This is a genomic window from Rhodopseudomonas palustris (assembly GCF_003226555.1).
GTDB lineage: Bacteria > Pseudomonadota > Alphaproteobacteria > Rhizobiales > Xanthobacteraceae > Rhodopseudomonas > Rhodopseudomonas palustris_I.
Genome location: NZ_QKQS01000026.1, coordinates 210812 through 385407, shown reverse-complemented (window position 1 = coordinate 385407; position 174596 = coordinate 210812). Strand labels below are relative to the sequence as shown.

The 174596-nt window shown below is 65.8% G+C and carries 165 protein-coding genes (1 of these 165 cut by a window edge); 63 read left to right on the top strand and 102 right to left on the bottom strand.

Annotated elements, in window-relative coordinates:
* Nucleotides 1-85: 85 nt before the first annotated feature.
* The 4 genes from urtD to urtA form a co-directional block, all read right to left on the bottom strand.
* Nucleotides 86-841, bottom strand: coding sequence for an urea ABC transporter ATP-binding protein UrtD (gene urtD / locus DNX69_RS22200; RefSeq protein WP_110788153.1), 756 nt, complete (start codon nucleotides 839-841; stop codon nucleotides 86-88).
* A 10-nt stretch (nucleotides 842-851) separates the two neighbouring features.
* Nucleotides 852-2003: an urea ABC transporter permease subunit UrtC gene (gene urtC, locus DNX69_RS22195; protein WP_110788152.1), complete on the bottom strand. Its 1152-nt coding sequence runs from the start codon at nucleotides 2001-2003 to the stop codon at nucleotides 852-854.
* Between the two features lie 14 nt (nucleotides 2004-2017).
* Nucleotides 2018-2944 carry an urea ABC transporter permease subunit UrtB gene (gene urtB, locus DNX69_RS22190; RefSeq protein ID WP_110788151.1) on the bottom strand — a complete coding sequence of 309 codons (927 nt, stop codon included), beginning with the start codon at nucleotides 2942-2944 and terminating at the stop codon, nucleotides 2018-2020.
* Between the two features lie 171 nt (nucleotides 2945-3115).
* Nucleotides 3116-4378, bottom strand: coding sequence for an urea ABC transporter substrate-binding protein (urtA, locus tag DNX69_RS22185; protein ID WP_110788150.1), 1263 nt, complete (start codon nucleotides 4376-4378; stop codon nucleotides 3116-3118).
* A 255-nt stretch (nucleotides 4379-4633) separates the two neighbouring features.
* On the opposite strand from urtA, the gene DNX69_RS22180 reads away from it, so the two are divergent.
* Together DNX69_RS22180 and DNX69_RS22175 are read left to right on the top strand one after the other, a co-directional pair.
* Nucleotides 4634-8002 (top strand): hybrid sensor histidine kinase/response regulator, encoded by a 3369-nt coding sequence (locus tag DNX69_RS22180; RefSeq protein ID WP_110788149.1) that lies wholly within the window; start codon nucleotides 4634-4636, stop codon nucleotides 8000-8002.
* On the top strand, nucleotides 7992-8918 hold the full coding sequence (locus tag DNX69_RS22175) for a response regulator transcription factor (protein WP_110788148.1): 927 nt from the start codon (nucleotides 7992-7994) through the stop codon (nucleotides 8916-8918). Before DNX69_RS22180 ends, DNX69_RS22175 begins: the two co-directional genes overlap by 11 nt.
* 47 nt (nucleotides 8919-8965) lie before the next feature.
* Here the strand turns inward: DNX69_RS22175 and DNX69_RS22170 are convergent, their stop codons facing one another.
* The 6 genes from DNX69_RS22170 to DNX69_RS22150 are packed head-to-tail and all read right to left on the bottom strand — an operon-like array spanning nucleotide 8966 to nucleotide 13021.
* Nucleotides 8966-9922 carry a YihY/virulence factor BrkB family protein gene (locus tag DNX69_RS22170; protein WP_110788147.1) on the bottom strand — a complete coding sequence of 319 codons (957 nt, stop codon included), beginning with the start codon at nucleotides 9920-9922 and terminating at the stop codon, nucleotides 8966-8968.
* 31 nt (nucleotides 9923-9953) lie between these two features.
* Nucleotides 9954-10112: a hypothetical protein gene (locus DNX69_RS26385; RefSeq protein ID WP_165825309.1), complete on the bottom strand. Its 159-nt coding sequence runs from the start codon at nucleotides 10110-10112 to the stop codon at nucleotides 9954-9956.
* Nucleotides 10113-10117: 5 nt separating this feature from the next.
* On the bottom strand, nucleotides 10118-10831 hold the full coding sequence (locus tag DNX69_RS22165) for a hypothetical protein (RefSeq protein ID WP_110788146.1): 714 nt from the start codon (nucleotides 10829-10831) through the stop codon (nucleotides 10118-10120).
* A complete protein-coding gene (locus tag DNX69_RS22160; RefSeq protein WP_110788145.1) occupies nucleotides 10828-11223 on the bottom strand; it encodes a phage holin family protein in 396 nt (131 codons plus the stop codon). Before DNX69_RS22160 ends, DNX69_RS22165 begins: the two co-directional genes overlap by 4 nt.
* Nucleotides 11204-11818, bottom strand: coding sequence for a hypothetical protein (locus tag DNX69_RS22155; RefSeq protein WP_110788144.1), 615 nt, complete (start codon nucleotides 11816-11818; stop codon nucleotides 11204-11206). The genes DNX69_RS22160 and DNX69_RS22155 overlap by 20 nt, the downstream gene beginning before the upstream one ends.
* A 15-nt stretch (nucleotides 11819-11833) precedes the next feature.
* On the bottom strand, nucleotides 11834-13021 hold the full coding sequence (locus DNX69_RS22150) for a hypothetical protein (RefSeq protein WP_110788143.1): 1188 nt from the start codon (nucleotides 13019-13021) through the stop codon (nucleotides 11834-11836).
* 327 nt (nucleotides 13022-13348) lie between these two features.
* On the opposite strand from DNX69_RS22150, the gene DNX69_RS22145 reads away from it, so the two are divergent.
* Entirely contained in the window at nucleotides 13349-14857 is a 1509-nt protein-coding gene (locus tag DNX69_RS22145; protein WP_110788142.1) for an AMP-binding protein, read from the top strand.
* 248 nt (nucleotides 14858-15105) lie between these two features.
* Here DNX69_RS22145 and DNX69_RS22140 read toward each other — a convergent pair whose 3' ends face one another.
* From DNX69_RS22140 to DNX69_RS22115, 6 genes are all read right to left on the bottom strand, one after another.
* Entirely contained in the window at nucleotides 15106-16371 is a 1266-nt protein-coding gene (locus DNX69_RS22140) for a type II toxin-antitoxin system HipA family toxin (protein WP_110788141.1), read from the bottom strand.
* A complete protein-coding gene (locus DNX69_RS22135) occupies nucleotides 16368-16595 on the bottom strand; it encodes a helix-turn-helix domain-containing protein (RefSeq protein ID WP_110788140.1) in 228 nt (75 codons plus the stop codon). Before DNX69_RS22135 ends, DNX69_RS22140 begins: the two co-directional genes overlap by 4 nt.
* 134 nt (nucleotides 16596-16729) lie before the next feature.
* Nucleotides 16730-17587, bottom strand: a complete 858-nt coding sequence (locus DNX69_RS22130; RefSeq protein WP_110788139.1) for an energy transducer TonB family protein — start codon at nucleotides 17585-17587, stop codon at nucleotides 16730-16732.
* Nucleotides 17584-18018: a TonB system transport protein ExbD gene (exbD, locus tag DNX69_RS22125; RefSeq protein WP_110788138.1), complete on the bottom strand. Its 435-nt coding sequence runs from the start codon at nucleotides 18016-18018 to the stop codon at nucleotides 17584-17586. Before exbD ends, DNX69_RS22130 begins: the two co-directional genes overlap by 4 nt.
* A 4-nt stretch (nucleotides 18019-18022) precedes the next feature.
* Nucleotides 18023-18823, bottom strand: a complete 801-nt coding sequence (gene exbB, locus DNX69_RS22120; RefSeq protein ID WP_234827047.1) for a tonB-system energizer ExbB — start codon at nucleotides 18821-18823, stop codon at nucleotides 18023-18025.
* A gap of 41 nt (nucleotides 18824-18864) precedes the next feature.
* Nucleotides 18865-19104 carry a hypothetical protein gene (locus tag DNX69_RS22115; RefSeq protein WP_133256037.1) on the bottom strand — a complete coding sequence of 80 codons (240 nt, stop codon included), beginning with the start codon at nucleotides 19102-19104 and terminating at the stop codon, nucleotides 18865-18867.
* 42 nt (nucleotides 19105-19146) lie between these two features.
* On the opposite strand from DNX69_RS22115, the gene DNX69_RS22110 reads away from it, so the two are divergent.
* From DNX69_RS22110 to DNX69_RS22100, 3 genes are read left to right on the top strand one after another with little or no spacing between them, the layout of a single operon-like run.
* The gene (locus DNX69_RS22110; protein WP_110788136.1) at nucleotides 19147-19995 is read left to right on the top strand and encodes an enoyl-CoA hydratase; all 849 of its coding nucleotides are present in this window, start codon (nucleotides 19147-19149) and stop codon (nucleotides 19993-19995) included.
* A gap of 3 nt (nucleotides 19996-19998) precedes the next feature.
* A complete protein-coding gene (locus tag DNX69_RS22105; protein WP_110788135.1) occupies nucleotides 19999-21135 on the top strand; it encodes an acyl-CoA dehydrogenase family protein in 1137 nt (378 codons plus the stop codon).
* A gap of 18 nt (nucleotides 21136-21153) precedes the next feature.
* A complete protein-coding gene (locus DNX69_RS22100; RefSeq protein WP_110788134.1) occupies nucleotides 21154-22350 on the top strand; it encodes an acyl-CoA dehydrogenase family protein in 1197 nt (398 codons plus the stop codon).
* Nucleotides 22351-22467: 117 nt separating this feature from the next.
* Here the strand turns inward: DNX69_RS22100 and DNX69_RS22095 are convergent, their stop codons facing one another.
* From DNX69_RS22095 to iorA, 6 genes are all read right to left on the bottom strand, one after another.
* Entirely contained in the window at nucleotides 22468-23802 is a 1335-nt protein-coding gene (locus tag DNX69_RS22095) for a phenylacetate--CoA ligase family protein (RefSeq protein ID WP_110788133.1), read from the bottom strand.
* Between the two features lie 275 nt (nucleotides 23803-24077).
* Nucleotides 24078-24641, bottom strand: coding sequence for a 2-oxoacid:acceptor oxidoreductase family protein (locus DNX69_RS22090; protein WP_110788132.1), 564 nt, complete (start codon nucleotides 24639-24641; stop codon nucleotides 24078-24080).
* Between the two features lie 14 nt (nucleotides 24642-24655).
* Complete coding sequence (locus DNX69_RS22085; protein ID WP_110788131.1) at nucleotides 24656-25486, bottom strand: thiamine pyrophosphate-dependent enzyme; 831 nt, start codon at nucleotides 25484-25486, stop codon at nucleotides 24656-24658.
* A gap of 1 nt (nucleotide 25487) precedes the next feature.
* Nucleotides 25488-26648, bottom strand: coding sequence for a 2-oxoacid:acceptor oxidoreductase subunit alpha (locus tag DNX69_RS22080; RefSeq protein WP_110788130.1), 1161 nt, complete (start codon nucleotides 26646-26648; stop codon nucleotides 25488-25490).
* Nucleotides 26645-27592 carry a 2-oxoacid:acceptor oxidoreductase family protein gene (locus DNX69_RS22075; protein WP_110788129.1) on the bottom strand — a complete coding sequence of 316 codons (948 nt, stop codon included), beginning with the start codon at nucleotides 27590-27592 and terminating at the stop codon, nucleotides 26645-26647. The genes DNX69_RS22080 and DNX69_RS22075 overlap by 4 nt, the downstream gene beginning before the upstream one ends.
* Complete coding sequence (gene iorA, locus DNX69_RS22070) at nucleotides 27589-29412, bottom strand: indolepyruvate ferredoxin oxidoreductase subunit alpha (protein ID WP_110788128.1); 1824 nt, start codon at nucleotides 29410-29412, stop codon at nucleotides 27589-27591. The genes DNX69_RS22075 and iorA overlap by 4 nt, the downstream gene beginning before the upstream one ends.
* Nucleotides 29413-29681: 269 nt before the next feature.
* Here iorA and DNX69_RS22065 point away from each other — a divergent pair, with 269 nt between their 5' ends.
* From DNX69_RS22065 to DNX69_RS22050, 4 genes are all read left to right on the top strand, one after another.
* The gene (locus DNX69_RS22065; protein ID WP_110788127.1) at nucleotides 29682-30005 is read left to right on the top strand and encodes a hypothetical protein; all 324 of its coding nucleotides are present in this window, start codon (nucleotides 29682-29684) and stop codon (nucleotides 30003-30005) included.
* Between the two features lie 119 nt (nucleotides 30006-30124).
* Nucleotides 30125-31057 carry a CHAD domain-containing protein gene (locus tag DNX69_RS22060; protein WP_110788126.1) on the top strand — a complete coding sequence of 311 codons (933 nt, stop codon included), beginning with the start codon at nucleotides 30125-30127 and terminating at the stop codon, nucleotides 31055-31057.
* A gap of 28 nt (nucleotides 31058-31085) precedes the next feature.
* Nucleotides 31086-31877, top strand: a complete 792-nt coding sequence (locus tag DNX69_RS22055; protein ID WP_110788125.1) for a hypothetical protein — start codon at nucleotides 31086-31088, stop codon at nucleotides 31875-31877.
* A 316-nt stretch (nucleotides 31878-32193) separates the two neighbouring features.
* A complete protein-coding gene (locus DNX69_RS22050; protein ID WP_110788124.1) occupies nucleotides 32194-32619 on the top strand; it encodes a type II toxin-antitoxin system PemK/MazF family toxin in 426 nt (141 codons plus the stop codon).
* 289 nt (nucleotides 32620-32908) lie between these two features.
* On the opposite strand, the gene DNX69_RS22045 is transcribed toward DNX69_RS22050, so the two are convergent.
* A complete protein-coding gene (locus DNX69_RS22045; protein ID WP_110788123.1) occupies nucleotides 32909-33925 on the bottom strand; it encodes a CBS domain-containing protein in 1017 nt (338 codons plus the stop codon).
* A 479-nt stretch (nucleotides 33926-34404) separates the two neighbouring features.
* Between DNX69_RS22045 and DNX69_RS22040 the strand changes: the two genes are divergently transcribed.
* The gene (locus tag DNX69_RS22040) at nucleotides 34405-35070 is read left to right on the top strand and encodes a hypothetical protein (protein WP_110788122.1); all 666 of its coding nucleotides are present in this window, start codon (nucleotides 34405-34407) and stop codon (nucleotides 35068-35070) included.
* A gap of 213 nt (nucleotides 35071-35283) precedes the next feature.
* Here DNX69_RS22040 and DNX69_RS22035 read toward each other — a convergent pair whose 3' ends face one another.
* Nucleotides 35284-36897 carry an ABC transporter substrate-binding protein gene (locus tag DNX69_RS22035; RefSeq protein ID WP_110788121.1) on the bottom strand — a complete coding sequence of 538 codons (1614 nt, stop codon included), beginning with the start codon at nucleotides 36895-36897 and terminating at the stop codon, nucleotides 35284-35286.
* Nucleotides 36898-37150: 253 nt separating this feature from the next.
* Here DNX69_RS22035 and DNX69_RS22030 point away from each other — a divergent pair, with 253 nt between their 5' ends.
* The 10 genes from DNX69_RS22030 to DNX69_RS21985 all read left to right on the top strand — a co-directional run bounded on the left by DNX69_RS22030 (nucleotide 37151) and on the right by DNX69_RS21985 (nucleotide 50171).
* Nucleotides 37151-38281 (top strand): M20/M25/M40 family metallo-hydrolase, encoded by a 1131-nt coding sequence (locus tag DNX69_RS22030; protein ID WP_110788120.1) that lies wholly within the window; start codon nucleotides 37151-37153, stop codon nucleotides 38279-38281.
* A 169-nt stretch (nucleotides 38282-38450) separates the two neighbouring features.
* Nucleotides 38451-39392 (top strand): ABC transporter permease, encoded by a 942-nt coding sequence (locus tag DNX69_RS22025; protein WP_110788119.1) that lies wholly within the window; start codon nucleotides 38451-38453, stop codon nucleotides 39390-39392.
* Between the two features lie 13 nt (nucleotides 39393-39405).
* Nucleotides 39406-40296, top strand: coding sequence for an ABC transporter permease (locus DNX69_RS22020; protein WP_110788118.1), 891 nt, complete (start codon nucleotides 39406-39408; stop codon nucleotides 40294-40296).
* Between the two features lie 223 nt (nucleotides 40297-40519).
* Nucleotides 40520-42172, top strand: a complete 1653-nt coding sequence (locus DNX69_RS22015) for an ABC transporter ATP-binding protein (protein WP_110788117.1) — start codon at nucleotides 40520-40522, stop codon at nucleotides 42170-42172.
* A gap of 131 nt (nucleotides 42173-42303) precedes the next feature.
* The gene (locus DNX69_RS22010; RefSeq protein WP_110788116.1) at nucleotides 42304-43806 is read left to right on the top strand and encodes a M81 family metallopeptidase; all 1503 of its coding nucleotides are present in this window, start codon (nucleotides 42304-42306) and stop codon (nucleotides 43804-43806) included.
* A 225-nt stretch (nucleotides 43807-44031) separates the two neighbouring features.
* On the top strand, nucleotides 44032-45027 hold the full coding sequence (locus DNX69_RS22005; protein WP_110788115.1) for an alpha/beta fold hydrolase: 996 nt from the start codon (nucleotides 44032-44034) through the stop codon (nucleotides 45025-45027).
* A gap of 173 nt (nucleotides 45028-45200) precedes the next feature.
* A complete protein-coding gene (locus tag DNX69_RS22000) occupies nucleotides 45201-46244 on the top strand; it encodes a hypothetical protein (RefSeq protein WP_110788114.1) in 1044 nt (347 codons plus the stop codon).
* An 18-nt stretch (nucleotides 46245-46262) separates the two neighbouring features.
* Nucleotides 46263-47372, top strand: a complete 1110-nt coding sequence (locus DNX69_RS21995) for an AAA family ATPase (protein ID WP_110788113.1) — start codon at nucleotides 46263-46265, stop codon at nucleotides 47370-47372.
* Entirely contained in the window at nucleotides 47365-48741 is a 1377-nt protein-coding gene (locus DNX69_RS21990; protein WP_110788112.1) for a vWA domain-containing protein, read from the top strand. The genes DNX69_RS21995 and DNX69_RS21990 overlap by 8 nt, the downstream gene beginning before the upstream one ends.
* A 32-nt stretch (nucleotides 48742-48773) precedes the next feature.
* On the top strand, nucleotides 48774-50171 hold the full coding sequence (locus DNX69_RS21985; RefSeq protein ID WP_110788111.1) for a carotenoid oxygenase family protein: 1398 nt from the start codon (nucleotides 48774-48776) through the stop codon (nucleotides 50169-50171).
* A 23-nt stretch (nucleotides 50172-50194) separates the two neighbouring features.
* On the opposite strand, the gene DNX69_RS21980 is transcribed toward DNX69_RS21985, so the two are convergent.
* The gene (locus DNX69_RS21980; protein WP_110788110.1) at nucleotides 50195-52081 is read right to left on the bottom strand and encodes a sigma-54-dependent Fis family transcriptional regulator; all 1887 of its coding nucleotides are present in this window, start codon (nucleotides 52079-52081) and stop codon (nucleotides 50195-50197) included.
* Nucleotides 52082-52338: 257 nt separating this feature from the next.
* Between DNX69_RS21980 and adh the strand changes: the two genes are divergently transcribed.
* Both adh and yiaY read left to right on the top strand, forming a co-directional pair.
* A complete protein-coding gene (adh, locus tag DNX69_RS21975) occupies nucleotides 52339-53841 on the top strand; it encodes an aldehyde dehydrogenase (RefSeq protein ID WP_207803180.1) in 1503 nt (500 codons plus the stop codon).
* A gap of 184 nt (nucleotides 53842-54025) precedes the next feature.
* Nucleotides 54026-55177, top strand: coding sequence for an L-threonine dehydrogenase (gene yiaY, locus DNX69_RS21970; RefSeq protein WP_110788108.1), 1152 nt, complete (start codon nucleotides 54026-54028; stop codon nucleotides 55175-55177).
* Between the two features lie 126 nt (nucleotides 55178-55303).
* On the opposite strand, the gene DNX69_RS21965 is transcribed toward yiaY, so the two are convergent.
* Complete coding sequence (locus DNX69_RS21965; protein ID WP_110788107.1) at nucleotides 55304-56143, bottom strand: DUF1194 domain-containing protein; 840 nt, start codon at nucleotides 56141-56143, stop codon at nucleotides 55304-55306.
* Between the two features lie 203 nt (nucleotides 56144-56346).
* Between DNX69_RS21965 and clpS the strand changes: the two genes are divergently transcribed.
* Nucleotides 56347-56652 carry an ATP-dependent Clp protease adapter ClpS gene (gene clpS / locus DNX69_RS21960; RefSeq protein WP_110788106.1) on the top strand — a complete coding sequence of 102 codons (306 nt, stop codon included), beginning with the start codon at nucleotides 56347-56349 and terminating at the stop codon, nucleotides 56650-56652.
* A 258-nt stretch (nucleotides 56653-56910) separates the two neighbouring features.
* Here clpS and DNX69_RS21955 read toward each other — a convergent pair whose 3' ends face one another.
* From DNX69_RS21955 to DNX69_RS21930, 6 genes are all read right to left on the bottom strand, one after another.
* Nucleotides 56911-58107: an adenylate/guanylate cyclase domain-containing protein gene (locus DNX69_RS21955; RefSeq protein WP_110788105.1), complete on the bottom strand. Its 1197-nt coding sequence runs from the start codon at nucleotides 58105-58107 to the stop codon at nucleotides 56911-56913.
* 110 nt (nucleotides 58108-58217) lie between these two features.
* A complete protein-coding gene (gene aroC, locus DNX69_RS21950; RefSeq protein ID WP_110788104.1) occupies nucleotides 58218-59306 on the bottom strand; it encodes a chorismate synthase in 1089 nt (362 codons plus the stop codon).
* Between the two features lie 114 nt (nucleotides 59307-59420).
* Nucleotides 59421-60014, bottom strand: a complete 594-nt coding sequence (locus tag DNX69_RS21945) for a histidine phosphatase family protein (RefSeq protein ID WP_110788103.1) — start codon at nucleotides 60012-60014, stop codon at nucleotides 59421-59423.
* 153 nt (nucleotides 60015-60167) lie between these two features.
* On the bottom strand, nucleotides 60168-60989 hold the full coding sequence (gene fabI / locus DNX69_RS21940; RefSeq protein WP_110788102.1) for an enoyl-ACP reductase FabI: 822 nt from the start codon (nucleotides 60987-60989) through the stop codon (nucleotides 60168-60170).
* Between the two features lie 200 nt (nucleotides 60990-61189).
* Nucleotides 61190-62161, bottom strand: a complete 972-nt coding sequence (locus DNX69_RS21935; protein WP_110788101.1) for a DnaJ C-terminal domain-containing protein — start codon at nucleotides 62159-62161, stop codon at nucleotides 61190-61192.
* A 117-nt stretch (nucleotides 62162-62278) separates the two neighbouring features.
* The gene (locus DNX69_RS21930; protein ID WP_425327318.1) at nucleotides 62279-62647 is read right to left on the bottom strand and encodes an RT0821/Lpp0805 family surface protein; all 369 of its coding nucleotides are present in this window, start codon (nucleotides 62645-62647) and stop codon (nucleotides 62279-62281) included.
* Between the two features lie 165 nt (nucleotides 62648-62812).
* Here DNX69_RS21930 and pdxH point away from each other — a divergent pair, with 165 nt between their 5' ends.
* Together pdxH and DNX69_RS21920 are read left to right on the top strand one after the other, a co-directional pair.
* Complete coding sequence (pdxH, locus tag DNX69_RS21925; RefSeq protein ID WP_110788099.1) at nucleotides 62813-63451, top strand: pyridoxamine 5'-phosphate oxidase; 639 nt, start codon at nucleotides 62813-62815, stop codon at nucleotides 63449-63451.
* Nucleotides 63448-64224 carry an SDR family NAD(P)-dependent oxidoreductase gene (locus DNX69_RS21920; protein WP_110788098.1) on the top strand — a complete coding sequence of 259 codons (777 nt, stop codon included), beginning with the start codon at nucleotides 63448-63450 and terminating at the stop codon, nucleotides 64222-64224. Before pdxH ends, DNX69_RS21920 begins: the two co-directional genes overlap by 4 nt.
* A gap of 453 nt (nucleotides 64225-64677) precedes the next feature.
* On the opposite strand, the gene DNX69_RS21910 is transcribed toward DNX69_RS21920, so the two are convergent.
* The 3 genes from DNX69_RS21910 to petA form a co-directional block, all read right to left on the bottom strand.
* Nucleotides 64678-65352, bottom strand: a complete 675-nt coding sequence (locus tag DNX69_RS21910) for a dienelactone hydrolase family protein (RefSeq protein ID WP_110788096.1) — start codon at nucleotides 65350-65352, stop codon at nucleotides 64678-64680.
* A 154-nt stretch (nucleotides 65353-65506) separates the two neighbouring features.
* Nucleotides 65507-67573: a cytochrome c1 gene (locus DNX69_RS21905; protein WP_110788095.1), complete on the bottom strand. Its 2067-nt coding sequence runs from the start codon at nucleotides 67571-67573 to the stop codon at nucleotides 65507-65509.
* Between the two features lie 40 nt (nucleotides 67574-67613).
* On the bottom strand, nucleotides 67614-68141 hold the full coding sequence (petA, locus tag DNX69_RS21900) for a ubiquinol-cytochrome c reductase iron-sulfur subunit (protein WP_110788225.1): 528 nt from the start codon (nucleotides 68139-68141) through the stop codon (nucleotides 67614-67616).
* A 276-nt stretch (nucleotides 68142-68417) separates the two neighbouring features.
* Between petA and DNX69_RS21895 the strand changes: the two genes are divergently transcribed.
* The 3 genes from DNX69_RS21895 to DNX69_RS21885 all read left to right on the top strand — a co-directional run bounded on the left by DNX69_RS21895 (nucleotide 68418) and on the right by DNX69_RS21885 (nucleotide 69820).
* On the top strand, nucleotides 68418-68873 hold the full coding sequence (locus tag DNX69_RS21895; protein WP_110788094.1) for a tRNA (cytidine(34)-2'-O)-methyltransferase: 456 nt from the start codon (nucleotides 68418-68420) through the stop codon (nucleotides 68871-68873).
* Nucleotides 68874-68885: 12 nt separating this feature from the next.
* Nucleotides 68886-69518, top strand: coding sequence for a 7-carboxy-7-deazaguanine synthase (gene queE / locus DNX69_RS21890; protein ID WP_110788093.1), 633 nt, complete (start codon nucleotides 68886-68888; stop codon nucleotides 69516-69518).
* 77 nt (nucleotides 69519-69595) lie between these two features.
* Nucleotides 69596-69820: a YodC family protein gene (locus DNX69_RS21885; RefSeq protein ID WP_110788092.1), complete on the top strand. Its 225-nt coding sequence runs from the start codon at nucleotides 69596-69598 to the stop codon at nucleotides 69818-69820.
* A gap of 122 nt (nucleotides 69821-69942) precedes the next feature.
* Here the strand turns inward: DNX69_RS21885 and DNX69_RS21880 are convergent, their stop codons facing one another.
* From DNX69_RS21880 to DNX69_RS21865, 4 genes are read right to left on the bottom strand one after another with little or no spacing between them, the layout of a single operon-like run.
* Complete coding sequence (locus DNX69_RS21880) at nucleotides 69943-71199, bottom strand: CCA tRNA nucleotidyltransferase (RefSeq protein WP_110788091.1); 1257 nt, start codon at nucleotides 71197-71199, stop codon at nucleotides 69943-69945.
* Complete coding sequence (locus DNX69_RS21875; protein WP_110788090.1) at nucleotides 71196-71459, bottom strand: DUF6111 family protein; 264 nt, start codon at nucleotides 71457-71459, stop codon at nucleotides 71196-71198. The genes DNX69_RS21880 and DNX69_RS21875 overlap by 4 nt, the downstream gene beginning before the upstream one ends.
* Complete coding sequence (locus DNX69_RS21870; RefSeq protein ID WP_207803175.1) at nucleotides 71456-72121, bottom strand: CoA pyrophosphatase; 666 nt, start codon at nucleotides 72119-72121, stop codon at nucleotides 71456-71458. Before DNX69_RS21870 ends, DNX69_RS21875 begins: the two co-directional genes overlap by 4 nt.
* An 8-nt stretch (nucleotides 72122-72129) precedes the next feature.
* Nucleotides 72130-72741 carry a DUF1285 domain-containing protein gene (locus DNX69_RS21865; RefSeq protein WP_110788088.1) on the bottom strand — a complete coding sequence of 204 codons (612 nt, stop codon included), beginning with the start codon at nucleotides 72739-72741 and terminating at the stop codon, nucleotides 72130-72132.
* A 231-nt stretch (nucleotides 72742-72972) separates the two neighbouring features.
* Between DNX69_RS21865 and DNX69_RS21860 the strand changes: the two genes are divergently transcribed.
* The 4 genes from DNX69_RS21860 (at nucleotide 72973) to DNX69_RS21845 (ending at nucleotide 79937) form a co-directional block, all read left to right on the top strand.
* Nucleotides 72973-73977, top strand: coding sequence for an AAA family ATPase (locus tag DNX69_RS21860; RefSeq protein ID WP_110788087.1), 1005 nt, complete (start codon nucleotides 72973-72975; stop codon nucleotides 73975-73977).
* A complete protein-coding gene (locus DNX69_RS21855; RefSeq protein WP_110788086.1) occupies nucleotides 73977-74912 on the top strand; it encodes a DUF58 domain-containing protein in 936 nt (311 codons plus the stop codon). Before DNX69_RS21860 ends, DNX69_RS21855 begins: the two co-directional genes overlap by 1 nt.
* Entirely contained in the window at nucleotides 74909-77731 is a 2823-nt protein-coding gene (locus tag DNX69_RS21850) for a DUF4159 domain-containing protein (RefSeq protein ID WP_110788085.1), read from the top strand. Before DNX69_RS21855 ends, DNX69_RS21850 begins: the two co-directional genes overlap by 4 nt.
* A gap of 142 nt (nucleotides 77732-77873) precedes the next feature.
* The gene (locus DNX69_RS21845) at nucleotides 77874-79937 is read left to right on the top strand and encodes a hypothetical protein (protein WP_110788084.1); all 2064 of its coding nucleotides are present in this window, start codon (nucleotides 77874-77876) and stop codon (nucleotides 79935-79937) included.
* 30 nt (nucleotides 79938-79967) lie between these two features.
* Here the strand turns inward: DNX69_RS21845 and DNX69_RS21840 are convergent, their stop codons facing one another.
* The 3 genes from DNX69_RS21840 to DNX69_RS21830 form a co-directional block, all read right to left on the bottom strand.
* A complete protein-coding gene (locus DNX69_RS21840; RefSeq protein ID WP_110788083.1) occupies nucleotides 79968-80822 on the bottom strand; it encodes a TIGR01459 family HAD-type hydrolase in 855 nt (284 codons plus the stop codon).
* 12 nt (nucleotides 80823-80834) lie between these two features.
* Entirely contained in the window at nucleotides 80835-82394 is a 1560-nt protein-coding gene (locus DNX69_RS21835) for an EAL domain-containing protein (RefSeq protein WP_110788082.1), read from the bottom strand.
* Between the two features lie 97 nt (nucleotides 82395-82491).
* Nucleotides 82492-83838, bottom strand: a complete 1347-nt coding sequence (locus tag DNX69_RS21830) for an aspartate aminotransferase family protein (RefSeq protein WP_110788081.1) — start codon at nucleotides 83836-83838, stop codon at nucleotides 82492-82494.
* Between the two features lie 214 nt (nucleotides 83839-84052).
* Here DNX69_RS21830 and hisS point away from each other — a divergent pair, with 214 nt between their 5' ends.
* The 3 genes from hisS (at nucleotide 84053) to DNX69_RS21815 (ending at nucleotide 86485) form a co-directional block, all read left to right on the top strand.
* On the top strand, nucleotides 84053-85582 hold the full coding sequence (gene hisS / locus DNX69_RS21825; protein WP_110788224.1) for a histidine--tRNA ligase: 1530 nt from the start codon (nucleotides 84053-84055) through the stop codon (nucleotides 85580-85582).
* Between the two features lie 135 nt (nucleotides 85583-85717).
* Nucleotides 85718-85921 (top strand): tautomerase family protein, encoded by a 204-nt coding sequence (locus tag DNX69_RS21820; RefSeq protein ID WP_110788080.1) that lies wholly within the window; start codon nucleotides 85718-85720, stop codon nucleotides 85919-85921.
* 168 nt (nucleotides 85922-86089) lie between these two features.
* Entirely contained in the window at nucleotides 86090-86485 is a 396-nt protein-coding gene (locus tag DNX69_RS21815; protein WP_110788079.1) for a thioesterase family protein, read from the top strand.
* 86 nt (nucleotides 86486-86571) lie between these two features.
* On the opposite strand, the gene DNX69_RS21810 is transcribed toward DNX69_RS21815, so the two are convergent.
* A complete protein-coding gene (locus DNX69_RS21810) occupies nucleotides 86572-86967 on the bottom strand; it encodes a chemotaxis response regulator CheY (RefSeq protein WP_110788223.1) in 396 nt (131 codons plus the stop codon).
* A 329-nt stretch (nucleotides 86968-87296) separates the two neighbouring features.
* Here DNX69_RS21810 and DNX69_RS21805 point away from each other — a divergent pair, with 329 nt between their 5' ends.
* Both DNX69_RS21805 and DNX69_RS21800 read left to right on the top strand, forming a co-directional pair.
* On the top strand, nucleotides 87297-88154 hold the full coding sequence (locus DNX69_RS21805; protein WP_110788078.1) for a 23S rRNA (adenine(2030)-N(6))-methyltransferase RlmJ: 858 nt from the start codon (nucleotides 87297-87299) through the stop codon (nucleotides 88152-88154).
* Between the two features lie 271 nt (nucleotides 88155-88425).
* Nucleotides 88426-88638 (top strand): cold-shock protein, encoded by a 213-nt coding sequence (locus DNX69_RS21800; RefSeq protein ID WP_110788077.1) that lies wholly within the window; start codon nucleotides 88426-88428, stop codon nucleotides 88636-88638.
* 350 nt (nucleotides 88639-88988) lie between these two features.
* On the opposite strand, the gene DNX69_RS21795 is transcribed toward DNX69_RS21800, so the two are convergent.
* The gene (locus DNX69_RS21795) at nucleotides 88989-89612 is read right to left on the bottom strand and encodes an outer membrane protein (RefSeq protein ID WP_110788222.1); all 624 of its coding nucleotides are present in this window, start codon (nucleotides 89610-89612) and stop codon (nucleotides 88989-88991) included.
* 310 nt (nucleotides 89613-89922) lie between these two features.
* Between DNX69_RS21795 and uvrC the strand changes: the two genes are divergently transcribed.
* The 5 genes from uvrC (at nucleotide 89923) to prmB (ending at nucleotide 94575) form a co-directional block, all read left to right on the top strand.
* Nucleotides 89923-92028, top strand: coding sequence for an excinuclease ABC subunit UvrC (gene uvrC / locus DNX69_RS21790; protein ID WP_110788076.1), 2106 nt, complete (start codon nucleotides 89923-89925; stop codon nucleotides 92026-92028).
* A 139-nt stretch (nucleotides 92029-92167) separates the two neighbouring features.
* On the top strand, nucleotides 92168-92794 hold the full coding sequence (gene pgsA, locus DNX69_RS21785) for a CDP-diacylglycerol--glycerol-3-phosphate 3-phosphatidyltransferase (RefSeq protein WP_110788075.1): 627 nt from the start codon (nucleotides 92168-92170) through the stop codon (nucleotides 92792-92794).
* Nucleotides 92791-93042, top strand: coding sequence for a molybdopterin converting factor subunit 1 (gene moaD / locus DNX69_RS21780; protein WP_110788074.1), 252 nt, complete (start codon nucleotides 92791-92793; stop codon nucleotides 93040-93042). Before pgsA ends, moaD begins: the two co-directional genes overlap by 4 nt.
* Nucleotides 93043-93067: 25 nt before the next feature.
* A complete protein-coding gene (locus DNX69_RS21775; protein WP_110788073.1) occupies nucleotides 93068-93538 on the top strand; it encodes a molybdenum cofactor biosynthesis protein MoaE in 471 nt (156 codons plus the stop codon).
* Nucleotides 93538-94575 (top strand): 50S ribosomal protein L3 N(5)-glutamine methyltransferase, encoded by a 1038-nt coding sequence (gene prmB / locus DNX69_RS21770; RefSeq protein WP_165825308.1) that lies wholly within the window; start codon nucleotides 93538-93540, stop codon nucleotides 94573-94575. The genes DNX69_RS21775 and prmB overlap by 1 nt, the downstream gene beginning before the upstream one ends.
* A 133-nt stretch (nucleotides 94576-94708) precedes the next feature.
* On the opposite strand, the gene rsmD is transcribed toward prmB, so the two are convergent.
* Together rsmD and DNX69_RS21760 are read right to left on the bottom strand one after the other, a co-directional pair.
* On the bottom strand, nucleotides 94709-95272 hold the full coding sequence (gene rsmD, locus DNX69_RS21765; protein WP_110788220.1) for a 16S rRNA (guanine(966)-N(2))-methyltransferase RsmD: 564 nt from the start codon (nucleotides 95270-95272) through the stop codon (nucleotides 94709-94711).
* A gap of 238 nt (nucleotides 95273-95510) precedes the next feature.
* On the bottom strand, nucleotides 95511-97703 hold the full coding sequence (locus tag DNX69_RS21760; protein ID WP_110788072.1) for a pseudouridine synthase: 2193 nt from the start codon (nucleotides 97701-97703) through the stop codon (nucleotides 95511-95513).
* A gap of 166 nt (nucleotides 97704-97869) precedes the next feature.
* Between DNX69_RS21760 and DNX69_RS21755 the strand changes: the two genes are divergently transcribed.
* Complete coding sequence (locus tag DNX69_RS21755) at nucleotides 97870-98316, top strand: nucleoside deaminase (protein ID WP_013501110.1); 447 nt, start codon at nucleotides 97870-97872, stop codon at nucleotides 98314-98316.
* Here DNX69_RS21755 and DNX69_RS21750 read toward each other — a convergent pair.
* Nucleotides 98300-99208 (bottom strand): alpha/beta fold hydrolase, encoded by a 909-nt coding sequence (locus DNX69_RS21750; RefSeq protein ID WP_110788071.1) that lies wholly within the window; start codon nucleotides 99206-99208, stop codon nucleotides 98300-98302. The genes DNX69_RS21755 and DNX69_RS21750 overlap by 17 nt on opposite strands.
* A gap of 223 nt (nucleotides 99209-99431) precedes the next feature.
* Nucleotides 99432-100715: a phosphoribosylamine--glycine ligase gene (gene purD, locus DNX69_RS21745; RefSeq protein ID WP_110788070.1), complete on the bottom strand. Its 1284-nt coding sequence runs from the start codon at nucleotides 100713-100715 to the stop codon at nucleotides 99432-99434.
* Between the two features lie 181 nt (nucleotides 100716-100896).
* Between purD and xseA the strand changes: the two genes are divergently transcribed.
* Complete coding sequence (xseA, locus tag DNX69_RS21740; protein WP_110788069.1) at nucleotides 100897-102510, top strand: exodeoxyribonuclease VII large subunit; 1614 nt, start codon at nucleotides 100897-100899, stop codon at nucleotides 102508-102510.
* Nucleotides 102511-102677: 167 nt separating this feature from the next.
* On the top strand, nucleotides 102678-102905 hold the full coding sequence (locus DNX69_RS21735; protein WP_110788068.1) for a DUF2093 domain-containing protein: 228 nt from the start codon (nucleotides 102678-102680) through the stop codon (nucleotides 102903-102905).
* 10 nt (nucleotides 102906-102915) lie between these two features.
* Here the strand turns inward: DNX69_RS21735 and lpxK are convergent, their stop codons facing one another.
* From lpxK to DNX69_RS21710, 5 genes are all read right to left on the bottom strand, one after another.
* Nucleotides 102916-103938 carry a tetraacyldisaccharide 4'-kinase gene (gene lpxK, locus DNX69_RS21730; RefSeq protein ID WP_110788067.1) on the bottom strand — a complete coding sequence of 341 codons (1023 nt, stop codon included), beginning with the start codon at nucleotides 103936-103938 and terminating at the stop codon, nucleotides 102916-102918.
* The gene (locus tag DNX69_RS21725) at nucleotides 103931-105235 is read right to left on the bottom strand and encodes a 3-deoxy-D-manno-octulosonic acid transferase (RefSeq protein WP_110788066.1); all 1305 of its coding nucleotides are present in this window, start codon (nucleotides 105233-105235) and stop codon (nucleotides 103931-103933) included. The genes lpxK and DNX69_RS21725 overlap by 8 nt, the downstream gene beginning before the upstream one ends.
* 69 nt (nucleotides 105236-105304) lie before the next feature.
* Entirely contained in the window at nucleotides 105305-105553 is a 249-nt protein-coding gene (locus DNX69_RS21720; RefSeq protein ID WP_110788065.1) for a DUF4170 domain-containing protein, read from the bottom strand.
* A 37-nt stretch (nucleotides 105554-105590) separates the two neighbouring features.
* A complete protein-coding gene (locus DNX69_RS21715; RefSeq protein WP_110788064.1) occupies nucleotides 105591-106406 on the bottom strand; it encodes a 3'(2'),5'-bisphosphate nucleotidase CysQ in 816 nt (271 codons plus the stop codon).
* Nucleotides 106393-107790: a TldD/PmbA family protein gene (locus tag DNX69_RS21710; protein ID WP_110788063.1), complete on the bottom strand. Its 1398-nt coding sequence runs from the start codon at nucleotides 107788-107790 to the stop codon at nucleotides 106393-106395. The genes DNX69_RS21715 and DNX69_RS21710 overlap by 14 nt, the downstream gene beginning before the upstream one ends.
* A 299-nt stretch (nucleotides 107791-108089) precedes the next feature.
* On the opposite strand from DNX69_RS21710, the gene DNX69_RS21705 reads away from it, so the two are divergent.
* Complete coding sequence (locus DNX69_RS21705; protein ID WP_110788062.1) at nucleotides 108090-108614, top strand: DUF6101 family protein; 525 nt, start codon at nucleotides 108090-108092, stop codon at nucleotides 108612-108614.
* Between the two features lie 36 nt (nucleotides 108615-108650).
* Here DNX69_RS21705 and ubiA read toward each other — a convergent pair whose 3' ends face one another.
* On the bottom strand, nucleotides 108651-109601 hold the full coding sequence (gene ubiA, locus DNX69_RS21700; protein WP_110788061.1) for a 4-hydroxybenzoate octaprenyltransferase: 951 nt from the start codon (nucleotides 109599-109601) through the stop codon (nucleotides 108651-108653).
* Nucleotides 109598-110302: a hypothetical protein gene (locus DNX69_RS21695; RefSeq protein WP_110788060.1), complete on the bottom strand. Its 705-nt coding sequence runs from the start codon at nucleotides 110300-110302 to the stop codon at nucleotides 109598-109600. The genes ubiA and DNX69_RS21695 overlap by 4 nt, the downstream gene beginning before the upstream one ends.
* Nucleotides 110303-110495: 193 nt before the next feature.
* On the opposite strand from DNX69_RS21695, the gene DNX69_RS21690 reads away from it, so the two are divergent.
* Nucleotides 110496-111245: a 16S rRNA (uracil(1498)-N(3))-methyltransferase gene (locus DNX69_RS21690; RefSeq protein WP_110788059.1), complete on the top strand. Its 750-nt coding sequence runs from the start codon at nucleotides 110496-110498 to the stop codon at nucleotides 111243-111245.
* 16 nt (nucleotides 111246-111261) lie between these two features.
* Here DNX69_RS21690 and DNX69_RS21685 read toward each other — a convergent pair whose 3' ends face one another.
* Nucleotides 111262-111708, bottom strand: a complete 447-nt coding sequence (locus DNX69_RS21685; protein ID WP_133256036.1) for a helix-turn-helix domain-containing protein — start codon at nucleotides 111706-111708, stop codon at nucleotides 111262-111264.
* Between the two features lie 99 nt (nucleotides 111709-111807).
* Between DNX69_RS21685 and DNX69_RS21680 the strand changes: the two genes are divergently transcribed.
* From DNX69_RS21680 to DNX69_RS21660, 5 genes are all read left to right on the top strand, one after another.
* Nucleotides 111808-112956, top strand: coding sequence for an ATP phosphoribosyltransferase regulatory subunit (locus tag DNX69_RS21680; protein ID WP_110788057.1), 1149 nt, complete (start codon nucleotides 111808-111810; stop codon nucleotides 112954-112956).
* Entirely contained in the window at nucleotides 112953-113930 is a 978-nt protein-coding gene (gene hisG / locus DNX69_RS21675; RefSeq protein ID WP_110788056.1) for an ATP phosphoribosyltransferase, read from the top strand. The genes DNX69_RS21680 and hisG overlap by 4 nt, the downstream gene beginning before the upstream one ends.
* A 92-nt stretch (nucleotides 113931-114022) precedes the next feature.
* A complete protein-coding gene (locus DNX69_RS21670; protein ID WP_110788055.1) occupies nucleotides 114023-115069 on the top strand; it encodes a glycosyltransferase family 2 protein in 1047 nt (348 codons plus the stop codon).
* Nucleotides 115066-115959: a ChbG/HpnK family deacetylase gene (locus DNX69_RS21665; protein ID WP_110788054.1), complete on the top strand. Its 894-nt coding sequence runs from the start codon at nucleotides 115066-115068 to the stop codon at nucleotides 115957-115959. Before DNX69_RS21670 ends, DNX69_RS21665 begins: the two co-directional genes overlap by 4 nt.
* Before the next feature lie 116 nt (nucleotides 115960-116075).
* Nucleotides 116076-116903 carry a DUF2076 domain-containing protein gene (locus tag DNX69_RS21660; protein ID WP_110788219.1) on the top strand — a complete coding sequence of 276 codons (828 nt, stop codon included), beginning with the start codon at nucleotides 116076-116078 and terminating at the stop codon, nucleotides 116901-116903.
* Nucleotides 116904-116989: 86 nt separating this feature from the next.
* Here DNX69_RS21660 and DNX69_RS21655 read toward each other — a convergent pair whose 3' ends face one another.
* The gene (locus DNX69_RS21655) at nucleotides 116990-117766 is read right to left on the bottom strand and encodes a L,D-transpeptidase (protein WP_110788218.1); all 777 of its coding nucleotides are present in this window, start codon (nucleotides 117764-117766) and stop codon (nucleotides 116990-116992) included.
* A gap of 295 nt (nucleotides 117767-118061) precedes the next feature.
* On the opposite strand from DNX69_RS21655, the gene DNX69_RS21650 reads away from it, so the two are divergent.
* Nucleotides 118062-118850 carry a protein phosphatase CheZ gene (locus DNX69_RS21650; RefSeq protein ID WP_110788053.1) on the top strand — a complete coding sequence of 263 codons (789 nt, stop codon included), beginning with the start codon at nucleotides 118062-118064 and terminating at the stop codon, nucleotides 118848-118850.
* A gap of 15 nt (nucleotides 118851-118865) precedes the next feature.
* On the opposite strand, the gene DNX69_RS21645 is transcribed toward DNX69_RS21650, so the two are convergent.
* Together DNX69_RS21645 and DNX69_RS21640 are read right to left on the bottom strand one after the other, a co-directional pair.
* Nucleotides 118866-120074 (bottom strand): MFS transporter, encoded by a 1209-nt coding sequence (locus tag DNX69_RS21645; RefSeq protein ID WP_110788052.1) that lies wholly within the window; start codon nucleotides 120072-120074, stop codon nucleotides 118866-118868.
* A 47-nt stretch (nucleotides 120075-120121) separates the two neighbouring features.
* Nucleotides 120122-120640 carry a hypothetical protein gene (locus tag DNX69_RS21640; protein ID WP_110788051.1) on the bottom strand — a complete coding sequence of 173 codons (519 nt, stop codon included), beginning with the start codon at nucleotides 120638-120640 and terminating at the stop codon, nucleotides 120122-120124.
* 300 nt (nucleotides 120641-120940) lie between these two features.
* Between DNX69_RS21640 and groES the strand changes: the two genes are divergently transcribed.
* From groES to DNX69_RS21620, 4 genes are all read left to right on the top strand, one after another.
* Nucleotides 120941-121237 (top strand): co-chaperone GroES, encoded by a 297-nt coding sequence (gene groES / locus DNX69_RS21635; RefSeq protein WP_110788050.1) that lies wholly within the window; start codon nucleotides 120941-120943, stop codon nucleotides 121235-121237.
* A 40-nt stretch (nucleotides 121238-121277) separates the two neighbouring features.
* Nucleotides 121278-122924: a chaperonin GroEL gene (gene groL, locus DNX69_RS21630; protein WP_110788049.1), complete on the top strand. Its 1647-nt coding sequence runs from the start codon at nucleotides 121278-121280 to the stop codon at nucleotides 122922-122924.
* 148 nt (nucleotides 122925-123072) lie between these two features.
* Entirely contained in the window at nucleotides 123073-124263 is a 1191-nt protein-coding gene (locus DNX69_RS21625) for a hypothetical protein (RefSeq protein ID WP_110788048.1), read from the top strand.
* 107 nt (nucleotides 124264-124370) lie between these two features.
* Nucleotides 124371-125876 (top strand): phytoene desaturase family protein, encoded by a 1506-nt coding sequence (locus DNX69_RS21620; RefSeq protein ID WP_110788047.1) that lies wholly within the window; start codon nucleotides 124371-124373, stop codon nucleotides 125874-125876.
* Nucleotides 125877-125878: 2 nt separating this feature from the next.
* Here DNX69_RS21620 and DNX69_RS21615 read toward each other — a convergent pair whose 3' ends face one another.
* The gene (locus tag DNX69_RS21615; RefSeq protein WP_425327319.1) at nucleotides 125879-126277 is read right to left on the bottom strand and encodes an META domain-containing protein; all 399 of its coding nucleotides are present in this window, start codon (nucleotides 126275-126277) and stop codon (nucleotides 125879-125881) included.
* 345 nt (nucleotides 126278-126622) lie between these two features.
* On the opposite strand from DNX69_RS21615, the gene DNX69_RS21610 reads away from it, so the two are divergent.
* The gene (locus DNX69_RS21610) at nucleotides 126623-128383 is read left to right on the top strand and encodes an ABC transporter ATP-binding protein/permease (protein WP_110788045.1); all 1761 of its coding nucleotides are present in this window, start codon (nucleotides 126623-126625) and stop codon (nucleotides 128381-128383) included.
* A gap of 239 nt (nucleotides 128384-128622) precedes the next feature.
* Here the strand turns inward: DNX69_RS21610 and DNX69_RS21605 are convergent, their stop codons facing one another.
* The 23 genes from DNX69_RS21605 to DNX69_RS21495 form a co-directional block, all read right to left on the bottom strand.
* Nucleotides 128623-129552 (bottom strand): TorF family putative porin, encoded by a 930-nt coding sequence (locus tag DNX69_RS21605; protein ID WP_110788044.1) that lies wholly within the window; start codon nucleotides 129550-129552, stop codon nucleotides 128623-128625.
* Nucleotides 129553-130008: 456 nt separating this feature from the next.
* The gene (locus DNX69_RS26010) at nucleotides 130009-130941 is read right to left on the bottom strand and encodes a hypothetical protein (RefSeq protein WP_115746885.1); all 933 of its coding nucleotides are present in this window, start codon (nucleotides 130939-130941) and stop codon (nucleotides 130009-130011) included.
* A 74-nt stretch (nucleotides 130942-131015) separates the two neighbouring features.
* The gene (gene glcF / locus DNX69_RS21595) at nucleotides 131016-132329 is read right to left on the bottom strand and encodes a glycolate oxidase subunit GlcF (RefSeq protein ID WP_110788042.1); all 1314 of its coding nucleotides are present in this window, start codon (nucleotides 132327-132329) and stop codon (nucleotides 131016-131018) included.
* On the bottom strand, nucleotides 132326-133567 hold the full coding sequence (locus DNX69_RS21590) for an FAD-binding protein (RefSeq protein WP_110788041.1): 1242 nt from the start codon (nucleotides 133565-133567) through the stop codon (nucleotides 132326-132328). The genes glcF and DNX69_RS21590 overlap by 4 nt, the downstream gene beginning before the upstream one ends.
* 174 nt (nucleotides 133568-133741) lie before the next feature.
* Nucleotides 133742-135235, bottom strand: a complete 1494-nt coding sequence (locus DNX69_RS21585; protein WP_110788040.1) for an FAD-linked oxidase C-terminal domain-containing protein — start codon at nucleotides 135233-135235, stop codon at nucleotides 133742-133744.
* Nucleotides 135236-135360: 125 nt separating this feature from the next.
* Nucleotides 135361-136035 carry a TetR/AcrR family transcriptional regulator gene (locus DNX69_RS21580; RefSeq protein ID WP_110788039.1) on the bottom strand — a complete coding sequence of 225 codons (675 nt, stop codon included), beginning with the start codon at nucleotides 136033-136035 and terminating at the stop codon, nucleotides 135361-135363.
* A gap of 186 nt (nucleotides 136036-136221) precedes the next feature.
* Nucleotides 136222-136539: an AzlD family protein gene (locus DNX69_RS21575; RefSeq protein ID WP_110788038.1), complete on the bottom strand. Its 318-nt coding sequence runs from the start codon at nucleotides 136537-136539 to the stop codon at nucleotides 136222-136224.
* The gene (locus DNX69_RS21570; protein ID WP_110788217.1) at nucleotides 136532-137281 is read right to left on the bottom strand and encodes an AzlC family ABC transporter permease; all 750 of its coding nucleotides are present in this window, start codon (nucleotides 137279-137281) and stop codon (nucleotides 136532-136534) included. Before DNX69_RS21570 ends, DNX69_RS21575 begins: the two co-directional genes overlap by 8 nt.
* Before the next feature lie 100 nt (nucleotides 137282-137381).
* Nucleotides 137382-139061 carry a glycosyltransferase family 39 protein gene (locus tag DNX69_RS21565; RefSeq protein WP_165825307.1) on the bottom strand — a complete coding sequence of 560 codons (1680 nt, stop codon included), beginning with the start codon at nucleotides 139059-139061 and terminating at the stop codon, nucleotides 137382-137384.
* A gap of 162 nt (nucleotides 139062-139223) precedes the next feature.
* Complete coding sequence (gene ftsH, locus DNX69_RS21560; protein ID WP_110788036.1) at nucleotides 139224-141140, bottom strand: ATP-dependent zinc metalloprotease FtsH; 1917 nt, start codon at nucleotides 141138-141140, stop codon at nucleotides 139224-139226.
* A gap of 228 nt (nucleotides 141141-141368) precedes the next feature.
* Nucleotides 141369-142406, bottom strand: coding sequence for a tRNA lysidine(34) synthetase TilS (gene tilS, locus DNX69_RS21555; RefSeq protein ID WP_110788035.1), 1038 nt, complete (start codon nucleotides 142404-142406; stop codon nucleotides 141369-141371).
* Between the two features lie 53 nt (nucleotides 142407-142459).
* On the bottom strand, nucleotides 142460-143497 hold the full coding sequence (ybgF, locus tag DNX69_RS21550) for a tol-pal system protein YbgF (RefSeq protein WP_110788034.1): 1038 nt from the start codon (nucleotides 143495-143497) through the stop codon (nucleotides 142460-142462).
* 156 nt (nucleotides 143498-143653) lie between these two features.
* Nucleotides 143654-144151, bottom strand: a complete 498-nt coding sequence (pal, locus tag DNX69_RS21545) for a peptidoglycan-associated lipoprotein Pal (RefSeq protein ID WP_110788033.1) — start codon at nucleotides 144149-144151, stop codon at nucleotides 143654-143656.
* A 322-nt stretch (nucleotides 144152-144473) separates the two neighbouring features.
* On the bottom strand, nucleotides 144474-145220 hold the full coding sequence (locus DNX69_RS21540; RefSeq protein WP_110788216.1) for an N-acyl amino acid synthase FeeM domain-containing protein: 747 nt from the start codon (nucleotides 145218-145220) through the stop codon (nucleotides 144474-144476).
* Nucleotides 145221-145405: 185 nt separating this feature from the next.
* Nucleotides 145406-147736, bottom strand: a complete 2331-nt coding sequence (locus DNX69_RS21535) for a putative bifunctional diguanylate cyclase/phosphodiesterase (protein WP_110788032.1) — start codon at nucleotides 147734-147736, stop codon at nucleotides 145406-145408.
* A 169-nt stretch (nucleotides 147737-147905) separates the two neighbouring features.
* A complete protein-coding gene (gene tolB / locus DNX69_RS21530) occupies nucleotides 147906-149240 on the bottom strand; it encodes a Tol-Pal system beta propeller repeat protein TolB (protein WP_110788031.1) in 1335 nt (444 codons plus the stop codon).
* 72 nt (nucleotides 149241-149312) lie between these two features.
* The gene (locus DNX69_RS21525; RefSeq protein WP_110788030.1) at nucleotides 149313-150296 is read right to left on the bottom strand and encodes a protein TolA; all 984 of its coding nucleotides are present in this window, start codon (nucleotides 150294-150296) and stop codon (nucleotides 149313-149315) included.
* 48 nt (nucleotides 150297-150344) lie between these two features.
* Nucleotides 150345-150818, bottom strand: coding sequence for a biopolymer transporter ExbD (locus tag DNX69_RS21520; protein WP_110788029.1), 474 nt, complete (start codon nucleotides 150816-150818; stop codon nucleotides 150345-150347).
* A 34-nt stretch (nucleotides 150819-150852) separates the two neighbouring features.
* A complete protein-coding gene (gene tolQ / locus DNX69_RS21515; protein ID WP_110788028.1) occupies nucleotides 150853-151563 on the bottom strand; it encodes a protein TolQ in 711 nt (236 codons plus the stop codon).
* A 306-nt stretch (nucleotides 151564-151869) separates the two neighbouring features.
* Nucleotides 151870-152775 (bottom strand): sigma-70 family RNA polymerase sigma factor, encoded by a 906-nt coding sequence (locus DNX69_RS21510; RefSeq protein WP_110788027.1) that lies wholly within the window; start codon nucleotides 152773-152775, stop codon nucleotides 151870-151872.
* The gene (locus DNX69_RS21505) at nucleotides 152759-153223 is read right to left on the bottom strand and encodes a carboxymuconolactone decarboxylase family protein (RefSeq protein WP_110788026.1); all 465 of its coding nucleotides are present in this window, start codon (nucleotides 153221-153223) and stop codon (nucleotides 152759-152761) included. Before DNX69_RS21505 ends, DNX69_RS21510 begins: the two co-directional genes overlap by 17 nt.
* Nucleotides 153224-153371: 148 nt before the next feature.
* Nucleotides 153372-153839: a DUF2852 domain-containing protein gene (locus DNX69_RS21500; protein WP_110788215.1), complete on the bottom strand. Its 468-nt coding sequence runs from the start codon at nucleotides 153837-153839 to the stop codon at nucleotides 153372-153374.
* A gap of 141 nt (nucleotides 153840-153980) precedes the next feature.
* Nucleotides 153981-154685: a TetR/AcrR family transcriptional regulator gene (locus DNX69_RS21495; protein WP_110788025.1), complete on the bottom strand. Its 705-nt coding sequence runs from the start codon at nucleotides 154683-154685 to the stop codon at nucleotides 153981-153983.
* A gap of 426 nt (nucleotides 154686-155111) precedes the next feature.
* Here DNX69_RS21495 and DNX69_RS21490 point away from each other — a divergent pair, with 426 nt between their 5' ends.
* The gene (locus DNX69_RS21490; RefSeq protein WP_234827045.1) at nucleotides 155112-156911 is read left to right on the top strand and encodes a di-heme-cytochrome C peroxidase; all 1800 of its coding nucleotides are present in this window, start codon (nucleotides 155112-155114) and stop codon (nucleotides 156909-156911) included.
* Between the two features lie 593 nt (nucleotides 156912-157504).
* Here DNX69_RS21490 and DNX69_RS21480 read toward each other — a convergent pair.
* A complete protein-coding gene (locus DNX69_RS21480; protein WP_110788022.1) occupies nucleotides 157505-157681 on the bottom strand; it encodes a DUF2934 domain-containing protein in 177 nt (58 codons plus the stop codon).
* 206 nt (nucleotides 157682-157887) lie between these two features.
* On the opposite strand from DNX69_RS21480, the gene DNX69_RS21475 reads away from it, so the two are divergent.
* Nucleotides 157888-158676 (top strand): SDR family NAD(P)-dependent oxidoreductase, encoded by a 789-nt coding sequence (locus DNX69_RS21475; RefSeq protein WP_110788021.1) that lies wholly within the window; start codon nucleotides 157888-157890, stop codon nucleotides 158674-158676.
* Between the two features lie 16 nt (nucleotides 158677-158692).
* Here DNX69_RS21475 and DNX69_RS21470 read toward each other — a convergent pair whose 3' ends face one another.
* From DNX69_RS21470 to ruvC, 11 genes are all read right to left on the bottom strand, one after another.
* Nucleotides 158693-159274, bottom strand: coding sequence for a TetR/AcrR family transcriptional regulator (locus DNX69_RS21470; protein WP_425327317.1), 582 nt, complete (start codon nucleotides 159272-159274; stop codon nucleotides 158693-158695).
* A 110-nt stretch (nucleotides 159275-159384) separates the two neighbouring features.
* Nucleotides 159385-159852, bottom strand: a complete 468-nt coding sequence (locus DNX69_RS21465) for a DUF1348 family protein (protein ID WP_110788020.1) — start codon at nucleotides 159850-159852, stop codon at nucleotides 159385-159387.
* A 57-nt stretch (nucleotides 159853-159909) separates the two neighbouring features.
* Nucleotides 159910-161124: an OpgC domain-containing protein gene (locus DNX69_RS21460; RefSeq protein ID WP_110788019.1), complete on the bottom strand. Its 1215-nt coding sequence runs from the start codon at nucleotides 161122-161124 to the stop codon at nucleotides 159910-159912.
* 143 nt (nucleotides 161125-161267) lie between these two features.
* Nucleotides 161268-162578, bottom strand: a complete 1311-nt coding sequence (locus DNX69_RS21455) for an NAD(P)/FAD-dependent oxidoreductase (RefSeq protein ID WP_110788018.1) — start codon at nucleotides 162576-162578, stop codon at nucleotides 161268-161270.
* 99 nt (nucleotides 162579-162677) lie between these two features.
* Nucleotides 162678-163079 (bottom strand): tol-pal system-associated acyl-CoA thioesterase, encoded by a 402-nt coding sequence (gene ybgC, locus DNX69_RS21450; RefSeq protein ID WP_110788213.1) that lies wholly within the window; start codon nucleotides 163077-163079, stop codon nucleotides 162678-162680.
* 49 nt (nucleotides 163080-163128) lie between these two features.
* Nucleotides 163129-163497, bottom strand: coding sequence for a type II toxin-antitoxin system VapC family toxin (locus DNX69_RS21445; RefSeq protein WP_110788017.1), 369 nt, complete (start codon nucleotides 163495-163497; stop codon nucleotides 163129-163131).
* Nucleotides 163497-163703, bottom strand: coding sequence for a type II toxin-antitoxin system VapB family antitoxin (locus DNX69_RS21440; protein WP_110788016.1), 207 nt, complete (start codon nucleotides 163701-163703; stop codon nucleotides 163497-163499). Before DNX69_RS21440 ends, DNX69_RS21445 begins: the two co-directional genes overlap by 1 nt.
* A gap of 58 nt (nucleotides 163704-163761) precedes the next feature.
* Nucleotides 163762-164802, bottom strand: a complete 1041-nt coding sequence (ruvB, locus tag DNX69_RS21435) for a Holliday junction branch migration DNA helicase RuvB (protein ID WP_110788015.1) — start codon at nucleotides 164800-164802, stop codon at nucleotides 163762-163764.
* Nucleotides 164803-164985: 183 nt separating this feature from the next.
* The gene (locus DNX69_RS21425) at nucleotides 164986-165411 is read right to left on the bottom strand and encodes a cytidine deaminase (RefSeq protein WP_110788014.1); all 426 of its coding nucleotides are present in this window, start codon (nucleotides 165409-165411) and stop codon (nucleotides 164986-164988) included.
* Entirely contained in the window at nucleotides 165408-166025 is a 618-nt protein-coding gene (gene ruvA / locus DNX69_RS21420) for a Holliday junction branch migration protein RuvA (RefSeq protein WP_110788013.1), read from the bottom strand. The genes DNX69_RS21425 and ruvA overlap by 4 nt, the downstream gene beginning before the upstream one ends.
* Before the next feature lie 172 nt (nucleotides 166026-166197).
* Nucleotides 166198-166719, bottom strand: a complete 522-nt coding sequence (gene ruvC / locus DNX69_RS21415; RefSeq protein ID WP_110788012.1) for a crossover junction endodeoxyribonuclease RuvC — start codon at nucleotides 166717-166719, stop codon at nucleotides 166198-166200.
* A 199-nt stretch (nucleotides 166720-166918) separates the two neighbouring features.
* Between ruvC and DNX69_RS21410 the strand changes: the two genes are divergently transcribed.
* Complete coding sequence (locus tag DNX69_RS21410) at nucleotides 166919-167224, top strand: hypothetical protein (protein ID WP_110788011.1); 306 nt, start codon at nucleotides 166919-166921, stop codon at nucleotides 167222-167224.
* A gap of 45 nt (nucleotides 167225-167269) precedes the next feature.
* Here the strand turns inward: DNX69_RS21410 and DNX69_RS21405 are convergent, their stop codons facing one another.
* The gene (locus tag DNX69_RS21405; RefSeq protein ID WP_110788010.1) at nucleotides 167270-168016 is read right to left on the bottom strand and encodes a YebC/PmpR family DNA-binding transcriptional regulator; all 747 of its coding nucleotides are present in this window, start codon (nucleotides 168014-168016) and stop codon (nucleotides 167270-167272) included.
* A 197-nt stretch (nucleotides 168017-168213) separates the two neighbouring features.
* On the opposite strand from DNX69_RS21405, the gene DNX69_RS21400 reads away from it, so the two are divergent.
* Entirely contained in the window at nucleotides 168214-169965 is a 1752-nt protein-coding gene (locus DNX69_RS21400; protein WP_110788009.1) for a methyl-accepting chemotaxis protein, read from the top strand.
* A 13-nt stretch (nucleotides 169966-169978) separates the two neighbouring features.
* Here DNX69_RS21400 and DNX69_RS21395 read toward each other — a convergent pair whose 3' ends face one another.
* The 6 genes from DNX69_RS21395 to DNX69_RS21370 all read right to left on the bottom strand — a co-directional run.
* Nucleotides 169979-170911 carry an MBL fold metallo-hydrolase gene (locus DNX69_RS21395; protein WP_110788008.1) on the bottom strand — a complete coding sequence of 311 codons (933 nt, stop codon included), beginning with the start codon at nucleotides 170909-170911 and terminating at the stop codon, nucleotides 169979-169981.
* Between the two features lie 189 nt (nucleotides 170912-171100).
* Nucleotides 171101-172315: an acyl-CoA dehydrogenase gene (locus DNX69_RS21390; protein WP_110788212.1), complete on the bottom strand. Its 1215-nt coding sequence runs from the start codon at nucleotides 172313-172315 to the stop codon at nucleotides 171101-171103.
* A gap of 59 nt (nucleotides 172316-172374) precedes the next feature.
* Nucleotides 172375-173454, bottom strand: a complete 1080-nt coding sequence (gene ribB / locus DNX69_RS21385) for a 3,4-dihydroxy-2-butanone-4-phosphate synthase (protein ID WP_110788007.1) — start codon at nucleotides 173452-173454, stop codon at nucleotides 172375-172377.
* A gap of 139 nt (nucleotides 173455-173593) precedes the next feature.
* Nucleotides 173594-173965 carry a carboxymuconolactone decarboxylase family protein gene (locus tag DNX69_RS21380; RefSeq protein ID WP_110788006.1) on the bottom strand — a complete coding sequence of 124 codons (372 nt, stop codon included), beginning with the start codon at nucleotides 173963-173965 and terminating at the stop codon, nucleotides 173594-173596.
* A gap of 77 nt (nucleotides 173966-174042) precedes the next feature.
* Nucleotides 174043-174231: a YgaP family membrane protein gene (locus DNX69_RS21375; RefSeq protein ID WP_110788005.1), complete on the bottom strand. Its 189-nt coding sequence runs from the start codon at nucleotides 174229-174231 to the stop codon at nucleotides 174043-174045.
* A gap of 114 nt (nucleotides 174232-174345) precedes the next feature.
* Nucleotides 174346-174596, bottom strand: the end of a protein-coding gene (locus tag DNX69_RS21370; RefSeq protein WP_110788004.1) for a Crp/Fnr family transcriptional regulator. Its footprint extends 424 nt past the window's final position; only the last 251 of its 675 coding nucleotides appear in the window; its start codon lies beyond the right edge, outside the window; it ends in the stop codon at nucleotides 174346-174348.

Below are 174596 nucleotides of genomic sequence, written 5' to 3'. Positions count from 1 at the left end.
CCCTCACCCGCCGCGCAAGAGCGCGTCGACCTCTCCCCGCGCGCGGGGAGAGGTGAGGCTGCTATCGAGGCGAAGGTCATCATCCTCAATGCCCCAGATAGACTTCGACGACCTTGGGGTCGTTCTTGACGACGTCCATCGTGCCCTCGGACAGGATCTGGCCCTGGTGCAGCACGGTTACTTTGTGGGCGATGTCCTCGACGAACTTCATGTCGTGCTCGATCACCAGCACCGAGCGGTCTTTGATGATGGTGTGGAGCAGTTCGGCGGTCTTGACGCGCTCGGACACGCTCATGCCGGCGACCGGCTCGTCGAGCATCAAGAGATCGGGGTCCTGGATCAGCAGCATGCCGATCTCGAGCCACTGCTTCTGGCCGTGGCTGAGCAGATCGGCGCTCATGCCGAGCTTGTCCTTCAGGAAGATCGCCTCGGCGACTTGTTCGACACGTTCGCGCACCGCGGCGGTGCGCTTGAACGTCAGGGCGCCGAACACCGAACGGCCCTGCGGATAGGAGATCTCCAGATTCTCGAACACCGTGAGGTCTTCGTAGATCGACGGCGTCTGGAACTTGCGCCCCACCCCGGCCTGGACGATCTGGTTCTCCTTCATCTTGGTGAGATCCTTGCCGCGGAAATGGATCGCACCGGAGGTCGCTTTGGTCTTGCCGCAGATCAGATCCAGCACCGTGGTCTTGCCGGCGCCGTTGGGGCCGATGATGACGCGGATCTCGTTCTCCTCGACATAGAAGGACAGATCGTTGACCGCCTTGAAGCCGTCGAACGAGACCGTGAGACCTTCCACGGCGAGCAGGAAGTCGGGTTGTTGATGACCGATCAGCATGACTGCCTCCTCATTCCGCCGGGGCGCCGTCGGCCACCGGGCCGAACGACTTGCCGCTGGTCGGATCCGAACCGGACTTGCGCTTCACGATCAGCTTGCCGAACAGCGGCTGGACGTAATCGCGCCAGATGCCGGCGAGACCATTCGGGAAGATCAGCACCACCGCGATGAACAGCGCGCCGAGGCCGAACAGCCAGAGCTGCGGGAAGGATTCCGACAGGCTCGTCTTGGCGAAGTTGACGAGCAACGCGCCGTAGACGGCACCGAAGATCGACAGCCGGCCGCCGACCGCCGTGTAGATCACCATCTCGATCGACGGCACGATGCCGACGAAGGACGGCGACATGAAGCCGACGTTGAGGGTGAACATCGCGCCCCCGATGGCGGCGAAGACCGCCGCGAGGCAGAACGCGAAGATCTTGAAATTGGCGACGCTGTAACCGGAGAACCGCACCCGGTCCTCCTTCTCGCGCATCGCCACCAGGATGCGGCCGAGCTTGGCGTGGCGCACGAACAGCGCCAGCAGGATGCAGCCGAACAGGAACGCGACTTCGACGAAATACAGCACCACCTTGGCGTGGTCGGGGCGGATGTCCCAGCCCTTCAGCGTGCGCAGATCGGTGATGCCGTTGATGCCACCGGTGTAGCCCTGCTGGCCGATGATCAGGATGGTCATGATCGCGGCGATCGCCTGGGTGATGATGGCGAAGTAGACGCCGCCGACCCGCCGCTTGAACATCGCCGCGCCGACCAGGAAGGCGAACACCGCCGGTACCACCAGAATGGCGATCACCGTCAGGGTGAGGCTGTGGAACGGCTGCCAGAACCACGGGATGTGGGTGATCTGGTTCCAGTCCATGAAGTCCGGGATGCCGGGGGTGGACTGGATCTTGGTGTTCTCGACGCTGGAGGCCTCCAGCTTGAGATACATCGCCATGCAGTAGCCGCCGAGGCCGAAGAACACGCCCTGCCCCAGGCTGAGGATGCCGCCGAAGCCCCAGCACAGCACCAGCCCGAGCGCGACGAAAGCGTAAGTCAGATACTTCGCGACCAGGTTGAGACGGAACACGTCCAAGGACAGCGGCAGGATCACCACCAGGAGCAGAGCGAGGACGGCGAGACCGAGCAGATCGGTACGACTGAGAAAGCGCGGGCTTTCCATGACGAAGGCTCCTGTTACTTGCGGACCTTGAGGGCGAACAGACCTTGCGGACGCACCATCAGGATCGCCACGATGGCGAGCAGCGTCAGCACCTTGGCCATCGAGCCGGACATGAAGAACTCCATGGTCGACTGCGCCTGCGAGATGCTGAAGGCGGATGCGATGGTGCCGAACAGGCTGGCGGCGCCGCCGAACACTACGACCAGGAAGGTGTCGACGATGTAGAGCTGGCCGGAGGTCGGCCCGGTGGAGCCGATCATGGTGAAGGCGCTTCCGGCGATGCCGGCGATGCCGCAGCCGAGGCCGAAGGTGTAGCGGTCGACCTTCTCGGTGTTGATGCCGACGGCGCCGGCCATCACCCGGTTCTGCACCACGGCGCGCACCTGGCGGCCCCAGCGCGACCAGAACAGGACGTAGGACACCGCCAGCGTGATCAGCACGGTGAGCGCCATCACGAACATGCCGTTGATCGGAATTTCGATGGTGTCGGTGACCTGCTTGGAGCCGAGCATCCATTGCGGCAGCTCGACGCCGACCTCGCGGGCGCCGAAGATCGACCGGTAGGCCTGCTGCAGGATCAGCGACAGGCCCCAGGTCGCCAGCAGCGTGTCGAGCGGGCGCTTGTAGAGGTGGCGTATCAGCGCCCACTCCACCAGCATGCCGAGCGCCCCGGAGGCGATGAACGCCAGGATCATCGCCAGGAAGAAGTAACCGGCGAACAGCGACGGCAGATAGGATTGGAAGAAGTTCGACGTCATCCAGGTGACGTAGGCGCCCAGAATCATGAACTCGCCGTGCGCCATGTTGATGACGCCCATCTGGCCGAAGATGATCGCCAGCCCGAGCGCCATCAGCACATAGACGGAAAACAGAATGAGTCCCGCGAAGCCCTGCATCGCGAAGATCGCGCCAAGATCGCCTAACGAGTAGTCGCCGAACATGATTCGCTTCCCTGAGATTGAATTGATCCGGACGCGGCGGAGTCGCCGGCGCCGCCGCTCAACCAGCCGTCATGCGCGGGCTTGACCCGCGCATCCATCGTCCGAAGAGGATGGATCGCCGGGTCGAGCCCGGCGATGACGATCGAGTGCGTGGTCGGCGCCTGACGCCGCTTACTGGTAGCCCTTCGGGAACGGATCGGGCTCGACCAGGTCGGCGGTCTCGTAGATCAGTTCGTACTGACCGTCCGCCTTGGCGCGGCCGACGCGGGTCTTGGACCAGAGATGATGGTTCTCGTGGATCCGGACGTAGCCTTCCGGCGCGCCCTTGAACTCGACGCCCGGGGACGCCGCCGCGACCTTGTCGATGTCGAACGAGCCGGCCTTCTCCACCGTCAATTTCCACAGCCACGGGCCGAGATAGGCAGCCTGGGTGACGTCTCCGATCACCGTCTTCGGCCCCCACATCTTGTGGAACGCCTCGACGAACGCCTTGTTGTTCGGGTTGTCGAGCGACTGGAAATACTTCATGCAGGCGTATGCGCCCGCGATGTTCTCGCCGCCGATGCCGTCGATTTCGTCCTCGGTCACCGAGATCGTCAGCAGCGTCTGCTTCGACAGGTCGATGCCGGCGGCCTTGAGCTGCTTGTAGAACGCCACGTTGGAGCCGCCGACGATGATCGCGTAGATCACGTCCGGCTTGGTCAGCTTGATCTTGTTGATCACCGAGTTGAACTGAGTGTGGCCGAGCGGGAAGTATTCTTCGCCGACGACCTTGCAGCCCGTCAGGTGGTTCTCGATGTGCTTACGGGCGATCTTGTTCGAGGTGCGCGGCCAGATATAGTCGGAGCCGAGCAGATAGAAGCTCTTGGCGTTCTTGGTCTTGTTGACCCAATCGAGGCCGGCGATGATCTGCTGGGTGGCTTCCTGGCCGGTGTAGATGACGTTCTTGGACTGTTCGAGGCCTTCGTAGAAGGTCGGGTAGTACAGCATGCCGTTGTATTGTTCGAACACCGGCAGCACCGCCTTGCGCGAGGCCGACGTCCAGCAGCCCATCACGGCGGCGCATTTGTCGTTGACCAAGAGCTTCTTGGCCTTCTCGGCGAAGGTCGGCCAGTCGGAGGCGCCGTCTTCCTGCACGAACTTGATCTTGCGGCCGAGCACGCCGCCGGCGGCGTTGATCTGCTCGATCGCCAGCTTCTCGGCCTGCACCGAGCCGGTCTCGGAGATCGCCATGGTGCCGGTGACCGAGTGCAGGATGCCGACCGTGACCTCAGTATCCGTCACCGCGAGTCCGGTCGTATTGACCGCAGAAGTTGCAGGCACATCGGCGAACGAGGTGCGCGGCAGCATCGTGAGGGCGGGGATCGCCGCCATCCCCATCAGCAGTTTACGCCGGAGCGGCGAGTTCAGGCCCGTCTTGGTTTCGTCTGACATTAACTACCCCTTCGTGGTTCGTGGACGCGAGTGCAGTCGGGGTAAACGATCGACGAATTCGGCGGCTGGACCGATACGCAAGATCACGTATGTTGCATCGCAAGATCGCGACGTAGGTTTTTTCAAGGCGCCGGGACTTAGTCCGGTGCCGCAACAACGAGCTCGAGGCCGGCAAATTACGCGCGCCGTGACGGCAAATCCGGCAACATCGCCGGCGGATCGGCGCTAGGATCGAGCAGAAACGAGGAGAAGCGCGTGGCGGGGCGGCAGCGTATCGATCGCGTCCGGCGCCAGTACAATCAGTGGGTCGCCAACCAGACCCTCGAAGACTACGCGCTTCGCTTCACCGCCAAGAGCTCGCGCCGCTGGTCGGCAGCGCGCGTCGCCAACACCGCGCTCGGCGCGATCTCGTTCCTGGCACTGGAAGCGATCGGCGGCACCATCACGCTAAACTACGGCGTCACCAACGCCACCGCGGCGATCCTGGTGTGCAGCGTGGTCATCTTCTGCTGCGGCCTGCCGATCGCCTATCACGCGGCCAAATGCGGCGTCGACATCGATCTGCTGACCCGCGGCGCCGGCTTCGGCTACATCGGCTCGACCATCACGTCGCTGATCTACGCCTCGTTCACCTTCATCTTCTTCGCGATCGAAGCGGTGATCCTCGCCAATGCGCTGGAATTGTGCTTCGGCCTGCCGTTGCCGATCGGCTATTTCTTCAGCGCGGTGATCATCATCCCGGTGGTGACCTACGGCATCACGCTGATCAGCCGGTTCCAACTTTGGACCCAGCCGTTCTGGGTGCTGCTGCACATCCTCCCGTTCGCGGCGATCGCGATCAAGAGCCCGGAATCCTTCGTCGGCTGGACGCAGTTCGCCGGCGAGCACGGCAGCCCGGACGGCAAGCTGGATTTGCTGCTGTTCGGCACCGCCGCCTCGGTGGTGTTCGCGCTGGTGGCGCAGATCGGCGAACAGGTCGACTTCCTGCGCTTCCTGCCGCGTGATCGCCGCGCCTCGCACGGTGCCTGGTGGATCGCGATGATCAGCGCCGGCCCGGGCTGGATCGTGCCCGGCGCGCTCAAGCTGCTGGCCGGATCGTTCCTGGCCTATTTCGCGCTGAGCCACGGTACTCCGCCGGACCAGGCGGCGGAGCCGGCGCACATGTATCTCGAAGCGTTCCGCACCGTCCTGGAACAGCCCGGCTTGGTGCTGGCGCTGACCGGCGCGTTCGTGATCCTGTCGCAGATCAAGATCAACGTCACCAATGCCTATGCGGGCTCGATCGCCTGGTCGAACTTCTTCTCCCGGCTGACCCACAGCCATCCCGGCCGCGTCGTCTGGCTGGTGTTCAACGTGTTGGTGGCGCTGCTCTTGATGGAGATCGGCGTCTACAAGGCGCTGGAACACACGCTGGCGCTGTACTCCAACATCGCGATCGCCTGGGTCGGCGCGCTGGTGTCCGATCTCGTCGTCAACCGGCCGCTCGGACTGCGGCCGCGCCATATGGAGTTCAAGCGCGCGCATCTGTACGACATCAATCCGGTCGGCGTCGGCTCGATGACGATCGCCACCGTGGTGTCGATCAGCGCGTTCTACGGCGTGTTCGGACCGACCGCGAACGCGCTGGCGCCGTTCGTGGCGCTCGTCGTCGCTTTCGTCACCGCCCCGGTGATCGCCTTCGCCACCGGCGGCCGGTTCTATCTGGCACGCAAGCCGAAGCGGGCGTGGCAGGGCGTGGAGTCGATCAAGTGCTGCATCTGCGAGCACTCGTTCGAGCCTGAGGACATGGCCTATTGCCCGGCCTATGCAGGACCGATCTGCTCGCTGTGCTGCTCGCTCGATGCGCGCTGCCACGATCTGTGCAAGCCGCATGCGCGGATCGACGCGCAGTTCACCAGCGCACTCGGCAAGATGCTGCCGCAGCGCGCCTACGAGCTGCTGAACTCGCAGCTCGGGCACTATCTCAGCGTATTCGCGGTGTCGACCGGACTGATCGGGCTGTCGCTGTTCCTGATCTATCTGCAGGTTGGAATAGCCAGCGAGGCACAGCGGATCGAGCTCGCCGAGGTTCTGTGGAAGCTGTTCTTCGCACTCACCATCATCGTCGGCGTCGTGAGCTGGCTATTCGTGCTGGCGCGGCTCAGCCGGCAGGCGGCGGAGGCCGAGACGCGGCGGCAGACCACGCTGCTGATGCAGGAAATCGACGCCCACCGCCAGACCGACGCCGAGCTGCAGCGCGCCAAGGAAGCGGCCGAATCCGCCAACCTCGCCAAGAGCCGCTACGTCGTCGGCCTCAGTCATGAGCTGCGCTCGCCGCTCAACGCGATCAGCGGCTACGCGCAGCTGTTGGAGCAGGACTCCACGCTGCCGCCGCGCCCACACGATCAGATCCGGCTGATGCGGCGCAGCGCCGATCATCTGTCGGGACTGATCGACGGCCTGCTCGATATTTCGAAGATCGAAGCCGGCCGGCTGTATCTGTCGCGCGACGAGGTGCGGTTCGGCGAATTCCTCGATCAGCTCGTCGGCATGTTCCGGCTGCAGGCCGCCGCCAAGGACGTCGAGTTCGTGTTCAAGCGGCCGCAATATCTGCCGCCGATGGTCTATGCCGACGAGAAGCGGCTGCGCCAGGTGCTGATCAACCTGTTGTCGAACGCCATCAAGTTTACCCAGCAAGGCAGCGTCCACTTCATCGTGCACTACCGCAATCCGGTGGCCGAACTCGAAGTCCGCGACACCGGTCCCGGCATTCATGCCGACGACCTCGAACGCATCTTCGCGCCGTTCGAGCGCGGCGCCCTCGGCGCCGCACAGCCGCACAGCGGCACCGGACTCGGCCTCACCATCAGCAAACTGCTCGCCGGCGTGATGGGCGGCGACCTCACCGTCACCTCGACGCCGGGCAAGGGCTCGGTGTTTCGGGTCAAGCTGCTGCTGTCCGAGGTCACCAACCCGACCCGCACCCGCTCGATCCGCGCGCCGGTGCTCGGCTATCACGGCCCGCGCAAGACCATCCTGGTCACCGACGACGATCCGGCGCAGCGCGGCCTGCTGCAGGACGCGCTGGCGCCGCTCGGCTTCATCGTGCTGGTCGCGACCGACGGCTATTCCTGCATCGATCTCGCCGAACATTGCCAGCCCGATCTATTCCTGCTCGACATCTCGATGCCCGGCATGGACGGCTGGACGGTGGCCGAGACGCTGCGCTCTCAGGGCCATCATCACGCCCGGATCCTGATGCTCTCGGCGAGCGCGCTGGAGGCGCACGGCACGCTGCTGTCGCAGCCGTTCCACGACGCCTATCTGATGAAGCCCGTCGATATTCCGCGGCTGCTCGAACTGATCGGCCAGCTCCTCAAGATCGACTGGATCTACAAGGGCGAAGCCACCGCGACGTCGGACAACGCTACCGAGATTCAGCACCCGCCGATGCAGCACGTCGAGGAATTGATCGAGCTCGGCAAGATCGGCTACATCCGCGGCATCGAGTCGAAGCTCGATCAGATCCACACCGATTATCCGGAAACCTGGGCGTTCGTGTCGCGGATCCGAACGATGGTGGAGCAATTCGACCTCGATTCCTACATGAAAACGCTGAACACGCTGTATCGCCATGACCAATGATATGAAGAAGCGCGATATCGCCCTGGTCGTCGACGACTCTCCGGAGACGCTCCGGATGCTGACCGACGCGCTCGACGGCGCGGGCATGACGGTGATGGTCGCGCTCGACGGCGCCGCGGCGATGCGGATCGTCGAACAGATCACGCCGGACATCATTCTGCTCGACGCGGTGATGCCCGGCATGGACGGCTTCGAAACCTGCCGGCGGCTGAAGCGCAGCGCCGGCCTGTCCGACGTGCCGGTGATCTTCATGACAGGGCTGTCGGAGTCCGAGCACATCGTCCGCGGCCTCGAAGCCGGCGGCGTCGACTACGTCACCAAGCCGATCGCGATCGTCGAAATGCTGGCGCGGATCCGCGTCCATCTGAACAACGCGCGCGTCAGCCAGAGTGCGCGCGCCGCGCTGGACGTCTCCGGCCGCTTCCTGCTCGCGGTTGATCGGCTCGGCAGGGTGCTGTGGGCGACACCGCAGGCACAGAAGCTGCTCGCCGCCGACGACGCAGCCGAGGACGGCCTGCGACTCGATCTGCCGAAGCCGTGGCTGGAATGGTTGGAGCAGATCCATACCGGGCTCGCCCAGCCGAAGATGCCGATGAAGTCTTCGATGCTGCGCAACGACGAACTGCGACTGCAATACATGGGCAAGCTCGGCCCCAACGAATTCCTGCTGCGGCTGGCGCGCGACACCGCCACCGACGCGCCGGCGCAATTCTCCGCCGAATTCGGCCTTACCAGCCGGGAGAGCGAAGTGCTGGCCTGGCTCTCCAAAGGCAAGACCAATCGCGACATCGCGCAGATCCTGGGTCTCAGCCCGCGTACCGTCGACAAGCACCTCGAGCAGATCTACGCCAAGCTCGGCGTCGAGAACCGCACCGCCGCAGCCGCGATTGCGACCAACGCGAGCCGGCGAGATTGATACGCGTATCAAGCAATCGAATGACTATCACCGCACACGGCGCCGCCTTAAGAGCTGGCCGGCGTGTTGTGGGCGCGGCCGGCGCGGGCTTCGATCTCGGCGTTGAGTTCGCCGCCGACCAGCACCACGATCGCGGTCATCCACATCCAGATCATCAGGCCGATTGCCGCGCCTAGCGAGCCGTAGGTCGCGTTGTAGTCCGCGAAATTCGCGAGATAGTAAGACAGCGCCGCCGAGCCGGCGAGCCAGCTTAACGCCGCCAAGACACTTCCCGGTACTACCCAGCGCCACGGAGGCGCCGGCCGGTTGGCCGCAGTGCGATAGAGAATCGCGAGCCCGCCGAGCGTCATCAGCGCCAGCGCCGGCCAGCGGCCATAGTCTATCGCCACCGCCACCAGGCTGCCGAGCCCAACGCGCGCCAGCACGATCGGTGCCGCGATCACCAAGCCGATCGCCGCCAGCACAGCGCACAAGGCGCCGAGCGTGAACAACAGCGAGAACGCGTTGAGCTTGAAGAAACCGCGCTCTTCCTCGACGTCGTACACGACGTTGAGAGCGTCGATCACCGCCTTAACGCCACCATTGGCGCTCCACAATGCCAATGACAGGCTGATGAGGAATGCAAGACCGAGCTTGGCTTGACCGTTCGCGAGCACGCGGCCGACCTGATCCTGGATCACCGAATAAGTTCCGGCCGGCAGCACCGCCGACAATTCTGCGAGGTGTCCACGGATCGTCGCCCCATCGGTGAAAAGTGCGTAGGACGACACCAGCGCGGTGATAGCGGGAAACAGCGCGAGCAGCCAATAGAACACGACGCCGGCCGCGACCAGCAGCAGCCGGTCGTCACCGATGCGAGTGTAAGTGCCGAGCGCAATTCTCTTCCACTGATCGCTCAGAACCTGCCAGGGCGAGTCGAATCGCCTCCGCGTCTCGTTCGGGCGGCGACGTTCAGATGCGCGCCATCCTCGGCGCGCGGCAATGCTCGGCTCCGCGGCGGTCATCTGATCCCGACTGTTGGATGTATGTGGACTTCTAGTGCGTCTCGGAGTTTTGCCAGCGTTCCAGATCCGGCCTGTCGGGCGGATTCTGGTCGTCGACTTGCGAGCTTTGTCCCGGCTTCTTCCAGGGCTCGCGCGTTCCGCTCTTCATCGCATCGTCCGGGCGATCATCGGGTGCCTTGTCGTCCGCCATCGCGATCACTCCAACCGCACGTTGTCTTCGGCCGCCTCGGCGACCCGCTTGGCCTTTTCGCCGACCTCGCGCGCCGCCGCTACCGCGGCCTCCGGCGTCAGTCCCTGACGGCGAGCCTCTTCGGCCGCGGCGCCGGCGACGTCTCGTGCCATCTCGCCGGCACGCGCCGCCTGCTGTCGCGCGTAGTCGCGCGCCTGCGCCATCATCTCGTCACTGGTGTCGCCGAACAATTCGCGCTCGGTGTCGGTCGCCGGCAGCGACGCCGCAATCCCTGCGCCGATCGCCACGCCAATCGCGCCGAGCAGCAGTGGCTGCTCCTCGAACAGATCACCAAGCTTCAACTTAGCGCTGTCGAATAGATCGGCCCCGGTCTCAGGTATCGCACGGCCGAACTCGGTCGCCCGATCGATTACGTCGGCGCTGCGGTCGCGGGCCGCACGCACGGTCTCTGCTGCGGCGCTTGCGGCACTGTCGCGAACCTCCGATAGTCGGTCGCCGACATCGGCAAAGCGTTCGCCGACCCGGTCGAGCGCGTCAGAGGCGACATCCGGCACGTGGTCGAGCCCGGCACTCCGCACGATTCGCCCCGCGCCGGCCTTGGCACGGTCGCCGGTGAACAGCCACAACAGACCCATGCCGATCAACGCAGTCGACACAGGATTGCGCCGCATCGCGCCGCCGAGATCGCCGATCAAAGGCAAGCCATCCCTCTTGGTCATCGCATCAACTCCCCGGCTGCTTTCTTGTCGCGCTGTAATTGTTCGATCGTCATCTCCGGCTTCAGCGCCTCCGGCGACATCCGGTTGGCTCCGAAGCCGATCAGCACCGCCGCAATGCCGGTGGTGCAACCGCCGACGATCAGATACGCGACCGAGCTCGCAAAACCGTGCTCGACCAGCGCCGCGGCGGCAGCCATCAGCAGGACCACCAGCCCTGGGATCAGGATCACAGCGCCGGCGCCGATCATCATCGCCGCCCGGCCCACCTGCCCGATCTTGTCGGACATCTCGGCACGCGCCAGCTCGAATTCGTTGCTGACCAGCTTGGCGAACTGCGTAAACGCGTCGCCGACCAGATCCGGAATCGAGCGATTAGGATTCGGTTCGGTCATCATCGAAACTCCGGTTAGGTTCAGCGTCGACGACGCGGCTGCCGCGCGTACCTGCCGAGCTCTTCAGGAAACGCACGGCGCCGAAGCCGGCGAGCACAGCCAAGCCGAGAAACACGGTCGGCTGCCGCCGCGCGAAGTCCTGTACGCCGTGCACGAGATCGGACAGGTCGCCGCGCTGCACAGTGTCTGAAATATCCTCGACCTTGTTGGCCGCCTTGCGCATGTAGACCCCCGCGATCGGCAGATCATCGTCGAACTCGCGAGAGGCGCGCCGGATCGCATCGGCAATATGGGCGACGTAGTCGGCACCGGCCTGCTTTTCTTCATAGGCGCGGCGCTTCAACGACTCGCCGGCCTCGGCCGCGAAATCCTTCGCGGTTTCGGCGAACTCCTCGGCCTTGGCGCGGGCGGCCTCGGCCGACTCGCTTGCGACGCCAACGATCCGTTCGCGCAGATCGCGTTCGGGTTCGGCTTCCGCGCCGCCGGTTTCCATGGTGCGCTCCTGCGGGTCCTTTTTGGCCGATTTCGGCGGCTGTTGACGACCGCCATTGTTTCCGCCCGTGGCGCCAGGTGTCTTTACGATCTGCTCAGCCATATGCCCTGTCTCCGATCAATGCTTGTTCTGCGAGGGCGGCGACGCCTCGAACGACGCCGCGGCGGCCTCGGCTACCTTGCGGACGCGCTGGCCGAGATCGCGGACGTTTTCGGAAATGTCTTCGCCGGTAAGTCCCTGCTGCTCGGCCTCCCGCACCGCTCCCTGATAGGCGGCCCGGCCCTTTTCGGCACCGCGAGCGGCGGCCTCACGGGCGCGTTCGCCGACCTGCCGGCCGACTCGCTTGCCGCCGGCGCGGACGCGCGGAAAGGCACTGGCTATCAGTCCGCCGATCAACAGCCCGGCTCCCGCGACCAGCAAGGGATGGTCGGTCACGGTGCGCTTGGCGGTGGTGGTGGCGCGTTGGCCGAAATCGGTGGCCTGATCGCGCAGGCGCTCGGCCGCATGCATGCCGGCGTCGCGGGTGTCGTGGATCGTTTCCCGCACTCTGGTCGCCGCATCGGCGGCGCGGTCGCGGACCTGCCCGGCAGCGTCGCGCACGGTGTCGGCCACCGCACTGGCGATGCCGGTGCCGCGCGCTGCGAGCTGGTCGGCTTCACCGGCGAACGCCTCGCCGGTCGCCGTGGCACGGCGGCGCAGATCCTCACCGCTGTGCGCGACGCTGCGGCTAAGGTCGTCCCCCCTATGCTTGAGATCGGCCGCGGTGGCAACGGCGGCCTGGCGAAACTCTTCTGCGCGGCTGTTCACGGCTTCACTGGCGGCACCGATCGCACCGGCGGCGTATTCGCGCGCCGCGATGGCTGTGTCGGCGGCATCGGCCGAGAATTCGCGCGCGCGGCGGTCTAGGTCACCGGCCAGATCGCGCGCCTTGTCAGATGCACGCTGCGTGAGTTCGGTGCCCGAGCGGGTGCCGGCGAGATACAGCCCGGCACCGATCATCAGCACTGGTGTCGGGATAGCGCGAATGATCCTCCACAGCGGATAGGCCAGCGTCCCGCCGACCGCAACTGCCTGCACCGGATTGTTGCGGATCGAATGGCGGACGCCGTCCGCCAGCTCCTCGCCACGCGACTTGATATAGCTGTTGACCTCGGCCTTGATGGCGGTCGGAGAGTATTTCTCGCGCACTTCGTGGGCGGTATCGGTCACCGTGGCACGCAACTGCCCCACGGTCTCGGTCAGGCCGGCCCGGGCGCGCTCGGTGTCGCGGCGAATTTCTTCCAGGCTTCGGTTGTCGTTGGCCATGAGGTGCCTCCAATCCCTAGTGTTGCGTCCCCAACTCGGCCGGGTCGGCTATGTTCCTTGCCACAATCCATTCACAGAGATGGGGATTCGGGAACAGCGGGGGAAGCCGGCGGCCCTTCAGAAGACGAAATTGGTTGGCTCGACGCGAGCCCGACGAGCCATTTTGGCGGTAGCGAGATCCAGGCTTGAGCTCGTTCCGGGATCATGCTTTCCGCAATTCGAAGATGTTCGCTACAAAGCAGATGCGCACGGCGGCACACCGGCCGGCGCGACAATCCGGGCGAGCCGCCAGCGAGCGAACACAGCCCGACCGAGGGGGACGAAACGATGGCGCTTCACGATTTCACGCTGGCCGACGTCTACCGCCGCAACGCGGCGTTGTTTCCGGAGCGCACCGCCTTCGTGGTCGACGGCGTTCGCCTGACCCACCGCGACTATCTGGCGCAGGCTGAGCGGCTGGCGAGCGGCCTGCTGCGCGACGGCGTACAGCCCGGCGACCGGGTGGCGATCCTGTCGCAGAACTGCATCGAGATGGTCGAGCTGATCGGCGCGGTGGCGCTGATCGGCGCGATCCTGCTGCCGGTGAATTACCGGCTCAACGCCGACGAGATCGCCTTCGTGCTCGGCGACGGCGCGCCCAGTGTGGTGATCGCCGGCACCGATTATCGCGACATCGTCGCCGGCATGCTGCCCGCGCTCGGCAGCGTGAAGAAAGCCTATGCGATCGGCGGCGGCAGCGGACCGTTCGCGCCGTTTTCCGACCTCGCCTCCGACGCCCCGCTCAACCCGCCAGAGTTCGGCGCCGCCGACGGCTTCGTCATCATTCACACCGCCGCGGTCGGCGGCCGGCCGCGCGGCGCGCTGATCTCACAGGGCAATCTCCTGATCGCGCAGAGCTCGCTGGTCGAGGCTTGGCGGCTGACAGAGGCTGACGTCAATCTCGGCATGCTGCCGCTGTTTCACGTCACCGGCCTCGGCCTGATGCTGACGCTGCAGCAGGCCGGCGGGATGAGCGTGATCGCCGCGAAGTTCGATCCGGCGCAGGCGACGCGCGACATCGAAGCCCACAAGGTGACGGTGATGGCCGAATTCGCCCCGATGCTGGGCAACATTCTCGATCAGGCCCAGCCGGCGCAGCTCACAAGCCTGCGCGCCGTGACCGGACTCGACACGCCGGAGACGATCGAGCGGTTCGAAGCCACCTGCCCGGACGCAACGTTCTGGGCCACCTTCGGCCAGTCCGAGACCTCGGGCCTGTCGACGTTCGCGCCGTATCGCGACCGGCCGAATTCCGCGGGCCGGCCGCTGTTCTGGCGCACCGTCGCGGTGGTCGACGCCGAGGACCGGCCGCTACCGGCCGGCGAAGTCGGCGAGATCGTGCTGCGCGGCCCGACGGTGTTCAAAGGCTATTGGAACAATGTCGCCGCCACCCAGCACGCGTTCCGCAACGGCTGGCATCACACCGGCGATATGGGCCGGTTCGACGCCGACGGTTACCTGTTCTACGCCGGCCGCGCGCCCGAGAAGGAGCTGATCAAGACCGGCGGCGAGAACGTCTATCCGGCCGAGGTCGAAGGCGCATTGAAGCAGCATCCAGCGATCGCCGAAGCTGTCGTGATCGGCGTCCCCGATCCGCAATGGAGCGAAGCCATCAAGGCGGTGTGCGTGTGCAAGCCCGGCCAGAGCATCGCCGCCGACACCCTCGCCGAATTCGTGGCCTCGCTGATCGCGCGCTACAAGAAGCCAAAGCACGTCGTGTTCGTCGAGGCGCTGCCGAAAGACGCAAAGGGCGCGATCGACCGGGCTGCGGTGAAGGCGTCGCACGGGCAGGGATAGAGCGTTTCATCGATTGATTGAAGCGGACTTGAGCCTTGCCAAGTGGGCTAAAAGTCCTCATCCGGAGGAGCCCGGCGTAGCCGGGCGTCTCGAAGGATGAGGAGCCGCAGGGCCTGCAGCGCATGGTTCGAGACGGCGCTGCGCGCCTCCTCACCATGACGTTGAGCCTGTTGTGAGCAGTCCGAAGCACAGTCCCGATTCTATCAAATACAGAACTGCTATAGATCCTTGCGCCGCGCTCGCACGGATTAGTCCGCAGCCTTCTCCGCGATCCGCAGCAGATGTGTTGCACGCGTATCGATCACCGAGCGAACCGTCTCGAGAATCGGATGATCGATTCCGGCGTCGCGTAGCTCTGCGAGCAGTTCGTCGGCAGCGGCGCCGATCCGGCCGGCCAACTCGCTCAGGTTCTTGACGAGCAAGCGCTGCGCGCTGCGCGTTCCGGGCATGAACGCCTGCCACTGCTCGAGCAGGATCGTATCCGGAACATTGCGGCCGCCGATCTTCATCGCGAGCTTTTTGGCGAGCCGCGGATAGGCGGCCGTACAGACGACGTCGTAGAGGGGCGCGAGGTCGGGGCGCGCGCTCTGATACAGCAGGGCGTAGTTCTTTCCGTGCGCATCGGCATTGCCGACCAGATAGTGGAAGATCAGCATCCTGATGAAGCTGAGCCGGCCGGCGGCCGGACGCGCCGTGGCACGGTCGATCAGATCAAGACAACGCTGCACGCCCGGCCCGCCCTCGTCTTCGTATTTGAGCTCGGGTGGCACGCTCAACGTCTGACAAAAATCTTCCTGATGCAGACGGATGATCCGGCCACCTGGCTGTTTCATGCGGTCGTATCGCTCGATGAGCAGGAACGTGGTCTGCTCGCTGCGACGTAACGCGACGTCCGGTGCCGGCAGTTTCAGACGTGCGGCAAGACGCATGCAGAACAGCTCGTTCTCGACGCTGCCGTCGAGCGCCTGAATGAAGGGCTTGAGGATATGCGTCGTCGGCCGGCCGCCTCGCGCCAGGCCGATCGCATCGCCCTCCACGCAGACGGCGAGCTTGTCTTGCGCTCCAGCGAGCGAAAGCCGAACGCCCTCCTCGCCTCCGAGCAGCGGACGGTCGCGCAGCTTGCTGATGATATCCTGGAGGCGCGCAGGCGTGAGCAACTCGATGCCATCGTCGTCGGCTGGCGGAGGAACATGTCCGACTGCGCACAAGGACAGCGCGCCGGCGCATTCACCGCCAATGACTTCGAGTAGTCCGAAAGCGTTGCCGGCCGAGAGGCCGAGCACACCTGCCAGACGCTGTCGTGCGCCTCCGTCGGGCAACAGGCCGGAGAAAAACGGCCGCGCGATGCGATCGCCATAGGGCTCTTCCCGCAACGGCATGGAAAACGAGACGGCGGATGAACCCGGCGCTGACAAATAATCGGAATCGTAGACGTAACTCAGGGCCCCAGCCTCGTCCTGGCTGAGAGCGCCCGCCTTGGCGTCTCGAAAGAACACGTCCAGTCGGCGGCTCAAGGCGCGCGCTCCCGTCCGCTGCCGACCGACACCGTCAAGCCCAGAGCGGCGGCGACCTGAAGCGCACGTCCGATTTGGCAACTCGGTTTGCCGGCCTCCAGCTCGCGCACAAAACGCACGCCAACACCGGTTAGGCCGGCGAGCTCCTCCTGGGTGAGCCGCTGCGCCTTCCTTTCCGCGCGGATCAGCGAGCCAAACCGCTCGGCGTCGATCACTGACTGCATAATCACCCCTTTCGGGATGATTATAGCATCAGATCAGAGCTTTTCCAGATAAACGAACCGATCGGGATTATTGTGAGCCGCACCGTCGTTTCACAACAAAATAATCCCGATCGGGATGATTCACTTCGACCGATTTACTGCAGCGAGAACCGCACCGGGACGGTGAAGCTGAGCGACGATTGGGTGATCTCGCTCGGGATCGGCGGCAGCGGCTGGGCGCGGCGGATCATCGCCATGGTCTCGGCATCGAGCGCAGCATGGCCGGAGCTGCGCGCCAGCCGGCTGCTGAGCAGCTGGCCGCCGCGGCCGACCGTGAACGACAACATCGCGGTGCCCTGCTCGCGGGTCGCCCGAGACGCAGCCGGATATTGCTTGTAGCGGGCAAGATGCGCGGCCAGCCGGTCGCGATACGACGGCAGTGCCGCAGCGGCGGCGGCGCGCCCGGCGTTCGGCGCCGCGGCAAGCGCCGCCCGACGCTCGGCCTTCGGCGCAGCGGTGGTGCGCGGCGCAGGCGGATGCCGATGCGGCTTCGACGGCGCCGCAGCGCGCTTGGTCCGATCAGGTCGAACCTCCTCGCGCTTCGGCTTGGGCTCTTCGCGCTTGGCCGGCTCGGCCACGGCGGGCGGCGACGGCAACACCGCTTCCGGCGCCGGCAACGACGGCGCCGGCGGCTCGGGCTGCTGCGCCGCGAGCTGCTGCGGAGGTTCAGGAGCCGGCGACGGTAGCGGCGGTTTCGCCTCCTCCTGCGGGGCCGGCGCTTCCTGCATCTGCGGCCCCGGCGCGAGATCCTGCGGCTGCAGCGCGGGCGCGGCGGAGGACGGCGCCATGTCGACCAGGATTGCCGGCATCTCCACGCCGGGCGACGGCGCCTGCTGATACCAGGCGACCGCCGCGGCGATCAGTGCGAAATGCGCCACCACGATCGCCGCCGCCGACAGCAGCCATTGGCTGCGGCCGCGGCGGGGCGTCTCGTGCAGCACGTAGTCGTTCATGGCTCGTCCCGGCCGTCGAGCCCGACCAGCGCGACCTTCAGATAGCCGGCGTCGCGCAGCAGGTTCATCACCGCCATCAGCTCGCCATAAGCCACCGCCTTGTCGGCCCGCAGGAAGATGCGTTCGTCCTTGTTGCCGCCCGTCGCGCTCTGCAGCGCAGACGCCAGTGCGTCGCGCGCCACGATGGTCTCGCCGACCGCCAGCGTCAGATCCGGCTGAACCGACAGATAGACCGGCTTGTCCGGGCGCGGCTGCGGCGCCGCGGTCGAGGCCGGCAGATCGACGCCGATGTCGACGGTGGCGAGCGGCGCCGCGACCATGAAGATGATCAGCAGCACCAGCATCACGTCGATGAACGGCGTGACGTTGATCTCGTGTGCGATCTCGAGATCGTCCTCCGCCAGCCGCCGCCCGCCGAGCCGCACGCCCATCGCGTCACCCCGCCCGCATCTGCCGCGCCGAACGGCCGCGATCGCGGCTGACCAGCAGCAGCACCTGGGCTGAGGCATCGCCGAGCAGCGCACGATAATTGGCGATGGCGCGGACCAGATAGTTGTAGATCACCACCGCCGGCACTGCGGCGACGAGGCCGAGCGCAGTAGCGAGCAGCGCCTCGGCGATGCCGGGCGCGACCACCGCGAGATTGGTCGTGTGCGCTTCGGAGATGCCGATGAAGGCATTCATGATGCCCCACACCGTGCCGAACAGGCCGACGAACGGCGCCACCGCGCCGATGGTGGCGAGGATGCCGGTGCCGCTGGCGATCTTGCGCGCCATCGCCGCCTCGGCCCGCTCCAGCCGCAGCGCGACGCGCTCCTTGAAATCGGCGTCGAAATTCCAGCCCGACAGGCTGCCTTCGCGCGCCGCGGTCTGGATCAGTTGCGACACCGCGTCATGCGCGCCTTCGCTGCCGCGGCCGAGTTCAGCCAGCGTGGTATCGGCTTCGAGCTTGGCGAGGCCGGCGCGAGCGCCGGCGGTTTCGCGCCGCAGCTCGATGGTCTTCGACAGCCACACCGTCCAGGTCGCGAGCGACGCCAGCGCGAGGCCGGCCATCACCACCTTCACGACGATGTCGGCGTTCTTGAACATGCCCCACGGCGACAGATCGCGCGGCAGACTGGCGAGGTCAGCGGCTGCAAAAGCGGCGCTGCCGAGCAGCAGCGCGACCGCGGCGCCGAGCGCGCCGGCACGAACGAGATGGCGGATCATCGGCGTGACGCGGAACGGCGGCATCATCCACTTTCGACAGGCAAGGAGGTTCGGCGCGGGGCCGCAAGCTATCGCACGGATCGCCGGCTGCCCGAAATCAATTCTGGCACCGCCGAACCGATACTGAACGGCCATCGCATAATCACGCCGGACGCGGATTGTTCTGGCTCAATGCGGGTGGTTTCCGGAACCAGTGCGATCGCCAGCGGCTCTTTGCCGCCGCGCTCCACCGCGCGGAATTCCGCGGCAGGTGCGGCAGACAAGCTGTTTGCAGTCGCGCCCGCGACCTGCCACACTCTGCGGAACACAACCGGCGCCATAAGCCGAGACAACAAGAAACGGGAGGATGGATGAGCTCCTACGAAACGATCCTGGTCGAGCGACCGGATCCAGCGGTCGCACGTATCGTGATGAACCGCCCCGACGCGCGCAACGCGCAAAATCTGCAGATGACCTACGACCTCAACGCCGCGTTCGACGACGCGGTGCAGGACGACAGCGTCAAGGTCATCATCCTTGCCGGCAACGGCCCGCACTTCTCGGCCGGCCACGATCTGCGTGCCACCACCAAGAACGAAGCCGGAGTCGACTTTCCACCGGTCGGCGCCTGGGGCGGCTTTCGCGAGCCCGGCGCGCACGGCCGGATGGCGCGCGAGCAGGAGATCTATCTGCAGATCACAAGGCGCTGGCGCAATCTGGCCAAGCCGACCATCGCCGAAGTACACGGCAAGTGCATCGCCGGCGGGCTGATGCTGGCCTGGGCCTGCGACCTGATCGTCGCATCGGACACTGCCGAGTTCTGCGATCCCGTCGTGACGATGGGCGTGTGCGGCGTCGAATGGTTCGTGCATCCGTGGGAGCTCGGCCCGCGCAAGGCCAAGGAGCTGTTGTTCACCGCCGATAGCTGGAGCGCGCAAGAAGCCCATCAGCTCGGCATGGTCAATCACGTCGTGCCCGCCGCCGAACTCAGCGACTTCACGTTGCAGCTCGCGCTACGCATCGCCGCCAAACCCGCTTTCGCGCTGAAGATGACCAAGGAAGCGGTAAATCGCTCGGTGGATATTCAGGGGCAGCCGGCCGCGATCGATCAGGCGTTCGCGCTGCATCAGCTTTGTCACGCTCACAATCTGCAGGAGTTTGGAATGATCGTCGATCCCTCGGGACTGCATCCGTCGGTACGCAAGCAAGTGAAGGTGTAAGCGATGGATCTGACGCCGAGTGACGAGCAGCGGCTGCTGCGCGAAAGCGCCGACCGCTTCATCGCCGAGACCTATACGGCCAAGCTGCGCGAGCACAACGCCAAGGAGCCCCACGGCTTCAGCGAAACGATCTGGAAGCAGTTCGCCGGGCTCGGCTGGCTGGCGCTGCCGCTGCCCGAGGCCCATGGCGGCATCGGCGGCGGTGCGATCGAAGTCGGCATCCTGATGGAAGCGTTTGGACGCGGCCTCGTCAGCGAGCCGTATCTGTCGACCGTAGTGCTCGGCGCCGGCCTCGTCGCCGAACACGGCCGCGACGAGCAGAAGGCGGCGCTGCTGCCGAAGGTCGCGGACGGCACGCTGCGGCTCGCTTTCGCGCATGCCGAACGCGCGGCGCGTGCGGATCTGTCGCGTGTCGACACCACCGCGCGCAAAGACGGCGACGGCTACGTGCTCGATGGTGCCAAGGTCGCGGTGCTGGACGGCGCGTCGGCCGATCAGTTGATCGTGTCAGCGCGGCTGGCGAACAATGGCAGCGGCTCGCTGCGGCTGTTTCTGGTTCCGCGCAACGCGGCGGGCCTGACGCTTGCCGACTATCCGCGGCTTGGCGGCGGCCGGGCCTGCAATCTCACGCTGCAAGGCGTGCGGGCGCCGGCCGAGGCGATGCTCGGCGGCGATGTCGATGCCTATCCAGCGGTCGAGGCGGTGGTCGATCGCGCGCTGGCCGCGATGTCGGCCGAAGCGGTCGGCATGATGCAGACGCTGACCGACAAGACGCTCGACTACACCAAGGTGCGCAAACAATTCGGTCGGCCGCTCGCCGCCAACCAGGTGATGCGGCATCGTCTCACCGACATGTCGGTGCAGGTCGATGAAGCCCGTTCGATGGCGCTGCGTGCCGCGCTGAAGGCCGAAGCCGATGCCGCCGAACGCGGACGCGCCGCCTCCGGCGCCAAGGCCAAGATCGGCAGGGGCGCGCGCTTCGTCGCCGAGCAGTCGGTGCAGCTGCACGGCGGCATGGGCGTCACCGAGGAGCTCGATGTCGGCGCGTATTTCAAGCGCCTGCTGGCGTTCGAGACGCTGTTCGGGGGCAGCACCCATCATTATCGCCGCCACGCCGCGCTCAGCGGCCGGCCTGTTTAAGCACAGCGAGGCATCGACATGGACATGACCTTCGGCGAAGCCGAGCTCGCCTTTCAGCAAGAGGTCCGCGACTTCATCGCGGCCAATCTCACGCCCGACATGAAGCGGGCGGAGTCGCTCAACGCCTCGGTGTTCTCTGAACCCGAGACCGGCGTGCCGTGGCAGCGCGCCCTGAACGCCAAGGGCTGGGGCGCACCCGGCTGGCCGGTCGAATATGGCGGCACCGGCTGGACGCCGGCGCAGCGCTGGATTTTCGAGACCGAATGCGCCCACGCGGGCGTGCCCTCCCCGACGCCGATGGGCGTCAAGATGGTCGGGCCTGTGATCATCGGCTTCGGCTCGCCGGAGCAGAAGAACTACTTCCTGCCCCGGATTCTGTCCTGCGAGGATTATTGGTGCCAGGGTTATTCGGAGCCGGGCTCGGGTTCGGACCTGTCGTCGCTGAAGACCCGTGCGGTCCGCGACGGCGACGACTACGTCATCAACGGCACCAAGATCTGGACCACCCACGCGCACAACGCCAACATGATGTTCGCGCTGGTGCGCACCAGCGACGAGCCGCGGCAGCAGGACGGCATCAGCTTCGTGCTGATCGACATGAAGAGCCCCGGCATCACCATCCGCCCGATCCTGACCATCGGCGGCGACCACGAGGTCAATCAGGTGTTCTTCGACGACGTCCGGATTCCGGCGTCGAACCTGGTCGGCGAGGAAGGCAAGGGCTGGACCTACGGCAAGTACTTGCTGGAATTCGAGCGTGGCTCGGGCATCGCCTCGGCCAAGCTCCGCAAGGCGCTGCACCGGGCGGCGGCGTTCGCCGAGTCGGACGCGACCGGCCGAGCGATCGAGGATCCGGACATCGCGATCCGGATGTCGGAGGTCGAGGTCGACATCGACGCGCTGGAAATGACCGAACTGCGGGTGCTGTCGGCGCTGCAGAACGGCCAGAACCCCGGCGCGGTGTCGTCGATCCTGAAGCTGCGCACCAGCGAGATCTACCAGGCGGTGAGCCGGCTCGCCGTCGACGTGATCGGCACCGACGGCCTCTACGTCGAACCGACCCGCCCGCTGCACCGCCTCAACGCCCCGCCGGCGATCCCGGAGGACGAACTCGCCGTGATGCCGACGCATCTCAACGGCCGCGCCTACACCATCTTCGGCGGCACCTCGGAAATCCAGCGCGACATCATCAGCAAGCTGGTGCTGGGGCTGTAACAACTAGGACCAACCCTACCCCGTCATTGCGAGCGGAGCGAAGCAATCCAGGAGCCACACGTGCGGCCTCTGGATTGCTTCGTCGCTGCGCTCCTCGCAATGACGGGGAAAGGCTGATCACATATTCCGCTGGTCCTTCACCCGCACAGCCTTGCCCTGCGAGCGCGGGACTTCGCCCGGCGATTTCACCGCGACCTTGCAGGTGACGCCGATCAGCGACTTGACGTGATGGGTCACCTCGGCCGCCTTCTTGGCGAGCGCGGCTTCGTCGCGCGGGGCGTCGGGGGCGATCTCGACTTCGACCGTCATGGCGTCGAGCGCCTTCTCGCGGGTCAGCACGATCTGATAGTGCGGCGCGATTCCGGGGAAGCCGATCAGCACCGACTCCACCTGCGACGGATAGACGTTGACGCCGCGGATGATCAGCATGTCGTCGTCGCGGCCGGTGACGCGCATGATGCGCAGATGGGTGCGGCCACAGGCGCAGGGCTCGGTGTTCAGGCTGGTGATGTCGCGGGTGCGATACCGGATCATCGGCAGCGCTTCCTTGGTCAGCGTGGTGATCACCAGTTCGCCGACGGAGCCCATCGGCAGCACCTCGAGCGTCTCCGGATCGATGGTCTCGAACAGGAAGTGATCTTCCCAGCCGTGCAGACCGTTCTGCGCGACCGCGCATTCGCAGGCGACACCCGGCCCCATGATCTCCGACAGGCCATAAACGTCGACCGCCTTGATGCCGAGGCGCGCTTCGAGATCGCGGCGCATCGCATCGCTCCACGGCTCGGCGCCGAACAGGCCGACCCGCAGCGGCGCATCGCGCAAATTCACGCCCATCTGCTCGGCGACTTCGGCGATGTTCAGCGCGTAGGACGGCGTGCAGCACAGCACATTGGCGCCGAAATCGACGATGAGCTGCACCTGTCGCTCGGTGCCGCCGCCGGAGGCCGGCACCACGGTGCAGCCGAGCCGCTCGGCACCGTAGTGGGCGCCGAGGCCGCCGGTGAACAGGCCGTAGCCATAGGCGTTGTGGACGATGTCCTCCGGCGATGCGCCGGCGCCGACCATCGAGCGTGCCATCAGGTTCGCCCAATTGTCCAGGTCGGTCCGGGTGTAGCCGACCACGGTCGGCTTGCCGGTGGTGCCGGACGAGGCGTGGATGCGCGGCATCTGATTGCGCGGCACCGCGAACATCCCGAACGGATAGTTGTCGCGCAGATCGGTCTTCTTGGTGAAGGGAAACTTCGCGATGTCGGCGAGCGAGGCCAGGTCGGCCGGCTTGACGCCGGCTTGGTCGAAGCTGTTGCGATAGTGCGGAACGTCACGATACGCCCGCTCGACGATTTTGCGCAGCCGCTCAAACTGCAATGCCGCGAGCTGCGGCCGCGGCATGGTTTCGATTGCGCGGTCGTGCATATAGACGGTCTGTTCGCGCAATGCGGGCTGGGCGCTCATCGAAGCAATCCTTTGTCAGTATCGGACTCTCGCTCTCTCCGCGTGCCGGGAGAACGAGAGACACGTTTCATGTCTGAGTTCGGAACAAGACCTTCGTCCCGCGCAAGGCGAGCTCCCTCGCCCCGCTCTTTGCGGGGAGAGGGTTGGGGTGAGGGGCGACGCGGGCACCGAGGCTCGGCCGCGTGGAGACGCCCCCTCACCCGCCGCGCAAGAGCGCGTCGACCTCTCCCCGCGCGCGGGGAGAGGTTCGCGCAGTGCCTGGTGACAGCTTGCGATCACGATGCCGCCGCCGCGACGGCAGGCGCCTTGGCCAGCGCGGTGCCGGCGGCCAGCGCGTCCATGTTGAGATCGAGGAAGCCACGCGGCGAGGATGCGCGCACCACCTGCTCGACCGATTTGTGCTTGCAAATGCCCGACAGCTCGACCAGCACGCCGAGCGCCACGATGTTGGTGACACGCTCGCTGCCGAGCTCGATCGCGGTGCGGCTGAGCGGCAACGGGTAGCGCTTGAAGCGACCGGCTTCCGGCAGCTCCGGGCACAGCCGGACATCGGAGATCACCAGCGCGCCGGCCTTCAGCTTCGGCCACGACGGTTTGATGGCGATCTTGTCGAGCAGCACCAGATGGTCGAATTCGATCGGCAACGGATAGTCGACCTCGCCATGGGCAACGACGAGGTCGGCGTTGCAGAAGCCGCCGCGCGAGGTCGGCTCGTAGGTCTGCGACTGCGCGACGTGGCGGCCTTCCAGCGACAGAGCGTCGGCGAGCAGCTTGGCGCTGAGCAACAGCCCCTGGCCGCCGGTGCCGCCGAAGCGAAGTTCGATGCGGGATGTCGACATGGCTGCTCTCCCCGTCACTTGCCGGCACGCGCGGCGGCCGCGGCGCGTAACGCCGCGCCGTATTCCGGCCGGTTGTTCTGGGCCAGAATGCCGGTCGGCAGATCGGTCGAACGGAACGGCTCGTCGACGCTGTCGCGATACGCCGAGGGGCGCATCTCGCTCTTCTGCCGCATCACCATCTCGGCCGACGAGCCCATGTCGTTCTTGCGGCCGTAGACTTCGGTGCAGTCCGACACCACTTCGACGAAAGCAAAGCCCGGATGCTGCAGCCCGGCCTTGATCAGCTCTTTCAACTTCGGAACATGCCGCGTCACTTCGCGGCCGACGAAGCCGGCGCCGGCGGCGGTCGCCAGCGCGCAGGCGTCGAAGTTCGGCTCGGTGTTGCCGTGGGGCGTCGTCGTCGTGAGCCGCGTCTCTGATGTGGTCGGCGACACCTGGCCGCCGGTCATGCCGTAGATCTCGTTGTTGAGCATCAGGCAGGTGAGCTTGAGATTGCGCCGGCAGGCATGGATCAGATGGTTGCCGCCGATGGCCAGGCAATCGCCGTCGCCGGTGATCACCACGACGTGCAGATCCGGCCGCGCCAGCGCCAACCCGGTCGCATACGCCAGCGGCCGGCCGTGCGTGGTGTGGAAGGTGTTGGCGTCGATATAGGCCGACAGCCGCCCGGCGCAGCCGATGCCCGACACCACCGCGAGCTTGTCGCGGTCGATGTGGAGTTCATGGATCGCCCACAGTAGCGCGCGCAGCGCCATGCCGTGGCCGCAGCCTGGGCAGAGAAAGTGCGGCATCATCTCCTTGCGGAGATAATCGCGGACGTCGAAATGCGGCGCGTCGCGGAACATCTCAGACCTCCGAAGCAAGCTTGCTGGCAGCGGCTGCAATCTGCGCCGGCGTGATCGGTTCACCGCTGATCAGATGCAGACCTTCGACACGGCGATCGCGAAGCTGACGCTCGATCTCCAGCCGCAGCTGGCCGATATTGAGCTCGGGCACCAGGATCGCCTTGGCGTTTCGCGTCGCCTCGCGCAGCGCGATCTCCGGGAACGGCCACAGCGTGACCGGGCGGAACAGCCCGACCTTCTTGCCTTCGGCGCGGCAGGCATCGACCGCGCGGCGCGCGGCGCGTGCGCTGATGCCGATCGCGACGATCACCACCTCGGCGTCCTCGCAGCGCACCGCCTCATAGCTGTCGATCAGATCGCGATGACGATCGAGCTTGGCATAAAGCCGGCCGAGATTGCGCGTCACGATCTCCGGGTCCTGGCTCGGAAAGCCGGTCTCGCTGTGCGTCAGGCCGGTGGTGTGGGTGCGATAGCCGTCGCCGGGACGCGGCATCGGCGGAATCAGGTCGGCATCGGCCGCATACGGCTTGTAAGCCTCGCGCGGGCCGCTCGCCCATTTTCGCGTGGCATGCACCGAGGTGCGGCCGCCGAGCGCCACGGTCTCCGACGACTGCGCGATCACCTGGTCGTACAGCAGGATCACCGGCGTGCGGCACAACTCGGCGAGGTCGAAAGCGCGGATGGTCTCGTTGTAGATCTCGCGCGCCGAGGCCGGCGCCAGCACGATCATCGGATAGTCGCCGTGGCTGCCGTAGCGGGTCTGGAAGATGTCAGCCTGCGACGGCCGGGTCGGCATGCCGGTCGACGGACCGCCGCGCATCACGTTGACGATCACGCACGGAATTTCCGCCCCGGCCGCGTAGCCGATGTTCTCCTGCTTCAGCGAGAAGCCGGGACCGGAGGTCGCAGTCAACGATTTGACACCGCCCATCGAGGCGCCGACCACCGCCGCCATCGCGGCGATCTCGTCTTCCATCTGGATGAACACGCCGCCGGCCGCCGGCAGCATGGTCGACAGACGCTCGGCGATTTCGGACGACGGCGTGATCGGATAGCCGGCGAAGAATTTGCAGCCGGCGTCGATCGCGCCCTGGGCACAGGCGGCGTTGCCGGACAGCAACTTGGCGGCGGCCTTTGGGATGTGGCGATCCGGCGCGTTCATTGCGCGGCCTCCATCGCGGGCGCTTCGGGGTCGAGATGGACGCGGATCGCAAAGTCCGGGCACAGCCATTCGCATAGCCGGCAGCCGGTGCATTTCTCAGGCGCGACCAGGGTGGCGATGCGATCGGCGTTCAGGGTCAGGCAGCGCTCCGGACACAGCTTGACGCAGATTTCGCAGCTCTTGCACCAGGCCTCGGTAATCTCGAGGCGCGGCTGATACAGCGTATGCGCCGGCACCGCAGCGGGCGCGGCATCCACGGTCGGCGGCTCGCTCTTGGCCTCAGCGATCCAATTACGGCCGAGCTCGAACGCTGCCGAGTTCACCGCGATGGTCTTCTTCGGGACGAACGCGGTGACCGTCTTCTCCCACTCCGGCAGCGCGAATTCGAGCACGGTCGACAGCGCGCCGAGCAGCACGACGTTAGCAGCGCGCTCGTTGCCGAGCTCTTCGGCCATCTTGGTGGCGTCGATCGCGTAGGCTTCGGACACGTAGGCGGCGACCTGCTCCGCAGTTTCGGTGGAGTAGCGCATCGGCGCGCCGGGACGGCGACTGCGGCAGGCGAACGGCGGCACGATCCGTTTGGTGTCGCAGATGAACACGCCGGTTTCGCGCTTCAGATGCGGCAGCCAGCGCAGGCCCTCGGCCCATTCCAGCGCGATCAGCACGTCGGCCTCGCCCTTGGCGATGGTGGGCGACCACACCCGCGGCCCGAACCGGACATGGCTAAACACGGTGCCGCCGCGCTTGGCCATGCCGTGGACTTCGCTCTGCTTGACCTCGTAGCCGTGCGCCTGGGCCAGCGACGCCAGCACCTTGGACACCAGGATCACGCCCTGGCCGCCGACGCCGACGATCAGCACGTTGGTGGGCTCCGCCAGCGCGGCGTTGAACGCCGTCGGCTCGCTGGCCGCATTCAATGCGACCACATTGCTCTGCTCGTTCATTGCGTCACCGCCGGGCTCGCGATCTTGATGCAGTCGATGGTGCAGACCTGGGCGCACAGCGTGCAGCCGATGCACAGCGCCGGATCGATCTTGACGCGGTGCCGGCCCTCGAACCATTCGTCGCTCCAGGTCAGCGCCGGGCAGCCGAGATTCATGCAGGACTGACAGGCGGTGCACTGGCTGGTGATGACTTCCAGCGGCGGTCCCTTGATCTTGATCGGATCGAGCACGCACGGCCGGTTCGAGATCAGAACCGCAACGCCACGATAGTTGATCGCCTCGCGCAGCGCCTGATGGGTGGCAGCGAGATCGTACGAGTCGACCTTCTTCACCCATTTGACGCCGCAGGCTTTGATCAGCGCCTCGTAGTCGACCTGCGGCGCAGGATCGCCGCGCAGCGTCTTGCCCGTGCCGGGGTGCTCCTGACCGCCGGTCATTGCGGTGATGTGGTTGTCGAGCAGCATCACGGCGATGTTGGCCTGATTGTAGACCGCGTCGATCAACGCCGGGATGCCGGCGTGCAGGAAGGTGGAGTCGCCGATGGTGGCGACGATCGGCTTGGTCTCGCCGGCCTTGGCCATACCGACGGCGTTGCCGATCGACGAGCCCATCGCCACGCAGGTATCGATACCGCGCAAGGGATCAAGCACCGCCAGCGTGTAGCAGCCGATGTCGCCGGCGACGCGGGCGCCGGAGGCGCGCACCGCCATGAAGCTCGAGGTGTGCGGACAGCCGGCGCACAGCACCGGCGGACGCACCACCGGCTCCGGCACCCAGGCATTATGGGACGGCGGTGCCGGCAACAGGCCGGCTTGCACCAGACCGGCACGCACCACTTCGGGCGAGAATTCGCCGGCGCGCGGAAACAGCCGCTTGCCCTCGACCTTGATGCCGAGCGCGGCGACTTCCTTCTCGATGATCGGCTCCAGCTCCTCGACGACGAATACTCGCTCGAACGCCCCGCAGAATTCGCGCAGCACCTCTTCAGACAGCGGCCAGGATGCGGCCAGCTTCAGCACGGGAGCGTGCGGCAGCACTTCGCGGACATAGGGATAGCAAGTACCGGCCGTGATGATGCCGAATGAGCCCTCACCATGCTCCATCCGGGTGATCGCCGACACCGCCAAGAACTCTTTCAGCTTCGCCTCGCGCTCCAGTACGAACAGATGCCGGCCGCGGGCATGCGCCGGAATCATCACGTTCTTCGACGGCTGCTCGAGGAAGACGCGCGGCGGCACCTCGACGCGCTCGCCGACCGACACCGTGCTGCGGGTGTGTGACAGCCGGGTGGTGCTGCGCACGATCACCGGGGTGTCGAACTGCTCGGAGATATCGAACGCGAGCTTGGTGAAGTCGTAGGCTTCCTGGGCATCGCTCGGCTCCAGCACCGGGATGCTGGCGAGCTGGCCGTAAATCCGACTGTCTTGCTCGTTCTGCGAGGAGTGAATGCCGGGATCGTCACAGACCACCAGCACCAGTCCGCCGTTCACGCCGATATAGGTCGCGGTCATGAACGCGTCGGCGGCGACGTTGAGGCCGACATGCTTCATCGCGCACAGCGCGCGTGAGCCGGCGAACGACGCGCCCATCGCGACGTCGAGCGCGACCTTTTCGTTGGTCGACCACTGCGCGTGCAGATCCTCGGCCGGATAGGTCGCCAGCGTTTCCAGAACTTCGGTGCTGGGCGTACCAGGATAAGCAGCCGCGACACGGACGCCGGCTTCCCAAGCGGCACGCGCAATCGCCTCGTTGCCGGTGAGCGGGCGAAGCTCCCTGGCTTCGCTCTTCAGAGCAGTGGCGGCTTGCCAAGGTGTATGCATCACGAGCTCCCCCCAAGCGCACGCCACTGCGGCGATTAGAACTGCTGTAAAGAGGCTCTCTTTCCCAAATTTACCTTCGGTCGTATTTGCGCTAAGTCAACGGCGCGCACAGTTATCGATCAGCATGATCACTAAGCGCGCATCGTTTGCGGCAGCGGTTTTGTGCTGAGTCAATTCTGTGCAATGCAGCGACGATTACTGCTACGCGAGAGCGGATCGCAGCTGCGATCGCGCGGGTAGTTGGACTTTAGACGAACAGCGAGGACGGCATGACGACGACGGCTCCGGACAACGTCCAGACCACCCCGGCTCCGAGCAAACCGGCGCCGGAACGCGGACCGGACAAACATGTCGAAGCACGGATGGCCCGGATCGAGGCCGCAGTGCAGCGCATTCAGCTCGTCATCGTCATGGGCGTCGGCGTCGGCGCAATTCTGTGGTGCCTCGACTTCGCCAATCAACTGATGCCGTTCCCACCGTCGGCAGCGTGGTACTATGGCGGCCAAGCGGCTGCGATCCTGATCGGCATGGGCATCGCCTATGCGGTGGCCAAGCTGATCGGCTACCCGCTGGAAGTGCTAAGGCGGGCGTGACCGGCCGGCGCGCCGGTGAGCTGTTTTGGACGTCGCCCGATCGGGCACAACGCTACGTCATCGGCCCGTAAATCTGCTAGGGTACCGCGGGTGGTCAAGTTCTTCGCCCGTGGGACAAAATGCGTCGAGTTCTCAAGAAATCTGCGGCCAGGCCGGCTACCGGCCCGGCGCATGACATCGTTCTGTCGCAAGACATCGGCAGCGGCGAGGCATTTCGAGCGATCGCGACCGAAATGCTGCGCCAGATCACCGTGCAGCAGCCCAAAGTGCGGCGCCGCGACCCGACCGGCGTGCACCAGATGCGAATCGCGCTGCGGCGGATGCGCGCCGCGATCTCGGTATTCGGCGATCTGATCGACGGCCGCGATACCCAGCGGATGAAGCGCGAATTGAAGTGGCTGGCCGGACGGCTGGCGCCGGCGCGCGATCTGCACCTGCTGGAAGTGAAAATCAAAAGCGCGCAGCTCGGCGCCGGCTCCCCGGCATTCCTGAAGCGGCTCGGCTCCGACCGCGGTGCGGCATTCGACAGCGCCAGTGCGACCGTGGAGCTGCAACGGTTTCGTAAACTGCTGGTCGATCTGCAGCGCTGGATTGATGCGGGCGAATGGACCAAGGCGGCGGACGGTGCGGATCGCCCCTCGGCCGCAGCCTTCGCCGAACAGGTGCTGGCGCGGCGCGCCCGCAAGCTGAACAAGCGGCTGGCGACGCTCGCACAGCTCGATGACGAGGAGAGGCACCAAGTCCGCATCGCCGCCAAGAAGCTGAACTACGCGATCGGCTTCTTCGCGAGCTTGTTCGGCGGCAAGACCGGCAAGCGGCTAGAGCGGTTCAGGAAGCACCTGAAGAAGCTGCTCGACGCGCTGGGCCAGCTCAACGACGTCGTCGTCCACCGCAGGCTGGCCGGCAAATTCAACCGCGGAACCAAGGCGAAGCTCGATCCCGATGCCGCCCGGCAGCTCGCCGACCTTGATGCTGCCGAGATCCGACAGCAGATGAAGGCGGCCGCCAAGGCCGCCGCCAAGCTTGCAGAGGACCCGCTTTTCGGCGATTGACGGCGATCGGCCCGCGCTGAAGGACACGATGCAACCAGATCCCCACCCTCTCGTCGAGGCGGCGACCAGCACCTCGCGCTTCGCGGTGACGCGGCGCTGGCTCACGCGAGTCTCGGAATGGTCGGCCAAGGCGACGTTCCGGATCAAGCGCGGTACGCCGGTGGTGACGATCGACGAACTCGGCAAGAGCTGGGACCTGACGGAGGCGCAGCGCGCGGCGCTGCTGCAGCTCGGCGAGACCAAGCCTGGCGCGGCGTTCATCGACGAGAAGGTCGCCAACATCAACCGCGCCGCATTCCATCGCTCGGCCTTCGTGCTGAACGCGGCGACGCATCTGATCTTCGTCGACCTCGCCGCACAACTTTTGCTGTCGCTGTGGGAAGTGAAAGCGGTGCTGGTCGCACTCAACCTGCTGCTGGCGCTGATCGCCCATTTCCAGATGCGCGAGAATTATCGCGCACTGCTCGCCGGCCCACGAGAGCTGCCAAAGAAGCGCCGGCTCTGGGGCCTACTTCGCAACCCGCGCTACAACAAGGCGGTGAAGAAGAGTTCGCGCCCCTACGCGCGCAGCGCCTGGAAGGAACAGACGCTGTACCGCACTGCGTATTTCGCCAACGCGGCGATCATCTTCCTCGGCTCGCAGTTCATCCTGCCGGCGGAGCGGCTGATCTTCCCGTTCGGATTCCTGATCGGCAAGATCACCGGGCTGATTACAACCATCGTGGTGTTTTTTGATGGTTGGCGCGGCATCCGCGCCGGCGACGACGCCCGCCTCGCGCGCGAGCGCGAGGTCTCGGTATATCGCAATCTCAAGATCTGAGACAGGAGAGCATCGTCTTCTCGCGACGAGGAGCCCCTGGATTGACGGCATCCGGCCATCCGGGCCGATGCTACGAGAATCGCTGCGTGCTCAGTCACTCTCAATCAACTGGATGAGCGAAGCATAAAACGAAGTCCGAGCGGGAGCGTCGCTTCTGCTCGGCCACGCGCGCATCTGAGTATCTGTCGACCGACTATCGCACACCCGGTGTCGTCCCAGCGGGAGCGCGAGAAACGACAGCACTTATCCCCTGAAACTAAACGTGCGCGTGCTCAACTGATATCGTCTCCGTCTTTCGATTCGGCCGGATTGCGACATGCCCATTAACGAACATCCTCTTCCTGGGACGATTCTGATTTGCGACTTCGACGGCACCTTCAAGCAGCCTGAGATGGTGAAGCCTCGCTGCGTAGTTGTCCTAAGCCCCAAAATCGCAGCCAGAGCAGGATTATGCACCGTCGTCTGTTTAAGTACGACGCCACCGGACCCGATCATGTCTTATCACTGCCAAATCGATATCCGACCACCACTTCCCGCGGGCTGGGAAAGCGATGGAGTATGGGTGAAGGGCGACATGATCTATGCGGTTGGGTTTCATCGCCTCAACTTGATTCGGACTGGGAAAACACGCGAGGGAAAAAGAACTTACCGATATGAGGTGCTCTCGACCGACCAGATGAAACTGATAAAATCCTGTGTACTCAAAGGCTTGGGCATGTCTCTCTTGACAAAACACTTGTAGTATGTACATTGACGCATGTGTGAGGCTCTGGCTTGCCATCCTCGTCTAAGACCCCACCAGGGGCCGTCATATGGCCGGGCAATAACAAGCCTTCATATGACGCAGAAGTCAGGCCCCGCCTTTTCTCAGGTGGGGCCTTTTTCGTTTCAGCAAGGTCATTAGAGGACGACGTCTTTTCCGTTGCCGTGCGTTGGCGTGCTGTTTGTCAAGCCAAGGAATTCTCTGGGACCTTCGTATCCGAACTCCCTCGAAGCAATACGATCAGTAGCAGTTGAGCCAATCGCTCGCATCAATGATGCGCCGCTTCGCTCTTGCCCCAGCTCAGGAACAGGCCGATGTCACCCGGGATACCGTCCGGGAAATCCACGACGCGGGCCTGCAGCACGAAGCCGTGCGGGCGCAGCTCCGCCTTCCAGCGCAAGTAAATGTCGGCGGCCATGCCGCGCAACGTCGACGGCCATTCCGGATCGGGCGCATTCACGGCACGGCCGTGGTCGGTGCACAGCTCGGCTGGAAACCGCAGCAGTAGACTCTCCTGCTCGCCTTTCTTGGCAGCCGACCGGGCGTTGCGCAGCAGCTTCTGCCAAGTCTCGTCCGACAGATGCGACGCCAGCATGTCGCTGGCGAGGCGATGGTGCTTCTCGTCGGCCAGCTCCTTGGCGTGTTTGCGCTTCTCGTCCTCCTCGTGCTCATGCTCGATCCCGAGTTCGCGAAAGGCCGCGGCCGACAAATCGTCGGCCGCCGCACCTTGCGGTGGCGCGGCCGGCCGCGCAGCTGGCCTCGTTAGTGCCGCCAGCTTGTCGGACGGCGTCGGCCAGGCATTGGGATCGTCGTGCACCGGGTCGCCCCCGCTATGGTTGAGTCCAGTCATGGTCTTGAGCAGGTCGGCGCGGCTGACGATGCCGACGATGCGTCCGCTACGCACCACCGGGACCCGCTTGATCCGCTTTTCGACCAACAGGTCGGCGATGTCGGCCAGCGCCGTGGTTTCTTCGACTGTCACCACCGGGCCGACCATCACGTCCTTGGCGGTGCGGGTATCGGACTTCAGGAAGCGAACATAGTCGGGATGCACCGCCTCGCCTTCCGACAGGATCTGCAGCCACCAATCGTGACGCGCCTCGCGGTCGCTATCGGCGCGCGGCATCAGATCGCCCTCGCTGACGATACCGATCGGTGCCCCACCACCGTCGATCACCGGCACGGCGCTGATGCCGTGCTTCAGCAAGGTCTCGGCGATGGCGTGGACGGGCGTGTCGGGCTGCACCGTCACGATGGCGGTGGTCATCACGTCTACTGCTTTCATGGGGGACTCGTCGGTGGTTTCGGCCTCGGCATGATACGCGGTCTGTATGGCGGCCCGATGCGCGCGGGGCGCGGGACGGCATTGCTGCAGTGCAACGACTCATTCGACCGCCGTCAAGCAACCGCCGCAATTCGCAACTGCGGTGCAACCGACTAGCGGCCGATGCTGCACCGGATGCGGTCGATCGACCCACACCCATGTCTACGCCGGCCTTGATCGTTCGACTACCACACGGGCGCGCGACTGCTACCCGGGAGTCCCCCGGCGTCATTCATCAACCCTAACGAATTACAGCGCTTTCGGCCGCAATGACGACGAGGCTGCGGTCGTGCTACATGTCGACCGCCAGCGCTAAACGGTTTTGACATACCTCAAAGCGCTGGTGCAGATGCGTGTTCATTTGATTTTCGACAATGCAGCTCGCGGCGGGCGAAACCTATACACCTCGCGCCGGCCTGCCCTGAATGGAAAGACGTGACATGGAGTATTTCTCCGCGCTCGGTCCACTGCTGATACTCATGTTGTTCGGTGGTGGCTTCGTCATCGCTGCGTATCTGACGTTCGACGACATGCGCACCCGCGGCAGCTCGTTCGACGCTGCTGCCATCTCCGCCTCAATCCGCAACGCGATCGAACGGATCAGGGCGCTGCCCACCACGACGCTGATCATGATCGGGGCGGTCGTGGCTGCGGCGCTGTTCCTCTATCTGGTGTCCGCGAGCGGCTACTATGCGCGGCCGGCCGCACCGGTTCCCGCCGCCAGCGAGCCCGCGACCGAAACGGCTGCACCGGCAGCAACACCCGCTGCGGCCGCTCCCGCGGCTGCCGCCAAGGCAACCCCGGCTCCGGCCCCTGCTGCCACCCCTGCTCCCGCGCCCGCAGCCAAGACGCCGGCCGCCGCCGACAAGCAGACCTCGGTCCCAGCGCCGACCACGGTCGCTGTGGTCCGCAACGTCACCTCGACGAGCTGCGCCTCCGACGGCTGCCCGGTGACCTGCGCCGCCAACGAGACGCTGACCTCGGCCTATTGCGTCAACGGCGGCGCCGCCAAGCTCGCCGATCAGCTCACGGTCAAGGATGGCTCGGTGACGGCGAAGTGCAGCCCGAGCGCCAGCGCCATCAAGGTCGCCTGCGCCCGCAAGTGATCGGCCGCTGACGGCGCCCGATCGGTCTCGGGACAACATCCAGCCAATCGAGCCCGGCCTCTCCCCGCCGGGCTTTTTTTGTGCGTCGCGGAATGCTTCGGCGCCGTCACCACGAAGCTGTCGGATCTCTTTAGCCCTTCACAGCAAAGCGCCGCCCTGCTTTCGCAGGACGGCGCGCTGATTTAGCAGGTCTGATCGAACCGTGACGGACGATCAATCGTCCTTCTTGTCCATGTTCCAGAACACCGGCGTGGCGGGGCCGTCGAGCACGCCAGTTAGCTCGGTGCGCCACACCGTCGGCGTCTTATACTGGCCGACATGAAGATAGGTCACCTGATCGTACACCCGCTTCTGGAGGTCGGTGGCGATCTTCTTCTGGTCATCGGCGGAGGTGGCGCGGACGAACTTGTCGAGCAACGCCTCCATCTCGTCGTCCTTCGGCCAGCCGAACCAGCCGCCCGACTTGCCCTTACCGTTGAGCATGACGTTGGCGACCGGGTTCATCACATCCGGCACCACCCAGTTGGTGAAGAACAGATTCCAGCCGCCTTCGGCCGGCGGCTTCTGGCTGGCACGCCGCGACACCACGGTCTGCCAGTCGGTCGCCTGCAGATCGACCTTGAAGCCGGCCTCGCGCAGCAGCTGGGCAGCGACGATCGGCTGCGCCTTCAGCGTCACGACGTCGCCCGGCGCCATCAGCACCACCGGCGTGCCGTCGTAGCCGGATTCGGCAAGCGCCTTCTTGGCTTCCGCCATGTCGTCGCCCGAGGTCACTGGCGCCGAGCCGACGTCGGTGGCGAGCGGCGTGCCGCAGCCGAAGATCGCACCGCAGATCTGATAGTAATCAGGATTCCCGACCAGCGCGTCGAGAATCGGCTTCTGGCTCATCGCCAACAGCGCGGCGCGCCGCACCTTCGGATTGTCGAACGGCGGATACAGGAAATTCATCCGGCCGATGGTGACGTAGCCGAGCTTGTTGAGGACGTCGACCTTGAGCTCTTTGTCCTGCAGCAACACCGGCAGGATGTCGAAAGACGGGTTCTCGACGAAATCGATGTCGCCCGACTGCAGCGCGTTCACCGCGGTCTGCGCGTCCGGCATGGTGATCCATTCGACGCGATCGACCTTCACCACTTTGCCGCCCGAGGTCCAGCTCGGCGGCTCCTTGCGCGGCACATAGTCGGTGTTCTTGACGTACACCGCCTTGACGCCCGGCTGGAATTCAGACGCGACGAATTTGAACGGACCTGAGCCGATCTGCTCGGGGATCGCCTTGTCCGGCGGCGTCTCGGCGATCCGCTTCGGCATCATGAACGGCACGATCGACGACGGCTTGGCGATCGATTCCAGCACCAGCGCGTAGGGTTCTTTCAGCTTCAGAACGATGGTTTTGGCATCGGGCGCCTCGAGGCTGGCAGTGAACTGCATAAGCTTCTGACCCATGCCGTCCTTCTTGCCCCAGCGCTGCAGCGAGGCGATGCAGTCCTCCGCCGTCACCGGCTTGCCGTCGTGCCACTTCAGTCCGTCACGCAGCGTGAAGGTGTAGGTCAGCTTGTCGTCGGAGACCTTGTATTCGGCCATCTGCGGCTGGACCTTGAAGTTGGAGTCCATCGCCAGCAGCGTGTCGTACACCATATAGCCGTGGTCGCGTGTAATATACGCGGTGGTCAGGCCGGGGTCGATGATACGCAGATCGGAATGCATGACGGCCCGAATCGTCTTGGCATCGACGGTCGCGGGCAGCGCGAGCGACGCTGCGAGCGCGAGCGCCGGCACGACGAATTTCGACGCGGCGACCGAGCGCATCCAACGCGGTGGATGGAACATTCGTGTTCTCCTGACTTGAAACTGATCAATCACAGATGATTGCTTGTGCAGGGCGATGTGAATCCGGGCGCAGCACCACGCGATCAGCGCGTTACTGCATCCTGATAGTCGAAGACTTGCACCAAGCATGCCAAGCGTCAATCATCAGCCGACGATACCGCATGCGTGCAGCCGCGTAGTCGGCGTCGAATCTTTCGCTTTACAAATGCGCCGCCAATCAGTCTCGTAAGCCATCTTCAACCGAGAGCGCGCAATGAATCCAGCAAATCTTCCTTTCGATTCCGACACGATGCTTCAAGGTCTGCGCGCATGGGTTGAATGCGAGAGTCCGACCTGGGACACTTCCGCAGTCGACCGTATGCTCGATCTCGCAGCGCGGGAGATGGCGATCATGGGCGCGACGATCGAGCGCATCGCCGGTCGCCAAGGTTTTGCCGGCTGCGTCCGCGCGCGGTTTCCGCATCCCAAGCAGGGCGAACCGGGCATCCTGATCGCGGGCCATCTCGACACCGTGCACCCTGTCGGCACCATCGAGAAGCTGTCGTTCCGCCGCGAAGGCAACAAGGCATTCGGCCCGGGCATCTTCGACATGAAAGGCGGCAACTACCTGACGCTCGAAGCGATCCGTCAGCTCGCGCGCGCCTCGTTCACGACGCCGCTGCCGATCACCGTGCTGTTTACGCCGGACGAGGAAGTCGGTACGCCATCGACCCGAGACATCATCGAGGCCGAGGCGGCGCGCAACAAATACGTGCTGGTGCCGGAGCCCGGCCGCCCCGACAATGGCGTCGTCACCGGCCGCTACGCGATCGCGCGGTTCAACCTGGAAGCGATCGGCAAGCCGAGCCATGCCGGCGCGACGCTGTCGTCGGGTCGTTCCGCAATACGGGAAATGGCCAAGCAGATCCTCGCGATCGACGCGATGACCGGCGAGGATTGCACTTTCAGCGTCGGCATCGTGCACGGCGGCCAATGGGTCAATTGCGTCGCCACCACCTGCACCGGCGAAGCGCTCAGCATGGCCAAGCGTCAGGCGGATCTCGACCGCGGCGTCGAGCGGATGCTGGCGCTGAGCGGCAGCAGCAACGACGTCACCTTCAAGGTGACGCGCGGCGTGACCCGCCCGGTGTGGGAGCCTGATGCCGGCACCATGGCGCTTTACGAAAAAGCGCGCGCAGTCGCCTCCGAGCTCGGCTTCAGCCTGCCACACTGCAGCGCAGGTGGTGGCTCCGACGGCAACTTTACCGGTGCAATGGGGATTCCGACGCTCGACGGCCTCGGGGTGCGCGGCGCCGACGCACACACGCTGAACGAGCATATCGAAATCGACAGCCTCGCCGAGCGCGGCCGGTTGATGGCCGGGCTGCTCGCGACACTGGACTGAGTGCGGATCCTGCCAGCGCTGTATAATATCGAGCAGCGCTGGCACGGGACTTGCTCACCAGCTCACTGAAGTTCGAACGGTTTTCGACGACCGCAGCGCAGGTGATCATGACGAACCACATCTTCGGGATAAGTTTCACTAATCGTCGAATCCAATCCGTGGAGCGCCGATGCTCGGCTATCTGATCCGCCGCCTGCTGGCGGCCATCCCGGTGATGGGCGTGGTCGCGTTGTTCGTTTTCCTGCTGCTGCGGCTGACGCCGGGCGATCCGGCGGCGATCATTGCCGGAGACAGCGCCACCCCTGAACAATTGATGCGCATCCGCGCCACGCTCGGCCTCAACGAGCCGCTCTACGTGCAGTTCTTCACCTGGGTCGGACGATTGCTGCACGGCGATCTTGGCGTCTCGCTGATCTCGCAGGTTCCGGTGCTGAAGATGATCGGACAGCGCATCGAACCGACCATCACGGTGGCGCTGGCGACCATCGTGCTGTCGGTGATCGTCGCGGTGCCGCTCGGCGTCGTCGCTGCGTGGAAGCACGGCACCTGGATCGACCGCTTCGTGATGGGGCTGTCGGTGATCGGCTTCTCGGTGCCGGTGTTCGTCATCGGCTACGTACTGATCCAGGTGTTCGCGATCGAGCTGCGCTGGTTTCCGGTGCAGGGCTTCCGTTCGCTGTCGCGCGGCTTGGGTCCTTTCGTGGAGCGGCTGGTGCTGCCGACATTGACGCTGTCGTTCATCTACGTCGCGCTGATCGCGCGAATGACGCGCGCCGCGATGCTCGACGTGCTCGGCGAGGACTATGTCCGCACCGCGCGCGCCAAGGGTATCACCGAAAGCCGGGTGCTGCTGCGCCACGCGCTACGCAATGCGGCGGTGCCGGTGATCACCGTGATCGGCACCGGCTTCGCACTGTTGATCTCCGGCGTCGTCGTCACCGAGAGCGTATTCAACCTGCCGGGAATCGGCCGTCTCACCGTCGATGCAGTGCTGGCGCGCGACTACCCGGTGATCCAGGGCATGATCCTGCTGACCTCGGGCATTTATGTCGGCGTCAATCTCCTGATCGATCTGGCCTACACGCTGCTCGATCCCCGTATCCGGTACTGAGGGCGCGCGCACAATGGCGATCGATACCATGTCCGAACCGACCCTTCCGGTGCCGCGGCCGATGCGCCCGCGCCTCGGCTTTCTGCTCTCGACCCCGATTATCGCTGCGGCGACGATCTGCCTGACGCTTGTCGTGCTGATGGCGATCTTCGCGCCGTGGCTGGCGCCGCACGATCCGGTGAAGCTGGCGCCGGCGCTCCGGCTGAAGCCGCCGAGTGCCGAGTTCCTGCTCGGCACCGACGCCTATGGCCGCGATCTGCTGTCGCGCATCATTTATGGCGGGCGGGTGTCGCTGTTGATCGGCATTGGCTCGGCGATCTTTGCGATCGCGATCGGCCTGGTCGTCGGCCTGGTCGCCGGCTTCTTCCGCTGGGTCGACGCGGTGATGATGCGGATCATGGACGGCCTGATGGCGATCCCCAGCATCCTGCTGGCGATCGCCGTGGTGTCGCTGTCCGGCGCGAGCCTGACCACGGTGCTGATCGCGATCACCATTCCGGAGATTCCGCGGGTGGCGCGACTGGTGCGCTCGGTGGTGTTGACCGCACGCGAGGAACCATATGTCGAGGCGGCGATCTCGCTCGGCTCCAGCCTGCCGAAGATCATGTGGCGGCACCTGATGCCCAATACCGTGGCGCCGCTGATCGTTCAGGGCACCTATATCGCGGCGTCCGCAATCCTCACCGAAGCGATCCTGTCGTTCCTCGGTGCCGGCATCAGCCCGGAGACGCCGACCTGGGGCAACATCATGGCCGAGGGCCGCGCGGTGTTTCAGATCAAGCCGATGCTGATCTTCTGGCCGGGCCTTTTGCTGTCGATCGCGATCCTCTCGGTCAACCTGATCGGCGACGCCGCCCGCGATGCGCTCGACCCACGGATGAAACAGCGCGAGGGCTCGCGATGAAGAGGCAGCTCATCATGTCTGCTCTCCCAGCCCCGCAACGCGCACCGACCTCACCTCTCCCCGCGCGCGGGGAGAGGTCGGATCGCATCGCCAGATGCGATCCGGGTGAGGGGGCTCATCCACGCGGCCGAGCCGCTCTGACTCGCGGACACGCCCCCTCACCCCAACCCTCTCCCCGCTTGCGGGGAGAGGGAGCGCGCCGTGCCCGACTGCGGAGCCCGACATGACCGATAACGTTCTCGAAATCGACAACCTGGTCGTGCGGCTCGGCAAGAGCGGCAACGGCGACAAGGTGATCGACGGCATTTCGCTCACCGTCGGCGCCGGCGAAACGATGTGCCTGGTCGGCGAAAGCGGATCGGGCAAATCGGTGACGTCGCTCGCCACCATGGGACTGCTGCCGAAAGGCGTACTGCAAGCATCCGGCGGCGAGATCCGGCTCGCCGGAGAGAACGTGCTTGCCGCCAGCGAGCGCCGGCTGCGCCAGCTCCGCGCCTCGCGGATGGCGATGATCTTCCAGGAGCCGATGACCGCGCTCAACCCGGTGGTGCCGGTCGGCAAACAGATCGACGAAGTGCTGCGCTTCCACACCGATATGCCTGCGCGCGAACGTCGCCGCCGCATCCTCGACATGATGGAGCAGGTGCGGTTGCCCGAGGTCGAACGGATCTTCGCCTCGTATCCGCATCGACTCTCGGGCGGCCAGCGCCAACGCATCATGATCGCGATGGCGCTGGTGCTCGAGCCGAAGCTGCTGATCGCCGACGAGCCGACCACCGCGCTCGACGTCACCACCCAAAAGCAGATCCTGACCCTGATCCGCGAATTGCAGCAGGCGCACGGCACTGCCGTGCTGTTCATCACCCACGACATGGGCGTGGTGGCCGAGATCGCCGACCGGGTCGCAGTGATGCGTCACGGCCGGCTGGTCGAGACCGGCCAGCTCGACGACGTGCTGCGCCGGCCGCAGATGGAGTACACCCGCAACCTGCTGTCGGCGGTGCCGAGCCTGGTGCCGCGCGCGCCGCGCACGCCGCAGGCGCTGTCGGTGGTGCTCGAAGCGAACGAACTCGGCAAGGTGTATCGCGAGCGCTCGTTGTTCGGCCATCAGCGAGAAGTGGTCGCGGCGAAAGACGTGACGCTGACGCTGCACAAGGGCCGGACTCTCGGCATTGTCGGCGAAAGCGGCTCGGGAAAATCGACGGTGGCACGTTGCATCGTCCGGCTGATCGACCCGACCTCGGGCGGCATCCGGCTCGCCGGACGCGAGATCTCCGAGCTGTCGCGGCGTCTCCTACGGCCGCATCGCAAGAAGATTCAGATCGTATTCCAGGACCCGTATCGCTCGCTCAATCCGCGCGTCAACGTCGGCGAGAGCATCGCCGAGGGACCGATCAATTACGGCATGCCGCGGGCGGAGGCCCTGGCGAAGGCGCGCGATCTGCTCGAACTGGTGCATCTGCCGCCGGACGCGATCAACCGCTTCCCGCATCAGTTCTCCGGCGGCCAGCGCCAGCGCATCGCGATCGCCCGCGCACTGGCGCTCGAGCCCGACGTGCTGGTGGCGGACGAGGCGGTGTCGGCGCTCGACGTCTCGGTGCAGGCGCAGGTACTCAAGCTGCTCGACGAGATCCAGACCCGGCTCGGGATCGCACTCTTGTTCATCACCCACGATCTCCGCGTCGCCGCTCAGATCTGCGACGATGTCGCGGTGATGCAGAAAGGCCGCGTCGTCGAACAGGGCCCGGCCGCCGAGGTGCTGACCAATCCGAAGCAGGTCTATACCCGCCAACTGCTCGAAGCCGCCCCTGGCCGCGATTGGGACTTCGCCAATTTTCGGCCGGTCCACGAAGCGCCGCAAGCGGCGGCGAGTTGATCATCCCCTCCCCACTGTCATTCCGGGGCGCTCACGCAGTGAGCGAACCCGGAATCCCGAGATGACCTGAACCTCTGGATTCCGGGCTCGCGCTGCGCGCGCCCCGGAATGACGAAGCAAGAGAAACAACCATGACCCGCATCGCCGTCGGCGGCTTCCTGCACGAAACAAACACCTTTGCGCCCACCAAGGCGACCTGGGAGGCGTTCGTGCACGGCGGCGGGTGGCCGGCGATGACGATCGGCGCCGATGTGCTCAAGGTGATGCGCGGCATCAATGTCGGGCTCGCCGGCTTCGTCGACGAAGCCGATGCCAAAGGCTGGGAGCTGATCCCGACCATCGCCTGCGGCGCCAGCCCGTCGGCGCACGTCACCGAGGATGCTTTCGAGCGTGTCGTCAAAATCATGATCGACGGCATCAAAGCAGCCGGCAATCTCGATGCTGTGTATCTCGACCTGCACGGCGCGATGGTGACCGAACATCTCGACGACGGCGAAGGCGAGATCCTGGCGCGGGTACGCGACGTGATCGGCCCCGGTCTGCCGCTGGTGGTCAGCATCGATCTGCATGCCAACGTCACGCCGCGGATGGTCGAGCATGCCGACGCGCTGATCGCCTATCGCACCTATCCGCATGTCGACATGGCCGACACCGGCCGCGCTTCGGCCAAACACTTGGAGCTGCTGCTGAGCAGCGGCCAGAAGCTCGCCAAGGCGTTCCGGCAACTGCCGTTCCTGATTCCGATCTCGTGGCAGTGCACGTTCGATCAACCGACCAAGGGCATCTACGACAAGCTCGCAGCGCTGGAGAGTGATGTCGTGCCGACGCTGTCGTTCGCCCCCGGCTTCCCCGCCGCCGACTTTCCGGATTGCGGCCCATCGGTGTTTGCCTATGGTCTCACCCAGGCCGATGCCGACGCTGCTGCGGATGCGGTTGCGGCGCTGGTGATTGGCCACGAGGATGATTTCGACGGCAAGATCTTTTCGCCCGACGAGGGCGTGAAGCATGCGATCGAACTGGCGCGGACCGCGGCGAAACCGATCATCATTGCCGACACCCAGGACAATCCCGGCGCCGGCGGCGATTCCGACACCACCGGGATGCTGCGCGCGTTGGTACGCAACAATGCGAAAGGCGCCGCGATCGGCGTGATCTACGATCCGGACGCCGCCAAGGCCGCGCATGCGGCAGGCGTCGGCGCGATGATCTCGCTGGGGCTCGGCGGCAAGTCCGGCATTCCCGGCGACGCGCCGTTCGAAGAGATCTTCGTTGTCGAGCAGCTTTCCGATGGCCGCTTCGTCGCACCCGGCCCATATTTCGGCGGACGCGAGATGGAAATGGGCCCGTCGGCCTGCCTGCGGATTGGCGGGGTGCGCGTGGTGGTGGCGTCGCACAAAGCACAGCTCGCCGATCAGGCGATGTACCGCTATGTCGGGATCGAGCCGACCGCGCAGGCGATCCTGGTGGTAAAAAGCTCGGTGCATTTCCGCGCCGACTTCCAGCCGATCGCCGAGCGGCTGCTGATCTGCGCCGCACCCGGCGCCATGCCCGCCGACACCGCGGCACTGCCGTGGACGCGGCTCCGGCAGGGCGTTCGTGTCAAGCCGAATGGACAACCATTCGCAGCGAACTAACAACTTCCATGATCGACTGACGTCAACTCGCGCTGACGCTACTGCCCTCGTCATCGCACCAGCCCGCGGTTCGACTATCATGCATGGATGAGTCGATCCAGGCGCGCCGCATTGTATGTGAGTACCACTTTTGTATTTGGCGCGCCGAAGCCGCACGCAACGTGGAACCTTCGCGGCTTCACGCGATTGGCTCGACGGTTCGCTCCAATTCAAGAGAGGTCGCAGATGCCGTTGGTCAGTGGACAAACAATCGATGCAGGGCGCATCAAGCAGAATCATGCGCGAGCAAGTCTCGCCAATCCGGTGGCCGGCGCGCGAACCGACATTACCAGCGTGGTTGGACGGCTCGCCGTCTATGCCGCGGGCGACACGAAACCGGACGGCAGCGGCACGCCCCTGCTGCTGATCCACAGCATCAACGCCGCGGGCTCGGCCTACGAGGTCAAGCCCCTGTATGATTACTACGCGCAGCATCGCCCGGTGTATGCGATTGACCTGCCGGGCTTCGGTCAGTCTGATCGCGACGACCGCGAATACACCGCGCGGATGATGACCGACGCGGTGCATGCAGCGGTCGAGCAGATCCGCCGCATCCATGGGGAGCAGCCGATCGACGCGCTGGCGCTGTCGCTGGCCAGTGAATTCCTCGCCCGCGCAGCCACCGAAACGCCGCAGGCGTTTCGCTCGCTCGGCTTGATCAGCCCGACCGGCTTCGAAGGCAAGGCGCGCGACGCACGCACCCCCGGCACCCGCGGTCGCTCGTGGATCATCGACGTATTGCGCGTCAAGCTGTGGGACCGGGGCTTCTTCAAGATGCTCACCGCCCGGCCGGTGATCCGCAAATTCCTGGAGAAGGCGTGGGGCTCGAAGAACATCGACGAGCCGATGGTCGACTACGACTACGCCACCACGCATCAGCCCGGCGCCCGCCATGCGCCGTATTACTTCGTGGCCGGCTTCATGTTCAGCACCGACATCCTCAACGTCTACGAACAGCTCCGGCTGCCGGTGTGGATGGCGCACGGCGTGCGCGGCGACTTCGTCGATTATCGGCACAAAAGCCGCGTCGCCGGCCGTTCAAACTGGACCATCGTGCAGTTCGATACTGGCGCGTTCCCGCACTTCGAAGTGCTGGATCAGGTGGTATCTTCGTATGAGAAGTTCCTGACCGAACTGCAGCCGAGCGATGCCAATAAGCCAACCTTGGTTCATTCAGCGTGAGGCTGGCGCATGCGCAACGCAACTCCGCAGATCATGATCAACAACAGCGTGAGTTGCGTTCGCCTCGCAGTTGAAGAAACTATAGCCTACGCGATCCATGGAACGCGATTCCCGGCGCAGCTTCCGCATCGGACAGCGCCAGGAGGGCTTCAATTGCGGAGGTTGCTGACGGAATGAACTACGCACAGCTTCTCACCGGACCTGCCGACACTGACGCGACGCCGATTCATCCGCTTACCCACCACGAGATCCTCTCTCTGGTGCAGCCGTTTACGCGGCGCGGCTATCAGGTCGACCTCGCCGCCACCGACCGGATTGCCCGGCGGCTGATGTTCAAGCCGGTGATGCACGATGAAGCAGGTCAGGGCGGCATCGATGCCACCGAGCTGCTGCAGCTCGACAGCTCGCGCCCCGGCCAGCATGTTCTGATTCGAAACCTGACATTGGCGAACGGCCTGGCGGCAACGCTCGAGACCCAAGGCGACGATATCGATCGCCTGCTGCAGCGAATCCAGACGGTGCTGCCGCAACAGCAATTTCGGACGGTCGAAGGCACGGTGATCGCGCTGAGCTATCGCCTCACCGCAAGCAAGACGCCACAGGTGGGTGACGCCACGGTGCAGCGCGTGTTGCTGCGCGGCGAAGCCGAGGTCGCTGGCTTCCGCGTAGTGTTGCGCGGCGCGCAGGTGCGCGGCTATCCGGCCGAGATCGACATCACCCCGCGCACGCAAGGCGTACCTCTTCCGGAGGATCTGCTCGCGGTGATCGGCTGGGCATGGTCGCCGCTGCGCAAGAGCAAGGCCGGCTTCACCGGCAAGGTCCAGGTGCGCGGCCAGGAGCCGGAGCGGAGCCCGCGAGTGGAGGCTGCGCTCGAGCGCACCGTCGCGCATCTCGCCCGCACCCTGACGCGACCGCCGGCCGCCTACTACGAGACGCTGCGCGGCGCGCGTTGGAAGGTGACCTTCCGCCGCGCGATCCCGGCGCTGTTTTTCGGCGGCCTGATCGCCGGTGCGGCCAGCCTGACGCTGATCGACGTGCCCCAGGATTCGATCTTCAACCTACTCCTGATGGGCGCACCGCCGCTGCTGATGTTCGGCGCGTTCGGGATGCGCGAGACGCCGTCGCTGGAAATTCCGCCACTGCCGCGGCGCTGGAAGGCGACGTGGCTGCCGGAGCCTGAGGCCGCTCCATCACAGATGGAAGCGCAGACGACCTGACGAGCGAGGACACGATCGATGCACGGCAACCCGATGAACATCCCCCCGGTCTCGATCGCTGCCGCCAAGGCCGCTCTGATCGAGCAATACGCCGACCCGACACTGCGGCGGCGGGCGTCGATGCTGTGGGGCACGCGCGGTGTCGGCAAATCGTCGATCGTGCGCCAGATCGCGGCGCATTATCAGGTGCCGCTGATCGATCTGCGGCTGACCACGATCGAGCCGGTCGACATCCGCGGTGCGATCTATGCGGACGAGAACCTGGCCAAGACGGTGTGGTTTCCGCCGGAGTTCCTGCCGTCGCGCGACCAGCCCGAGGGCGTGTTGTTTCTCGACGAACTCACGGCCGCCGATCAGCGGCTGCAGATTTCGGCCTATTCGCTGATCCTCGATCGCCGCGTCGGCAATTATCATTTGCCCGACGGGTGGCAGGTGGTGGCCGCGGGCAACGCCAGCTTCCACGGCGCGATCAGCCACGACATGGGCACTGCGCTCGCCGACCGCATGTTCCACTTCAACGTCCAGACGGCGATCGACGCCTTCCTCGGCCACGCCATGGCCCACGACTTCGCGCCCGAAGTGATGGCATATCTGAAGATCCGCCCCGACAAGCTCGACGACACCCAGGCGCAGCTCGCCGGTGATCATCTGATCGGCGCCAGCCCGCGTGGCTGGGAGGACATCAGCAACGTGCTGAAATCCGCCTTGTCGGATCACGCCAAGCGGCTGTTCGTACAGGGACGGATCGGCGCCGCCAATGCCGCGGAGTTCTTCGGCGTGCTGCGCGAGATCCAGGCCGGCACCGACGTGCTCAAGCTGCTCGCGGCGCGTCCGGGCCCGGAGACCGCGGCGCTGCTGCCGAAGTCGCTCGATGCGCTGTACGGCATGCTGTACGGGCTGCTCGCCGCCTGCACCGACAAGGACACGCTCGCGCGGGCGCTGGAGATCATCGAGCAATTACCTGACATCCGCAGCGCCGTGCCGCTGCCGGTCCGCGAAGCGCAGACGCTGGCAATGGAGCTATTGATGCAGCGCGGCCTGGAGAACGGCCTCGAAGCCGCGATCCTCGACAGTCCGGCCTACGCCAGCTACGCCGGCCGCCGACAATTGGAAGCCGCAGATGCCTGAGCCCGGCGGGCCGTATAGCCATCGCGGCACGCGCGCGATCCAGCGCATGGTGGAGTTCGCGCCCTCGACCGGCGGGCTAGCGCTGTGGGTGCAGCATCGCGACTTGCCGGACGACACACCTGCGGAAGCTCCTGCGGCGGTGACCGACGGCACGACGGTGTACTACAGCGCCGCGTTCGAACGACTGCCGCTGCCCGACCAGGTGGGCGTCGTGGCGCACGAGGTGCTGCATATCGCGCTCCGCCACTCGCAGCGCTTCGTCGAGCTTCAGCGCACCCAGGGCGACGTCGACCTCGAACTCTTCAACGTCTGTGCCGACGCCATCGTCAACACCACGCTGGCGCATCTGAGCTGGCTGCACTTGCCGGACAATGCGGTGATGCTCGAACAGATCGTGTTCAAGGCGCTCGGCCGCGAGCAGCAGCCGGAATCGGCGCTGCTCGAATGGGACGTCGAGAAGCTGTACCGCGCGATCGACGACCGCGACGACGGCAGCAGCGGCAAGCAGCAGTCCGGCCAGCAATCGCAGCAGGGATCAAAGCCAGATTCGTCCGGCTCCGGCGGCAAGGACCAAGCGCAATCGCAATCCGGCGCCTCGCAGAGCGAGAACGCCCAGCGCGGCGACGGTGCCCGCTCCGCCAAGGTGCGAGCGCTCGGCGCCGGCGGCGCTCGCGACCTGGTGCCGAACCCCGAGGCTCAGTCAGCCCCCGAACACGAGGCAGAGCTGGCGCGCGAATGGAGCGAGCGCATCCTGCGCGGCCATGCCGGGGACGGCGCATTCTCGATGCTGCGCGCGCTGATCGCTGATCTGCCGCACAGTCGGACGCCGTGGACGCAGGTGCTGCGGGTGCAGCTCGCGCGCGGCCTCGCCCGCAAGCCGGCGCTCACTTGGTCGCGCCCGACCCGTTCCTACATCGCCAATCAGGGCCGCGCCGGCAATCATCGGATGCCGTTCGAGCCGGGCTTCTCGCCGACCAAGAACGAGCCGCGGCTGGCGCTGATCATCGACGTTTCCGGCTCGATCGACGATCAGCTGATGCAGCGCTTCGCGACCGAGATCGAAACCATCATCCGGCGCCAGGAAGCCGGTTTGGTGCTGATCATCGGCGACGAGCGGGTGCGGCAGGTCGAGTTCTTCGAGCCGGGCCGACGCTTCGTGCTCAGTGAGATCGAATTTGCCGGCGGCGGCGGCACCAATTTCACGCCGTTGCTGACCGAGGCCGACCGCCACAAGCCCGACATCACCGTGGTGCTGACCGACCTCGAAGGCCCGGCGGAGTTCAAGCCGCGCTGGCCGGTGATCTGGGCGGTGCCCCAGGAACATGCCCACGCGGTGCAGCCGTTCGGACGGCTGCTCGCACTCGACTGACGACTTGCGGCGATGACGAGGAGGCCGACGATATGCTGCAGGTGAGAGGCGTCCCGACGACCTGGGACAACATCGCGCCGATCCCGATGGAATGCGACGCGCCGTTTCTCGCGATCAAGGGCGAGCTGCCGCGCGAGCTGAATGGCACGCTGTACCGTAACGGCGCCAACCCGCAATTCGTCTCGCCGAATGCGCATTGGTTCTTTGGCGACGGCATGCTGCACGCATTCCATCTGGAGGATGGCCGCGCGTCGTATCGTAACCGCTGGGTGCGGACGCCGAAATGGCTAGCCGAGCACGCAGCCGGCCGGCCGCTCTACGGCGAATTCAATATGCGGCTGAAGGATGCTCCGGCCTCGACGCCACGCGACGGCAACGTCGCCAACACCAACATAGTGTATCACGCCGGCCGGCTGCTGGCGCTGGAGGAAGCGCATCTGCCGATGCAGATCGAGCCGGACACGCTGGAGACGCGCGGCTATTGCGACTATGGCGGCGCGCTGCAGGGGCCATTCACGGCGCATCCGAAGATCGATCCGGTGACCGGAGAAATGCTGTTCTTCGGTTACAATGTCGGCCGGCCGCTCGGCCGCGGCATGATGCACGGCGCGATCGATGCCTCGGGACGGCTGACGCGGCTGGAGCGCTTCAAGGCGCCGTACTCGGCGATGGTGCACGATTTCATCGTCACCGAAAAGCATGTGCTGTTTCCGATTTTGCCGCTCACCGGCAGCATCTGGCGCGCAGTGCGCGGCAAGCCGCCTTACGCCTGGGAGCCACGCAAGGGATCCTATGTCGGCGTGATGCCGCGCAGCGGCGGCGTCCGCGACATCCGTTGGTTTCGCAGCGAGCCGTGCTTCGTGTTCCACGTCATGAACGCCTGGGACGAGGGCAACACGATCATCGCCGACGTGATGCAGTCGGAAGCGCCGCCGTTCTTCACCGATACGAACGGCCGTCCGACCGATCCGGACAAAGCGCGCGCCCGGCTGTGCCGTTGGACGTTCGACCTCGCCGGCCGCAGCGACAGCTTCCAGCGCACCTACCTCGACGACATCAATGGTGAATTTCCGCGGATCGATGAACGCCACGCCGGCTTGCGCAGCGGCCACGGCTGGTACGCCTGCATGAATCCGGAAGCGCCCGATGTGCTGTCCGGCCTCGTGCACGTCGGCAGCAACGGCGAACGCCGCGCACGCTACTTCTTGCCGATCGGTGACACCATCGGCGAGCCGGTGTTCGTGCCGCGGAGCAAAGACTCAGGCGAGGCCGACGGCTGGCTGCTCGCAGTGGTGTGGCGCGGCTGCGAGAACCGCAGCGATCTCGCCGTTTTCAACGCGACCGATATTGCGGCCGGCCCGATCGCCCTGGTGCAACTCGGCCATCGTATTCCCGACGGCTTCCACGGCAACTGGGTGGCGGCGGGTTGACGATCCGTCGCCCGCGCAGCGCCTCATCGAATCCGATCCTTGTCCTTGAGTAGGCGGCGATAGTAGGTACTCCGATCGATCCCAAGCCGGCGCGCGGCGCGCGAGACGTTGCCGCCACTGGCGTCCAGGGCGGCCTGCAGGGCGGACCTTGTATGCTCCGCGAGCGAAGTCACCGGCGGCACTAAGCCCTGACTGTCGCATGCACTCACCGCGCGGATTTCGGCTGGAAGTGCCGAAACCTCGACCGGATGTCCCGGCTCGCCGAGCACCAATAGGGCGCGCAGCGTGCCGACCAGCTGCCGGTAGTTGCCCGGCCAGTTGTAGGCGGCGAGCACGCGCTCGACCTCGACCGAGAGCTGGACGCCCGCTTCCTCTCCGCCGAGCTGGCGCCATAGTTTCCGCACCAGCGCGAGCCGGTCCGGGTGATGGCGCACCGGCGGCCGCTCGACGACATATTGGGCGATGCGGAAGTACAGATCCTGGCGGAACGCGCCGGCGGCCAGCAACGAGCCGAGCGGCTGATGCGTGGCGCAGATCAGCGCGAAGTCGACCGGCACTGGACGGCCGCCGCCGAGCGGCGAGATCTGCTTGTCCTGCAGCACGCGCAGCAACCGGCTCTGCAGCGACAGCGGCATGTCGCCGATCTCGTCGAGAAACAGCACGCCGCCGTCGGCCTGTCGCAGCAACCCCGGCGCGCCCTGCCGCCGCGCGCCGGTGAAGGCGCCGGCCTCGTAGCCGAACAGCTCGGACTCGATCAGCCCCTCCGGCAGCGCCGCGCAGTTCACCGGCACGAACGGCTTGTTGCGCCGCGCGCTCTCGGCGTGAACGCGGCGGGCGAACACGTCCTTACCCGATCCGGTCTCGCCGAGCAGCAGCACCGGAATCCCCGCCTCGACCAGCCGGACGGTGCGCGACAGCTGCGCCAACATCTCCGTATCGAGGATCGGCTCGACCTCCCCCACCGGCGACGCCGGCGACGGGGCGGCTACCACCGCAGCGGAAGCCGCTCGGGAGCGGCATTGCGGTGGCTCGACCAGCCGGCCCCATAGCCGCGTGCCACGAGGGCCTCGAAGCATCTGGATCTGATCGGACGGGCGGACACTAGGCAGCAGCGTCTCGAGTCTGGCCAGATCGAGCGCCGGCCAATCGAGATTCATCAGATCGAGGCCGTGGCGGTTGGCGCCGACCAGCACACCGTCGGCAAACGCCAGCACGCCTTCGCGCGGCGTGCCGAGCAGCGCGCGGTCGGTGTGCAACCGCAACACGGTGCAGCGCTCGAATCCTTCCGAGAAGAACCGGTGCTCGATCTGCTCCGCGGCGAGCCGCATCAGGCCGAGCGCATGGACATGGCGAATTGCCGCCGGTCCGGTCATGTCGAGCGCACCCGCGACCCTGCCGCGCGGATCGATCAGCGGTGCAGCGGCGCACGCCAGAATCCGGTGACGCTCGAAGAAGTGCTCGGCACCGTGCACCGCAATCGGCTGGCGCTCGACCAGCGCGGTGCCGATCGCATTGGTGCCAGTGTCGGCCTCGCTCCACGACACGCCGGGCCGCAGCGCCACTTGTGCCGCACGGCCGGCAAATTCGCCGGAGCCGATCATGTCGAGCACCACGCCGGCCGCGTCGGTGAGAATGACGACGCTGCCGGTCAGGCACGCGTCACCTTGCAGTGCATTCAGCTCCGGCCGCGCGAGGCGGCCGAGACGATCATGGCGCTCCTGGAGTTCGCGCAATTCATGGGCGGTGGGCGGCTCGACCAGCGGCGAGCGGCTGGCGTCCAGTCCCTGACCGGCGCAGCGCTGCCACGACCGCAGGATCGGCGCGGCGAGCATTCCATCGACGGGGCGCCCCTCTCCGAAGAAACGGCGGCGCGCAGTGACGACGGCATCACGGCTTGATGCGATTGACATGGGCGGATCCTCGGAGTGTTGGATTCTGCAACAGGTGTTGCGTCCAACTGCTGCAATTATCACACGCAGCCGGAGGTGCTGTCTAGAGATCACCACCAGGCGCTGCCCTCGCCGGATCTAGAATCCTCCCAGCCTTTTCAACGAACTGATCAGTTCGCAAGCGCGATCGCCGCTGGCTGTGCGATCCTTGGCACAGGTTGTGCGTAGTTCCATCCGCTTCAAACAAACGGGAGGAAGCCATGAACCTCATCACAACGATGCATCCGGACGCCAGCACGGTGTTCAAAACTCGCTATGGCAATTTTATCGGCGGTCGCTGGGTGGAACCGATCGACGGACGCTACTTTGACAACACCACGCCGATCACCGGCGCCAAACTGACTGAAATCCCGCGTTCACAGAAGGAGGACGTCGAACTCGCGCTCGATGCGGCGCACACAGCGAGCTCCGGCTGGGCGAAAACCACAACAACAGAACGGTCACTCATTCTCAATCGCATCGCTGATCGGATGGAAGCCAATCTCGATCTGCTAGCGATCGCCGAGACGCTCGACAATGGTAAGCCGATCCGCGAGACGCGCGCCGCCGACCTACCGCTCGCGATCGATCACTTCCGTTACTTCGCAGGTGCGTTGCGCGCGCAGGAAGGTTCGATCTCGGAGATCGACCACGACACCATTGCGTATCACTTCCACGAGCCGCTCGGCGTCGTCGGTCAGATCATTCCGTGGAACTTCCCGCTGCTGATGGCGGCGTGGAAGCTGGCGCCGGCACTCGCCGCCGGCAACTGCGTGGTCCTCAAGCCGGCCGAACAGACTCCCGCCTCGATCTTGGTATGGGCCGAACTGGTCGGCGATCTTTTGCCGCCCGGCGTCGTCAACATCGTCAACGGCTTCGGCGTCGAAGCCGGCAAGCCGTTGGCCTCCAGCCCGCGCATCGCCAAGATCGCCTTCACCGGCGAGACCTCGACCGGCCGGCTGATCATGCAATACGCCAGCGAGAATCTGGTGCCGGTGTCGCTCGAACTTGGCGGCAAATCGCCGAACATCTTTTTTGGCGACGTCGCCGCCGAGGACGATCCGTTCTTCGACAAGGCGATCGAAGGCTTCGTGATGTTCGCGCTCAACCAGGGCGAAGTGTGCACCTGCCCGAGCCGCGCGCTGGTGCAGGAGTCGATCTATGAGCGGTTCATGGAGCGAGCACTCGCCCGCGTCGCCGCGATCCGGCAGGGCGACCCGCGCGACCCGGCCACGATGATCGGCGCCCAGGCCTCGCAGGAACAGCTCGAGAAGATCCTGTCTTACATCGACATCGGCCGGCACGAAGGCGCCGAGCTGCTGGCCGGCGGCGGACGTGCGGAGCTGCCCGGCGATCTCGCCGGCGGCTATTACGTGCATCCGACCGTGTTTCGCGGCCACAACCAGATGCGGATCTTCCAAGAGGAGATCTTCGGCCCGGTGGTGTCGGTCACCACCTTCAAGGACGAAGCCGAAGCGGTCGCGATCGCCAACGACACCCAATACGGTCTCGGTGCCGGTGTCTGGACGCGCGACGGCACTCGCGCCTATCGATTCGGACGCGCGATCGCCGCCGGCCGGGTATGGACCAACTGCTACCATGCCTATCCGGCGCATGCCGCGTTCGGCGGCTACAAGCAGTCGGGCATCGGGCGCGAGACCCACAAGATGATGCTCGATCATTATCAGCACACCAAGAACCTGCTGGTGAGCTACGGCACCGGCCCACTCGGCTTCTTCTAACACGCGACTGATTTCATCGGCGGGTGCACAGCCCTCGGCCGCAGCAACCCCGGACGGCGTCTCCCGCGCCGTTCGGACGGCGGGGCATTGCCCTGCAAAACGGAGCGCATCTGGACCGGCGCACTCGCCGGCCGGACAGCTCATCGACCATCGACCAACAACAAACGCATGGAAGGAAGCACCAATGACCGCAACGACCTTTTTCATTCCCTCTCTCAACCTGTTCGGCGCCGGCTGCGTGTCGAGCGCCGCGGACCACGCCCAGGCCCGCGGCTTCAAGCGCGCACTGATCGTCACCGACAGCGGGCTGCACAAGCTCGGCGTCGCCGATCAGATCGCCTCGATGCTGATCGAGCGCAACGTGACCAGCGTGGTCTTCCCCGGCGCCAAGCCGAACCCGACCATCAAGAACGTCGAGGACGGACTCGCACTGCTGAAGCAGGAAAACTGCGATTGCGTGATCTCGCTCGGCGGTGGCTCGGCGCACGACTGCGCCAAGGGAATCGCGCTCACCGCCACCAACGGCGGCAGCATCAAGGACTACGAAGGCGTCGACAAATCGGCGCACGCCCAGCTCCCGCTGATCGCCGTCAACACCACCGCCGGCACGGCGAGCGAAATGACCCGGTTCTGCATCATCACCGACGAGGAGCGCCAGGTGAAGATGGCCATCGTCGATCGCCACACCACACCGCTATTGTCGGTCAACGATCCGGTGCTGATGCTTGGCAAGCCGCCGGCGCTGACCGCCGCCACCGGCATGGACGCGCTGACCCACGCCATCGAGGCCTATGTGTCGATCGCCGCGACGCCGATCACCGACGCCTGCGCGCTGAAGGCGATGTCGATCATCGCCAACAGTCTGCGCACCGTGGTGGCCGAGGGCCAGAACCTCGCCGCCCGCGAGGCGATGTCGTATGCCGGCTTCCTCGCCGGCATGGCGTTCAACAATGCCTCGCTCGGCTATGTGCACGCGATGGCGCATCAGCTCGGCGGCTTCTACGACCTGCCGCACGGCGTCTGCAACGCGGTGCTGCTGCCGCATGTACAGGCCTACAATGCGCAGGTCGCGGCGGGACGGCTGAAGGACGTCGCCCATGCGCTCGGTGTCGACACCACTGGCCTGACCGACGCGCAGGGCGCCGACGCCGCCATCCATGCGATCCGGCGGCTATCTGCCGATGTCGGCATTCCGTCGGGACTCGGCGGCCTCGGCATGAAGGAGACCGATGTGCCGATCCTTGCCGCCAACGCGCTGAAAGACGCCTGTGGCTTCACCAATCCGAAGCAGGCGACCCAGACCGAAATCGAAACCATCTTCCGCGCCGCGGCCTGACGGCGTCTTCCGAACCTGCGGACGCGCGTCGCGCGTCCGCGCCTTGCCCAGCGCGACTTCGCCGATCCGCAGACGACATCGATTCTGAAGCATTCTTCACCGGCCCGGGAACGACAGGGGGATGCCTCACCGCCCCCAGCGGTCCTGCCAGACCTTCTCGCCGATCAGGCACGACACCCGTGCCGGGCGCTGCTCGTCGGCGATCGGGACGATGCGAGCCGGCGGGACGCGGCCGGCGACTTCCATCACCAGCTTGGTGTGGATCGCTTCCTTGAATTTGGCGCGGTCCTTGATCGTCACCACGAAGGCGCCGGGACCGCCGATCACGCAGTCCTCGTAGTAATAGTCCAGATTCTCGATATCCATCATCGAGTAGGACGGCTCCTTGACCATGATCGGCAGACCGTTGATGACGACGCCCTTGGCGACCGCGGCATCGCGCGCGATCGTCACCGGCTCGCCGTTGTTGTTGGGGCCGTCGCCGGAAATGTCGATCACCCGGCGCAGCCCGTGATACGGGTTCTGCTCGAACAGCGGCAACGCGAAGTTGATCGCGCCGGAGATCGAGGTACGCGAGGCGCGGCGCAGCGGCGCCTTCATGATCTCGGCCGCGACCGCATCGGCCGATTCCGGCCCGTCGATGATCTGCCAGGGCAGAATGATCTTCTGATCGCTGGAAGCGGCCCATTCGAAATAGGTCACCGCGATCCTGCCGTTCGGGCCGGTCTTCAGGGTCTTAAGGAACTCGTTGGACATCAACGCCTGAGCGTAGCCTTCACGCTGTACGGCGAGTTCGTCGACATCCATCGAGTAGGAGACGTCGACCGCCAGCACCAGTTCGACGTCGACCTGCTTGGCGTCGTCGCGCCCCGCTGCGAATTGCGGCGCTTGTTTCGGCGCGGCGACAGCGGCCACGCCGGCCGCCGCGGCCGCGAGCAGGATTCCGATCGAGACCCACCAGCGCATCACCAGCCCTCCGGTCGACCAATCGCGATGGTGACATGCAACTGACGTGACGGAAAGCAGGGCGACCGGTTCCATTCCGATCACTTTCCGGTCACTGGCGATCATGGTTCGTGATCAGGCGGCAGCCGGTTTCGCCGCGGGCACCGACGCTGTAGGATAGCGCCTGCAGTTACTTCAGCAGCGAGCCAACCGGTCGGCACCGAATGAGCAACATCGACCTGAAGCCGAAGACCAAGGCCAAAATCAAGATCGAGCGGCCGAAGCTGCACAAGGTGATCCTGGTCAACGACGACTACACGCCGCGCGAGTTCGTGGTGTCGGTGCTGAAGGCCGAGTTCCGGATGACCGAGGATCAGGCCTACAAAGTCATGCTCACCGCACATCAGCGCGGCGTCTGCGTCGTCGGGGTGTTCACCAAAGACGTCGCCGAAACCAAGGCCACCCGCGCCACCGACGCCGGCCGCGCCAAGGGCTACCCGCTGCTGTTTACGACCGAGCCGGAGGAGTAGTGACCTCCGCGGGATTCCACCTCTCCCCGCGTGCGGGGAGAGGTCGACCCGACGGAGCGAAGCGACGACGGGTCGGGTGAGGGGGCGTCTCAACACGGCCGAGCTTCTCGGCCTTGCAGAAACGCCCCCTCACCCCAGCCCTCTCCCCGCAAGCGGGGCGAGGGAGCCTCATCACTCGTGCGGCAGCAATGTGCTCAACTACCAGTTATCGATTAGTTGCCCGTAGCGCGGCTCAGCATCGTCAGCGACTCTCCGGCCTCACAACCCTTCGGCTGCCAGCGGCGTCTCGTCGGTGAGGCCATGGACACGTTCGGCATGGGAGAAGCCAGCCATCGGGAATTCGCCGAGGTCGCTCCAGCCTTCCGCGCACAGGCCGACAAAGTCACTGGAAGCGACCACGGTGCGGCCGAGGCGGGCGGCGAGCCGCTCGAGCCGCGCGGCGAGATTCACCGCCGGGCCGATGCAGGTGAAGTCGAGCCGGTTGCCGCCGCCGATATTGCCGTACAGCACCTGCCCGACATGCAGGGCGACGCCGAAGCGGAAGCTCTCGATGATGTGGCTGCCATCGACGAAATTCAGCGCCGCGATGCTGGCGCGGCATTCGTTGGCGGCGGCCAGCATCCGGCCGCAGACTTCGGCGGCGTCGGCACCGTCGTCGATCGGAAACACCGCGAGCAGGCCGTCGCCCATGAACTTCAGCACCTCGCCGCCATGGCGCGCGATCGCGGCGACTTGGCAGTCGAAATAAGCATTCAGGACCTTGACCATGATCTCCGGCGGCAGGCCGTCGGACAGCGCCGAGAAGCCGCGCAGATCGGACAACCAGATCGCGGCGCGCAGATGCTCGGCGTGGCCGCGGCGAATCTGGCCGGCGAGAATCCGGGCGCCGGCGCGGTTGCCCACATAGGTGTCGAGCAAATTGGTGGCGATGTCGCGCAGGCTAATCACCTCGACCAGCCGCGACAGCGGCGGCATCATCGCCCGCAGCGCGCCGAGCTGGGAATCGGTGAAGCCGCCGGGCTGCTTGGTGGCGAAGCTGGCGGCGTGATAGGTGCCGTCGAGAAACCGCAGCGGCAGCGCGGTGTAGTCGGTCACGGCTTCGGCACGCAGATCGTCGAGGAACGGAAACCGGGCGCTCTCCGGATCGTCGAGCCGGAAGCGGACCTCGACGCCGTAGTCGTACAGGATCTTCAGCGGACTGCGCTGATACTCCTCGGACATCTCGACGTCCTGGGTGGTCGAGCCGACCTCGACTTCGCCGTCGGCGCGCCAGATGAAACGATGGCCGTAGATGTCGGGGTGCAGGGTCTCGACGAACACGCCGACCCGGTGCAGCGGCAGGCCGGCGGCGACGAGCTGCTCGCAGGTCAGCTTCATCTTCATCGCCGGGTCCGGCTCGGAGCGGGCACCGTCGCTCAGCCAGTCGAGAATGCCGCGGATCTGTTCGGAATGCATGGCAGCACTTTAGACGTCCGCCGTGTCGATTTGTAGCAGGGACGGACTCATGGCAGTCATCCGCCCGACTCCCGAGGCGGAAGTGAGGCCGTGAGCGTCCCGATCTGCAATCAGCCGCCGATTTGGCCGCGGTGGCGCAGCAGATGATCGGCCAGCACGCAGGCGACCATCGCCTCACCGACCGGCACGGCGCGAATACCGACGCAGGGGTCGTGGCGGCCCTTGGTCAGGATTTCAGTGTCGTGGCCAGCGCGGTCGACGGTCTTGCGCGGTGTCAGAATCGACGAGGTCGGCTTGACGGCGAACCGCGCCACCACCGGCTGACCGGTGGAAATGCCGCCCAGGATTCCGCCGGCGTGGTTGGACAGAAAGGCCGGACCATGATTGCCGGTCCGCATCTCGTCGGCGTTCTGCTCGCCGGTCAATTCAGCGCTGGCGAAGCCGTCGCCGATCTCGACGCCCTTGACGGCGTTGATGCTCATCAGCGCCGCGGCGAGGTCGCCGTCGAGCTTGCCGTAGATCGGCGCACCAAGCCCGGCCGGAACGCCCTCGGCGACGATCTCGATCACCGCGCCGATCGACGAGCCGGATTTGCGGATGCCGTCGAGATAATCGGCGAACAGCGCGGCGGCGTCCTTGTCCGGGCAGAAGAACGGGTTGTTGCCGATCTCGTCCCAGTCCCATTTGTCGCGATCGATCTTGTGCGGGCCGATCTGCACCAGCGCGCCGCGCACCGTCATGCCGGCGATCACCTTGCGGGCGACGGCGCCCGCCGCCACCCGGCTCGCGGTCTCGCGCGCCGACGAGCGGCCACCGCCGCGATAATCGCGGATGCCGTACTTCGCCTCGTAGGTGAAATCGGCGTGGCCGGGGCGATACTTGTTCTGGATGTCAGAATAGTCCTTGGAGCGCTGGTCAGTGTTCTCGATCTGCAGCGCGATCGGGGTGCCGGTCGTCACCTGCACGCCGGTCTCGGGGTGCACCATCACGCCGGACAGGATCTTCACCTGATCGGCTTCCTGGCGCTGGGTGGTGAAGCGCGACTGGCCGGGCCGGCGGCGGTCGAGATCGCCCTGGATGTCGGCCTCGGTCAGCGGGATCAGCGGCGGGCAGCCGTCGACCACACAGCCAATCGCCACCCCATGGCTCTCGCCGTAAGTGGTGACGCGAAACAGGTGACCGAAAGTATTGAACGACATGGCGCGGGCCGCCCCTCTTGAACTGTGCCGGTGTGGTAACGCGCCGGCCGGACAGGGTCAAACCGGCCTCTTCCCCCACTCCCACGAGGGGGAAGAGAAGGACGCCGCGGAAGCTCAGCTCACGATCTCGAAGCCGCCGTTACGGAAGACGTAGACGGCGCCCTGCTGGATCGGGCCTTCCAGCGCCTCGCGCGGGGTCTTCAGGCCGAGCGCGACGAACAGGGTGCGGCCGGTGCCGACATGCCCGACCGCGACGGTGTCCCGCGTCAGCGAGGCGACCCAGTCGGCGACGAAGGGCAACCGTTGGGCGTAGCTCTCGCCGCGCAGCGGGGCGACCGACCAGCGGTCGGCGTTGCGCGCGGCGTAGACCGCGGCGTCCGAGCGCTCCATCTCGGCCAGCGTGTAGCCTTCCCAAGCGCCGTAGGTGATCTCCCGCAGCCGGTCGTCGATCGCGTAGCCCTGCGCCGGCAGACCGAGCGCGCCCCGCACCAGCTCCATGGTGACGCGGGCGCGGCCGAGCGGGCTTGCGTGATAGACCAGCTCCACCGGCTGCCGGCCGTCGCGCGCGAGCAGCCCGCCGAGCACGCCGCCGGCCGAAGCCGCCTGCCCCCGCCCCTTGTCGTTGAGAGGAATGTCCTGCGTGCCCTGATAGCGCCCGGTCGCGTTCCAATCGGTCTCGCCGTGGCGGATGAAGTAGATGGTGGGCATGAATGCCGATCAGCCTCAGCGTCATTGCGAGGAGCGAAGCGACGAAGCAATCCAGCAGTCACATGATCTGGGCCCTGGATTGCTTCGCTTCGCTCGCAATGACGGGACAAATGCAATGCGCGAAAGCCCGCGCATGACGATTCTGGTTGTGTCTCAGTCCTTCCCGCCCAGCGAGATGTCCGGCGCGTCGGGGCGTTTCATGCCGACGACGTGGTAGCCGGAATCGACGTGATGGGTTTCGCCGGTGACACCACGCGACAGGTCGGACAGGAAATACAGCGCGCTGTCGCCGACCTCGTCGATCGTCACGGTGCGGCGCAGCGGCGCGTTGTATTCGTTCCACTTGAGAATGTAGCGGAAGTCGCCGATGCCGGACGCCGCCAGCGTCTTGATCGGGCCGGCGGAGATCGCGTTGACGCGGATGTTCTTTTCGCCGAGGTCGGCGGCGAGATAGCGCACGCTGGCCTCCAGCGCCGCCTTGGCGACGCCCATCACGTTGTAATGCGGCATCCACTTCTCGGCACCGTAGTACGTCAGGGTGATGATCGAGCCGCCATCGGTCATCAGTTTCTCGGCGCGCTGCGCGATCGCAGTCAGCGAGTAGCACGAGATCAGCATCGACTTGGAGAAGTTCTCCGGCGTGGTGTCGACATAGCGGCCGTCGAGCTCGTCCTTGTCGGCGAACGCGATGGCGTGGACCACGAAGTCGATCTTGCCCCACTTCTCCTTCACCGCGTCGAACACCGCGTCGATGGTGGCGCCGTCGGTGACGTCGCAGTGCCCGAGCACGAGGCCGCCGAGTTCGGCGGCGAGCGGCTCCACCCGCTTCTTCAGCGCGTCGCCCTGATAGGTCAGCGCGATTTCGGCGCCCTGCGCGCGGCAGGCTTTCGCGATGCCGTAAGCGATCGAACGGTTGTTAGCGACGCCGAGAATCACGCCGCGTTTGCCCTGCATCAGGCCGGAAGCTGTCGACATGGAGGATCCTATCGTCTTGCAATCGGCCTTCGACCTACACCACCGGCCGGGCCGGGTACAGCCCAATGTCCGCGTGCAAATTCAACCATTTGGGCAAGGCGACGGGCGGCGCGAAGAGGCGCGGAATCGAGCTGGCCGACGATGAGTTGCGGCTGCCGCGCGCTGTTGCAGCGCGCGGCCTGTCCATCAAGCGATCCGGCTCAGCCGAGATCGCCGCGCGGATTGTAGGGGTGGCTGTCGCGCCACTTCTGCATCAGCTTCTCCAGTTCGGCGTCGTGGCCGTCGGGGAGGATGATGCGGGTGGTGACGAAAAGATCGCCGGTCGCGCCGCCTTTCGACAGCCCCTTGCCCTTGAGCCGGAAGATGCGCCCGCTCGAGGTATTCTTCGGGATCGACAGTTCGATCGCGCCGGTGAGCGTCGGCACCCGAACCTTGGCGCCGAGCACCGCCTCGTACAGCGTCAGCGGCAGCTCGAGCTTCAGATCGTTGCCGTCGATCTTGAAGTAAGCATGCGGGGCGATGTTGACGGTGATCAGCAGGTCGCCGGCGCGGTGACCGGGTGCGCTCTCGCCCTGCCCCTTCAGCCGGATCTGCTGGCCGGCATTGACCCCGGCCGGAATCTTGACGTTGAGCTCCTTGCCGCTCGGCAGCCGCACCCTCTTTTCGGTGCCACGAACGGCTTCCTCGAGCGTCACCGTCATCGACACCGACTGATCGAGGTCGGGCGCAAAACCGGTGTCGAAGTCGAAGCCCTGGGTCCGGCCACGTGCACCGGCGCCGCGCGCGCCGGCCGCACCGCCGAACATCGAATTCAGGATGTCCTCGAACCCGGCCGCGCCGCCGAACCCGGCACCGGGCCCGCCGCCGCCGGAGCGGAAGGAATATTGCTCGAACCCGCCGGCGCCGCCCGCACGACCGCCGCCACCGCCAGGGAACCCCTGGAAGCGCGGCTTGCCTTCGGCATCGATCTCGCCGCGATCGAATTGCTTGCGCTTAGTTTCGTCGCCGAGAATTTCGTTGGCGGAATTGATTTCAGCGAAACGCGCGGCGGCTTTGGGATCGTTCTTGTTGCTGTCTGGGTGATGCTTTTTCGCCAGCTTGCGATAGGCGCTTTTGATCGCCGCAGCGCTGGCGTCCCGCTGCACCCCCAGGACCTCATAGGGGTCGCGCATCCGTCTCGTCTCCTTCAGGAATTCGAACTGTGGGCGAACGCCCGTCGGCAGTCATCTGGGGCGTTCATGTCGGTTTTGCAACCGGAATCGGTCCGATTGGCGGCGCAATCGACCGGTTCAGCTGCGCCGCCACGGTTTGAGCGCGCGAACTTCCCAATGGCCACGCGCGGTGCGACAGGCCGCGCCCTGCATCCAGCTCTCAGTCTTGTCCCTGACGTAGGAGGCGAGAAAACCCCGGCAGGTGCGGCCGTCATTGCTGTAAGCGGCGGCCAGCGGCGTCACCGAGCCGCGCGCTCCGGTCGCCGGATTCTCCCACGGCTGGCTGGAATCCTTGTCGCCTTTGGTCAGGACATCGGAAGCAGCCATCCGCGCCAGCGCTAGATCGGCCTCGGTCGGTCCATCGTCTTTGGCCGGCAGGATCGCGCCGATCGATCCGGTGAAGTCGCTCGAGTCCATCTGCGCGAACGGCCCGTCGCGCCCGGTCATGCCGCAGCCGCCGAGCGAGGCACCGATTAGAATCGCTATCATTGCCGAAGAAGGCGGCAGGATCGCCGATAGGCCAATGCGTTGCCGTGCCCTATATAGGTCGAACCTATACAGGACCCGCAGCGCGTCCCAGACCGCGGTGAAGCACAATTCGGATTCCCTCGCATGAGCGACCCTACGATCAGACCACAGAGTGAGTTAACGTCCGGTGATTTCACTGCGGCGGAGAATCCGTTTGCGCTGTTCGCTGAATGGCTTGCGGAAGCCACCAGGTCCGAACCCAACGATCCCAACGCGATGGCGCTGGCCACCGTCGATGCCGACGGCCTGCCCGACGTGCGCATGGTTCTAATGAAGGGCTATGACGACCACGGCTTCGTGTTCTACAGCCACATCGCCAGTCAGAAGGGCCGCGAACTCGCCGGCAATCCGAAGGCCGCACTGCTGTTTCACTGGAAATCGCTGCGCCGGCAGATTCGGATTCGCGGCACCGTGGCGCCGGTGACCGACGCTGAGGCCGACGCCTATTTCGCCACCCGGCCGAAGCAGGCGCAAATCGGCGCCTGGGCGAGCAAGCAGTCGCAGCCGCTGGAAAGCCGGTTCGCGTTCGAGCAGGCGATCGCCAAAGTCGCCGCGCGCCATCTGGTCGGTGAGGTTCCGCGGCCGCCAGGCTGGAGCGGCTGGCGGATCACGCCGAGCCGGATCGAATTCTGGCACGACCGTCCGTTCCGACTGCACGACCGTATCGAATTCTGCCGGGACACCCCGGATCACCCCTGGATCAAGACAAGGCTGTATCCATGAGCCCCGACTCCCTGAAGCCGCGCCAGCCCGAGAGCAACGCGCCGCGCCGGACCATGATTCTGACCGGCGCCAGTCGCGGCATCGGTCATGCCACGGTGATCCGCTTCTCCAGCGCCGGCTGGCGGGTGATCACCTGCTCGCGCCATCCGTTTCCCGAACAATGCCCGTGGGGTGCGGGGCCCGAGGATCACATCCAGATCGACCTCGGCGACCGCGCCGACACGCTGCGCGGCATCGACGAAATCCGCGAACGGCTCGACGGCGGCGTGCTGCACGCGCTGGTCAACAACGCCGCGATCTCGCCGAAGGCGGCCGGCGGCGGACGGCTCGGCACCATCGACACCGACCTCGACACCTGGGAGCACGTGTTCCGGGTGAACTTCTTCGCGCCGATCATGATGGCGCGGGGACTGATCGAGGAATTGAAGGCGGCCAAGGGCTCGGTGGTGAACGTCACCTCGATCGCCGGCTCGCGGGTCCACCCGTTCGCGGGCGCGGCCTACGGCACCTCGAAAGCGGCGCTCGCCGGGCTGACGCGGGAGATGGCGGCCGACTTCGGCCATGTCGGCGTCCGGGTGAATTCGATCGCGCCGGGCGAGATCGACACCTCGATCCTGTCGCCGGGCACCGAGAAGATCGTCGAGGAGCAGATCCCGATGCGCCGGCTCGGCACGCCGGACGAAGTCGCGAAGATCATCTACGTGCTGTGCACCGAGACGTCGTCCTATGTGAACGGCGCCGAGATCCACATCAACGGCGGTCAGCACGTCTGATCCTGCGGCGGGTCTTCGGCCAGCCCTCGCCAAAGACCAACGCCCCGCTTCCGAAAGCATCGGAAACGGGGCGCTGAGACGATCGCATCGATTTTGCTGGATGCGGCGCGGCGGCTTGCGGCCGCTACGCCGGTCGTCATCAAATCAGTCTGCGCGGAACACACGTGTCGGCCGCCGGCGGGCCGGCGACTGGAGGGCAACCCCAGCACTCGAGCAATCGTCCTCCGACTCGTCATCGAGCAGCGCCGCTCCGCAGTGTCTGCACCGGCGTCCCGCGTCTCCCCGAATGCCGAGCGGCTTGGCTCGGTAGCTGGCGAGATCGACGACGTTTCGGAGATCCGGAGTTAAGACTTTTTCAAGCATGCTGTCCTCGTGGCGTAGGCCGACGTTATCGCAGCAAACCGATCTGCCAAATCTTCAGCCGAATACTCAAATTTTACCGGCTGACCGGTGTCACGTGAGATGCTTTCCAAAGAACTGCGTCGCACGAGTCCACGCCAGTTCCGCCGCCGCACGATCATGCACCGCCGCGCGCTGCTCATTGACGAAGGCGTGGTCGGCCTCGTAGCGGAAGAACTCGGCCGACTTGCCGGCGTCCTTCAGGCCCTTCTCGAATGCGTCGACCACCTGCGGGGTGCACCAATCGTCGCGATTGGCAAAGTGACCCTGCATCGGCACTCGCACTTCCGACGGCTTGGCGGCCTGCTCCGGCGGAATGCCGTAGAACACCACCGCAGCGCTCAGCTCGGGGATCTTGCAAGCGCCGATCACCGTCACCGCGCCGCCGAGGCAGAAGCCGGTGAGGCCGACCTTGGCGCCGTTGCGTGACAGATAGTTCACCGCGCCGCGCACCGTCTGGGTGGTGGCATCCATGAAGTCCAGCGAACTCATCTCTTTGTTGGCGGCGTCCGTGTCGTGATACGGCACCACCGTGCCGTTATAGAGGTCGGGTGCCAGAGCATCGAAGCCGGCATGCGCGAAGCGATCGGTCAGTCCCTTGATCTGCTCGGACAGCCCCCACCATTCCTGAATCACCACCACGCCCGGTGCATTGCCGCTGGCGGAGTTGGCGAGATAGCCGCTGGCTTCCTTGCCGTCCGGACGTTTGAAAGTGATCAGCGTGCCCATGGTGCCTCCTCGCGGGTTACATGCAAATGCTTTTGATTATTTTGTCCGGAGCAGACGCCGGATGCAATCGCTGCGACGCATCACGCTGTGAGATGCGGACAACAAAAAAGCCCCCGAAGGGGCTTTCCTGTCTCGATAGCGACGACCAGTCCGATTAGTGGACGTTCGACCACACCTTGCGCTTGGTGAAGTACAGCAGGCCGGAGAGGATGATCAGGAAGATCATCACCTGCAGACCGAGGCGCTTGCGGGCCTCCATGTGCGGCTCGGCGGCCCACATCAAGAACGAGGTCACGTCCTTGGCATACTGCTCGAGCGTTTCCGGCGTACCGTCGTCGTAGGTCACCATGCCGGCCTGGATCGGCGGCGGCATCTTGATCGAATGGCCCGGATACCACTTGTTGTAGAACGAGCCGTCCGGGAGATTGAAGCCTTCCGGCGGGGTGTCTTCGTAGCCCTGCAGCAGCGCGGCGATGTAGTTCGGGCCCTGCTCCTGGAACTGAGTGAAGAAGTCGAAGACGAACTGCGGGAAGCCGCGCGGATAAGTGCGTGCCTTGGCCAGCAGCGACATGTCCGGCGGAACCGCACCACCGTTGGCCGCACGGGCCGCCTGCTCGTTCGGGAACGGCGAGTGGAAGGTGTCGGCGAGCCGGCCGGGACGTTCGAACATCTCACCCTGATCGTTCGGACCGTCCTTGATCTGAGCTTCGGCCGCGATCGCCTTGGCCTGCTCGACGGTGAAGCTCGGGCCACCCGGCTCGGCGAGGTTGCGGTACTGCAACAGCTTCAGCGAGTGGCAGTTGGAGCAGACTTCCTTGTAGATCTTGAAGCCACGCTGCAGCTGGGCGCGATCGTAGGTGCCGAACGGACCTGCAAAGCTCCATTCCAGCGACGGCGGATTCTCGCCGCCTTCCGACGCCTTGGCCGGCTGCACGCCGCCGACCATTAGGCCGCCCGCGAACAGCACCGCCACGAGGCCGGCCACCGCCTTGGTCACCTTGCCCTTGTTGAGCACGTCTTCGGCGATCGAGTTCGGCAGCGGCAAGGTCTTTTCCATCCGACCCAGCACCGGGAGCACGATCAGGAAGTAGGCGAAGTAGCAGAAGGTGAAGACCTGCGCGAGCGTGGTGTAGATGCCTTCCGCCGGCTTCGATCCGAGCCAGCCGAGCATCAGGCAGGTCACCACGAAGCCCCAGAAGAAGCGCTTGGCAATCGGCCGATAGCGCGACGAGCGCACCTTGCAGCTGTCCAGCCAGGGCAGGAACAACAGCACGATGATCGCGCCGAACATCGCGATGACGCCCAGCAGCTTGTTCGGGATCGAACGCAGGATCGCGTAGAACGGCAGGTAGTACCATTCGGGCACGATGTGCGCCGGCGTCACGCCCGGGTTGGCCGGAACGTAGTTCTCGGCGTCGCCGAGGTAGTTCGGCATGTAGAAGATGAACCAGGAGTAGAACACCAGGAAGCACGACATGCCGAACACGTCCTTGAGGGTCGCGTAAGGCGTGAATGCAACGGTGTCCTTCTCGGTCTTCGGCTCGACGCCGGCCGGGTTGTTCTGGCCGGTGACGTGCAGTGCCCAGACGTGAAGCACGACCACGCCGGCGATCACGAAGGGCAGCAGGTAGTGCAGCGAGAAGAACCGGTTCAGGGTCGGGTTGCCGACCGAGTAACCGCCCCAGAGCAGCGTCACGATGCTGTCGCCGACCACCGGGAACGCCGAGAACAGGTTGGTGATCACGGTGGCGCCCCAGAAGCTCATCTGGCCCCACGGCAGCACGTAACCCATGAAGCCGGTCGCCATCATCAGCAGGTAGATGATGACGCCGAGGATCCACAACACTTCGCGCGGCGCCTTGTAGGAGCCGTAGTACAGACCGCGGAGCATGTGGACGTAGACGGCGATGAAGAACATCGACGCGCCCGCCGCATGCATGTTGCGCAGCAGCCAGCCGTAGTTGACGTCACGCACGATCCGCTCGACCGAGTCGAAGGCGAGGTCGACGTGCGGGGTGTAGTGCATGGCCAGCACGATGCCGGTGACGATCTGCACCGCCAACATCATCGACAGGATGGCGCCGAACGTCCACCAGTAGTTCAGGTTACGCGGCGTCGGGTAGGCGATGAAGGAGGAATGAACGAGGCCGGCGATCGGCAGTCGCTGCTCCAGCCACTTCATCAAGGGGCTTTGTGGCTGATAGGTCGAGGGTCCGCTCATGATGCGATCCTAGTAAGCAATGGTACGGCGCACGGGAACGTCAGCCGATCTGGACTTTGCTGTCGGAGACGAATTGATAGGGGGGAATCGGCAGGTTGAGCGGCGCCGGCCCCTGGCGAATGCGCCCGGAGCTGTCGTACTGCGAGCCGTGGCAAGGGCAGAAGAAGCCGTCGTACTTGCCTTCGTGCGCGATCGGGATGCAGCCCAGATGGGTGCAGATGCCGACCACCACCAGCCAGTTCTCGTGGCCTTCCTTGGTCCGCGCCTGATCGGTCTGCGGATCCTTGAGGTCGGACAGCGGCGTGTTGCGCGCTTCCTCGACCTGCTTCTTGGTGCGGTTCATGATGTAGATCGGCTGACCGCGCCAGAACACCTTGATGTCCTGACCTTCAGCGATCGGGGTCAGATCGACTTCGATCGGCGCGCCGGCGGCGATGGTCGACGCGTCCGGGTTCATCTGCGAGATGAACGGCCACACCGCGGCCGCCGCACCGACGGCGGCAACCGCGCCGGTTGCGATGTAGAGAAAATCACGGCGTGTCGGTTCCGCCGAAGCCTCTGTCGTCACGATCCAAAGCCCTTTCATCTCTGCGACCGGCACAGCGCTCTCGGCAAAGCTTGCGAGACGATCGCCCGGGGAGGTCGCGAGATCGGCGGCCTTCAACATGCCCCGGGCCGCTTGTCATGGCCGGTCGGGTAGAACAGACAGTCCAGAATCGTTCTATTGGCACCCTTGCCGGTAGAGCGCAAGCCCGCGAAGGGCTAATTGGCGCGCCTCGATCGATTCGAAGACGTGCTGTGACACACCGCGCGTTATCGTTCAGTTGATAGGGAGCATTACGGGATGCGGATCGCCTTGTTTCAACCCGATATCCCTCAGAACACCGGCACTATTCTTCGGTTTTGCGCGTGTTTGAACGTCGAAGCGCACATCATCGAGCCGGCCGGCTTCCCGATTTCGGATCGGCATTTCCGCCGTGCCGGGATGGACTACCTGGATCAGGTCAGCATCGTTCGGCACGATTCCTGGTCAAAATTCGAGCAATGGCGGGAAAACACGGGTTGCCGGCTGATTTTACTTACGACCAAAGGAGAAAGGCCTTATTTCGAACAGCGTTACCAGCCGACTGACGTGCTGATGCTCGGCCGGGAAAGCGCCGGAGTGCCGGACGACGTCGCCGCGGCCGCCGACGCCAAGGTAGTAATTCCCATGAAGCCCGGCCTGCGCTCGCTCAACGTCGCAATGGCCGCCGCGATGGTGACCGGCGAGGCGCTGCGGCAAATCCAGTTCGAGCAGTGAGGACAAACGCGGGTGAGCTACGCGGTTAAGGAGATCTTTCTGACGCTGCAGGGCGAAGGCGCCCATGCGGGCCGCGCAGCCGTGTTCTGCCGGTTTGCGGGCTGCAATCTGTGGACCGGACGCGAGCAGGACCGCGACCAGGCGATCTGCAAATTCTGCGATACGGACTTCATCGGCACCGACGGCACGCTCGGCGGCCGCTATGCCGGCGCCGACGCCCTCGCCGAGACCATCTCCGATCAATGGATCGGCGAGCCGCGCGACCGCTACGTGGTGATCACCGGCGGCGAACCGCTGCTGCAGCTCGACGCCGAACTGATCGCTGCACTGCACGCGCGCGGTTTCGAAATCGGCGTCGAGACCAACGGCACCATCGAGCCGCCGAACGGGATCGACTGGCTGTGCGTCAGCCCGAAGGCGGGCGCCGAACTGCGGATCCGCCGCGGCGATGAGTTGAAGCTGGTGTACCCGCAGCAAGGCGCTCTGCCGGAGGCATTCGCCGCGCTCGACTTCGCGCGGTTCTCACTGCAGCCGATGGACGGTCCCGAGCGCGACGACAATACCACGCGGGCGATCGCTTACTGCCTGAAACATCCGCAATGGCGACTCAGCCTGCAGACCCACAAGATCACCGGCATCAGATAGCTCGCGCCGGCGTGATCGGGCTGTCATGACGAATCGCTAGGCTCGCCGCAGGGTCAACAACCGAGCAGGAGCCGACCATGGACTTGAAACCGGGCGATATCGTCATGCTGAAATCCGGCGGCCAGGCGATGACGGTGGCGGAAGCCAGCAACGACAGCGCGACCTGTGTGTGGATGGGCGAGGACGGCGATCTGTTCCGCGAAACCCTGCCGCTCGCCGTGCTCGACTCGATCACCGTCGAAGTCGACGACGATGATGAAGACGAAGACGATCTCGACGACGAACAGACCAAGGTCGCCTGAACGAGCAGGCTCTCTTCGCCATGACTGGCGCGGCCGCGGATCAGCACGCGGTCGCGTAGTTTCCAGACGAGCATGGCGTTGTTCGGCTCCGGCGCTTTCTTCCTTGCTAATCGTCGCTGCGACTACAGCAGATGATCGCGCGCGAACCGTGCGGCGGTCTGGTCTGCGATGGTGCGGAGCGCGGCCGGATCGAGTGGGAAATCGGCCGCCAGCCAGGCATCTTCGGCAAGAGTCAGGACATGCCCCAGCGCCGGCCCGGCGGCAAAGCCGCGGGCGAGGAAGTCTGCAGCCTTGAGCGGAAAGGTCGGCGGCTGCCAGCGCTGCGGCAGCGCGATCGACTGGCGCCACGGCGCCGGATCGGCGGCGCGGCCGGCGCGCGCCCAGGCCAGCATCATGCGGTCGTGGAACCGCGCTTCGCCGAGCCGATACAGCCGCCGCCGCGCAGTCGCCTCGTCCATGCCGGCGAGCCGCCACCAGCGGTGGCCCATCGAGTCGAGGCGCTTGGCCTCTGCATTCGACAGCCGCAGCCGCTGCGCTATTCGCTTCGCATCTTCGGTCACCGCCACGGCCAGCGCGCCGAGCCGCCGCACCGGATCGGGCTCGAGTCCGAGCGCGCGTTCGGCGCCGATCATCGCCGCGAAGACACCGAGGTAGGTGACGCCGCCGAGCACGGCGAGCAGCAGCCCGCCATCGGCCATCGCCACCACCGAGGCCTCGGCGCCGTCGGCAACCATCAGCTTCAGCATTTCCATCCGCAGCCGTTCGGCCGACAGCGTCGAAACACCGCAGCGGCCGCGGATGCAGGCCAAATACGCGTCGCGGTCCGGCGCGCCGACGCCGTAGGCGGCGTGGATGCGGAAGAAGCGCAGAATACGCAAGTAGTCCTCGGCGATACGCTGATCCGGATCGCCGATGAAGCGCACCCGCCGCGTGGCGATGTCGGCGAGACCGCCGACATAATCGTGCACGGTGCCGTCGGCCGACATCGACAAGGCATTAACGGTGAAATCACGGCGCTGCGCATCGCGCTCCCAGTCGCGCCCGAACGCCACCTTGGCCTTGCGGCCGAAGGTCTCGACGTCTTCGCGCAGCGTGGTGATTTCGAATCCGCGACCTTCGAGCACCAGCGTCACGGTGCCGTGCTCAATCCCCGTGGGCACCGCCTTGATGCCACCGGCCTTGGCGCGGCGGATCACCTCTTCCGGAAGTGCGGTCGTGGCGATGTCGATGTCGCCGATCGGCTGACCGAGCAGCGCGTTGCGCACGGCGCCGCCGACCACCCGCGCCTCTTCGCCGTCGCCGTTCAGCAGCCCGAGCACCCGCGCCGCTGGTCCCGTATGCAACCACGGTGCATCGCTACGCACCGGCACGTCGGTCATTTCTCTACCCCAGGCACCAGCCTGCCGTCCTCCAGATGTGCCGGCACATAGGTCGCTCCCGGCGGTGCACCCGAATATTGCACCAACAGCAACAAGCTCAGGATCACCAGCACCAGAGCCGCCGCCGTCAGCCACCCGACCACGCGCAGCGGCCAGGACGCAGGATGCAGCATTGCGGCTCGCGTGGCGATCAGGAAGATCGCGTAGAGCACGAAAGGTATGAGGAAAATTCCAAGCTCGGTGAGCACCGTCCGAATCATGGCAGGCAGACCCGCTCGTACAGCGCGCGCAGGATGCCGGCGGTCGCTCCCCAGATGTAACGCTCGGCGAACGGCATCGCGTAGTAGGAACGTAGCGCGCCGCGGAACTCCTTGCTGTGCAACTGATGATTGCCGGGATCCATCAGGAACGCGAGTGGTACTTCGAAGGCGTCGTCGACTTCCGATTTGTTGATGGTCAGCTCGAATCCCGGACGCACGCGCGCGACGGTCGGCAAAATCCGGAAACCGAAGCTGGTGCCGTAGACATCGAGATAACCGATCGGCTCCACATACGAACGATCGAGCCCGATCTCTTCTTCGGCCTCGCGCAGCGCCGCGTCGAGCGGCGAATGGTCGGTGGGGTCGATCTTGCCGCCGGGAAACGAGATCTGGCCGGCATGGTCGTTGAGATGCGCCGCCCGCATCGTCAGCAGCACGGTCGGTTCGGCGTGCTCGACCACCGGAATCAGCACCGCGGCGGGGCGGATCGGCCGCTCCTGCGCGATCGTGCGCAGCATCTGGTCGTTGCCAGCATCGCCGGTGGCCGGAATCACGGCGGCGTCGGTGAGCGCCGCCGGCACCTCGAATCGCAGCCGCCGCAGGGCACGATCGAAGAAGTCCGCCGAACTGATGCTGCTGCTGGCAGACTGCGTTCCCGTCATCGGTCCGGTCAATGCGCTTCCCTCATCAGCTCGGCATCGGCCATGGCGAAGAATGCGCCGCCGGAGGCAATGCCGAACATCGAGCGACCATCGACCACTCGCTCCTCGCCGATGTCAACCAGATCGTAATACACCGCGCGTGTCACCTTGGCCCATAGGTCTGCGCGTACGTGAAGGTACGGAGTCACTCCGCCATCGGCGGCGACCTCGAACCGCAGCCGATGATCGCCGTCGCACCTCACCCAGTCGTCGACATTGGTGCGAAAGCGCAGCAGCGGGCCACTTTCGTCCTGATCCTTCACCATTTCGACCGCGAGAAACGGCGCATCATCGACGGTGATTCCGACCTTCTCGACCGGCGTTACCAGAAAGTGCTTGTCGCCTTCGCGCTTCAGAACCGTCGAGAACAGCCGCACCAAAGCCGGACGCCCGATCGGCGTGCCGAGATAGAACCAGGTTCCGTCGGACGCGATGCGCATGTCGAGATCGCCGCAGAACGGCGGGTTCCAGAGATGCACGGGCGGCAAGCCCTTGCCTTTGGCGGCGCTCTCCGCGGCCTCCCGCGCGGCCGCGGTGAGGCCATCGAGATTGTGCGATGAACTCTGCCCTTGCTTCGCCATTGTTTACCCTGACCCTCGATTTACGTCCTGGCACGATAGCTGCACCATTTCGCCATGCGCAGCATGATTTAACTCTCCACATCGTGATCCGCGCCAACCCGCGATGTTCATAATGTGGGGAAAGATTTGGCGAATGAAACCAGGGCCTTCGCTGTCTTCCGGCGAACAGCCTAACATGCTCCGGTGAAAACGACCGGCCCGGCGGCGACCGGTGTGGACAGGAGAGACGATATGGCCGGCGCAGACAGTGTCGAGAAACTGGAAGACGTCATCGTCCGCTCGGCCGAACAGGTCGCCAGCGAAGTGCGCGCCGCCAAGGAGGCGATCTCGACCGTGATCTTCGGTCAGGACCGCGTCGTCGAAAACACGCTGGTGACGATTCTGTCCGGCGGTCATGCGCTGCTGATCGGCGTGCCCGGCCTCGCCAAGACCAAACTGGTGGAAACCCTGGGCGTTACGCTCGGACTCGATGCCAAACGTGTGCAGTTCACGCCCGACCTGATGCCGTCCGATATTCTCGGCGCCGAGGTGCTCGACGAAACCGCGGCGGGCAAGCGTTCGTTCCGCTTCATCGCCGGCCCGGTGTTCGCGCAGCTGTTGATGGCCGACGAAATCAACCGCGCCAGCCCGCGCACCCAATCGGCGCTGCTGCAGGCGATGCAGGAGCAGCACATCACCGTCGCCGGCGCCCGCCACGATCTGCCGAAGCCGTTCCATGTGCTGGCGACGCAGAACCCGCTGGAGCAGGAAGGCACCTACCCGCTGCCCGAAGCGCAGCTCGACCGTTTTCTGATGGAAATCGACGTCGACTATCCGGACCGCGACGCCGAGCGCCGCATCCTGTTCGACACCACCGGCGCCGAGCAGAGCGCGCCGAAGGCGGCGATGAGCGGCGAGACGCTGCTGTCGGCGCAGCGGCTGGTGCGCCGGCTGCCGGTCGGCGATTCGGTGATGGAAGCGATCCTGTCGCTGGTGCGTTCGGCCCGCCCGGGCCCCGAGGCCGGCGAACTCGGCAAGCTGATCGCCTGGGGCCCCGGCCCGCGCGCCAGCCAGTCGTTGATGATGGCGGTGCGCGCCCGCGCGCTGCTCGACGGCCGGCTCGCGCCCTCGATCGACGACGTGCTCGACCTCGCCGAGCCGATCTTGAAACATCGCATGGCGCTGACCTTCTCGGCGCGCGCCGAAGGCCGCACGATTGCGGACGTGATCCAGAAGCTGAAGAGCCGGATCGGCTGATGGCGCAGCCGGCCGAGCATCGCACCCAGGAGACGCTGGCGGTCCGCCGCGCGGACGGCGAGAGCCGCACGCTGGCGGCGTCGTTGCCGCGGCTGATGCTCGAGGCCCGCCGGATCGCCAACAACGTCACCCACGGCCTGCATGGCCGCCGCCGCGCCGGCGCCGGCGAGAATTTCTGGCAGTATCGCCGCTTCGTCTCCGGCGAGCCGGCCACGAGCGTCGACTGGCGTCGATCGGCGCGTGACGATCATCTCTACGTCCGCGAACTGGAATGGGAAGCCGCGCATACGGTGTGGCTGTGGCCGGACCGGTCGCTGTCGATGGCGTTCGCCTCCAAGGGCGCACGCGACAGCAAGCTGGAGCGCGGCCTGATCGTGACCTTCGCGCTGGCCGAATTGCTGGTCGCGGGCGGCGAGCGCGTCGGCATTCCCGGGCTGATGAACCCGACCTCGAGCAACAACGTCGTCGACAAGATGGCGCAGGCGATCCTGCACGACACCCGCACCCGCGACAGCCTGCCGCCGTCCTTCGTGCCGTCGTCGCTGGCCGAGATCGTGGTGCTGTCCGACTTCTGGTCGCCGGTCGGCGATATTCAGAAGATGCTGGCCGGCCTGTCAGCCTCCGGCGCGCACGGCACGCTGGTGCAGATTGTCGATCCTGCGGAAGAGAACTTCCCGTTTGCCGGCCGGGTCGAATTCGTCGAGCCGGAAGGCGGCAGCGCGATCACCGCCGGCCGCGCTGAGAAATGGGCTAGCGACTATGTCGCGCTGGTGGCGGCACATCGCGACGCGATCCGGGCCGAGACCGCCAAGCTGGACTGGCTGTTCTCGACCCACACCACCTCGCGCTCGGCCGCCGAGCTGCTGCTGTTCCTGCACGCCGGCATGAGCACCGCCAAAGGCGCCGAGCGCGGCAAAGCCGGACGCGGCGCATGATCGGCGCCCTGCCCCTTTCGTTCGCCCAACCGCTGCTGCTGATCGGCCTGCTGGCGCTGCCGGCGCTGTGGTGGCTGCTGCGGGTGATGCCGCCGCGGCCACGGCGGGTGGATTTTCCGCCGACCCGGCTGCTGTTCGAGATCGCCCCCAAGGAAGAAACTCCGTCGCGCACGCCGTGGTGGCTGACCGCGCTGCGGATGCTGGCTGCGGCGCTGGTGATCATCGCGCTTGCCGGCCCGATCTGGAATCCGCAGACCGCCGCCGGCGGCAGTCAGGCGCCGCTGCTGATCCTGCTCGACGATGGTTGGAGCGCGGCGTCGAGCTGGGAGGCGCGGATCAAGGCCGCCGACGAACTGATCGCCGAGGCCGACAGCGCCCGCCGCCCGGTGGCACTGGCGCCGCTGTCGGAGACGGCGCGCGATCCGGCGCTGATGCCGGCCGGCACCGCGCGAGTGTCGCTGCGCCAGCTTGCGCCCAAGCCTTACGCGGTCGACCGGGTCGAGGCGCTGCCAGGGATCGAGCGGTTCCTGAAGGCGACCGGGGATGCCGAACTGGTGTGGTTGACCGACGGCATCGACACCGGCCGCGGCAGTGATTTCGTCGCCGGGCTGAACAAGCTGGTGCAGAACCGCAGCGCCACCATCGTCGAGGGCGGCGCCCCGCCCGCCCATGCGCTCGCCGCCGCCGAGAACGCCGCGGCGAAAATGACCGTCAAGGTGTTGCGCGCTCAGAGCGGCGGCGTCGATGCCGGCGTCGTCCGCGCGCTCGACGCCAAGAGCGCGCCAATCGGTGAAGCCCGCTTCAGCCTCGCGCCCGGCGCCACCGAAACCGAGGCGTCGTTCGAACTGCCGGTCGAGCTGCGTAACGACATCGCCCGGCTCGAGATCGCCGGCGAACGCTCCGCCGGCACCGTACAACTGCTCGACAAGCGCTGGCGCCGCCGCGCGGTCGGCATCGTGTCGGGCGCCAGCAGCGACACCGCTCAGCCGCTGCTCGCGGCGACGTTCTATCTCACCCGCGCGCTGTCGCCGTTCGCCGATCTGCGCCAGGGCGACCGCGGCGCGCCGCAGCAGGTGATCGCGCAATTCCTCGACCAGAAACTGCCGATGATCGTGCTCGCCGATGTCGGCGCGCTGTCGCCGGAGATCCGTCAGCGGCTCGATGCCTGGATCGAACAAGGCGGCGTACTGATCCGCTTCGCCGGCCCCCGCCTCGCCCGCCAGGACGACGACGATCTGGTGCCGGTGAAGCTGCGCAAAGGCGGCCGCAGCCTCGGCGGCAGCCTGACCTGGGAGAAGCCGCAGAGCCTCGCGGCCTTCTCCGCCGACGGCCCGTTCGCTGGCCTCGCGGTGCCGAGCGACGTCACCGTCAACCGCCAGGTGCTGGCCGAGCCGGACGCGACACTGCCCGGCAAGAGCTGGGCGTCGCTCGCCGACGGTACGCCACTGGTCACCGGCGAACATCGCGGCAAGGGGCTGGTGACGCTGTTCCACGTCAGCGCCGATATGCGCTGGTCGAACCTGCCGATGTCCGGCACCTTCGTCGAGATGCTGCGCCGGCTGGTCGATCTGTCCGGCTACACCTCCACGCCGGGCGCGGGCGTCGCCGCCGATGCCAACGCCGCCGAGACGGTGTCGCCGCTGCGAAACCTCGACGGCTTCGGCGCGCTCGGTCCGCCGCCGGCTTCCGCCAAGCCGATCCCGGCCGATTATCGCGAGCGCGGCACCGCCGAGCATCCGCCCGGCTTCTACGGCCCCGCCGACGGACCGATCGCCGTCAACGCGGTCGCGAGCGCCGACCGGATCGCGCCGCTGGACACCTCGGCGATCAACGCCCGCCGCGCCGCCTACAGCAATGCCGAACCGCGCGACCTGCGCGGCATGCTGCTGGCCTCCTCGCTCGGCCTGTTCGGGCTCGACGCCCTGATCGTCGCCCTGCTGGGCGGCGGGCTGGCGGCGCTGGTAACGCGGCGGCGCCGGGTCGCAGCTGCGTTGGCGCTGATCATCGCGCTGCCGCTGGCGTCGATGCCGGCGCCGCTGCGCGCGGACTCCGCCAAGGACGAGTTCGCCATCAAGGCGACGGCACAGACCCACCTCGCCTACGTGATCACCGGCAATGCCGACGTCGATGCCATCGTCAAAGCCGGGATGAGTGGTCTGACACTGTTTCTGGCGCAGCGCACCGCGCTCGAAGCCGGCGAGCCGATCGGGGTCGATCCGGCGCGCGACGAGCTGTCGTTCTTCCCGCTGATCTATTGGCCGGTGGTCGCCGGCAGCCCGAAGCCGCCGCAGGACGCGCTCAACAAGATCGACGCCTACATGAAGCAGGGCGGCACCGTGATCTTCGACACCCGCGACGCGATCGAAGCGACGCCCGATGTGAACGGCGCCTCGCAGACGCCGGGCATGGTGACGCTGCGCGGGATTCTGTCGTCGCTCGACGTGCCGGAGCTGGAGCCGGTGCCGCGCGAGCACGTGCTGACCAAGACGTTCTATCTCTTGCGCGACTTCCCCGGCCGCTTCACCGCCGGACAGACCTGGGTCGAGGCGCTGCCGCGCGAGAACGACGACGACGACAATACGAGGCCGGCGCGCGGCGGCGACGGCGTGTCGCCGATCATCATCACCTCCAACGATCTCGCCGGCGCCTGGGCGATGCGTCCCGACGGCCAGCCGATGCTGCCACTGACACCGGGCGAACCGCGCCAGCGCGAATTCGCCTTCCGCGCCGGCGTCAACATCGTGATGTACACCCTGACCGGCAACTACAAGGCCGACCAGGTCCACGCCCCGGCGCTGATCGAACGGTTGGGGCAGTGATGCGCGCACAACGTTTGCTTTGTCATTCCGGGATGCGCCGCGCCAGCGGCGCAGGCCCGGAATCCATACTCCCGGCGGAGGTTATGGATTCCGGGCTCGCGCTCCGCGCGCCCCGGAATGACGATGGCAGAGGGAGTACTTGATGCACTACGGCATCGCCTTCGCCCCTTTGGTCCCCACCCTCGTGCTGTGGGTCGCGATCGCTGCGATCGTGCTGATCGCGGTGGTGCTGCTGGTCGGGCGGTCGCGCGGCGCGGCGATCCGGATCGCGGCGCTGGCGCTGATCGTGCTGGCGCTGGCCAATCCGTCGTTCACCCGCGAAGAGCGCGAGCCGCTGTCGTCGGTCGCCGCCGTGGTGGTCGATAAGAGCCCGAGCCAGAATTTCGGCAAGCGCACCGAGGAAGCCGAGCAGGCCAAGGAAGCGCTGGTCGATCGGCTGAAGCAGATCAAGGGCCTCGAAGTCCGCGTCGTCGAGGCCGGCCAGGCCGACGGCGAGACCGACGGCACCAAGCTGTTCGGCGCGGTGACGTCGGCGCTGTCCGACGTGCCGACCGACCGCGTCGCCGGCGCCTTCCTGATCACCGACGGCCGCGTCCATGACATCCCGGCAAACGCCCAGGCGCTCGGCTTCCAGGCGCCGGTGCAGGCGCTGATCACCGGCCGCAAGGACGAGCGCGACCGCCGCATCGCGATCCTGGCGGCGCCGCGGTTCGGCATCGTCGGTCAGACCCAGACCATCACCTACCGGCTCGACGATCAGGGCATCACCGGCGACCGCGCCCGCGTCGTGGTGCGGCGCGACGGCGAAGTGCTGAATCAGCGCACCGTACTGAGTGGCCAGACCGTCAGCGTCGACGTCGACATCAAACACGCCGGCCAGAACATCGTCGAAATCGAAGCCTCCCCGGTCGAGAACGAACTGACGCTGGTCAACAACCGCGCCGTGGTCTCGATCGACGGCGTGCGCGACAAGCTCCGGGTGCTGCTGGTGTCCGGCGAGCCGCATTCCGGCGAGCGCACCTGGCGCAACCTTTTGAAATCCGACGCCAGCGTCGATCTGGTGCACTTCACGATTCTGCGGCCCCCGGAGAAGCAGGACGGCACCCCGATCAACGAACTGTCGCTGATCGCCTTCCCGACCCGCGAACTGTTCCAGCAGAAGATCAACGAGTTTCAGCTGATCATCTTCGACCGCTATGCCCGCCAGGGCGTGCTGCCGATGGCGTATTTCGACAACATCTCGCGCTATGTGCGCAACGGCGGCGCGGTGCTGGTGTCGGCGGGGCCGGACTACGCCTCGACCACCTCGATCTGGCGCACGCCGCTCGACACCCTGCTGCCGGCCGAACCGATCGGCGTCACCGAGAAGCCGTACTACGCGCGGCTGTCGGACGCCGGCAAGCGCCACCCGGTGACGCGCGGGCTGGAAGGCTCGGCCTCCGAGCCGCCGCACTGGAGCCGGTTCTTCCGCACCGTCGACACCCGCAACACCACCACGCCGCCGCTGATGACCGGCGCCGACAACATGCCGCTGCTGCTGCTGTCGCATTACGGCGAGGGCCGCGTCGCACTGCTGCTGTCCGATCACATCTGGCTGTGGGCGCGCGGCTATGAGGGCGGCGGCCCGCATCTCGATCTCTTGCGGCGGATGTCGCACTGGCTGATGAAGCAGCCGGATCTCGACGAGGAAGCGCTGCGGCTGAAAGCCGAGGGCAAGACCCTCGAAGTGCTGCGCCAGACCATGGGCGACAGCGTGCCGCCCGTCACCGTCACCTCGCCCTCCGGCAAGACCCAGGAACTGACGCTGAAAGCCGGCGATCCCGGGATCTGGCGGGCGAGCCTGCCGGCCGACGAGCTCGGACTGTGGTCGGCGACCGACGGCACGCTGAAGGCGCTGATCAATGTCGGCCCGGTCAATCCGAAGGAATTCGCCGAAGTCACTTCGACCACCGAAACGCTGAAGCCGCTGGTGCAGGCGACCGGCGGCGATGCACGGAGGATCGCCGACAACGGCAGCGTCGAGCTGCCGCGGATCGTGCCGGTGACCTCGGCGACGATCTTCCGCGGCGACGGCTGGCTCGGGGTGCGGATGCGCGACGCCAGCGTCGTCACCGGCGTCGGCGTGCTGCCGGTGTTCACCGGCCTGATCGGCCTGTTGCTGCTGCTCGGCGCGTTCGCCGCGACCTGGCTGCGCGAAGGCCGCTGATCCCTCTTCAGAAACGACGCCGGGCTGCGCTTACCAGCGCAGCTCGCGGGTCAACGCCAGCGGCGGGTGACCGAACAATTCGGTGATCGCGGCGGTGTCGAGCCGGTCGATGCCCTCGAACGCGTCGGCATGGATGCCGCGGGTGACGAACAGCAGGTCGATGCCGTAGCCCTGCGCGCCGGCCAGATCGGTCCGCACCGAGTCGCCGATCGCCAGCACCCGCTCGGCCGGCGTATCGGAGCCACGGATCTGGCGCGCCAGCGCCATCGCCCGATCGTAGATCGGCCGGTGCGGCTTGCCGTAGAAAATCACCTCGCCGCCGAGCTCGCGATACAGCTCCGCTATCGCGCCGGCGCAATAGATCAGCCGGTCGCCGCGCTCGACCACGATGTCGGGATTGGCGCAGACCAGCGTCAGCTTGCGCGCGAGCGCCTGCCCCATCATCTCGCGATAGTCTTCGGCCGACTCGGTCTCGTCGTCGAACGGGCCGGTGCAGATGATGTAGTCGGCTTGTTCGAGCGGCGTCAGCTTGGCGTCGAGGCCGCGATAGATCGAGTTGTCGCGGTCCGGACCGAGCCAATAGACCGACTGGCCCGGATGTTCGGCCACATAGATGCGGGTGAGATCGCCCGACGACACGATGGCGTCGTAGCAATCGTCCGGCACATCGAGCTTGCGGAGCTGGCGCTGCACCGAATCCGCCGGCCGCGGCGCGTTGGTGATCAGCACCACGGTGCGGCCCTGGTCGCGCGCGGCCTTCAGCGCCGCGCAGGCGTCGGGGAACGATTCCAGGCCGTTATGCACCACGCCCCAGATGTCGCTGAGCACGACATCGACCGAGCCGACGAGCTCGTGCAGATGCTCGACAAAACGCAGCGTGGTCATCGGCAGAAACGATCAGAACGGGCCGGCGGCGCGGCGCACCAATGCGGCGTTGCCGGTGACGCGTACCGGCTCGATGCGGGCGAGCGGTGCCTGCGGAAGCTTGCCTGGATCAAGATTGAAGTCCTGCTGGGCCGGGGCGTTGGAAGCCGGCGCGGCCGCGTTGATGGCGGTCTCGGGCCGCAGCGGACGGGGCGCTGCGAACAAGAACCCCTGCCCAAACCGCACATCGTAGTCAAGCAGGTCGACCACCACCCGTTCGCCCTCGATCCGTTCGGCGACCAGATCGATGCCGAAGCGCCCGAGCAGATCGGACAGATCGACCGGGTGGATGTCGGCGGACGCCGTATCGTTGGCCGCCAGCAGAAGCTGTGCCGGAACTTTGATGAAGCGGACGCCGCGGTCGGCCAGCTCGCGCGGCTCGAACCGCAGATCGGTGACGTGGTCGATCGAGAACCGGAAGCCGCGCTGCGCCAGCGCCGCGAGATGCTCGGTCTCGATCGGGCCCAACTTGCGCAAGGTGCTCTGCTTGAATTCGAGGATCAGCGACGGCCCCAGCGTGCGATTGGCTTCGAGGAAGTCGAGGCACTGCGCGAACGCCGCTGTGTCGGACAGCGTGGCGCCGGCAATATTGACGAACAGGCCGACCTCCTTGTTGCGCACCAGCAGTCGACGGACCACCTGGACGGCGCGCAGCAGGATCGCGAGGTCGATCCGCCCCATCAGGCCGGCGCTCTCGGCGACCGGAAGATAATCGGCGGCCGCAATCGGCTGATCGGCTTCGTCGCGCAGCCGGGTCACGACCTCGTAAGCCCGCACCTTGCGCTGCGGCAACGACACCATCGGCTGCAAATGAAGATCGTAGCGCTCCGCCTCGACCGCGCTCTTGACCGCAGCCAGCAGCCGCGCCGCATCGGAACGAGGCGCCTCGGAACGAGACGCAAGGTCGGGACGCGGCGCAGGCTCGGCTGGCACCGCGTCAGAGGGTTTCGGCGGTTCGGACGCGGCGCCGGTTCCAACCGGCTCCGCGGTCCCAGCGGCGGCGGGCCCAGGAACGACGGCAGCCGGCACGGCCACAACTGGAGCGGCGAGCGCCGGCGGCGAGGCGATCGGCTCGCCAAGCTCCAATGGCGCCGCCCCCGCCTCGGTGCGGATCACACTGCGCGCGGCGGCGCTCAGTAGTTCTTCGTGGGTGGCGACCGAGGTCGCGAGCTGTTGCACCAAGGTGCCGAGTTCATCGATCTCGTTGGAGACGTGCTGCACGCGGTCATGCTGGGTGGACTGGGCCGATACCAGCTTGGCCTCCACCACCGCCAGCCGGCGGCCGAAATCACCGACCTGTCGGGCGAGATCGGCGGTACCGCGCGACAGGTCGGCGATCTGATGCCCGGCTTCGGCGCGGTCGCGCATCCGCATCGCAACCGCCTGATACAGCACGAACAAAGTCAGCGCCGTGAGGCCGACCAAGGCCGCCTGCGCCATGCTGAATCCGGCGACCGCATACACCACCATCCCGAGCGAGGTGGCGATCAGCACCATGCAGACGGCGATGAAAATGGTCGAGATGCGGATCATTTAAGCCGGTGGTTGCCTGCCGATCCGCCATCTTTGTCGATTCGGCGGACGAGTCCACTGGATTCGTCCGCCATCCCAAGGGGATATCGGGCGGATATCAGGCCACGGCGCGGATCACCTTGCCGACCTTGTCGACGATCTCGCCGATATGGTCTTCGCTGAGGATCAGCGGCGGGGTCAGCGCCAGGGTGTCGCCGGCGATCCGCAGCATCAGCTCATGATCGTGGAAAGCCGAGTTCATCGCTTCGAAGCCGCGCTTGCCGGGGGCATCGGCGAGCAGGGCCAGATCGATGCCGGCGGTCAGGCCGACGGTGCGGATGTCGACCACGTTCGGCAGGTCCTTCAGCGACATCACCGCCTCGGCGAATTTCGGCTCCAGCGCCTTGGCGCGCTCGAACAGCTTCTCGTCGCGATAGATGTCCAGCGTGGCGATGCCGGCCGCGCAGGCGAGCGGATGCGCCGAATAGGTGTAGCCGTGGGCCAGCTCGACCATATGCTCGGGCCCGGTCATGAAGGCATCGTGGATCTCGGTCGAGGTGATCACGCCGCCCATCGGCACCGCGCCGTTGGTGACGCCCTTGGCGAAGGTGATCATGTCCGGGGTGACGCCGTAGCGCTCGGCCGCGAAGGCATAGCCGAGACGGCCGTAGCCGGTGATCACCTCGTCGAAGATCAGCAGGATGCCGTGCTTCTTGGTGATCTCGCGCAGGCGCTTGAGATAGCCCTTCGGCGCCGGCAGCACGCCGGTGGAGCCGGCCATCGGCTCGACGATCACCGCCGCGATGGTGTTGGCGCCGTGCAGATTGACGAGGCCTTCGAGCGCATCGGCGAAGTGCGCGCCGTATTCCGGCTCGCCCTTAGTGAAGGCCTGCTTGTCGCGATCATAGGTCGCAGGCAGATGGTCGACGCCGTTCAGCAGCGGACCGAACATCTTGCGGTTGTTGCCGATGCCGCCGACCGCGGTGCCGCCGAATCCGACGCCGTGATAGCCGCGCTCGCGGCCGATCAACCGGGTGCGGGAGCCCTGGCCCTTGATCTGCTGATAGGCGACCGCGATCTTCAGCGCGGTGTCAGCGGCTTCCGAGCCGGAATTGCAGAAGAACACGTGATCGAGGCCCTGCGGCGCCAGATCGGCGATCCGGCTGGCGAGTTCGAACGCCTTCGGCTGGCCGAACTGGAACGGCGGCGAGTAGTCGAGCTCGTCGGCCTGCGCCTTGATCGCCTCGGCGATCTGCTTGCGGCCATGGCCGGCGTTGGTGCACCACATGCCCGAGGCGGCGTCGATGATCTTGCGGCCGTCCGCGGTGATGTAGTGCATGCCCTCAGCACCCACGACCATCTTGGGCGCGCGCTTGAAGGCCCGGTTCGCGGTGAACGGCATCCAGAACGCGTTCAGGTCGTTCGGCGCGTTGACGGCGGACGTGGGCTTGATCTTGTCTAACATGGGGCTCCTCATGCACTGCGCGGCCGGGGGTGGAAGGCGCGGCACGGTATCAGCTTCACGCCCTTACGGGAACGCCGCGAGCCAGCAAATTTCCGTGGGTCTTCCATCTGTTAATGAAAGCCACCGGCGGGAGATTTGCGCTGGATCATGCAACCCCGCCTTGCTGCGGCGGACAGCGGCTGATACCAACCCGGCCCTGACTTGGAAGGCGACGATGGCTGAAAAACCGAAAAAACCCTCGAAACTGCGCGCACGGCTGCCGCGCGGCCTCGCCGATCGCGGCCCGGCCGAGATCGCGGCGACGCGCGCCATGGTGGAGAAGATCCGCGAGGTGTACGAACGCTACGGCTTCGAGCCGGTGGAGACCCCGGCGTTCGAATACACCGACGCGCTCGGCAAATTCCTGCCCGATCAGGACCGCCCCAACGAGGGCGTGTTCTCGCTGCAGGACGACGACGAGCAGTGGATCAGCCTGCGCTACGACCTGACCGCGCCGCTCGCCCGCTACGTCGCCGAGAATTTTGACGCACTGCCGAAGCCGTATCGCAGCTACCGGTTCGGCTGGGTGTTCCGCAACGAGAAGCCCGGCCCCGGCCGCTTCCGCCAATTCATGCAGTTCGACGCCGACACCGTCGGCGCGCCGACCGCCGCCGCCGACGCCGAAATGTGCATGATGGCCGCCGACACCATGGAAGCGCTCGGCATCCCGCGCGGCAGCTACGTGGTGAAGGTGAACAACCGCAAGGTGCTGGATGGCATCCGCGAAGCGCAGGGCATCGACAGCGACGCGCAGTGGCTCACAGTGATGCGCGCCATCGACAAGGCCGACAAGTTTCCGATCAGGGATATCATCCAACTACTTGGTCCGGGCCGCTGGGATGGCGGTGAAGAGGGCAAAGGCGACTTCACCAAAGGCGCCGGCCTCAATGACGCTCAGATCCAAGCGATCATCAGCTTCATCGGCGACAAGGACGCTGGGGCCAGCATGCAGGGCGCCGACAATCAGTCGACTGTCGCAAACATGCGGACGCGTGTAGAAGGTTCGAAGACCGGCAGCGACGGTGTCGCCGAACTCGCGACTATCGCCGAGCTGGCGGACGCAGGCGGCTACGGCGAGTGCGTGAAGATCGACCCGTCCGTCGTCCGCGGCCTCGAATACTACACCGGCCCAGTCTATGAGGTCGAACTACTGCTCGACACCAAGGACGAGAAGGGCCGCCCCGTGCGGTTCGGCTCGGTCGGTGGCGGCGGGCGTTACGACGGACTGGTATCGCGCTTCCGCGGCGAGCCGGTGCCGGCAACCGGGTTCTCGATCGGCGTATCGCGGCTGCAGGCGGCACTGACGCTGATCGGCCAGCTCGATAACAAGCCGCAAGCCGGCCCCGTCGTGGTCACCGTGTTCGGCGGCGACATCGCCGGTTATCAAAAAATGGTCGCGAGCCTACGCAGCGCGGGCATCCGCGCCGAATTGTACTTGGGCAATCCCAAGCACTCGCTCGGCCAGCAGATGAAATACGCCGACAAGCGCAACGCACCCTGCGCCATCATCCAGGGCTCGGACGAAAAATCGCAGGGCATCGTGCAGATCAAGGACCTGATCCTCGGGGCCGAACTCGCCTCGCTGGAGAAGGACCGCGACGAGTATCTGAAAAAGCAGGCCGAGGCGCAGTTCTCCTGCAAGGAAGACGAACTGGTCGCCAAGGTACAGGAGCTGCTGCAGCGCCGCGGGGTGAGCTGGAATTAGCCGTCATTCCGGGGCGCTCGCGCAGCGAGCGAACCCGGAATCCCGAAATTCAGGGCACCATCAGATTCCGGGTTCGCGCGATGCGAGCCCCGGAATGACAACAACGAAGACCAAGCAAAAAGGGAGAAACCACCGATGCCCGAGATCACCGTCAACATGGCCATGGGCCGCACCGACGAGCAGAAGGCCGGGATGATGCGCGACATCACGACGGCGCTGGTGACGCATCTCGGCGTTGTGGCCGAAGACGTGGTAATTCAGATCAACGAGGCGCCGCTCAATAACAAGATGAAGGGCGGCAAGACCTTCGTCGAGCGCAAGGCGGCACAAGGGAAGTAGGCCATCCTGTCCCATCCGTCGTCATTCCGGGGCGCTCACGAAGTGAGCGAACCCAGAATCTCGCACTGTTGAATGGTTGGCTGATCACTTCGGGATTCCGGATTCGCCGCTCGCGCGGCGCCCCGGAGTGACGAGAGTGTGGTCTGACAATTAGCAAGGAAGACTGCAATGGACGCACGCGACTTCGTCTCCGTCGGCATGAGCGCCGAGCGGCTGACCACGGTGACGCAGGACATCACCGTGCAGCACTTCGTGCCGTACATGCCGGCCGTGTTCGCCACCCCGCTGATGATCCTGGAGATGGAGATGGCTTCCGGCGATGCGGTCGCGCCGAAGCTGCCCCAAGGCTGGGTGACGGTCGGCAGCGAAGTCGACATCCGGCATCTGGCGCCGGCCTTCGTTGGCCAGACGGTGCGAACCACGGCGGTGGTGAGCGCGGTGGAGCGCCGGGTGATCCGGTTCGAGGTCGCCTCATTCCTCGGCGACCGCAAGGTCGGCGACGGTCGCCACGCCCGCGGCCTGGTCGACGTGGCGCTGTTCACCAAGCGCTTCGCCGCGGGCTGAGCCCTCGGCCCCGCATCCAAAAGCAAACGCGCCCCTCGATGAGGAGCGCGCCGGAAAGCTGTGCAGAGAACCGAAGGTCGGTCGGCTTACGCCGCGACGTGATCCGGGAACACCGCCTCGATCTTGGTCTTCAGCGTCGCCGCATTGAACGGCTTGACGATATAGTTGTTCACACCGGCCTTCTTGGCCGCGATCACGTTCTCGGTCTTGGATTCCGCGGTGATCATGATGAACGGGGTCTGCGACAGATTGGGATCGGCGCGGACTTCCTTGAGCAGGTCGTAGCCGGTCATCGGTTCCATGTTCCAGTCGGAGATCACCAGACCGTACTTCTTGGCCCGCATCTTTTCGAGCGCCGCCGAGCCATCGCTCGCATCGTCGATATTCTCGAAGCCGAGTTGCTTGAGAAGATTACGAATGATCCGGATCATGGTGCTGTAATCGTCCACCACTAGAACCGACATCGACAAATCAACCGCCATCTTCAACTCCCCAAGGCGCCGCAGGGTGGTTCGACCACCGCCCGACCGGCCGGCTAACGCAGGTTCTCTTGAAAGTCCTGGCGTGCAACCGCCGGTCTCTCGCAAGCCAAGAACTAGCATCGGGGTTTAAACAGCGCGTTAATCCACGCAGCGCTTCTGTTCCGACCGAATTGTTTTGTTTTTTCAATACACTTGCGGGCAAGTTGACGACCAAACGGGCGCCACCCCGGTATTGCTACCAGGGCGCGACACAACCACCGGGGTCTGGCTGCGCGGGCGCTGCCGCCAAGCCATGGCGGCGCAGCCCCGGCCCTGCTAGGGGTCGGCGCATGAATTATCGCCACGCCTTCCACGCCGGCAACTTCGCCGACGTCATCAAGCACTTCGTGCTGGTCCGGATTCTGACCTATTTGCACGACAAGCCGGCCGCGTTCCGGGTGATCGACAGCCACGCTGGCGCCGGACTGTACGACCTGACCAGCGACGAAGCCCGCCGCGGCGGCGAATGGGCCACCGGGATCGCCCGGGTACTGCAGGCACGGTTCTCCGACCCGGCCTACGCGCTGATCGCGCCGTATCTCGACATCGTCCGGGCGTTCAATCCGCAGCGCGAGCTGACCGCCTATCCGGGATCGCCGCTGATCGCCCGCGCTCTGCTCCGCCCCCAGGACAGTCTGGTGGCGTGCGAGCTCGAGCCGGTGGCACGCAAGCAGCTGATCGGCGCGCTGCGCCACGATCCGCAAGGCCGGGTGGTCGATCTCGACGGCTGGACCGCGCTCACCGCCTTCGTGCCGCCGAAGGAACGCCGCGGGCTGGTGCTGATCGATCCGCCGTTCGAGCGCAAAGACGAGTTCGAGCAGATGGCCGCCAAGTTCGCCGCCGCCTACGCCAAGTGGCCGACCGGCGTGTATTTGATGTGGTATCCGGTGAAGAACCGCCGCGCGACCGAAACCCTCGCCGCAACCGTGGCGTCGGTCACCGCGGCGGCCGGCGCCGACAAATGCCTGCGGCTGGAGTTCAGCGTCGCACCGCAGCAGCCGAACGGGCCGCTGACCTCGACCGGGTTGCTGATCGTCAACCCGCCTTGGACTCTCGCCGACGAGCTGAGAACCGTTCTTCCTGAGCTGGAGCGACCGCTCGGGCTCGGCGGGGTCGGACGTTACCGCCTCGAATTCCAGAAGCCCTGATTACTCATCGGCTGCCCGCACCAGCAGGCGAAAAGTCGCAACTCGACCGTAGGCAATCAGTGTATTTCCGTATTATGCTAGTTCCATTGGACTGGCTTTACGTTCCGCTTCCGCAAATGGGGGCGGCGGAGTGACAAGGCCTCAAAGCGTATTTGATTGGACCCGCAGTCAGTAGCAGGTCCCGCTCTCGGCCAAGCTATCCGGCAGCGAAATGCCAGGTCGCCCGTGGCGCTGGCGCGCGACGGAAAGCATGCTGGGAGGAGCTTCCGGAATGGCAATGACGGGAACGGTGAAGTTCTTCAACGGGGAACGCGGCTACGGCTTCATCAAGCCCGACGACGGCGGTCGCGACGTGTTCGTGCACATCACCGCAGTCGAACGTGCCGGATTGAAGGACCTGACCGAAGGGCAGCGTATTTCGTTCGAAGTGGAACCCGACAAGAAGGGCAAGGGCCCCAAGGCGGTCAATCTGGTCATATCGTAGCGCCGCCGGCCGACGCTCACGGCGATCGCGCGGCGCGGTCGCTGCAGCCCGGCGCGGCGATGCAGGCGAACGACGCGCGCGGCTGACGACGCGGAAGAACGGGCAGGGTTGCGCGGGTGAGTAGATTTGCGCCTGAACATCACACCGTATCGAGCCGGCCAAGCTAGCTCGGCAACCTGCTTTGGCCCCCGTCCGGGTGGCAGGTAGCAAGCTCGTCCGGCTGGTGGCGCGGGTTCGACGAGGCGTCGATCCGGTCACCAATCAGCCAGCTCGCACAAAGAAAATCCCGGCCGCGCACGGCCGGGAGTTGTGGTCGACGAGTTTCTTGATCGCGAAGGTTTCGTCGCGGCTTAGAAGTGGTAGTTGATGCCGGCCCGGACCACGCCGAAATTGTACCCATTCGGCACGCCGGTGATGAAGAAGTTGCTGGTCGACAGGCTGCCGTACAGATACTCGACCTTGGCGCTCAGCTTCGGCGCGAACGCGAATTCGGCACCGGCGCCGACCGTCCAGCCGGCACTGCTGTGGGTCTCGCTGGCGAGCAGATTCTGGCCCTTGAGCTGGCCGAACGCCAGACCGCCGGTGGCATAGAGCAGCACATCGTTCATCGCGTAGCCGATACGGCCGCGCGCGGTTCCGAACCAGGGATTCGAGAACTTGTAGGCTGCGAAGGTATCGTCGGCGGTCGAGAACTGGATATCGCCCTCGAGACCGAACACGATGTTGCCGGACTGCCAGTTGTAGCCGCCCTGCACGCCGCCGGAGAAGCCGGCCGGCTTGGTGATGTTGTTGGTGACGTTCCCGAAGGTGTAGCCGAGGTTGCCACCGAGATAGGGGCCGGCCCAGCTGAACGCATTCAGCGGCTGATTGACGGTATAGGGGGCATTCGACCGGTAGTACCCCATGTCGGCCGCCTGAGCCGTCGAAACGCTCGCGGCGATCACGGCCGCCGCTGCCAGTGTAACTTTACGCATCTTACTCTCCTCGACGACCCGCCCGCGCCCGCAGCGGCGCAATTTGCGTCCGGTCATCGGCCGCCCACGACCGATGGGAAAACGTTCCGAATGGTTACGGTTTTCCTCACTTTTACGGTCGAATTTATCGAGAGTTTTAAGTTAAGCGGTTCTTAACCCGGCCCCGGTTCCGAGGCGCATTGTTAACAGACCCTTACTTCCTGGGGATCTCGGCAACACCATGGCAAGACAGAGCAATTTCGATCGGGCGGGTTCCGTGCCGGGGCCCGCTCTGGCACCCGCGGGGCCGAGCGCATAGGTTGGGGCAGCCATGATTCACGATCCCGCCGAGCCGCAACCGGCCGCGGCCGAACCATCCGCCGACGCCCCCGCGACTGCCCCGGCGACGCCCGCCGCGGAGCCGTATCTCCCTGCGGAGGCGCAGGACATCGACGCCGCCACCGCCTCGCTTGCGGTCGAGGAGGACGACGATTCACGCCTACCCGAGGCTGAGGACGAGCCGGCCGCCGAGCAGCCTGCCCAGCAGGCCGCCGGGCCGATGGCGGTCGGCCGCTCGGCGATCGCGCGCGCGGTGCGGCTGGCCCCGACCTCGCCCGGCGTCTACCGGATGCTGAACGAAGGCCGCGACGTGCTCTATGTCGGCAAGGCCAAGAACGTGAAGAAGCGGCTGGCGTCCTACGCCCGCCCCACCGGCCAGGTGCTGCGGATCGCCCGGATGATCGCGCTCACGGTCGAGGTCGAGGTGATCTCCACCACCACCGAGACCGAGGCGCTGCTGCTCGAAGCCAATCTGATCAAGCAGCTGCGTCCGCGCTTCAACGTCCAGCTGCGCGACGACAAGTCGTTTCCCTACATCCTGATCACCGGCGACCATTGGGCGCCGCAGATCCTCAAGCATCGCGGCGCGCAGAGCCGTCCCGGGCGGTATTTCGGTCCGTTCGCCTCGGCGGGCGCGGTCAACCGCACCATCACGGCGCTGCAGCGCGCGTTCCTGGTGCGATCCTGCACCGATTCGTTCTTCGAAAGCCGCACCCGCCCCTGCCTGCTGTACCAGATCCGGCGCTGCGCCGGCCCGTGCACCGGCGAGGTCGACTTTCCTGGCTACAGCGAGCTGGTGCGCGAAGCGACCGACTTCCTGTCCGGCCGCAGCCGGGCGGTGAAGCAGCTGCTCGCGGCCGAGATGGAGAAGGCGTCCGGCGAGCTCGAATTCGAGACCGCGGCGCTGTACCGCGACCGGCTCGCGGCGCTGTCGGCGATCCAGTCCCAGCAAGGCATCAATCCGCGCACCGTCGAGGAAGCCGACGTGTTCGCGATCCATCAGGACGGCGGCTATTCCTGCGTCGAGGTGTTCTTCTTCCGCACCGGCCAGAACTGGGGCAACCGCGCCTATTTCCCACGCGCCGAGAAGACCTTCACGCCCGAAGAAGTGCTCGGCGCCTTCGTGGCGCAGTTCTACGACGACAAGCCGCCGCCGAAGCTGATCCTGCTGTCGCACGAGATCGAGGAAACCGAGCTGCTGACCGACGCGCTGTGCGTCAAGGCCGGCCGTAAGGTCGAGGTCCAGGTGCCCAAGCGCGGCGAGAAGAAAGAGCTGGTCGCCCACGCCCAGACCAACGCGCGCGAAGCGCTCGGCCGCAAGCTGGCCGACACCGCGACCCAGGCTCGGCTGCTGGAGAACCTCGCCAGCACGCTCGGCCTGCCGAAGGTGCCGCAGCGGATCGAGGTCTACGACAACAGCCACATCCAGGGCACCAACGCGGTCGGCGCGATGATCGTCGCCGGCCCCGACGGCTTCATCAAGAACCAGTACCGCAAGTTCAACATCCGCTCCGAAGGGCTGACGCCGGGCGACGACTACGCGATGATGCGCGAAGTACTGCAGCGCCGGTTCAAGCGGCTGGTGACGCCGCCGGCGGAGGGCGACGCCCCCACCAAGCCGAAGGACGACGACGTGCCGCAATGGCCGGACCTCGTCATCATCGACGGCGGTCGCGGGCAGCTCAATGCCGCGCGCGAAGCCTTGGCCGGCATCGGCCTGACCGACCAGGTCACCCTGCTCGGCGTCGCCAAGGGACCGGACCGCGACGCCGGACGCGAGACCCTGTTCCTGCCGGACCGCGACGCGATCAAGCTCGAGCCGCGCGACCCGGTGCTGTATTTCATCCAGCGTCTGCGCGACGAGGCGCATCGCTTCGTGATCGGCTCGCACCGCACGCTGCGCAAGAAGGACATTCGCGAGGCCGGCCTGCAGGAAATCCCCGGCATCGGCCCGACCCGCAAGCGCGCGCTGCTTTTGCATTTCGGCACGCTGAAAGAGATCGAGCGGGCGTCGATGACCGACCTCGGCAAGGTTCCGGGAATCAGCGCCGAGAGCGCGCGGCGGATCTTCGAGTTTTTCCATGCCCGCCCGGACTGACGCACCGTCCGCCCCCGACCAAAGTCGGCGATGCCGAAGGCAGCCGCGCCCCATGCGGATTTCACCTTTTCCTGATACGGAACGTAAGCCCCCTGGTCGGAGGTTGACCTTCCGTCGCGGGCAGTATTGGTAAGCCACGATGAACAACGTCTCGACGAGAGCGCCGGTGCGGGGAACGAGAACGTCGCTGACGCTTCCGAACATCCTCACCTATGCACGCATCGCCGCAATCCCGGTGGTGGTCGGCTGCATTTTCGCGCAGTCGATCCTCGGCGGCCCGCTGGCGCTGCGCTGGGTGGCGCTCGCGGTGTTCATAGCTGCGGCGATCACCGATTTTCTCGACGGCCATTTCGCCCGGATCTGGGACCAGCATTCGGCGTTCGGCCGCATGCTGGATCCGATCGCCGACAAGCTGCTGGTAGCATCCTGCCTGCTGATGCTTGCGGCCGACAGCATCATCCACGGCTGGACGCTGTGGGCGGCGATCGTGATCCTGTGCCGGGAGATCCTGGTCTCGGGCCTGCGCGAATATCTCGCCGCGCTGCGCGTCAGCGTGCCGGTGACGCGGCTGGCGAAATGGAAGACCACCGCACAGCTGGTCGCGATCGGCTTCCTGCTGGCCGGCGAGGCGGGCAACCAGATCCTGCCCTTCACCACCGAAATCGGCGTCTCGCTGCTGTGGCTGTCGGCGCTGCTGACGATGTACACCGGCTATGATTACTTCCGCGCCGGCATCCACCATCTGATCGAAGAGGATCAGGCATGAAGGTGAAGTATTTCGCCTGGGTGCGCGAACGGATCGGCTTCGACGAGGAGACCGTCGAGCCACCGCCGACGGTCACCACGGTGGCCGATCTGATCGGCTGGCTGGCTTCGCGCGGCGACGGCTATGCGATGGCATTCGAGAAGCCCGGCGTGATCCGCGCTGCGATCGACCGCACCCACGTCCGCGCCGAGACACCGATCGCCGGCGCCCGCGAGGTCGCGTTCTTCCCGCCGATGACCGGCGGTTGATGTCGTCCGCGCACGGGATGATCCGATGACCGTTCCGGTGACCATCCGCATTCAGGACGCCGATTTCGATCTCTCCGCCGAAACCACGGCGATGACGAAGGGCCGCACCGACATCGGCGCGGTGGTATCGTTCATCGGGCTGTGCCGCGGCATCGAGGGCGACGACACCGTCGCCGCCCTGACGCTCGAGCACTATCCCGGCATGGCGGAGGAAGAGATCCAACGCCACGCCGACGAGGCGCTGCGGCGCTGGCCGGCGATCACCGCGCTGACGATCGTTCACCGCGTCGGCCGCCTGGTGCCGGGCGACAACATCGTGCTGGTGCTGGCCGCCTCGGCGCATCGCCAGGCCGCATTCGCGGCGGCGGAATTCCTGATGGACTACCTCAAGACCAATGCGCCGTTCTGGAAGCGCGAGGAGCGCGCCGGCGAGACGCGCTGGGTCGAGGCGCACAGCCGCGACGACGCTGCGCTGGCGCGATGGAGCAAGGATTGATGGCGAAGAAAGCAAAACCAAAAGCCACCAAGGCCGCCAAGCCGAAAGCTGCGAAGACCACCGCCGCGAAGGCCAAGCCCGCCAAACGCGGCGTCGCAGCCAAGTCTGCGCCCGCCAAGTCCGTGGCCGCCAAGCCACCGAAGGTGGCGCCGGGCGAACTGGTGACGCTGCTCGATTTCGTCCGCTACGCGGTCAGCCGCTTCGCCGAAGCCGGCGTGGTATTCGCGCACGGCACCACCGATCCGATCGCCGAGGCTGTGTTCCTGATCGGCGAGACGCTGCATCTGCATCCCGATCAGTTCGAGATGTTCGCCTCCGCCCGCGTCACCACGCGCGAAGCCGCCGCGATCCTCGGCCTGATCGAGCGCCGCATCGCCACGCGTCTGCCGGCGGCGTATCTGGTGAACAAGATCTACATGCGCGGCGTGCCGTTCTACGTCGACGAGCGGGTGATCGTGCCGCGCTCCTTCATCGGCGAACTGCTCGACTCGCATTTCGACGGCGGCGACACCTCGCTGATCGACGCGCCGGAGGCGGTCGAGCGCGTGCTCGACCTCTGCACCGGCTCGGGTTGCCTTGCGATCCTCGCCGCCTACGCCTTCCCCAACGCGACGGTCGACGCCGTCGAGCTGTCGAAGGATGCGCTCGCGGTCGCCGCCCGCAACGTCGCCGAGCACCGACTCGACGATCGCGTCAGCCTGTATCACGGCGACCTGTTCGGCCCGCTCGGCGAGGAGCGCTACGACCTGATCATCAGCAACCCGCCTTATGTCGACGCCGACGGAATGGCCAGCCTGCCGGCCGAGTGCCGCGCCGAACCGGCGATGGCGTTCGACGGCGGCGACGACGGCCTCACCATCATCCGCCGCATCCTCGCCGAGGCGAAGGATCATTTGACGCCCGACGGCGGCCTGCTGTGCGAAGTAGGCCGCTGCCGGCCGCAGATCGAAGACCAATTCCCCGAGCTGCCGCTGCTGTGGCTCGACAGCGAAGATTCCGAAGCCGAAGTGTTCTGGATCGCCGCGGCGGATTTGTAGCTTCCTGCGCGCACGGTCATTCCGGGGCGCGAACACAGTTCGCGAACCCGGAATCCAGAAGTTGGTGGAGCGAGATTCCGGGTTCGCGCTGCGCGCGCCCCGGAATGACGGGTTGATAGGTTTCGCGAAATAACTACGCGTCCGCCCCGAACCGCAGGAAGGTAAACTCCGTGTCGTCATAGGCACGGCGGTCGAGTTCGGTGTAGCCGGCGGGAGCCGTGAAGCCGGCGTCCTTGGCTTCCTCGACGATCACCAGCGCACCCGGCAGCAGCCAGCCGCCGTCACGCAGCGACGCGAGGGAAGCCTCCGCGAGCTGCTTGCGATACGGCGGATCAAGGAACGCGACGCCGAACGGTTCGACCGGATGCGCCGGCCCGAGATTGGCGGCGTCGCGGCGATAAACCTTGCTGACGCCGCCGAGCCCGAGCGCCTCGACATTGGCGCGCAGCAGTGCCCGCGCCTCGGCGCCGTTGTCGACGAACAGCACGAATTTGGCGCCGCGCGACGACGCCTCGATGCCGAGCGCGCCGGTGCCGGCGAACAGGTCGAGCACGCGCGCATCTAGCAGCGGGTTCTCGTAGGCGTGCATCAGGATGTTGAACACCGACTCGCGCAAGCGATCCGCCGTCGGCCGAATCTCCCGCGACGACGGCGCCACCAGATTGCGCCCCCGCAGCCGCCCGCCGATCACGCGCATCGCAACTGTCTCCATCCACTCCGATGTAAAAGGAAGCGATCGCCGCGATGGCAGCGCGCTCCCTCGCCCCGCTCTTGCGGGGAGAGGGGTGGGGTGAGGGGCGACACAGGCACGGAGTCTCGACCGCGCGGAGACGCCCCCTCACCCGCCGCGCCAATGCGCGTCGACCTCTCCCCGCCCGCGGGGAGAGGTTCAGCCGTGCGCGCTGCAATGCCTATCGCCGTCACGACTGCTGAGCTTACTCGTCCCGCGGCGCGAGGTCGCGTTTGCCGTGGTAGCGGCGCGCCGGGCCGCGCGACAGCGGACGATCTCCGCCTTCGCTGGCGGTGCGTTCGACCTTGACCCTGCGGCCCTTGCGATCCTCGACCGCGCCACGCTTGGTGATCGTCTTCTTCGTCTTGGCTGCGCCCTCGGCCACCGACCATTCCTCGGCGGACACGACCTTGCCGGCGCGCGGCTTCGGCTTGCTCTCGCTCGGCGACGGTCCTGCGAAATCGCAGCCGGCAAGCGCAATCACCTTCTCGCCGAGCTGTTCGCGCAGCACCCTGGTCTTGACCTCGTCGACCTCGCCTTCGCCGAGTTCGAGCAGTTGGAACGGGCCGTAGGAGACGCGGATCAGGCGGTTCACCTCGAGGCCGAGATGCGCCAGCACGTTACGCACTTCGCGGTTCTTGCCCTCGCGGATCGCGAACACCAGCCAGACATTGGCACCCTGGTCGCGTTCGAGCTTGGCCTCGATCGAGCCGTATTGCACGCCGTCAACCTCGATGCCGTTCTGCAGCTCGTCGAGCTGCGCCTGGGTAATCTCGCCATGGGCGCGGACGCGGTAGCGCCGCAGCCAGCCGGTCTCCGGCAGTTCGAGCGCGCGCGCGAGGCCGCCGTCATTGGTCAGCAGCAGCAGGCCCTCGGTGTTGAAGTCGAGCCGACCGATCGAGATCAGCCGCGGCAGCCCTTCGGGCAGATTGTCGAACACCGTCGGCCGGCCTTCCGGGTCGCTGTGCGTCGTCATCAGCCCGCGCGGCTTGTGATACAGGAACAGCCGCGTGCGCTCGCGCTCCGGCAACGGCTTGCCGTCGATGGTGACGACGTCGCTCGCTTTGACGTCGAGCGCTGGCGAATCGATCACCTTGCCGTTGACGGCGACGCGGCCTTCCGTGATCCACGCCTCGGCATCGCGGCGCGAGCACAGCCCGGCGCGCGCCACCACCTTGGCGATGCGCTCGCCGGCCTTGTCGGACTTTGCCGGCGCAGCGGGCTTACGCTTGGCCAATGCGGGATCCTGCTTGCGATACGCGCCACGGCCGCCGAACGCCGGACGCTTGGCGAAGATCCTGCCGCCGTCCTCGTTGTCGCGGCGCGGGCGATCGTCACGCGGGCGGTCGAAGCTACGCTCGTCGTCACGGCTGCGGCGCGGACGATCGAAGCCACGCCCCTCATTCTTGGGGTGCTCGTGCCAGTCGCCGTGCTTGGCGGCACGGTCGCGCTGCGGGCGGTCCTCACGGGGCCGGTCGCTGCGGGGCCGGTCACTCCGCGGACGATCCTCGCGCGGGCGATCGAAGCTGCGCTCGCGGAACGGACGCTGCTCGCCGCGTTCGCCGTCGCGCGGGCGCGAAAATTTCGGCCGGTCGCCGCTGCGTTCCGGACGTTCGGAGCGCTCGCTACGATCGAACCTGGGCTTATCGCCACGGGGCTTGTCAAACCTGGGCTTGTCGCCCCGATCCCGATCGAAGCGCGGCTTGTCGTCGCGCGATTTGGCGAAGCGCGGCTTGTCGAAGCCGCCTTTGTCGAATTTGCGGTCACGATCTCCGCCGGCACGTGCCGGCCGATCCTCGCGGGCCCGCCACGGCTTGTCGTCGCTGCGGTCGCGGCCGGGCTCGCCGTCACGCTGGAACGGACGCTTCGGCCGATCAGCAAAATCGCGCTTGGGGCGGTCACCGAAGTCGCGCTTCGGGCGATCACTGAAGTCGCGCTTGGGGCGGTCACCGAAATCCCGCTTCGGACGGTCACCGAACTCCTTGCGCGGCCCCCGCTCGGCACGATCGCCGCCGCTGCGGGCGGGCCGGTCGTCGCGGCTGAAACGGGGACGCGGCGCATCACCGTCATCGCGGCGCGGACGGTCGGAAAAGTCGCGACGCGGCGCGGCGCCATCGCGCTTGGCATAGGGCCGCTTGCCCTCGCCGCCGAACGAGCGCTTGGCGTCACCGCCGAACGATTTCTTGGCGTAGGTCTTCTCGCCACGGCCCTCGCTGGCCCCCTCGCCGGCGCGCTTGGCGAACTTCTTCTCCGGCCCTCGCGCCGCGCCCGAACGGCCCTTGCCGCCCGCCGGACCTTTGCCACCCGGGCCTCTGCCGCCGAAACCACCCTTGCCGCCGGCGGGCCTGTCGCGGCGGCCACGCGCAGAATCGTTGTCTTTACGGGTGTCGCGGGGCATGACTGGTCTTTCTATCGGAACACGAAATGGGGCACAGGCAGTCGGGAACGGCTCGCAGGCCGCGCGCTCCGATCGAAACGCGCATGGTCACGCAAAACAGCCATCCACTTTTGCTGAAGTCGGTCTCCTAGCAGAGTTTTCGGAGCGAGACGAGCCAAGAACGACGATGACGGCTTCCACTTTCATGGAATTGGCGCTGGCCGAGGCGGCCGCCGCAGGGGCCGCCGGTGAGGTGCCGATCGGCTGCGTGATCGTCCGCGACGGCGTGGTGATCGCCAAAGCCGGCAACCGCACCCTGACCGACCGCGACCCCACCGCCCACGCCGAGCTGCTGGCGATCCGGCAGGCGTCGGCCAAGCTCGGCAGCGAGCGGCTGGTCGATTGCGATCTCTACGTCACGCTGGAGCCGTGCACGATGTGCGCCGGCGCGATCTCGTTTGCACGGATCCGGCGGCTGTATTTCGGCGCGTTCGATCCGAAGGGTGGCGCGGTGGAATCCGGCGTGCGGTTCTACGGCCAGCCGACCTGCCACCATGCGCCGGAAGTGTATTCCGCAGTCGGCGAGCGCGAAGCCGCCGCGATGCTGCGGGAGTTCTTCAAGGCGCGGCGGTGAAGAACTTCAACAACGCTTCGGCGGTCTGATCCGGCGCCTCCTCGGTGAGGAAGTGACCGGAATCGACCGGTCCGCCCTGCACGTCTTTCGCCCAATTCTTCCAGGTGTCGAGCGGAGTCGCGGCCGATTGCGCGATGCCGGCGTCGCCCCACAGCGCCAGCATCGGCACCGGGATCTTGTTGCCGGCTTCGACATCGGCCTTGTCGTGCTCGAAATCCGCGAACGCGCCGGCGCGGTAGTCCTCGCACATCGCGTGCAGCCGCATCGGATCGCGGAACGGCGCCAGATAATGCTCGAGCGCGCGCGGATCGAAGCACGACAGATCGTGCTGCTTGGCCCAGCTCGCCAGCTTGTTCTTCAGGAAGAAATCCGGCGCCGCCGCGATCAGCGTTTCCGGCAGCGGCGCCGGCTGCGCCAGGAAGCTCCAGTGATAGATCTTCAGCGCATAGCGCCGGTCCATCCGCTGCCAGTATTCGTAGGTCGGCAGGATATCCAGCACCGCGAGCTTCGACAGCCGCCCCGGCGAGTCCAGCGCCATCCGGTAGCTGACCCGGCCGCCGCGGTCGTGGCCGGCGAGCGCGAAATGGACATGGCCGAGCTGCTCCATCGCCTCGATCAACTGCTTGGCCATCGCCCGCTTGGTGTAGGGCGTGTGCGTTTCGTCGCTGCGCGGCATGTCGGACCAGCCGTAGCCCGGCAGATCGGCGATGATCAGCTTGAAACGCTCGGCGAGCTTCGGCGCAACCCGGTGCCACATCACATGGGTTTCGGAGAAGCCGTGCAGCAGCAGCAGCGGCGGCCCGTCGCCGCCGGTGCGGGCGAAGATCCGGCCCGACGAGGTGTTGATCCATTCCGAGCCGAAGCCCGGAAACAAATCGGCGAGATCGGGCATCGGCGGTTTCTCCTTTGGTGATTTGGCACAGCGAAGCAACGCGGTCGGCGCAACCTCTCCCGCTTGCGGGGGAGGTCGGATCGCGTCAGCGATCCGGGTGGGGGAAGCTGAGTCTCCGAACTACGTGGCCTCTGTGCCCGCGTCACCCTCACCCCAACCCTCTCCCGCAAGCGGGAGAGGGGGCGCGCCGAGCAGAATGCTCGTCACCCACACGAAAAACAAACTACTTCCCTCGCCGTTCCCGCGCCACCGCCTGCCAGCCGATGTCGCGACGGCAGAAGCCTTCGGGCCAGTTGATCACGCCGATCGCCTCGTAGGCGCGACGCTGGGCTTCGGCGACCGTCTTGGCCGATGCGGTGACGGCGAGCACCCGGCCGCCGGTGGCGAGAATCCAATCGCCCGACGCGATCGTGCCGGCGTGGAAGATCTGGACCCCGGCAATCGCGTCGGCGCGCTCCAGCCCGGCGATCCGCGTGCCCTTCTCGTAAGCGCCGGGATAGCCCTTGGCCGCCATCACCACGGTGAGCGCCGGCTCGTCGTGCCAGCGTAGGCTGAAATGATCGAGCTGGCCGTCGGCGCAGGCGAGTAGCGCCGGCACGATGTCGGACATCAGCCGCATCATCAGCACCTGGCATTCCGGATCGCCGAAGCGGACGTTGTATTCGATCAGCTGCGGGCCTTCCTCGGTGATCATCAGCCCGGCGAACAGCACGCCCTTGAACGGCGCGCCCATCGCCTTCATGGCTTTCAGCGTCGGCGTGATAATCTGGTCCATCGCCTGCTGGCAGATCGCATCCGTCATCACCGGCGCCGGCGAATACGCCCCCATGCCGCCGGTGTTCGGGCCCTTGTCGCCGTCATAGGCGCGCTTGTGGTCCTGCGCGGTGGCGAGCGGCAACGCGTGCTCGCCGTCGCACAGCACGAAGAACGACGCCTCTTCGCCGACCAGGAAATCCTCGACCACGACTTCGACACCCGCCTCGCCGAGGCCACCGCCGAACATCATGTCGATCGCGGCTTCGGCGTCCTGCAGCGTCATCGCCACCACCACGCCCTTGCCAGCGGCGAGGCCGTCGGCCTTGATCACGATCGGCGCGCCTTGGGCGCGGATATAGGCCTTGGCCTCGTTCGGATCGCCGAACCGCTCATAGGCGGCGGTCGGAATGTCGTGCGCTTTGCACAGATCCTTGGTGAAGCCCTTGGAGCTTTCGAGCTGCGACGCCTTCCGGCTCGGCCCGAACGCCTTGATGCCGGCTGCGGCGAGGTCGTCGACGATGCCGGCGGCGAGCGGTGCCTCCGGCCCGACCACCACGAAGTCGACCGCATTGGCCTTGCAGAACTCGACGACGGCCGGATGGTCGGCGATGTCGAGCGCCACGCAGGTCGCCTCGCGGGCGATCCCGGCATTGCCCGGCGCGCACCACAGCTTGGTGACCAGCGGCGAGGCCGCGATCTTCCACGCCAGCGCATGTTCGCGCCCGCCCGAGCCGAGAAGGAGAATATTCATGAAAGCCTGACCGTGCACCCCGTGGATGGTCCGCGAGGTGTAACACGCGGCACGCGCCCGGCAACGCGCGCCGGCGCGGATGTGGATATGTCCGGATGACGGACCGGCGGCTTCCGCGGGTTGGCGGCCGGGCCGAAAGTCCCTACCTTCCGCCGCACCCGCAAACCTCCGATCGAATCGCATGGCCCGACTGCAGTCTCCCCAAGCCCTCGCCAATGTCGGCGAATTCACCGTTTCCGAGCTGTCGCAGGCGCTGAAGCGGACGGTCGAGGACACCTATGGGCATGTCCGGGTGCGCGGCGAGATCACCGGGTTCCGCGGGCCGCATTCGTCGGGCCACTGCTATTTCGCCCTGAAGGACGAGGGCGCCAAGATCGAGGCCGTGATCTGGAAGGGCGTCGCCGGGCGAATGCGGTTCAAGCCGCAGGAAGGCCTCGAGGTCATCGCCACCGGCAAGCTGACCACCTACCCCGGCTCGTCGAAATATCAGATCGTGATCGAGGCGCTCGAGCCTGCCGGCGTCGGCGCGCTGATGGCGCTGATGGAAGAGCGCAAGAAGAAGCTCGCCGCCGAGGGCCTGTTCGACGAGGCGCGCAAGCAGCTCTTGCCGTGGCTGCCGGAAGTGATCGGCGTCGTCACGTCACCGACCGGCGCTGTGATCCGCGATATCCTGCATCGGTTGGAAGACCGCTTCCCGCGCCGGGTGCTGGTGTGGCCGGTGCGGGTGCAGGGCGAGGGCTCGGCCGAGCAGATCGCGGCCGCGATCCACGGTTTCAACGCGTTGCCCGAAGACGGGCCGATTCCGCGGCCGGACCTGTTGATCGTGGCGCGCGGCGGCGGCTCGCTGGAGGACCTGTGGTCGTTCAACGAGGAGATCGTGGTCCGCGCCGCAGCGGACAGCATGATCCCGCTGATCTCGGCGGTCGGCCACGAGACCGATGTCACTTTGATCGACTTCGCATCCGACAAGCGCGCGCCGACCCCGACGGCGGCCGCCGAAATGGCGGTGCCGGTGCGCGCCGAGCTGTTCGTCGAGGTCGGCGGGCTGGCCCGGCGGATGCTGTCGAGCTGGCAGCGCGGCCAGGATTTTCGCCGCAACGAGCTGCGCGCCGCCGCCCGCGCGCTGCCCGGCGCCTCCGATCTGCTGGCGATCCCGCGGCAGCGGCTCGACAGTGCCTCCGCATCGCTGCCGCGCGCGCTCCGCGCCAACACCCACGCCCACCATCGCCGCTTCGCCGCTGCGGCGGCCGGCATGACGATGAAAGTGCTGCGGGCGCAGGTGTCGCATGCCGCGCATCGGCTCGATGTCTCCGGCACCCAGCTGCAACGCTGCGCCCGCGCCACGCTGCGGCATCGCCGTGAGCGGTTCGAGGGGCTGGCGGTGCGGCTGCAGGCCTCCAAGCTCGCCAACGCGCAGGCGCAGCGGATGCAGATCGCCCGCGAACAGGAGCGGCTGCAGCGCCTCGCCGAGCGGGCCCGGCGGGCGCTGACCACGCTGCTGGAGCGCCGGCAGGCCCGGGTCGACGCCACAGGCAAGCTGCTCACCGCACTGTCGTACCGGGGCGTGCTGGCCCGCGGCTTCGCGCTGGTGCGGGATGCCGATGGCCGCTCGCTGCACGCCGCCGCGTCGGTCTCCGCAGGCGTTCGGCTCAGCGTCGAATTCGCCGACGGCCGGATAGGTGTCACCGCCGATGGCGGCAGCGGATCGCCGGTCGAGGCCGCAAAGCCGTCGTCCACCCCGGCGAAGGCCCCGAAGCGACCGGCGAAGCCGGCCGGCCAGGGATCGCTATTTTAGAGATGGAATAGCCCTTTTTAGAGGTGGAATGCCTCTGGCCGCTGCGAAAACGACGCCGCCATGACGTCGCGGCGGTTTGCAACTCGGCGCATCCGTTCTATCTGTCAGGTGTATCGACCCGCAGGCTTGGCGTCGTTCCGCAACCTGCGGTTTTCAGGAGATCAGCCGTGCTCAACAAATTTGGCTTCTCGGGTTCTGGCGAAGCCCAGGTGCAATATCTCGATGGCGACTTCCGCGTGATCTCGCCCGGCACCTATGTGCGCTGCGCCGTCACCGGGGAGCAGATCCCGCTCGACGAGCTGAAATACTGGAGCGTCGATCTCAAGGAGCCCTACGCGACTCCCGAAGCCGTGCTGAAGCGGCACTATCCCGGCGCATTCCAGCCCAAGGGCTGAGCCCGAGCCCTCAGCGCTGCTCGGCGAGCTTGGCGGCGCGGGTGCCGTTGAGCCGGTCGAGCAGGAACAGCCGCAGCTTCGCCTCGTCGTCGAACGCCAGCGTCACCGCAAACGGCACGACCTCGACGCCGAGCGACTCCGCCGCCCTCCCGATCCGGGCCAGATCCTTTTCGGTCGTCACCAGCGTCAGCCGATCGCGCTTGGCTGCGTCGGCGAGTTCGGCCAGTTCCTCCGCCGTGAACGGATGGTGATCGGGATACGCGCGCTGCGCGACCACCTCGACGCCGCTGGCCCGAAGCGTCGCGGCGAACCGCGCCGGATCGCCGATGCCGGCAAACGCCAACGCCCGGCGGCCGCGCAGTGCCTCCACCGAGGCCGTTTGCGGCACCAGCCGGGCCCGCAGCATCAGTCCGCCTTGCTTCGTAATCTTCTGCGCGAGGCCGTCAGCCGCATTGCCGTCGCCGACCACGACCAGCGCGTCGGTGCAGGCGATCTGCAGCGGCAGCGGCGCTCGCAGCGGCCCGGCCGGAAACACGCTGCCGTTGCCGATGCCGCGATGGCTGTCGACCACGATCAGCGACGCATCCTTGATCAGCGCCGGATTCTGGAAGCCGTCGTCCATCAGGATCACGCTGGCGCCGAGCGCACAGGCCAGCGCCGCACCGTCGGTCCGGTCGCGCGCCACCACCACCGGTACGCGGTGCGCCATCATCAGCGGCTCGTCGCCGATATCAGCGGCGTTGTGCCGCGATGGATCGACCTGGATCGGTCCGTGCAGACGCCCGCCATAGCCGCGGCTCAGCACCACCGGGGTTTCGCCGAGCTCGCGTAGCAGCGCGACCAGAGCAAGCGTCGTCGGCGTCTTGCCGGCGCCGCCCATGTGATAGTTGCCAACGCACAGCACCGGCACGCTCACCGCGGTACCAAGCTTCTGCATTCGCGTCGCGGCGATGACGCTGTAGATCGCGGCGATCGGCAGCAACAGGCGCGACACCAGAGAGGGAGGCCGGTGCCAGAAGCCCGGCTCACGCATTCGTCGCGCCCCGTTCGATCTGCAATTGCAGCAGATAGGGTTCGAGCGCCGCGATGGTGCGGTCGAGCGCGCCGCCGAGGCGGTCGACCACATTCGTGGCCGCCGTGATCGAGATCTGCCGCGCGTCATGGTTTGACAGCAGCGATGAGATCCGCAGCACCAGCGCGTCGACATCGGGGACGGCGAACGCTCCCCCCTCATCGTCGAGCGCGCGATAGACTTCAGTGAAGTTGGAGACGTGCGGACCGTGCACGATGGCGGCGCCGAGCTTGACCGCCTCGATCGGATTCTGGCCGCCGTGCTCGACCAGCGAGCCGCCCATGAAGACGATCGGCGCCAGCCGATAAAACAGTCCGAGTTCGCCCATGGTGTCGGCGACATAGACCGCGGTCGCGGCCATCGGCTGCTGCTCGCGCGAGCGCTGCGCCACCGGCAGACCGGCAGCATCGACCAGGCCGGCGACCTGCTCGCCGCGATGCGGATGCCGCGGCACGATCACCGTGAGCAGCGTCGGGAAGCTGGCGATCAGGCGGCGATGCGCCTCGACCAGCAGCTCTTCTTCGCCCGGATGGGTCGAAGCGGCGACGATCACCGGACGGCCGCGGGTGACCGCGTGCAGCCGCTCCAGCCGCCCCGGATCGGCCGGCGGCGGAGCGACATCCATCTTCAGATTGCCGGTGGTAATCACGCTCGGACTGCCGAGCGCGCTGAAACGTTCGGCATCGACCCGCGACTGCGCCAGACAGATGTCGAACCGGCCGAGCAGCGCGCCGATCGTCGCCGACGCGCGCTGCCAGCGCGGAAACGAGCGCTGTGACATCCGGCCGTTGATCAGCACCATCGGCACCCGCCGCGCCGAAGCGTCGAGGATCAGGTTCGGCCACAGATCGGATTCGATGAAGAGCGCCAGGCTCGGGCGCCAGTGATCGAGAAAGCGCGCGACGAAGCGCGGCGCGTCGTATGGAATGAACTGGTGGATGATGTCCGGCGGAAACCGGTTCGCCACCACCTGGGCCGAGGTCAACGTGCCGGAGGTCAGCAGGATGCGCAGGTTGAGCGCGCGCAGCCGTTCGATCAGCCCGGCCGCGGCCAACACCTCGCCGACGCTGGCGCCATGGATCCACACCACCGGCCCTTGCGGGCGCGCATCACGACTGAGCCCGCGACGTTCGCCGACCCGCGCAGGATCCTCCTTGCCCTGTCTCAGCCGCCGGCCGATCCACAGCGACGCCATCGGCGCCGCGGCAGCGGTCAGCTTGCGATAGACGCGAAGCGTCATCGGCACCGGATCAGCCATCAACGGCCCCGTCTGTCACCGCGAAGGTGACGCGCATCATCGCGAAGCGACATCGTCAGTCCTGCGCGATCAGTGCTGCGCGGACCGGGCTTCTTTTTCTGGATCGAGCAGACGATGCAGATGAACGATGAAATACCGCATGTGCGCATTGTCGACCGTCTGATGCGCCCGGGCCTTCCACGCCGCGTAGGCCGTCGCGTAGTTCGGGTACACCCCGACGATGTCGACCTTGTCGAGATCGCGAAAGGTCACGTTCTCGAGGTCTTCCAATTCTCCCCCGATTACGAGGTGGAGCAATTGCTGCGCATTGTCCGACATCAAACTTCCTCATTACGGCGAACAGGCATGCGCGCGCTCAGCCTCGCGGAGAAGCGCGAAAATGCTCGATGATGTGAGCATGACGCTCGCGCCCCGCAGCCACCAGCACGCCATGTGTGACCTCGGAGCGGTTGTAGACGATGGTCTCGCCCGCGAGAGTTGTCATTGTACCATCCGCTTCGTGCACGATCAAATCGGCCGCGGCAAGATCCCAATCGCGACTCTGCCCTCCGGCGAATGCAATATCGACCTGCCGATCAGCGACACGGCACAGCCGCAGCGCCAGCGAGCCGATCCGCGGCAGGATGAGCGCGGTGGACGGCAGCGCCAGTCGTTCGATCAGCGGCTTCGGCCCGGCGACCTTGGCACCTTCCATCGTCGTGCCGACGCTGGCGTGCAGAGACGCGCCATTAAGCGATGCCCCCGCGCCGCGCGTCGCGAAGAAGAACTCACCCGAAACCGGCGCGAACACCGCAGCGAGAACCGGCTTACTGTCCGCGATCAGCGCCACCGACACGCACCAATCCTCGCGGCCGGCCAGATAAGCGCGGGTGCCGTCGATCGGATCGACAATCCACACCAGATCCTTGTCGAGCCGTGTGAGATCGTCGACACTCTCTTCGGACAACCAGCCGTAGTGCGGCGTGACCGCCTGCAGCCGCGCGCGAATCAATTCGTCGACGGCGATGTCGGCTTCGGAGACGGGCGAGGACGCGCCCTTGGTCCAGGTCTTGAGCTCGGTGCGGAACATCGACAGCGCCAAAGCGCCGGCCTCGCGCACCGTGTCGGCGAGCAGCGCCGCATCCTGCGGCGCGACAGTACTATGCTTTGTATCTGGACTAGCGTCCGGCAATCGTCAGCCCCTCGATCCGCAGCGTCGGCGCATTGACACCGTAACGGAAGGTCAGGTCGCTGGCCGGCGTCAGGGTCTTGTACATGTCGAGCAGGTGCCCGGCGATGGTGACTTCGCTGACCGCGTAGGTTCGTTCACCGTTTTCGATCCAAAAGCCGGCGGCGCCGCGGCTGTAGTCGCCGGTGACGCCGTTGACACCGGAGCCGATCAGGTCGGTGACGTAGAAGCCCTGTTTGATGTCGGCGATCAGCTCGTCGGCGCCGAGCGAACCGGCTTCCAGATGCAGATTGTAAGGTCCCGGCGACGGCGACGACGACACTCCGCGATGCGCGTGTCCGGTGGTGGCGAGGCCGAGTTCGCGCGCTGTGGCGCAATCCAATAGCCACGACGTCAGCACACCGTCGTCGACGATCGACAGCGGCTTCACCGCGACGCCCTCGGCGTCGAACGCCTGCGAGCGCAGCCCCCGCTTGCGCAGCGGATCGTCGACGATGCGGATGCCATCCTTGAACAGCTTCTGGCCGAGCCGATCCTTGAGGAACGAGGTCTTGCGCGCGATCGAGGCGCCGTTGGCCGCGCCGACCAGATGACCGACCAGCGAGCCGGCGACGCGCGGATCGAACACCACCGGCACCTTGCAGGTCTCGACCTTGCGCGGCCCGAGGCGCGCCGCGGTGCGCTCGCCGGCAACGCGGCCGACGTTCTCCGGCGACATCAGGTCGGAGGCGTGCGGCGCCGTGGTGTATTCATAGTCGCGCTCCATGCCGGTACCGTCGCCCGCGATCGCGGTCATCGAGATGCTCTGGCTGGAGCGCAGGAAGGCGCCGTGGAAGCCGGTGGACGTCACCAGCACCATGCCGCCGATCCCCGACGAGGCCGAAGCACCGCCCGATTTGCTGATGCCGGGAACCGCGAGCGCCGCGGCCTCCGCGGCGCGGGCACGATGTTCCAGTTCCGCGGTCGACGGAGTGTCGGGATCGAGCAGATCGAGATCGGGGAAGTCCCTCGCCAGAAGCGCCGGATCGGCGAGGCCGACATATTTGTCGTCCGGCGCGACGCGAGCCATCGCCACCGCCCGCTCGGCCAGCTTGGCGACCGCGTCGCCGCTGATGTCGTTGGTCGAAACCACCGCCTGGCGGCGGCCGACGATCACACGCAGCCCGACATCGTCGCCCTCCGAACGTTCGGACTCCTGCATCCGTCCGTCACGCACTTCGACGCCGTGTGACACCCCGCGCACCGCCACCGCATCGGCCTGATCGGCGCCGGCGCGGCGCGCCGCTTCGACCAGCCGTTGCGCCAGATCGCTCAGCGCCGATTGATCGAACAAGGCGGAATCCACAGAGGACGGAGCGGGCGAACGTGCGCTTGGTGAAGAGTTCACAAATACAAATCCTAAGGCTGGAAGTAACGACGCGGGGGCCAGCGACCTTCGCTACGAACATCACAGATGTGCCTGTTCGGCGCGGACTTCAAGCACTTTGCACAACACCGGAACAAATCAATTTTCGGGCCGAGCGCAAGATTGCGTCAATCATGTCGGCCAAGGTTCTGTCAATCATGAGCGGCGAAGCAGCCGGGGTCAGTTTCGATTAACCAGCCTTATTAAGCGAATTCGGACCGGGCTCTGGCAAGCTCTCATCCATCGACCGGAAACATAATTCCGGCGGGGAGATCAAAGCCGTGAGGCGTCAAACAGCAACAGGCGGGGCTAACCTCGCCGGGTCGAGCCGCAATCTGCGGCTCGACCCTCTCTCACTGCCGATCCGCTTCGACGCGCACGATGTGCGGGCCGACGGCGGCATCCGGCAAATCGAACTACATCGCGAGCGGGTGGTGCTACGCCGCGCGGTCGCCGGCATGCGAATGGCGGTGAACGTCAGCGTCAGCGACTTCCGCGGCATCGGTTGCCGGGGTCTGGACGACGGCCGGATGCTGATGCTGGTGCATCGCGATCCGTCGCTGTCGATCCCGCTCGGGATCAGCGACGATGCCGAGGAGATCGAACGCATGTGGGCACTGTGGAGCGAAATCTTCGGATTGCCGCAGCTTCCCGAAGACACGTCGCGCGAACCCGCGCAGCGCCGCCGCCGTCATCATGTGATCAGCAAGCGGCGTCCGCGCTTCCTGATGCGTCGACGGGTCGGCCGTCTGCTCGATGCGCCGAAGAGCTTCTCAGGCGAACGCGAGATCATCGCGCGCAACTAATCAAAAATGGACCTGAGCGCCGGGCGCCGCCCGGCCTCACGCCACGGTGCGCGAGACCGCGTCTGCTACCAGGCCACCGAACAGCAGCAGGCCGGCGTCGCGGTTCGACTTGAACAGTTTCAGGCACAACGGACTGTCGTGAATATCGAGCCGCACGACCTGCTGCACCAGATGCGCCGCGAAGGCGGCAAGGCCGATCCAGGCGAACCAGCCGGCATCGGCCAATTTCAGCGCCACCCCGATCAGACTGACCGCCACGCCGAACAGCAGCACCAAAGCCAGCTTGGTGTTTTCGCCGAACAGCAGCGCGGTCGACTTGATGCCGACCATCAGGTCGTCTTCAGCGTCCTGATGCGCGTAGACAGTGTCGTATCCGATCACCCAGGCGATCGAACCGGCGTACAGCGCGAACGCCACCAGATCGAGCCGCTCGAACGTGCCGGCAAAGCCCATCAGCGCGCCCCATGAGAACGCCAGGCCGAGCACGAATTGCGGCCAGTAGGTGATCCGCTTCATGAACGGATAGGCCGCGACGATGATCAGCGACGCGATGCCGGTGAGAATCGCGAAGCTGTTGAACTGCAGCAGCACGACCAGACCGGTCAGGCAAAGCAGCACCATGAACACCGCCGCCTGCTTGGCGGTGACCTGCCCGGCCGGAATCGGACGCGACCGGGTGCGCTCGACCTTGTCGTCGAGGTCGCGATCGGTGATGTCGTTCCAGGTGCAGCCGGCGCCGCGCATCACGAACGAGCCGATGAAGAACAGCGCGCAGAACAGTGGCAGACGGCTGAGGTCGTGGGCCATGCCGGCGGCGAGCGCCGCCGACCACAGGCACGGCATCAGCAACAGCCAGGAGCCGATCGGGCGATCGAACCGCGCCAGCCGCAGATAAGGCCGCGTCCACAGCGGCGCGTGGTTATCGACCCAGTTTCCGGTGGAGTCGGCGACCCGCCCGGCAGCGCCGCTGGCCGGAACGCCGGTCATCGCGACAACACGTTGCCGTTGAGCGTGTCGAAGGTGGTGCCGCCGAACTTCTTGGCCGAGGTGTTGGCCTCAGGTGCGGCGGTCGACGAGCCGAGCACGTCGGCGAAGCTCGGTCCCGCCGGGCCGCGCTGCTGCTGCTGTTCGGCGATGTTGCAGACCTGTTTCTGCATCTGCTCGGTCTTCTTGTGGCCGGACTTGAGCTGCTCGGCGATCTCGCCCGGGATGCCGCAGCGCTTGGCATTGCCGACGACGTATTTGATCATCGCGACTTCCGAACTGGAGAATGCGCCGATCAGCTTGCAGGCCTCGGCCGCCGGCGCCTTGCGCTTGCCGGCGGCCTGGATCGCCTGACCGCGCTTTTCGGCTTCTTTCCGCAGCTTGAGGAAGTCGTTCATGCAGGCTTCGCCGCCGGCCTGCTGACCCATCGGCGCAGCACCAGGCGGTGGGCCGAATGCACCGCCGCCACCGGCGAGCGGGGCTGCACCCGCAGCCGGGAATGCTCCGCCCGAGCCGTTGACGGGAGGGAAAGCCGGGTCGTTCACGGTGCCGGTCGCCGATTTATTGGGCAGCGGCGCCGGAAACGGCGATGCGGCCGACTGGTTCGGCAATGGCGCGGGAAACGCGCTCTGGGCCAGTGCTGGCGCGGCTTCAAAGGCGAAAGCGGCGGCAACCGCTGGTACGATCAAACGTCGGATGATCAAGGCTGCTCCTCCGGCAAGGTTCGATGGTCCCCGTTGGCCCGATAGCACGTCAAAAAGACAGTCGTGCGGGCCTTTTACGATTCCGGATCGCCCTTAACAACCCGCCGATTAGGGCGGCAGCGCGGCGCTTCGCCCCACAGGCGGCTGATATTCTTGAAAAATTGGGCTAGAAGCGGCGCGTGAGAGCCAACCCATGAGCCGATACGACTTCCGCAGCCCCCGCCTTTTCGTCGATGCCGCCCTTGCGTCTGGTACCCAGGTGCCACTTGCGCGCGACCAGAGCAATTATCTCGGCAACGTATTGCGGCTGGGCGCCGGCGCCACAGTGCTGGCCTTCAATGGCCGCGACGGCGAATGGCGCGCCACTATTGCGGGCCGTAAGCGCCCCGAAGCGCTTGAAGTGGCGGAGCAGACACGGCCGCAGGACCGTCTGCCCGACGTCGCCTATATGTTCGCCCCGCTGAAGCACGCCAGGCTCGACTACATGGCCCAAAAGGCTGTGGAAATGGGCGCCGGCCGGCTGCAGCCGGTGCTCACCCAGCACACCCAGGTGCATCGGCTCAACACCGAACGGATGCGCGCCAACGTCGTCGAGGCGGCCGAGCAATGCGGCATTCTCAGCCTCGCTGAGGTCGGCGAGCCGATCGGGCTGGACCGGTTTCTGGCTGGCCGAGCGAACGGCGAACGGCTGCTGGTGTTCTGCGACGAAGACGCCGAAATCGCCGATCCGGTCGCGGCGCTGCAGGCCGCGCGGGATGCGGCGGCCAAGGGCGTCGACCTGCTGGTCGGGCCCGAGGGCGGGTTTTCCACCGAAGAGCGCGCCTTGCTGCTGAAACAGCCCAACATCCTGCGGCTGGCGCTCGGCCCGCGGATCATGCGGGCCGATACCGCAGCAGTCGCCGCCCTGACGCTGGTTCAAGCGGTGATGGGCGATTGGACTTAGCCGAGGCTGCCGTTTGTCAAATCGATTTTGGACTAACTGAAACGTTGAAACCCTTAGCTTCAATTGCCTTCATCAAATCTTCAAGGGGCATGGCCTCAAGCGACACAGTCTTCAAGCAAGACGAAACCTCCTCACCATTCTGTAAAAATTCCTTTGTAACTCCAAGAACCTGGGCAATTGACGACAGCATATCCGGCCGAGGCACAACGTCGTTTTTCTCCCAATTCCAAACGGCCGTGGGAGTCACATCCAATAACTTCGCCAAGTCCGAAGCGCTCATCGAGCGCGCTTCTCGGGTAGCGCGAAGGCGGCCAGCAAAACCGTTATTCTTCATACCTTTAGACATAATCAATCCTTTCTCAGATGCGCAACGCTCAGAAAAGATAGCACGTCTTTCATATTTTTCAATATAATTTTTTATTTTAATGAAATTTTTTAAACTTACAATGACGCGACACTTCACTTGTACCGGGTCGAAACTGTCATCCGCCCGTGTTAAGGGCTGCGCCGACCAACATTTTCTGTTCCACCTCCCTGCCCGGGACCGCAGGACTGACCGATCATGACCAAGACCGCCGCCACTCGCGCGACCGGATCCGCCGCGTGGGCGGAGGCGCTGCTGCAATCCTTCGCCGCGACCGGCTATGCCCAGGCCACGCCGCCGATCCTGCAGCCCGCCGAACCGTTCCTCGACCTGTCGGGCGAGGACATCCGCAAGAGCCTCTACCTGACCACCGACGCCAGCGGCGAGGAACTGTGCCTGCGCCCCGACCTGACGATCCCGGTGGCGCGCGACTACCTCGCATCCAAAGCCGCCGGGCAGCCGGTCGGGTTCTGCTATCTCGGCCCGGTGTTCCGCCAGCGCGGCGGCAAGCCGAGTGAATTCCTGCAGGCCGGGATCGAGTCGTTCGGCCGCCAGGACCGCGCCGCGGCCGATGCCGAGATGCTGGCGCTGGCTCTCGGAGCCACCACCGCACTCAAGGCCGGCGAGATCGATGTCCGCACCGGCGACGTCGCGCTGTTCGCCGCGCTGATCGACGCGCTCGACCTGATGCCGGTATGGCGGCGGCGGCTGATGAAGGATTTTCACCGCAAGGCCAGCCTGGCGCAGGATCTGGAGCGGCTGACGCTCGCGCCCTCGACCAGCAACGAATACGAGGGCGTGCTCGCCGCGCTCGCCGGCTCCGACCGCAAGGCGGCGCTGGCGCTGGTCACCGACCTGATGTCGATCGCGGGCGCCACCACGCTCGGCGGTCGCTCGGTCGCCGAGATCGCCGACCGCTTCCTCGAACAATCGACGCTGAAGAGCGGCGCGCTGCCGCGCGACGCGCTCGACAAGATCAAGCGCTTCTTGGCAATCACCGGCACGCCGAGCGATGCCCTCAAGGCGCTGCGCGCGCTCGCCGCCGACGCCAGGCTGTCGATCGATGCGGCGATCGATCAGTTCGAAGCGCGGATCGGCTTCATGGCCGGCCACGGCATCGACTTGTCCAAGGTGCGGTTCTCGACCGCCTTCGGCCGCGGCGTCGATTACTACACCGGCTTCGAATTCGAGCTGCACCGCGTCGGCAACGGCGACGAGCCGCTGGTCGCCGGCGGCCGCTATGACGGGCTGATGAGCCAGCTCGGTGCGGCCTCGCCGATCCCCGCGGTCGGCTTCTCGATCTGGATCGACGCGATGACACAGACCAGCGCCGGAGGTGCCGCATGAGCGCGCCGTTCGTTTTGGCGGTCCCGTCCAAGGGCCGCCTGCAGGAAAACGCCGAAGCGTTCTTCGCCCGCGCCGGGCTGGCGCTGAGCAAGCCCGGCGGCGCGCGCGACTATCGCGGCACGATCGCGGGCCTCGACAATGTCGAGGTGGCGTATCTGTCGGCGAGCGAGATCGCCGCCAATCTGGCGCGCGGCTCGGTGCATTTCGGCGTGACCGGCGAAGATCTGGTGCGCGAGAGCATCACCGATGCCGACAAGCGCGTGCTGCTGATCGACGGCCTCGGCTTCGGCTACGCCAACGTCGTTGTCGCAGTGCCGCAGGCCTGGATCGATGTCCGCACCATGGCCGACCTCGACGACGTCACCACCGGCTTCCGCGCCCAGCACAATCGCCGGATGCGGGTCGCGACCAAGTACATCAACCTGACCCGCGGCTTCTTTGCGGCGCACAACGTCGTCGACTACCGCATCGTCGAGAGCGCCGGCGCGACCGAGGGCGCGCCCGCGGTCGGCACCGCCGAGATGATCGTCGACATCACCACCACCGGCGCGACGCTCGCCGCCAATGGCCTCAAGGTGCTCGACGACGGCGTGATGCTGCGCAGCCAGGCCAATCTGGTCGGCTCGCGCGAGGCCGACTGGAGCGAGGCGAACCGGGAAACCGCGCGCGTCATTCTCGACCACATCGCTTCGCGTGCCCGCGCCGGCAAGTACAAGGAAGTCCGCACCCGTTTCAAAGGCTGCAACGACACGCTGCTGGCCGAGGCACACAGCCGGTTCGGCGTGGTGTCGCCGTTCGGCGGCCCGACCTCGTCGGGCATGCTGACGTTGCATTGCCCGCCTTCGCAAATCTACGCGCTCGGCAGCTTCCTGCGGCAGCATGGCGCAGACACGGTGTCGGTGGCTGCGCTCGACTACGTGTTCGACAAGGAAAATCCGCTATTCAGCAAACTTGCAGCGTTCTTGCCGCAATAATGCCGCGTGCCGCGCCCGTGGTAGCGTCGGCGCGCGGAACCACCATATAATCAGCAGTAGACAACAAGGCGCGTGCGGGCCGGAATCGATCGATGATGCTTGGGAGTGACGTCTCGGGTCTGTCCACCGAAGCGGGAGCCGCCGCGGCGCAGGGCCTGTCCATCGTGGTCCCGGCCTACAACGAGGCAGGCGGACTGCAAGCGCTGCACGGCCGGCTGATCACGCTCGCGGCAACGCTGCGGCAACGCTACGGCCTCGCCTGCGAGGTAGTGTATGTCGACGACGGCAGTGCCGACTCGACTCTGAGCATCGCCCGCACTCTTCCGGCCACCATGCTCGACGTCCAGGTGGTGTCGCTGTCGCGCAATTTCGGCAAGGAAGCCGCGCTGATGGCCGGGCTCGACCACGCCCGCCGCGGCGCCGTGCTGTTCATGGATGGTGACGGCCAGCACGCGCCGGAACTGGTCGAGACGCTGGTGGCGCATTGGATCGACGACGGCTACGACGTCGTCTACACCGCCAAGGCGCATCGTGATAACGAACCGGCGCTGCGCCGGACCGCGGTGCGAGGATTCTACGCGCTGATCAATTGGGGTGCGCGACAGAAGATCCCGGAAGACGCCGGTGACTTCCGCTTGCTGTCGCCGCGGGCCGCGCAGGCACTGCGGCAACTGCCGGAACGCAACCGCTTCTTCAAAGGCCTGGCGAGCTGGATCGGCTTCCGCCAGAAGCGTGTCGATTACGAACCCGAGCCGCGCGCGCACGGCTTCTCGACGTTTTCCACCGCGCGGCTGATCGGGCTGTCGATCGAAGGCCTGACCTCGTTTTCGGTGGCACCGCTGCGGATCGCCAGCCTGCTCGGCGTCGGGCTCGCGATCAGCGCATTCCTGTTCGGCCTGTCGATCCTGTGGGAGACCTGGGTCGGCGGCAAATCGGTGCCCGGCTATCCGTCGATCATCGTCGGGATGATGACGATCGGCGGCGTGCAGCTGCTGATGATCGGCATCGTCGGCGAGTACATCGGCAAGATCCTGTCCGAGATGAAAGCGCGGCCGATCTATTTCGTCGCCGAGCATACGGTGAAGAAGGCCGAGCCCGATGCCGGTGCCGATCCGGCGAAGCGGTCCGCGGCCGAATGAGTGAAGCTGGCCAGCGCCGGATCTGGCTGGTCGCCGACGATTACGGCATCAGCCCAGGGGTCAATCGCGCGATCCGCGATCTGATCGGACGCGGCCGCATCAACGCCACCTCGGTGATGATGGTCGGCCCCGCCATCGGGCGCGACGACGCTGCGGAGCTGCTCAACGCCGTCGCCGCCAATCCGCATGCAGCGATCGGGCTGCACGCGACGCTGACCGCGCCGTTCGCGCCACTGACGATGCACTATCACCCGCTGCACGGCGGCCAGTTCCTGCCGCTCGGGCGGAAGCTGCGCGGCACGCTGCTGCGCCGCCACGACCGCCAGGTGATCGCCACGGAACTGCACGCCCAGATCGAGGCCTTCGTCGAGCGGTTCGGCCGCACGCCCGACTACGTCGACGGGCACCAGCACGTGCAGTTGTTTCCGCAAGTGCGCGACGCGTTCATCGACACGGTGAAGACGCTGGCGCCGCAGGCATGGGTTCGGCAATGCGGCCGCAGCGTGCCGCTGGCGCGCCGGCTCGGCAATCCCAAACCGCTGCTGCTCGACGCTCTCAGCGCGCCGTTCCGTAGCCGCGCGGCGCGTGATGGCGTCGCTTTCAATTCAGGCTTCGCAGGTGCCTACGACTTCCTGCGCGAAACCGATTTCGGCAAGCTGATGGACTCGTTCCTCGACGGCCTACCCGACGGCGGTCTGGTGATGTGCCATCCCGGCGAGGTCGACGATACGCTGATCAGCCTCGACCCGTTCACCGATCAGCGCGAACGGGAATACGCCTATCTCGGCAGCGACCGTTTCCCGGAATTGCTCGCAAAACTCGACGTCAGCCTGGCTGCACCGCCGCCGCAAGTGTCCGGGCAGACTGGTTTGTCGCATACGGAAATTTAATCCGGGGCCGGACTTACGGCCGCCTCAAGGTTCCTTAAATTTGGTGACACCCGCGCCCGCGATCGCCGCCGGCGAACGCCGCGGCGCAGGTTCGAGTGATGCTCAGGGAGATCATCATGACACCGCAGGAACGCCAGCTTGTGGACGATCTGTTCGAACGGCTCGCCCGCCTCGAAGCCACCCCACGCGATCCGGAAGCTGCCGCTGCGATCTCGCAAGGGCTGCGAATCGCACCGAACGCGATCTACGGGCTGGTGCAGACCGTGCTGGTGCAGGACGAAGCGCTGAAGCGGGCCCATGACCGCATCCAGGAACTGGAGGCCGATCAGGCACCGCAGGAGCACGGCGGGTTCCTCGATTCGATGCGTGACACGTTCTTCGGCCAGGGCCAGACCTCGCGCGGCTCGGTGCCGAACGTGCCCCCGCCGGGCACCGGCGGCCGGCCGGCGTGGAACACCGGGCAGGTGCTCAGCTCACAATCCGCAGCGCCACCCTACTCGCAACCGCCGCAGGGCCCGTATGGGCAGCCGCCGCAAAACGGTCCGTTCGGCGGTGGCTCACCGATGGGCGGAGGCGGCGGATCGTTCCTCGGCACTGCGGCGGCCGCGGCCGCCGGCATGGTCGGCGGCTCGCTGCTGCTCTCCAGCATCCGCGGCATGATGGGCGGCGGCTCGCATCAGAGTCTTGCCGACCAGACCGGATTGGGCAGCGGCCTGCAGAACCCGTGGGGCGGCAGCGACTCGTCCGGCGGCAACCTCGCGCAGCAGGCAGGCCTCGGCGATATCGGCTCGCAGAGCGGCGGCGTCGACGATAGTTCGCGCTACGGCATGATGGATCAGAACAACAACGACTACGACCAAATGGCAGATGCCGGCACCGACCACGACGACATGGACATGGACTCCGACGATTTCGACGGCGGCGGCGACAGCGACTTCGCCTAGCTAGCGTCTGCTGGTATCCTGCAATAAGCATCGGCCGCCCACTGGGCGGCCGATGTCGTTTGACGCTCAGCTCTCGCGCGCGGCGATCAGATCACCACCACCTTGGTGCCGACGCCGACGCGGCCGTACAGGTCGATGACGTCCTGGTTGCGCATGCGGATGCAGCCAGAGGAAACGTTGGTGCCGATCGTCCACGGCTCGTTGGAGCCGTGGATCCGGTACAGCGAGGAGCCGAGATACATCGCCCGGGCCCCGAGCGGATTGGCCGGCCCGCCTTCCATGTGACGCGGCAGATCGGGACGGCGCGCTAGCATTTCCTTCGGCGGCGTCCAGGCCGGCCATTCGCGCTTGGCGGTGATCGTCTTCACGCCCGCCCAGGTGAAGCCGGGACGGCCGACACCGACGCCGTAGCGCAGCGCCTTGCCGTCGCCCTGCACCAGATAGAGGAACTTGTTGGGGGTATCGATCACGATCGTGCCGGCTTTTTCGGCGCCATGGTAATCAACCAGTTGCTTTTCGTAGCGCGGGTCGAACTCGGGGCGAGCCGGCTCGATCGCCGCCTCCTGCTCCGGGATCGACTGCGGAGCGGCCGGCAAGTACTCGGGACGCGCCTCGTAGGCCGGCTCTCGCCGGTAGTAACGCGAGGATGGCGGCGGCTCGCCGTCGCTGAACAGGAACTCGATGAAGCCGCCGCCCAGATTCGACCGCTCGGTGTAAGCGGCGCGCACCGGCGCCGGCCGCGGTGTCGCGTAGATCACCGCGGGCTCTGGTTCGGACGAAAATTCCTCAGCGAAGGCAGGATGATAGCTGGCGGCGAGACAGGACACGCTGGTCAGCAATGCGAGGGTGGTTTTGTTGAACATCGACGTACTCTGCACTGTTTCGTCGTGGATGCGCCGAAGATGCGGCGGTGAACGCAACGGATCAGAAACCAAAACCCGATCGGTTTGGTAAACGCGGACCGCGTTTCGATTCACCACGTCGTCGCGATCGGCCAATTCCCGTCGGCAGCGTTTATTTTCGATGAACAGCGCCGGCTCATGGTTAACACGCCGTATGGACTCGGCTGTTAGTTGAAGCGAACCCGGTTCCGGCGCTCAACCCGTCGTTAAAGAGATCGCTGTACGAGAGCGAGGTAGCAAATCACGGGATCAGCCGATGTCACTTCCACGTAAGCGCTTTCGCATTGAAGAACTGACGCTAGGAGCAGCGCCAATGCTTGCACCGATCGAATTCGAAGCTGGTCCGAGCAACCGCGACCTGATGGCCGAGCTGCGGGCAATCCGTGCTCAGATCGTCAACGGCGTGCACCCGGTCGCCGCCGGCGACTCCGGCAGCAAGCAGGAGATCGACGCATCGCTCGCCGCGGAGGCTGCAGAAGCCAAGGCACTACTCGCCAGCTACAAGGCACAGGTCGAGCAGTGCGAGAAGCTGAAGGTCGAGCTCGATCTGATCCACAACGCGATCGACCAGACCAAGCGCGAGATCGCGGTGCTGCACTCCAAGAGCTTCAGCGGCGAAGAGATGGCCAAGGTCAACGGCGAACTCGGCGCCGTCGTCGGCGGCACCGAAGAGGCCACCCAACAGATTCTCGAAGCCGCCGAAGCGATCGACCAGGCGGCGACCGCGCTCGGCAAGGTGAACTCGGCCGACCAGCAGCAGGCGCTGAGCGATGAGATCCAGGAGCGGGTGATCTCGATCTTCGAGGCGTGCAACTTCCAGGACCTCACCGGCCAGCGCATCAGCAAAGTGATGAACACGATGAAATTCATCGAGCATCACATCGTGGCGATGATGGAGATCTGGGGCGGCGTCGACGAGATCAAGTCGCACGCACCGCCGGTGGTCGACACTCGCGACGATGACGCCAAGCTGCTCAACGGCCCGCGCGCGCTCGGCGAAAGTGGCCACGCCTCGCAGGACGACATCGACGCGCTGTTCAACTGATCTCAGGCTGACGCCTCAGCGCCGTTCCGCGGCGCGGGGCGGCCGCAGTGCCAGGAAACAGCCCAGCGCTGCTAGCGCGCAGACCATACCGACCTCGACCACCGTGGCGTCGGAGAACCGCTCGACAGCCGCCGCCACGATGAACGGGGCGGACGCCTGCACGAACAGCGCCGGCCGCGCGATCCGGCCGATCACCCGCCCATAGCCCTGCGCCCCGAACATCAGCAACGGCAGACTGCCCCGCGCGATCGTCATCACGCCGTTGGCGGCGCCGAACGCCACGCAGAACACACCGGCGGCCAGCACCGACGGGCCGGCGAATGCGAGCATCGCAAACGAACAGGCCATCAACGCCACCGCCCCGCGTGCGATCCATAATGGATGGGTACGGCCGGCGAGCAGGAAGTCCGCCAGTCGGGCGACGACCTGGGACGGGCCGAACAACGCACCGAGCATCACCACGGTGCCGGCGTCCAGCCCACCGCGCTGGAACATCGCAAGCAGGTTCGACGTCACCCCCGACAACATCAAGGCGTAGATCGCAAACGCAGCCGCGATCAGCATGAACGGCCGCCCCTCGGGGCGCAGCGGCTCCGCTGGCATCAGATGCGGGGTCGGACTCGGCGCCACGGTCGAGGGGGCGGCCTTCCGCGGCAGCACCAATCCGTGCAGCGGCGCGACCACGCAGGCCAGCACCGCGGCGAAGACCAAATAGGTGCCGCGCCAGCCGACGGTGTCGAGCAGCAGATGTGTCGCCGGCCACCCCACCGTGGACGCGAAGCCGCCGGCGAAGGTGACGAAGGTGATCTGCCGGCGCGCGGTCGCGCCGAACAGACGGGCCAGCGTGGCGAATGCCGGATCGTAAAGGTTCGTGGCCATTGCCACGCCGAGCAGCGCCCAGCCGAGGAAATACACCGGCCACAGGTCGACACTGGCGATCGACACCATACCGAGCGCGCCGAGCAATGCGCCCGGCGCCATCACGACGTTGCCGCCGTGACGATCGATCAGACCGCCGATAATCGGAGACAGGATGCCGGAGATCACCAGCGCCAGCGAAAAACCGGACATGCCGAACGCCAGCGACCAGCCGTGCGCCTCTGCGAGGTGCGGCATGGTCAGCACCGGCGGATAGATCAGCATTCCCCAGCAAAGAATCTGGGTGACCGCGAGAACTCCAACCGCGCGTTCCGGTCCGAGCGCCAGTCTCCGCAGCGCGGTCATGTCGTCATGGCGTCAGGTTCGACCCGATCTTGTTGGTGGCGGCAGTCTCAGGCGCGCGGCGCGCAGCGGACATAGACCATGTTGCCATAGCGAGTGGCGGCATCCTTGTCGACGAAGCGGGTGATCATGACCCGGCCGTCGAACGAGATGATCTCGCGGTCCTGATCGGTGATCGGACCAGCCGGACCGATGTAGTTCTTGCCGCTCGGCGAGCCCTTCAGCCGCAGTTCCTGCGGGGTCGCCTGATCGGCCAGATGCATGATCACGCCGCCGGTCGGGCCGGCGCCGATCACATAGGGATTCTTGCACTGTGCCAACGCAGCCTTCTCGGTGCGGGCGCGGTCGGACGGATTGAGATACGACGCCAGCCCCCAGCGGCCGACGATCTCTTCCGAACGAATGGTGGCCGGCAGGTCCGGCGGCGGCGCCGGCTCCTGCACCGCGGCCGGCTGCGAACCGCCGAGGCTGAAGCCGCCCCCCATGCTGCCGCACGCGCCGAGACCGAGCGCCATCAGCGACGCCATACCCAGATTGAGCGACGCGCGTGCGTTGCGTGAATTGACCATGATTTCTCCCCGAGCGAACGCCCCGCGTGCCCCTTGCGCCAGAAAACCGCAAAACGCCCTAGCAGGCAATGCGGTCACACCGATCATGTCGGTGCCCCGGTCTGGCGGCCGGAGCATCTTACAGCGACATCACCAAGCTCTTAAGCCCTCAGCTTGACAGAACAAGCATCTGGCCATATTCCCGGGCGCACAATTAGCACTCTCGCAGCACGACTGCCAACACGCGGACGCAACCCAAGCCGCGGATCACGAACCGGCACTCGAACGCCGAGCCCCTTCAGTAACAGCACAGGACAGCCCATGGCTAAGCTCAATTTTCGTCCTCTCCATGACCGCGTGGTGGTGAAGCGCATCGACGCCGAAACCAAGACCAAGGGCGGCATCATCATTCCGGACTCCGCCAAGGAGAAGCCGCAGGAAGGTCAGGTGGTCGCCGTCGGCCCGGGCGGTCGCGATGAAACCGGCAAGCTGACCCCGCTCGACGTCAAGGTCGGCGATCGTGTGCTGTTCGGCAAGTGGTCGGGCACCGAGATCAAGCTGGACGGCGAAGAACTCCTGATCATGAAGGAGTCGGACATCATGGGCGTGGTCGGCTGAGCCGCATCGCGACAGTATTAAAGACATCAGGAGCGAATGAATGGCAGCCAAGGACGTCAAGTTTTCCGGTGAGGCCCGCGACCGCATGCTGCGCGGCGTGGACGTGCTCGCCAACGCGGTCAAGGTCACGCTCGGCCCGAAGGGCCGCAACGTGCTGATCGAGAAGAGCTTCGGTGCGCCGCGCATCACCAAGGACGGCGTCACCGTCGCCAAGGAAGTCGAGCTCGAGGACAAGTTCGAGAACATGGGCGCCCAGATGGTGCGCGAGGTGGCCTCGAAGACCAACGACCTCGCCGGCGACGGCACCACCACCGCCACCGTGCTGGCCCAGGCGATCGTGCGCGAAGGCGCCAAGGCGGTCGCCGCCGGCATGAACCCGATGGACCTGAAGCGCGGCATCGAGATCGCCGTCGCAGCCGTCGTCAAGGACATCCAGAAGCGCGCCAAGCCGGTCGCCTCCTCGGCCGAGATCGCCCAGGTCGGCACCATCTCGGCCAACGGCGACGCGCCGATCGGCAAGATGATCGCCCAGGCGATGCAGAAGGTCGGCAACGAAGGCGTCATCACGGTCGAAGAGAACAAGTCGCTCGAGACCGAAGTCGACATCGTCGAAGGCATGAAGTTCGACCGCGGCTACCTGTCGCCGTACTTCGTGACCAATGCCGAGAAGATGACGGCCGAACTCGACGACGCCTACATCCTGCTGCACGAGAAGAAGCTGTCGGGCCTGCAGGCGATGCTGCCGGTGCTCGAATCGGTGGTGCAGTCGGGCAAGCCGCTGTTGATCATCGCCGAGGACGTCGAAGGCGAAGCGCTGGCCACCCTGGTGGTCAACCGTCTGCGCGGCGGCCTCAAGGTCGCGGCCGTGAAGGCGCCGGGCTTCGGCGATCGCCGCAAGGCGATGCTGGAAGACATCGCGATCCTGACCGGCGGCCAGCTGATCTCCGAAGAGCTCGGCATCAAGCTCGAGGGCGTCAATCTGAAGATGCTCGGCCGCGCCAAGAAGGTGGTGATCGACAAGGAGAACACCACCATCGTCAACGGCGCCGGCAAGAAGCCGGAGATCGAATCCCGCGTGTCGCAGATCAAGGCGCAGATCGAGGAGACTTCCTCGGACTACGACCGTGAGAAGCTGCAGGAGCGTCTGGCCAAGCTGGCCGGCGGCGTCGCGGTGATCCGCGTCGGCGGCGCGACCGAGGTCGAGGTCAAGGAGAAGAAGGACCGTGTCGAGGACGCGCTGAACGCGACCCGCGCCGCGGTGCAGGAAGGCATCGTGCCGGGCGGCGGCGTCGCGCTGCTGCGCGCCAAGAAGGCCGTCGGCCGCATCAACAACGACAATCCGGACGTCCAGGCCGGCATCAACATCGTGCTGAAGGCGCTGGAAGCTCCGATCCGCCAGATCGCCGAAAATGCCGGCGTCGAAGGCTCGATCGTGGTCGGCAAGATCCTCGAGAACAAGACCGAGACCTTCGGCTTCGACGCTCAGACCGAGGAATATGTCGACATGCTCGCCAAGGGCATCGTCGATCCGGCCAAGGTCGTGCGCACTGCGCTGCAGGACGCTTCGTCGGTCGCCTCGCTGCTGGTGACCACCGAAGCCATGGTCGCCGAGTTGCCGAAGGCCGAAGCCCCGATGGCGATGCCGCCGGGCGGCGGCATGGGCGGAATGGGCGGCATGGGCTTCTGAGCCCGCGCCTCTCGTAACGAGCATCGATCACGCAAGGCCGCCTCCGGGCGGCCTTGTTTTTTTGGCCGCGCGTCGGGCACGCCTTGGTTCGGATGCAATTCGAATCGACTAGGTTCGAACCAGCCCGATTCTTGCGAGGTTCGATTTCATGCGCGCGTTTCTGTTCAGCCTGCTGGCGCTGTTGCCGGCGACCGACCTCGCTTTCGCACAAGCCAAGTCGGCGACGAAATCCGCGCCGCCGGCCGTCGAAACGCGCTACTTCGCCACCCTCGACGGCTTCATCGACGGCGCCGACGTGATCCTGAAGGAAAAACGCCAGGGCAAGACCGTCACCTCCGCCGAGCTCGACGTCTGCTATGCGCCGTCGAAAACCTCCGACCGGCGCGACCGCTTCGTCGTCCCCCTGACGCCGAACGGCCAGGCGCTGACCGGCACCACCCAGACGCTGGGCAGCAAGACCCCGGTTTCAGTCAACCTGCAGCAGAAGCCGAACGGTGAAACGTTCGACTTCAAGGGCGTGGTCGGCATCGGCACGGCGACCCACGAGATCAACTCGACCGACAATTCCGACCTCAGCGAAAAAGAATTTGAGGAAACCCAATCGGCCGACGAGAGCATCGCCCAGGCGCCGAAAGATTTTACCGCGGTGTCTCCGGAGGCGGTCGGCATTCGGGTCGCGCTTGAGGCGGCGTCGGATTTCCTCAAGACGCTGAAGACCGAGAACGTCGAGGTTTCGCTGTCCAGCCTGAGCATCGGCTGCGACGCGTTGCGGGCCGGCAAGCTGGTGATCAATCTCAGCGTCGATCCGGAACGCGCGGCGTCCGTGATCGCCAAGGCCAAGGCGTTTCCCGGCGTCTCTGCCGCCGGCTGGACCAACGGCATCGTCGACATGGACCGCGCCATCCTGTTCCCGGCGGCCGGCTGGCGCAGCGGCGACAAGCTTGATCGTACCAAGATCGCCACAACGGTGACCGCGACGCTGGCGCAGACGCTGGAAGCCAAGCTGGCTTCGGCCAATTGGGACGACGTCACCGGCCGGCTGAAGATGACCTTCAAGCGGCCGAGCGAGACCTTCCCGGCGCTGCAGCTCACCGAGGTGATCACGGTGGAGGCGCAGGTCAGCGCCGACAAGCCCGGTGGCAGCGACAGACTGATGCTGTGGCTCGGCAACCCGAGCGACACCACCATCGACGAGAACGCCCCGCCCCGGCTCAGCTTGAACGACGACGTCACTGGCGAGGAGGAAGCCGAGCCGCGCAGCGACGGCGGCGCGGTCGCGGCGCTGGCAAAGGAACTCAAGGGCCAGCGCTGGGACGCCGAAAGCTCGACCTGGCAATAACTGCTGCGCCCCACGATCGGCCCGTCCGGATCCTGGAACCGCTATTTGACATGCCGCTGCAATGCGGCAATGAAGCGCTTCCCTTTGACGGCAGGATGATCGGCTGAATGACGCGCTTTGATGCAGTGGTGATCGGCGCCGGGCTCGGCGGCCTGACTGCGGGCGCGATCCTGGCCCGCGAAGGCCGCAAGGTGCTGGTGATCGAACGCGGCAACTCGGTCGGCGGCGCGGCGTCGAGTTACAAGGCCGGCGAATTGTTCGTAGAAGGATCGCTGCACGTTACGGGTAACCCGCAGCACGGACGCGATCCGAAACACCGCGCCCTCAACCGCGCCGGCGTGCTCGACGCGGTGCAGTGGATTCCCGCCGGCGCGTTGTACGAGATGCGCGGCGGGCCGGTCGGTGCCCCCTTCACGCTGCCCGACGAATTCGCCGCCGCCCGCGATGCGCTGAACCAGCGCTTCCCGCATGCCAGCGCCGGCATCGCGCAATGGCTCGGCGACCTCGAACGTCTCGCCGGCACGCTCGGCGACGGCGGTCTCGACGCGGTGCTGGCACTGGCGCCGGAATATCCCGATTGGCACGCCTCGCTCGGTGCCAAGCTGCAGGCGCTGTTCGGCGACGATGAAGCGGTGAAGTGCGCGGTCGCCGGCAACCTGTCTTACGTTCACGACGATGCCGCGGCGCTGTGGTGGGTGGCGTTCGCCATGGTGCAGGGCAGCTTCCTGCTCAGCGGCGCACGTTTCATCCAAGGCGGCTCGCAGCGGCTGTCGAGTGCGCTCGCTCGCGCCGTGCGCAAGGCCGGCGGCGAGGTGCTGCTCCGCCGCGTCGTCTCCGGCTTGGTGATGGCGGGTCCCGACGGGCCGCATCAGGTCACGCACGTCGCCCGGGACGGCGGCGATCCGCAGATCGTGGAAGCTGCGACCGTGATCGGCAATGCCGCGCCGGCGACACTGGCGACGCTGCTCCCCGCCGACCAAGCACAGCGGCTCACTGGCAGCTACGCCGACCGCTCGCCGTCGCTATCGCTGTTCGCGCTCACTCTCGGCCTGTCGAAGCCGCCACGCGAATTCGGCGTCAGCAGCTACGCGACGCAGTTACTACCGGACTGGATGACCACGCTGGCGGCCTATGCTGACGCCAAAACGTTGATGGCGCACGAGCCGGGTACGCGGATGCCGCCGCTGGCGATCGCCGATTACACCGCGATCGATTCCGGCGTGCCGTCGCCGCCCTACGTGCTGTCGGTCGTCGGCCCGGACCGGGTGCTCAACTGGGATAGTCTCGAGCAGGACGCGTATCGAGCCAAGCGCGAGCGCTGGCAGCAGGCGCTGCTCGCCCATCTCGATCGCAGCTATCCGGGGCTTGCCGAGGCCGTGACCGCGACGGCGTTCAACACCGCCTATTCGGTGCAGCAATACCTCGGCGCACCACAAGGCGCGGTCTACGGCTTCGCGCCCTTGCTGCCGACCTCCGACGCGCCCTATCGCGCACCACGCACCACACTGCCCGGCCTGTATCTGTCCTCCGCCTATGCCGGCATCGGCGGCTACAGCGGTGTGATACAGGCCGCCGAGGGATGCACGGAGCTGATTCTGAAGGATCAGGCCTAACGTCAATTGGTGTTGAGGTGGAACCGGAGCGTCTGCGGACCGCCGGAGAGGCTGACGACGTCACCTTGGCGGCTCCAGGTCGTCGCCGCCGCGAGTGCCGCGACCAGCGCGTCGTCGGCCTCGGCGCGATCAGCCGGACAATTGCGATCCTCGATCGTTCCCGGCACGAAGATCACGGTGTTGCCGGCTACCGAGAACTGCCCGCTGCCGCCTTTGCACCACAGCTCCAGCCGTACGCTGCCCTTGTCGCCGATTTCGAGATTCGGAATCCGTTTCGACCCCGGCTTCGGCGGGGCATCCAGCGTGACTTCCAGGCCGAAGGGGAATTCCTGGTCGGATTGCGCCGGCGCGGATGAGGCCGTGACCGACAGGATCGCCGCGCCGAGCACGGCAGCTTGCATCAGGGATAAGGCTCGCATCGCACCTCGGCATGGTCGGGTCGCGCCGCGCTCAAGCTTGCACGAGAGCGCCGCTGAAGCTGGCACGAGCGGGCCGTAGCCGCCCGTGCACGATTGGCTTGCACGCTATAGTGCGAACCGCCCCAGCTTGGCCAGACCGCCTGCGCCCGATCACGGCTCCTATCACCCGCTCACAAACACGCGAACGCGCCTCGCTGCGGCTTGCCGGCACCGCCGCCGTGCTAGGGTGCGACAAGAGGGCGCGACATCTGACCGTGGGTGAATGAACCTGCAAGTTCCGTCCAAGGCCTCCGCACGGCGGAGCCTCCTACCCGGAGACCCTTTCCTGTGAACGCTATCCGAACCACCTTGGCGACCGCCTGGCGGATCGCCGTGCCGTATTTTAATGCCGAAGACAAATGGATGGGGCGTGGCCTGCTCGCAGCGGTCATCGTCATCGAGCTCGCCGTCGTCGGCCTCACGGTGCTGTTCAACCGCTGGAACAACGTATTCTACAACGCTCTGCAGGAGCGCAATTACGACGTGTTCACCTCCCAGATCATCTACTTCTGCGTTCTGGCGACGATCTGGATCGCCCTCAAGGTGTATCAGCTCTATCTCAACCAGTGGCTCCAGATCCGCTGGCGAAAATGGATGACCGAGCGCTATCTCGGCGGTTGGCTGCACGACGCCAACCACTACCAGATGCAGCTCACCGGCGACGCCGCCGACAACCCCGACCAGCGTATCGCCGAAGACACGCAGTTGTTCATCGACCGCACATTGGCGCTGGGTATCGGCCTGCTCAATGCGGTGGTGACGCTGGCGTCATTCGTGGTGATTCTGTGGGGGCTGTCGAACGAAGCGCCGCTGCATCTGTTCGGCCACAGCGTTCCAATCCCCGGCTATCTGGTGTGGGGCGCATTGATCTACGCCGTGCTCGGCACCGCGCTGACCCATTGGATCGGCTCGCCGCTGGTCGATCTCAACTTCCGGCAGCAGCGTTACGAAGCCGACTTCCGATTCAACCTGGTCCGCGCGCGTGAGAACGCCGAGCAGATCGCGCTGCTGCGCGGCGAACCGGCCGAGCGCGGCAAGCTTTCCGAGCGGTTCGGCCACGTCGCCGAGAACTTCATGCGGATCATGCGACGTAACAAGCGTCTGACCGCTTTCACCGCCAGCTACTCGCAGGCGTCGGTGATCTTCCCCTACATTCTGGTGGCGCCGGCGTACTTCGCCCAAAAGGTGCAACTCGGCGGCATGATGCAGACCGTCTCGGCGTTCAGCAGCGTTCAGGATTCGCTGTCGTTCTTCATCTCCGCCTACCGCACGCTGGCGGAATGGCAGTCGGTGATGCAGCGGCTCGAGGGATTCGAGCGCGCGATCGACACCGCCGTGGCGCGGCGCGACAATTCCGGGGTCGTCCGAATGCCCTCGTCCTCCAATGCCATCGAGCTGAAGGATCTCAGTCTGACGCTGCCGGCAGGGGCGCCGCTGATGAGTGCCGATGGCTTTACGCTCGGCGGCAATGAACGCACCCTGATCGTCGGTCCCTCGGGCGCAGGCAAATCGACGCTGTTCCGGGCGATCGCCGGAATCTGGCCGTTCGGCTCGGGCTCGATCGCGATACCTGCCAATGCGACGCTGATGATGTTGCCGCAGCGGCCCTACTTCCCGGTCGGCGAACTGCGCGCCGCGATCGTCTATCCGGCGGAGGCCGATACGTTCAGCAGCGAGCAGGTGGCGGAGGCGCTGCGCGAGGTTGGGCTACCGGCGCTCGCGGAACGGCTCGATCAGCACGGCCATTGGAACAGAACGCTGTCGCTCGGCGAGCAACAGCGGCTCGGGATCGCCCGCGCCCTCTTGCATGCCCCGCAATATCTGTTCCTCGACGAGGCCACCGCGTCGCTGGACGAGCCGTCCGAAGCGGCCCTTTACAAGCTGCTGGACCGCAAGCTGCCGGGCACGACGATCGTCTCGATCGGCCATCGCTCGACGCTGGAGGCCTTCCATCGACGTGACGCGATGCTGTCGCGCAGCGGAGATCGCTTCACCCTGCAGGATCGGGTGAAGCCGGCCGAGCCGGTTGCCGGACTGGCGGGGAGCTAACCGCCCGCCGAAGCAAGGGACGACAAGACGCCAGCTCGCGGCGCATTCCATCGCAGCCGATCGGGATGCACCGTGTTGGAGGCCCTCAAGCAATCTCATCACGCGGCGACGACGGTCAGAACAACCAAGGGCGAGCACCCGGCCGGAGCTCGCCTTTTCGTCGTCTCGCGCCACGGCAGCGAGCAAACAAAAAGGGCGGCAGATTGCTCTGCCGCCCTCAGCCCCCGGAAGGGATTGTCTTACTTCAGCGCGCCGAGCGTCACGTCAGCCGAGAGCTTGGCGATGAAACGGGCACCGCACCAACCAGAGGTCACACCGTTCGAGGTGAAGTCGGAGGTGATCGCCTGGCAGCCGGCCTTCGACAGGTCGCTGTCGGTGTAGCGCAGGTCGAGGGTGAACACCTTGTAGGTGAAGCCCACGCCAACGTTCCAGGTGTTGTAGTCCGGCAGAGCGGTGAACGCGTAGAACGCGTCGGTCGTGCCCAGCCACTGATGGCCGTATTCACCCGAGATGTAGGAGCCGATGCCGCTGGTGCCGAAGAAGGTGCCCGGCATGGTGATCTTCGCGTTCACCGCGGCGTAGGTGCCCGAGGTGCCGAAGCGCAGGAAGTCCGGCGAGTAGTTCACGGCAGCGCCAGCGGTGAACATGTCGTTGAAGGTGTAGTTGAACTTGCCGTAGAACTCGTAGAACGACACGTCCTTCTTCATCACGTTGCCGTTGGCGATCGCGCTCGAGCCGAGCGGGCACAGGTTGCCGCCGCCCTGCACGGTGTCGATGCACTGGCCGCCCGGATAACCGTAGTACCAGAAGCCGAAGTCGAACGCGGCCGGACCGAAGGTCGGGCGGATACCGACGTAGCCGTCGATCTCAGCAGCGGCGCGGTTGGCGAACGAGATGCTCGAGGCCGACACGCCGGCATAGATCTGCAGGTCGGGATTGATGTTGTAGCGCGGCTCGATGTAGCCGCTCACGGACGGCTGGTGGTTCGACTGGGTGATGCCACGGAACACGTAATCGCTCGAAACCGAGGTACCGAACGCCACGTCCCACGGATTGAACGCCACCACCGGCGGGGCCTTGGTGTACATCTTGGCCGGCAAATCTGCCGCCGAGGCCGAACCGACGCCAACTGCGAGCACTGCCGCGACCGACAAGATTGTCTTCTTCATTTTGATCCCCATCGTTTCAAGTCAGCCGGACCGAAGTTCAAGGACGCGACATCGACCTGCCAAAACCAAATGTGACAGCAATGTGCGGCGCGTCACGCAAACCGTGAAGCAAAAAACACATGCAGATGCCGACTTTTTGTGCAATCCAGCTCATTCAGCCACTCGTAGTTGCGGAGTGTTGCAATTCGATCACGTGATTGCGAGCGAGTCTTAGGCGAAACGCGGCTTTGCGGCTCCTTGAGCAACACTTTCGACTAAGTCAAATTCGAACTATGCGGGAATCGAATCGCCAGCCTGGGGCCGCAACGGTCGAGCCGACGAGGTACTCCCTGCGGGCTACCCGTCAGTCGCTCGGGCTTGGCTGCTTGGATGAACCTCGCCCCCAACGACAAAGGCCGCAGTTCGCGACCGCGGCCTTTGACAATTCAGCTCGCCCTTGCGGGCGTCGGGTCTCGGTTACGCTGGATCGGACTTCGACTCCTGCTCCGCCCGATCGAACTCCTCGTCTGCCGCGGCTTCCTCGCTGGTCGATTCCGCGCTGTGGGCTGTCGGCTCAGCCGGGGCTTCGACCGAGTCGCTCCACGTCGGCGTTTCCACCGGTTCATTGTCCTCGGCGGAGGCGGCTTCATCGGCAGGGAACGGATCGGCGGGCGCGGCCACGACCGAATCGCCCTCGTGATCGGCCTCCGGTGCTGAGGGGGACTCGGGCTCCAAGACCAACGCCTCAGGCTCCGCGGGCGGCGGCGCTGGCTTCTTAGCGCGAGGCTTGCGCGGCTTGGCTGGGGCGGGCGGAGCCAACGGCGGCGTTACCTCCACGACCGGCTCGACGACAGCCTCCGCGGCACTGGGAGCCGGCTTGGCCTTCTTCACAGTCCTGGTCGAAGCCTTCTTGGGCGCTTTGGGCGCTCGCGGCGGCGCGACGGGCTTGGGTGCGGATTTGGACGTCGACATGGTCGCCGGCTTGACCGCCGGCTTTGCGACCGGCTTGGCCTTGGCCGCCGGCTTGGCGCCGGCAGCGCGTTTCGCAGCGGCCTTGCTGGCGGCAGGGACCTTCGCGGCGGGCTTCTTCACTGCCGGCTTTTTCGCTGCCGATGTCTTGCCAGCGCGTTGCTTGGGAGCTGCCTTCTTCGCGCCAGCAGAACGGCCGGAGGCCGTCTTCGGGGCGGTCTTCTTGGCTTTGTTCGCCGGCTTTTTGGCTGATTTGCCCGCTGCGGACTTCGGCTTGGATTTGGCCTTCGACTTCGACTTGGCGGCCGACGCCTTGTTGGACTTGCCGTCTTTCTTGCCCGCCTTCTTGGCGAGCAGCAGTTTGGACTTCTTCTTGGTCTTGGACTTCTCGGCCTTCTTGTCGACCTTGTCCTTCTTCTTCGACTTCTTGTCTTTCGCCATGGTCGTCCTCCAGTTGTGCGGATCGCTGCTCGGCCAGCAATCACGCGCCCCGCGACCGGCGTTCCAGGCTCCGATCAGTGCGGAGCAGGACGGGGCCCGCCTGTCGCCCAATCGAGAAGTTCAATCGTGTGCACCACAGGGACTTCCGTTCCGCTGGCGATCTGCACCATGCAGCCGATATTGCCCGCAGCGATCATGTCCGGCTTGACGGAAGCGATGTTGGCGACCTTCCGATCGCGCAATCTGGTCGCGATGTCAGGCTGGAGAATGTTGTACGTGCCCGCCGAACCACAACACAAATGACTCTCAGGAATATCTTTCACCACGAATCCAGTCTTGGAAAGCAATTCTTTGGGGATCTGCGTGATTTTCTGGCCGTGCTGAAGCGAACAGGCGGAGTGATAAGCAACTACGACATCATCGTGCTGACGCGGCGATGACAATTCGAGACCGGCGACATACTCGCTGATGTCTTTGGCGAGCGCCGAAACCTTCGCGGCCGCCGCCGCATAGTCCGGATCTTCTCGCAGCATGTAGCCGTAGTCCTTGATCACCGTACCGCAGCCGGAGGTGGTCACCAGGATCGCATCGAGACCGCCACGCTCGATCTCGGCCAGCCAGGCCTTGATGTTGGTGCGGGCGTAGTCGAGCGTGCGGGTATCGCGGCCGAGGTGATGGATCAAGGCGCCGCAGCAGGCCTCATCCGCGGCGAGCACCACTTCGATGCCGTGCCGGGTCAGGAGATTGATCGCAGCGCGGTTGATCCGAGGTGCCAAGACCTGCTGGGCGCAGCCGTGCAGCAGCGCGACCCGTCCGCGCTTCGGCCCGATCGCCGGAAACGTCGTCCCGGAGTCGGGGCCCGGCTCCGGCAGATGCTTGGGCGCCAGCGCCAGCATCGCCTTGACGCGGCTCAGCACCGTTGGATGGGCCAGATCGCGGGAGCCGGGCAACAGCGCGGCGACCGGCCGCACGATCCGCGCCGCCCACATCCCGAGCCGGAACATGCCCGGATGCGGCATCATCCACGACAGCGCCTCGCGCACGACACGATCCCAGAACGGCCGCTTGTACTGCTTTTCGATCCGAACGCGGGCCTGATCGACCAGGTGCATGTAGTTCACGCCCGACGGGCAGGTCGTCATGCAGGCGAGGCACGACAGGCAGCGGTCGATGTGCTTGACGACATCCGCGGTCGGAGTCTGGTCGCTCTGCAGCATCTCCTTGATCAGGTAGATGCGGCCGCGCGGACTGTCGAGCTCGTCGCCGAGCAGCACGTAGGTCGGACAAGTCGCTGTGCAGAAACCGCAATGCACGCAGGCGCGCAGGATCTTGTCGGCCTCGGCGATGTCGGGATCGGCGAGCTGGGCCAGGCTGAATTCGGTCTTCATGTCGCGGATCCTCGCGACATCCGGCCGCGATTGAGAATGTTGCTGGGATCGAAGCTGCGCTTGACGCGGCTGCCGAGCGCAGCAAGCCCGGCCGGCTGCGGATGGAACACGTCGATCGCCGCCCGCACCGCGTCGCTGCCGCGGATCAGGCTGGCATGCCCGGCAATCTTCTCGACGCGCTGGCGCAGCGCCTTGGCGTGGCCGTCGGCCGCGGGCGGCAGCGCCGCCCAGATCAGGCCGCCGCCCCAATCGTAGATCACCTCCCCGCCGCTCTCGCGGCAGAGCTGCTCGCCGAACGCACCGCCGGCCGCCGGCGGGCAGACGATCCGCCACACCGGCCACAGCGCCCGCGGACCCGAGGCAGCGAACGGCTCGACGTCGCGCACCGCGCGCCACAGCGCCGCGGAAGCCTCGTCCTCGACCAGCTCGGCGTCGCCAAAACTCTTCAGGGCTGCGCGCAGCGACTGGGCGCGGTGGCTCGCCGACGATGTGATGCCCTCCAGCCGCAACAGCGTCAGCGCCTGATCGGGCTGGCAGATCTCTGCCAGCGCGCCGGCGGTGGTGCGCAGCGCCGAGCCGGGCAGATGCGCCGCACCGGTGATGTCGTAGGGCGAGCCGAGCGCCGCGGTCATCGCCTTGTTGGCGGCAACGTCGCCGAGACCGCGCAGCACCAAAGTGCGCTCGCTCTCCGGCCGCGGCGTCACCTTCAGGGTGACCTCGGTCATCACCGCGAGCGTCCCCCAGGAGCCGGCGAGCAGCTTGCACAGGTCGTAGCCGGTGACATTCTTCACGACCTTGCCGCCAGCCTTGAAGCTCTCACCGAACCCCGACACCGCATTGGCCCCGAGCAGGTGGTCGCGAGCGCCGCCGGCCTTGATCCGCCGCGGCCCCGCAAGGCCGGCGCCGATCATGCCGGCTACCGTGCCAGCCCCCGGCGCGGTGCCGAGCAGCGCCGCGGTGTCCATCGGCTCGAACGCGAAATGCTGATTCTTGGAATCGATCAGCGACAGCACGTCGGCGAGCGGCGCGCCGGCCTGCACGGTGATGATCAGCTCGTTCGGCTCGTACGCGGTGACGGCATTGAGCGCCGACAGCTCTAGCACCGCATTGGTCGCCATCGGCTGGCCGACGGTGCGCTTGCTGCCATGACCGACGATCTCGATCGGCTGCTCATTGGCGATGGCGGCGCGTACCGCGTCCTCGACCTCCTGGGCGTCGCGTACTTTCAAGGTGTCCACGGGCGAAATTCGTCCTTCAGAATGCGAGGCATTTTCCCCTCCCCCGTCATTGCGAGGAGGCGAAGCCGACGAAGCAATCCAGGAGCGCCGTGCGCCGAGGCCCTGGATTGCTTCGCTTCGCTCGCAATGACGGTGAAAGGCTCTACTTCGTGCATCGGCGATCACACTACTCGGTCAGAACCGCGGAATATCCGGGAACGGCAACTTCCCCTTGTGCACGTGCATCCGGCCGAGCTCGGCGCAGCGGTGCAGCGTCGGGAATACCTTGCCGGGGTTGAGCAGACCTTCGGAGTCGAACGCACATTTCAGCCGCTGCTGCTGGTTGAGATCGATGTCCGAGAACATCTCGGGCATCAGATCGCGCTTCTCGATGCCGACGCCGTGCTCGCCGGTGAGCACGCCGCCGACCTCGACGCACAGCTTGAGGATGTCGGCGCCGAAGGCTTCGGCGGCGTCCTGCTCGCCCGGCTTGTTGGCGTCGTACAGGATCAGCGGATGCAGATTGCCGTCGCCGGCGTGGAACACGTTGGCGACACGCAGGCCGTATTTTTCCGACATCTCGTTCATCCGCCGCAGCACCAGCGGCAGCTGCGCGCGGGGAATCGTGCCGTCCATGCACAGATAGTCCGGCGAGATCCGGCCCACCGCCGGGAATGCCGCCTTGCGGCCGGACCAGAACAGCAGCCGCTGCTGCTCGCTGGTGGAGATCTGGCAGGTGGTTGAACCGCAGCCGAGCGCGATCGCCTCGACGCGGCCGATCAGCTCGTCGACCTCGACCTGCGGCCCGTCGAGCTCGATGATCAGCAGCGCCTCGACGTCGAGCGGATAGCCGGCGTGCACGAAGGCTTCGGCGGCGTGGATCGCGGGCCGGTCCATCATCTCCATGCCGCCCGGAATGATGCCGGCGCTGATCACATCGGCGACGCACTGGCCGGCGGCTTCGACGCTCTGGAACCCGATCATCAGCGCCCGCGCGGTCTCGGGTTTGCGCAGGATGCGCACCGTGACCTCGGTGATGACGCCGAGCAGGCCTTCGGAGCCGGTGATCACGCCCATCAGATCGTAACCGGCACATTCCGCCGCCTTGCCGCCGATCCGCAGGATCTCGCCGGTCATCAGTACGATCTCGCAGCCGAGCACGTTGTTGGTGGTCATGCCGTATTTCAGGCAATGCACGCCGCCGGAATTCTCGGCGATGTTGCCACCGATCGAACACGCGATCTGCGACGACGGATCGGGCGCGTAGTAGAAGCCGGCATGATCCACAGCCTGACTGATCGCCAGATTGGTGACGCCGGGCTCGACCACCACGGCACGGTTGTCGAAGTCGATCTCGCGAATCCGCTTGAACTTGCCGAGTCCGAGCAGCACGGCATCGGCGAGCGGCAACGCGCCGCCGGACAGCGAGGTGCCGGAACCGCGCGGCACCACCTTGATGCCGTTCTGGTGGCAATAGCGCAGCACCTCGGAGACCTGTTTGGTCGTGCTCGGCAGCACCACCACCATCGGCGGCTGGCGATACGCCATCAAGCCGTCGGACTCGTAGGGCTTCATTTCGGCAGCGCTGGAGATCACCCCCTCGCCCGGCACGATCTTGCGCAGGGCCGCGATGATCTCGTCGCGGCGGGCCAGCACCGACTGGTCCGGCTCGGGCATCAGAATGGTCATGCGAGATACTCCTGCGCAGTCTGCTGCGCTCGAGCTGGTCGCGTCTCCGGCGAGCGGGAACGGGTCGTGTCAGGAGACTTCGATTGTCATAACCACAGCGTTTGCAGAGGGCAAACGGGAACTGATCACGCCCCGACCAGACTACGCGACGGCACCACGGCCTGTACCACCAGGCCGCGCGCGCGTGCATCCATCACGCCGACCGCCCGTAGCGCCAGCAGCGTCACGGTTTGCACCGCATCACGCAGCTTCGCCGGATCGTCGAGATTGTCCGGCGCAAGCGGTCCGACCAGCGATTCATGCACTGCGCCGAGCAATGCGGTCGCGGCCAGTGCGGTGTCCTGGGCCGGAAGATGCCCGGCGCGGACCGCGGCATCGATTCGCAACTCGATCTCACCTGCGATCTCGCGCCGGCTCGCCAGCCGTGACGCCGAGACGTCGACATCGACCGGCTCCGCCAGGATGCCCCAGGCCAGCTTGCGATGCGACAGCACATGGACAGCCACCGTTGTCACCGCCGCGGCGAGAGCCGAAGACGGTCCCGGTGCAGCGTCGGCAGCGCGGCGGATGGCGGCAAGCTCGTCGCGCGAAACGTCGGCGATCAGTTCGGAGATCAAATCGGCCTTGGACGGAAAGTACCGGTACACAGTTCCGGCGGCGACTTTGGCGCGCGCGGCCACTGGCGCAATCTGCACCGCCGCCATCCCGCCTTCGGCAGCGGTCTCACGCGCTGCAGCGAGAATTGCACTGCGGCGCGCAGCCAAACGCTTCACCACCTGATGGGTCCGCCGGTAAACCATTACACTGTCGTCCCGGAAACGAGCTGGTCCGCAGTCCGCTTATGCGGACCGGAAGAGCTCACCAAGTTGCTGGACTAGCGAAGGAAACCGACGCATCGCCCCCGCCAAATCAGTGAAAAAAGTGAACACCTATTCAGAAGCGATGGCAAGCCCTTACGGCAATGAAATGAATAGCATTCTTGAAAACTAGCCGGGCAATCCCAGCGCGCGGGCCAGTGCCGCTACTAACATACCAGTCACCACCGCCAGAAAGTCGTTGCGGCGCACCACACTGACCGCAATCGCCGCAGCGAGCGCCACCATGACGATCGGGCCGCCATTGACCGCCACCGGCAACGCAGCCGCAACGATGATCGACCCAGGCAGTGCATCGAGCATGCGCCGCACCCGCGGCGTCACGTCGACATAGCGCATCATAAAGTAACCGCCGAGCCGGGACGCCACTGTCACCGCGGTCATCACCGCAAAGGCGATCATCACGTCGCTGCGAAGCATGTCAGTCATGACGATGCTCCGCAGCCGCGGCGACCGGCGACTCGTCCATAAGCCCGGCGGTGATCGCACCGGAGAGTGCGCCGGCGATGATGAACCAATAGCCCGGCAGCAGCCAATGCACGGTGAGCGCCACGGCGCCCGACACTAACCACGGAATCGCGCGCCGCGGCCCTTTCCAGGCCGGCACCAGCAGGGCTGCGAAGAACGCCGGCATCGCGATATCGACGCCGAACTTCTTCGGATCGGCGAGCTGCTCGGCGAGCAGGAAACCGGGAATGGCCGAGACCAGCCACACCAGATACAGCACGACCGCACCGCCGACGTAGAACCAGGCATTGGCGCCGCCGTGCTCGCGGTAGCGCATCGCCGCGAGCCAGCCGCCATCGGTGACCAGCAGCAGCGGAGGATAGGCCTGCCACGCCGGCAGCGTGCCGAACCACGGCCGCATCGACGCGGTCATCAGAAAGAACCGGATGTTGACGGTGGTGGTGAGCAGCGCCAGCGCCGCGATCGACGACGGCGTCAGTGCGTCGGGCCAGGCCTGAACCGCGACGAACTGCGACAGTCCGCCATACACGGTGGCCATCATCACTTCGACTTCGGCGAGCGTGAAGTTCTTCTGCGCGCAGAGCGCGCCGAACGCCATGCCGAACGCCAGCGTACCCGGCAACATCGGGCCGATCGCAACGATGCCGGGCCAGATCGCATCGCGCGACCAATAGGCCGGGGCTTTGGGGAGATGAGTTGTCATCACAGAGTCCGCCTTACGCGCCTTGGTTGCGCGCTGCACCCGGCGGCGTCAAGCGAAGGCCGCTCATGCGGCCATGCGGCGGGATGGCGAAGACCGTGTGCTAGGGCGCATCGCCCGGACGGGTCTTGGCGCGCTGATCCTTGACGTAAGCGATCGGCACGCCGAGCCGCGACACCGTCGCGGCGACCTTGGCCTGGATGTCCTGGTCGCAATTCATGTGGGTCGGCGCGATGAAGAAATCCGCGGTCTCCCACACCTGGGCCCAACGCAGATTCGGCGGCTTCAGATGCAGGAAGCTGTCGCGCGGACCGCAGACCGCGACGGTATAGATCCGCCCGCGGGCATCCGGCGGATCGGTGCGGGCGATGTAGGTTTCCAGTCGCGCCACCGCTTCCGGCATCGCGGTGAACCAATAATCCATGACATAGCGGCGCGACGCACCTTGCAGCCCGCCGGCCAGCGGATTGTAGAACAGGTACTGGTACGGGTGCAGTCGGATCAACGTCGCGGCGTTCCAGCTCAGCGCCGCGACGATCACCGCGAGCGCGGCCGCACCGAGCATTGCCGAAGCGCGGGTGGTCGCACGCAGCAGGCCGTCGAGCCCGATACCGGCCAGCACCGAGAGCGGCGGCAATACGAACATGAAATGCCGCATGCCGCTGAAGGCCGGACCGTGCGCGGTGATCTCGCAAGCGACAGGAAACACCGCGGCCAATGCGACGATCGCGATTTCGCGACGCCGACGCGCGTCCAGATCACCGAGCAAACGCGGCCAGGCAATCCAGAACAAGGCAACCGCCGCGCCTCCGAGCACGACGATGGGCGTCTTGATCAAGAGATAAGTCGGGATGTACCAGCGCGGCACCGTCGCCATCTCGTACACCTGCCCGGCCAGCATGGTGCGGATCGCGTAGTGGAAGTCGCCGAACGACACCAAGCCGCGGATCGGATTGAGCGGCGCCAGCGCCGACCACGGCCAGGTGATCAGCATGATCGCATAGGCGATCAGCAGTGCCGGCAGGAAGGCCAGCAGCGACCGGCCGGCGAACGCAGCGCTGTCCTGCCAGCCCGCGACCGGCGGAAGCGGACCGCTCAGCACGATCGCGACCGGCAGATAGCACACCAGCAGCAGCCCCAGCACCTTGATGCCGAGCGCGCAGCCGGTGAGCACGCCGAAACCGATCAGATGGCGAAGCTGCGGCTTCGGGCAATCCCGCGTACCGCGAATCAGGAAGTACAGCGCGCCGGCCGTCGCGGCGCCGAGCGGCACGTCCTTGGTATGGTGGAACATCGCGCCGTACCAGAAGCCGCACACTGCGAGCGCCACGCCGGCGAGCAGCCCGGCGCGCGGGCCGGCCACCAGCCGCGCGGTCGCGATCGCCGCGCCGATCCCGGCCACGCCGCAAGCCGCGCTGAGCAGATGCCGCAGCTCGAACAGGTCGAGCGAAGAGACCTGGTGCAGCAGTGTCGCGGCGACATCGAACAGGCCGCCATACAGATACAGATTGTCGAACGAGAACAGCGCACGATCGATCAGGCCGCTGCGGTAGTAGTCGATGATCAGCTCGCCGTAGCGCTGCTGCACCCATTCGTCATTGGTGATGCCGTAGGAGCGAAACGTCATCAGCACCAGGACGCCGAGCACGCCGAGCAGAGCGATCGAGGCGAGGTCGTAGAGGTCGCGAGCTGCCAACGGTCGGGCCAGTTTGCCGGGTCCGCGCGCGCCGTCGGGCAGAGCTTGGCCCGGCGCGCCGAGGCCGAGCGCCGGGTCTGGCGTCATGTCAGTCATCGATCGAATGCCAGCGACTAAGCCGAATTCCGCGGCGCGCCATCCTTGAACATCCTGCCCTGTTTGGATCAGGACCTACGCCTCTGGGTCGCGCCGGGCCATAAAAAAACGCGGCGTCGCCGCCGCGTTTTGCAACAATCCAATCCGTCAGGCTTACGCCTGCGGCTGCGGCTCGAGGCCCGGATCGGGCCGCGGCCGCGGCTTGCCGGCGGGCGGCACCGCGGAGGTGCGCGGGCCCGACGGCTCGAGGACCGATTCGCGGTTCGGCTTCTTGCCGTTGATCAGGTCGGTGATCTCGTCGCCGGTCAGGGTCTCGTATTCAAGCAGGCCCTTGGCCAGCGCTTCGAGGTCGGCGCGGCGCTCGGTGAGGATGCGCTCGGCCTCCTTGTAGCCCTCTTCGACCAGCCGTTTGATCTCGGCGTCGATCTTCTGGATCGTCGCCTCGGAGGCGTTCTGGGTGCGCGACACCGACATGCCGAGGAACACTTCGTCCTGGTTCTCGCCGTAAGCCACGGTGCCGAGCTCTTCCGACAGGCCCCAGCGGGTCACCATCATCCGGGCCAGCTTGGTCGCCTGCTCGATGTCCGACGCCGCGCCCGAGGTCACCTTCTCACGGCCGAAGATCATCTCCTCGGCGACCCGGCCGCCCATCATGATGGCGAGGCGCGAAGTCATCTGCTCGAGCGACATCGACAGCTTGTCGCGCTCGGGCAGCTGCATCACCATGCCGAGCGCACGGCCGCGCGGAATGATGGTCGCCTTGTGGATCGGGTCGGTAGCCGGGACGTTGAGGCCGACGATGGCGTGGCCGCCTTCGTGATAGGCGGTGAGGAGCTTCTCCTCTTCCGTCATCACCAGCGACTTGCGCTCGGCGCCCATCATCACCTTGTCCTTGGCGTCTTCGAATTCGGTCTGGGTGACCATGCGCTTGTTGCGCCGGGCCGCCATCAGGGCCGCTTCGTTGACGAGGTTCATCAGGTCGGCGCCGGAGAAGCCCGGGGTGCCGCGCGCGATGTTCTTCAGGTTGATATCCGGCGCCAGCGGCACCTTTCGGACATGGACCTTGAGGATCTGCTCGCGGCCGACAACATCCGGATTCGGCACCACGACCTGACGATCGAAGCGGCCGGGACGCAGCAGCGCCGGATCGAGCACGTCGGGCCGGTTGGTGGCAGCGATCAGGATCACGCCCTCATTGGCCTCGAAGCCATCCATCTCGACCAGCAACTGGTTGAGAGTCTGCTCGCGCTCGTCGTTACCACCGCCGAGACCGGCGCCACGGTGACGGCCGACCGCGTCGATTTCGTCGATGAAGATGATGCACGGCGCATTCTTCTTGGCCTGCTCGAACATGTCGCGGACGCGGCTGGCGCCGACGCCGACGAACATTTCAACGAAGTCCGAACCCGAGATGGTGAAGAATGGCACGTTGGCTTCGCCCGCGACCGCACGCGCGATCAGGGTCTTACCGGTGCCGGGAGGGCCGACCAGCAGCACGCCGCGCGGGATGCGTCCGCCGAGGCGCTGGAACTTGCCCGGGTCGCGCAGGAATTCGACGATCTCCTGCAGGTCCTGCTTGGCCTCATCAACGCCGGCGACGTCTTCGAAGGTGACGCGGCCGTGCGCCTCGGTCAGCATCTTGGCGCGCGACTTGCCGAAGCCCATCGCCTTGCCGGCGCCGCCCTGCATCTGCCGCGACAGGAAGATCCAGACGCCGATCAGCGCGATGAACGGCAGCCAGGACACCAGCAGCGAAACGAACCACGGCACGTTGTCGCCCGGCGGCTTGGCGGTGATCGACACCTTGCCGTTGTAGAGGCGGGTCACGAGCGACGGATCGTTCGGCGCGTAGGTCTGGAAGGTCGAGCCGTTGGTGAAGGTGCCGCGGATTTCCTGGCCCTGGATCACCACGTCGCGAACGTGGTTCTGATCGATCTCGCTGAGCAGCTGCGAGAACGGAATTTCCTGAGACGCGGTGCGCTGGCCCGGATTCTGGAAGAGGGTGAACAGCGCCAACAACAGCAGCACGATGATGACCCAGAGGGCGAAATTGCGCAGATTGGCGTTCATCGGTCTTCCTTATGGGTCGCGCGGATCGCGACCGGGTGGGCCCTGCGGCGCCGAAACGATGGCCCTGCGGGAGATTCCCGCGAGCCGGCCCGCCTAATCTAGGTGTGAGCCGGCCCCCTGCCAAGAGAACCACACAGGACTATTTGGCGCATTCTAACTGGTTTCTCGCTCAAATCGTGGCGATCACGACGTCTTCATGCGGGTGGTTAAACGTCCGTGCAGGACGGCTCAGCGACTGCGGCCACGTCGCGGCGGTGCCGGGCCGATCATCAGGCGATCCTTGGTGAGCGTCACGATCGCGCCCGCCAACGTCTGCCTGAAGCGGATTTTGCCGGCCGGGGCAGCCTTGGTCATGGCCTGCAGCAAGGCCGCGGAGAGCGTCTCGACCTTGCCGAGCTCCGGCAGCCCCTCGTAGCCTTGCTGGGTCAGCCACCGAAGCAACAACCGAATCCTGATTTCTGCCGGAAGCTCCAAGAACGCGACCGCATCGACGCCCGGGCGTTCCGAGGTCCCGCCCAGGGACGCCAAAAACTGCGCGGCGCCATCGGCCATCCGTTCGAGCGCGGCGTCGGCCCTCGCCGCCCGCGCCGCGAGCCGGGCCAATGAATATGCATTGCAGCCTTCGGCGGCGAGCAGCGGCATCAGCTCGCGCCACCGCGGCCGGGCAAAGCGCGGGTCGGCATTACTCGGATCCGACGCAAAGCCGACTTTGGCTTTCGCCAGCGTCGCGAGCAGACGCGCCTTGGGGACATCGAGCAACGGCCGCGCCAGCACCACACCGTCGCGTTCCGTTTCGCGGGCCATCGCCGCAAGGCCGGTGATACCGCTCCCCCGCGACAGCCGCATCATTACCGTCTCGGCCTGATCGTCACGGGTATGGGCGATCATGATGTGGGTCGCGCCGGCGCGCTTGGCCGCCCCCGCCAGCAGCGAATAGCGGGCCGCGCGCGCAGCAGCCTGAATGCCGGAGGACGGCTTGGCGCCGTGCCACTTCAGCGTGCGGTGAGGCAGATCGAGCGCTGCTGCCTGCCGCTTGACCGCGCGGGCTTCCAGCGCAGCCTCCGGGCGCAAGCCGTGATCGACGGTAACGACTGACAGTGCCGGCCCCCGCTTCAGGGCTTTGCGCCAGCGCGCCGCCAGCCACATCAGCGCCAGGGAATCAGGCCCCCCTGAGACCGCCAGCACGATCGCCGGCGCAGCCTTCCAGTCGGCGAACAGCCGGCTCGCCTCCCGCGCGGAAATCGGCTCGTCATCGGTCCCGGACATCGGCCGCCCGTCTGCCGGTTGTCACGCCTCGGCGGCGCCGAGGACGTGATGAATCAGCACTTAAGCTTCTTCTGCTCGCGTTCGACCGCTTTCTTCACGCCGGACGAAGCGTGCGGATATTTGCGGCTGACCTCACCGAGGGCAGCGCAGGCTGCTTCTTTTTCCTTCAGTGCGGCCAGCGACTGACCGAGCCGCAGCAACGCGTCCGGCGCTTTGCCGGACTTCTCGTGCTTGCTGGTCACCGCGAGAAACGCTTCGGCGGCGTCGCGGTACATCTGGCGCTGGAAGAAGCTCTCGCCGAGCCAATATCGCGCGTCCGCGGCCAGCGGATTGTCCGGATACTTCTGTGCGAAGTTGCGCATCGTCTCTTCAGCCAGCGCGTAGTCGCGGCGCTGCATGTAGCCGATGCCGAGATCGAACTCGTCGCGCGGTGATTGCGACGGCGGCTGCGTCGTCAACGCGCCCCCGGCGGGAGCCGGCGGCTGTTGCGGCGCGGACGGAGCGCCGCCTTGCGGATAGCCTCCCTGGACGTAGCCGCCGCTGCCGTTCGACAGATCGATCGGGGCGCCCGGGGTGCGGCCGGCCGGCGTGCCGCCGCCCTGCTCCATCGGCATCTGCCCGCCTCCGAGCGGCCGTGGGACACCCGGCGCATTCGGGTTCTGCGACGGATCGAAGGCATCGCCGCGCCGACCGCCGCCTGCCGGAGCGGTCGGCTGCGGCTGCACCATCGGCGCCTGCTGACCATAGCCGGGCTGCTGACCGTAACCCGGCTGCTGCGGCTGACCGTAGGATGGCGCCGGCTGCGGGGCCGGTTGCGCCGCACCGGGGGTGGTCGCCGGCTGCTGCGCGCCGGGCGCGCCAGGTGCACCGGCACTGCCCTGCAACTGCCGAAGCTGATCCTCGAGCTTGCGATTGCGATATTGCAGCTCTTCGTTCTGGCCGGTCAGCGTCCGCAGCCGGTCCTCGAGCTGCTGGATGCGGATCTCGGGATCGACCTCACCACCATACTGCTGGGCCAGCGCGGGAGCGGCGACGACGAGCGTCGCCATCAAAGCGAGGTTGCGTGCGGAGACGGCAAAACCTGATGACATGACAGTCCGACGAGTTGGAGGGCGCACCGAGCGAACGGCGCTGGATTGATCGTCGTACTACGCCAAAAATGTGACTGAGGCGACGGCAGAAACTGCCGCACAAACAAAAACGGTGCCCAGCGGGCACCGTTCGCAAACTCAGATCGATGCGTTGGCTCAGGCGCCAGCGTTCAGCACGGTCACAGCACGGCGATTCTGCGACCAGCACGAGATGTCGTTGCAGACCGCCACCGGCCGTTCCTTGCCGTAGGAGATCGTCCGCATCCGCTGCGCGTCGATCCCGCGCGACACCAGATAGTTGCGAACCGACTGGGCGCGACGCGCACCGAGCGCGATGTTGTACTCGCGGGTGCCGCGCTCGTCGGCGTGGCCTTCGATGGTGAAGGTGTAGCGATTGTAGGTCTGCAGCCACTGCACCTGCTTGTCGAGCGTCGCTACCGCCTGCGGCGACAGATCCGACTGATCGCTCTCGAAGAAGACGCGGTCGCCGACGTTGACCACGAAATCCTGCTGGCTGCCCGGAGTGGCCGCACCGGCCATCGCACCGTCGGCACCACCGAGCCCGTTCTTGTTGGCGCAAGCCCCCATCGACAGCGCCACCGCGAGCACCGCGGCCAGCTTCAATCCCTGGAGGATTCGCTTGTGATTGGTCATTCCGGAGCCTCCACGCTCGCGATATTCCGACTGTGGTTTCGGTCTACAGGGCGATGGTTAAGCGAACGTTCCGTCAACCTTGACGAGGTGTTGCCGAACTCGATCAATTGCCCCCGGTCGGCCAAAAGCAAACGCGATGGTTAATGAGGAGTAAATGTGGCGTCAGAGTGAAGCTGTGGCGTTCCATTCCTGGATACGTGCCGGCAGGGCGGAGCCACCATAGCCGGCAGAAGGCCACGCCTGCATGATTGATGATCGTCGGTCTATGCCGACGATCATTCTGAAAACGAGTTCGATCGAGTTGGCCGCAGGCCGCGCGTTGTCAGAGGTGCGTCCGACCGAGTGAGAGCGGCACGAGATTTGGGGCCTCGGCCAGAGTCAAATTCGGAACCCTCCTCGCGTGTTCGAACAAGCTGCGCCGCTCGGATTCACTCGAGCGTAAGAACGGATAACGGGCGTATAGCTTGTCGCGCATCGCAGGGAAGTCGATCTCCATCAGGCTGATTGGCTTTTTCAGCCCCGGATAGGGCCGAGATTCACAGATCAAGCGCATCATCACCCGACGATAGAATGCCTGATGTTCGCTCCTCACCGAAGCTAGGCCAATGTCTGCGTTAAAGTACTCACAGGACACATTAGCCAGACGCAGAGTGAGATACGGTAGTTCGGGCAGTCGATTGGCGCTTGTAGGGTCCGCTACGAATCTTGTCGGATCCACGATGACCTTGCCCTCCGCCAGCCAGGGCTGAAGGAAGTCCGGGAAGACGTCCATCGAGGGGGAGTCATGATAATCCGGGGATGCAACTGTGATCCGCAGTGAACTGCTGAGCTCCCCTTCATAGAACACGCCGAAGATCCATGAATTCGGCAGATTATCGTACCGGTCAGTGACGATGCCGCTATTATTGGCATCGATCGCCCCTTCTTTGAGGTAGGCGCGATATCGCAACCGGTAGATCGCCTCGCGTTCTGCGGGAGTTTCGGCGAGTCGATAATCGACCTTCTCAAGCAACGCGAGCCTTCGGGTGGCGATACGGTTTTGCTGTTCTGCTGGACGTACGACTCCCATCACTCTCACCCCACCCACATGTCCGACAACACACCGACCGTACGAAAACGTTAACGAATCCTTAACGGCCCGGCAAAGCATTAGAATTATTAGGGTTAATTGTTATAATTCCACTGTGGTGAATTTCCAGCGACGATGGGGGAATTGAAGGAAATTTTGCCTTGAGGACGTGCCCCGGAAAGGACTTAGGCGATCGATCGAGTCGGCAAAGACAGGACCTTGCCGTCTTTTTGGCGTCCACCCTGCGACGCGTTCAGCAATTGCCGAATGCGCTGGGCAGGGACCGGACGGCTGAACAAATAGCCCTGAGCCTCGGTCACGGTGCCGTCGGCGCTGATCAATTCAAGCTGCTCGTTGGTTTCGATGCCTTCCACCACTACGGACATCCCGAGGTCACTGCTCAGCCGGGCAACGCCGCGCAGCAGTGTCAGAGGCCGGTCGCTGTCGATGCCCTCAAGGAAAGAGCGGTCAATCTTGACCTTTTGGAGGGGGAAGCTGTGCAGATAGCTGAGCGAGGAATAGCCGGTGCCGAAATCGTCGAGCGAGATCCGCACACCCTCGGCATGAAGCTGCTGCAGCGCGTCGTGGGTCCATTGCGTGTTGCGCAGCAGAGACGATTCGGTGATCTCGATTTCGAGGCGCCTTGCCGGTAGGCCGGAGACTTCAAGCGCGTAACGCACTTCAGTGAGGACGTCTCGCTGATGGAACTGCTGCGACGAGAAATTGATCGCAACGCTCACCGGATCCGGCCAAAGCATGCACTCCATGCATGCTTTGCGCAGAATCCAGCGGCCGAGATCGACGATCAGCCCCATCTCCTCGGCAACCGGAATAATATCGACCGGTGAGACTGTGCCGCGGACCGGATGATTCCAGCGCAACAGCGCTTCGCAGGTTGTGATCTTGCCGGATTTGAGATTCACCAGTGGCTGGTAGTAAAGTTCGAATTCTTCGTTGGCGAGCGCCTTGCGCAGATCGAGTTCGAGAATGCGGCGCGCCTCGACGGTCTGGGCCATTTCTTGACGGAAGAAGCAGAAATTACCGCGACCATCGGCCTTAGCGCGGTACAGCGCCATGTCGGCGTTCTTGAGCAGGATGTCGGCTTTGGCACCCGGTGACGTCATGGCGATCCCGATCGACGCGCCGATCTCGACGACGTGGTGGTCAATCAGATAGCGGTCGCTGAGCCGATCGACGATCCGGCGCGCCAGTGCGGCTGCGTCCTCGTTCGACGTAATGTTCTGCTGAAACACTACGAATTCGTCACCGCCGAAGCGCGCCACGAGGTCGTCCGGGCGCAGCATATCGCGCAGCCGCTCGGCGACCGAGCACAGCAGACGGTCACCACAGGGATGACCGAGCGTATCGTTGATCTGCTTGAATTGGTCTAGATCGATGAACAGCAGCGCCGATAGTCGTGTCTTGCCCCGGCCATGCTCGGCTTCGAGAATCCGCTCGATTTCGTCGCGGAAGCTGACGCGGTTCGGCAGCGCCGTCAGTTCGTCGTAGCGCGCCAAATGGACGATTCGCGCCTCCGCGTTGCGGCGCTCGGTGATGTCCTCGATCAGCACCACGGCGCCACCGTCCGCCATCGGCTGAAACGTCCAGCACAGCGAACGGGGAACCACCTCATCACCGACCGTGACGATTTCGCCCGCAAGTCCGTTCTCGATCTCGGACAGAATTAAGCGGCCATTGGCCGCGGAGATTGCCCCGATCGCCACGCAAGCGGAGATGATCTCCGTCGCCGACGGTGAACCCTTGGCGAGTTCGGTGCGGAGACGCATCATGTCGGCAAACCGATGGTTCATCACCGCAAGACGGCCGTCGGCGCGGAACATGCAAAGTCCGTGCGGCATGTTGTTCAGCGCGGTATCAAACTGGTTCGCCAGCGCCGCTTCACGCTCCCTGCCGGTCCACGCATTGAGATAGATCCGCTGTAAGCTAGATGTCAGATGACGTATGGAAATGAAAAACACCGCACTGAGTACGGCGAGCGTCAAATAATAGACTCCTCCGATCATCACCATCGCGAAGATCAGTGGGCCGCAGCTCAGGAGCACCTGTAAGTGGAAAATCTGAGGGCGTCCAAACGTGCGTCCAACGCCGGCTGAGGTATATGCCACAACGGTTGCAATGCACAGCATATGCGCGGCTGAGTCCTCGGTCCCGAGTAATACGGCCAGAGACCAGAGGCCAAGCGAGATTCCGTGAGCGATCGCGCCGAGTCGATAGCGGCGTTCCCAGATCTCAGCTTCCTCCACTGTGAGTGGAGCATTGCGTTGTCGGTAACGCCGCATCTGCAGAGCGCGTGCGAAGCCGATCAAGACGAACAACGGAACACATAGCCAATTCAGGATGTTTCCAGTGACGATCCCGATTACGGCGCCGGCAATTGCAGGCCCAAACGCCCCGACAATCATCGGCGCCGGATTCATGAACAACGAGTCGACCAGGCCCGCGTGAATCGCAGGCGACGTCTGCTCCGAATCCTGTTCGTGTCTGGCAAGCTGCATAAGGCGCAAGCGTGTCCTTTCGGACTCGTTGTATCCTGGGCAGATGAAGTCTTTCTGAGGGAACATGCTTAGCAGATCATTGCCATGTTCACCTGAACGACCAGTCAGCGCGCATGCGGAACTTGCCGCGTTCCCCGTCGGGACCTTATTGGAACTCAAGATTCGATAATCAGGACAGCAGCGGCGACCAAGCCGGGTCCGACGCGTAGCCGGGGGTAGGAACCCGCAGCTCGTTGCGGCCCGAGACGTCGACTGTGAACAGCGACGGACCGCCCTTGCCGCCGGGATCGCGGAAGAACATCAGCACCCGGCCGTTCGGCGCGAAGGTCGGGCCCTCATTGTGGAAGCCGGAAGTCAGGATGCGTTCGCCCGAACCATCCGGCTTCATAATGCCGATCGCGAACTGGCCGCCGCCCTGCTTGGTGAAGGCGATGTAGTCGCCGCGCGGCGACCACACCGGAGTCGAATAGCTGCCGTCGCCGAACGAGATTCGCTGCGCCTGCCCGCCGCCGGCCGGCATGATGTAGATCTGCGGCTTGCCGCCCCGGTCGCTCTCGAAGCAGATCCGGCTGCCGTCGGGCGCGTAGGACGGCGAGGTGTCGATCGCCGGGGTGTCGGTGAGCCGTGTGGTCGCCTTGGATCGCAGGTCCATCACGAACAGGTTGGAATTGCCGCCCTGCTGCAGGCTCATGATGATCTTCTGGCCGTCCGGGGAGAACCGCGGCGCGAACGACATGCCAGGGAAGTTGCCGACGATCTCGCGCTGACCGGTCTCGACATTGAACAGATACACCCGCGGCTCGCCCTGGCCGAACTCCATGTAGGTGATTTCCTGGGTGCTCGGCGAGAACCGCGGCGTCAGCACAAGATCGGTGCCGCGCGTGAGATAGCGCACGTTGGCGCCGTCCTGGTCCATCAGCGCAAGACGCTTAACCCGGCGCTCGGCTGGTCCGCTTTCGTCGATGAACACCACACGGCTGTCGAAGTAGCCCTTCTCGCCGGTCAGACGCTCGTAGATCTGGTCGGAGATGATGTGGGCGATCCGCCGCCAGTATTCCGGCGAGGTGAAATACTGCTGGCCGGCGAGCTGCTGGCCGGTGGCGACGTCCCACAGCCGGAACTCGGCCTTCAGCCGGCCGTCGCCCTGCCGCGTCATCCGCCCGGTCACCAGCGCCTGGGCGTTGATGCTCGCCCAGCTCTTGAACTGCGGCGGCACGTCGATGTTGCTGATCTTTTCCAGATACGCAGCCTGATCGATCGGCGCGAAGAGGCCCGAACGCTTCAGGTTGTTGGTGATCACCTGCGAGACGCCGGCTCCGACTTCGTTGTCAGACGGCGTGCCGGCGACGAAATTCGGAATCGCGATCGGCAGCGGCGCGACGTTGCCTTCGGTGATCTGCACCCGGGCCTGGCCAAACGCGTCGCGGGCAGGACCGAGTGCGAGCGCGCCGGCGGCCGTCGCGGCGGAGATCATCAATTGGCGGCGATTGAGGTCAAACGACATGGCGTGCAATCCATCGGGTCGGTCAGGTGATCCGCGCCGGAGGGCGCGAGCAATGGGGAACGGCGTCTCGCATCAGGGGCGCCGATCGGTGAACACGGGAGCGAAGAACTTCCATTCGTCGAAGAACTGGGCCGGCAGGTTGTACGGCTGGCATTCGATGATCGCGCGCAGCGCGCTCTCCTGATACACGCGCAAGTACGGCGTCGACGGATGCCCATCCGGCTGCGGCATGGTTTCCAGGGTGCCGTCGCGCTTCAGACGAATGACGAACGCCGCTTCGGCGCGCTGCGCCTCGATGCCGCCATACGGCTTCTTCCAACAGCGCTCGACCTGCGACTGGAACATCGCACCCCAGGTCGCGGAGTTGTCGGCGGACTTGCCCTTCGACAATCCGAGCGCCGCGTTGGAGTTCAACACGTCGCCGGCGACCGCATTGCGTGTCGGATCGCGCTTGTCGAGCAAAGCCGCAATCTTGGACTGATCGAACACCCGCTCGGCCTTCTGCTTGGTCGGCTCCGGCGGCTTGGCGGCGGCTTGAGTCGGCTTCGGCGGCGGCTTCTTCTTTTCTTCCTTCTTCAGCGCCTCGGCGATCGGATCAACCTTCGGCTCCGGCTTCTTCTCGGCTTCCTTGGCCGGCTCCTTGCTGGGCTCGGGCTTCTTTTCGGCCTTCTTCGGCTCTTCTTTTTTCGGCTCTTCCTTGACCACCGGCTTGGGCGGATCGGGCTTCTTCTCGACCGGCTTGTCTTCCGGCTTCGGCTTGGGCTGAGGCGGCGGCGAGGTATCGGTCACCACCGGCGCCTTCTCGCTGATCTTGCCGACGGTGTCGTCGACCGGCTTGGCCTCGGCGACCTTCTCGACCAACGGCTTGGGATTTTCCTTCTTGCCGGTACGCATACCGGCCATCACCTTGGCAAGCTGATCTTCGGAGATGGTATCGACCGCAACCGAATCCTGCGGCTCGAGCTCGAACGCCTTGGAGGTGAACGACAGCATGGCCCAGCCGAGCACGAGGACGTGCAACGCCACCGACGCAGCCCATGTCTTGTCGATCTTCACCTTCAGAATTCCTGCTCCACCTTCGCGGCCGACGCCGGCGGTGCCGGCTCAACCCCCCTGTTCGGGAACGATGACGATGTTCGCCTTGAAGCCGGCGGTCCGGATGTTGCCGAGCAGCTTCATCATGTCCGTATAGCAAACGTCCTTGTCGCCCCGCAGATACACCACGTTGTCGGTCTCCGACCTCGTCTCGCGGATCGCCTTCATCTTGGCTTCCAGTTCGGAGGCCGCGATCGGGCTGTCTCCGAGATACAGCTCGACCTGCGAGTTGCAGGTGCCGCCGGTACGCTTGACCGACAGCGTCAGCGGCGGCGAATTCGACTGGATCTGATTGCCGCCGCGGGCGACCGGCAGATCGATGTCGATCGAGGTGGTAAGCAGCGGCGCCGCAACCATGAAGATGATCAGCAGCACCAGCATCACGTCGACCATCGGGGTGACGTTGATCTCCGCCATCACCGGGCGCCGGGCGCCGCGGCGCCGACCGCCGCCTCCGCCGCCGGTGGCTACGTTCATTCCCATGATCGAATGCCCGCTGTGCTCACCTGGCCTCCGTTCACGTGCGCTCGTCGATCTGCCGCGACAGGATCGCCGAGAACTCGTCGGCGAAGCCTTCCAGCCGCTGCGTCTGCCGGTTCACTTCCGACGTGAACTTATTGTAGAAAATTGTCGCCGGAATTGCGGCGATCAGGCCGATCGCGGTGGCGAACAGCGCCTCGGCGATACCGGGGGCGACCACTGCCAGCGAGGTGTTCTTCGACGCGGCGATCGACTGGAAGCTCGACATGATGCCCCAGACGGTGCCGAACAGGCCGACGAACGGGCCGGCCGAGCCGACGGTTGCCAGCACCAAGAGGCGGCGTTCCAGCCGTTCGACTTCGCGGGCGATCGAGACGTTCATCACCTTCTCGATCCGCATCTGCAGGCCGGCGAAGGAGCGCGAATGACTTTCGAACGAGCGCTTCCACTCGCGCATCGCGGCGACGAAACAGGCGGCCATCGAATGCGTCGGCTTGGCCGACAGCGCGCGGTACAGTTCGTCGATCGACTCGCCGGACCAGAACGCCTGCTCGAAGCGATCCATCGCGCGCTTGGTGCGCGAGAACAACAACAGTTTGTCGATCGCGATCGCCCAAACCCAGATCGAACAGCCGAGCAGCCCCAGCATGATCGACTTGACCACCCAGTGGGCGTGCCAGAACAACGAAATCAGCGACACGTCCGTGGAGACCGCCGGAGCAAGCTGTGTCACGTCGGCCGGGTTCATCGTCGCAATCCTCTCACACGTTTCGGCATCGGCCGATTCCGCCAAAGGCTCCGGCTCCCCGCGGCCACGCGCCGCGATCTGGCCCAAGCGCCACCGTGGGAGCCTTCAGTTGTCGCAGGGGATGGCCTGTGCGAAGCCGGCCCCTCAATCCCCTGTCAACGTGTCAAAACAAGGGCTGATGCCGCGTTTTGACGTATCTCACCAAACCCTCATCAGGGTTAATAAGGGGTTACTATAACAGGGAAAATACCAGCGATCGGGGGCTGGGCGTGCTCCTGCCGGCCGCGATGGGACGGCCGGTTGCGGTCAGCACAGGCCGTCGGAGGCCGATGCCGGGTGCAGATGCCGGAGCTTGTCGGGGTTCCGGACCACGTAGATCGCGACGATCCGCCCCCCGGTAATGTCGAGCGCGGTGGTCTGGATCAGGCCGTCCGGCTCACGCGAGACAAAGCCGGGAAGACCGTCGATCACCTGCACGGCGAGCAGCGAACTCGCCCCCGCCGGCGTCTTGCGCGCAATCCCGGCGAGCAGGCGCGCCACCCGGTCGCAGCCGCGGATCGGGTTGATCGCTGCCGGTCGCTTGCCGCCGCCATCGCTGACGAACACCACCTCGTCCGCGAGTAAAGACGTCAGCGTGCCAAGATCGCCGCTCCGCGAGGCGTGGAAGAACGCAGCGGCGATCGCCTGCCCCTGCTCGGCCGAGACTGGAAACCGCGGCCGCTCGGCCCGGACATGCCCTCGGGCTCGGGCCGCAAGTTGCCGGCAAGCGGCGGCATCGCGGCCGAGCGTGGTTGCGATCTCATCGAAGCCGACGCCGAATACGTCGTGCAGCAGAAACGCGGCACGCTCCAGCGGCGACAGCCGCTCCAGTGCCAACATCAGAGTCAGCGTGATGTCGTCATCCTCGGACTCGGGCTCCGGCGCGACGATCGGCTCCGGCAGCCACGGCCCGACATAGGTCTCGCGCCGCTGCCGCGCCGATTTCAGCACGTCGAGACACAGGCGGGTGACGGTCCGCGTGAGAAAACCTGCCGGGTCGCGCACCTCACTGCGATCGGCGCGGTGCCAGCGCAGGTAAGCGTCCTGCACCACGTCTTCGGCTTCGCTGATCGAGCCCAGCATCCGGTAGGCGACGCGGAGAAGCCGCGGCCGCAGCGGGGCGAAGCTCGCTGCGGCGTCGTCGGCGAGCGCTGACTCAGGAGGCCTTGGCATGAGCGGCGGCGACCGGATGGATCAGGCGGAAGCCGATCGCGAGGCGATTCCAGGTGTTGATCGCGCCGATCAGCATGGTGAGATTGACCTGCTCGGCGGCGCTGAACTGCTGCGCCAGCACCTCGTAGTCCGCGTCCGGCGCATGCGTTTCGGCCACCAGCGTCAGCGCCTCGGTCCAACCGAGCGCGGCGCGCTCGCGGTCGGTGTAGAGCGGCGACTCGCGCCAGGCATTCAGCAGATACAGCCGCTGCTCGGTCTCGCCATGGGCGCGGGCATCCTTGCTGTGCATGTCGAGGCAGAACGAGCAGCCGTTGATCTGCGAGGCGCGCATCTTCACCAGTTCGATCAGGCTCGGCTCGAGGCCGCTATTCTTGATCGCGGTTTCGAGCGTGACCATCGCCTTGTAGGTTTCGGGCGCGGCGCTGGCGGGGTTGAGGCGGGCTTTCATCGTCGTCTCCTGCGGTTGGATGAGGATAGGACGAGACAGCGGCGTCGGGTGTGACATTGCCGCGAGCCAAATCGCGACAGAAAAGAAGCCGCCCGCCTGGGGGCACAGGCGGGCGGCGGTTGGCGCTGAAGGCTCAGATCAGGCGCGATCAGCCCTGCGCCGAATTGTCGGCGGACGGGTTCGGCTTGGTTCGGTGCTGCGCCATGAACGCGTCGAACTCTTCCTTGTCCTTGGCGTGGCGCAGGCGCTCGAGGAATTCCTTGAACTGGACCTGCTCTTCTTCCAGCCGGCGCAGCGTCTCCATCCGATACTCATCGAAGGCGCGGTTGCCGCTCGACGGCGGGCCGAAGCCGAAGCCACCGCGATCCATGCGGTTGCGCATCCGCTCCATCTTCCACTGCATCCGCTCCATCTTATTTGCGAAGCGATCGCGATCCCAGCAACCCATGTTTCTGCTCCAGAGCGTGTAGAAGAGAAGTGCGAGGCCGATCGGCCACCAGACGATGAAGCCGGCCACCGTCAGCAGGATCCAGCCCGGGCTCCAGGACGACCGTAGCGCGGGCTGGTAGCGCGCCCCGGGGGGACCCCATCGGTCGTAGTCAGCGGCGTTGGCCATTTGCTTCTCCATCGGCTCGATGCCGTTGTGAATGTAAATAACATTTACATACTTGGGCGGTTCTATCGGTTTGTCAAGAAAGACCGGCCCGAGGTTTGGTGGATTTTTCGCCGCAGGGCTCACCCGGCGCAAAGCACGCGATCAGACGGCCGGGCCCCAGGGACCAGAACGCCTTGGTTCGGCGGGCTTTTCTGTCGCCGCCGCGGCGTCGGCCGAAAACCCGAGACCACGCAGATAGATCAGCACGCCGGCTTCGAGCAGCTCTTCGGGCGCCATCGGCAGTTTGCGCCGAGCGGCATCGCCGCGGCCGAACAGCGAGGCGATGCCGTGGGACATCGACCAGATGTGCAAGGCCATCATCAGCGCCGGCGGCCGGGTCACGCCCGGCGGGGTCAACGCCGCCAACCGCTCTGCGGCGGCACGGATCACGTTGAAGGCGCGTTCCGAAGCGGTCAGCAGCATCGGATCGACGTCGATCGGAACGCCGGATTCAAACATGGCCGAGTAGTAGGCCGGCTCGTTGCGGGCGAACGCCAGATAGGCCGGACCGACCCGCATGAAAGCGGTGATGGTGTCAGGACGGCCGTCGTTCCAGGCCTTGGCGAGCACCTGTTCGAACAGCTCGAAACCCCGCTGGGCGATGTTCGACAACAGTTCATCGCGGTCGCGGAAGTGGCGATATGGCGCCGCCGGGCTGACGCCGGCCATCCGGGCCGCGTCCGCGAAGGTGAAACCGGCCGGGCCCTTCTCGGCGATCAGCCCGAGCGCGGCCTGCAGCAGCGCTTCCTTCAGATTGCCGTGATGATAGCCGCGCTCGGCGCGGCGCTCTTCCTTGCGCCAGCTCATGTGAAGGGCTTTTACATGAGGGGGGACGAAAGGTCACGGGCGATCGTGCGGCGTCAAAACCATGCGGCGAACCCGCGGCAGCCGCGATCCGACGGCATCGCCTGCGGCAAACTGAAGGCAGCCGCCGCCCGGTCCGGCCCTCCTCTACCTGGCACATCGGCACCGCCTGTCCGGTCGCCCACTCGCACGCGATCAGCGGCGGCGCCGTTCAACATTCCGCGAGACGGCAGAGTTTTTGCCCAGTCATCCACCGCATTATACCTTCTCGTCCTGATCGATTATCACAGCCGACAAACTTTTTAGTTGCATTCGACCGGCTGACAGCACGAGACTTGCGGCGTTCCAACTAATCAGTTCAGACGTTCATTTCTGAGGGGGATGACGATGCGTGTCCCGTTCCGGCGATTAGTTCGTGCATTTCCGATAATGACCGCACTGCTCGGCGCCGTCGCGGCGCAAGCGCAGACGCAGACTCCAATCTTCGCCGACCAGGGCAGCGATTGGACCGCCGCGACCCGCGCGGATTTCTACGAGCGCGACCAGGGCTCGCGCATGATCCCGCTGTCGTGGCTGAAGGCGCTGCGACAACCGGACGGCCAGCCGTTTCTCGAGGCGAGCCTGTCGCGTTACGGCTATCTGCCGAATCCCGCCAACACCGACGGCCTGCCGGTCGGCTTCAGCACGTCCGGCGCCGCCGGCTCCGAGATCGTCGGCATGACCTGCTCGGCGTGTCACACCCGCCAGATCAGTGCCGAAGGAAGGACCTATCGGATCGACGGCGGGCCGGCGATCGTCGACTTCCAGACCTTCGTGGCCGATCTCGACGCCGCCGCCGGCCGCGCGATCGCCAACGATGCCGAGTTCAAGGCGTTCGCCGCCCGGGTGCTGAAGACCGCCCCGCCCGATCCGGCCGATGTCGCGGCGCTGCGCGTGTCCTTCGATCTCTGGTACTTGCGCTTCCACACGCTGATGCAGAAGGCGCTACCGAAGCACCAATGGGGACCAGCGCGGCTCGACGCGGTCGGCATGATCTTCAATCGGCTGACCGGCCTCGACCTCGGCCCGCCACCGAGCTTCCTGATCGCCGACAACATCAAGGTCGCCGACGCGCCGGTGCGCTACCCGTTCCTGTGGAACGCGCCGATCCAGGACATGACGCAATGGCCCGGTTTCGCCGACAACGGCAACGACATTCTGGCGCTGTCGCGTAATCTCGGCGAAGTATTCGGCGTGTTCGGCATCTTCCAGCCGACCAACAACGGCATCTACGTCAACTTCCTCAACAACAACTCGGCGAATTTCGACGGCCTCGGCAAGCTCGAGAATCTCGTCAAGAAGATCGGCCCGCCGAAATGGCCGTGGCTGGTCGACAGCACGCTCGCCGCCAAGGGCATGGCGATCTACAACGCCGCGGGAAGCTGCGCAGACTGCCACGGCATCAAGCCCGGCGTCGTGCGCTTCTTCCACAACAACACCTGGAAGACGCCGATCCAGAACGTCGGCACCGACACCAAGGAATACGACATCCTGGCGTGGACGGCGAAGACCGGCGTGCTGCAGGGCGCCTTCATTCCGCTGGTCACCGCGCCGCTGAAGGAAACCGATCTGGCGTTCAACATCCTCGCCACGTCGGTGATCGGCTCGATCGCCGAACAGGCGCTGCGCGCCGCCGGCGGCTCGCCGACTTCGGCGCCGATCGCGACCGCACAGGCGCCGTTGTCCGACAAGGCGCTCGCTGAGCGCAAGACGTCGCAGCCTGCCCCGCAGCTTCTGCCGCTGCCGCCGGAGCTGCGCGACCTGCGCGGCGCCTTCCACGGCATCACGCCGCCGCCCGCACAGCTGAAGAACTTCTCGGTGCAGGGGCTGCAGATCCCGGCGCCCGCGGCAGCTCCGCCCGCGCCGCCGCACGGCGCCTACGAGGCGCGCGTGCTGCAGGGCATCTGGGCCGCCGCCCCATATCTTCACAACGGCTCGGTGCCGAGCCTCGCGGAACTGCTGAAGCCGGCAGCGCAGCGCGTCAAGCAATTCAAGGTCGGCCCGGCCTACGACATCGTCAATGTCGGACTCGCCGCCGACCAGACCGCATTCGACTACACGCTCGTGACGACCGACTGCAGCCACCTGAACTCCGGCGACAGCAATTGCGGTCACGAGGGGAAGGGCTTCGGCACCGATCTGTCGGACGACGACAAGCGCGCGCTGCTGGAGTATTTGAAGACGCTGTAACGGCCGCATCGCTCGCCGTCGCCGACTTCGCGGCGACGGCAGCGCGATAAGGGCTTTGCGACCGCCTCGGCCGACAATCCGAATGCAGGATCATGATCCGACGCTGGTGCCGGACCGATCACTGCAGCAATACCGATCGGCGTCTGCGCTGCAGTGCAATGACGCCTCCCTGCAAAAGCACGCAAGCGTACATTCGCATCGAACAAATTCCCGCCGCATTGATTGACGAACGTTCATGCATCGCTATTCGCAGAGTGGGGACTCTAAGTGCGAATGGTCGTCGCGGGGTGTTCAGCGTATCTCATCAACGATCAAGTCCGGCGCGAATCATTGTCGGACTCTGCCTGTGCGATGCAGGCGGTCTCAGATCGTATTGCCCGCGGGGACCGCAGCAACGGCTCTGCAGACTGGGGAGAAAGCCGCATGAACGACACGACCAAACTCGTAGCTTCTCGCGCGTTCGCGCATCTGCTCGCAGCAGCGGCGCTGCTGACCATCGCGGGCGTGGTATTCTACGTGCGTTGACCTTCGTCGGATGCAACTGATCGAACGCCGCCGGCACAGAATGCCGGCGGCGCTTCTTTTGATAACGGTCAGCTATTGGTCGTAACGCTCGGATCCGACTGAAGCCGATCGTAAGTTTCTTTTTCGCCGCGGACTTCCTGTTCCGCCTGCAGCCAGAATTCTTCGCTCCGGCCCTCCGGCTGCCCTTGCGCTTCCCACAACTCGCGGGCGCGATGCCGAATTCGCTGTTCGATGTCGTCTTGCATACCAGACCTCCAGACCTCAACGGCGGCGTATCCGCCTGAACACGAAGTTGTATTTCAGTTCGATGTAAACCAGATGTCGTCGACTTGTTCCCTGGCCGCGAGTGCCGCGACGGCCTGCCACGCTGGACAGCATTGGCACGGCGCTGGCATGTGGAGCTTCGACCGCCGCCCTTGCGCTCGATGACACTCACATGACTGGAATGCCCATGACCGTATCCTCGCCCCACGTCGCACTGGTGACCGGTGCCGCTCGCGGCATCGGCCTCGCTGCCGCCAAACGCTTTCTTGCCGATGGCTGGTCGGTGGCACTGCTCGACCGCGACGACGAGGGCCTGCGCGTTGCGATGGACGATCTGGCGCTGCCGGATCGCATGATCGCGCTCCATTGCGACGTCGCCGATCGCGGGTCGGTGTCGCGCGACATCGCGGCGATCACCGAGCGGTTCGGCCGGCTCGATGCGTTGGTCAACAATGCCGGCATCGCCGTGTTCAAGCCGCTGATGGACACCACGCCCGACGAGTGGCAGCGGGTGATGGACGTCAACCTCACCGGTCCGTTTCTGATGACTCAGGCTGCCGTGCCGCTGATGCGCGATTCCGGCGGCGGCGCGATCGTCAACATCACCTCGATCTCGTCGCTGCGCGCGTCGACGCTGCGCGTCGCCTACGGATCGAGCAAGGCCGGACTGGCTCACTTCACCAAACAATGCGCGGTCGAACTCGCCGCGCTCGGCATCCGCGTCAACGGCGTGGCGCCCGGCCCGGTCGACACCGCGATGGCCAAGCAGGTCCACACCCAGGACATCCGATCCGACTATCGCGATGCAATTCCGATGGCGCGCTACGGCCTGGAAGAGGAACTCGCCGAGGCGATCTTTTTCCTTTGCAGCGAGCGAGCCAGCTACATCACTGGGCAGATCCTGGCAGTCGACGGCGGCTTCGATGCCGCCGGCATCGGCCTGCCGTCGCTGCGCGGCGAGCGCAAGAACAGCTAGGCGGCAGCGGGCCGCGTCAAGCCGCCATCAACCTCGTCTTCAGATCGGACAACGCGCGGGTGAATACCGCGGCATCGTTTCGCGCGCGGGCCAGCACCAGGGCGCCCTGGATCGACAGCACCGCATCCTCCGCGCGGCGCCGCGCGGTGGCTGCCGGCAAGCCGCAGCGGCGCAGTGCGACGGCGAGTGCGTCCTGCCAGCGGGCGAAATAGTCGTTCACCGGGGCGGCGAATTCATCGCGCGCGTGGCCGAGTGCGATCACTCCGACCAGACAGACGCGATGACCGGAGCGGAAGTAGCTGTCGACGCCGGACAGCATCGCCGCAATCGCAGCCCGCGGGTCGGACGGATCGCGCAGCGGCGCGAAGATGTTCGCTTCGAACCAGCCGTCGATCTCGGCCAGCACTTCTTCGGCCATCTGCTTTTTGCCGCCGGGGAAGAAGTGATACAGGCTGCCCTTGCCGAGCCCGGTCGCTGCGCTGATCAGAGCCAGCGACGCGCCCTCGTAGCCATGGGCGCGAAACACTTCGCCGAGCAGCGGCAGCAAAGCGGCGCGGTCGGTGGTTGCTTTCGCGGCGGGTGGTCGCAGTGTCTTCACGGGCTACAGATCGAGTCAGCAACAACCCCATCGCCCTCATGGCCGGGCTTGTCCCGGCCCCGTCGGATGTGATCAGTTGCCTTTGGTTCTTTATCAGTTCTGCATCGAACTTAAAACGGCTCCGCGGCCAGCCCGGGTACATCGGCCGGGCGCGGCCCCGGCGCCGGCCAGTGGAAACGGCGGTCGCCCTCGCTGATCGCGACGTCGTTGATGCTTGCCTCGCGCCGGCGCATCAGACCGTCGTCGTCGAACTCCCACTGCTCGTTGCCGTAGGAGCGATACCAAAGCCCGGCGTCGTCGTGCCACTCATATTGAAAGCGCACGGCGATGAATCGGCCGTCGAACGCCCAGAGATCCTTGACTAGGCGGTAGTCCTGTTCCTTCGCCCATTTGCGGGTCAGGAACTCGACGATGGCGTCGCGGCCTTGCAAGAAGTCGGCGCGATTGCGCCAGCGACTATCGGGCGTATAGGCCAGCGACACCCGAGCTGGATCGCGCGAGTTCCAGGCGTCTTCGGCCATCCGCACTTTCTGGGCGGCGGTCTCACGGGTGAAGGGCGGCAACGGCGGACGCGACATCACGGCTTCTCCAAGGCGAACGGGACGCCGCCAAACTGTACCGATCGGTACAACGAGTCAAGCGCGCTCGGCCGACTTCATCTCTGGCGCGGATGTCTCGGCGCTCGGCGCCTTCTCAGCCGGTGTCTGCTGCTGATCGCCGTGTTCGATCGGCACGGTGGGCGGAACCGTCACCAACGTCGGCAAGGTCCGATACCAGGTCGCCAGCCAGGCCACGCCGGTCATCAGCCCGATGCCGCCGACGCTGACCAGGATCTGCATCGCGATGCTGCTCGACACCTGCACAAGGATCCAATGTGCCGTGAAGGCGAGAATCACACCGAAGCAAAACACCGGCAGCGAGCGCTGGCCGCAGAGGATGATCGGGCGCAGCCACTCCGAGCGCAGCGCCGGCAGATCCGGCGGCAGCAGCTTCACCACGATCGCGAGCAGCGCGAGAAAATGGATCAGCCGCACCGGGGCCAGGCTGGTCTTGTCGATCGGATACAGGATCTTGCCGATCGATTCCGGCACCAAGCCGTACAGCGCTTCGAAATTCCACGACAGCGCGATCACCAGTGCGACCACCACGATGGTCCAGCTCAGCAGCTGGTTGGGCAGCGACTTCACCCAGGGGCGGATCTGCGGACCGTTGCCGAAACCGCACCAGATGCCGAACACGAACAGGAACTGCCAGGCGAACGGATTGAAGTACCAATGACCGTCCGGGAACGACGGCAGGTTCCAACCGAAGTGACGCGAAGCGAAATACAACGCCGCCGAGCACACCAGGGTCAGATGCGGACGGCGTAGCAGCCCCCACAGGATCAACGGCGCAGCAACGACCAGCACGATATACAGCGGCAGCACGTCGAGATTGACCGGCTTGTAGGTCAGCAGCAGCGCCTGCTGGATCATGACGTCGGGATTGGCGAGGAACTGCGCGACGTTGAATTCGTCCTTGTACATCGGATCGTCGAACCGACGCGCCGCGCGGGCGACCTGCGCGGTGAAGAACAGGAACAGAAAGATGTGCGCGACATAGAGCTGCACCGCGCGGGTCCACAGCCGCTTGGTCGCCGCCACCATTTCGCCGGAGCGAACCGCCGGCCCATAGGCGAAGCCGATCGAATAGCCGGAGATGTAGACGAAGAACTCGGCGGCGTCGCAGAAGCCGTAGTTGCGCAGCGTGAACCAGCTGAGAAAATTGTAGGGAATGTGATCGATGAGGATCATCCACTGGCCGACGCCACGCAGGAAATCGAGCCGCAGATCGCGCTCGCCCTGCCCCATCAGCGCAACCTCGCGGGCCCGTATTCCCTTCGTCACGTCTCGTCCTTCCAGCGCGACCGAATCAACCGTTACGCAGACAATCTAACCGATGGCAGCCGCGACGGCTGTCCGTCAGGCACCGAGACGACAACGCCACTCGGTCGTCAATGCAGCTTCACCGTCGGGGTCGGGCGCGTCGCGCCGGACAGCACGCTGAGCAGAGTTCGGCCGCGGCCGTACAGCGCGGCTTCGTGCATCTTGTACAGCGAGCGGTACATAAAGCGGGCGAAATAGCCTTCGATCAGGAAGCTCTTGCCGACCAGCGAGCCCATCAGATTACCGACTGCGGAATACTTGCCGAGCGAGACCAGCGAGCCGAGATCGCGATAGCGGAACTCACCGAGCGGCTCGCCCTTCAGGCGTTTCTCGATCTGCTCCAGCATGAATTCGGCTTCCTGATGAGCGGCCTGCGCCCGCGGCGGAACGCCGTTCTCGTAGCCGGGGATGACACAGGCGGCGCAGTCCCCCATCGCGAACACATCGTCATCCCGCGTCGCTTGCAGCGTCGGGCGGACCACGATCTGGTTGATGCGGTTGGTATCGAGCCCGTCGATGCCCTCAAGGAAGTCGGGGGCCCGGACGCCGGCGGCCCACACCACCAGCTCGGAGGGGATCACTTCGCCGTCCGCGAGACGCACCGCATGATCGAGCACTTCCGCCACGCGTGCACCGGTCCGCACCTCGACGCCGAGGTCTTGCAGCAGCTTCAGCGTCGCGTCCGAAATGCGCGGCGGCAGCGCCGGCAGAATGCGCGGCGCCGCTTCGATCAGCACGATCTTGAGGTCGTGCTCGGGGTCGATCTTGTCGAGCCCGTAGGCAATGATCTCGCGCGCGGTGTGATGCAGTTCGGCGGCGAGTTCGGTGCCAGTGGCGCCGGCGCCGATGATGGCGACGTGAAGCTGCCCCGGCTCGATCGGACTGTGCTGATGCTGGGCGCGCAGGCAGGCATTGACCATGCGCTTGTTGAAGCGCGACGCCTGCTCCGGCGTCTCCAGCGGCACAGCGTGCTCGCGCGCGCCGCGCGTGCCGAAATCATTGGTGACGCTGCCGATCGCGATCACCAGCGTATCGTAGCCGAGCTCGCTCTCCGGATTGATTTCCCGGCCCTCGTCGTCGATCACCGGCGCCAGCTTGACCATTTTGCGGGCGCGATCGAGCCCGTTCATCTCGCCGAGGCGGTAATGAAAGCCGTGCCAATGCGCCTGGGCTAGGTAGTTCAACTCGTGCTGGGAGCGGCGCAGTGAGCCGGCCGCAATCGCGTGCAGCAGCGGCTTCCAGATGTGGGTGCGGCTGCGGTCCACCAGGGTGATACGAACGGCATCCGACTTGCCGTATTTGTCGCCAAGAGCGGTGGCGAGTTCCAGGCCGCCGGCACCGCCGCCGACAATGACAATCCTGTGGGGCGTATCACTCATGACGTTGTCCGAGGGTTCGAGCTTCCGGCTCGCTCCCTGTAACATCAAATCCCGGACCGCCCTAGCTCGGGAAACCGGCAGCGCCCGAAGTCGAACGCGTCAGGAAACGTCGGCCTTCATGGCGACGCGAAGCGGTACTGGAATAGGCTTAGCACGGCCACCGGAGACAAACGCGACTTTGACCTTGGCCTCCATCAGCACCAGATCGCCGCGCTTGATCTGCTGCTGCATGGTGATCGAGGCGCCGCGGACTTCGACCGGCCGGGTGATCACCTCGAGCAGGTCGTCCATCTTGGCGGATTTGAGAAAATCGAGCTGCATCGCCCGCACCACGAATGCAAAGCCCGGCGTCTCGCTCTCCGCCTCGGCAAACAGCTCGCTCTGCGCCGCCCCGAGCAGCCGCAGATAATTGGTCCGCCCGCGCTCCATGAAGCGCAGATAGTTGGCGTGATAGACGATACCGGAGAAGTCGGTGTCCTCGTAGTAGACACGGACCTGCATATGATGCGCGCCATCGATGATGGCGCCGTCGAGGGGGTGGGACAACTCGTCACTCCACTTGGGCGGAGATCGATAGTCGATCGGCCACCGCTTTTAATCTCTTATCGCGCGTCCATAGCTGCGCCTCAGGCGTCAGCAGCGTCGAAGCGACTAGATGTGCATCCACGTAGCCGATTCCCGAGCCGCCCAGCTCGGCGCGCGAAATGAGCCGCAATACCTCACCAGGCACCGCAATCGTCGCTTGAGGAAGGTCCGAAAGGTCGGCCGCGATCGTCTCAAAGTGAACGTTATGGCCCAGCGCTAACTCGCCCATAACAAAAGCATGGACCAGGACCTCTTCCCGACCAAGAGCGGCGCTGAGCGTCGAGTCTCCCTTGCGGAAATGGTCGATCCAGATCGATGTGTCGACCAGGAGCATCAGTCGTTGGTGAATTTCGGTGAGCGCCGACGCGGGGGCGCCTTGGCATCGGGCATCGACCCACCCAGGCGCGCAAGTCGCCTCGCTGCTTCACGTTCGACATAGGCCTGCAGCGCCGTCTTGATCACCGCGGACTTTTCGTCGAGGCCTGCGAATTTCTGAGCTTTCGCAAACAACTCATCGTCGATGGCAATCGTCGTTCTCATGAGGCTCCTCCATCGGCATCAAATATAGCATCATCCGATGCCGATTTCTATGCCGCCTTTATTCCTCCTCCCCGCCGAACAGCCCGAACTGCGACGGATCGCGTGACGGGGCGGCGAGGCCGAGGTGGCGGAAGGCGTGGTCGGTGAGCAGTCGGCCGCGCGGGGTGCGCTGCAGGTAGCCACACTGGATCAGATACGGCTCGATGATGTCCTCGATGGCGTCGCGCGGCTCGGACAAAGCCGCCGCCATGGTCTCGACGCCGACCGGGCCGCCGCCATAGTTCAGCGCGATGGTGGTGAGGTAACGGCGGTCCATCGCATCGAGCCCGGCACTGTCGACTTCCAGCGCGCCGAGCGCATGATCGGCGATGGCGCGGTCGATCGCTTCGGCATCGGCGGCGGAAGCGAAGTCGCGGACGCGGCGCAGCAGCCGGCCAGCGATGCGCGGCGTGCCGCGGGCGCGGCGGGCGATCTCGTTGGCGCCGTCATTGGTGATCGGGGTCCCCAGCACGCGCGCGCCGCGGCGCACGATGCTCTCCAGCTCATCGATCGTGTAGAAGTTCAGCCGCACCGGGATGCCGAAGCGGTCGCGCAGCGGATTGGTGAGCAGGCCGGCGCGGGTCGTCGCGCCGACCAGCGTGAATTTCGACAGATCGATCTTCACCGAACGCGCTGCCGGGCCCTCGCCGATGATCAAATCGAGCTGAAAATCCTCCATCGCCGGATACAGCACCTCCTCGACCGAGGGGCTGAGGCGGTGGATCTCGTCGATGAACAGCACGTCGCGCTCTTCGAGATTGGTCAGCAGCGCGGCGAGATCGCCGGCCTTGGCGATCACAGGTCCCGAGGTGGCGCGGAAGCCGACGCCGAGCTCGCGGGCCACGATCTGCGCCAGCGTGGTCTTGCCGAGGCCGGGCGGGCCGACGAACAGCACGTGGTCGAGCGCCTCCTTGCGCTTGCGCGCGGCGTCGATGAACACCTGCAGATTGGCGCGCGCCTGCTGCTGGCCGACGAACTCGGACAAATTCTGCGGCCGCAGCGCCGCGTCGCCAAGATCATCGCCGCGGCGCTCGGGGGTGACGAGGCGGGGGTCAGTCATGGGGGCAACGTAGCATGCTACGAGCGCAGCGCCTCTTCTCCCCTCCCCCTTGCGGGGAGGGGGCGGGGGTGGGGGTCCGCGAGCACAGTGCTCGCGTCGCCCTCACCCCAGCCCTCTCCCGCAGGCGGGAGAGGGAGCGCGCCGCGCAAGGAGAGAGGGCAGCGGCTGACATCAGCGCTCCAATCACAACACCCGCTCCCGGCTGTATTTGTTCGGCAGCAGTTCGCTGATGCTCACCGCTTCGGCGCCGTCCGGACCCGGCACCAGCACGCGGGCGCCTCGGTCGTAGTCCCAGATCAGTTCGCGGCAGGCGCCGCAGGGCGAGACGACGCGGACGGTGCGGTCGGTGTCGTGCGGCTTGGGGTGGCGGACCGCCACGATGGTGTCGATGCCGGCCTCCCCAAGCTCGGTGATCACCTGACCGAGCGCGACCGCCTCGGCGCACACCGCCATGCGGCCGAGATACGCGTCGAGATTGACCGCCACGAAGCGTCGGCCGGTGCGGGTCAGCAGCGCGGCACCGACTTCCTGCCAGTCGTTGCGATAACGCTTGGTAATCGTCTCGATCGCGGCGGTGATCAGTTCGCGGTCGGCGTCGGTGATACTCACTTCGACAGCTCCTTGAGGCCGAGCTTGATCAGTTGCGCGGTGGCGGCGTCCTCGCCGGCCGTGCGCGACGCCGCGGCAACCGCGGCGGCCGCTTGCGGCTGGCCGTAGCCGAGATTGACCAGCGCCGAGATCGCGTCGGCGACGGCGCGCGGCGCGGTGTTGTCGTCGATCGCGCCGGACAGATGCACCACCGCGGGATCGACATTGCTCAGCGCCGGCACTTTGTCCTTCAGCTCGGTGACGATGCGCTCGGCGACTTTCGGGCCGACGCCGGGGGTGCGCGCCACCGCCGCCTTATCGCGCAGCGCGATGGCGTTGGCGAGGTCGTGCGGCGGCAAGGTCGAGAGCACCGCCAGCGCCACCTTGGCGCCGACGCTCTGCACGGTCTGCAGCAGCCGGAACCACTCGCGCTCGGTATCGGTGCGAAAGCCGAACAGCTTGATCTGATCCTCACGCACATAGGTCTCGATCGACAGCGTCGCCGCCTCTCCGGGCGGCGGCAGCGCCTGCAAGGTGCGGCTGGCGCAATGCACCTGATAGCCGACGCCGTGGACGTCGAGGATCACATAGTCCTCGCCGTAGCTGTCGATGACGCCTTTGAGCTTGCCAATCATGGGAGGGCTCCGCGGCGCGGCGCGCTCCCCTCTCCCGCTTGCGGGGGAGGGGCCGGGGGTGGGGGTGCCACCAGCACGGTGCTCGCGTCGCCCTCACCCCACCCCTCTCCCGCAGGCGGGAGAGGGAGCACGCTGTGCGCAGGGAGGGGGACTGCCCTGAACATACTGTTCCTCATGCCCCCACCGCCTTCAGCCTCTGCGCGCTGACGCGGTGGTGGGCATGGGTGATGGCGATGGCGAGGGCGTCGGCGGCGTCGGCGCTCTTGGGTTCGGCCTTGGGCAGCAGGATCTTCAGCATCATCTGAATCTGGGTCTTGTCGGCATGGCCGGCGCCGACCACCGTTTTCTTGACGAGATTGGGGGCGTATTCGGCGACCAGCAGGCCGTGCATCGCCGGCACCAGCATCGCCACGCCGCGCGCCTGGCCGAGTTTCAGCGTCGCGGCGCCGTCCTTGTTGACGAAAGTCTGCTCGATCGCGGCCTCATCCGGCGCGTAGCCGGTCAGCACCTTGTCCAGGCCATCGTGGATCGCCAGTAGCCGCTCGGCGAGCGGCAGCGTGTCCTTCGGCTCGACCGAGCCGCACGCCACATAGACCAGCCGATTGCCCTCGCTCTCGACCACCCCCCAGCCGGTGCGGCGGAGGCCGGGGTCGATGCCGAGAATGCGGACGCTGCGATTCGACGCTGAGTTCATGGCGCATGTGATAACGCCGAAAAGCTTAAGAACAAAATAGCAACGACGTGCTGAGCGGAGCCCTCCCCGGGGGCCGCATCGAGAGTCGTGGGGAAACGGCACCGCCCTCGTACAAACACGAGGCGAGCAGATTGTATTTTACAACCTAAAGTTGTGATGATTGCATAGTGCTATCGGAAATAGCCGATGGGAGATCATCATGAGCCGAGTTATCACTCACGGTCAGGTTAAACGTGTTTCGGAAACTGACGCCTACGCGGTGCCGGTTGAGAGCCTGACTTTTCCCACCCTCGCGCCGGTCGGCCCTTTGCCACCGGCCGGAACAACGGGCGTGCTGATCACGCAACGCGTGCCGAACACGCCCTACACGCCGGCTCCGCCCCCGCCGCCACCGGTGCCGGCGAACCAGACCATCATCTATGAGGACGGAAACAACAACAACACCATCTACATGCGCGTCGCCTCGGTGGTAGGCCCCGCGAAATACAATATGGTCGTGCTGTAAAGCGGCTTCTGCCGGATGCGCGGCCGACCGGCCGCGCAGTCCTGGTCAGCCCGCCATCTTCGCCATCAGGGCGTCGGAGACTTCGAAGTTGGCGTAGACGTTCTGGACGTCGTCATGGTCGTTCAGGGCGTCCATCAGCTTGAACAGCTTCTCGCCGGTCTCGTCGTCCACCGCGACGGTGTTCTGCGGCTTCCAGATCACCGCCGCCTTGCGCGCCTCGCCGAACTTGGCTTCGAGCGCCTTGGCGACGTCGCGGAAGGTCTCCTGCGAGGCGTAGATCTCGTGGCCGGCTTCAGACGACACCACGTCGTCGGCGCCGGCTTCGATCGCCGCCTCGAGCATGTCGTCGGCGCTGGCCTTGTCGGCATCGTATTCGACGATACCGGTGCGATCGAACATGAACGACACCGATCCGGTTTCACCGAGATTGCCGCCGGACTTGGTGAAGAACGAGCGGATGTCGGAGGCGGCGCGGTTGCGGTTGTCGGTCAGCGCTTCGACAATCACGGCGACGCCGCCGGGACCGTAGCCCTCGTAACGGATCTCGTCGTAGTTCTCCGAGTCGCCGCCGATCGCCTTCTTGATCGCGCGCTCGATATTGTCCTTCGGCATGTTTTCCGCGCGCGCCGCCAGCACCGCGGCGCGCAGCCGCGGGTTCATCGCCGGATCCGGCGTGCCGAGCTTGGCGGCAACGGTGATTTCGCGGGCGAGCTTGCTGAACAGCTTGGACCGCTGTGCGTCCTGCCGGCCCTTGCGGTGCATAATGTTCTTGAATTGCGAATGTCCGGCCATGCGCTCTCTCTCGCGGGTCGATCCGTTGGAATTTTCGGGCTGCGGCGCGGGGTTATAAGCGGCGCATCCGCCAAAATCAAAGACTTGCCACCGTACCGAAGCGGGAAATCCGTAATTCCACCGAAAGAAAATTTAACCGTACCTTCACGAGGAAACGCGAGAGTAGCCGACCAAATTCTAGTTTTGCGGGAGGAACCATGGCGTTCGGCCTATTTCGAAAGCGGCTGCCGGAGACGGCGGCCCCGAACGTCGTTCCGGTTTCGGCCCCAGCGCCGACCGAACCCGTTGCTTCGGAGGCCGATTCGGCCAGAGAAATTCTCGAGCTGCTCGAACTGGAGCTCGGCTCGTTGATCCGCCAATTGGAGCGCGCCGCCCAATCGGTGACCACGGGCGTGCAGGCCACCACCACGACCCTGCACACCATCCGCGAACGCACCGACGCCCTCAACGGCCGAACCAGCGCCGCACAGGCGACCGCGAGCTCGTTCTCCCAGGCCGCCGATAAATTCACCCATTCGGCCCATGGCATCGGCGCCCAGGTGCGGCAGGCGTCGCAGCTCGCCGATGACGCGAGCGCCGCCGCCGACGAGGCCACCGCCAATGTCGAGCGGCTGCGGGACTCCTCTGCAGCGATCGGCAACGTCGTCAACCTGATCTCCCAGATCGCTCGCCAGACCACGCTGCTGGCGCTGAATTCTACGATCGAGGCGGCCCGCGCCGGCGCTGCGGGGCGCGGCTTCGCCGTGGTCGCGACCGAGGTGAAGGCGCTGGCGGTGCAGACCCAGGAGGCGACCGAGGAGATCAAGCGCAAGATCGACGCCCTGCAACACGACGCATCCAGCTCCGCCGACGCGGTCCATCGCATCACCAACGCGATCGCGGCAATCCGGCCGGTGTTCGAGACCGTCAACGGCGCGGTCGCTGAACAGAACGCCACCACCGGCGATATCGCCGACAACGCCACTTCGGCCTCGACTTTCATCGCCTCGGTCGGCGACAGCGCCGCCGAGATCGACAGCGCCACCCGCGAGGCCGAGCAGCACGGCAACGAGGTCGCCCGCGCCGGCCAAAACGTCACCAACTTCGCCGAGAAGCTGCGGTCCCGGACCGCGGTCCTGCTCAAGCTCGGCGACCGCGAGGACGCCCGGCGCCGCGAGAAGCTTCCATGCCACCTGCAGATCGAGCTCGACACCCCGCGCGGCAAGGTCTCCGCGCCGGTGTACGAAATCTCGATGGACGGCGTGCTGATCAGCGGCCCGGCCGCGGCCGGGCTCGCCACCGGGCAACAGCTCTCCGCCGAGCTTCAGAACATCGGGGCCTGCCGCCTCCGCGTCGCCGAGCACGGCAAGGCCGGCGCGTTGGCGCGGTTCGTTGCGCCGGATACAGCGTTGCAGCAGCGGATCGAGGACCGGCTGTGGGCGATCCGCGACGAGAACACCGAGTTCGTCACCCGCGCGATCGAAGCCGGGCACGAACTCGCCAAGATCTTCGAGCGCGGCATCGCCTCGGGCGCGCTGGCGCTGGAGCAGATGTTCGACGAGAACTACGTCGAGATCCCCGGAACCGACCCGAAGCAATACCGCACGCAATATCTCGATTGGGCCGACCGCGCGCTGCCACCGTTCCAGGAAGCGTTCCTGGCCAAGGACCCGCGGATGGCGTTCTGCGTGATGATCGACCGTAACGGCTATCTGCCGGTGCACAACAGGCTGTACTCGCAGCCGCAGCGGCCGGGCGACGTCGCCTTCAACACCGCCAATTCGCGCAACCGGCGGATCTTCAATGACCCGGCCGGGCTCGCGGCCGGTCGCAACACCCGCTCGTTCCTGATCCAGAGTTACGCCCGCGACATGGGCGGCGGTCAGACCGTGATGATGCGCGAGATCGACGTGCCGGTGCGGGTTCGCGGCCGCCACTGGGGCGGCTTCCGCACCGCCTACAAGCTGTGAGCAGAGGCGGCTACTAACCGGCCAACCGGTAGCGGCCGCTGATCACCGGATCGCCCTCGGTGGCGACGACGCCGCGCGTCACCAGATCTTCCAGATGTGCCAGCACCGAATAGCCGGCAGCGCCCACCAGTCGCGGATCGATGCCGATATAGATCGCCCGCACCATGCTCGGGATATCGGTTTCGCCCTTGCCGAGCCGGTGCAGGATCGAGGCTTCCCGCGCCAGCCGGTGCCGCTTCAGGAAACGCGAGTAGCGCGGACCTTCGTGAATCTCGGCGCCGTGACCGGACAGATAAAGCTGCTCGTCGCGGCCGATCAGCCGGTCGAGCGACGCCATGTAGTCCGGCATAGAGCCGTCCGGCGGCGCCACGATAGTGGTCGACCAGCCCATGATGTGATCGCCGACGAACAACGCATCGCCCTCGCGCCAGGCGAACGCCATGTGGTTGGCGGTGTGGCCCGGCGTCGCCACTGACTCGATGGTCCAGCCGTCGCCCTCGATCACGTCGCCGTCGCGGATCGCCATGTCTGGCTTGAAGTTGCGGTCGGCACCGGATTCGGTCGACACCGTCTCGCTCTCGAAATACGGCCGCGACGCCCGATGCGGACCTTCGGCATAGACGGTCGCGCCGGTCGCCTGCTTGATCAGCGGCGTGCCGGGCGAGTGATCCTTGTGGGTATGGGTCACCAGGATGTGGGTGACAGTCTCGCCCTTCACGGCATCGAGCAGTGCGGCCGCGTGGGCTTCATCGGCCGGTCCCGGATCGATGATCGCGACCTTGCCGCGGCCGACGATGTAGCTGACGGTGCCGGTGAAGGTGAACGGCGACGGGTTGTTGCAGAGCACGCGGCGCAGGCCGGGACGGATTTCCTCGACCACGCCCGGCTGCAACCCGAACTCGCGATTGAACGGAACGTCGTCCGAAGGTGCGCTCTCGTCGCTCATGGCGTTTCCAACCAAATTAGATTGTTGTTTGTTCTTACCCAATCACCCGGATGGTCATCCCCCGCGCATGCGGGGGATCCAGTAATCACCGCCATCGCATATAGCGAACGCTCTGGGATACTGGGTCGCCCGCGTACGCGGGCGATGACGGCAGAGCGCGGAACGAAGGGCGCGGACTTACACCACGCCTTACGCGAACGCCTGCAGCCCGGTGATTGCCCGCCCGAGGATCAGCGCGTGAACGTCGTGGGTGCCCTCGTAGGTGTTCACCGTCTCGAGGTTCTGGGCGTGGCGCATCACGTGGTATTCGATCTGGATGCCGTTGCCGCCGTGCATGTCGCGAGCCATCCGGGCGATGTCGAGCGCCTTGCCGCAATTGTTGCGCTTGACGATCGAGATCATCTCCGGGGCCATCTTGCCCTCGTCCATCAGCCGGCCGACGCGAAGCGACGCCTGCAGGCCGAGGGTGATCTCGGTCTCCATGTCGGCGAGCTTCTTCTGCACCAGCTGGGTGGCGGCGAGCGGACGATTGAACTGCTTGCGATCGAGCGTGTACTGCCGGGCGCGGTGGAAGCAGTCTTCCGCAGCGCCCATCGCGCCCCAGGAGATGCCGTAGCGCGCGCGGTTGAGGCAGCCGAACGGCCCCTTGAGGCCGGAGACGTTGGGCAGCAGATTTTCCTCCGGCACCACCACGCCGTCCATCACGATCTCGCCGGTGATCGAAGCACGCAAAGACAGCTTGCCGCCGACCTTCGGCGCCGACAGGCCCTTCATGCCCTTCTCGAGCACGAAGCCGCGGATCTGGTTGTCGTGCGCGGCCGACTTCGCCCACACAACGAACACGTCGGCGATCGGCGCGTTCGAGATCCACATCTTGCTGCCGGTGAGGCGGTAGCCGTCGGCAACCTTCTCGGCCTTGGTCTTCATGCCGCCGGGATCGGAGCCGGCGTCCGGCTCCGTGAGGCCGAAGCAGCCGACCCACTCGCCAGAGGCGAGCTTGGGCAGATACTTCTTGCGCTGGTTCTCGTCGCCGTAAGCGTAGATCGGATACATCACCAGCGACGACTGCACGCTGTTCATCGAGCGATAGCCGCTATCGACCCGCTCGATCTCGCGCGCCACCAGGCCGTAGGCGACGTAGCTGGCATTGGCGCAGCCGTAGTCCTCCGGCAGCGTGACGCCGATCAGGCCGAGCGAACCCATCTCGTTGAAGATCTCGCGATCGGTCTTCTCTTCGAGATACGCCTGATTGACGCGCGGCAGCAGTTTGTCCTGAGCGTAAGCGCGCGCGGTGTCGCGAATCATCCGCTCGTCTTCGGTGAGCTGGTCTTCCAGCAGCAGCGGATCGTCCCACTTGAAGCTCGCCGGAGTCGGCTTGTCCTTGGCTTGCGCGCGCACGCTCATCGATTGTCCTTTCAGACCTTGCCGCATCGGGCGACGTTGATGGGAGGGTAAGACCTCGGTCAGGTGCCTTCAAGGTGCTCGTTGCCGACGATCTCGATGCCGAAACCGGACAAGCCCTTGTAGTCGATCTGCGACGTGGTGAGGTGCCGGATCGAGGTGACACCGAGGTCACGCAGGATCTGCGCACCGACGCCGATCTCCCGCCATTGCCGATGCCGGTCGGCTTCGGCGGTCTTCTGCTCGTCGAGCGGCGCGACCGGCACGCCGGCGGCACCGTCGCGCAGATAGATCAGCACACCCGAACCGTTCGCCTTGAAATGATCGAGCACCGCCTGCATCCGCCGGGCACCGGTGAAGAGTTCCTTGACAATGTTCGGCTTGTGGAACCGGGTCAGCACGTTCTTGCCGTCGCCGATGCCGTTGTAGACGCAGGCGACGTGGGCGATCTCGTCGAACGGCGATCGATAGGCGTAGCCTTGCATCGGACCGATCGGACTGTCGATCGGAAACGTCGCGACGCGCTCGATCAGTTTCTCGCGCGCCTGACGATACGAAATCAGATCCGCGATGGTGACCAATTTGAGATTGTGGGTCTTGGCGAATTCGACGACCTGCGAGCCCTTGGTGACGGTGCCGTCGTCGTTCATCAGTTCGCTGATGACGCCCACCGGCGGCAGACCGGCGAGCTTGCACAGATCCACCGCGGCTTCAGTGTGCCCGGAGCGCAGCAGCACGCCGCCCTCGCGCGCGATCAGCGGAAAGATATGCCCCGGGCGCGCAAAGTCGTTGGCGCCGGCATTCGGATTGGCGAGCGCGCGGCAGCACGACGCCCGTTCGTCCGCGGAGATGCCGGTGCCGCCATCGGGCTTGTAATCGATCGAGACGGTGAAGGCTGTGGTGTGGTTGCTATCATTGTGCGCGACCATCGGGTCGAGCCGCAGACGCCGCGCATCTTCCATCGTGATCGGCGCACAGACGATGCCCGAGGTGTGGCGGATGATGAACGCCATCTTCTCCGCGGTGCACAGAGAGGCGGCGACCACCAGATCGCCTTCTCCCTCGCGATCGTCGTCATCGGTGACGACGACGATTTCGCCGGCGGCGAAGGCTTGCAGAACTTCTTGAATGGGATGCGCCATGGTCGGATCTCTGAAACAGGACCCGACCATATGACGCAGCACGAGCTGGGACGCAAGGCGCGCCGGCCAAGCGGCCTGTTTGCGCGAAATTCTCTACCGCAGAGCGAAATTCAATGAATGAATCGACTGCGGTTGGCGGTTACTCCGCAGGCGAGGTCGCCGCCGCTTTCTTCTTGGCGAACTGATCATAAGCCTCGACTGCCTGGGCGGCGTACATCACGCTGGGGCCGGCGCCCATGTAGATCGCCATGCCCATGGTCTCCATCACCTCGTCGCGGGTCGCGCCGTGCTTGACCGCGGCTTCCGCGTGAAAGCCGATGCAACCGTCGCAGCGCGTCGCGACCGAGATGGCCAAAGCGATCAGCTCCTTGGTCTTGGTATCGAGCGCGTTGGCCTTGAGCGCCGCCTGCGCGATCGCCGAGAAGCCCTTCATGACGTCCGGTGTCCCGGTGCGGACTTCGCGCAGCGCCACCGAGAGCTCGCCCGTCAGATCGATCCAGTTCTTGTGCATAGTTTCCCCTGTTCAGAAAAAGGCAGCTCCCGGGAACGGGCTGCGCCGCCCCGAGAGCCACACTTGGGTCGTCCGCGTCAAGACTTGGTCGCGCAGGTCTTGATACCGAACAGCGTATAGGCCGGGCAGAAACCGATCGCCGCAGTCAGCAACGGCACGACGCCGATCCAGGCCCAGATCGGCCCAGTGGTGAGCGCCCAATAGATCAGGCCGGCTCCGACAATGGCGCGCAGCACGCGATCGATCATTCCCATGTTCACAGTCATTTTCGTTCCCCTCGCTCGGTTGAGTGACACGCTGGTTGTAAGGCGAGCGGGAGTTGAGGTCTGTGACCAAGTCACCGGCGATGAGCGAGCAGCCGAAAGTCTACGAGCGGATACTCAGCGTGCCGATTGCGCCGCGGCGCGCAGCGGTGCGGCGTTGCGCAACTCGACCCGTCCACGTCCGAGGCTGACCCAACCGCGGCGTTCGAAGGTCTTGAGGTGACGACTGACGACCTCCCGTGCCGAACCAATCTCGGCGGCGAGCTGGGCGTGGGTGATCGACAATTCGCGGCCGTCGGACGCGAGCGCCAGCAGGCGCGAGGCCAGCCGGGTCTCGATCGATGCGAACGCGACGTTCTGAATCACCG

Bases quoted from the DNA above. Each gene is read 5' to 3' on its own strand.
- DNX69_RS21380 (WP_110788006.1), bottom strand. From the start codon at position 173,965: ATGCACAAGAACTGGATCGATCTGACGGGCGAGCTCTCGGTGGCGCTG.
- DNX69_RS21800 (WP_110788077.1), top strand. From the start codon at position 88,426: ATGGCAATGACGGGAACGGTGAAGTTCTTCAACGGGGAACGCGGCTAC.
- DNX69_RS21645 (WP_110788052.1), bottom strand. From the start codon at position 120,074: ATGACCGCGCTGCGGAGACTGGCGCTCGGACCGGAACGCGCGGTTGGA.
- DNX69_RS21670 (WP_110788055.1), top strand. From the start codon at position 114,023: ATGATGCTTGGGAGTGACGTCTCGGGTCTGTCCACCGAAGCGGGAGCC.
- DNX69_RS22170 (WP_110788147.1), bottom strand. From the start codon at position 9,922: ATGACCGCCGCGGAGCCGAGCATTGCCGCGCGCCGAGGATGGCGCGCA.
- prmB (WP_165825308.1), top strand. From the start codon at position 93,538: ATGGCGAAGAAAGCAAAACCAAAAGCCACCAAGGCCGCCAAGCCGAAA.
- urtD (WP_110788153.1), bottom strand. From the start codon at position 841: ATGCTGATCGGTCATCAACAACCCGACTTCCTGCTCGCCGTGGAAGGT.
- xseA (WP_110788069.1), top strand. From the start codon at position 100,897: ATGGCCCGACTGCAGTCTCCCCAAGCCCTCGCCAATGTCGGCGAATTC.
- ruvA (WP_110788013.1), bottom strand. From the start codon at position 166,025: ATGATTGGCAAGCTCAAAGGCGTCATCGACAGCTACGGCGAGGACTAT.
- iorA (WP_110788128.1), bottom strand. From the start codon at position 29,412: ATGCATACACCTTGGCAAGCCGCCACTGCTCTGAAGAGCGAAGCCAGG.
- DNX69_RS21520 (WP_110788029.1), bottom strand. From the start codon at position 150,818: ATGGGAATGAACGTAGCCACCGGCGGCGGAGGCGGCGGTCGGCGCCGC.
- DNX69_RS21820 (WP_110788080.1), top strand. From the start codon at position 85,718: ATGCCCGAGATCACCGTCAACATGGCCATGGGCCGCACCGACGAGCAG.
- DNX69_RS22055 (WP_110788125.1), top strand. From the start codon at position 31,086: ATGCAACCAGATCCCCACCCTCTCGTCGAGGCGGCGACCAGCACCTCG.
- DNX69_RS21995 (WP_110788113.1), top strand. From the start codon at position 46,263: ATGCACGGCAACCCGATGAACATCCCCCCGGTCTCGATCGCTGCCGCC.
- DNX69_RS21620 (WP_110788047.1), top strand. From the start codon at position 124,371: ATGACGCGCTTTGATGCAGTGGTGATCGGCGCCGGGCTCGGCGGCCTG.
- DNX69_RS21510 (WP_110788027.1), bottom strand. From the start codon at position 152,775: ATGCCAAGGCCTCCTGAGTCAGCGCTCGCCGACGACGCCGCAGCGAGC.
- urtA (WP_110788150.1), bottom strand. From the start codon at position 4,378: ATGTCAGACGAAACCAAGACGGGCCTGAACTCGCCGCTCCGGCGTAAA.
- DNX69_RS21805 (WP_110788078.1), top strand. From the start codon at position 87,297: ATGAATTATCGCCACGCCTTCCACGCCGGCAACTTCGCCGACGTCATC.
- DNX69_RS22050 (WP_110788124.1), top strand. From the start codon at position 32,194: ATGCCCATTAACGAACATCCTCTTCCTGGGACGATTCTGATTTGCGAC.
- urtC (WP_110788152.1), bottom strand. From the start codon at position 2,003: ATGGAAAGCCCGCGCTTTCTCAGTCGTACCGATCTGCTCGGTCTCGCC.
- DNX69_RS21580 (WP_110788039.1), bottom strand. From the start codon at position 136,035: ATGGTTTACCGGCGGACCCATCAGGTGGTGAAGCGTTTGGCTGCGCGC.
- DNX69_RS26010 (WP_115746885.1), bottom strand. From the start codon at position 130,941: ATGGCGAAAGACAAGAAGTCGAAGAAGAAGGACAAGGTCGACAAGAAG.
- DNX69_RS22110 (WP_110788136.1), top strand. From the start codon at position 19,147: ATGAGCTCCTACGAAACGATCCTGGTCGAGCGACCGGATCCAGCGGTC.
- DNX69_RS21690 (WP_110788059.1), top strand. From the start codon at position 110,496: ATGAGCCGATACGACTTCCGCAGCCCCCGCCTTTTCGTCGATGCCGCC.
- DNX69_RS22075 (WP_110788129.1), bottom strand. From the start codon at position 27,592: ATGAACGAGCAGAGCAATGTGGTCGCATTGAATGCGGCCAGCGAGCCG.
- DNX69_RS21985 (WP_110788111.1), top strand. From the start codon at position 48,774: ATGCTGCAGGTGAGAGGCGTCCCGACGACCTGGGACAACATCGCGCCG.
- DNX69_RS21500 (WP_110788215.1), bottom strand. From the start codon at position 153,839: ATGGCCAACGCCGCTGACTACGACCGATGGGGTCCCCCCGGGGCGCGC.
- DNX69_RS21860 (WP_110788087.1), top strand. From the start codon at position 72,973: ATGGCCGGCGCAGACAGTGTCGAGAAACTGGAAGACGTCATCGTCCGC.
- DNX69_RS21660 (WP_110788219.1), top strand. From the start codon at position 116,076: ATGACACCGCAGGAACGCCAGCTTGTGGACGATCTGTTCGAACGGCTC.
- DNX69_RS22135 (WP_110788140.1), bottom strand. From the start codon at position 16,595: ATGCAGTCAGTGATCGACGCCGAGCGGTTTGGCTCGCTGATCCGCGCG.
- DNX69_RS26385 (WP_165825309.1), bottom strand. From the start codon at position 10,112: ATGGCGGACGACAAGGCACCCGATGATCGCCCGGACGATGCGATGAAG.
- DNX69_RS22065 (WP_110788127.1), top strand. From the start codon at position 29,682: ATGACGACGACGGCTCCGGACAACGTCCAGACCACCCCGGCTCCGAGC.
- pal (WP_110788033.1), bottom strand. From the start codon at position 144,151: ATGACCAATCACAAGCGAATCCTCCAGGGATTGAAGCTGGCCGCGGTG.
- exbD (WP_110788138.1), bottom strand. From the start codon at position 18,018: ATGGGCGTGCGGCTCGGCGGGCGGCGGCTGGCGGAGGACGATCTCGAG.
- DNX69_RS21535 (WP_110788032.1), bottom strand. From the start codon at position 147,736: ATGCAGCTTGCCAGACACGAACAGGATTCGGAGCAGACGTCGCCTGCG.
- DNX69_RS21845 (WP_110788084.1), top strand. From the start codon at position 77,874: ATGCACTACGGCATCGCCTTCGCCCCTTTGGTCCCCACCCTCGTGCTG.
- aroC (WP_110788104.1), bottom strand. From the start codon at position 59,306: ATGTCGTTCAATACTTTCGGTCACCTGTTTCGCGTCACCACTTACGGC.
- DNX69_RS21625 (WP_110788048.1), top strand. From the start codon at position 123,073: ATGCGCGCGTTTCTGTTCAGCCTGCTGGCGCTGTTGCCGGCGACCGAC.
- glcF (WP_110788042.1), bottom strand. From the start codon at position 132,329: ATGAAGACCGAATTCAGCCTGGCCCAGCTCGCCGATCCCGACATCGCC.
- DNX69_RS21565 (WP_165825307.1), bottom strand. From the start codon at position 139,061: ATGACGCCAGACCCGGCGCTCGGCCTCGGCGCGCCGGGCCAAGCTCTG.
- DNX69_RS22175 (WP_110788148.1), top strand. From the start codon at position 7,992: ATGACCAATGATATGAAGAAGCGCGATATCGCCCTGGTCGTCGACGAC.
- purD (WP_110788070.1), bottom strand. From the start codon at position 100,715: ATGAATATTCTCCTTCTCGGCTCGGGCGGGCGCGAACATGCGCTGGCG.
- fabI (WP_110788102.1), bottom strand. From the start codon at position 60,989: ATGTCGACAGCTTCCGGCCTGATGCAGGGCAAACGCGGCGTGATTCTC.
- DNX69_RS22005 (WP_110788115.1), top strand. From the start codon at position 44,032: ATGCCGTTGGTCAGTGGACAAACAATCGATGCAGGGCGCATCAAGCAG.
- DNX69_RS21935 (WP_110788101.1), bottom strand. From the start codon at position 62,161: ATGCGCGACCCCTATGAGGTCCTGGGGGTGCAGCGGGACGCCAGCGCT.
- DNX69_RS22100 (WP_110788134.1), top strand. From the start codon at position 21,154: ATGGACATGACCTTCGGCGAAGCCGAGCTCGCCTTTCAGCAAGAGGTC.
- DNX69_RS21400 (WP_110788009.1), top strand. From the start codon at position 168,214: ATGGCGTTCGGCCTATTTCGAAAGCGGCTGCCGGAGACGGCGGCCCCG.
- uvrC (WP_110788076.1), top strand. From the start codon at position 89,923: ATGATTCACGATCCCGCCGAGCCGCAACCGGCCGCGGCCGAACCATCC.
- DNX69_RS21585 (WP_110788040.1), bottom strand. From the start codon at position 135,235: ATGACCATTCTGATGCCCGAGCCGGACCAGTCGGTGCTGGCCCGCCGC.
- DNX69_RS21495 (WP_110788025.1), bottom strand. From the start codon at position 154,685: ATGAGCTGGCGCAAGGAAGAGCGCCGCGCCGAGCGCGGCTATCATCAC.
- DNX69_RS21830 (WP_110788081.1), bottom strand. From the start codon at position 83,838: ATGTTAGACAAGATCAAGCCCACGTCCGCCGTCAACGCGCCGAACGAC.
- DNX69_RS22000 (WP_110788114.1), top strand. From the start codon at position 45,201: ATGAACTACGCACAGCTTCTCACCGGACCTGCCGACACTGACGCGACG.
- adh (WP_207803180.1), top strand. From the start codon at position 52,339: ATGCATCCGGACGCCAGCACGGTGTTCAAAACTCGCTATGGCAATTTT.
- DNX69_RS21410 (WP_110788011.1), top strand. From the start codon at position 166,919: ATGAGCCGAGTTATCACTCACGGTCAGGTTAAACGTGTTTCGGAAACT.
- DNX69_RS22155 (WP_110788144.1), bottom strand. From the start codon at position 11,818: ATGGCTGAGCAGATCGTAAAGACACCTGGCGCCACGGGCGGAAACAAT.
- DNX69_RS21880 (WP_110788091.1), bottom strand. From the start codon at position 71,199: ATGACCGACGTGCCGGTGCGTAGCGATGCACCGTGGTTGCATACGGGA.
- pdxH (WP_110788099.1), top strand. From the start codon at position 62,813: ATGAGCGACCCTACGATCAGACCACAGAGTGAGTTAACGTCCGGTGAT.
- DNX69_RS21615 (WP_425327319.1), bottom strand. From the start codon at position 126,277: ATGCAAGCTGCCGTGCTCGGCGCGGCGATCCTGTCGGTCACGGCCTCA.
- hisS (WP_110788224.1), top strand. From the start codon at position 84,053: ATGGCTGAAAAACCGAAAAAACCCTCGAAACTGCGCGCACGGCTGCCG.
- DNX69_RS21815 (WP_110788079.1), top strand. From the start codon at position 86,090: ATGGACGCACGCGACTTCGTCTCCGTCGGCATGAGCGCCGAGCGGCTG.
- DNX69_RS21920 (WP_110788098.1), top strand. From the start codon at position 63,448: ATGAGCCCCGACTCCCTGAAGCCGCGCCAGCCCGAGAGCAACGCGCCG.
- DNX69_RS22040 (WP_110788122.1), top strand. From the start codon at position 34,405: ATGGAGTATTTCTCCGCGCTCGGTCCACTGCTGATACTCATGTTGTTC.
- DNX69_RS21870 (WP_207803175.1), bottom strand. From the start codon at position 72,121: ATGACGGGAACGCAGTCTGCCAGCAGCAGCATCAGTTCGGCGGACTTC.
- yiaY (WP_110788108.1), top strand. From the start codon at position 54,026: ATGACCGCAACGACCTTTTTCATTCCCTCTCTCAACCTGTTCGGCGCC.
- urtB (WP_110788151.1), bottom strand. From the start codon at position 2,944: ATGTTCGGCGACTACTCGTTAGGCGATCTTGGCGCGATCTTCGCGATG.
- DNX69_RS22090 (WP_110788132.1), bottom strand. From the start codon at position 24,641: ATGTCGACATCCCGCATCGAACTTCGCTTCGGCGGCACCGGCGGCCAG.
- DNX69_RS21465 (WP_110788020.1), bottom strand. From the start codon at position 159,852: ATGTCGCGTCCGCCGTTGCCGCCCTTCACCCGTGAGACCGCCGCCCAG.
- DNX69_RS21855 (WP_110788086.1), top strand. From the start codon at position 73,977: ATGGCGCAGCCGGCCGAGCATCGCACCCAGGAGACGCTGGCGGTCCGC.
- DNX69_RS22080 (WP_110788130.1), bottom strand. From the start codon at position 26,648: ATGAACGCGCCGGATCGCCACATCCCAAAGGCCGCCGCCAAGTTGCTG.
- DNX69_RS21980 (WP_110788110.1), bottom strand. From the start codon at position 52,081: ATGTCAATCGCATCAAGCCGTGATGCCGTCGTCACTGCGCGCCGCCGT.
- DNX69_RS22020 (WP_110788118.1), top strand. From the start codon at position 39,406: ATGGCGATCGATACCATGTCCGAACCGACCCTTCCGGTGCCGCGGCCG.
- DNX69_RS21945 (WP_110788103.1), bottom strand. From the start codon at position 60,014: ATGCCCACCATCTACTTCATCCGCCACGGCGAGACCGATTGGAACGCG.
- DNX69_RS21720 (WP_110788065.1), bottom strand. From the start codon at position 105,553: ATGTCGGACAATGCGCAGCAATTGCTCCACCTCGTAATCGGGGGAGAA.
- DNX69_RS21390 (WP_110788212.1), bottom strand. From the start codon at position 172,315: ATGAGCGTGCGCGCGCAAGCCAAGGACAAGCCGACTCCGGCGAGCTTC.
- DNX69_RS21440 (WP_110788016.1), bottom strand. From the start codon at position 163,703: ATGAGAACGACGATTGCCATCGACGATGAGTTGTTTGCGAAAGCTCAG.
- DNX69_RS21750 (WP_110788071.1), bottom strand. From the start codon at position 99,208: ATGCCCGATCTCGCCGATTTGTTTCCGGGCTTCGGCTCGGAATGGATC.
- exbB (WP_234827047.1), bottom strand. From the start codon at position 18,823: ATGATGCCGCCGTTCCGCGTCACGCCGATGATCCGCCATCTCGTTCGT.
- moaD (WP_110788074.1), top strand. From the start codon at position 92,791: ATGAAGGTGAAGTATTTCGCCTGGGTGCGCGAACGGATCGGCTTCGAC.
- DNX69_RS21755 (WP_013501110.1), top strand. From the start codon at position 97,870: ATGACGGCTTCCACTTTCATGGAATTGGCGCTGGCCGAGGCGGCCGCC.
- DNX69_RS22145 (WP_110788142.1), top strand. From the start codon at position 13,349: ATGGCGCTTCACGATTTCACGCTGGCCGACGTCTACCGCCGCAACGCG.
- DNX69_RS21655 (WP_110788218.1), bottom strand. From the start codon at position 117,766: ATGTTCAACAAAACCACCCTCGCATTGCTGACCAGCGTGTCCTGTCTC.
- DNX69_RS21965 (WP_110788107.1), bottom strand. From the start codon at position 56,143: ATGCGCTGGTGGGTCTCGATCGGAATCCTGCTCGCGGCCGCGGCGGCC.
- groES (WP_110788050.1), top strand. From the start codon at position 120,941: ATGGCTAAGCTCAATTTTCGTCCTCTCCATGACCGCGTGGTGGTGAAG.
- DNX69_RS21895 (WP_110788094.1), top strand. From the start codon at position 68,418: ATGCGGATCGCCTTGTTTCAACCCGATATCCCTCAGAACACCGGCACT.
- DNX69_RS22105 (WP_110788135.1), top strand. From the start codon at position 19,999: ATGGATCTGACGCCGAGTGACGAGCAGCGGCTGCTGCGCGAAAGCGCC.
- DNX69_RS21455 (WP_110788018.1), bottom strand. From the start codon at position 162,578: ATGAGTGATACGCCCCACAGGATTGTCATTGTCGGCGGCGGTGCCGGC.
- DNX69_RS21850 (WP_110788085.1), top strand. From the start codon at position 74,909: ATGATCGGCGCCCTGCCCCTTTCGTTCGCCCAACCGCTGCTGCTGATC.
- DNX69_RS21405 (WP_110788010.1), bottom strand. From the start codon at position 168,016: ATGGCCGGACATTCGCAATTCAAGAACATTATGCACCGCAAGGGCCGG.
- DNX69_RS21505 (WP_110788026.1), bottom strand. From the start codon at position 153,223: ATGAAAGCCCGCCTCAACCCCGCCAGCGCCGCGCCCGAAACCTACAAG.
- DNX69_RS21910 (WP_110788096.1), bottom strand. From the start codon at position 65,352: ATGGGCACGCTGATCACTTTCAAACGTCCGGACGGCAAGGAAGCCAGC.
- DNX69_RS21725 (WP_110788066.1), bottom strand. From the start codon at position 105,235: ATGGCTGATCCGGTGCCGATGACGCTTCGCGTCTATCGCAAGCTGACC.
- lpxK (WP_110788067.1), bottom strand. From the start codon at position 103,938: ATGCGTGAGCCGGGCTTCTGGCACCGGCCTCCCTCTCTGGTGTCGCGC.
- DNX69_RS22160 (WP_110788145.1), bottom strand. From the start codon at position 11,223: ATGACCGAACCGAATCCTAATCGCTCGATTCCGGATCTGGTCGGCGAC.
- DNX69_RS21810 (WP_110788223.1), bottom strand. From the start codon at position 86,967: ATGGCGGTTGATTTGTCGATGTCGGTTCTAGTGGTGGACGATTACAGC.
- DNX69_RS21680 (WP_110788057.1), top strand. From the start codon at position 111,808: ATGACCAAGACCGCCGCCACTCGCGCGACCGGATCCGCCGCGTGGGCG.
- DNX69_RS21575 (WP_110788038.1), bottom strand. From the start codon at position 136,539: ATGACTGACATGCTTCGCAGCGACGTGATGATCGCCTTTGCGGTGATG.
- DNX69_RS22045 (WP_110788123.1), bottom strand. From the start codon at position 33,925: ATGAAAGCAGTAGACGTGATGACCACCGCCATCGTGACGGTGCAGCCC.
- ftsH (WP_110788036.1), bottom strand. From the start codon at position 141,140: ATGAACGCCAATCTGCGCAATTTCGCCCTCTGGGTCATCATCGTGCTG.
- ruvB (WP_110788015.1), bottom strand. From the start codon at position 164,802: ATGACTGACCCCCGCCTCGTCACCCCCGAGCGCCGCGGCGATGATCTT.
- DNX69_RS22060 (WP_110788126.1), top strand. From the start codon at position 30,125: ATGCGTCGAGTTCTCAAGAAATCTGCGGCCAGGCCGGCTACCGGCCCG.
- ybgC (WP_110788213.1), bottom strand. From the start codon at position 163,079: ATGCAGGTCCGTGTCTACTACGAGGACACCGACTTCTCCGGTATCGTC.
- DNX69_RS22025 (WP_110788119.1), top strand. From the start codon at position 38,451: ATGCTCGGCTATCTGATCCGCCGCCTGCTGGCGGCCATCCCGGTGATG.
- ruvC (WP_110788012.1), bottom strand. From the start codon at position 166,719: ATGAACTCAGCGTCGAATCGCAGCGTCCGCATTCTCGGCATCGACCCC.
- DNX69_RS21490 (WP_234827045.1), top strand. From the start codon at position 155,112: ATGACCGCACTGCTCGGCGCCGTCGCGGCGCAAGCGCAGACGCAGACT.
- DNX69_RS21795 (WP_110788222.1), bottom strand. From the start codon at position 89,612: ATGCGTAAAGTTACACTGGCAGCGGCGGCCGTGATCGCCGCGAGCGTT.
- tolQ (WP_110788028.1), bottom strand. From the start codon at position 151,563: ATGAACCCGGCCGACGTGACACAGCTTGCTCCGGCGGTCTCCACGGAC.
- DNX69_RS21480 (WP_110788022.1), bottom strand. From the start codon at position 157,681: ATGCAAGACGACATCGAACAGCGAATTCGGCATCGCGCCCGCGAGTTG.
- DNX69_RS21840 (WP_110788083.1), bottom strand. From the start codon at position 80,822: ATGACCACGCTGCGTTTTGTCGAGCATCTGCACGAGCTCGTCGGCTCG.
- ybgF (WP_110788034.1), bottom strand. From the start codon at position 143,497: ATGTCATCAGGTTTTGCCGTCTCCGCACGCAACCTCGCTTTGATGGCG.
- DNX69_RS22015 (WP_110788117.1), top strand. From the start codon at position 40,520: ATGACCGATAACGTTCTCGAAATCGACAACCTGGTCGTGCGGCTCGGC.
- DNX69_RS21475 (WP_110788021.1), top strand. From the start codon at position 157,888: ATGACCGTATCCTCGCCCCACGTCGCACTGGTGACCGGTGCCGCTCGC.
- DNX69_RS21605 (WP_110788044.1), bottom strand. From the start codon at position 129,552: ATGAAGAAGACAATCTTGTCGGTCGCGGCAGTGCTCGCAGTTGGCGTC.
- clpS (WP_110788106.1), top strand. From the start codon at position 56,347: ATGAGCAACATCGACCTGAAGCCGAAGACCAAGGCCAAAATCAAGATC.
- DNX69_RS21640 (WP_110788051.1), bottom strand. From the start codon at position 120,640: ATGGTCAATTCACGCAACGCACGCGCGTCGCTCAATCTGGGTATGGCG.
- DNX69_RS21930 (WP_425327318.1), bottom strand. From the start codon at position 62,647: ATGACCGGGCGCGACGGGCCGTTCGCGCAGATGGACTCGAGCGACTTC.
- ribB (WP_110788007.1), bottom strand. From the start codon at position 173,454: ATGGCGCATCCCATTCAAGAAGTTCTGCAAGCCTTCGCCGCCGGCGAA.
- DNX69_RS21650 (WP_110788053.1), top strand. From the start codon at position 118,062: ATGTCACTTCCACGTAAGCGCTTTCGCATTGAAGAACTGACGCTAGGA.
- DNX69_RS22085 (WP_110788131.1), bottom strand. From the start codon at position 25,486: ATGTTCCGCGACGCGCCGCATTTCGACGTCCGCGATTATCTCCGCAAG.
- DNX69_RS21885 (WP_110788092.1), top strand. From the start codon at position 69,596: ATGGACTTGAAACCGGGCGATATCGTCATGCTGAAATCCGGCGGCCAG.
- DNX69_RS21375 (WP_110788005.1), bottom strand. From the start codon at position 174,231: ATGACTGTGAACATGGGAATGATCGATCGCGTGCTGCGCGCCATTGTC.
- DNX69_RS21775 (WP_110788073.1), top strand. From the start codon at position 93,068: ATGACCGTTCCGGTGACCATCCGCATTCAGGACGCCGATTTCGATCTC.
- DNX69_RS22165 (WP_110788146.1), bottom strand. From the start codon at position 10,831: ATGACCAAGAGGGATGGCTTGCCTTTGATCGGCGATCTCGGCGGCGCG.
- rsmD (WP_110788220.1), bottom strand. From the start codon at position 95,272: ATGCGCGTGATCGGCGGGCGGCTGCGGGGGCGCAATCTGGTGGCGCCG.
- DNX69_RS21445 (WP_110788017.1), bottom strand. From the start codon at position 163,497: ATGCTCCTGGTCGACACATCGATCTGGATCGACCATTTCCGCAAGGGA.
- DNX69_RS22010 (WP_110788116.1), top strand. From the start codon at position 42,304: ATGACCCGCATCGCCGTCGGCGGCTTCCTGCACGAAACAAACACCTTT.
- DNX69_RS21865 (WP_110788088.1), bottom strand. From the start codon at position 72,741: ATGGCGAAGCAAGGGCAGAGTTCATCGCACAATCTCGATGGCCTCACC.
- DNX69_RS21990 (WP_110788112.1), top strand. From the start codon at position 47,365: ATGCCTGAGCCCGGCGGGCCGTATAGCCATCGCGGCACGCGCGCGATC.
- DNX69_RS21395 (WP_110788008.1), bottom strand. From the start codon at position 170,911: ATGAGCGACGAGAGCGCACCTTCGGACGACGTTCCGTTCAATCGCGAG.
- DNX69_RS21665 (WP_110788054.1), top strand. From the start codon at position 115,066: ATGAGTGAAGCTGGCCAGCGCCGGATCTGGCTGGTCGCCGACGATTAC.
- hisG (WP_110788056.1), top strand. From the start codon at position 112,953: ATGAGCGCGCCGTTCGTTTTGGCGGTCCCGTCCAAGGGCCGCCTGCAG.
- groL (WP_110788049.1), top strand. From the start codon at position 121,278: ATGGCAGCCAAGGACGTCAAGTTTTCCGGTGAGGCCCGCGACCGCATG.
- DNX69_RS22030 (WP_110788120.1), top strand. From the start codon at position 37,151: ATGAATCCAGCAAATCTTCCTTTCGATTCCGACACGATGCTTCAAGGT.
- DNX69_RS22130 (WP_110788139.1), bottom strand. From the start codon at position 17,587: ATGAACGACTACGTGCTGCACGAGACGCCCCGCCGCGGCCGCAGCCAA.
- DNX69_RS21460 (WP_110788019.1), bottom strand. From the start codon at position 161,124: ATGGGGCAGGGCGAGCGCGATCTGCGGCTCGATTTCCTGCGTGGCGTC.
- DNX69_RS22095 (WP_110788133.1), bottom strand. From the start codon at position 23,802: ATGAGCGCCCAGCCCGCATTGCGCGAACAGACCGTCTATATGCACGAC.
- pgsA (WP_110788075.1), top strand. From the start codon at position 92,168: ATGAACAACGTCTCGACGAGAGCGCCGGTGCGGGGAACGAGAACGTCG.
- DNX69_RS21835 (WP_110788082.1), bottom strand. From the start codon at position 82,394: ATGATCCGCATCTCGACCATTTTCATCGCCGTCTGCATGGTGCTGATC.
- ubiA (WP_110788061.1), bottom strand. From the start codon at position 109,601: ATGACCGGCGTTCCGGCCAGCGGCGCTGCCGGGCGGGTCGCCGACTCC.
- tolB (WP_110788031.1), bottom strand. From the start codon at position 149,240: ATGTCGTTTGACCTCAATCGCCGCCAATTGATGATCTCCGCCGCGACG.
- DNX69_RS21570 (WP_110788217.1), bottom strand. From the start codon at position 137,281: ATGACAACTCATCTCCCCAAAGCCCCGGCCTATTGGTCGCGCGATGCG.
- DNX69_RS21955 (WP_110788105.1), bottom strand. From the start codon at position 58,107: ATGCATTCCGAACAGATCCGCGGCATTCTCGACTGGCTGAGCGACGGT.
- DNX69_RS21540 (WP_110788216.1), bottom strand. From the start codon at position 145,220: ATGGGAGTCGTACGTCCAGCAGAACAGCAAAACCGTATCGCCACCCGA.
- DNX69_RS21905 (WP_110788095.1), bottom strand. From the start codon at position 67,573: ATGAGCGGACCCTCGACCTATCAGCCACAAAGCCCCTTGATGAAGTGG.
- DNX69_RS21760 (WP_110788072.1), bottom strand. From the start codon at position 97,703: ATGCCCCGCGACACCCGTAAAGACAACGATTCTGCGCGTGGCCGCCGC.
- DNX69_RS22150 (WP_110788143.1), bottom strand. From the start codon at position 13,021: ATGGCCAACGACAACCGAAGCCTGGAAGAAATTCGCCGCGACACCGAG.
- tilS (WP_110788035.1), bottom strand. From the start codon at position 142,406: ATGTCCGGGACCGATGACGAGCCGATTTCCGCGCGGGAGGCGAGCCGG.
- DNX69_RS21875 (WP_110788090.1), bottom strand. From the start codon at position 71,459: ATGATTCGGACGGTGCTCACCGAGCTTGGAATTTTCCTCATACCTTTC.
- DNX69_RS22035 (WP_110788121.1), bottom strand. From the start codon at position 36,897: ATGTTCCATCCACCGCGTTGGATGCGCTCGGTCGCCGCGTCGAAATTC.